The following is a 230,686-nucleotide window of genomic DNA, read 5'->3' as shown; positions in this document are numbered from 1 at the left end:
GTGGTGATACGGCCATTGTTGTTACGACCACCGGATTTGCTGTTTTTTTCCAGCAACGGAGCAAAAGGTTTGCCCTTGTGCAGCTCAGGGTTAACCACTTTAACAACGTGGCGACGACCCGGAGATGTCGGTTTACATTTAACAACTGCCATTGTATTACTCCTCCGACTTACTCAGCGCCGCCAACGAAGTCCAGATTCTGGCCTTCTTTCAGGGTGACGTAAGCTTTTTTCCAGTCGCTACGACGACCGATACGCTGTCCGTGACGTTTAACTTTCCCTTTAACTACCAGGGTGTTAACGACTTCGACTTCGACTTCAAACAGTTTCTGCACAGCAGCTTTGATTTCTGCTTTGGTCGCGTCTTTAGCAACTTTGAGAACGATGGTGTTTGTTTTTTCCATCGCAGCAGACGCTTTTTCAGAAACGTGCGGTGCACGCAGCACCTTCAGCAGACGTTCTTCACGAATCATGCCAGCATCTCCTCAACTTGCTTAACAGCATCAGCAGTCATTACGACTTTGTCGAAGGCGATCAGGCTAACCGGGTCGATACCAGTTGCATCGCGTACGTCAACCTTGTGCAGGTTGCGCGCAGCCAGGAACAGGTTCTCGTCCAGCTCACCGGTGATGATCAGCACATCTTCCAGAGCCATGTCTTTCAGTTTCTGTGCCAGCAGCTTAGTTTTAGGCGCTTCAACAGAGAACTTCTCGACAACGATCAGACGATCCTGACGTACCAGTTCGGACAAAATGCTTTTCAGCGCGCCGCGGTACATCTTTTTGTTAACTTTTTGACTGTGGTCCTGCGGACGAGCAGCGAAGGTTACGCCACCGGAACGCCAGATCGGGCTCTTGATAGAACCTGAACGCGCACGGCCGGTACCTTTCTGGCGCCACGGCTTTTTGCCTGAACCAGTTACTTCAGCACGAGTCTTCTGAGCACGAGTACCCTGACGAGCACCAGCTGCATAAGCAACTACAACCTGGTGAACCAGCGCTTCGTTGAAATCACGACCGAAGGTAGTTTCGGAAACAGTCAGCGCGCTCTGCGCGTCTTTCAATACTAATTCCATTGCTATCCCCTTACGCCTTCACAGCTGGTTTAACGATCAGGTCGCTACCGGTTGCACCCGGGACCGCACCTTTAACCAGCAGCAGGTTGCGCTCAGCGTCAACACGTACTACGTCCAGGCTCTGAACGGTGACACGCTCATTACCCAGCTGACCTGCCATTTTCTTGCCTTTGAACACTTTGCCCGGAGTCTGGTTCTGACCGATAGAACCCGGAACGCGGTGGGACAAGGAGTTACCGTGAGTAGCGTCCTGGGTACGGAAGTTCCAGCGCTTAACGGTACCAGCAAAACCTTTACCTTTAGAGGTACCGGTTACGTCAACTTTTTTAACGTCAGCAAACAGTTCAACGCTAATGCTCTGACCTACGGTGAATTCTTCGCCGTCAGCAAGACGGAATTCCCACAGACCACGGCCAGCTTCTACGCCAGCTTTAGCGAAGTGACCAGCTTCCGGCTTGGTTACACGGTTAGCTTTTTTAGCACCGGTGGTAACCTGAATTGCGCGGTAACCATCGTTAGCCAGGTCTTTGACCTGAGCAACACGGTTTGCTTCAACTTCGATTACGGTTACTGGGATAGATACGCCATCTTCAGTGAAGATGCGGGTCATGCCCACTTTTTTACCGACTAAACCAATCATTGTTTCAACCTCTCAATCGCTCGATGACCTGATTAACCCAGGCTGATCTGCACGTCTACACCGGCAGCCAGATCCAGACGCATCAGAGCATCAACGGTTTTCTCAGTTGGCTCAACGATGTCAACCAGACGCTTGTGAGTGCGGATTTCGTACTGATCGCGCGCATCTTTGTTGACGTGCGGAGAAATCAGAACGGTAAAGCGCTCTTTGCGGGTCGGCAGCGGGATCGGACCACGGACCTGCGCACCAGTGCGCTTGGCAGTCTCGACGATTTCCGCGGTTGATTGATCGATCAGACGATGATCAAACGCTTTAAGACGGATACGGATTCTTTGGTTCTGCATGAGACCAGAGCTCCAATTATTTATAGACGAAATGGTTACTCCTCATACCCATTACGATTGATGGGAGAGTGTAACCGTTCTTACATAGTTCCCCAATTGGGAACATTGTTTGATAGCTAAAAGCTCTATCAGGGTTCATATCGAACCAGCCTGCCAATTTTGACAGGCCCGCGCATTATACGCAAATTCGGGCTCGACGCAAGTGCTGCATACAAAATCAGCAATCATTTTTGCGTGCCGCGGCGAGCGGGCATAGAAAGTAGTGAAAACTGAGTTAATACCGCGGATGGCGCCTCGCGATAATGAATACGGGCCTTTGCTATCCCTCTCTTTTTCGACCAGACTCCGCGCATATCCCCATCGCCAGGGAACCTTATCGATGATGCCCCTCTTATTACTTCTCTATAGCGGTCTGTCGCTCGCCCTCTGCTGGTACGATCTGCGCTACGGCCTGCTTCCCGATCGCCTGACCTGCCCCCTGCTCTGGAGCGGGCTGTTCTATTATCTTTACTACGCTCCGCTACAGCTGGAGTATGCCGTTGGCGGCGCCATCGGCGGCTATCTGGCTTTCACGTGCCTCTATTGGCTCTATCGGGGGGTTCGCGGTTATGAAGGGCTTGGCTATGGCGATGTCAAATTTCTGGCCGCACTTGGCGCGTGGCACGGTTGGCAAATGCTGCCGCTGCTGGTTTTTATGGCGACGGTCTTCGCCGGTGGAGTCATGCTGCTATTGATGATTCTCGGGAAAGTACAGCGCTCATTGAACAACCCGCTGCCTTTTGGCCCTTTTTTGGCTGCAGCGGGTTTTTGGTGCGGGTGGCAAACGCTAGTCAGTCAGCCACTTTGATTTGTGACTGGAGATAGTTTTGCAGTCCTAATTTACCAATCAGATCCAGCTCCGTTTCCAGCCAGTCAATATGGCCTTCTTCGTCTGTCAGGATTTCAATAAGCATGTCGCGACTGACATAGTCATGGACGCTGTCGGCATAAGCGATCGCCTCACGTAGATCTTTTGCGCCTTCGAGTTCCAGTCGTAAATCAGATTGCAGCATCTCTTCGACATCTTCACCGATGCCCAGCTTGCCAAGATCCTGCAGATTGGGGATACCTTCAAGGAATAGAATGCGCTCGATGTACTTATCGGCGTGTTTCATTTCATCGATGGATTCATGATATTCAACATCATTGAGGCGCATCAGGCCCCAGTTCTTGAACATTCTGGCGTGAAGAAAGTACTGATTTATTGCGACAAGCTCATTTCCCAACAATTTATTGAGATAACTTATGATTTTGACATCACCTTTCATTATATAGTCCCTCCGCTTCCACTTATTGAAGCGTAGTTCGGGCTATAAAGATGTCAAAGAAAAGCCTGAGCTCTTAAGCGCTCTCCTGGTATTCCGGCATGCGGGTTAATTCATCTTCCATAATCTCACGGGCGGCACGGACACATTTACCGCATTGATTTCCAACAGGAATGAATTTGCGCAATTGCTGAAAAGACTGTGGATGAAATTGACGAACGGCCTGACGAATTTTTTTATCGTTTACACCATTACACAAACAAACGTACATACCGACTCCCGTTCAATTTATGCTCAAAAGTGTAAATGAGAATAGTTATAATTACAATAGTGCGTTGATTAAATACTCAAAGAGATGTTCTTTTTTCATACAAACATGATTTTGCTCGACGCCAGATGACGAGCAGCAAAAAGGGCGCCGAAGCGCCCTTTTTCATTCAGAACTAATAATTAGCCCAGAACTTTAGCTACAACGCCCGCGCCAACGGTACGGCCGCCTTCACGGATTGCGAAACGCAGACCGTCGTCCATCGCGATCGGGTGAATCAGGGTAACAACCATTTTGATGTTGTCGCCCGGCATGACCATCTCTACGCCTTCCGGCAGTTCGATGGTGCCAGTCACGTCAGTTGTACGGAAGTAGAACTGCGGACGGTAGCCTTTGAAGAACGGAGTATGACGGCCGCCTTCGTCTTTGGACAGAATGTACACTTCAGATTCGAACTTGGTGTGCGGCTTGATAGAGCCCGGCTTAGCCAGTACCTGACCACGTTCGATTTCTTCACGTTTGATACCACGCAGCAGAACACCAACGTTCTCACCAGCACGGCCTTCGTCCAGCAGTTTGCGGAACATTTCAACGCCAGTACAGGTAGACTTCGCAGTCTCTTTGATACCAACGATTTCAACTTCTTCGCCCACTTTGATGATACCGCGCTCTACACGACCGGTAACAACGGTACCACGACCGGAGATGGAGAATACGTCTTCGATCGGCAGCAGGAACGGCTTGTCAATCGCACGCTCTGGTTCCGGGATGTAAGAATCCAGGTAGCCAGCCAGTTCGATGATTTTCGCTTCCCAGTCTGCTTCGCCTTCCAGCGCTTTCAGAGCGGAACCACGAACGATCGGCGTGTCGTCGCCCGGGAAGTCGTACTGAGACAGCAGCTCACGGACTTCCATTTCAACCAGTTCCAGCAGCTCTTCGTCATCAACCATGTCGCATTTGTTCAGGAACACGATGATGTACGGAACGCCTACCTGACGACCCAGCAGGATGTGCTCACGAGTCTGCGGCATCGGGCCGTCAGTCGCAGCAACAACCAGGATCGCGCCATCCATCTGAGCAGCACCGGTGATCATGTTTTTAACATAGTCGGCGTGGCCCGGGCAGTCTACGTGTGCGTAGTGGCGAGTCGGGGTGTCATATTCAACGTGAGAAGTGTTGATGGTGATACCACGAGCTTTTTCTTCCGGCGCGTTATCGATCTGGTCGAATGCACGAGCAGAACCACCGTAGGTTTTAGCCAGAACGGTAGTGATTGCAGCGGTCAGAGTAGTTTTACCATGGTCAACGTGGCCGATAGTACCGACGTTGACGTGCGGTTTTGTACGTTCAAATTTTTCTTTAGACACGGCTATATTCCTTACTATAGCGCTCTCCCCTTCAGGAGAGAGCACGGGATTTTGGTTTTAACCCTACGGCTTATTTACCACGGGCTTCAATTACGGCCTGAGCAACGTTGTTCGGCGCGTCATCATACTTCAGGAACTCCATGGAGTAAGAAGCACGACCTTTGGTCAGAGAACGCAGCTGAGTTGCATATCCGAACATTTCAGACAGCGGAACTTCAGCGTGAATCACAACGCCAGTAACGTTGGATTCTTGACCACGCAGCATACCACGACGACGGCTAAGGTCACCGATGACGTCACCAGTGTTCTCTTCCGGAGTTTCTACTTCAACCTTCATGATCGGCTCAAGCAGAACTGGTTTCGCTTTCTTAAAGCCATCTTTGAAGGCAATAGAAGCGGCCAGTTTAAACGCCAGTTCAGAGGAGTCAACGTCATGGTAAGAACCGAAGTGCAGACGCACGCCGAGATCAACTACCGGGTAACCTGCCAGCGGACCAGCTTTCAGCTGTTCCTGGATGCCTTTATCAACGGCCGGGATGTATTCGCCAGGAATTACACCACCTTTGATGTCGTTGATGAACTCGTATCCTTTCGGATTTGAGCCCGGCTCCAGCGGGTACATGTCGATAACAACATGACCATACTGACCGCGACCACCAGACTGCTTGGCATGTTTACCTTCGATATCGGTAACTTTCGCACGAATCGCTTCGCGGTAAGCAACCTGAGGTTTACCGACGTTCGCTTCAACGTTGAATTCACGCTTCATACGGTCAACGATGATGTCGAGGTGCAGCTCACCCATACCGGCGATAATGGTCTGGTTAGATTCTTCGTCAGTCCATACGCGGAATGACGGGTCTTCTTTCGCCAGACGACCCAGAGCCAGACCCATTTTTTCCTGGTCAGCTTTGGTTTTCGGTTCAACAGCGATGGAGATTACCGGCTCAGGGAATTCCATACGCTCCAGAATGATCGGGTGATCCGGGTTACACAGGGTGTCACCAGTAGTCACGTCTTTCAGACCGATAGCAGCAGCGATGTCGCCCGCGCGAACTTCTTTGATCTCTTCACGTTTGTTAGCGTGCATCTGTACGATACGACCGAAACGCTCACGTGCAGATTTCACGGAGTTCAGGATGGTATCACCAGAGTTAACCACACCGGAGTAAACGCGGAAGAAGGTCAGGTTACCCACGAACGGGTCGGTAGCGATTTTAAATGCCAGAGCAGCAAACGGCTCTTCATCGCTAGCGTGACGCTCAGCCGGGGTATCTTTACCGTCGTCCAGAATACCGTTGATCGCAGGTACATCAACCGGGGATGGCAGGTAATCAATTACCGCATCCAGCATCGCCTGAACACCTTTGTTCTTGAACGCAGAACCACAGGTTACCAGGATGATTTCGTTGTTCAGAACACGCTGACGCAGAGCTTTTTTGATCTCTTCTTCAGTCAGTTCTTCACCACCCAGGTATTTCTCCATCAGCTCTTCTGAAGCTTCTGCAGCGGACTCGATCAGGTTCTGGTGCCATTCTTCAGCCAGATCCTGCATGTCAGCCGGGATATCTTCATAGGTGAAGGTTACGCCTGCGTCTTCTTCGTTCCAGTTGATGGCTTTCATTTTCACCAGGTCAACAACACCGGTGAAACCTTCTTCAGCACCAATTGCCAGCTGCAGCGGAACCGGGTTCGCGCCCAGACGGGTTTTGATCTGACCAACAACTTTCAGGAAGTTCGCACCCATGCGGTCCATTTTGTTAACGAACGCAATGCGCGGAACTTTATATTTGTTTGCCTGACGCCATACGGTTTCAGACTGCGGCTGAACACCACCAACTGCGCAGTAAACCATTACCGCACCATCAAGCACACGCATGGAACGTTCTACTTCGATAGTGAAGTCAACGTGCCCCGGGGTGTCGATGATGTTAACGCGATGCGGTTCATACTGCTTAGCCATACCAGACCAGAATGCAGTAGTCGCTGCGGAGGTGATAGTGATACCACGCTCCTGCTCCTGCTCCATCCAGTCCATGGTTGCTGCGCCGTCATGAACTTCACCGATTTTGTGGTTTACACCGGTGTAGAACAGAATACGTTCGGTAGTAGTGGTTTTACCGGCGTCGATGTGCGCACTGATACCGATGTTACGGTAGCGTGCGATGGGTGTTGTACGAGCCATTTGATTCCTCGTTTATTTCTTTAGGCGTTCAGTTAAGTTATCCAGCACGGGCGACTTACCTGAAGCGCCCGCCTGGTGACTATGACTCCGAAGGGATTACCAACGGTAGTGAGCGAACGCCTTGTTGGCTTCTGCCATGCGGTGAACGTCTTCACGTTTCTTAACTGCAGTACCTTTGTTGTCTGCAGCGTCAGAAAGTTCGTTCGCCAGACGCAGAGCCATGGATTTATCACCACGTTTACGAGCAGCTTCTACGATCCAACGCATTGCCAGGGCATTACGACGAACCGGACGGACTTCAACTGGAACCTGGTAAGTAGAACCACCTACGCGGCGGGACTTAACTTCGACGGTCGGACGGACGTTGTCCAGAGCGACTTCGAAAGCTTCCAGTTCATTTTTACCAGAGCGCTGAGCCAGGGTCTCCAGCGCGCTGTATACGATAGCTTCTGCAGTAGATTTTTTACCATCTACCATCAGGATGTTTACAAATTTTGCCAGCAGTTCTGATCCGAACTTAGGATCTGGAAGGATTTTACGCTGACCAATGACGCGACGACGTGGCATGGAAATACTCCGTTGTTAATTCAGGATTGTCCAAAACTCAAAGAGTTTAGTTTGACATTAATATAAAACGTTTGGCCTTACTTAACGGAGAACCATTAAGCCTTAGGACGCTTCACGCCATACTTGGAGCGAGCTTGCTTACGGTCTTTAACGCCGGAGCAGTCAAGCGCACCACGAACGGTGTGGTAACGAACACCCGGAAGGTCTTTAACACGACCGCCACGGATCAGGATCACGGAGTGTTCCTGCAGGTTGTGACCTTCACCGCCGATGTAGGAGGTGACTTCGAAACCGTTAGTCAGACGAACACGGCAAACTTTACGCAGTGCGGAGTTCGGTTTTTTAGGAGTGGTAGTATATACGCGAGTACATACGCCACGTTTCTGCGGGCAGGCTTCCAGTGCAGGCACGTTGCTCTTTGCAACTTTGCGTGCGCGTGGTTTGCGTACCAGCTGGTTAATTGTTGCCATTAAATAGCTCCTGGTTTTAGCTTTTGCTTCGTAAACACGTAATAAATCGCCTCATATAATATGAGGACGCAGAATTTTAGGGCGGTGCCGAAAAGGTGTCAAGAAATATACAACGATCCCGCCATTACCAGGACAACTGTCCAGGATGTTTGACCGACATTCTGACGAAATCAGTATAGCCAACCCTGACGACACTGTCCGCAATTTGACCAGCCAGCCCGCGGGCATCGATATCGTCTTGCAGAGCATGAATGGTTATGGGGGCAGAGCGCAGGATTTCAAGGAAAGGTCCGCCGGCGATGGCCGCAATCACGCCATCAGAAAGCAGCAGGAGATCGTCGCCATCCTTTACCAGGCGTAGCATCGCGCGGAGATCGGTGTGCCACGGGGACGAGCTGAGTGTGTGGAGCATTCGGGCCTCAGAAACGTAAAATCACGTTGAAATCATCGAGTCGGGCGCGCAGCGCTTCGGGCTCAAGCCACTCGGCATCCACCACCCACGCCGTCCCGGCATTCAGGCCGCGTTCGCGGGCAGACGCTGCACATATCCAGCACGCGTCAATATCGTACAGCGGCAAGAGTTTAAAGGTCGCGATGTAATCGCGGGCAAGTACCGCCGACGGTTGTTGCCCGGGCAGCAGCTGAAAGACGCCGTCGCCGACAAAGAATACGCCGATCTCATCGCTCAGCGCGGAGGTCGCCAGCAGCGCATCCAGACCTTCCCGACCCGAAGCAGAACCATGCGGGGCAGAAGAAAAAACAAAAGCAACGCGTTTCATCAGAACTGCACCATCCGATCGCAGGTTAATGAGGCTTCCGCCAGCGCGCCCAGGCCGCTCAGCGTAAATCCGGGCTGCAGATTATGACCCGGTAACCCCAGCTGCTGAGCTTCTTGTTCATCGGTGACACCGCGACGCAGGGCTGCCGCCACGCAGATGTGCAGCGCGACAGCATGATCGTCATGCAGCCGCTGCCACGCGCGTACCAGATCAAATTCATCGCTGGCGGGCGCCGTCAGCTGGTTTGCGTTGTAGACACCTTCACGATAGAAGAAGACACAGACCAGATCATGACCCTCTTGCAAAACGGCCTGGGCAAACTGCCAGGCGCTGCTGGCCTGCTGCGTACCGTAGGCTGGCCCCGTTACCGTAATGGCAAAACGCATTACTTATCCAGCCCCTGGAAATCGCCGCTCTTGAACTGACGAATATAGAGATAGACCGTATGTTTGGAAATATTCAGCCGATCGGCAACCTGGTTGATGGCATCTTTGATATCAAAGATCCCTTTCTCGTAGAGATTCAGGACAATCTGGCGATTTTTAGCATTGTTGGAAACATTACGATCGGCATTCACTTCTTCGATAGTGAACTCAAGAGTTTGAGCGACCAAATCATCGACTGACGAGGCAAAGTTAACCTGAGAGTTCACCTCCGGCGTTTCCGGCGGAATAAAGGTGCTCATTATCTGTGAGAACGGCACATCAAGGTTCATGTTGATGCACAGCAGACCGATGACCCGATGCTCACGGTTGCGAATGGCGATCGTGACGGACTTCATCAGGACTCCGCTCTTAGCCCGCGTAAAGTAGCACTTGGATACGCTGCTATCGGCCCCCGTCATATCATGCAGCATGCGCAGCGCAAGATCGGTTATCGGCGAGCCGATTTGGCGCCCGGTATGCTCACCGTTGGCGATGCGGATGGCGGAGCATTTCAGATCCTGTAAAGAATGCAGCACGATCTCACAATGGGAACCAATGAGCATCGCTAACCCGTCCACAACCGCTTCATAGGATTTGAGGATATCGAAGTCGGTCTGGTCGAAAGGACGTTGATCCAGCAGGTCAAGCTCACTGGTTTCGTTGGTTAAAAGCGACCTGGACATGAAAAAAAGCACTCCTTTTCAGGAGCCTGTCATTTTTTACACAAAACCGTTCAAGGTGCGCTGAGGGGTGCACGTCCGAGACATTCGTCACAACGAATTTGACCAGCCGTAAGCTGGCGAGGTAAGAGGCAAACATGTCTCTTATCACGTCTCAGGGCTGACTCCAGTGCGTAACCGGAATAAGCGGATGCAGCCAATGCAGAGGCAGCTTGAAAGATGAGGTGTAGCTTGTCAGGGCAGGCTCATCATCATTATTAAGCTAACTAAAGTAATACAGCGCTTGAGGCACTTTCCAGTTTTAATTATATCTGCCCCAAATAAAAAAGCCGCCGCCTTTAACGGCGGCGGCTTAGACCAGATTACTTCTTCGCGTCTGCGCTTTGTGCGTCAGCTTTGGCATCCGCCGCCGCTTCAGGCTTGGCATCGGCTTTCGGTGCCGGTTTGATATCCAGCAGTTCTACGTCGAAGACCAGCGTGGAGTTAGCCGGAATACCCGGGACGCCAGTTTTGCCGTAAGCCAGATCCGGTGGGATGACCAGCTTGATTTTGCCGCCTTTCTTGATATTTTTCAGGCCTTCGGTCCAGCCCGGGATAACGCCGTCCAGACGGAAGGAGAGCGGCTCACCGCGGGTGTAGGAGTTATCGAACTCTTTACCGTCAATCAGCGTACCTTTGTAGTTCACGACAACAGTGTCACTGTCTTTCGGTGCGTCGCCGGTCCCTTCTTTCTCAACTTTGTACAGCAGGCCAGATTTAGAGGTTTTTACGCCCTTCTCTTTTGCGAAGGTGTCGCGATAGGCTTTGCCTTTAGCGTCGTTTTCAGTCGCGTCTTTTTCCATTTTCTGCTGAGCAGCAGTTTTTACGCGGGTTTCGAAGGTTTGCAGAGTCTGCTCGATTTCTTGATCGGACAGTTTGCTTTTATTCGCAAACGCATCCTGAACACCGGCGATCAGCTGATCTTTATCCAGCTTGATACCCAGTTTTTCTTGTTCTTTCAGGGAGTTTTCCATGTAACGTCCCAGTGAAGCACCCAGCGCATAAGCAGATTTTTGATCGTCATTTTTAAATGCCGCTTTGCTATCCGTTGCAGGTGCCGTCTTCGCGGCAGTATCAGCCGCAAAGGTCAGCGGTGCATTCAGGGCGACAGCCATCGTGGTCGCCAGCAGCGTTACTTTAAACAGTGATTTCATCCATTTCTCCAGGGCCGGGGCATCTCACCCCAGGGTTATCGTAAAAAGCAAAAAAGGTACTATAGAACGTTGCAGAGCAAATCTACATACAGACCTTCCTGAATATCGCCAGTTTTGAGACTATTTTTGTATAAATAAGTTTCCTGTCTTACGCGAGGTTGCTGCGCGAAGGGTGAAAGTTGAGTAGAATCCGCTCGCGAGATAAGACAGAAGAGGTTACTCATGCACGACAGTACACTGGAGACTCGCCTGGCGGAGCTGGAAAGCCGGCTGGCGTTTCAGGAAATCACCATTGAAGACCTCAACAAGACCGTCACCGCCCATGAGATCGAAATGGCGAAGATGCGTGAACATATGCGCTTGATGGTTGAAAAACTGAAAGCGACCCAATCATCGCACATCGCATCACAGGCAGAAGAAACGCCCCCGCCACATTATTGAGGCGTAAAAAAAGCGGGTTTCCCCGCTTGACTATCTCCGGCAGCACTATGTCTACCGGATTGAATACCCTAAGAATGTCGAGTCGCAGAATGGCGGCAGGCTTGAGAACTCCCGGCAGCATAGAGAACGATGTCACCGGGGTTTGAAAGCCAGGCCAACGCGCCTGCGGCCTGAAAGACGATGGGTATTAGTGGCAACCGCAGCCGCCGTTACCACAACCACCTTTGCCATGTTCATGACCGTGGTCGTGATCGTGGCCGTGGCCGCCGCAGCAACCTTCATGATCGTGGTCATGATCGTGGCCGTGGGCACCGTGCACGTGACCGTGCTCCAGCTCTTCTGCAGTCGCTTCGCGAATCGCAACAACTTCAACGTTGAACTTCAGATTCTGGCCAGCCAGCATGTGGTTACCATCAACCACGACGTGCTCGTCGTCCACTTCGGTGATTTCAACCGGCACTGGACCCTGGTCGGTTTCCGCCAGGAAACGCATGCCAACCTGCAGTTCATCAACGCCCATGAAGACGTCTTTAGGAACACGCTGAACCAAATTTTCGTCGTACTGGCCGTACGCATCGTTCGCGCCGACTTCTACGTCAAATTTGTCGCCCACTTCATGGCCATCCAGCGCATTTTCCAGGCCGGAAATCAGGGAGCCGTGACCATGCAGGTAGTCCAGCGGCGCGCTTACCGGAGACTCATCAACCAACACACCGTCTTCTGTACGTACCTGATAGGCCAGGCTGACCACCAGGTCTTTTGCTACTTTCATGATATCTCCTGAGCATGGGAAGAATAGTGGCGCAGATTGTAGCGGAATTCTGCAGCCGTGTACCCTCTAGCTTAAAAAAAGGCGACAGATAACGCTAGTCCGGATGAAAAATGCCAATCACTTGTTCATCTTTACGGACGTGCTCCTGCGCCTCTTTATCCGCCTCACGCATCTGGTGGCCACACTTAACACACTCAACAATATCGACATTATTCTCACGCCACATTGCCAGAGAATCCTGCGCCTGACACGCCGGACATTTTGCGCCGGCAATAAAACGTTTACGCACTGCCATCATTATTTGACCCTTATTCAAACTCATCCCAACCGTCAAGCTGCCTGCTCTCTTTCTGCATCTCGCGCTGGAAAATCTCTTCCAGCTCCCGGCGAGCCTCCCGCACGCGTGATATCTGCAGCGTATCAGTATTCACGGGCATTAACTCACGCAGCATTCGCATATCCAGACGACGGAAGTGCAGCTGCGCGCGCTGCGCCTGATGCGGGTGCATGCCCAAGGTAATCAATGCTTTGCGCCCCAACTCCAGCGCGCTGGAAAACGTTTCACGCGAGAACTGCTTCACGCCGGCCTGCAGCAATTCATGCGCCTCAACACGCCCCCGGGCGCGCGCCAGAATATTCAGATGCGGAAAGTGTTGCTGACACATCTCCACCAGCTTCATGGTATCTTCCGGCTCGTTACAAGTGATAACAATCGACTGCGCATCCTCCGCCCCCGCCGAGCGCAGAAGCTCCAGCTGCGTCGCATCGCCAAAATAGACTTTATAGCCATATTTACGCATCAGGTTAACCGCACTGATATCGCGCTCCAGCACGGTAATCCGCATTTTATTGGCCATCAGCAAACGACCAATAACCTGCCCGAAGCGGCCAAAGCCGACAATAATCACCTGCGGTTTATCGTCCTCAACCCACGGCGCTTCATCCTCTTCTTCCGGTTGGTTAAAGCGCCGGGAGAGAATTTGATCGATAAGCGTCATCAACAGCGGCGTTGTCATCATCGATAGCGTGACCGTGACCAGCAGCAGCGCCATCTGATCGTTTTCGAACAGTCGCAGCGAGGCCGGCAGTGAGAACAGCACAAACGCAAACTCGCCCCCCTGGCTCAGCACTCCCGCAAACTGCATCCGTTCCGAGCTACGCACCCCGTATACCCGCGCCAGGCCGTACAACACGAGACTTTTTACCGCCACCAGCACGGCAACGCTTGCCGCCACCCACAGTAAGTGGGTATAGAGCACGCCCAGATTCAATGCCATGCCGACGGAAATAAAGAACAACCCAAGCAAGAGCCCTTTAAACGGCTCGATGGCGATCTCCAGCTCATGGCGATACTCGCTTTCAGCCAGCAGAACGCCGGCGATAAAAGTACCGAGCGCCATAGACAGACCGAGCGCATCCATAAACAGGGCCGAACCCAGTACCAGCAGCAGCGTTGCGGCGGTAAATACTTCTCGCACCCCGGAGCCGGCGATAAACCGAAAAACAGGTCGCAGCAGAAAACGGCCGCCAATAAGCATCCCGGCGAAGGCCAGAACCTTCAGCCCGACGGTCACCCAGTTAAGATGGTCATCACCGGAACCGGCCAGCAGCGGTACCAGAGCCAGCGCGGGGATCACCGCCAGATCCTGAAACAGCAGCACCGAAAACCCCAGCTGTCCGGACTCGCTGCGACTCATTCCTTTCTCACGCATCAACTGCAGCGCCATTGCCGTAGACGACATCGCCAGACCAATACCGCCGACCACCGCCGCCTGCCAGGAAAACCCGGTCACAATGAGTAATCCGCCAAGAATACCCGCGCTGAGCACAACCTGCGCCGCCCCGACGCCAAAAATGGAGCTGCGCAGGCGCCAGAGCTTAGACGGATTCAACTCCAGCCCGATGATGAACATCAGGAACACGACGCCCAGTTCGGAGAAGTGCAAAATCTCATCAACATCGCTAATAAAACCCAGCCCCCAGGGGCCAATCGCAATGCCGGCCAGCAGATAGCCTAATACCGCGCCGATGCCGAGCCGGGCGGCCAACGGCACCGCCACCACGGCAGAAAACAGAAACAGGACTCCCGCTAAAAGCAGATCAGCGCCCTCCATTTATGCCTCCTGCCGCGATGGGATTAGCCAGCCAGTCGCGATAAGCACGCGCGTGATTTTTCAGATCGGCAGGCGATTGTCGGCGAGCCCAGTAGACAATAATCGGGCTCATCCAGTGCATCCGGCACATGCCGGCAGTCAGTTCAAATGGGCGCAGGATGTCGTTCATGGGATAGCGATTGGCATCGCGTCGGTAGGCGCTCTCGGGCTCACCGGTGGTAATCACGCTACGCCAGTACTTTCCCGCAAGCTGGTTCCCTCCGGCGCCGCTGGCAAAGCCGCGGGTCAGCACTCTGTCCAGCCACTCCTTCAGCAATGCCGGGCAGCTCCACGTATAGAGCGGATGCTGGAAAACAATCACCTCATGCTGGCGCAACAGCTCCTGCTCGTGGGTAATATCGATAAAAAAATCTGGGTAGTGTGCATAGAGATCGTGCACGGTGACATTTGGCAACTGTAAAGCCGGTTCAAGTAAAACCCGGTTGGCCACGGAATCCTGGGATTCTGGGTGGGCATACAGCAGCAAAACCTTCGCTGTCTGAGACATCATTCCCCTCCCGAACGTCTTCTGGTGGCCTGCACAACGGCTGCGTCCCGACGCAACCAGAATGACTTTGTGTATCGTCTTCGTTTTGGGCTACCATTGCGGCCCGGTGGAGCAATTTGCTACCACATTACATTATCATAATGACAAACTAACATAGTCAGAACATACGGCGCCTTATGATTGTTTTCTCCTCGTTACAAATTCGTCGCGGCGTACGGGTCCTCCTGGACAACGCCACCGCCACCATCAATCCTGGCCAGAAGGTCGGCCTGGTGGGCAAAAACGGCTGCGGCAAATCCACGCTGCTGTCGCTTTTGAAAAACGAGATTAGCGCCGACGGCGGCAGTATGACCTTTCCGGGTAACTGGCAGCTGGCGTGGGTTAATCAGGAAACCCCTGCGCTGCCGCAGCCAGCCATTGATTATGTTATTGATGGCGATCGCGAATATCGCCAGCTCGAAGCCGATTTAAAACTGGCCAACGAGCGCAATGACGGCCACGCCATCGCGACGGTGCACGGCAAACTGGATGCCATCGATGCCTGGACCATCCGTTCGCGCGCCGCCAGTCTGCTGCACGGGCTGGGATTCAGTAATGAGCAGCTTGAAAGCCCGGTCAGCGACTTTTCCGGCGGTTGGCGTATGCGCCTGAACCTCGCGCAGGCGCTGATTTGTCGTTCCGATCTGCTGCTGCTCGATGAACCGACTAACCACCTCGATCTCGATGCAGTCATCTGGCTGGAAAAATGGCTGAAAGGCTACACCGGCACGCTGATTCTGATTTCTCACGATCGTGACTTCCTGGATCCGATCGTCGATAAAATTATTCATATCGAACAGCAAACGATGTTCGAATACACCGGCAACTACAGCTCGTTTGAAGTGCAGCGCGCAACCCGCCTGTCACAGCAGCAGTCGATGTATGAAAGCCAGCAGCTGCGCGTCGCCCATCTGCAAAGCTATATCGACCGCTTTCGCGCCAAGGCCACCAAGGCCAAGCAGGCCCAGAGCCGCATTAAAATGCTGGAACGCATGGAGCTTATCGCACCGGCTCACGTCGATAACCCGTTCCACTTTAGTTTCCGCGCGCCGGAAAGCCTGCCAAACCCGCTGCTGAAAATGGAAAAAGTCAGCGCCGGCTACGGCGAACGGGTGATTCTGGACTCTATCAAACTAAACCTGGTGCCCGGTTCACGCATTGGCCTGTTAGGGCGAAACGGCGCCGGCAAGTCGACGCTGATCAAGCTGCTGGCCGGCGAACTCCAGCCGCTGCATGGCGAGATTGGCCTCGCTAAAGGCATTAAGCTCGGCTACTTCGCTCAGCATCAGCTGGAGTTTCTGCGCGCTGACGAATCCCCGTTACAGCATCTGGCACGCCTGGCGCCTCAGGAGACAGAGCAGAAACTGCGCGACTATCTCGGCGGATTTGGTTTCCAGAGCGATAAGGTCAACGAAGAGACGCAGCGTTTCTCCGGTGGTGAAAAAGCCCGCCTGGTGCTGGCGTTGATCGTCTGGCAGCGACCTAACCTTCTGCTGCTCGATGAACCGACGAACCACCTCGATCTCGATATGCGTCAGGCCTTGACCGAAGCGCTGATTGATTTCGAAGGCGCGTTGGTGGTGGTCTCGCACGATCGCCACCTGATCCGTTCCACCACCGACGATCTCTATCTGGTGCATGACGGTAAAGTCGAGCAGTTCGATGGCGACCTGGAAGATTATCAGCAGTGGCTCAGCGACTCGCAGAAACAGGAGAGCTCGTCGTCTGACGTTGCGAAAGAGAGCGGTAACAGCGCACAGGCCCGCAAAGACCAGAAACGTCGGGAAGCGGAATTACGGACGCTCACTCAGCCGCTGCGTAAAGAGATTAGCCGCCTCGAAAAAGAGATGGATAAGCTCAACGCGCAGCTCGCCCAGGCGGAAGAGAAGCTCGGCGACAGCGGGCTGTATGATGCCTCCCGCAAAGCAGAGCTGACCAGCTGTCTGCAGCAACAGGCCAGTGCCAAATCCGGTCTCGAAGAGTGTGAAATGGCCTGGCTGGATGCACAAGAGCAGCTGGAACAGATGCTACAGGAAGGTTAAAACGGGTTATGATAGGGCAGGGAGTATAAACGCAGTGGCGCTGAGTTATGGGAACGCGCCGTTATATGCCCCTGCTATAAACCGCAACACTCATCTGCGAAGAGGCATTGCCATGGTAAAAAAAACGCTTATCTCCCTCTCACTGCTTTGTGCCCTGACCCACTCCGCTTTTGCCGCCTACAGCGCGAGCGAATTGAAAAACAAAGAAAACGTCATCGCTTTTTATAATAAAGCGTTGAACGATAAAGACTTTGATGCCGCAAAAACCTACCTCGGAAACGAGTATATCCAGCATAATCCTGGTGCGAAGGATGGGCCCGAAGGCTTTCGTCAATTCATCGCCTTTCTGAAAGAGAAATTCCCCGACTCTCACAGCGAGATTAAACGCGTGATTGTCGACGGCGACTATGTCGTTCTGCACGTTGCGTCCACCGGCCGCGAGCCGGGCGTCACCCGGGCGATTATCGATATTTTCCGCCTCGATGCGCAGAACAAGATCGTTGAGCACTGGGATGTTATTCAGACGGTTCCGGAAAAAACCGCCAGCGGCAACAGCATGTTTTAAGCCAGCCCCACAGCCATTCGCTCCTGGCGGTGGCTGTTTCCCCTTCCAGCCTTCCCGGGCAGCGTGCCATCTTTATCCCGCAAGAGCAGTCCTCATCCGGCTTCAATTTCGTGTAACCTATAGCACAGGCCGCAAGACCACATATTGGATAACCTGCGCACTTCATGCGCGGTATACTGTTTTATAAGATGATTAACTGCTCTGGTGCTATGGTTGAAATCACCCCCACAGAAATGACGCCCCCCGAAAACGACTCGCGTGAGTTTCACCCTATGCGCGGCGTGGGCAATCGTCATCTGCAGACCATGCTGCCGCGCCTGATTCGCCGTAAGCTGGGATTCACGCCGCACTGGCAGCGACTTGAGCTCCCGGACGGTGATTTTGTCGATCTGGCGTGGAGCGAAGACCCCGCCGGGGCGCAACACAAACCGCGACTGGTGGTGTTCCACGGGCTGGAGGGTAGCCTGCACAGCCCCTATGCTCATGGCCTTATCCATGCAGCCATGCAGCGCGGCTGGCTGGGCGTGGTGATGCATTTCCGCGGCTGTAGCGGCGAACCCAACCGCAATAACCGCATCTATCATTCGGGTGAAACCGAAGATGGCCGCTGGTTCCTGCACTGGCTACAACGCGAATGGGGTGCGGTGCCGACCGCTGCCGTCGGCTATTCGCTGGGCGGGAATATGCTGGGCTGCCTGCTGGCCGAAGAAGGCGATAATGTCCCGCTTGATGCCGCGGTTATTGTCTCAGCCCCGTTCATGCTCGAAGCCTGCAGCTATCATATGGACAAGGGCTTTTCCCGGGTCTATCAGCGTTATCTGCTCAATCTGTTAAAGGCCAACGCCGCGCGTAAGCTGAAAGCCTATCCCGGCTCGCTACCGGTTGATCTCCGCCAGCTCAAAGGTATGCGCCGCATCCGCGAGTTTGACGATATGATCACCGCCAGGATTCACGGATTCGCCGATGCGCTGGACTACTATCGCCAGTGCAGCGCCATGCCGCGCCTCAGCGACATTACGAAACCGACGCTGATCATTCATGCGAAGGACGATCCTTTTATGGACCACCACTCCATTCCGCCGCAAGAGCAGCTCCCGGTAAACGTCGAGTATCAGCTGACCGAAAATGGCGGACACGTCGGATTCGTCGGCGGCACGCTGCGCAAACCGGAAATGTGGCTGGAAAAGCGTATCCCGGACTGGTTAACCCGTTGGTTGGGAGCACAAAAATGATTATTCCCTGGCACGATCTGGATCCCGAAACGCTGGATAACCTGATCGAAAGCTTTGTGTTGCGTGAAGGCACCGATTATGGTGAACATGAACGCTCGCTGGCGGATAAAGTCGCCGACGTCAAACAGCAATTGAAAAGCGGAGAAGCCGTGCTGGTGTGGTCAGAACTGCACGAGACGGTCAACATCATGCCCCGCAAGCAGTTTCACGGCTAAGGCGGCGCCACACATCGTTTAATCTGGGAGTTGTTATGTCTGCCAAACATCCGGTGATTGCCGTCACGGGCTCCAGCGGCGCGGGAACCACGACCACCAGCCTCGCCTTTCGTAAAATTTTCGCCCAGCTAAATCTGCGTGCCGCGGAGGTAGAAGGCGACAGCTTCCATCGCTATACCCGCCCGGAAATGGACATGGCGATCCGCAAAGCGCGCGATCAGGGGAAACACATCAGCTACTTCGGCCCGGAAGCCAACGACTTCGGCCTGCTGGAAAACACCTTCCTTGAGTACGGGCGTAACGGTAGCGGCCAGTCGCGCAAGTATTTGCATACCTATGATGAGGCGGTGCCGTGGAATCAGGTACCGGGCACATTCACACCGTGGCAACCGCTACCGGAACCGACCGATGTCCTGTTTTATGAAGGGCTGCACGGCGGGGTTGTCACGCCGCAGTATAACGTCGCGCAGAATGTCGACCTGCTGGTTGGCGTGGTGCCTATCGTCAACCTGGAATGGATTCAGAAGCTCATCCGCGATACCAGTGAACGAGGTCACTCCCGTGAAGCGGTGATGGATTCCGTGGTCCGTTCAATGGAAGACTATATCAACTTCATCACACCGCAGTTTTCGCGCACCCATATCAACTTCCAGCGCGTCCCCACTGTCGACACCTCCAACCCGTTTGCGGCGAAGGGCATTCCGTCATTGGATGAAAGCTTTGTAGTGATCCACTTCCGCAACCTACCGGATATCGATTTTCCCTGGCTGCTGGCGATGCTACAGGGCTCGTTTATCTCGCATATCAATACGCTGGTGGTGCCTGGCGGGAAAATGGGGCTGGCGATGGAGCTCATCATGACGCCGCTGGTGGAGCGTTTGATGGAAGGTAAAGCAATTTAAATTCGCGGCCGGCGCTACGCTTGCGCCGGCCTGCAAGACGGTGTCAACCCGGTAAGCATCGCGCCACCGGGTATCTGGCATTACGCCTCTACCACCTCAAACGAATGGGTGATGTTCACCGCTTTTTGCAGCATCAGCGCCACCGAGCAGTATTTCTCCGCCGACAGATCCACCGCACGGGAGACGGCCGCATCTTTCAGCTCCTTGCCGGTGACAATAAAATGCATGTTGATATGGGTAAACAGACGCGGCGCCTCTTCCCGACGTTCAGACGTCAGCTTGACTTCACAGTTAGTCACGTTGTGACGACCTTTCTGCAAAATAGACACGACATCGATCGCGCTGCATCCGCCCGCCGCCATCAGCACCATCTCCATTGGGCTTGGCGCTTTATCTCCGGAGTTGCCGTCCATCAGAATCTGGTGACCTGACGCCGACTCTCCGATGAAGGTTAACCCTTCAACCCATTTCACACGAGCTTGCATAAAATTTAACTCCAAGGTTGCAATTTTCCTGACAGATTACGCGTACATAACAATTCTCGCAACGGAAGGCGACCTGCATCATGCTGAAGCGAGACACCAGGAGACATGCGGCAAAAGCTATGCTAAAACAGTCGGGATGCTACAGTATTACATTGATGTACTGCATGTATGCAGAGGAGTTCACATTACAGGCTGAAGAAAAATCACCAGCCCGTTTCCCAGGCATAGGGAAACAATACGATTGCATGCCCGGATGCCGTGTAGTGTCGGCACCCGGAGATAGCTTATAACAGAGGATAACCGCGCATGGTGCTTGGCAAACCGCAAACAGACCCTACCCTCGAATGGTTCTTGTCTCATTGCCACATTCATAAGTACCCATCTAAAAGCACGCTGATCCACCAGGGTGAAAAAGCAGAAACGTTGTACTACATCGTCAAAGGCTCTGTGGCTGTGCTCATCAAGGATGAAGAAGGTAAAGAGATGATCCTCTCTTACCTCAACCAGGGCGATTTCATCGGTGAATTAGGCTTGTTTGAAGAAGGCCAGGAGCGTAGCGCCTGGGTACGTGCGAAAACCGCATGTGAAGTGGCCGAAATCTCCTACAAAAAATTCCGTCAGCTCATTCAGGTTAACCCGGATATCCTGATGCGCTTGTCGTCGCAGATGGCTCGCCGTCTGCAGGTGACCTCAGAAAAAGTGGGTAACCTTGCCTTCCTCGACGTCACCGGGCGCATCGCTCAGACGCTGTTGAACCTGGCAAAACAGCCGGATGCGATGACCCACCCTGATGGTATGCAAATTAAAATTACCCGTCAGGAAATTGGTCAGATTGTTGGCTGTTCCCGCGAAACCGTTGGCCGTATCCTGAAGATGCTGGAAGATCAGAACCTGATCTCCGCACACGGTAAAACTATCGTCGTATACGGTACGCGTTAAGTCGATAAAACGGCGTATTGCTTGCGCAATACGCCGTTTTTGTTTTCCCTCTATGTGGCGCAGGCTGATTTACCACCCGGAAGTCAACTATGCACTGCGGCAAACGCTGGTGTTGTGTTTGCCTGTCGCAATCGGCCTCCTCCTCGGTCATTTACAGCAAGGTCTGCTGTTCTCGCTGGTGCCCGCCTGCTGTAACGTCGCCGGTCTGGATACGCCGCACAAACGTTTTTTTAAACGCTTGATTATTGGCGGTTCGCTGTTCGCCGGCTGCAGTCTGGTCGTCCAGCTTCTGCTTCAGCAGGCGATCCCGCTACCTTTGATTCTCAGCGGCCTGGCGCTGCTGCTCGGCGTGACGGCGGAGATCAGCTCTCTGCACGCCAGGCTTCTGCCCGCTTCGTTGATTGCCGCGATCTTTACCCTGAGCCTTGCCGGAAACATGCCCGTCTGGGAGCCACTGCTGATCTACGCCCTCGGGACGCTGTGGTACGGTCTGTTTAACTGGTTCTGGTTTTGGCTATGGCGCGAGCAGCCGCTGCGCGAATCGCTGAGCCTGCTCTATCGCGAGCTGGCTAACTACTGCGAAGCCAAATACAGCCTGCTGACCCAGCATATCGATCCCACCACTTCACTGCCGCCGCTGCTCACGCGCCAGCAGAAGGTGGTGGACCTGATCACCCAATGCTACCAGCAGATGCATATGCTGGCGGCGAACCAGCGCAATGACCACAAGCGCCTGCTGCGGGCGTTTCAGATGGCGCTGGATTTGCAGGAACATATCTCCGTCAGCCTGCACCAACCCGAAGAAGTACAAAAACTGGTAGAACGCAGCCATGCCGAGGCGGTGATCCGCTGGAACGCGCAAACCGTTGCCGCTCGCCTGCGGGTGCTGGCCGATGACATCCTGTACCACCGCTATCCGCGGCGCTTTAACATGGATAAGCAGATCGGCGCGCTGGAGAAAATTGCCTGGCAGCATCCGGACAACCCGGTAGGGCAGTTCTGCGCCTGGCACTTCAGCCGAATAGCCCGGGTGCTGCGTACCCAGCGCCCGCTGTACGCTCGCAACCTGATGGCGGATAAAGAGCGCCGTCTGCCGCTGCTGCCCGCGCTAAAAAACTATCTCTCGTTAAAATCACCGGCGTTACGTAACGCTGCGCGTATCTGCGTGATGTTAACGGCCGCGAGCCTGATGGGAAGTGCCCTGAACCTTCCCAAGCCTTACTGGATCCTGATGACGGTGCTTTTTGTAACCCAAAACGGCTACGGCGCGACGCGGGTACGTATCGTCCATCGGGCGGCAGGTACGCTTGCCGGTCTGGCCATCGCCGGACTGGCGTTGCACTTCCATGTCCCGGAGGGTTATACGCTCTCCGCGATGCTGCTCGTCACGCTGCTGAGCTACCTGATTATCCGCAAGCATTATGGCTGGGCGATGGTTGGCTTTACCGTGACGGCGGTGTATACCCTGCAGCTTCTGACGCTCAACGGCGAGCAGTATATTGTCGCCAGGCTTATCGATACGCTTATCGGCTGCCTTATCGCCTTTGGCGGCATGGTCTGGCTATGGCCGCAATGGCAAAGCGGGCTACTGCGTAAGAACGCTCACGACGCGCTGGAAGCCGATCAGGAAGCGATCAGGCTGATTCTTAGCGACGATCATCAGGCTCCGGCGCTGGCCTATCGCCGGATGCGCGTCAATCAGGCGCATAACTCGCTGTATAACTCGCTGAATCAGGCCATGCAGGAACCCGGTTTTAACACACACTATCTTGACGACATGAAACTGTGGGTCACCCACAGCCAGTTTATTGTTGAGCATATCAACGCGATGACCACCCTGGCCCGCGAGCATACGATGCTGACGCCGGAGCTGGCCCGACGCTATCTGGAATCTTGTGAGATTGCGCTCCAGCGTTGCCAGCAGCGGCTGGATTCCGATGGTCCCGGCAGCGCTGGCGATGTCAATATTATGGAGTCGCAGGATGTGGAGGTGAGCCGGGGGCCGTTAAGTACGATGGAGCAACATCTGCAGCGGATCCTCGACCATCTGAACACCATGCACACCATCTCCTCGGTGGCATGGCGTCAGCGCCCGCATCACGGCATCTGGCTACGCGCGATTAAGCGTTAAGAACCTGCTTTACCGCCTGGGCAAAGCGGGCCATGCCTTCGGCAATATCCTGCTCGTCGATGACCAGCGAAGGGACAAAGCGCATCACATCCGGCCCGGCATTCAGCACCATCACGCCGGCATCTGCCGCGGCATAGAGAAAATCACGAGCCCGGCCCTTATACTGCGGCTTAAGCTCCGCGCCAATCAACAGCCCCATACCGCGGATATCGCTGAACAGGTCAAACTGCGCGTCAATTTGCTGGAGATGCTGCACAAACAGCTCGCGCTTCGCCTTCACGCCCTCCAGCACCTCCGGGGTATTAATCAGGTCAAATGCCGCCCCGGCCACGGCGCAGGCCAGCGGGTTACCGCCGTAAGTCGAACCGTGGGAACCGGCGTGGAATGCGCTGGCAATATCGTTGGTGGTCAGTACGGCGCTGATCGGGAAGCCACCGCCCAGCGCTTTGGCGCTGGTAAGAATGTCCGGCGTCACGCCATAGTGCATATATGCAAACAGCGAACCGGTACGCCCCATGCCGCACTGAACTTCATCAAACACCAGCAGCGCCTGATGCTCATCGCAGAGTTCGCGCAGTCCTTTCAGGAACGCCGGCGTCGCCGCCATCACGCCGCCTTCTCCTTGAATCGGCTCCACAACCACCGCGCAGGTATGATCGTCCATAACGGCCTTAACCGCATGCAGATCGTTAAACGGCACGTGGATAATGTCCGCCGGTTTCGGGCCGAAGCCATCAGAATATTTTGGCTGCCCGCCCACCGATACCGTGAACAGCGAACGGCCGTGGAAAGCATTATGGAAGGCGATGATTTTGGTCTTATACGGGCTGTGACGGGTAATGGTGTAGTGGCGCGCCAGCTTGAACGCCGTTTCGTTCGCTTCGGTGCCAGAGTTCATGAACACCACGCGTTCGGCGAAGGTGGCCTCCACCAGCTTACGACCCAGACGCAGCGCCGGCTCGTTGGTAAAGACATTGCTGGTATGCCACAAGGTTTCGCCCTGCTCATGCAGCGCCGCGACCAGAGCCGGATGACAATGACCTAACGCCGTCACCGCAATCCCGCCCGCGAAATCAACGTACTCTTTGCCCTGCTGATCCCATACGCGGCTACCTTTACCTTTGACCGGGATGAATTCTGCCGGTGCATAAATCGGCAGAATAACTTCATCGAATGTGGCGCGGGTAATTACCGGTTGCTCAGTTGCCATGTCATGCCATCCTTCTTCGTTATGCGGTCATTATTGTGATAATCTAATCACAAAATATGCATAAAAAATCAGTCAATGGCAACTACAAATCATCGATTGAGGAAGTTTGCCAGCAGTTGATGTCCCTGCTCGCTGAGAATACTTTCCGGGTGGAACTGTACCCCTTCGAGATCCCACTCCCGATGGCGAATCGCCATAATCTCTCCGCTTTCACTGCGGGCCGTCACCTCAAAGCATTCAGGAAGCGTCGCGGGATCAATCAGCAGAGAGTGGTAGCGAGTAACGGTCAGCGGATTATTCAGCCCCTGAAAGACCCCCTGCCCGTTATGATAGATGGGAGAAGTTTTGCCGTGCATCACTTTCGCCGCTCGCACGATAGTGGCCCCAAAGACCTGGGCGATGGCCTGATGGCCAAGACAAACGCCCAGCAGCGGAACCTGACCGGCATAACGAGCAATCACCGCCAGCGAAATGCCTGACTCATTTGGCGTACAGGGCCCGGGAGAGATCACGATTTTCTCCGGCATCAACGCCGCGATCTCCTCAAGCGTCAGCTCATCATTGCGCCTGACCAGCACTTCCGCCCCCAGTTCACAGAAGTACTGGTACAAGTTCCAGGTGAAAGAATCATAGTTGTCGATAAGCAGGATCATAGCGGCTCCGGAAAGAATAAAACCGGGCTATTCTACTCAGATTCTCACGCTTCGCTTACCACTTTGCGAAAGATCCGCTCAAGGGGTTCGGGATCGCCCATCGCCCCCAGCTGGTTAGCCTGGCTCCAGCTATCGGGGTCGATATCCCGCCAGTCGAGCACAAACCCGGCGTGAAGAGCCAACTGTTCAAAGAAAATTCGCTGAACCAGGCCGCTACCGACGCGAAACGGGTGCAGGACGTTGATTTCCCCGTAGTACCAACTCAGACGCGTGACGAACGTCGCGCGGCTGATTCCGCTGAGGTAGCCCTCTTCCTCCAGCGCCCGCATCAGCGCATTGCCCTCTTTCTCAATCCACGCAAAATGGCAGAAAGGAGTATCCCCCTGATAGATATCGACTTCTCTGAATTGCCCCGCCCAGTCGAAGATATCCTGATAGAGCTGATGATGAATGAAACAGAGGTAGGGTAGCCCGCGGCCGCGCGGTCCCAGCGGCAGCGTCGCCGCACGCAGGGAGGTGATTTCCCAGGCCGTTTGCTCCAGCCGCTGCGCCTGACGAATACCGAGACGGTTACGCATCACATTGAGCGCAGGGTAGAGGTAAGGGTCGCGATCGTCGCCATATTTACTGCTCATGGCGCCTCCTGATCTCGGCAAGACGCGCCAGCGCTTGCTCGGCAGTCAGCGTCACCAGCGGGATCGCTGCCCCCTCCAGGCGACGGCTGGCCTGAAAATTCACATTGCGGGTCTGTTCCCAGAGCTGGGATTTTTGCTTATCGGTGAGTGAACGCATGCTCGCCTCCCTTATCGTCCCCTGTTTGCCACAAGTATAAGCAGCAATTTCAGGTTACGCAGAGAGGCCGACGAGGCGCGGGCAATGTTACCCGCGCACAGAAAGGCTTACGGCAGGACTTTTGCTGAGAGGATAACGACAGGTTTGGACGGTACATTCTGGTACGGTCCGACGTTGTGCGTCTGAACCTGGGAAATCTTATCCGCCACGTCCATGCCTTTCACCACTTTGCCGAAGACCGCATAGCCAAAATCACGCTGCCCGTGGTCAAGGAAGGCGTTGTCCGCAATGTTAATGAAGAACTGGCTGGTAGCGCTGTCCTGTTCGGCGGTACGCGCCATTGCGATAGTACCGCGGGTATTGCGCAGACCGTTATCGGCTTCGTTTTTAATCGGCGGGTTCGGCTGCTTCTGCTGCATCTGTTCGTTAAAGCCGCCGCCCTGCACCATGAAGCCCGGAATCACGCGATGGAAGGTCGTATTGTTATAGAAGCCGCTGTTCACGTACTTCAGGAAGTTATCCACGGAAATCGGTGCTTTCTGGCTATTTAACTCCAGCTCAATATTGCCCGCAGACGTCGTCAGCAGTACATGAGGATCGCCCTTCGCTGCCATTGCCGGAGAGAAAGCTGAAATGGCGAAAACGGCAACCACCGCCGCCAGAGTTGATTTGAGCATGGGAATTCCTTAACGGAGCAGAATAAAAAGCAAGTGCTTTGATTCTAAAGAGCCTTTGCATCCTGGGCCAGCCTTTTACCTAATTTTACGTAGCTGAAATAGTTGTTACGGCGCACGCATTGACCAGCGCGATAAATAAAGGCGATCCAAATCACACTAATCCATGCAAAAAGCATTTCATTGCATAATAAACGTTTGCTTACATCACTCGAATGAATAAAATCTGTCCGCCCTGGCGCAGTCAATGCGCTTTACATTTCTATTCACAGGCCAGTCATGACTAACAGCAATCGTATCAAGCTCACATGGATCAGCTTCTTTTCCTACGCCCTCACCGGCGCGCTGGTGATCGTCACCGGAATGGTGATGGGAAATATCGCCGATTATTTCCATTTGCCCGTCTCGAGTATGAGCAACACCTTTACTTTCCTCAACGCCGGTATCCTGATCTCTATCTTCCTGAACGCCTGGCTGATGGAAATTGTGCCGCTGAAAACCCAGCTGCGTTTTGGCTTCATTCTGATGGTCCTGGCCGTTGCCGGGCTGATGTTTAGCCACAGCCTGGCTCTGTTCTCCGCATCCATGTTCGTTCTGGGGCTGGTCAGCGGGATCACCATGTCGATCGGGACCTTCCTGATCACCCACATGTATGAAGGCCGCCAGCGTGGCGCGCGTTTGCTGTTTACCGACTCCTTCTTCAGCATGGCGGGGATGATCTTCCCGATGGTCGCCGCATTCCTGTTGGCCCGCAGTATCGAGTGGTACTGGGTTTATGCCTGCATTGGGCTGGTCTACGTTGCCATTTTTATTCTGACCTTCGGCTGTGAGTTCCCGGTTCTTGGCAAAAAAGCACAGCAGGATAACCAGCCGGTCGTGAAAGAAAAATGGGGCATCGGCGTGCTGTTCCTCGCAATTGCGGCGCTGTGCTACATCCTCGGTCAGCTGGGCTTTATCTCCTGGGTACCGGAGTATGCCAAGACCCTGGGCATGAGCCTGGCCGATGGCGGTAAGCTGGTGAGTGATTTCTGGATGTCGTACATGATTGGTATGTGGTCGTTCAGCTTCATCCTGCGCTTCTTCGACCTGCAGCGCATCCTGACCGTACTGGCTGGTCTCGCCACCGTGCTGATGTACCTGTTCATCAACGGTTCACCGGAGCATATGCCGTGGTTTATTCTGACCCTCGGCTTCTTCTCCAGCGCGATTTACACCTCGCTTATTACGCTGGGTTCGCTACAAACCAAAGTCGCGTCGCCGAAACTGGTGAACTTTGTACTTACCTGCGGCACCATCGGCACAATGCTGACCTTCGTGGTGACCGGTCCGATTGTGGCTGCCAGCGGCCCGCTGGCAGCGCTGCACACCGCTAACGGCCTCTACGCCGTGGTCTTTGTGATGTGCTTAATCCTTGGCTTCGTCTCCCGCCACCGCCAGCACAACGCGGCTGCGGCCTCCCACTAAGCCTTTGTTGGCCCCTTTGCGTCAGTGAAGGGGCTGTTTCGACTAAAGAACAGCTCCTCTCCTCCTCTGTCGGTCTGGATCCAGGTCTGCGCCAGTTGCGTTGTGGCAATCACCCGTCCCTGACGAATCGACCAGCGAACCGGTACCTGACAGCGAACCGCTTCAAAGCCATTCTCCGCCGGCAGAATAACCAGATTCGCGGGATAGCCCGGCACAATACCGTAATCGTGCAGACCAAAGGTGCGGGCGCTGTTGTCGGTAATCAGCTTCAGCCCATCGTTAATCTGCTGATAGCCCATCAGTTGACAGACATGTAACCCCATATGCAGCACCTGCAGCATATTGCCGGTGCCCAGCGGGTACCACGGGTCGAAAACATCATCGTGACCGAAACAAACGTTAATACCCGCCGCCATCAGCTCCTTCACCCGGGTGATACCACGGCGCTTTGGATAATCGTCGAAACGCCCCTGGAGATGAATATTGACCAGCGGGTTAGCAACAAAGTTGATTCCCGAGAGCTTTAGTAACCGAAACAACCGCGAAGTATAGGCGCCGTTATAGGAGTGCATCGCGGTGGTATGGCTGGCCGTAACCCGTGGGCCAATGCCCTCTTTCAACGCCAGAGCCGCCACCGTTTCGACAAACCGCGACTGCTCGTCGTCAATTTCATCGCAGTGAATATCCAGCGGGCGTTGATACTGCTGCGCCAGACGGAACGCGATATGCAGCGATTCCACGCCATACTCGCGGGTAAACTCAAAGTGCGGAATGGCGCCGACCACATCGGCCCCGAGCCGCAGGGCCTCCTCCAGCAAGGCCTCACCATTGGGGTAGGATAAGATCCCCTCCTGGGGGAAGGCGACTATCTGCAAATCTACCCATGGCGCTACCTCCTGTTTCACCTCCAGCATCGCCTTTAATGCCGTCAACGTCGGGTCAGACACGTCAACGTGCGTGCGGACAAACTGAATCCCGTTGGCGATTTGCCATTTCAGCGTCTTCCACGCCCGGGCCTTCACATCTTCGTGACTCAATAGCGCCTTACGTTCTGCCCAGCGCTCAATCCCCTCAAACAGCGTCCCGGACTGGTTCCAGTTTGGCTCGCCGGCAGTTTGGGTGGTATCGAGATGAATATGCGGTTCAATAAATGGCGGGATCGCGAGCCCACCGCGGGCATTGAGCACTTCATAACTTTCGCTGCGCGCATCGCCCATCGGGGTGATATCGCCAAAACAGCCTTTATCTATCGCGATCTGCCATAGCCCTTCGCGATCGGGCAAACGTACGTTCTCAATCAACCAAAGCGGAACTGCTGTCATCTTGATGACTCCCGTGAATATGCCGTTTTTTCGCCCAACCCATAAACATTCCCCCGCATCCATTTTGTACACAAAAGCAACAACAAGGAAAAGCCTGAGTTTTCCATAACTTATAAAAATCCAGGAAAATCATAAGCATACCCATTAAGTGGTAGGCGCGGGCGATCTTGATTTGTATCAATAAGTGTACTGGCTGAATCGTTAAGGTAGGCGGTAATAGAAAAGAAATCGAGGCAAAAATGAGCAAAGTCAGAATCGCTATTATCGGTAACGGCATGGTTGGCCATCGCTTTATCGAAGAGCTTCTTGATAAGGCGCCTGCCGGACAGTTCGACATTACCGTGTTCTGTGAAGAACCCCGTATCGCTTACGACCGCGTCCACCTGTCGTCTTACTTCTCCCATCACACCGCCGAAGAGCTCTCGCTGGTCCGTGAAGGTTTTTACGAGAAACATGGCGTTAAAGTCCTGATCGGTGAACGCGCTATTACCATTAACCGCCAGGAGAAAGTGATTCACTCCAGCGCGGGACGCACCGTATTTTACGACAAGCTGGTGATGGCGACGGGTTCCTATCCGTGGATCCCGCCAATCAAAGGCGCGGACACTCAGGACTGCTTTGTGTACCGCACCATTGAAGATCTGAACGCGATTGAATCCTGCGCACGTCGCAGCAAACGCGGCGCCGTCGTCGGCGGCGGCCTGCTGGGCCTCGAAGCCGCCGGCGCGCTGAAAAACCTCGGCGTGGAAACCCACGTCATCGAATTTGCCCCCATGCTGATGGCCGAACAGCTGGATAATATGGGCGGCGAGCAGCTGAAGCGTAAAATCGAAAGTATGGGCGTGAAGGTCCATACCAGCAAAAACACCAAAGAGATTGTCCAGCAGGGCAGCGAGGCCAGAAAAACCATGCAGTTCGCCGATGGCAGCGAGCTGCAGGTTGATTTTATCGTCTTCTCAACCGGTATTCGTCCACGCGATAAGCTGGCGACCCAATGCGGTCTGGCCGTGGCGCAGCGTGGCGGTATCGTGGTCAATGACACCTGCCAGACCTCCGATCCGGATATCTATGCTATCGGCGAATGCGCCAGCTGGAACAACCGCGTCTACGGTCTGGTGGCGCCGGGTTATAAAATGGCCCAGGTGACCGTCGACCATCTCCTCGGCAACGACAACCGCTTTATCGGGGCCGATCTCAGCGCCAAACTGAAGCTGCTTGGCGTTGACGTGGGCGGCATCGGCGATGCGCATGGCCGCACGCCTGGCGCCCGCAGCTACGTCTATCTTGATGAAAGCAAAGAAGTCTATAAACGACTGATCGTCAGCGAAGACAATAAAACCCTGCTTGGCGCGGTGCTGGTCGGAGACACCAGCGATTACGGCAATCTGCTGCAGCTGGTGCTCAACGGTATTGAACTGCCGGAAAACCCGGACTCGCTGATTCTGCCGGCACACGCCGGCAGCGGTAAGCCGTCAATCGGCGTCGATAAACTGCCGGACAGCGCGCAAATCTGCTCCTGCTTCGACGTGACTAAAGGGATGCTGATTTCCGCCATCAACAAAGGCTGCCATACCGTCGCCGCGCTGAAAGCAGAAACCAAAGCCGGTACCGGCTGCGGCGGCTGTATTCCGCTGGTGACCCAGGTGCTGAACGCGGAGCTGGCGAAACAGGGGATCGAAGTGAACCACAATCTGTGCGAACACTTTGCCTACTCCCGCCAGGAGCTGTTCCACCTGATTCGCGTAGAAGGGATTAAAACCTTCGAAGAGCTGCTGGCGAAACACGGAAAAGGCTACGGCTGCGAAGTGTGTAAGCCGACCGTTGGCTCTCTGTTGGCCTCCTGCTGGAATGAGTACATTCTCAAGCCTCAGCATACGCCGCTGCAGGATACGAACGATAACTTCCTCGCCAATATCCAGAAAGACGGGACCTATTCGGTTATCCCGCGCTCCGCCGGCGGCGAAATTACGCCGGAAGGTCTGGTGGCCGTAGGGCGCATCGCGCGCGAATATAATCTCTACACCAAAATCACCGGTTCCCAGCGTATCGGCCTGTTCGGCGCGCAAAAAGACGACCTGCCTGAAATCTGGCGTCAGCTGATTGAAGCGGGCTTCGAAACCGGCCACGCGTATGCCAAAGCGCTGCGTATGGCGAAAACCTGCGTCGGCAGCACCTGGTGCCGCTACGGCGTCGGCGACAGCGTGGGCTTCGGCGTCGAGCTGGAAAATCGCTACAAAGGCATCCGTACGCCGCATAAAATGAAGTTTGGCGTCTCCGGCTGTACCCGTGAATGTGCGGAGGCGCAGGGTAAGGATGTGGGGATTATCGCCACCGAGAAGGGCTGGAATTTATATGTCTGCGGCAACGGCGGGATGAAGCCGCGTCACGCCGACCTGCTGGCTGCCGATCTCGACCGCGAAACGCTGCTCAGCTATCTCGATCGCTTTATGATGTTCTATATCCGTACCGCCGATAAGCTGACGCGTACCGCGCCGTGGTTAGACAACATGGAAGGCGGCATCGACTACCTGCGTAGCGTCATTATCGACGACAAGCTGGGCCTGAACGCCCACCTGGAAGAAGAGCTGGCGCGTCTGCGTGCCGCTGTCGCCTGTGAGTGGACCGAGACGGTCAACAATCCGGCGGCACAAACCCGCTTCAAACACTTTATCAACAGCAACCAGCGCGACCCGAATGTCCAGGTCGTACCGGAACGCGAGCAGCACCGTCCGGCGACGCCGTATGAGCGTATCCCGGTCGCTCTGGTGGAGGAGAACGCATGAGCCAGTGGGTAAACATCTGCAAGATTGACGATATTCTGCCTGCAACCGGCGTCTGTGCGCTGCTGGGTCAGCAGCAGGTCGCCCTGTTCCGGCCTTACCATGACGATCGGGTCTATGCGATCAGCAATATCGACCCGTTCTTCAATGCCAGCGTGCTGTCGCGAGGCATCATTGCCGAGCATGAGGGTGAGCTGTGGGTCGCCAGCCCATTGAAGAAACAGCGCTTCCGTCTGCGCGACGGCCTGTGCATGGAAGATGCAAGCCACTCCATTGCGCATTTCGATGCGCGCGTGAAAGACGGCAACGTTCAGCTGAAGGCATGATGCCCTGAGGTTCCCGCCGCGCTCCGGCGGGAACCATATTTTCTTCTTATGCCAACTAAGCGGTAGGCGCCCGAAAAATCGTATATTGTGCCAACCCTCTGCTGCTATGCTACGACCGCTTATCCCTCTCCCACTGCTTGCTGCGAGGATGTTCCGTGGATCACTTACCTATTTTTTGTCAGCTGCGCGGCCGCGACTGCTTACTGGTCGGCGGCGGTGATGTTGCCGAACGCAAGGCGCGCCTGCTGCTCGATGCCGGCGCCAGAGTCACGGTCAACGCGCTGGGGTTCTCGCCGCAGTTCCATGTGTGGGCCGATTCACAGATGCTGACCCTGGTGCAAGCGCCGTTCACCCCGACGCTTCTCGACACCTGCTGGCTGGCCATCGCCGCCACCGACGATGAGGATGTCAATCAGCAGGTCAGCGACGCGGCAGAGGCACGGCGGATATTCTGTAACGTGGTCGATGCGCCGCAGCAGGCCAGCTTTATTATGCCGTCGATCATTGACCGCTCGCCGCTGATGGTCGCGGTCTCCTCTGGCGGTACCTCACCGGTGCTGGCGCGGCTGCTGCGGGAAAAGCTGGAGTCGATTCTGCCGCTCCACTTAGGCCAGCTGGCCCACTATGCCGGCCAGCTGCGGTCGCGGGTGAAAAAACAGTTTGCGACGGTCGGCGAACGTCGACGTTTCTGGGAAAAGCTGTTCATCAACGACCGTCTGGCGCAATCGCTGGCCAATGAAGACCGCCAGGCCGTTGCCGATACTACCGAGCAACTGTTAACGGAGCCGCTGGATCACCGTGGCGAAGTGGTGTTGGTCGGCGCCGGTCCCGGCGATGCCGGGCTGCTGACTCTCAAAGGGCTCCAGCAGATCCAGCAGGCGGACGTCGTGGTGTATGACCGCCTGGTCTCTGACGACATTATGAATCTGGTACGTCGCGACGCCGATCGGATTTTCGTCGGTAAACGCGCGGGCTATCACTGCGTGCCGCAGGAAGAGATTAACCAAATCCTGCTGCGCGAGGCGCAGAACGGACGTCGCGTGGTGCGCCTGAAAGGTGGCGATCCCTTTATTTTTGGCCGCGGCGGCGAAGAGCTGGAAACCCTGTGCAACGCCGGGATCCCCTTCTCGGTGGTACCAGGAATTACCGCGGCTTCAGGCTGTTCCGCCTATTCAGGTATCCCGTTAACCCATCGCGATTTCGCCCAGGGCGTCCGCCTGATCACCGGCCATCTGAAGACAGGCGGCGAGCTGGATTGGGAAAACCTGGCGGTAGAGAAGCAGACGCTGGTGTTTTATATGGGGCTGAACCAGGCCTCTGCTATCCGGGAGAACCTGATTGCTCACGGCATGGCGGCGGATATGCCCGCGGCTATCGTTGAGAACGGCACGGCGGTCAGCCAAAGAGTCGTCGCCGGCACCTTAGATCGGCTGGATGTTCTGGCGCAGCAGATGGCCAGCCCGGCGCTGATTATCGTGGGCCGCGTGGTCAGCCTGCGCGACAAGCTGAACTGGTTCTCCCATCACTGATACTGACGTTTCGGGTTCGGCTCGCGGACCCCGAGAAACTGACCGGCAAACGTCGCATATGCTGAAAATACAAAAGGGCGGGATTGACCCGCCCTTTTCTGTTTCTCGCCCGGCTATCGCTTACGGCTTAGCCACAAAACCAATGGCTTCATAGACCGCTTTCAGCGTTTGCGACGCGCGAGCGCTGGCTTTTTCCGCCCCGTCTCTCATCACCTGATTGAGGAACGCTTCGTCGTTACGGAAGCGGTTATAGCGCTCCTGCAGTTCCAGCAGCATACCGGACACCGCATCAGCCACTTCGCCTTTCAGGTGACCATACATTTTGCCTTCGAAATGTTGCTCCAGCTGCGGAATACTCTGCCCGGTGACGCCCGAGAGGATATCCAGCAGGTTGGAAACACCGGCTTTATTCTGCTGGTCATAGCGAACAACAGGCGGCTCGTCACCGTCGGTCATTGCACGCTTAATCTTCTTCACCACCGATTTCGGGTCTTCCAGCAGGCCGATCACGTTATTGCGGTTGTCGTCTGACTTGGACATTTTCTTTGTCGGTTCAAGCAGGGACATCACGCGAGCGCCGGAGGCAGGAATAAACGGCTCAGGCACTTTAAACACCTCGCCGTAAAGGGCGTTGAAGCGCTGCGCGATATCGCGGCTCAGCTCCAGGTGCTGTTTCTGATCTTCGCCAACCGGAACCTGGTTGGTCTGATACAGCAGAATGTCCGCCGCCATCAGCACCGGATAGTCAAACAGACCGGCGTTAATGTTTTCCGAATAGCGCGCGGATTTGTCTTTGAACTGGGTCATACGGCTCAGTTCACCGAAATAGGTGTAGCAGTTCAGCGCCCAGCCCAGCTGCGCGTGCTCCGGCACGTGCGACTGAACGAAGATGGTGCTTTTCTCCGGGTCGATACCGCATGCCAGGTAAAGCGCCAGAGTATCCAGCGTCGCTTTACGCAGTTTCTCAGGATCCTGACGCGCGGTGATGGCATGCAAATCTACGATGCAGTAGATGCAGTGATAATCATCCTGCATGCTCACCCATTGACGCAGCGCACCCATATAGTTGCCAATGGTCAATTCACCTGAGGGCTGTGCGCCACTAAAAACGATGGGCTTAGTCATTTTTCAATTCCTGAGTTTCACTATACGGTAGCCCAAGAGCGGGCAAGAGTTCATTAAACTGGTCAAAGATATAGTCCGGTTCGCTGAGCGCGATCGACTCGCCGTAGTTATATCCGTAGGTCAGCCCGATGGAGCGGCAGCCCGCGGCTTTAGCCGCCTGGATATCATTACGTGAATCACCAACGAACAGCAGCTCAGCAGGCGCCAGGCCCAGCTTCTGCGCCACAAGCAGCAGGGGATCCGGATGGGGTTTTTTATTCTTCACATCATCGCCGCCGATGACGACCGTAAAATACTTCGCGATATCCAACGCGTCCAGAATTGGCGCAACGAACGGCGTCGGCTTGTTGGTCACCAGCGCCAGCGGCAGGCCTTTCGCATGCAGTGCGCCAAGCGTATCAGCCACCGCCGGGAACAGAAAACTGCCTTCTTCCGCCGCTTCAGCATAGTAGCGATCGAACAGCTTACGCAGCACCATCAGCTGCTCTGCCTGTGGAATATCGTCATGATCGACGGAGGGTTTCCCCATCGCAGCACGCTGGGTTGCGCGTTCCTGACGCGCCCAGCTCAGGGCCCGCTCCATCAGAACATCCGCACCGTTGCCGATCCAGGTTACGACGCGCGCCTCGCCGGCCATCGGTAGCTCCAGCGCATAGAGCGCGCTATCAACCGCCGCTGTCAAACCCGGCGCGCTATCGACCAGCGTGCCGTCAAGGTCAAAGGCGACACCGCGAACAGAGTGTAATTTATCCATGACTAACCTTTGCTAATTCACTACGCATTTGATCGATAACCTCCTTGTAGTCCGGACGATCGAAAATCGCCGAACCGGCAACAAACATATCTGCGCCTGCCGCCGCAATATCCGCAATATTACTGACCTTCACGCCGCCGTCGACTTCCAGACGAATATCATAACCCGACGCATCGATGCGCTGACGCACTTCGCGCAGTTTATCCAGAGTCTGGGGGATGAAGGACTGACCGCCGAACCCCGGGTTAACGGACATCAGCAGAATAACGTCCAGCTTATCCATCACATAATCAAGGTAGCTCAGCGGCGTGGCCGGGTTAAACACCAGACCGGCTTTACAGCCATGTTCTTTGATCAGCTGCAGGCTGCGATCGACGTGCTCAGAGGCTTCCGGGTGGAAGGTGATGATGCTGGCGCCCGCCGCGGCGAAATCAGGAATGATGCGGTCGACCGGTTTCACCATCAGGTGCACGTCGATCGGGGCGGTGATGCCATAGTTGCGTAGCGCTTTCAACACCATAGGGCCGATGGTCAGATTCGGCACGTAGTGGTTGTCCATCACGTCAAAGTGCACAACGTCCGCACCTGCAGCCAGCGCTTTGGCGGTATCCTCGCCCAGGCGGGCAAAATCAGCCGACAGAATCGAAGGGGCAATCAAATACTGCTTCATCCGCATCTCCTTGAAATTATTTAGTCTTGGGCGGACGGTAAAGAGCCAGAAGCTCGTCCACCTTCTTTCGTGTACCACCGTTGCTGCTGATACTGCGTCGAACTTTGACGACATGCAGTTTAGCCTGACGATACCATTCGCGCGTGAGCGCCGTATCGTGGTTGGAAATCAGAACCGGAACCCGCTGCTCCAGCAGGTTCTCCGCCAGCTGCGCCAGATGGGCCTGCTGCTCGGCGTTAAAGCTGTTCGTATGATAGGCCGTAAAATTGGCGGTAGACGATAATGGCGCATACGGCGGATCGCAATAGACCACCGAAGAACCGTCCGCGCGCGCCATACTGTCGGCATACGACTCACAGTAGAAGTACGCATTCTGCGCCTTCTGGGCAAAATGATACAGCTCAGCTTCCGGGAAGTAGGGCTTCTTATAACGGCCGAACGGTACGTTAAATTCGCCGCGCAGATTATAGCGACACAGGCCATTGTAGCCATGGCGATTCAGATACAGGAACAGCACCGCACGACGCAGCGGATCCTGACTTTGGTTGAATTCAGTACGGAACTGATAGTACTGCTCTGCCGCGTTATTCTCGGGCGTAAACATTTCACGCGCCGCCGCAACGTACTCATCCGTCCGCAATTTAACGATGTTGTAAAGACCGATCAGGTCGCTGTTGATGTCCGCCAGAATATAACGAGAAAAGTCGGTATTAAGAAATACCGACCCTGCGCCAACAAAGGGCTCAATCAGACAATCGCCTTGCGGCAAGTGTTTCTTTATATCGTCAAGCAGGGGGTATTTACCCCCTGCCCATTTCAGAAAAGCGCGATTCTTTTTCATGCTGCCTAACTAATTACCACATTCTCCGGCTGTGGAGAAAGCTCCGACAGCACCCTGCGCTTAAGACTACACCGCACTTACTTCAGATCGGCCTGAACCTGATGCAGCGGTTTCGCCCACGGGTTTTTCGCCTGCACATCCGCTGGCAGAGTGGCTACAGCACGCTTCGCTTCATCTTTCGAAGCGTAGATACCGCTGACCAGTACATACCATGGCTGACCGTTACGCGTGGTCTCGTAGACGACATATTTATCCAGCTTCTCTTTCTTCGCCCAGCTATTCAGGTTGTTGTAGTTGGAGGAGCTGCTGAGTTGCAGAGTGTAGTTACCCGACGGCGCCGCTTTCATCGAGCTGACATCACCCGCTGTTTTACCCCCGGCAGTTGCAGCCGGAGCCGCCGTCGCCGCAGCGGTAGCCGCTGGTGCGGTCGCGGTTGTCGTTGTCGTCGGAGCCGGCTTCGTCGTCTGTGCGGTGGCAACAGGTTTGCTCGGCTGAGCGACAGGCGCTTTCACCGGCGCAGCCGCAGCGGTGCTTTCAACACGCTTCGGCTGAACAGGTTTCGCTTCAACCGGCGCTTTCGCCACTGGTTTCGGCTCAATCACCGTATGCTTACGCTCTACCGGACGCGGAGCGGCGGCAGTCTGACGTTCAGTTGTTGCCTGACGCGGGGCGGCGCCATTACGGACAGGAGCAACGGTCGCCGGTTCAGTCGGCAGCGTAGAGTTCGCTACGGCGCTGTCAATCTGGCCCTGCTGCTGAGTCAAGGCATTATTCAGGTCGCCCTGCACCTCAACACGCTGCTGTCCCTGCGGCTCAGCGCTAGTCTGACCCTGAGTCGGATTAGAGGCGATCGGCGGCAGAGAAACATCCTGCTGCGGGTTGTTTGCCGTGGTCTGGTCCTGAGCGACAGGCTGGCCATTGCCAGACTGTCCATTGTCAGACTGATCGCCTGACAGGTTAATGCTCTTTTCGCCTGACGCGGTTTGTTCACTGGAAGAGGATGGCGATTTCAGTGCAGAGCCAATGCCAACGATCAGCAGCAGCAGCACGAGAATCCCCACCCCCATCATAATATACTGGCGGGAGGCTGGCTTCGCGGGCGCTTTCTTACGCTTGCGCGGACGACGCTCAACCTGCTGCTCTTCCGACTCTTCGTCTTCTTCAGACTCTACGTCCGCTTCATACTCTTCTTCATCGCGCTCACGGCGTGCTTTGCTGGCGCGCGTCGGACGGCTGTCGTCCGCATCAAGATCGACATCATCAAAATTGATCTGCGGATCGCTATCGCGCTCGGAAGATTGACGGGAACGACCAGTACGACGATCGCTGCGATCGGCTTTCAGATCATCTTCTGGTTTTAATTCATCCATTTAACACCCCACTAAAAGGCTTATGCTCACGACTATTGCATGTCACCTGAAATGATAACGCCGCGCGGACGCGGCTAGACCTTCTTATTGTTGCGCTAGCTGAGTATCAGCAATCGCGCCAAGAACAACATCATGCGACACTCCGCCGCGAACTTCGCTTTTCCCTATTGCCAGCGGTAGCACCAGCCGCATTTCGCCTGCCAGCACCTTTTTATCACGCATCATGTGGGGCAGATACGCCTGCGCAGTCATCTCCTGCGGCCCACGTACCGGCAAGCCCGCACGCTGCAGCAGCGTCACGATACGCTGTGTATCCTGTGCGCTGAACTGCCCTAATCGCTCGGACGTATGCGCGGCCATCACCATACCGGCAGCAACGGCTTCACCGTGTAGCCAGTTACCGTAGCCCATTTCGGCTTCGATAGCATGACCAAAAGTATGTCCAAGATTGAGTAAAGCACGTAACCCGGTTTCGCGCTCGTCGGCCGCAACAACTTCGGCTTTCAGCTCACAGCAACGACGAATACAGTACGCCATCGCCTTCTCATCAAGCGCCATCAGCGCATCGATATTGCTTTCCAGCCAGCTGAAGAATTCACCGTCGAGGATAATGCCGTATTTGATCACTTCGGCCAGTCCGGAAGAGAGTTCACGGGCCGGCAACGTCTTAAGACAGTTGAGATCGACGACCACGGAAACCGGCTGCCAGAAGGCACCAATCATGTTTTTACCAAGAGGGTGATTGACGGCCGTCTTGCCGCCGACCGAAGAGTCCACCTGCGACAGCAGGGTGGTTGGAACCTGGATAAAACGCACGCCGCGCTGATAGCTAGCCGCGGCAAAGCCGGTTAAATCACCGACCACGCCGCCGCCGAGCGCCACCAGAGTGGTGTCACGGCCGTGCGGTTTTTGCAGTAAAGCGGTAAAGACCGAGTCCATCACCGTCAGGCTTTTGTACTGCTCGCCGTCGGGTAGAATGACGCTATCTACGTTAACCCCCGCCTGCTCCAGTACAGAGCGAACGTTATCCAGATAAAGCGGCGCCAGCGTTTCATTGGTGACCAGCATAACCTGGTCGCCTGATTTCAGTGGCTGGAAGGAAGCTGGATCGTTAAACAAACCAGCCGCGATGGTAATCGGGTAACTACGTTCCCCGAGGGTTACAGTAAGCCTCTCCATAACGCGACGTCCACCTCAGTTGCTTTTTACTCTGACGCTCTTTATTAAGCCAGAATCAATTGCTTTCCAGCATATGAATAATCTGGTTTGCCACTACTTTTGCGCTCTGATCGTCGGTACGGATAGTGACGTCAGCAATCTCTTCATACAGTGGGTTGCGTTCGTCGGCCAACGCTTCAAGAACTTCGCGAGGCGGCGCTTCAACTTGTAAGAGAGGACGCTTTTTATCGCGCTGCGTACGGGCAAGCTGCTTTTCGATCGTTGTTTCCAGGTACACCACCACGCCGCGGGCGGAGAGACGGTTACGCGTTTCACGGGATTTCACAGAGCCGCCGCCAGTCGCCAGCACAATTCCCTGTTTTTCCGTCAACTCATTGATGATCTTTTCTTCACGGTCGCGGAAGCCGTCTTCACCTTCGACATCGAAAACCCAGCCCACATCTGCGCCAGTGCGTTTCTCAATCTCTTGATCAGAATCGTAAAATTCCATATTGAGCTGTTGGGCTAACTGGCGCCCAATAGTGCTTTTGCCGGCACCCATAGGCCCAACCAGAAAGATATTGCGTTTCTCTGCCATTTTTTCGGTACTACTAAGACTATTCGTTAATGGTAAACCCGCTTCGCGAATACCCAGCGCAGCAGGACATGAACTGAAACCTCATATGCAATAGAGCGAGAGTCAGACTAAAAATTATCTCAATACTCAGGCAGGTTTGGCAACTGAATATACTCGTCATTATTCAAACTACCTCGCCGTCGGCTGCACTCATCCGCCTCCAGGTGCATAGTTATCTATGTTTCTGGGGGTAAACCAGCTTACCGCCTCGACGCATCCTGAATGATCTTGTGGATAAATCACCGGACAAAAAGGGAGGATTGATGCCGAACCCGACTCTCAAATCGGTACCCCTTGTATGCTAAATCCGTCCTCACGTCAAACACCTGAAACGTGTTTAGCAAGAAAAACCGCTTAATGCACTGCCAGAATTCGTGGGGTAATGAAGACAACCAGTTCACGCCGTTCGTTATCTTTGCCGTCGCGACGAAACAGCTGGCCGAGCAGCGGAATGTCGCCCAGTAGCGGAATACTGTCGCGGGCAGATTTCTTTTTTTGCGAAAAGATTCCGCCCAGAGCCAGCGTTTCGCCGCTTTTCACTTCAACCTGGGTCTCAATTTCCTGTTTATCGATAGCCAACGCTTCGCCATTTTCCTGCTTCAGAACCTGACCTGGCGTATTCTCCGTAATGCGTAGTTTCAGGCGCACACGATTCTGTTGCAGAACCGTTGGCGTGACCTCCATTCCCAGTACCGCCTCTTTGAACTCAATCGATGTTGCACCGCTTTCCCCGCGCGAGACCTGATAGGGAATTTCACTCCCCTGCTTAATGCTGGCAGACTGCATATGAGAAGCCAGCAAACGCGGGCTGGCGATGATTTCCACCTGCTGTTTTTGCTCCAGCGCCGAAAGCTCCAGCTCCAGCAAGCGCCCGCTCAGGCGGCCGATATTAAACCCCACGCGATTGCTGGCATTGTTCACCGCCTGATGGCTGCTTAAGGTCGTCAGCTTACCGGAACCCGGCATGCTGCTGGCTTCGGCCATGCTCCATTTCACCCCCAGTTCACGCAGGCTGGTTTCGCTCATCGAGACAATATGTGCCGCCAGCTCGACCTGACCGACCGGCAGATCCATCTCCTGGGCCCACGCGGTCAATGCCGACAGATGCGCGGCATCGTCGTGAATGAACAGTCGATTGGTGCGTTTATCCACCGTCAGGCTACCCCGGGCGCTGAGCAATTTATCCCCGGACTTCGCCAGCTCGCTCGCATCAGCATGCTGCAGCATCACGCTATGCCTTTGCAAAGGCAGGTTCTGCAATTGCTTCGCGCGCGCCGCCTCTTGTTGCGCCTGCCGCGCATTTTGCCAGACCAGCGTATGCACATGCAGTACCGTGCCCTGTTGGTTATACATCAGCCCGGCGCTATCAATCACCGCGCGCAATGCCTGCTGCCAGGGAACGTTCTTCAGATGAAGCGACACCGTACCGCTGACGTCAGGCGCCACAACCAGATTTTTTTGCTGCATCTCGGCCAGCGTTTGCAGTACCTGGGCAACCGGCACATCGTCCACCACCAGCGACACGAGTTTCTCATTTTTTGCCGTCGCTATTGCTGGCAACAGCAGAAACAGCAGGCTTATCCATCGCATCATATTTTGTTCCTTTTTCCCGCAGCCATTCCCAATGCGCAGGTTCGCATCCAGGCCCTGTTGTTATTGCAACTCGCTCCGCCGTCAGCAAATGGATTCGCCAGCCTCCCGGCAAAGCGTCCTCTTTTCGCACCCGGCGCCATTGGTTACGATGATCCAGTAAATAACCCACCCAATAGTGCCGATGACCGACCGCGCCGCCATAGCGCCATTGCGCCAGCTGTGCCGTCTGGCAGCGATCCTCCGGAGGCAGAAACGGATCGCGATCGCCGGCCAGCAAGGATAGCGGCAGCGGAAGCAGCCACAGAAAACGCCAACCCTTACCCCACATCTTCGGCCTCCAGCTGTAGCGTCATCAGGAGCGTCTTTTTTTCCGGACGCAGTGAAAAGCCCGTTACACGCATTCCGCACTCCGCCAGCCAGGAAAACAGCGGCGGGACCGCCTGCCAGCGGACCTCCAGCAGCAGCTCGCCGCCGCGCCCCGACGGGCGCCAGCTCACCAGCATGGCGCCTGATACCGGCAGCGTAATCGGGGAGAACAGCGCACGCTTTTGTTCATCCAGGAAGGCATTTTGCAAGGTAGTCTGCAGCGGTATTAACCGAAGCCACTGCTGGCGCAGACGGAGATGTCCGTCGGTTTCTGCCGGTGGAGGCGAAGCTGAGAGCCGGAAAAAAATCACCGCGATCAGCCCCAGAACAATCGGCAGCGCGAGCCGCCCGCCGCGCAGAGAAAAAAATGCCGTCATTCCACGTTCAATGAGTGCCTGCATCAGCGTGCTCTCCGCTCAGGGAAAAGCGAAACTGCCAGCGCCCCTGCTCACCGCGGCGCGTTTCATCGGCTCTGGCCGGTTTGAACCCGGCAACCGCGCTCAGCGCTTTTTCCATCCCCGCCACGGCCTTAAGATTCAGCGCCAGACCGCTCAACATCAGGGTATCGCGCTGATACTCCAGCCGGGTTAACCAGGCTTGCTCCGGTAGCTGCGCGGCGATTGCCCATAACCGGGACTGCCAGGCCTCGGTTAATGCCCTTTTTTGCTGTCTCAGGCGCAGCCGCTGTCCTTGCTGCTGTCGCTCCAGCATCATGCTTTCGCGCTGCCGGAGTGCGGACCAGAGCTGGTTTTCAGCCGCGGCTCTCACCGCAGTCAGCGCCTCAACCGCGTGACGCTCAGCCCGCTTAACCTGAGCAATCATCAGCAAGATCAGTAGAAACCCCACCGCGTACAGCAGCACGATACGCAGCCGCTGGCGGCGACGCGCTTCACGCCAGGGCAAAAAATTCACCACCGCCGTCATCGTTGCCGCCCTCCTAACGCCAGCCCAATCGCCACGGCATAGCGCTCTCCACAGTCCGGCAGCGGTGGCTGCAGGCGATAAATCACGCGCCAGGGGTCAAAAGAGGTCTCATCGCCAGAACGCGTGGCGCAGCGCTGGAGTGATTTGGCATCGATCAACCGGGAGAGCTGTGAAAACGAAGAGACTTCAGCGCACGGCAAACTGCCCCAGCCTTCCCGCGTTGCCCACAGCCAATGAGGATCGTTGCGCCACGCGAGGCCTTGCGAGCCAGACGGCAGCCAGGGGAGGAATGCTGCCAGCGCGCAGGCATCCGGTACAATGCCTGCGATGCTCAGCTTCAGGCGGGCGGCGAGCTGACGCAGAACGTCGATATCCAGGCGTTGTGCAGCCGTCACCCGCCATTCGTTCTTTGCCGGCGCGGCGGAATAATCGACACATAGCGAGGCGGCCGGCATCTCCAGCTGTTGCGCCATCACGCTGGCTATCCAGGTTGCCCGCTCCTTATCGCGCAGAGACAGCTGCGGACGCGGCAGCTGCTTTTGTAACGTTCGGCTGGCCGGAAACGCAATGCTGACCTGATGTTGCAAAGGCAGTTCCCGCCGCCAGTTCTGCAACCGTTCAGCCAGCGCAGCCACGTCAACCACCATGCCATGGCGCACGATGCCGGGCGCCAGTTCGATATCCCACCAGCGGCATAACGCCCAGCGGGAACGCGCGTAGCGCAGTGCGACCAGCACTATTGCGTCCTGTTGAATATGCATCCCGATTCGCCAGTTGCTGAAAGCCATGCTTACGATCTCCTTGTCCGCCATTACGGCTCGACTCTATCAATGCACCAGGCTTGCCTTTATACTACCGCGCGTTTGTTTATAAACTGCCCAAATTAAACTTAATGGGAAATCTCCGGTGAAGTTCGTAAAGTATCTATTGATCCTTGCAGTCTGTTGCGTACTGCTGGGAGCAGGCTCGGTTTTTGGCCTCTATAAATATATTGAGCCGCAACTCCCTGACGTCGCGACCCTGAAGGATGTGCGTTTGCAGATCCCGATGCAGGTCTATAGCGCGGATGGCGAGCTTATTGCGCAGTATGGCGAGAAACGCCGTATTCCCGTCACGCTGCAGCAAATGCCGCCCGAGCTGATCAAAGCGTTTATTGCCACCGAAGATAGTCGTTTCTATGAACATCACGGCGTCGATCCGGTCGGTATTTTCCGTGCAGCCAGCGTCGCCATGTTCTCAGGCCATGCCTCACAGGGCGCCAGTACCATCACCCAGCAGTTAGCGCGTAACTTCTTCCTGAGCCCGGAGAAGACGCTGATGCGTAAGATCAAAGAGGCCTTTCTGGCGATTCGCATCGAGCAGTTGCTGAATAAAGACGAAATCCTTGAGCTGTACCTGAATAAAATCTATCTCGGCTACCGCGCCTATGGCGTCGGCGCGGCGGCGCAGGTTTACTTTGGTAAATCTATCGACCAGCTTAGCCTGAGCGAAATGGCCGTTATCGCCGGCCTGCCTAAAGCACCATCGACATTTAACCCGCTCTATTCCATGGACCGCGCGACCGCGCGTCGTAACGTTGTTCTGGCACGTATGCTGAGCGAAGGCTATATCACGCAGACGCAATACGATCAGGCGCGCAACGAAGCCATTGACGCCCGCTACCACGCACCGGAAATCGCTTTCTCGGCGCCTTATCTCAGTGAAATGGTCCGCCAGGAGATGGTCAACCGCTATGGCGAGCAGGCATATGAAGATGGCTACCGCGTTTACACCACTATCACGCGCAAAAACCAGCAGTCCGCTCAGCAAGCCGTCCGCAATAACGTGCTCGATTACGATATGCGCCATGGCTACCGCGGCCCGGCCAACGTGCTGTGGAAAGTGGGCGAAACGCCCTGGGATCAGGCGAAAATCATCGCATCGCTGAAAAGCCTGCCCGGCTACGGGCCGCTTGCTCCAGCGGTGATTACCTCGGCAAATTCCCAGGAAGCGGTCGCGCTATTAAGTAATGGAACGTCGGTCACGCTGAACATGGAGGGCGTCCGCTGGGCGCGTCGCTTTATCTCCGATACCCAGCAAGGAGCGACTCCGCGCAAGGTCACCGATGTCCTGCAGTCCGGGCAGCAAATTTGGGTCCGTCAGGTCGGCGACAGCTGGTGGTTGTCGCAGGTACCGGATGTGAACTCGGCGCTGGTTTCCATTAACCCGCAGAACGGCGCCATTATCGCCCTGGTCGGCGGGTTCGACTTCAATCAAAGTAAATTCAACCGCGCGACCCAGGCCCTACGCCAGGTAGGCTCGAACATTAAGCCGTTCCTCTACACCGCGGCGATGGATAAAGGCCTGACGCTGGCCAGTATGCTTAACGATGTGCCGATTTCCCGTTGGGACGCCGGTGCCGGTTCCGACTGGCAGCCGAAAAACTCCCCGCCGCAGTACGCCGGCCCGATTCGCTTGCGTCAGGGACTGGGGCAGTCGAAGAACGTCGTGATGGTTCGCGCCATGCGTGCCATGGGCGTGGATTACGCGGCGGAGTATCTACAGCGTTTCGGTTTCCCGGCGGGGAATATCGTGCATACCGAGTCGCTGGCGCTGGGGTCCGCATCCTTTACGCCGCTGCAGGTTGCGCGCGGTTATTCGGTGATGGCCAACGGCGGCTTCCTGGTTACGCCATTCTTTATCAGCAAAATCGAGACCGATCAGGGCGGCGTGATCTTTGAGGAGCGGCCTAAAGTTGCCTGTCCGCAGTGCAACCTGCCGGTCATTTACGGCGATACGCCGAAATCCGACGTGCTGGAAAATAAGGATGTCGAAGATGTCGCGACCTCGACAACACCGCAGAACTCCGCGGTGCCGCCGCAGCCAGAGCTTGAACAGGTCAACCAGGCGCTGGTTGCCCAATCCGGCGCCCAGGAATACGCGCCGCATGTGATCAGCACGCCATTGTCATTCCTGATTAAAAGCGCCCTGAACAGTAACATCTTCGGCGAACCGGGCTGGATGGGTACCGGCTGGCGCGCCGGGCGCGATCTGCAGCGCCACGATATCGGCGGTAAAACGGGGACCACCAACAGCTCAAAAGATGCGTGGTTCTCCGGCTACGGCCCGGGTGTCGTGACGTCGGTATGGATTGGTTTTGACGATCACCGCCGCGATCTGGGGCGGACTACCGCATCCGGCGCGATTAAAGATCAGATTTCCGGCTATGAGGGGGGAGCCAAAAGCGCCCAGCCAGCCTGGGATGACTTTATGAAACGCGTGCTGGAAGGCGTACCTGAAGAGCCATTAACCCCGCCGCCTGGCGTGGTAACGGTCAATATCGACCGCAGCACCGGTCAGTTGGCGAGCGGCGGTAACAGCCGCGCCGAATACTTCATTGATGGCACACAGCCGACCCATCAGGCGGTGCATGAAGTGGGGACCACGATCACCGATGGTGGCGGTGAAACCCACGAACTGTTCTGACAAAAAAAGCGCCTGCGGGCGCTTTTTTTCTGCTTCTCTCTGCAGGCCATGGTGACAGGCCGGATGTTTGGCAAAGCGCCGGGCGGTCTACAGGCGTCCCTGAGCCTTCAGCCACTCGCGGACCAAAAACAGGGCGCTGACGTTGCGCGCTTCGTTAAAATCTTCATCATCCAACAGCGCCATTAGCTGCGACAGCGGCCAGCGCACCTGCGGTAAAGGTTCCGGCTCATCGCCAGGCAGCGATTCCGGGTACAGATCTTCAGCCACCAGGATATTCATCTTGCTGGAGAAATAAGAGGGTGCCATGCTCAGTTTTTTCAGGAACGTCAGCTTATTGGCGCCGAAACCGACCTCTTCTTTCAGTTCACGGTTAGCGGCTTCCATGACGGTTTCACCCGGATCAATCAGCCCTTTAGAAAAACCAAGCTCATAAGATTCGGTGCCAACGGCATATTCACGAATCAGAATGAGATGGTCATCGACAATCGGTACAATCATCACGGCTTCACGCGTCGAAGGGCGCATGCGTTCATAAACGCGACGCACGCCGTTGCTGAATTCCAGGTCCACGCTTTCAACGTTAAAAAGACGCGAGCGCGCTACTGTTTCAACATTGAGAATGGTGGGTTTTTGTAATGATTTGCTCATTGTTATCGATCTATGCTGTGATTCCAGAAGTCATTGTGCGATACGCAGCACGGTTTCGGCAATTCAATTCGCCACTTATTTACATAGTTGCAACCTGCACTCGCAAAACGAGAGAATCAGAAAGATAAAAAAGTCAATAGGTTGAAATGTTTTTGAGAATTTACTGATTCCTGGATTTTAACGATTTTGATAAGCTTGTATGCTGCTGTATCGCACAATAAATTTTCCCGTATACATACGATATCTGCCGAGAGCACACTGCAGGTTCACGCAAAGTGTTAAGCAACTAAAGACACCTGTAAGAAAAGAATAACTACGATGGGATGGGCATGGGCACCTTTCTGATTTCTTTCACAGCTCTGCTAATCTGCGCATTGCTTATCGGGTGGTGGTATCGATCGCATGCCAGACGTCGCCGCCTCCCTCTCCTGCATGCCTTTAGCGATGCCGTCACCCGCAAGCTTTCTGAGCAAGAACGCCGCGCGGTGGAAAAGTACCTTGAAGGTCTCAACCACGCCCGACAAATGCCGGCATCGGGGGCAAGCGTTGCCCCTGCCGTACTGTCTCTCACCCAACAGAGCGATACTGTTTTCACGGTGACCCGTGCCATTACGCGCTATGGCATTACCACCGATGACCCGAACAAATGGCGCTACTTCCTCGACTCGGTGGAGGTGCATCTGCCGCCTTTCTGGGAGCAGTATATCAATGACGAAAATAGCGTTGAGCTGATACCCACCGACAGCCTGCCGCTGGTCATTGCCCTCAATGGCCATGCGCTCAGCGACTACCCGCAGGAGAGCCGCAGTTATGCCCTCGAACGGGCGTCGTCAACCCAGGCGTCAATCCGCGGGGAAGAGAGCGAGCAGATCGAGCTGTTGAGCATTCGCCAGGAAACGGCAGAGGAATACGCGCTGAGTCGGCCGGATGGGCTGCGTGAAGCGATCTTTATCGTCACCTCGTTCCTGCTGTTTTACTTCAGCCTGATAAGCCCCTATGTTTTTACCCCGTGGCTACTGCTCGGTGGACTACTGTTCCTGGCTGCGGGCCTGTGGGGTATCTACGCGCCGCCGCGTAAAGCGGCGCTCCGGGAGATCCACTGCCTGCGCGGGATGCCCAAACGCTGGGGTCTGTTTGGCGAAAATGACCAGGAGCATATCAATAATATCTCCCTGGGTATTATCGATCTGATCTATCCGCGCCACTGGCAGCCCTGGATTGCCCAGGATCTCGGCCAGCAGACGGATATCGATATCTATCTCAGCCGTCACGTCGTGCGTCAGGGGCGCTTCCTGTCGTTGCACGATGAAGTGAAAAACTTCCCGCTTCAGTACTGGCTGCGTAGCGCCATTATCGCTATCGGCGCACTGCTGGTGGTGGTGATGCTGTGGGCCAGCGTCCCGCTGAATATGCCGTTTAAGTTTACGCTTTCATGGCTGAAAGGGGCGCAAACCATTGAAGCGACTACCGTTGCCCAGCTGGAGAAGTCGCAGGTTCGCCTCGGCGATACGCTGCGATTGAAAGGTACCGGAACCTGCAATATCCACTCGCCGGATAGCTGGACGGCGAAAGAGAACTCGCCGTTTATGCCGTTTGATTGCTCGCAGATCATCTGGAATGACGCGCCTCCCCTACCGCTTCCTGAGTCCGACGTCGTCGGCAAAGCCACGGCGCTGATGCAATCCGTGCAGCGCCAGCTACATCCCGATCCGGACGATGACTCGCACGTCAGCCCCGCGCTGCGCTCGGCGATTCAGAAATCAGGCATGGTGCTGCTGGATGATTTTGGCGATATCGTCATAAAAACCAACAACCTGTGTGCGGCAAAAGATGACTGTACCCGTTTGAAAAACGCGCTGGTTAACCTGGGCAATACGCGTAACTGGGAAGCGCTCACCAAACGCGCCAACTCGGGCAAGCTGGATGGCGTCAACGTTCTGCTGCGCCCGGTTAGCGCCGAGTCGCTGGAAAATCTGGTCACCACCTCAACGGCACCGTTTGTCATTCGCGAAACCTCACGCGCAGCGCAGGCCCTTAACAGTCCGGCTCCCGGCGGTTTCCTGATTGTCAGTGATGAAGGCAGCGATCTGGTCAATCAGCCGTGGCCGACCACCAGCTTGTATGACTATCCGGCGCATGAACAGTGGGGCGAACTGCAGCGTCTGGCCAGAATGCTGATGCATACGCCGTTCCACGCCGAGGGGATTGTGACCAATCTCTATACCGATGCCAATGGCACGCAGCACATCAACCTGCATCGTATTCCAGACCGTTCAGGTCTGTGGCGCTATCTGGGGACGACGCTGCTTCTGCTGACCATGCTGGGCTGCATGTCGTGGCACGGGATCCTGACGATTCGTCGCTACCAGCGTCATCGCCAGCGAATGGAAGATATTCAGAAATACTACGAAAGCTGCCTGAATCCGGTACTCATCCCCTCGCCGGAACATCAAGAGTAATTCCCTGCGCGGCGGGGTGTGATACCCTGTCGCGCATTTCCCCTCGCTGGAGACTCACCATGCATTTTGATATCGCCTGGCAGGAGGTTGATACCGTTCTGCTGGATATGGATGGCACGCTGCTCGACCTCGCCTTCGACAACTATTTTTGGCAAAAGCTGGTGCCGGAAACCTGGGGAGCGGCACGCGGGCTCAACCTGCAGGAGGCCAAAGAGGCGATGCACCAGGAGTATCACGCGGTGCAGCATACGCTAAACTGGTACTGTCTGGACTACTGGAGCGAGCGCCTGAATTTGGATATTCGTGCGATGACCAGCGAGCAGGGGCCAAGAGCAGCCCTGCGTGAAGATACCGTCCCGTTCCTTGATGCGCTCAAGGCCAGCGGCAAGCGGCGCATCCTGCTGACCAACGCCCATCCGCATAATCTGGCGGTAAAGCTTGAACATACCGGTCTCGACGCACACCTTGATTTATTGCTTTCTACCCACACATTTGGTTATCCGAAAGAAGATCAGCGTCTGTGGCGTGCGGTGGCGGAAGAAACCGGCTTCGATGCGCGCAAAACGCTCTTTGTTGACGATAGCGAGGCGATTCTCGATGCCGCGGCTCAGTTTGGTGTTCGCTACTGCCTGGGCGTCACGAATCCGGATTCCGGACTGGCGGAAAAAAGCTATGCCCGACATCCGGGATTGAACGACTACCGGCGCCTGATCCCTTCGCTGACTCCAAAGGAGAGGCCATGAAAGAGAAGCCCGTCGAAGCCGTCAGGCTGGACAAATGGCTTTGGGCAGCCCGCATTTATAAAACCCGTGCGCTGGCGCGCGAGATGATTGAAGGCGGCAAGGTGCATTACAACGGACAGCGCAGCAAGCCGGGTAAAATCGTTGAGCCGGGCGCCACTCTGACGCTACGCCAGGGCAACGACGAACGTATTCTGCTGGTCAAAGGGATAACCGAACAGCGCCGACCTGCCAGTGAAGCCGTCGCCTTGTATGAAGAGACGGCAGAGAGCATCGAAAAACGCGAGAAAATGGCGCTGGCGCGCAAAATGAACGCGCTGACCATGCCGCATCCCGACAGACGTCCGGACAAGAAAGAACGCCGCGACCTGATGAGATTTAAACACGGCGACAGTGAGTAACCGCCTATACCTGTAGGCACCGCTGTTGCCAGCAAGAGAGACCATTATGACTCAACACGATCAATTACATCGTTATCTGTTTGAAAACTATGCCGTACGCGGTGAACTGGTTACCGTTTCGGAAACCCTGGAACAGATTCTGGCGAACCACAGCTACCCGCAGCCGGTCAAAACCGTGCTGGCAGAGCTGCTCGTTGCCACCAGCCTGCTGACCGCGACGCTGAAGTTTGCCGGCGATATCACCGTGCAGCTGCAGGGCGATGGTCCTCTGTCTCTGGCGGTAATCAACGGGACGAATCAGCAGCAGCTGCGCGGCGTCGCGCGGACTCAGGGCGACATTCCGGAAGATGCAGACCTGAAAACGCTGGTCGGTAACGGGTATCTGGTCATCACCATCTCTCCGGATGAAGGCGAGCGCTATCAGGGCGTGGTCGGTCTGGAAGGCGACACCCTGGCGGCTTGCCTGGAAGATTATTTCCAGCGCTCAGAACAGTTGCCGACGCGCCTTATCATTCGCACCGGCGAACATGAAGGGAAACCGATGGCGGGCGGCATGCTGCTTCAGGTGATGCCGGCACAAGAGACCCAGGCCAATGATTTCGACCATCTGGCTACGCTCACTGAGACCATCAAAGCCGAGGAACTGTTCACCCTCTCAGCGACTGACGTCCTGTGGCGTCTGTATCACGAAGAAGAAGTGACCGTGTACGATCCGCAGAATGTGGAATTTAAGTGTACCTGTTCCCGCGAACGCTGCGCCGGGGCGCTGAAAACGCTGCCGGATGAAGAGATCGACAGCATTCTCGCTGACGAAGGTGAAATTGATATGCACTGCGATTACTGCGGCAATCATTACCTGTTCAACGCCATGGATATTGCCGAGATTCGCAATAATGCCTCTCCGGCCGACCCGCAGGTTCACTGATAATCCTGCCCACCAGAGCTCGCGGCGGAGGTTTTCTGCCTTCGCCGCGCCTGCCGTCAACTATTTCCTCGCGTGATGAATCGATTTTCACTGAAAGAGTTACGTAATTTTCTTTCAAGAAAGCGATTACATTCACAATTCAGCAGTTTTTTTAATTACTTTTTAACCAATAAGAAACATCTATCCCCACCAACGGCCAATTTCCTGAGATAATCACGCATGTTTCGTGACAGGAGTCACCGTGTTTTTCGTAAGTAAGGCGTTTGTCGAGATACGTAAATCTATGAGCCTGGTCGCGGTCTATACCCCGAAAGAACCCCTACAATTTAAAGCAGTATATATTATTGGCTAAGGAGCAGTGACATGCGCGTTAATAATGGTTTAACCCCGCAGGATCTCAAGGCTTATGGTATCAATGACGTCCAGGATATCGTCCACAACCCTAGTTACGATACGTTGTATCAAGAAGAACTCGATCCCACTCTGGAAGGGTATGAGCGCGGCGTACTCACCAATCTGGGCGCGATCGCCGTCGATACCGGTATCTTTACCGGTCGTTCGCCGAAAGATAAATATATCGTTCGTGACGATACAACCCGCGATACCGTGTGGTGGTCTGATAAAGGCAACGGTAAAAACGACAACAAACCGCTCTCGCAGGAAACCTGGCAGCACCTGAAAGATCTGGTCACTCATCAGCTTTCCGGCAAGCGTCTGTTCATCGTTGATGCGTTCTGCGGCGCCAATGCCGACACGCGTCTGAGCGTACGCTTCATTACCGAAGTGGCCTGGCAGGCACACTTCGTCAAGAACATGTTTATTCGCCCATCCGATGAAGAACTGGCCAACTTTAAGCCGGATTTCATCGTGATGAACGGCGCCAAATGCACCAACCCGCAGTGGAAGGAGCAGGGACTCAACTCTGAAAACTTCGTTGCCTTCAACCTGACCGAGCGGATCCAGCTGATTGGTGGTACCTGGTACGGCGGCGAAATGAAGAAAGGGATGTTCTCTATCATGAACTACCTGCTGCCGCTGCAGGGGATCGCATCAATGCACTGTTCCGCTAACGTGGGCGAGAAAGGCGACGTGGCGGTCTTCTTTGGCCTCTCCGGCACCGGCAAAACCACCCTTTCCACCGATCCGAAACGCCGTCTGATCGGCGATGACGAGCACGGCTGGGATGACGATGGCGTCTTCAACTTCGAAGGCGGCTGCTATGCCAAGACCATCAAACTCTCCGAAGCCGCAGAGCCAGATATCTATCACGCGATTCGTCGTGATGCGCTGCTGGAAAACGTGGTGGTTCGCGCGGACGGCACGATTGATTTCGACGATGGGTCGAAAACCGAGAACACCCGTGTCTCCTACCCGATCGATCATATCGAGAACATCGTTAAGCCGATCTCGAAAGCGGGCCATGCCACCAAAGTTATCTTCCTGACGGCGGATGCATTCGGCGTACTGCCGCCGGTATCGCGCCTGACGGCAGACCAGACCCAGTATCACTTCCTCTCTGGCTTTACCGCTAAGCTGGCCGGTACCGAACGTGGCGTCACTGAACCGACGCCAACCTTCTCCGCCTGCTTCGGTGCCGCGTTCCTGTCGCTGCACCCGACGCAGTATGCTGAGGTTCTGGTGAAGCGCATGCAGGCATCCGGTGCGCAGGCTTATCTGGTCAACACCGGCTGGAACGGCACCGGCAAACGTATCTCGATTAAAGATACCCGCGCCATTATCGATGCCATTCTCGACGGGTCGCTGGACAATGCGGAAACCTTCACGCTGCCGATGTTCGATTTGCAGATCCCAACCTCGCTGCCAGGTGTCGATACGCACATCCTCGACCCGCGTAACACCTACGGTTCGCCAGAGCAGTGGCAGGAGAAAGCCGAGCAGCTGGCGAAGCTGTTCGTAGAGAACTTCGAGAAGTACACCGATACGCCAGCGGGCGCCGCGCTGGTCGCTGCCGGTCCGAAGCGCTAACCGTGTATTTATAAAGAATAAGCCGGGCAATGCCCGGCTTTTTTATGCTCTCGCGCCGACCCGCGCGATTCAGACTGCCGCGAGCGGCCGCTTAACTCTCTTTGCTCTGTTTCGTCGGCGTTAGCGCACGTTGAACCGGAACCGGCAGCCAGGCGCGAATCAACAGCCCGCCCCGCTCGCTGGAGCCAATCTCCAGACGACCGTTATGGTTATCGATAATACGCTGCACAATCGCCAGCCCCAGCCCGGTACCGCTGGTGCTGCGGGCGCTATCGCCACGCACAAACGGCTGGAACAGATGCTCGCGTTGTTCTGGCTTAATCCCCGGGCCATCATCCTCGACCTGGAACCAGGCGCTGCTGGCTTCGCTACCGCTGCTGACCTTAATCCAGCCGTTGCCATAACGCGCGGCGTTAACCACCATATTGGCCAGCGCGCGCTTGATAGAGAGCGGATGAATGCGCAGCGGGATCTCGCCGGCCTGCAGGTCCGTCGCGATTTCACGTTCGTAACCGCTTTCCGCCGCGATAACTTCACCGAGCACCGAGTTAAGATCCGCCAGCTCCATCGGCATCTCCTGGCCCGTGCGCAGGTAATCAATAAACTGCTCGATGATGGCGTTACACTCTTCAATGTCTTTGTTGATCGACTCGGCAAGGTAACCGTCTTCTTCCCCCATCATCTCCGTCGCCAGGCGAATACGCGTCAGCGGCGTACGCAGATCGTGGCTGACGCCGGCCATTAACAGCGTACGATCGTCTGCCAGCTGTTTTACGCCTGCGGCCATGTGGTTAAAGGCCCGGGTGACCGAACGCACTTCGGATGCACCGTACTCCCGCAGCGGCGGCGGAATGATGCCTCGCCCGACCTGCAGCGCCGCATGCTCAAGATCGACCAGCGGCCGGTTTTGAATACGGATAAACAGCCAGGCGCCGCCAATCGCCAGCAGCATAATCGCCAGGGTATAGCGGAACAGCGGCGAGAAGTCGCCCTGGTGGATTTCCGTCAGCGGTACGCGCACCCAGATATTCGGCGACAGCCAGGTTTTCAACCACACCACGGGGGAGCTTTTGTTGACCTCGACCCGCACTTCGGTTGGCCCACCGAGCTGGTGCGCCATCTGCTGACTTAAAAACTCATAGTGCTGCGCCCAGCGCAGGCCTGCGTCTTCCGCCGCTTCATTGGAATAGAGCGAAATGCCCAGTTCGCGATAAATTTCGCGACGAAACGCCGGCGGCACCACCAGCTGGGTGCCATCCTCCAGCTGCAGTTTATCGGTCATCAGCATACGCACTTCGTATGCCAGCACCTTATTAAACTGCTGGAGGCTCGGTAGAATCGCAAAATTCAGCACCACCAGATAGGTCGTCACCAGGCTGACAAACAGCAAGGTGACTATCAATAACAGGGTGCGAGCAAACGAGCTTCGCGGCGAAAAACGCACGCGTTTCATGCCTTAGAGCCGTCCGGTACGAAGACGTAGCCTAGCCCCCACACGGTCTGGATGTAACGCGGATGGGCCGGATCCTCTTCGACCATGCGGCGCAGACGGGAAATTTGTACATCGATGGAACGCTCCATCGCGGAATATTCGCGACCGCGAGCAAGGTTCATCAGTTTATCGCGGGAGAGCGGCTCACGCGGATGGCTAACCAGCGCTTTCAGTACCGCAAATTCACCGCTGGTCAGCGGCATCGGTTCATCTTCACGGAACATCTCGCGGGTGCCGAGATTCAGCTTGAATTTACCAAAGGCGATGACCGCCTCTTCCTGTGACGGCGCACCCGGCAGCTCATTCGCCTGGCGACGCAGCACGGCGCGGATACGGGCCAGCAGCTCACGCGGGTTGAACGGTTTTGGAATATAGTCGTCCGCACCAATTTCGAGGCCCACAATACGGTCAACCTCTTCCCCTTTCGCCGTAACCATAATGATCGGCATCGGGTTGCTTTGGCTACGCAGACGACGACAAATGGAGAGACCATCTTCGCCCGGCAGCATCAAATCCAGCACCATCAGGTGGAAGGACTCACGAGTCAACAGACGATCCATTTGTTCAGCGTTGGCGACGCTTCGAACCTGGAAGCCTTGCTCGGTCAGATAACGTTCGAGCAGCGCACGCAGGCGCATGTCGTCGTCGACAACCAGAATCTTATAATTCTCTTGCATTGTTTATACTCCCAAAGGTTCACTGCAATTGTCAGTGCGTATTCTCAAAAAAGCCCGGGTCGCCGACCAGCTAAATCTGGTATATATTCCAGGCTAAATTGTTACAAAGCATATTTAACAGCAGCTTAAGTATACATTTAATCATAAGACACATTATTTATCCTGTCGGTATTATTACGCACTACGAATTGTGCGCAACCGCACACCGCCGCGTACAGTGTCCGACAATCAGAAGGTAGAACGATAAATGAAAACGCCGCTGATCACCCGTGAAGGGTATGAAAAACTTAAAAAAGAAATGGACTATTTGTGGCGTGAAGAACGTCCTGAGGTCACCAAAAAAGTGACCTGGGCGGCCAGCCTTGGCGATCGTAGCGAAAATGCCGATTACCAGTACAACAAAAAACGGCTGCGTGAAATCGACCGCCGGGTACGCTATCTCACCAAATGTCTGGAAAATCTGAAAATCGTCGATTACTCCCCGCAGCAGGAGGGCAAGGTGTTTTTCGGCGCGTGGGTTGAAATCGAAAACGATGATGGCGACACCAAGCGCTTTCGCATCGTCGGTTACGATGAGATTTTCGGACGTAAAGACTACATCTCTATCGACTCGCCGATGGCTCGCGCGCTGCTGAAAAAAGAGGTCGGCGACCTGGCGGTGGTCAACACGCCCGCCGGCGAAGCCAGCTGGTACGTCAACAATATCGAATATGTGAAATAGCGCGTCCGGAACAATCTGAGAGCCTCGTGCCACGACTGGCATTTTGCCGTGCCAGTCCGTATAACTATCCCCCTGATTTTCGATCCACAAGATGAAATAGACATGATGAATGATTCGCTCTGCCGCATTATTGCGGGTGAACTTCAGGCCAGGTCTGAACAGGTAGAAGCTGCCGTTCGCCTGCTTGATGAAGGGAACACCGTGCCGTTTATCGCACGCTATCGTAAAGAAGTCACCGGCGGTCTGGATGACACGCAGCTGCGTAATCTGGAAACCCGCCTTGGTTATCTGCGTGAACTGGAAGACCGTCGTCAATCGATCCTCAAATCGATCGGCGAACAGGGTAAGCTGACCGATGCGCTGGAAAAGGCGATTACCACCACGCTGAGCAAAACCGAGCTCGAAGACCTTTACCTGCCATATAAACCGAAACGCCGCACCCGCGGGCAAATCGCCATTGAAGCCGGGCTGGAGCCGCTGGCGGATCTGCTATGGAACGAACCGTCCCACGATCCGGAAACAGAAGCGGCGAAGTTTGTCGATGCCGATAAAGGCGTCGCCGATACCAAAGCCGCACTGGATGGCGCGCGTTATATCCTGATGGAGCGCTTTGCTGAAGACGCCGCGCTGCTGGCGAAGGTGCGTGACTACCTGTGGAAGAATGCGCACCTGGTTGCCACGGTAGTGGGCGGCAAAGAAGAGGAAGGGGCAAAATTCCGCGACTACTTCGATCACCATGAGCCTATCGCTACCGTCCCTTCGCACCGCGCGCTGGCGATGTTCCGCGGCCGTAATGAAGGCATTCTGCAGCTGGCCCTGAATGCCGACCCGCAGTTTGACGAGCCGCCGAAAGAGAGCCACTGCGAACAGATTATTATCGACCATCTCGGTTTACGCTTGAACAATGCCGCAGCCGACAGCTGGCGCAAAGGGGTTGTCAGCTGGACATGGCGCATTAAGGTGCTGATGCACCTGGAAACCGAGCTGATGGGCACCGTGCGCGAACGCGCGGAAGATGAAGCCATCAACGTGTTTGCCCGTAACCTGCACGATCTGCTGATGGCCGCCCCCGCCGGGTTGCGCGCCACCATGGGCCTCGACCCAGGCCTGCGTACAGGCGTGAAAGTCGCCGTGGTAGATGGCACCGGTAAACTGGTCGCCACAGACACCATCTATCCGCACACCGGACAGGCCGCCAAAGCGGCATCTGTCGTCGCCGCGCTGTGTGAAAAGCACAACGTTGAACTGGTCGCTATCGGCAACGGCACCGCCTCCCGCGAAACCGAGCGCTTCTTCCTCGATGTGCAGCAACAGTTCCCGAAAGTCACCGCGCAGAAAGTGATTGTCAGCGAAGCCGGGGCTTCCGTCTACTCAGCTTCCGAACTGGCGGCCCTGGAGTTCCCGGACCTCGATGTTTCTCTGCGCGGCGCCGTTTCAATCGCCCGTCGTCTGCAGGATCCGCTGGCCGAGCTGGTTAAAATCGATCCGAAGTCCATCGGCGTGGGCCAGTACCAGCACGACGTCAGCCAGTCACAGCTGGCGCGCAAGCTGGATGCGGTGGTCGAAGATTGTGTTAACGCCGTCGGCGTGGATCTGAACACCGCTTCCGTGCCGCTGCTTACCCGCGTGGCGGGCCTGACGCGGATGATGGCGCAGAACATCGTCGCCTGGCGTGATGAAAACGGCCAGTTCCAGAACCGTCAGCAGCTGCTGAAAGTCAGCCGCCTCGGTCCCAAAGCCTTCGAGCAGTGCGCCGGGTTCCTGCGCATCAACCACGGCGACAACCCGCTGGATGCCTCCACCGTTCACCCGGAAGCATATCCTATCGTCGAGCGCATTCTGGCCGCCACCCGGCAGGCGTTAAGCGATCTGATGGGCAACAGCAGCGAATTACGCAATCTGAAAGCGGCCGACTTCACCGATGAGAAATTCGGTGTGCCAACCGTCACCGACATTATCAAAGAGCTGGAAAAACCCGGCCGCGACCCGCGTCCGGAGTTTAAAACTGCGAAGTTCGCCGATGGCGTGGAAACCATGAACGACCTGCTGCCGGGCATGGTACTGGAAGGTGCGGTTACCAACGTCACCAACTTTGGCGCCTTTGTCGATATCGGCGTTCACCAGGATGGCCTGGTGCATATTTCGTCGCTGTCGAATAAATTCGTCGACGATCCGCATACCGTCGTCAAAGCTGGCGATATCGTGCAGGTTAAAGTGATGGAGGTCGACCTGCAGCGTAAACGCATCGCACTGACCATGCGTCTTGACGAGCAGCCGGGCGAGAGCAACGCCCGGCGCGGCGGCGGGAGCGATCGTACGCAGGGCAACCGCCCGGCGGCAAAAGCGGCGAAACCGCGCGGCCGTGAGGTGCAGTCCGCTGGCAACAGCGCCATGATGGACGCGCTGGCAGCAGCCATGGGTAAAAAACGCTAACCCTTTTCCGGCCCCTCATTGCAGGGGCCGCTTTCTCCGCCTTATTCTCTGACCCCAGGTTGGTATACTCCGGAAACCGATTAGCTCCGGCTAATAAAGGCGAGTAAATAAGTCATTTATTAAGGTTTCATTTTGTTAACCAATGAAACCTTAATTAAACATTAAATGACAAAATAAATATTACCCTTATTTAGCGCTACAGTGCAGACCTTGCGTCATATCAAAAAAACAGCATATTTCCGGCAAATGTCGATTATTAAACCATTTATGTATTGATGATAAAAACCATTATCATTATCATCATTCATAGTAAATATATCTTCTTCTCCGTTGACTATGCTCCCCGGTACTGTGCGATGACCGCACACGGTAAACTCTCGTTCAGTTAGCGATTACAGGTAGGCCCTATGCAATTCACTCCTGATAGTGCGTGGAAAATCACGGGTTTCTCTCGTGATATTAGTCCGGCTTATCGTCAGAAACTATTGTCTCTTGGCATGCTGCCAGGTTCCTCTTTTAATGTGGTCCGCGTCGCGCCGCTCGGCGATCCCGTGCATATCGAAACCCGACGTGTAAGTCTGGTATTACGCAAAAAAGATCTCGATTTAATAGAACTGGAAGCGGTTGCACAATAACACCTGACCCGGTACTCAGAGTCTGAAATATGAAAAAGTTAACTCTTGGTTTAATTGGTAATCCGAACTCCGGCAAAACAACATTATTTAATCAGCTTACCGGCGCTCGTCAGCGCGTCGGCAACTGGGCCGGGGTCACCGTCGAACGCAAAGAAGGAGCCTTTACCACCACTGACCACCAGGTCACGCTGGTAGACTTGCCCGGCACCTATTCGCTGACGACGATCTCTTCACAGACCTCTTTAGATGAGCAGATCGCCTGTCACTATATCCTCAGCGGCGATGCCGACATGCTGATTAACGTGGTCGACGCCTCAAACCTGGAACGCAACCTCTATCTGACGCTGCAGCTGCTGGAGCTGGGCATCCCCTGCATCGTTGCGTTGAATATGCTGGATATTGCCGAAAAGCAAAAAATCCGGATCGACGTTGACGCGCTGGCAGCCCGCCTGGGTTGCCCGGTGATCCCGCTGGTCTCGACTCGCGGACGCGGTATCGAAGCCTTAAAAATGGCCGTCGACCGCCACCAGCAAAATACGTCGCTTGAGCTGGTGCACTACCCGCAGCCGCTGCTGCGTGAAGCCGAAAAGCTGGCTCAGGAGATGGCGCCAGAAATTCCGCAACGTCAGCGTTGCTGGCTGGGTCTGCAGATGCTGGAAGGCGATATTTACAGCCGCGAGTACGCCGGAAACGCTGCGCATAAGCTCGACGATGCCCTGGCGAATCTGAGTGCGGAAATTGCCGATCCGGCGCTGCACATCGCGGATGCTCGCTATCAGAGCATTGCCGCCATCTGCGACGCCGTCAGCAACACGCTCACCGCTGAACCGAGTCGTTTCACCACCGCGATGGACAAAATCATCCTCAGCCGCGTGCTGGGGCTGCCCATCTTCTTATTTGTCATGTACCTGATGTTCCTGCTGGCGATCAACATCGGCGGCGCGTTACAACCCATCTTTGACGCCGGGTCCGTGGCTATCTTTATTCACGGCATTCAGTGGCTGGGCTATACCCTGCATTTCCCGGACTGGCTAACCGTTTTCCTTGCCCAGGGGCTGGGCGGCGGTATCAACACCGTGCTGCCGCTGGTGCCGCAAATCGGCATGATGTATCTGTTCCTCTCCTTCCTTGAGGATTCCGGCTATATGGCGCGAGCGGCATTCGTCATGGACCGCTTGATGCAGGCGCTGGGGCTACCGGGGAAATCCTTCGTGCCGCTGATTGTCGGCTTCGGCTGCAACGTGCCGTCGGTGATGGGGGCGCGCACGCTGGATGCACCGCGCGAACGCCTGATGACCATCATGATGGCGCCGTTTATGTCCTGCGGCGCGCGCCTGGCGATCTTCGCCGTGTTCGCCGCCGCGTTCTTTGGTCAGAATGGCGCGCTGGCGGTCTTCTCGCTGTATCTGCTCGGGATCGTGATGGCTATCCTGACCGGCCTGATGCTCAAACACACCATTATGCGCGGCGAAGCATCGCCGTTCGTAATGGAGCTACCGGTCTACCACGTCCCGCATATCAAAAGTCTGGTCATCCAGACCTGGCAACGGCTGAAAGGCTTTGTGCTGCGCGCGGGTAAAGTTATCGTCATCGTCAGTATCTTCCTTAGCGCCCTGAACAGCTTCTCGCTTAACGGTAAGCTGGTGGACAACATTAACGATTCGGCGCTGGCCTCCGTCAGTCGTATTATCACGCCGATTTTTAAACCTATTGGCGTGCATGAAGATAACTGGCAGGCCACCGTCGGACTATTTACCGGCGCAATGGCGAAAGAGGTGGTCGTCGGGACGCTGAACACGCTCTACACCGCCGAAGATATTCAGAATGAAGCGTTTAATCCGCAGGAGTTCCACCTCGGCGACGAACTGCTGGCCGCGCTGGACGAAACCTGGCAGAGCCTGAAAGATACCTTCAGCCTGAGCGTTCTGGCTAACCCTATCGAAGCCAGCAAAGGCGATGGTGAAATGGAAACCGGCGCCATGGGGGTCATGGGCAGCAAATTCGGCAGCGCGGCGGCCGCCTACAGCTACCTGATTTTCGTTCTGCTCTATATTCCGTGCATCTCGGTGATGGGGGCTATCGCTCGCGAATCCAGCCGCGGCTGGATGTCATTCTCCATCTTATGGGGACTGAACATCGCCTACTCGCTCTCTACGCTGTACTACCAGACCGTGAGTTTCAGCCAGCATCCGCGCTACAGTCTGGTGTGTATCCTGGCGGTGGTGCTGTTTAACATCATGGTCTTTGCTCTGTTACGCCGGGCACGCAGTCGGGTTGATGTCTCCCTGCTGGCGACGCGTAAAACGCCGTCATCCTGCTGCCAGAGTCCGGCAGGTGATTGTCACTAAGGAGTTATCATGGCGTCGTTGATTGAAGTACGCGATATGCTGGCCCTGCAGGGGCGTATGCAGGCGACACAGCTCAGCGCTCGCCTGCATGCTCCGCAGCCGCTGGTCGATGCCATGCTGAGTCGTCTGGAAGCCATGGGGAAAGCCGTGCGCATAACGGAAGACGCGAACGGCTGTTTGTCCGGCAGCTGCAAAAGTTGCCCTGAGGGAAAAGCCTGCTTGCAAGAGTGGTGGGCGCTGCGCTGATACCGCTGGGCAATAAGCCTATGAGCAATAAAACCAAAGCGGGTCCTGAGACCCGCTTTTGCTTATTTGTAGACGTCGGCGTTTGCGTGAACGGTTTTCTCGTTTTTCGAACCGGCAATCACCACAAAGTACTTGCCGCCCAGCTCATCCGCCTTCTTCGACAGATCGCGCTTTGCATCCATCGGTGACGTTGTTTTTGAGGTCGTAATGCTGCCGATTTTCGTCAGCTTCATTGACGCCACTTCATCTTTTTGAATCTCTTTCGCTGCAAACGCGCCAAAAGACAGGGACCCAATCACCAGAGATGCAACAATACCCGTAATAAGTTTCATAGCCTCAACTCTCCATAAGGTTGTTTTTATAGGCCACGGCGGCGACAGAAACGCATGCTCCCCGTGACAACCTAAGTATTGCTATGGTCGGGATTTTTGCCACAGCCTGCTAAAAATAATTGCGCAGGCGATTTTTCAACGCCACCAGTGGCTCACAGAACGCCTGCGGGTGCGAGATGAACGGGGCATGGGCCGCTTTTTCAAAGACCATGGATTCACTCTGCGGCCATAATGCATCCAGAACCGGAACAATTTTGCGCGGCACCAGGCCATCCAGTCGGCCATACAGCCGCAGGAATGGCTGTGTGAATGCGGCCAGCGGCTGGCGTAAATCGGCCGTTTTAAGGATCTCCAGCCCGCCGTTCAACGCTTCTGAGGATGGCATCGGCAACGACAGCACGGTACTTTTCAACGCCCGGGCATCCTGACGAGCGCTTTCCGTCCCCATCGTTTGCAGCGCCAGAAACCGCTCCACGGTGCGCTGGAAATCTTGGCTCAGCTGCTGCTGAAACCCACTCAGCACCTCCGCTTTGATCCCGGGCCAGTCGCCATCGGCGCCAAAACAGGGCGAAGAGGCCACGGTGACCAGCGCCTGTACGCGCCCGGGATGTTGCACGGCAATCTGACTGGCCACCAACCCACCCAGGCTCCAGCCCAACCAGATAGCCTGCTCCGGGGCCTGGCTCAGTACCTGCTGCGCCATCTCCTCCAGCGACAGGGCGCCAAAGCCGCTGCTACGACCATAGCCCGGCAGGTCAACCAGATGCAGGGTAAAGTGCGAGGCCAGTTCCGGCGTCACGCAATCCCATACCCTGGCATTCAGCCCCCATCCGTGCAGGAGCACAAGATGACAATTTCCTTCCCCCACGGTTTGCCACCAGATGTCGTTCATCAGTTACTGTTCTCTTTCCACCATTACGAGGTGAAATATGCTAACAGCACACAGCTTATGCTGGCTATGCCAAATGCCGGTGGCGATCGCCCGCTGGGGAATCTGCTCCCGCTGCGCCACCTCTCTGGCGTTTGCCCATTCGCTTTGCCCACGGTGCGGGCTGCCTGCAGCGGTCAGCAGAGTCTCCTGCGGCCGCTGCCTGCGGGATCCTCCGCCGTGGCAACGGCTGGTGACGGTCAATGATTACCGGCCACCGCTGAGCGGTTTGATACATCAGCTTAAGTTTTCCCGCCGACCGGAGCTGGCGCCAGCGCTGGCCCGTCTGCTGCTGTTACGCGTTCGCCAGAGGGAAGGATTTCCCCGGCCAGACCGTCTCGTCAGCGTCCCGCTGTGGCAGCGACGTCAATGGCGGCGAGGCTTCAATCAAAGCGACCTGCTATGCCGACCGTTGGCGCACTGGCTGCAGTGCGCCTGGCACCATGACGCTTTGCGGCGCAACCGACGCACTGCGACCCAGCACCATCTCTCCGCACGCTTGCGTAAACAGAACCTGAAAAATGCCTTTCAGCTTGAAATATCGGTGCGCGGCCTCCATATCGCCATTGTGGATGATGTCGTCACAACCGGAAGCACCGTCGCTGAAATATCCCGCCTGCTTTTGCAAAACGGCGCCGCGACGGTTCAGGTATGGTGTATATGCCGTACCTTGTAGACCCCTGCTGATGGGCGTATTATAACCAAGTAAAATAGTCAACTATTAGGCCAACGCTATGATCCGTATTTCCGATGCTGCACAAGCGCACTTTGCCAAATTGCTGGTAAATCAGGAAGAAGGGACACAAATTCGCGTATTTGTGATTAATCCCGGCACCCCAAACGCTGAGTGCGGCGTATCCTACTGCCCACCGGATGCGGTGGAAGACACCGACACGGCGCTGAAGTTTGAGCAACTGACTGCGTATGTCGACGAACTCAGCGCGCCGTATCTGGAAGACGCTGAAATTGACTTCGTCACCGATCAGCTTGGCTCTCAGCTGACGCTGAAAGCACCGAATGCCAAAATGCGCAAAGTTTCCGACGATGCTCCGCTGATGGAACGCGTTGAATACATGCTGCAATCCCAGATTAACCCACAGCTGGCCGGCCACGGTGGACGCGTCACGCTGATGGAAATCACCGAAGACGGTCTGGCCATCCTGCAGTTCGGCGGCGGTTGTAACGGCTGTTCAATGGTCGATGTGACCCTGAAAGAAGGGATCGAGAAACAGCTGCTAAACGAATTCCCTGAGCTGAAAGGCGTGCGCGATCTGACCGAACACCAGCGCGGCGAGCACTCTTACTACTAAGTACGCCCCTCTTCCCGATGTTAAGCCCGGCGGCATTTGCCCGGCCGGGCCGCCCCTGTCAATGTTACCGCACAACATTTCCCCCTGAGCCACCCGGTAAAAACCCGGGAAAGAGTATGACTTAAGTCTCATATTTAAAATTTTACCCCGGCGGGTGATTCTCAACCCGCCTATGTTACCCGTATCATCTCTTTCAGGCACCGCTGCTATAAAAATAGCCAGCTATCCTTTCCTACAGGAGTGATAGTCGATTTTATGGCGCCATACCGTTTGCCGGCTCAGGCAGAGCAAACGAAAAAGATTGAAATTTGACGTTACCCATAACAAATGTAAGGCCAGGTAAATTATGCCATTAGTCATCGTTGCTATCGGGGTTGCCCTGCTGTTACTGCTGATGATCCGTTTCAAAATGAACGGCTTCATCGCTCTGGTTCTGGTGGCACTCGCCGTCGGACTTATGCAAGGCATGCCTCTGGATAAAGTCATCGTATCCATTAAAAACGGCGTTGGGGGAACCCTCGGCAGCCTCGCGCTGATCATGGGCTTTGGCGCTATGCTCGGTAAGCTGCTGGCGGATTGCGGCGGCGCTCAGCGCATTGCCACAACCTTAATCGCTAAGTTCGGTAAAAAGCACATCCAGTGGGCCGTCGTGCTGACCGGTTTTACCGTCGGCTTCGCGCTGTTCTACGAAGTGGGCTTCGTCCTGATGCTGCCGCTGGTGTTCACCATTGCCGCGTCTGCCCGCATCCCGCTGCTGTACGTCGGCGTTCCGATGGCGGCCGCGCTCTCCGTGACTCACGGTTTCCTGCCTCCGCACCCGGGCCCAACGGCGATTGCCACAATCTTCCATGCTGATATGGGTAAGACCCTGCTGTACGGTACGATTCTGGCTATTCCGACGGTTATCCTTGCCGGTCCGGTTTTCGCTCGCTTCCTGAAAGGCATCGATAAACCGATTCCGGAAGGTCTGCACAACCCGAAAACCTTCACCGAAGAAGAGATGCCGGGCTTTGGCGTCAGCGTCTGGACCTCACTGGTACCGGTGATCCTGATGGCGATGCGCGCCGTTGCCGAGATGATCCTGCCGAAAGGCCACGCCTTCCTGCCGGTTGCCGAGTTCTTCGGCGACCCGGTAATGGCGACCCTGATTGCGGTTCTCATCGCCCTGTTCACCTTCGGCCTGAACCGTGGACGTTCCATGGAGCAGATCAACGACACGCTGACCTCTTCGATCAAAATTATCGCTATGATGCTGTTGATCATCGGCGGCGGTGGCGCCTTCAAACAGGTGCTGGTGGATAGCGGCATGGATAAATACATCGCCTCTATCATGCATGAATCCAACATGTCCCCGCTGTTTATGGCCTGGTCTATCGCGGCGGTACTGCGTATTGCGCTCGGTTCTGCGACCGTTGCCGCCATCACCGCCGGCGGGATTGCCGCACCGCTGATTGCCACCACCGGCGTCAGCCCGGAACTGATGGTCATTGCGGTTGGTTCCGGCAGCGTTATCTTCTCTCACGTGAACGATCCGGGATTCTGGCTGTTTAAGGAATACTTCAACCTCACCATCGGCGAGACCATCCGGTCGTGGTCGGTGCTGGAAACCATTATCTCAGTCTGCGGCCTGGTTGGCTGTCTGCTGCTGGGGATGGTGGTGTAAGCCAGGCGTCAGCATAAAAAAGGCCGGGTCCGCATACGCGACCCGGCCTTTTTATTGGCTTTTTTCACAGCGTTTCCCCGGCGTCACCGGGGAAACGGCGACACTATTTCTTCTTAGCGACCGCTTTGCGCCGCTTATCCAGATCCTTAATCAGCTTATTCACCCGCTCATCGGCAAACATCTGCTCAAGGGTCGTGGAGAGCTTACGCCGCCAGTTCGGATATTCGCTGCTGGTGCCCGGGATATTGACCGGGGTCGCCATTTCCAGCCAGTCTTCCGGCTGTAACCCCAACAATGCGCTGTTGCTGTCCGCAATGTAACGCTGCATCCCGCGATTGAGGGTCGACGTCATCGCCATCAGCGAGGCATTATGCCCGGCGCGTTTTGGCAGGCAGCCATATTGATGCAGCGCATCCAGCAGCCCCTGTTTCGCCCGTTCACGATCCTGATACAGGCCACGCAGAACCACTTCATCAGGATACAGACCTAACGATTTACCCAGCGTCAGGTCTCCGCTTTCCCAGTAACCGCGCAGCGTTGGCAGGTCATGCGTTGTCGCCACCGCCATTGATTGTTCCGGATACGTCTGCGGCGCGCGGAACGTCTTCTCATGGTCATTTTCGAAATAGAGCACTTTGTAGGAATAGACGCCGCTCTTACGCAGCTTGCCGACAATCTCCACCGGGACGGTACCCAGATCTTCGCCAATCACCATACAGCGATGACGCTGACTCTCCAGCGCCATAATCGACAGCAGATCGTCGACCGGGTACTGCACATAGGCGCCGTGGTCAGCGGTTTCACCATACGGAATCCACCACAGACGCAGAACCGACATCACATGGTCGATGCGCAATGCACCGCAGTTTTGCATGTTGGCACGCAGCAGCTCGATAAACGGCTCATAGGCACGGGCGACGATGATATGCGGATCCATCGGCGGCAGACCCCAGTTTTGCCCCAGCGGGCCAAGAATGTCCGGCGGCGCCCCGACGGAGGCTTTCAGACAATACAGCTCGCGGTCGCACCAGGTTTCCGAACCGCCTTCCGCCACGCCCACCGCCAGATCGCGGTACAGACCAATCGGCATCGCGTCGTGCTGGCTGGTGTGCCAGCATTCGGCGAACTGGCAATACGCCAGCCACTGCAGCCAGAGGTAGAAACTCACCTCGTCGGCCTGCTCGGTGCAGAATGCTTTCACTTCCGGGCTGCTGATATCCTGATACGCTTTTGGCCAGGCAGGCCAGCCCCAGCGGAGCGGATCTTGCTGTACGTGCCAGGCGTGCAGGGCATCATACGCCGCCTGCCAGTACAGGCTTTCGCCTTCACGAAGCACGAACTGACGGAACTCCGCCATCGCCTCATCGTGACGGGTGGAAAATCGCTTCCAGGCCATGCGCAGCGCGGTCATTTTCAACGCGGTCACCGCGGTATAATCCACATCCTCGGTTTGACGCGCGGCTTGTAATGCCCGCTGCGTCTCCGGTGATTGCCACCAGGCCTGCGCCTCTTTGCTCAGACGAAAATCATCGACCGCGTTAACGTCAATATAGATAACGTTCAGCCAGCGGCGTGAGGATGGGCTGTAGGGACTGGCGCTCTCCGGGTTTGCCGGATAGAGCGCATGAATCGGGTTAAGACCAATAAACGCGCCGCCGCGCCGGGAAATCTCCGGCAGCATCGCGCGTAAATCACCAAAATCGCCGATTCCCCAGTTTTTCTCCGAGCGCAGCGTATAAAGCTGTACGCAGGCGCCCCACAGTTTTTGCCCCTCTTTCAGGGCCTGTGGTTCATAGCAACGCACCGGCGTCACAATCGCCCGACAATGCCAGCGTTCGCCATCCTGAGTCAGGGTCAGCGAATGATAGCCTTCCGGCAGTTTGGCCGGCAGCGGGAGGGGCTCTCCTCCACGCACTTTGCCTTGATACTGTTTCCCCTCTTCGGTGGTGAGGATCCACTGGAATTCCCCACGGCCGGCTACCGGCAGCGACATTTTCTTGCCGTGTGTGAAAACCTGCACCGGCGGCAGCGGGTCAACCGCCACTTTCGTGGCGGTTGTTGTACGATGCATCGCATCCAGCAGACGTTGTTTAGTCGCCGCAGCAATCGACTGCGGCTTACCGTGCGCATTGATGTAGTCGGGACTTATTCCCGCCGCCAGCGCGGCGTTATCAAGGCGTTTAGTCTCCATAGGCCTGTCCTTAGCGTTTTGCCTGCCAGATACGTTGTTGATAGTCGCGAATTGAGCGGTCGGAGCTGAACATGCCGCAGCGCGCGGTATTCAGAATCGTCGCACGAGTCCAGGCTTCCTGATCGCGGTACAACTCATCCACCTGCTTCTGCGCAGCAACATACGCTTCGAAGTCAGCCAGCACCAGGTACGGGTCGCCGCCTTTCAGCAGGCTGTGCAGCATCTGGTCGAAAGCATGCTTGTCGCCATCGCTATACTTGCCGCTTTCCAGCTCTTTCAGGACCGCATCCAGCAGCTTGTCCTTTTTACGCCATTTCAGCGGGTCATAACCTTTCGCTTTCAGCGCCTTAACTTCTTCAACGGTATTACCGAAGATAAAGATATTCTCTTCGCCGACCTGTTCGGCGATTTCAACGTTCGCACCGTCCAGGGTCCCGACGGTCAATGCGCCGTTCAGCGCCAGCTTCATGTTGCCGGTACCGGAGGCTTCTTTCCCCGCCGTGGAGATCTGTTCAGAGACATCCGCCGCTGGAATCAGCATTTCCGCCGCAGAGACGCAGTAATCCGGCAGGAAGACCACTTTCAGCTTGTCGCCCACCAGCGGATCGTTATTCACCGCCTGCGCCACCTTGTTGATAGCAAAAATAATATTCTTCGCCAGGTAGTAGCCCGGTGCGGCTTTCGCCCCGAACAGGAACACGCGCGGTACGCGGTCCGCCTGCGGGTTTTCGCGAATCTCTTTGTACTGCGCCAGAATGTTCAGCAGATTGAGATGCTGACGCTTGTACTCGTGCAGACGCTTAATCTGGATATCGAAAATCGCCTGCGGGTTGATCTCGATACCGGTACGCGTCTTAACAAACTCAGCCAGGCGAACTTTGTTAGCCAGCTTAATCTCACGGTAGGTCTGGCGGAACGCCGCATCGTCAGCATATTTCTCCAGATGGATCAGCTGGTCGAGATCGTTAGCCCACTCTTTCTTCAGCGTCTTATCCAGCAGCGCAGCCAGTTCCGGGTTGCACTGTTTAATCCAGCGACGCGGCGTAATGCCGTTGGTCACGTTGTGGAACTTATTCGGCCACAGCTGGTGATATTCCGGGAACAGATCTTTCACCACCAGGTCGGAGTGCAACGCGGCAACGCCGTTGACCGCAAAGCCGCTGACCACACACATGTTCGCCATGCGAACCTGTTTATCATGCACCACCGCCAGTTTTGCCCACACCTGCTTATCGCCAGGCCAGGTTTTCTCGACCAGCTTCTTAAATCTGTCGTTAATCTCTTTGATGATCTGCATATGACGCGGCAGCAGGGCTTTAACCAGCTTCTCGTCCCAGCACTCCAGCGCTTCAGGCATCAGCGTATGGTTGGTGTAGGCGAAGGTTTTGCTGGTAATGGCCCAGGCGTCATCCCAGCTCAGCTGGTGCTCATCGATCAGCACGCGCAACAGTTCAGGAATGGCGATGGTCGGGTGGGTATCGTTGAGCTGGATCACTTCGTAATCCGCCAGTTCTGCCAGCTTACGACCCGCCAGATGGTGGCGACGCAGAATATCGGCAACCGAACAGGCGCACTGGAAGTATTGCTGCATTAAGCGCAGCTTTTTCCCTGCCTGATGGTTATCGTTCGGGTAAAGCACTTTAGTCAGTTTTTCCGCGTCGATACCCTGCTGCTCTGCGCGCAGGAAATCGCCATCGTTAAATTTGGTCAGATTAAATGGATGAGCATGGGTCGCCTGCCACAGACGCAGCGGCTGCGCGACGTTATTACGATACCCCAGCACCGGCAGATCCCAGGCCTGGCCGGTAATCACGAACGCCGGTTCCCAGGCGCCGCTTTTGCTGACCTTACCGCCGATCCCAACCTGCACATCCAGCTGTTCGTTATGACGGAACCACGGGTAGCGGCTACGCCCCCAGTCATCCGGCGCTTCAACCTGCTGGCCATCTGCGAAAGACTGACGGAACAGACCATACTGATAATTCAGGCCATAGCCGGTTGCCGACTGGCCAACGGTCGCCATGGAGTCGAGGAAACATGCCGCCAGACGGCCCAGACCGCCGTTGCCGAGGCCCGGATCAATCTCTTCTTCCAGCAGATCGGTCAGGTGAATGTCATGAGCCTTCAGCTCATCGCTCACCCCTTGATACCAACCCAGATTCAACAGGTTGTTGCCGGTCAGACGACCGATCAAAAACTCCATAGAGATATAGTTGACGTGACGCTGCCCTTTGGCGGGTTTCGCCACCGGTTGAGCGGCCAACAGCTCGGCAAGCGCACCGCTTACGGCGTGCCACCACTGACGCTGGGTCATCTCAGAAGCGGACTGTAAGCCAAAATGCTGCCACTGACGGGTCAGTGCAGCCTGAAACTGATCTTTATTAAAAGAAGTCTGTGACATAAGAAATCCGGGTCCTTTACTAAAACGTTGGCGTTAGTGTGCCGACCTCCTGAAGCAACGTCCTCATCCCGATGGGGATTAGACAGGGAGGAGCAGCAGGGATGAGCGAAAAGTGTGATCGTGGCCACTATAACGGTAGCTCTCCGCCAGAAACATGCTGGAAAATTCACCACCCAGAAACACTATATTGTTCATCACCATCAGAAGAATATTTGTTACAGGCCGAGACAAAGCGTTGGATAAAACACCATTCCGCAATTATCACGAAATAAAAATAAGCATTGTGTAAAAATAACTCTGCCTCATGACACAAATACGCCAAAACGATTATTTATAAGATTGTCCTGAAATTAACTTAATAAAAACATACAACTACAAAAAAATGGAGTGAAAGCCATTTTTTAGACCAGTGAACAAGGGAAAACCCAGTAATCACGCACGCTGGTACCGGTTTTACAACCGCAGGGTTTTAATTGGGAATTTGTGACCTGGTGCAAATTCAAGAGCATAAAATTCGGACATAACTTGCAATAATTTTCATTATCGCCGACCTTAATAGTCATTAATTACGAAGCGCAAAAAAAATCGCAAATCCTCTCTTGCACAGCGAAATGATTAACTATGTTGATTCCGTCTAAATTAAGTCGCCCAGTCCGCCTTGAACACACCGTGGTTCGCGAGCGATTGCTGGCTAAACTTTCCGGCGCGAACAATTACCGTCTCGTGTTGGTCACCAGCCCCGCTGGGTACGGCAAGACAACGCTCATCTCTCAATGGGCGGCGGGGAAAAATGAACTTGGCTGGTTTTCGCTGGATGAAGGCGATAACCAACAGGAGCGTTTTGCCAGTTATCTGATCGCCTCTGTTCAGCAGGCTACCGGCGGCCACTGCGTGGCCAGCGAAAACATGGTGCAGAAACGCCAGTATGCCAGCCTGCCCTCGCTTTTTGCGCAGCTGTTTATTGAGCTTGCCGACTGGCAGCGCCCGCTGTATCTGGTGATTGATGATTATCATCTGATCAACAATCCGGTGATTCACGATGCGATGCGCTTCTTCCTCCGCCATCAGCCGGAGAATATGACCCTGGTGGTGCTCTCGCGCAACCTGCCGCAGCTCGGTATTGCCAACCTGCGCGTGCGCGATCAACTGCTGGAAATCGGCAGCCAGCAGCTGGCGTTTACCCATCAGGAAGCAAAACTCTTTTTCGACTGTCGTCTGGCTTCGCCGATTGAGGCTGAAGACAGCAGCAGGCTGTGCGACGACGTCGCCGGCTGGGCCACGGCGCTTCAGCTTATTGCTCTTTCCGCCCGCCAGAATAACTCTTCCGCCCACCACTCCGCCCGTCGTCTTGCCGGTATAAATGCCAGCCATCTCTCCGATTATCTGGTGGATGAGGTACTGGATAATGTCGACGCGCGAACGCGTAATGTTTTGCTGAAAAGCTCGCTGCTGCGTTCAATGAACGATGCGCTCATCGTTCGCGTGACCGGGGAAGAAAACGGGCAAATGCAGCTGGAAGAGATTGAGCGTCAGGGCCTGTTCATGCAGCGGATGGACGACTCCGGCGAATGGTTCCGCTATCACCCCCTGTTTGGCAATTTCCTGCGCCAGCGCTGCCAGTGGGAGCTGGCAACCGAATTACCTGAAATTCACCGCTCTGCCGCCGAAGGCTGGATGGCGCTGGGCTTCCCCAGCGAAGCCATTCATCATGCGCTGGCGGCCGGCGATGCGAAAATGCTGCGCGATATTTTACTGAATCACGCCTGGGGCATGTTCAACCACAGCGAACTGGGACTGCTCGAACAGTCGCTGGCGGCGCTGCCATGGTCAAACCTGCTGGAAAATCCGCGTCTGCTCCTGCTGCAGGCCTGGCTGATGCAAAGCCAGCACCGTTACAGCGAAGTCAACACCCTGCTGGCGCGCGCCGAGCAGGAGATGGACATGAAAATGGATACCGCGATGCATGGCGATTTCAACGCCCTGCGTGCACAGGTGGCCATTAATGCCGGCGATCAGGAAGAGGCCGAGCGTCTGTCCATGGTCGCGTTAGAAGAGCTGCCGTTGGCCAGCTACTACAGCCGAATTGTGGCTACATCGGTGCATGGCGAAGTGCTGCATTGTAAAGGCCAGTTAAGTAAATCTCTGGCGGTGATGCAACAGACGGAGCAGATGGCCCGCCGCCACGACATCTGGCATTACGCGCTGTGGAGCATGATCCAGCAAAGCGAGATTCTCTTTGCCCAGGGCTTCCTGCAGGCCGCCTGGGAAGTGCAGGAGAAAGCTTTCCAGCTTATCCGCGAGCAGCATCTCGAGCAGCTGCCGATGCATGAATTCCTGCTGCGTATTCGCTCACAGCTGCTGTGGGCCTGGGCGCGGCTGGATGAGGCGGAAGCGTCCGCACGTAATGGCATGGATGTCCTGTCAAGCTATCAACCGCAGCAGCAGCTGCAGTGTCTGGCTCTGATGGTGCAGTGCTCGCTGGCACGCGGCGATCTGGATAACGCCCGCAGCCACCTCAACCGCCTGGAAAACCTGCTCGGCAACGGTCACTATCATAGCGACTGGGTTTCGAATGCCGATAAAGTCCGGGTGATCTACTGGCAGATGGTCGGTGATAAAGCCGCGGCCGCCAACTGGCTGCGCCAGACGCCGAAACCCGAATTCGCCAATAACCACTTCCTGCAAAGCCAGTGGCGCAACATCGCCAGGGCGCAAATTCTGCTGGGTGATTTTGACTCGGCGGAAATGGTGCTGGAAGAGCTAAACGACAATGCCCGCTCGCTGCGTCTGATGAGCGATATTAACCGCAACCTGCTATTGCTCAACCAGCTTTACTGGCAGGCAGGACGGAAAAGCGAGGCGCAGAAAGTCCTGCTGGAGGCGCTCGCGCTCGCCAACCGCACCGGGTTTATCAACCACTTTGTGATTGAAGGCGAAGCCATGGCGCAGCAGCTGCGCCAGCTGATTCAGCTCAATACGCTGCCGGAGCTGGAACAGCACCGTGCCCAGCGCATCCTGCGCGATATCAACCAGCACCATCGCCATAAGTTTGCCCACTTTGATGAGGGCTTTGTCGAACGGCTGCTGAGTCACCCGGAAGTCCCGGAACTGATTCGCACCAGCCCGCTGACCCAGCGTGAATGGCAGGTACTGGGGCTGATCTATTCCGGCTACAGCAACGAACAGATTGCCGGTGAGCTGGACGTGGCGGCCACGACCATTAAAACCCACATTCGTAATCTGTATCAGAAGCTGGGAGTCGCACACCGCCAGGATGCGGTACAGCACGCCCAGCGGTTGCTTAAAATGATGGGCTACGGCGTTTAACGCCGTTTAGCACAGTTCCAGCTGAAGGTTGTTGTCCGTAATAACTTTCAGTACCCCTGCCGGCGGCATCACATCGGTGTAGACCGCATCGACCATGCTGATGCTGCCCATATTCACCATCGCATTGCGCCCAAATTTCGAGTGATCCACCACCAGCATCACGTGGCGAGAGTTTTCAATGATCGCGCGTTTGGTGCGCACTTCATGGTAATCAAACTCCAGCAGCGAACCGTCGCTGTCTACGCCGCTGATACCGAGAATGCCGAAATCAAGGCGAAACTGGGAGATAAAGTCCAGCGTCGCTTCGCCGATAATGCCGCCATCCCGACTGCGCAGCTCGCCGCCCGCCAGAATAATGCGGAAATCCTCTTTCACCATCAGCGTGGTGGCCACATTAAGGTTGTTGGTGACGATGCGCAGATCGTTATGCTCCAGCAGCGCATGCGCCACCGCTTCCGGCGTGGTGCCGATATCGATGAACAACGTCGCGCCATCGGGGATTTGGCTGGCCACCTTGCGGGCAATACGCTCTTTTTCCTGCGTCTGGGTGGCCTTCCTGTCGTGCCAGGAGGTATTTACCGAACTGGAAGGCAGCGCTGCGCCACCGTGGTGGCGCAGGATCATCTTTTGTTCGGCAAGGTCGTTCAGGTCACGACGAATGGTCTGTGGGCTGACGGCAAACTGCTCAACCAGCTCTTCCGTACTGACATATCCCTGTTTTTTTACCAGCTCGATAATGGCGTCATGACGTTGTGTTTGTTTCATGAAATATCCCTGGGATTATAAGACTCGCATAAAGGCGCTGTCGTTGCAGAGAGCCGGGTAAGTCGGCGGCCCTATGTTCGCTTTCGCACATGTTGCGTATCGACCAACGCCATCGCCAGCCCGGTCAGGAGACCTGCCACATGCGCACCGTTCGCAATCGACATGCCAAAAACATCAAACCATCCAGCAATTAACCACACTAAAGAGAAGAGTATCAAGCCACGCTGCAAATAGACGCCGCTTTGCGGATCCCGCTCTCCACGCAGCCAGACATAGCCCATCAGCGCATAGACGACGCCGGATAGCCCACCAAACCAGGGGCCGCTAAACTGGTGCTGAATAAACCCGCTTAACAAGGCGCTAATAACGGTAATGACCACCAGTTTGCCGGTGCCGATGCGTTTTTCCACCGCACCGCCGAGGTACCACCACCATAGCAGGTTAAACAGGATATGCATCAGCGAGAAGTGCATGAAAGCATGGCTAAAGTAGCGCCAGACTTCAAATTTCAGCGACGGGTCATAAGGCCAGGCCAGCAGCAGCATGATCGGCCGATCGCCGATGATGTTTTGCAGCACAAAGACCAGGATGCAGACAAGCAAAATGGCCCAGGTAAACGGCCCGGCGTTGTGACGCAGAGTGGCAAAGAAAGGGAAACGCTGGTAGCGCAAACCGCTGTTGGTCTGTCCGGATTGCCAGCTGGCCGCCAGATAGCGTGGATCGGCGGGGTTTTCCAGGAAGCGAGCCAGTTCGGCCTGCACCCGCCCGGCCTGACTCTCATCGGCCAGCCAGACATCGCTCTGATCATGCTGCTGAATGGTCAGGATAATGCCCTGCGTAGCCATGTAGTCGACAAACGCCTGGGCCACACGCGGGTTAGCAAAAGAGGTAATCATTAACATACGGCGGATCGCTTATTCCACACAAAGGGGGCTAGTATATACGAGTTGCAGGAGTGGCGCGCCCTGGGCGTCCCTGAACAACGCATCCGCAGCCATGCCATCTGAAACAGGACGGGAATAACGGAATGGCGTGCTAACGTTTAAAGCGCGCCATGTTCCACTTCCGCCGGGAAATGACGATGCCACGCATCGAACCCACCATCCACGCTGTAAACCTTGTCATAGCCCTGCTGTAGCAGATACTGCGCGGCGCCTTTACTGCTATTGCCGTGGTAGCACATCACCATCACCGCGGTATCAACGTCATTATCGCGCATAAACGCGCCCAGCGTATCGTTGGTCAGATGAAACGCACCCGGCGTATGCCCCATCGCAAAACTCTGCGGATCGCGGATATCCACCAGCACCGCCTTTGCCTGATGCAGTTTCTGGTGCGCTTCTTCAACATTGATACATTCAAAGTGGTCCATGTGCTCTTTCTCTATATAGCGGAATAATATTGCTGGCAGATAGCCGGCCATGATTCTACTGCCTAGTTTACCGTCAGACGGGAAATAAACGCCAATATGTTACACGCATCACTCTGAAATGTTTTTTTGATGTTACCAATGGCGCGTTTGTTTGCTATATTGAGCGATAACGAACATTTTTGAGCTTAAACGAAAGTGCCAGAGGTAGCGAACGTGGAAACCAAAGATCTGATTGTGATAGGGGGAGGCATCAACGGTGCCGGTATCGCGGCAGACGCCGCCGGGCGTGGTTTATCCGTACTGATGCTGGAAGCGCGCGATCTCGCCTGCGCCACTTCCAGCGCCAGTTCGAAGCTGATTCACGGCGGGCTGCGCTACCTTGAACACTATGAATTCCGCCTGGTCAGCGAAGCGCTGGCCGAACGCGAAGTGCTGTTAAAAATGGCGCCGCATCTCGCTTTTCCCATGCGCTTTCGCCTGCCGCATCGCCCGCACCTGCGCCCGGCCTGGATGATCCGTATCGGTCTGTTTATGTACGATCACCTCGGGAAACGCACCAGCTTACCCGGTTCGACCGGCTTGCGATTTGGCGCAGAATCGGTATTAAAACCTGAAATCGTGCGCGGTTTCGAATATTCCGACTGTTGGGTAGACGATGCGCGTCTGGTACTGGCTAACGCGCAGATGGTGGTACGCAAAGGTGGCGAGGTCCGGACTCGTACCCGGGCAATTTCGGCAAAACGCGAAAACGGCCTGTGGATTGTCGAGGCGGAAGATATCGATACCGGCGAGAAATTCACCTGGCAGGCCCGTGGCCTGGTCAATGCGACCGGCCCGTGGGTCAAACACTTCTTTGACGAAGGGATGCATCTGCGCTCACCGTACGGCATTCGCCTGATTAAAGGCAGCCACATTGTGGTGCCGCGTGTGCACACCCAGAAACAGGCCTACATTCTGCAAAACGAAGACAAACGGATTGTGTTCGTGATCCCGTGGATGGATGAGTTCTCGATAATCGGTACCACCGACGTTGAGTACAATGGCGACCCGCAGAAAGTGGCGATCGATGACAACGAGATCAACTATTTGCTGAACGCCTATAACGCGCACTTCAAAAAGACGCTGTCCCGCGACGATATCGTCTGGACCTACTCCGGCGTCCGTCCGCTGTGCGACGATGAATCGGACTCGCCGCAGGCGATTACCCGCGACTACACCCTGGATATCCATGACGAACAGGGCCAGGCGCCGCTGCTGTCGGTATTTGGCGGCAAGCTGACAACCTATCGCAAGCTGGCCGAGCACGCGCTGGAAAAACTGACTCCCTACTACAAAGGCATCGGCCCGGCCTGGACCAAAACGGCCGTGCTGCCCGGCGGGGATATCGACGGCGACCGCGACGATTACGCGGCCAGGCTGCGCCGCCGGTTCTCATTTATCAGCGAATCGATGGCGCGTCACTATGCCCGCACCTACGGCAGCAACAGCGAGCTGATCCTCGCAGAGGCGGCATCGATAGCGGATCTGGGTGAGGATTTTGGCCATGAGTTCTATGAAGCCGAGCTCAAATACCTGGTGGAGCATGAGTGGGTACGCACGCTTGAGGATGCCATCTGGCGCCGGACGAAACAGGGAATGTGGCTGAATGACTCGCAGCAGGCGCGGATCGGCGAATGGCTGGCGCAGCACGTGGGAAAGTCTGAGCTTTCGCTGGCTTCTTAAGCCCGAACGACCCGCGCTGGCGCGGAGTTTGTCGGGATAGTGCATAAAAAACGGGGCCAGCGGCCCCGTTTTCACTGCGTAACCGGCTACAGCCGTACCGGGTCGATATGCCAGATATGGTCGGCGTATTCCTGAATCGTACGGTCAGAAGAGAAATAGCCCATGTTGGCGATATTATGCATCGCTTTCATCGCCCACTCTTCCGGATGACGATACAGCTCATCCACCTTATCCTGGCAATCCACATAGCTACGGTAATCCGCCAGCACCTGATAATGGTCACCAAAGTTGATCAGCGAATCCAGCAGATCGCGATAGCGACCCGGCTCCGACGGGCTGAACAGCCCGGTACCGATTTGCGTCAGCGCCTGATGCAGCTCCGGATCCTGTTCGTAAAATTCCCGCGGCTTATAGCCGTTACGACGTAGCGCCTCCACCTGTTCTGCGGTATTGCCGAAGATAAAAATATTATCCTCGCCCACGTGCTCCAGCATTTCGACGTTCGCGCCGTCCAGGGTACCGATGGTCAAAGCGCCGTTAAGCGCAAATTTCATATTACTGGTTCCGGAAGCTTCCGTACCCGCCAGCGAGATCTGCTCTGAAAGATCCGCCGCCGGAATAATCAGCTGCGCAAGGCTAACGCTGTAGTTCGGGACAAACACCACTTTTAGCTTATCGCCAATCTGCGGATCGTTGTTCACCACCGCCGCCACATCGTTAATGAGATGAATAATGTGCTTGGCCATGTAATAAGCCGAGGCGGCTTTCCCGGCAAAGATATTCACGCGCGGTACCCATACGGCGTCAGGATCGGCCTTAATACGGTTGTAGCGGGTAATCACGTGCAGGACATTCATCAGCTGACGCTTGTACTCGTGGATACGTTTGATTTGCACGTCGAACAGCGCTTTCGGGTTCACCACCACATTCAGCTGATGAGCAATCACGTTTGCCAGACGCTGCTTGTTCTCCAGCTTCGCCTGACGTACGGCCTGATTGACCGTCGGATAGTCAATATGCTGCTCCAGCTCCTGCAGTTGGCTGAGGTCGGTACGCCAGGTACGACCGATGTTCTCGTCCAGCACCTTCGACAACGGCGGATTCGCCAGCGCCAGCCAGCGACGCGGCGTCACGCCGTTGGTGACGTTAATAAAGCGCATCGGGAAAATCTTCGCGAAGTCGGCAAACAACGACTCCACCATCAGCCGGGAGTGCAGTTCGGAAACGCCGTTCACCTTATGACTAATCACCACCGCCAGCCACGCCATGCGCACCCGGCGGCCGTTGGATTCGTCAATAATCGACGTGCGACTTAGCAGCGCCGTATCATTGGGATACTGCTCCTGCAGCGTCTTCAGGAAGTAGTCATTGATCTCGAAAATAATCTGCAAATGGCGCGGCAGAATTTTCCCCAGCATATCGACAGGCCAGGTCTCGAGCGCTTCACTCATCAACGTATGGTTGGTGTAGGAGAACACCTGGCAGGTGACTTCAAACGCCTCATCCCAACCGAACTTATGCTCATCAATCAGCAGGCGCATCAGCTCCGGAATCGACAGCACCGGATGGGTGTCGTTAAGGTGAATCGCAATTTTGTCTGCCAGGTTAGCAAAGGTTTTATGCAGCTGATAATGGCGGTTGAGAATATCCTGTACCGTCGCGGAGACGAGGAAATATTCCTGACGCAGGCGCAGCTCGCGCCCGGAGTAGGTCGAGTCGTCCGGATACAGTACCCGGGAGACGTTTTCGGAATGGTTTTTATCTTCCACCGCCGCGAAGTAATCACCCTGATTAAATTTACCGAGGTTAATCTCGCTGCTGGCCTGGGCGCTCCACAGACGGAGCGTGTTGGTCGCATCGGTATCAAAACCCGGGATAATCTGATCGTAGGCTTCCGCCAGGATCTCTTCGGTTTCAACCCAGCGCGACTGTTTACCTTCCTGCTGAATGCGTCCGCCGAAGCGCACTTTGTAACGCGTATTATGCCGTTCAAATTCCCACGGGTTGCCGTACTCGAGCCAGTAATCCGGCGACTCTTTCTGCCGGCCGTCAACGATGTTTTGCTTAAACATCCCGTAGTCATAGCGGATACCGTAACCACGGCCAGGCAGGCCCAGGGCCGCCAGCGAATCGAGGAAACAGGCGGCCAGGCGCCCAAGACCGCCATTACCCAGCCCCGGGTCATTCTCTTCGTCAATCAGCTCTTCAAGGTTCAGCCCCATCTCTTCCAGCGCGCTGTTCACATCTTCGTAGATGCCCAACGACAGCAAGGCGTTAGAAAGCGTACGGCCAATCAGAAACTCCATCGACAGGTAATAAACCTGGCGTACTTCCTGAGAAAGCTGAGCACGATTAGAGCGCAGCCAGCGCTCCACCATACGGTCGCGGACGGCAAACAGCGTGGCGTTGAGCCACTCATGCTTATTGGCGATAGCCGGATCTTTACCAATGATAAACATCAGCTTATAGGCAATAGAGTGCTTTAACGCCTCAACGCTCAGCGTGGGTGATGCATAGCTAAAGGGTACATTCATCGCAATGACTCCTGTGGTTACAGCAAGCGTTGATAAAGTTCGCGATAAGAGTGCGCCGCGACCTGCCAGCTAAAATCCATATTCATCGCCTGACGCTGAACGTAACGCCAGAGCGACGGGCGCGACCACAGCACGAACGCGCGCCGAATTGCCCGCAGCAGCGATAGTGCATTGCTGTCTTCAAAGACAAAACCGCTGGCTACGCCATCGGCCAGATTTTCCAGCGAACTGTCGGTCACGGTATCCGCCAGACCACCGGTACGCCGCACCAGCGGCAGCGTGCCGTACTTCAGGCCATACAACTGGGTTAAGCCACAGGGCTCGAAACGGCTGGGAACCAGAATCACGTCGGCGCCCCCCATAATGCGGTGTGAAAAAGCCTCGTGATAACCAATCTGCACGCCAACTTTGCCCGGGTGCTCGGCGGCCGCAGCCAGAAAACCTTCCTGCAGTACCGGGTCCCCTGCGCCCAGCAGCGCCAGCTGCCCACCCTGCTCAAGCAGGCCCGGCAGCGCTTCGAGAACTAAATCCAGCCCTTTCTGGCTGGTCAGACGGCTGACCACGGCGAACAGCGGGGCTTTGTCGTCGACTTTCAGCCCCATCGCAATTTGCAGCTGGCGCTTGTTCTCCGCTTTGTCTTCAAGGCGATCGCGGTCATAACGCGACGCCAGCAGCAGGTCGCTCTCCGGGTTCCAGATACCCGCATCCACACCGTTCAGGATCCCCGATAGTCGCCCCTCGTGCTGGCGCTGACGCAGCAGCCCTTCCATGCCGTAGGCAAATTGCGGTTCGGTTATTTCACGCGCGTAGGTCGGGCTGACCGCCGTAATATGATCGGCGTAATAGAGCCCGGACTTGAGGAACGAGATCTGGCCGTTGAACTCCAGACCATGCATGTTATAGAACGACCACGGCAGTTCGATCTCATTCATGTGCCAGGAGTAGAACATCCCCTGATAGGCCAGATTGTGTACCGTAAAGACCGATTTCGCCGGTCGTCCACGCGCGGCCAGATAGGCAGGAGTCAGGCCTGCATGCCAGTCGTGAGCATGCACGACATCAGGACGCCAGAAAGGGTCCAGTCCGCAGGCCATCTCGCTGCCTACCCACCCCAGCAGCGCAAAACGCAGCACGTTGTCGGTGTAAGCATGTTGGTTGGTGTCGTGGTAAGGGCTCCCTGGGCGGTCGTAGAGATGCGGGGCATCAATCAAATAGATCCCCACGCCGTTATAGTGACCAAACAGCAGCGTCATGCGTCCGGCAAAAGTATCCCGGCGCGTCACCACCTGCGCATCGGTGACGCCACGGCGAATGTCCGGGAACGCCGGCAGCAGCACGCGCGTATCGATACCCTCAGCGATTTGCGCCGCAGGCAGCGCGCCGATTACATCCGCCAGACCGCCGGTTTTTAACAGCGGGAACATCTCTGAACATACATGTAAGACCTGCATTATCGCTCCTGTTTATGCCCCAACTTCCGCAACATATCACGCGTCACCAGCACGATACCTTCCTCTGAACGGTAGAACCGACGCGCATCTTCTTCCGCGTGTTCGCCGATCACCATGCCCTCAGGAATCACGCAGGCACGATCGATTACGCAGCGGCGCAGGCGGCATGAGCGCCCCACCCACACTTCTGGCAATAAGACTGCCGAATCAATATTACAGAATGAATTCACGCGCACGCGCGGGAACAGCACCGATTGCACCACCACGGAGCCGGAGATAATACAGCCGCCGGAAACCAGCGAGTTCAACGTCATACCGTGACTACCAGAGCGGTCCTGAACGAACTTCGCGGGCGGCAGAGACTCCATATGGGTGCGAATCGGCCAGTTCTGATCGTACATATCCAGCTCCGGCGTCACCGAAGCCAGGTCAAGGTTCGCTTTCCAGTAGGCTTCAAGCGTACCCACATCGCGCCAGTACGGTTCCGCATCCGGGTCAGACTGCACGCAGGAGAGCGGGAAAGGATGTGCATAAGCCATGCCAGCTTCAGTGATCTTCGGAATAATATCTTTGCCGAAATCGTGGCTGGAGTTTTCGTCGTTATCATCTTCAGTCAGCAGTTCATAAAGATAATCCGCATCAAAGACATAGATCCCCATGCTGGCCAGCGATTTGGTCTCATCGCTCGGCATTGCGGGCGGTACGGCGGGCTTTTCGACAAACTCAATGATCTTGTCGCTCTCATCAACCGCCATCACGCCAAAGGCGGATGCCTCTTCGATGGGCACCGGCATACAGGCCACGGTGCAGCGAGCCCCTTTTTCGACGTGATCGATCAACATGCGCGAGTAGTCTTGCTTGTAAATATGATCGCCGGCGAGGATCACCACATATTCCGCTTTGTAGCGACGAATGATATCGAGGTTCTGCGTCACCGCATCAGCCGTGCCGCGATACCAGTTTTCGCCATGCACACGCTGTTGCGCGGGCAGTAAATCCACGAACTCGTTCATTTCTTCACTAAAAAATGACCAGCCGCGTTGGATATGTTGAACCAGAGTGTGCGATTGATACTGGGTGATGACGCCGATGCGGCGAATACCTGAGTTAATGCAGTTAGATAATGCGAAATCAATTATGCGAAACTTACCGCCAAAATGGACAGCCGGTTTTGCACGCTTAATAGTTAAGTCCTTAAGCCGGGTACCGCGTCCACCCGCAAGAATCAACGCCACGGTTTTGATGGGGAGCTGACGCGCCAGCATCAACGGATCGTTCTTTTCTAGCCTAACCATGATTAACTCCTTTTTACATCCCAGCCTTCCTGTCCCTCTCACCGCGTAGCGGCCGCGAGTGCAACCGGAAGCTTCAGGGCTTACGACCTTTGAAATACGCACACTCCGTGCGCGGGCCCATGCCAGACAGCCATGACGACCGGATTATCCTCTCCGGCGAAAGGAGGAACGGCGTGCCACTCCCCCTCAGGTAACTCCATATGCGCCACCTCTGGGGTGGCATTCACCGTCATTAACCAACGGCCAGACAGCAAAATTTGCAGACGCGCGGTGCCGTGCTGCCATTCATCGGCAGTTAACGGTTGCGCATACTGGTTTAGCCAAACAACGTTGCCGTCCCCTTCCTGCCACCAGCGGTTACTGGTTAATGCCGGTATGCATCGACGCAGGTGAATGAGCGCGGCGGTAAATGCCGTCAGCCCGCTATTTGCCTGGTTCCAGTCAAGCCAGGTCAATGCGTTGTCCTGACAATACGCGTTATTGTTGCCGTGCTGGCTATGACCATGCTCGTCACCCGCCAGCAGCATCGGCGTGCCCTGTGCCAGCAGCAGCGTCGAGAGCAGGGCATGAACGCTGTCCCGGCGCCGCTCAAGCACATCAAGACTGCCCCCTGTTCCCTCTATACCATGATTGCTGCTGTAGTTATTGTTAGTCCCATCGCGATTCTCTTCACCATTCGCCTCATTATGTTTCTGATTGAAACAAACGCAGTCGCGCAGGGTGAAGCCATCGTGGGCGGTGATCAGATTCACCGCCGCCGCGGGCTGGCGACCGTTACGCTGAAAGAGATCGCTGGACGCGGCAAAACGCCGGGCAAACTCGCCCAATGAGATGCTTTGTTGTAACCAGAAGCGCCTGGCGACATCGCGAAAATGGTCATTCCATTCGGCAAAAAGCGGCGGGAAGTTTCCCACCTGGTAGCCGCCGGCGCCAATATCCCAGGGTTCGGCAATCAGCTTCACGGCCGCCAGCTGCGGATCGTTACGGATCGCTTCAAACAGCGGCGCATCCTGGCGAAATTCCGGCGTGCGTCCCATCACCGAGGCTAAATCAAAGCGAAAGCCATCGACGTGGCACTCATCGACCCAAAACCGCAGACACTGGCGGGCATACTCCACCACGTCCGGCTGGCTGAGATTGAGCGTATTTCCGCAGCCGGTCCAGTTGTAGTAATCCCCGTCTTCTCTGATCCAATAATAGTTACGGTTATCGATTCCGCGCAAAGAGAAGGTCGGTCCTTCCAGATCAATTTCAGCACTGTGGTTCAGCACCACGTCGAGGATCACTTCGATCCCCGCCGCATGCAGCGCCTTTACCGCATCGCGAAACTCATCCAGCGCACGCGCAGGCTCGCTGGCATAGCGCGGATCGAGCGCGTACATCGCCATTGGGTTATAGCCCCAGTAGTTGCTTAATCCCATTCTCTGCAGGCGCGGTTCGCTGGCGAACTGCGCCACCGGCATCAGCTCCAGCGCCGTAATGCCGAGGGTCCTGAAGTAATCGATCATCACCGGATGACCCAGCGCTTTATAGGTGCCGCGAATCGACTCCGGCAGCCCGGGATGCAGCCAGGTCAGCCCTTTAACATGGGCCTCATAGATAACCGTTTCACCCCAGGGGGTTCCCGGCGGCGCATCGTTCTGCCAGTTGTAACGCAGATCCACAACCTGCGACTTTGGCGCAATCGCCGCGCTGTCACGACGATCGGGAGAAAGATCGCCGCCGTGGAGACGCTCATCATCGGGCAGTACGCCCTCAACCCGATGACAGCACGGGTCGAGCAGCAGCTTGGCCGGATTAAAGCGGTGCCCCTGCGCCGGATCCCACGGCCCATGCACACGGTAGCCGTAGAGCAGACCCGGCCCGGCGGCAGCAAGCCAGCCGTGCCAGATATTGCCCGTGCGCGCGGGTAAATCGAACCGCTGCTCATTGCCCTGGGCATCAAATACGCAGAGTTCAACCCGCTCGGCATGGGCGGAAAAGAGGGTGAAATTCACCCCCTTTCCGTCATAGCTTGCACCCAACGGCGAAGGTTTTCCGGCCGCCAGTGTCGTCATTCTGCCTCCCGTACCAGCCAGACGGTCGCCAGCGGCGGTAGCGTAATCGAGAGAGAATGCTCACGCCCGTGGCTGGCGATGGCTTCGCTTTCCACGATGCCGCCGTTACCGGTGTTGCTACCGTGGTAGTGCATCGAGTCGGTATTCAGTTCTTCACGCCAGCGCCCCGGCTGGTTAATCCCGAAACGATAGCCGTAGCGCGGCACCGGCGTGAAGTTGCTGGCAACGATAATCTCATTGCCGGCTTTATCACGGCGCACAAAGATAAAGACAGAACGTTCGTGATCATCCACCACCAGCCATTCAAAGCCGTAGGGGTCAAAATCCAGCTCGTGCAGCGCTTTATGGTGGCGATAGGTATGGTTCAGATCGCGTACCAGGCGCTGGACGCCGTGATGCCAGTTATCGCCGCCTTCCAGCAGATGCCAGTCAAGGCTACCGTCGTGGTTCCACTCCCGCCCCTGGGCAAATTCATTGCCCATAAACAGCAGTTTTTTCCCCGGGAAGGCAAACATCCAGCCATAGTAGGCGCGCAGGTTGGCAAACTTCTGCCAGGCATCGCCGGGCATCCGGTCAAGAATCGATTTTTTGCCGTGAACCACTTCATCGTGTGACAGCGGCAGCACGAAGTTTTCGGTGTAGTTGTAGAGCATCCCGAAGGTCATCTTGTCGTGATGATGACGACGATAGATGGGATCGAGCTTCATGTAGTCGAGGGTGTCATGCATCCAGCCGAGGTTCCATTTGAACCAGAAGCCAAGACCGCCCGTCGAAGACGGTCGTGAAACCCCGGCGAAGTCGGTAGACTCCTCCGCCATCGTGACCGCTCCCGGCGTCTGTTCACCGAGCACACGGTTGGTATTGCGCAGAAATTCAATCGCTTCGAGGTTTTCCCGGCCGCCGTACTCATTGGGCACCCACTCCCCCTCTTTGCGGCTGTAGTCGCGGTAGATCATTGATGCAACCGCATCCACGCGCAGGGCGTCGATCCCGAAGCGTTCAATCCAGTACAGCGCGTTCCCGACCAGGAAGTTGCTGACTTCCCGACGACCGTAGTTGTAGATCAGCGTATTCCAGTCCTGGTGATAACCTTCTCGCGGGTCGCTGTGTTCATACAACGCGGTGCCGTCGAACGATGCCAGCGCAAAGTCATCCGACGGGAAGTGGCCCGGCACCCAGTCGAGGATCACGTTCAGACCCGCGGCATGGGCAGCATTCAGGAAGTAGCGGAAGTCTTCACGGGTACCAAAACGGCGGGTCGGCGCGTACAGCCCGGTCGGCTGATAGCCCCAGCTGCCGTCGAACGGATGTTCGTTTACCGGCAGCAGCTCCAGATGGGTGAAGCCCATCCACTTCGCGTAGGGCACCAGCTGATCGGCCAGTTCACGGTAGCTCAGCCAGAAGTTGTTATCGGTATGGCGACGCCAGGAGCCCAAATGGACTTCATAGATCGAAATCGGCGCATCAAACTGGTTGGCCTGCTTACGGGACTGCGGCTGTTCGACCTTTTCCGGCAGGCCGCAGATAAGCGACGCGCTTTCCGGGCGCATTTGCGCTTCAAAGGCATAAGGGTCGGACTTCACGCGCAGATGGCCGTGGGCGTCAATCAGTTCAAATTTATACAGCTGGCCATTATGCGCGCCGGGCACAAACAGCTCCCAGATGCCGGACTCTTTGCGCAGGCGCATCGGATGACGGCGGCCATCCCAGTAGTTGAACTGTCCGACAACGGAAACCCGACGGGCGTTCGGCGCCCAGACGGAAAAGCGCGTGCCGGTGACGCCGTCCATCGTGTCGGCGTGTGCCCCCAGCGTTTCATAAGGCCGTAGATGAGTGCCTTCTGACAGCAGCCAGACATCAAGATCCTGCAGCAGCGGACCAAAGCGATAGGGGTCGTCAATCAGGTTTTGCTGACCGTGCCAGGTGACGGCCAGCTGGTAACGAAAAGGATTTTTTCGGCGCGGCAGTACGCCGCTAAAGAATCCGCGTGAGTCGAGGCATTCGAGTTTGCCGACTTTGCGCCCGGTTTTCGGTTCAATAACCCATACATCGGTGGCATCGGGTAATAATGCGCGCACTTCCAGACCGGCATCGGTTTGATGCATTCCAAGTACGGAAAAGGGATCCGCAAAATGGCCAGAAATAAGCGCATTAATCACGTCTCTATCGATACGATTAGACATGGTTTCATCCTGTTGTAAGTGTCGCCCTTTCCTGTATCTGGCGACTTTTTTTGACCTGAACGGTGCAGCACACTGTGCATCCTTCTGCTCCGTCCCACCTTCAGGTAAGGCAACGTTGTCGTTCCTTACTTAAAGCATAGCCAAGGCTGTCTTACCTCCGTTGGAAAAAATCTAACATCCGCGTTTACTCCTTGTATTACGCAAAAAAAAGGAGGTGTAAAACACCCCCTTTTGGTTCATCCCGTTATCAAGCCAGCTGGCGCAGCATGCGTCGCAGCGGCTCGGCAGCGCCCCACAGGAGCTGGTCACCGACGGTGAAAGCCGACAGATATTCCGGCCCCATATTCAGCTTACGCAAACGACCCACCGGCGTGGTCAGGGTGCCGGTGACGGCAGCCGGGGTCAGCTCACGCATTGTAATATCACGATCGTTCGGTACGACTTTGGCCCACGGGTTGTGTGCGGCCAACAGTTCTTCAACGGTCGGGATAGAGACATCTTTTTTCAGCTTGATGGTAAACGCCTGGCTGTGGCAACGCAGCGCGCCAACGCGTACACACAGGCCATCAACCGGAATCACTGACGAGGTGGCGAGAATTTTGTTGGTCTCAGCCTGTCCTTTCCACTCTTCACGGCTCTGGCCGTTATCCAGCTGTTTGTCGATCCATGGGATCAAACTGCCTGCCAGCGGCACGCCAAAGTTATCAACCGCCAGGTCGCCGCTGCGGGTCAGCGCCGTCACTTTGCGTTCGATATCCAGAATGGCGGACGCCGGATTCGCCAGCTCTGTCGCCACGTGGCTATGCAGCTGGCCCATCTGGGTCAGCAGTTCGCGCATGTGACGCGCCCCGCCACCGGATGCCGCCTGGTAAGTGGCCACGCTCACCCACTCCACGAGATCCTGGGCAAACAGGCCGCCGAGGGACATCAGCATCAGGCTGACGGTACAGTTGCCGCCAACAAACGTTTTCACGCCATTATTCAGACCGGCGGTAATCACATCCTGGTTTACCGGATCAAGAATAATGATGGCGTCGTCTTTCATGCGCAGCGAAGAGGCGGCGTCAATCCAGTAACCCTGCCAGCCGCTCTCACGCAGCTTCGGATACACGTCGTTGGTATAATCCCCGCCCTGGCAGGTCACAATAATGTCCAACGCCTTCAGCGCGTCCAGATCAAACGCGTCCTGCAGCGTACCGCCGGTGCTACCACCAAAGGATGGAGCAGGCTGCCCCAGCTGAGAGGTGGAGAAAAAAACAGGGCGAATGGCGTCGAAGTCGCGCTCTTCAACCATGCGTTGCATGAGTACAGAGCCGACCATTCCGCGCCAGCCGATAAAACCAACATTTTTCATAACGTATTTCCTGGGAGATGTGTGCTGTTTGTGCCTAGCCAGTTTCCTGCTGGATCATCCCTCACATTACAAAATGCTGCTAAAGTCGCAAGTGAAATTAATCAATGATTGCGCAGCAATCAGAAAAGCAACTTATTGAACGCAGCTTCTGCCGACATCGGTACCCAGAAAAACCGCAAAGATTATCGGGGAAATAACCGCAGGAAGGGAATATTTTCCGCCGCTTTTTTATTGATCTGGATTATGGATCTGCGCAGAAATCTAGCGCTATCGCGCCGGTGGGGAAAGCGGAGAAAACCAGGTCTGATGCGGCCTTACGAGAGGTAATCCTTTCGTCTCATCGCTCAGCAGAGAGGTTTTTTTGCGGGATTGGATGGGCGATTTGCCCGGCCTCGCGTCGCTCGGCCGGACACGCTCAGCGGCGTTTAGCTTAACAACGTAAACGCGATCATACCGACGATGGCACCGGTGGTGCCGAGGATAGTTTCCATCATCGTCCAGGTTTTCAGCGTCTGCGCTTCGGTAGCGCCGGTAAATTTCCCGAACAGCCAGAAACCGGCGTCGTTCACGTGGCTCACCACGATGGATCCACCCGCGATACAGATGGAGAGCGCCGCCATCTGCGCACCGCTGTAGTTCAGCTGCTCGATGACCGGCATGACCAGCCCCACCGCCGTTAAACAGGCGACGGTCGCAGAACCCTGGATAATACGCACCGCGGCCGCCAGCACGAAGCAGGTAATGGCGATAGGCAGCCCCATGCCCGTCAGCGCTTCACCGAGCGCCGGGCCCACGCCGGAGTCAACCAGCACCTGTTTGAAGACGCCGCCGGCACCGATAACCAGCAGGATAATCCCCGCAGGCTGCAGCGCATGACCGCAGATCTCCATCACCCGATCTTTCGCCATCCCCTGACGTACCGCCAGACCATAGATAGCCACCAGACACGCGACCAGAATCGCGGTGAACGGATGGCCGATAAACTCAAACCATTCGTAAGCGCTGGAGCCAACCGGCACAAAGCGCGCGGCGATTGTTTTCAGCCCCACCAGCACCAGCGGCAGGAGAATCAGCGACAGGCTAAAGGCAAAGGACGGCATCTTGCCTTCACCCAGGCTTGGTTCGCTAATATCGTCAGGAATATGCAGCTCAACGTAACGGCTGATGAAGTTGCCCCACAGCGGCCCGGCGATAATCATTCCCGGAATCGCCGCGCACAGACCAATCAGGATCATCCAGCCAAAGTCAGCATGCATTTGCGATGCCAGCAGCATCGGCGCCGGCCCGGGCAGCAGGAACGCCGCCGCGGCCGCCACGCCAGCAAACAGCGGGATAACCAGTTTCACCAGGTTGGTGCCGGTATGGCGCGCCATGGAGAAGGCCACGCTGATCAGCAGCACGATCGCCACTTCGAAAAACAGCGGCAGCGCGCAGATAAGACCGGCGAGGCCAATCGCGTAATGAGCGCGGCTGTGGCCGAAAGATTTCAACATCTTCACGGCAATCTGATCGACAGCGCCGGTTTCATGAAGAATCTTGCCAAACATCGCCCCAAGTGCCACGACGATCGCCAGGAAGCCCAGCGTCCCGCCCATCCCTTTTTCCATCGTCGCCGCAATTTTATCCAGCGGCATGCCGGAAAAGAGACCGGCACCAATAGAAACCACCATCAAAGCCACGAAAGCATGCATACGCGCCTTCATGACTAAAAACAGCAGCAGCAAAACGGAGCCTACTGCTGTTAAAACAAGCGTTAATGTACTCACTAGTTACTGCCTTTGTTGATCACCTCAATGGTGCTCGCGACCACGCCTTCCAGCGATTGATCAATATCGACGATTAAGACATCGCCTTCGTCTGCGCCAGGTTCCTGCAGCGTTTCAAACTGGGTCACCAGCATCTGGGTTTTAAAGAAATGGCCTTTACGCGCTTTCAGACGGCTTTCAATCAGGTCGAAATCGCCTTTCAGGTAGACGAAAGAGAGATTCGGGTTGCCCTTGCGGAGAATATCGCGATAGCTCTTTTTCAGAGCGGAACAGACGATCAGCGAAACTTTATTTGTACGCTGCATGGCAAAAGCGGCGTCGTTCAGCGCCTGCAGCCACGGCGTACGATCATCGTCGTTTAACGGCTCGCCGGAGGCCATCTTGTTGATGTTGCTACGCGGATGCAGAAAGTCACCATCGAGAAACGCGGCATGCAGCTGATGCGCCACTTCGCTGGCGACAGCGGATTTACCACTGCCGGAAACGCCCATCAGGACATAGACGTGGTGATCATGGTTAGTCGTGCTCAAAGCTTCCTCCCACTGGACACATATACGAAGCCGTACTGGCTGCAAGAATACAGCGTGAAGACTCGTATACAGATTAATTGTTACGGGTAACTGTTATCGGTAACATTGTCATGCCGGACTTAGCGATAAGCAATCACCATTCGTGCCAGGAATGAATATGTGTGATCTACTTCAAACTTGTCAGTCTAAATTGATCCGCCCGGTGACAATGTGAAACCTAAATCTAACATCTTCGGCGTCACGACTTCACCCCGAATACGGGCCAGCAGCCGTTCGGCACCAATGCGTCCCATTCGCTCACGCGGGGTCAGCACGCTGGCCAGCCGGGGCTCCATCACCTGACCAATATCATGGCCGTGGAAACCGGCGATCGCCATATCGTCCGGAATTTTCAATCCCAGGCGCTGACACTCAAAGGCGGCACCGACCGCAAGGTCATCGTTGGTACAGAAGATGCCATCGAGCTGCGGATATTCGCGACGCGCCTGGCGCATCAGCTCTATCCCTGACGAATAGGACGAAGATTGTTCAACCATCACGCTATACGGCGTCATGCCGGCATCGCGCATCGCCTGTTCGTAGCCCTTTTGCTTGATGATAGTACGTTCATCAAGGCGCGCCCCCAGATAGGCCACGTGGCGATGGCCGCGGGCAATAATTGCGGCGGTCATCTGGCGTGCGGCATCAAAGTTATCAAAACCGACGGCGATATCGAGGCACGGCGACTGACTGTCCATCAGCTCAACCACCGGGATACCGGCAACTTCGATCATTTTCAGCGTGCGAGGGGTATGGGTACGTTCGGTGAGAATCAGGCCATCAATGTTCCATGAGAGCATGGATTCGAGACGCTTTTCTTCCATTTCCGGCTTATAGCCGTAGTGCGCGAGCATCGTCTGGTAGCCGAAGGCATCGGTGACGCTTTCAATCCCACGCAGCACTTCCGAGAAGACCTGGTTGGTCAACGAGGGCAGCAGCACACCAATGGCGCGGCTGGTGGCATTAGAGAGGATATCAGGCGCACGATTGGGAATATAACCCAGTTCATCGAGAGCAGCGGCAATCTTGCCACGCAGGGCCTCGGAAACCTGTTCCGGGTTACGTAAAAAGCGACTGACCGTCATTTTGGTCACGCCGACAAGATCGGCTACATCCTGCAGTACGGGTCTTTTCTTTTTCATCGTCCTGACTGTGATAACGGGGAGACATTTTCCCAGTTTATCACGGACAAAGCGCAACCTTCCCAAACATCCGGGAAGGCTGCGCAATTTATTTAAACATCTTCAGAACTGAATCAGACCGGCGGCAGATCGAACAGCAGGATCTCGCTATCGCTGTCAGCGTGTACGGAAATCGCCTGCTCGTCCCAAATCGCCAGGCCATCGCTGGTGGTCGCTTTGGTACCGTTAATCGTCACCTCGCCTTTCACCACCTGGATCCACACGCGGCGTTCCGCGGCAATCTGATGCACCGACTGTTCATCTTTCAGCAGCGCCCAGCGGTACAGTTCCATATCCTGGTGCACTTTCAGTGAACCGTCACGGGCATCCGGCGACAGAACCAGCTGTTTGCCCTGCAGAGCATCAAAGCGACGCTGTTCGTAGCGCGGAGTGATGCCGTTTTCTTCTGGCATAATCCAGATCTGGTACAGATGCAGTTTTTCTGTATCGCTTGGGTTGTACTCGGAGTGACGAACCCCGGTACCTGCGCTCATGATCTGGAACTCGCCCGCCGGAACCTGCTCTTTGTTACCCATGCTGTCCTGGTGTTCAACCGCCCCTTCCAGCACGTAGGTCAGGATTTCCATATCTTTGTGCGGATGGGTACCGAAGCCCTGACCGGCATCAATCACGTCATCATTGATAACCCGCAGCGCCGAGAAGCCCATAAAGTTCGGGTCATAATAGTTAGCGAAAGAGAAAGTATGCCAGGAATCCAGCCAGCCGTGGTTAGCGTGACCGCGTTCATTAGCTTTGCGTAAGTAGATCATGTTGCACCCCCGTATGTTTTCGATAGAGTCAGTGTGGACTCAATCTGCTCACGATCATAGAGGGTGAAAATTGACTCCTCTGTTCAAAAAATATGAATGACTACAAAGGAGCCAGGAAGGCTTATTTATCTAAGGTTATCGTGGCCGGAGAGGGCTGTTCAAACCCGCGCCCGAGGATCTCCATATTCGTGAGAACGTCAGATTCCTTGACGTAATTTGGCTGACCGTTAACGAGGGTTTCATACAGCGCATCATAGACCCGCCCATAGTCGCCGGTTTCAATTGGGATCTCTTCCCGCACGGTTTCACCCGCCTCATTGACGTACTCCAGCAGGCCAAACGTATCGTCCGCGCCGAATCCTGGCTCACCCGGCATAATATTGGCTTTCAGGCTGGTTTCCTGCCGATCGATACCATATTTGATAAAGGAGCCTTTATGCCCGTGGACGGTAAACCTCGGGTACGCCAGCTTCACCAGGTGGCTGGTTTTGGCAATGGCCTTCAGGTCGCCGTAGAACAGCTGGGCTTCAAAGGTGTCATCCGGATTGGCTTTGTTGCGCAGGCTGCGGATGTCATAAGCCACGTGGTCCGGGCGGCCAAACAGCGAGATGAGCTGATCCAGCGTATGCACACCAAGACCGTAAAATGTTCCATCCTGCGGCACTCCGGGCTGTGTTTCTGCCACCGGGCGATAGAGGTCAAAATGGCTCTCAACCTCCACGATCTCGCCCAGTTTGCCGCTCTCAATCACCTTTTTCATCGTCAGGAAACAGGAATCAAAGCGGCGGTTCTGGTATGGCGTCACCGTCAACCCCCGGCTCTTCGCCAGCGCAAAGAGCGACTTTGCCTCGGCTAGCGTGGAGGTAAACGGTTTTTCTACCAGCACATTTTTACCGGCCTCCAGCGCCCGCTTTGCATATTCGAAATGGCTGTCCGCATGAGTACAGACAATCACCAGTTTTACCTGCGGGTCGTTGAGCACGTCGTCGAGATCGCTGGTGAAATGAATATGAGAATACTGCGGCGCCTGCTCCTGCGGCTTCGCGCTGCGGCGATAGATATGCGCGACGTGCCAGCGATCTTTGCGGTGCAGAACATAAGGAAGATGGTAGCGGGTGGTGCTTTTGCCAAACCCAATAAACGCGCAGTGCAGAGTCATAAAGCCGTCCTTTGTTGAGGTTTCTGCTGCTAACCATAGCGCACCCCGGCGACGAACTTAACTCTTAACCTATTCAGGATGGTGGAAATGTCCGGCAAAAAAGCCAAAAAAAAAGCCAGCACCTGGCTGGCTAAAGTAATACTGGAAGCAATGTGAGCAATGTCGTGCTTTCAGGCTTTCCGCAAGGGTCTCCCTGAATGCAGGACAATAATAATCATTCTCATTCGCACTTGTCTACCTCTTTTTGCAAAAATTAGCCGTTGACGCATTTTTTAAAGTCAGGGATGTTTAAAAGGCCAATAAAGGGGATCAAGACCGCGATGCCGCGGCACAGGAGAAGAGAAATGAGTGACATAGTGATACGCCACGCTGAACCGCGCGATGCAGAACCTTTACGCCAGCTGACGGCCCACCCGGAGGTCTATCACGACACACTACAACTTCCTCATCCCTCGATGGAAATGTGGCAAGAACGTCTACAGCCCAGGCCACACAGCCACCATCTGGTCGCCACTCTTGACAATGGCGTCGTCGGTCACCTGATGCTCAGCGTCGAGCCGCGACCTCGCCGGAGCCACGTTGCCACCTTCGGAATGAGCGTTGACGCAGCGTTCCACGGGCGTGGCGTGGGCAGCGCGCTGATGCGCGAAATGATTAACCTGTGCGATAACTGGCTGCGGGTCGAGCGCATCGAATTGACGGTATTTGCCGATAACGCCGCCGCCGTTGCCGTCTATCGCAAACACGGTTTTGTCGTCGAAGGGACCGCGCGGAAGTTTGCCCTGCGTAACGGCGAGTATGTGGATGCGCATTTCATGGCGCGCCTCAAGTAACCGCTAAATATGGCCCGGTGGCGCCACGCCAGCCGGGCCCGTGATTCTGCATCATCTGTAGGCCGGGTAAGGCGTCAACCGCTACCCGGCACATCAATCAGTATCCCGCCGTCAAATCACCGGGCGAGCGCGGATCGGACGCGCCATACAGCGTCCCGTCCGGGCCGACCATAATGCTCTGGGTACTTCCCATCGCCTCTTTCAGCGCTACTTTCTGCCCTTTCTGCTCCAGCAGCTTCAGCGTATCCGGGCTAAACCCCTTCTCCACCCGCAGCTCATCCGGCAGCCACTGATGATGGAAGCGCGGCGCGTTGGTGGCTTCCGCCACGTTCATACCGAAATCGATGGTGTTGACCACCATCTGCAGTACGGTGGTAATGATGCGGCTACCGCCCGGACTGCCGGTCACCAGCCAGGTTTTCCCCTCCTTCACCACGATAGTCGGCGACATCGACGACAGCGGACGCTTTTTCGGCCCGACGGCGTTGGCATCACCGCCCACCAGCCCGTAGACATTCGGAACGCCCGGTTTCGCCGAGAAGTCATCCATCTGGTTGTTCATCAGTATCCCGGAGCTACCCGCCACAATACCGGTCCCGAAGGTAGTATTCAGCGTATAGGTGACCGCCACCGCGTTACCCTCTTTATCCACCACCGAGAAATGGGTGGTCTGGTTACTTTCATACGGTGCCAGCTTGCCCGGACGAATCTGGCTCGAAGGTTTGGCTTTGTTGATATCAATCTGTTCAGCAATCGATTTGGCGTAGGCTTTGTTGGTTAGCGCCTGCCACGGCACTTTGACGAAGTCCGGATCGCCGAGATACTCCGAACGGTCAGCATAGGCATGTTTTTCGGCTTCCGCCATCACCTGCATGGCGTCTGCACTGCCGAAGCCATATTTATGCATGTCGAAGTTTTCGAGGATATTGAGGATCTGTACGATGTGGATCCCCCCGGACGAAGGCGGTGGCATCGAAAACACCTGATAACCGCGATATTCGCCGCTTATCGGCGTACGCTCGACCGCCTTGTAGCCGGCAAGGTCGGCTTTGGTGATCAGGCCGCCGTTTTTGTGCATTTCGTCGGCAATCTGATCGGCAATCGCCCCTTTATAAAACGCATCCGGGCCATGCTCCGCGATCAGCTCAAGGCTTTTGCCCAGCTGTTTTTGCACCAGCTTGTCACCTTTCTTCAACGGCTCGCCGTTTTTCCAGAAGATGGCTTTACTGTTCGGGTGACTGGGGATGACTTCACTCCCGTAGGTCTTCAGATCGTCGGCCAACGCATCGTTCACCGTGAAGCCCTCTTCCGCCAGCTTAATCGCCGGACGGATCACCTTGTTCAGCGGCATGGTGCCGTATTTTTCCAACGCTAATGAGAAGCCTGCCACGGTGCCCGGCGTACCAGAAGCCAGATGTGAAGTGAGCGATTTTTTGCTATCCGGGTTGCCCTGATCATCAAGGAACATATCCCGGGTGGCCTGCTCAGGCGCCATTTCGCGAAAATCAATCGCCGTCGTTTTACCGTCTTTGGTACGCAGCATCATAAACCCGCCGCCGCCAATATTACCGGCCTGTGGATGCGTAACCGCCAGCGCATAGCCCACGGCCACCGCGGCATCGACGGCGTTGCCCCCCTGACGCAGAATATCCACCCCGACGCGGGTCGCCGTCGCATCTACCGAGGCCACCATCCCCTCCCGGGCACGAACCGGGTGAAAGACATCTTCTTCGACACCATAAGAAACGGGCGGCGGGGTGGGATTTGCGCTGACGGCAAAACTTCCGCCGGCCAGCAAAGCAGCGATGACCACCTGACGCCAGGAACGCGTGTTTATCATTGTCTTACTCCTGAAGTGTTTTTTTCCCCGCTTAAGCCTGGTTGATAAGTCCTAAAAAATCATTGTTATGCTGAAAAGGAGGTACACTTAAGTGATCCCACGCACGGGAGGAGAGAACCATGAAAGCACTATTATTTCTGGCGGCGCTGCTGCCGCTGAGCGTCCTGGCGCAGCCACTCAACACCACCAATAATCCCAATCAGCCGGGGTACGTCATCCCCAGCCAGCAGCGGATGCAAAATCAGATGCAGGTGCAACAGCAGCAGCACCAGAGCATGCTGAAGCAGGATATGCAGAGCCAGACGCGCGCCCAGCAGCAGCATCTCCAGACGCAGCTCAACAACAACCAGCAGCGGGTCATCCAGAGCGGTAATTTGAATTCGTCCCAGCAGATGTTGCCGAATAATAACGGAGGGATGTTGCAGCGGCAGACGACACCATAACGGCCGTCTGCCGAAGGATCAGGCGTGGAAGTCAGGACCGATGACATCAATGGCATCGGTACAAATGCAGTCCACGCCCCAGCGCAACAGCTCAGCCGCCCGCTGGGGTTTGTTGACGGTATAGACGAGGATGTGCAGACCCGCGGCTTTCAGGCTGGCCACTCGCGACTCATCCAGCAGTTGATGGTTAAGGTGGATCGAAACGCACGCCAGGCGCGTGGTCAGCTCGCGCCAGTCCTCGCGCCACTCATCCAGCAGCAGCCCGCGCGGCAGCTCAGGCACCGCCTGCTGCGCCGCCTCCAGCGCGTCAATGTCGAACGATGAGAGCAGCGGCGGCGTCATACCTTGCCACAGCTCACGGGCCGCCAGCGCCACCGCTTTCCCGGTGAGCGGTCCGGTGCCGGTTGTGGGTTTAATCTCGATATTCGCCATCATGCCGTGCTGACGACAGCGTTCGGCAACCTCGGCCAGCAGCGGCAGCGGCTCGCCTTTGAATTCATGGCTATACCAGCTGCCGGCATCGGCTTTCAGCAGTTCGCTCCAGGCCAGCTCGCCGGCGACGCCCCAGCCGTTGCTGGTGCGCTCGAGATTGTCATCATGCAGCAAAAAAATCTGTCCGTCTTTCGACAGCTTGGCGTCAAACTCGATCATCGTATGCCCGAAACGGGCGCCGACGTCGATGGCCGCCAGGGTGTTTTCCGGCGCCAGTTTCCCGCCGCCACGATGGGCGACGATGTGAGGATAAGGCCAGTGACTCATGCGCGTTGTCCTGTTTCACCATCAAAGAGGTGCAGATGATCCTCGGGCAGATGCAGCCACAGCGTGCTGCCTGCTGACGGACGCTGCTGATGCGGCAGCCTGACCACCAGTTTCTGCTCGCCCCAGCGACCGTGGGCAAGGTTATCGGCACCTAAAATTTCCAGCGTATCCATCACCAGCGGTACGCCACCTTCCGCCTGGGAGCTTAATGCAAAATGCTCCGGGCGGATACCTAACGTCATCTTACGCCCGGCATGGCGGCGATGCTCGCCATTCATCGGTAAACGCAGACCGCCTTCCAGCTCAAAACGATGACCATCTTCGCTGACGCGCCCGTCTAGCAGGTTCATCGCCGGGCTGCCAATAAAGCTCGCTACAAAGCGGCTGGCCGGCTTCTCGTACACCTCGACGGGGGTGCCAATTTGTTCGGCAATGCCTTTGTTCATCACCATCACCCGCTGGGCAAGCGTCATCGCCTCCACCTGGTCATGCGTGACGTACAACGAGGTGGTTTTCAGACGACGATGCAACTGCTGAAGTTCAAGACGCATCTGGACGCGCAGCTTGGCATCGAGATTCGATAGCGGTTCATCAAACAGAAATACCGCCGGGTCGCGCACGATGGCGCGGCCCATCGCCACGCGCTGGCGCTGGCCGCCGGAGAGCTCGCGCGGGCGGCGCTTGAGCAGGCCATCCAGCTCCAGAATACGCGCCGCTTCCTGCACCCGCTCGGCGATCAGGCCTTTGCCCATACCGCGTATTTTTAGCCCCCAGGCCATGTTCTCTTCCACGCTCATGTGCGGATAAAGCGCGTAGTTCTGAAACACCATCGCGATCCCGCGATCCTTCGGTTCCATCTCGGTCACGCGCTGGCGGTTAATCCAGATGTCGCCGCTGGTCACGCGTTCAAGCCCGGCAACCATGCGCAGCAGCGTTGATTTCCCGCAGCCGGACGGTCCGACCATAACGATAAATTCCCCGTCCGCGACGTCCAGCGTCAGCGGTTGAATGACCTGGGTTTTGCCATCCCAGCTTTTGGTTACTGCCTGTAGTTTTAAACCTGCCATAAAAGGTTGTATCCCTTGATTGTTCATGAACGTCGCTGGCGGCTATTTTTGCTCGGGGCAAGACGCAAGCGTCGCAGTTTGGTGGGCCCAAATAAGACGCGAGTAACGCGGAATCGGGCAAAAATGGCCCCAGCCCTTCGGGACGCGTGCCGAAACCGCGTACTCTGCGTTGTCGGATTTGGACATAGGCCCACTATGTCCATCATCCTCCGCCTTGATTACGCGGTTTCGGCTCAGCGTCGACGCCACGAACAATCAAGGGATACAACCTACTTCTCACTGTCCACTAAACCACGCACAAACGCACGCTGCATGGCTAAAACGATAACAACCGGGGGAATCAGCGTCAGCAGCATCGCGGCCATCACCTGGTTCCACTGGGTGGTGCCTTCTCCGGTGGCGATCATGCCTTTGATACCCGCCACTGCGGTGCCAAGATTCACGTCCTGAATAATCAACAGCGGCCACAGATACTGGTTCCAGCCGTAGATAAAGGTGATAACAAACAGGGCCGCGAGATTGGTTTTCGAGAGCGGCAGCACGATGTCGCGGAAAAAGCGCATCGGCGAGGCGCCGTCGATACGCGCCGCTTCGATCAGCTCGTCCGGCAGGGTCATAAAGAACTGGCGGAACAGGAAGGTGGCGGTCGCGGAGGCCATCAGCGGCAGCGTCAACCCGGCATAGCTGTCGAGCATCTTCAGATTGGCGATCACTTCCACGGTGGGAAAGATACGTACCTCAACCGGCAGCATCAGGGTAATAAAAATCATCCAGAAGAAGAGGTTACGCAGCGGAAAGCGGAACCAGACGATGGCGAACGCGGAGAGCATTGAGACCACGATTTTCCCGACCGTGATACCGAAGGCCATGATGAAGCTGTTGAGCATCATCAGCCAGAATGGCGCGCTGTTCACGCCAACGCCCTGGGTCCAGATGGTCGCCATATTTTCCAGCAGATGTCCGCCGGGAATCAGCGTCATCGGCGTCTCAAAAACGGCTTTGTTATCCAGCGTCGCGGCAACAAACGCGACATACAGCGGGAACAGGATGACGGCGATCCCCGCAATCAGCATGGTGTGGCTGAAAATCGTCAGCCCGCGACGGTTCTCAATCATTGGTAGCGCACCTTACTTTCAACGTAGCGGAACTGAACGACCGTCAGCACAATCACCAGGAACATCAGAACCACCGACTGGGCGGCGGACGCCGACAGGTCGAGCCCGGCGAAACCTTCGCGATAGATCTTATAAATCAACGTAGTGGTCGCCTGTACCGGGCCGCCGGCGGTGGCAGCATCGATCACCGGGAAGGTATCGAAGAAGGCGTAGACCAGGTTGACCACCAGCAGGAAAAAGCTGACCGGCGCAATCAACGGCAGCGCCAGTTTAAAGAAGCGGCGAATCGGCCCGGCGCCGTCAATGGCGGCAGCCTCAACCAGCGAGCGCGGGATCGACTGCAATGCAGCGAAGAAAAACAAAAAGTTATAGCTGATCTGCTTCCATACCGAGGCAAAGACCACCAGGAACATTGCCTGGCCGCTGTTCTGCGCATGGTTCCAGTCATAGCCCATCTCGCCGAGGAAATGGGTTATCAGTCCACGGCCGGGGTTAAAGAGGAAAATCCATAATACCGCCGCCACCGCTGGCGCCACGGCATAGGGCAGCAGCATCAGGGTTTGATAAAAGCGGCTGCCGCGCACGACATAATCCACCAGCGCAGCAAAGAACAGAGAAATCATCAGCCCGCTGAAGGTCACCAGGCTACTGAACTTAATGGTGGTCCAGAACGAGTCCAGATAGTACGGGTCGTGGAACAGGGTCACGAAGTTGTCCAGGCCAACGAACTGGCTGGAAAGACCAAACGGATCGACGCTCTGGAGTGAGTACCACAGCGCTTCGCCCGCGGGCCAGATAAAGAAAATAATGGTGATAATCAGCTGCGGCGCGACCAGCACATAAGGCAGCCAGCGCGAGCGGAATACCGGACGGGATGATGACATTGAGATTGGGTTCCTGAACAATGCCGGGTGGCGGCTACGCCTTACCCGGCCTACATAGGGCACATCGTAGGCCCGGTAAGCGCAGCGCCACCGGGCAAGTTACAGATTACGATTTGGTTGCTTGCTCGAAGCGGCGCAGCAGCTGGTTACCACGTTGTACCGCTGAATCCAGCGCCTGTTGTGGCGTTTTCTTCCCGGTCCACACGCTTTCCAGCTCCTCATCCACAATGGTGCGGATCTGCGGCATGTTGCCCAGACGCAGCCCTTTGGTGAACGGCAACGGTGGCTTGTTCAACATCTGACGAGTGGCAATATCCGCGCCTGGATTCTTATCGTAGAAGCCCTGCTGGCGGGTCAGGTCATAAGCGGCGGTGGTAATCGGCAGGTAGCCGGTTTTCTGATGCCATTCCGCAGCGATTTCCGGTTTAGCGAGGAATTCCAGGAATTTCGCCACCCCGGTGTAAGTCTCTTTATCTTTACCCTGCATCACCCACAGGCTGGCCCCGCCGATAATGGCGTTCTGCGGCGCGCCCTTCACGTCGGCGTCGTACGGCATCATCCCCACGCCGTAGTTGAACTTCGCGTACTGGCGAATATCGGCCAGCGAACCGGAAGAGGCGGTGGTTATCGCGCAGTCCCCGTTATAGAACTTCTCGGTGGACTCATCTTTACGCCCGAAGTAGCTGAAATCGCCCTTCTTGTTCATCGCTTCCAGCATGGCGATATGCTTGACCTGCTCCGGCTTGTTGAACTCCAGAACCGCATCGGTACCGTCAAAGCCGTTGTTTTTGGTCGCCACCGGCAGGCCATGCCAGGCGCTGAAGTTTTCAATCTGAATCCAGCCCTGCCAGCCGCTGGCGTAACCGCACTTCATCCCGGCGGCTTTCAGCTTATCGGTATAGGCTGCCAGCTCCTGCCAGGTTTTCGGCGGCTGCTCCGGGTCTAAACCGGCTTTTTTGAAGGCGTCTTTGTTGTAGTACAGCACCGGTGTGGAGCTGTTAAACGGCTGGGAGAGCAGATGGCCGCTTTTGGAATCGGTGTAGTAACCGGAAACGGTCGGGACGAACTGCGATTCATCAAACTTAATACCCGCATCGCTGAACACCTGATATACCGGCTTAATGGCCTTCGAAGCCATCATCGTCGCAGTACCCACTTCATAAACCTGAAGGATCGCCGGCGCATTACCGGTACGGAATGCCGCAATGCCGGCACTCAGGCTCTGTTCATAGTTACCTTTGTACACCGGTGTAATTTTATAATCCGGATTGGCCGCGTTGAAACGTTGCGCCAGAGAATCAACTTCTTTACCCAACTCCCCTTCCATGGAATGCCAGAACGGAATATTGGTCACTGCCAGCGCCTGACCGGCACATGCCAGGCTGAGCGCCAGTCCTAAAGCTGTATGTCGTAACGATATCATCGGTTATCTCTCTTGTTGTTCCAGATGCGCGATTTCACGCGTTTTATGTTCGCGGGGGTAACATGACATGCTCGAATGACAGAAAAATAACTTTTTTATTACAAAAAAAAGATAGTAACGCGTCAGAGAGATGGCAAGACGATGAAGGATTAGAGACTGGAAAGTGGGAGCTGCGACACGTCAAGCGGATAATTCCCGGCCAGCGGCGTCAGCGCTCCGTTCTGGCTAAGGAATATCCCGGCCGGGCGGCCGGGAATAAGAGCGAGGAGATTAGCCGCCCAGATAGGCGCTACGCACCGCCTCGTTAGCCAACAGCGCATCGCCGGTGTCTTCCAGCACGACGTGGCCGTTTTCCAGCACATAGCCGCGGTCAGCCAGTTTCAGCGCCTGGTTGGCGTTCTGCTCGACAAGGAAGATGGTCATCCCCTGCTCGCGCAGCTGTTCGATGGTGTTGAAAATCTGCTGGATGATGATCGGCGCCAGTCCCAGAGAGGGCTCATCAAGCAGCAGCAGGCGCGGCTGGCTCATCAGCGCCCGACCAATCGCCAGCATCTGCTGCTCGCCGCCGGACATGGTGCCCGCACGTTGAATACGGCGCTCAAGCAGGCGCGGGAACAGTTCATAGACCCATTTGATGCGGGTCTGGAACTGGTCACGGTCGGCAAAAAAACCGCCCATCGCCAGATTCTCCTCAACGGTCATACGCGAGAAGACGCGCCGCCCTTCCGGGACAATCGCCACCGCTTCGCGCATGATTTTCGCGGTCTGCCAGTCGGTAATATCCTTACCGTCAAACACCACCTTCCCGCTGCTGGCGCGCGGGTCGCCGCACAGGGTACCCAGCAGCGTGGTTTTCCCCGCGCCGTTGGCGCCAATCAGGGTCACGATTTCCCCCTGATTAATATGCAGACTGACGTTATGCAGCGCCTGAATCTTGCCGTAGTGGGCGCTTACGTTGTCAAAAGATAACATCACTTTTTCCATACTTATGCCTCACCAAGGTATGCGCGGATCACGTCCGGGTTATTGCGGATCTCTTCCGGCGTACCGTTAGCCAGCGGCGTGCCCTGGTTTACCACATAAATACGATCGGAAATGCCCATCACCAGCTTCATATCGTGCTCAATCAGCAGGATGGTGGTGTTGTGATGACTGCGCAGCTCGGCGATCAGCTCGTCCAGCTCTTTGGTCTCTTTCGGGTTCAGACCCGCAGCGGGTTCATCCAGCATCAGGATTTCCGGCTGGGTGACCATGCAGCGGGCAATCTCCAGACGCCGTTGGTCACCGTAGGCCAGATTGCTCGCCTGACGGTTCGCATGTTCCAGCAGGCCGATACGCTCAAGCCAGGTAGCGGCACGATCCAGGGCTTCGCTCTGCGCGCGACGAAAGGCCGGGGTTTTCAACAACCCGGAGAAGACCCCGGTTTTCAGCTGCTGATGTTGCGCCACCAGCAGGTTTTCAATCACCGTCATTTCGCGGAACAGACGCACGTGCTGGAAGGTACGAACAACGCCCATCCGGGCGATTTGCTGACCCGGCAACCCTTCCAGGTGCTGATCGCGCAACATGATGGTCCCGCCGGTCGGCTTATAAAAACCGGTCAGGCAGTTGAAGACCGTGGTTTTCCCGGCGCCGTTAGGACCGATCAGCGACACGATCTCCTGTGGGTGCAGCTCCAGCGACACGTTGTTGACCGCCAGCAGGCCGCCAAAGCGCATCATCAGGCCGCTGACGGATAATAATGGCTGACTCATGCCTGCTCTCCTTTCGCCTGACCTTTTTTCAGCTTCAGCTGCGGACGCGTCATCGGCAGCAGACCCTGCGGACGCCAGATCATCATCAGTACCATCAACCCACCCAGCATCAGCATGCTGTATTCGTTGAAATCACGCATCAGCTCGCGTGATACCACCAGCAGCACCGCGGCGAGAATCACCGCAAACTGCGAGCCCATTCCACCCAGAACCACAATCGCCAGCACGAAAGCCGACTCGGCAAAGGTGAAGGATTCCGGACTGACAAAGCCCTGGCGCGCGGCGAAGAGCGTACCGGCAAAGCCGGCAAACGCGGCGCTGATGGTAAAGGCGGTCAGCTTGATGCGCGTAGGGCTAAGGCCCAGCGAGCGGCAGGCAATTTCGTCTTCACGCAACGCTTCCCATGCGCGTCCCAGCGGCATACGCAGCAGGCGGTTGATCACAAACAGCGACAGCACGACCAGCAGCAGCGCCACCAGGTAGAGGAAAATCACCCGATCGCCCGGGTCGTACTTCAGGCCAAAGAAGTTACTGAAAGTATCCCAGCCGCCTTCGCGGGCGCTGCGGCTAAACTCAAGGCCAAACAGCGTCGGTTTTGGAATCTGGCTGATGCCGTTGGGGCCACCGGTGATTTCGGTGTTATTAAGCAGCAAAATACGGACGATTTCGCCGAAGCCAAGCGTGACGATCGCCAGATAGTCGCCGCGCAGACGCAGTACCGGGAACCCCAGCAGGAAGCCCGCGGCTGCGGATACCAGCCCTGCCAGCGGCAGACAGGTCCAGAAGCCAAGACCGTAATAGTGGTTCAGCAGCGCAAAGGTGTAGGCACCGATGGCATAGAAACCGCCATAACCCAGCACCAGCAGACCGGACAGCCCCACCACCACGTTAAGCCCGAGACCGAGAATGATATAGATCATGGTCAGCGTGGCGATATCCACCGTCCCGCGCGACACCATAAACGGCCACGCCACGGCGATAACCAGCAGTGCGAGCAGGAACAGCTTCTGCTTGACCGTCGAACCGTCGATGGCCGGCATAATAAACTTCGGCCCGGAGACGTTTTTCAGGGTTTTCTGGAACAGCGGACGCATCAGCTGGAAGAAGAAGACCACCGCGGTGCCGATGAAGATCCACTGCCAACGGATATCGGCTGCGGTATCCACCACCAGTTTGGTGCCGTCCAGCTCCAGCTGCACACCCATAAACACGCCGGCGAGGACAAAGAACATCGCCGCGGACAGCAGCGACATAGCAATATGCATCGGTTTCATACTTTCTCGACCTCCGGACGACCCAGAATGCCGGTAGGCATCACCAACAGCACCAGAATCAACAGGGCAAAGGAGACGACGTCTTTATATTCCGTACTGAGGTAGGCAGACGAGAGCGCTTCGGCGATGCCCAGAATCAGGCCACCGATCATCGCGCCAGGAATGCTGCCGATGCCGCCCAGTACCGCAGCGGTAAAGGCTTTCATCCCGGCCATAAAGCCGATATACGGGTTGATAACGCCGTAGAACTGGCCCAGCAGTACGCCCGCGACCGCCGCCATTGCCGCGCCGATAACAAACGTCAACGCAATCACCCGGTCGGTATTGATACCGAGCAGGCTCGCCATTTTGAGGTCTTCTGCACAGGCGCGGCAGGCGCGGCCCATGCGTGAATAGCGGATAAACAGCGTCAGTGCCAGCATCGCAACAAAAGTCACGACCCAAATCACCAGCTGCATCGTGGTGACGGTGGCGGCGAAGTTTTCGCTGCTCCCGATAATCCACTGGCCGTTAAACAGGCTCGGCAGCGCGATATCGCGCGAACCTTCCGTCAGGCTGACGTAGTTTTGCAGGAAGATCGACATCCCGATGGCGGAAATCAGCGCAATCAGGCGCTTGGAACTGCGCACCGGTCGGTAGGCCACGCGTTCAATGCTCCAGCCGTAGGCGCTGGCGATAATAATCGCCCCGATAAACCCGGCGGCCACCAGCAGCCAGCTGGTATCAATCCCCATCATCATGAGGGCGGCGATGATCATGAAGGAGACGTAGCTGCCAATCATGTATACCTCGCCATGGGCGAAGTTAATCATGCCGATAATGCCGTACACCATCGTATAGCCGATGGCGATCAGCGCATAGGTACTGCCCAGCGTGACGCCGTTAAACATCTGCTGCAGAAAGTAGAGAAACTGCTCGGACATAAGGTAACCTTTTTCATGCCGCCCGCTTCACACGGGCGGTGGGATAACGCATCTTATTTTGCGACAGAGGATGATCCATCCGCATGCCACTGGAAGACACCAAACTCAAATCCCTTCAAATCGCCTTTTTCGTCCCAATTCAGCGGCCCAATCACGGTTTTCGCCCCGTGAGCTTTCAGATCTTTGATTAAGTCCAGCGGCTCCTGGCTGCTGCTCCTGTCCATCGCCTGCGCCAATGACTGCACGGCAGCATAGGTGATCCAGACATACGGACCGCTCGGATCTTTCTTCTCTGTTTTCAGCGCCTCAACGATAGCGCTGTTCGCCGGATCCTGGTCATAGCGTTTCGGCATTGTTACCAGCATGCCTTCCGCGGCTGCGCCGGCAATATTTGACAGCGACGCGTTGCCGACACCTTCGGGTCCCATAAAGACGGTTTTCAGCCCCACGGAGCGAGCCTGACGCAGCATTTGCCCCATTTCAGGGTAGTAGCCGCCGTAATAAACGAAGTCGATATTTTCTTTTTTCAGGCGTGCCAGCAGCGCGGAGAAATCTTTCTCTCCGGCGGTGATGCCATCAAAGAAGACGATATTCGCCTTGCCTTTCTTCAGGCTCTCCTGGACGGATCGCGCCAGACCTTCGCCATACTGCTGTTTGTCATGGATGATGGCGATACGCTGCGGTTTCACTTTTTCCAGGATGTATTTGGCGGCGGTCGGCCCTTGTGCGGAGTCCAGGCCAGCGGTACGCATGATGTACTGATAGCCGCGTTGGGTCAGTTCCGGGTTCGTCGCGCCCGGAGAAATCATCAGAATACCTTCATCTTCATAGATATCGGACGCCGGCTGGGTAGAAGAGGAACACAGATGGCCGATAACGTACTTGATGCCTTCATTAACAATTTTGTTCGCTACCGCCACGGCCTGTTTCGGGTCGCAGGCATCGTCGAACTCAACGCCAACCAGCTTATCGCCTTTAATTCCGCCCTGCGCGTTAATGTCTTTAATGGCCTGCCGCGCGCCGTTGAACTCCATGTCGCCCCACTGAGCTACCGGGCCGGACATCGCACCGACCACGGCAACTTTAATATCCTTAGCCATGACCGCGTGAGACATCGTCAGTGCAACGAATCCCGCAATAATGGTTTTTGCGTTCCTTTTCATGCTTCAGAACCCCGTTCGTGATGTGGTGTAAATATTTTGTATTTTTATGGTTAAAAAGCATTCTGTGCTTTTATTAAACAACGCTACTTTTACCATTATCTTTAATGGTTTAGCGATGTTTTTTGCCTGAATTGAGATTAAAATCTCTATTTTTCAGGCGATTAAGCAAAGATAATATTCTGTATTAAAGCGAAGATAAACAAAAAAAAGTCCCCTTCACAGCATAAAATAACGATACATAAGGCGGAATAAAACGCTGCACATTAGGTTAAAATTCTGCTTATTTTTCGATCCATGACGGATTGCTCTAATCTGCACTCACCAGAAGAACGAATCCCCTAATGAATGGATAAAAAACAGCGCCCCTTCCGACAGCAAATTTGGGTACACTGCCCCATCCGTTTTGACTGGACTTGTCGCGCATGAAACTGACCATTATTCGATTACCACTTTTCAGCGATCAGGATCGCATCGACTTAGGGAAAATCTGGCCGTCGCAGGATCCCGACGATATCCCTCTGGACGATCGTCACCGAATTTACGCCGCCCGCTTTAACGAGCGTCTGCTGGGTGCCGTGCGCGTCACGCTACGTGGCAATGAAGGCGAGCTCAGCGCGCTGTGCGTACGCGAAGTCACTCGTCGGCGCGGCGTCGGGCAATATCTGGTGGAAGAAGTGCTGCAAAGAAATCCAGAAATCGGTCGCTGGCGGATGGCCGATACCGGAATTGAAGACCACCGCGTCATGTCGGCGTTTATGCAAGCGCTAGGCTTCAGCGCCCGGGACGGCGGTTGGGAAAAGCATTAAAAACAAAGCGGTCATTGATTTAACCGGGGATCTCCGTTTTGCATGGCAACAAAGCGGCCATTGATTTAACCGAGGATCTCCGTTTTGCATGGCAACTAAGCGGCCATTGATTTAACCGGGGATCTCCGTTTTGCATGGCAACAAAGCGGCCATTGATTTAACCGGGGATCTCCGTTTTGCATGGCAACTAAGCTGCCATTGATTTAACCGGGAATCCCCGCGTTTCATGGCAACTAAGCTGCCATTGATTTAACCGGGAATCCCCGCGTTTCATGGCAACAAAGCAGCCATTGATTTAACCGAGAATTTCGCGCTACAGGCAGGCGGCAAGCTGTGAAATCCCCGGGAGCTTACATGAGTAAGCGACCGGGGTTGAGGAGCGTAGCCAACGCACCTGTAGCGTGAAAGGCGAAGGTTAAATTATTTGGCGTCGGTCGCCGTGCCATCGGCATGCCAGGTAAACACGCCGAACTCGAAGCCTTTCAGGTCGCCTTTCTGATCCCAGGAGAGCGGCCCCATAACGGTATCGACAGAGTTGGCCTTCAGGTATTTCGCGATCGCCGCCGGATCTTCGGACTGATTCAGGCCCGCCTGCAGCGACTGAATTGCCGCGTAGGTTGTCCAGACGAAGGCGCCGCTCGGATCCTGTTTCTTCGCTTTGATCGCGTCAACAATCGGTTTGTTCGCCGGGACCTGGTCATAGTTCTTCGGTTTCGTGACCAGCATGCCTTCCGCAGACTGACCGGCAATGTTAGACAGGGAGACGTTGGCGACGCCCTCCGGTCCCATAAACTGCGTTTTCAGACCTGCCGCGCGGGACTGACGCAGAATCTGCCCCATTTCCGGGTGGTAGCCGCCGTAATAGACGAAGTCGATGTTTTCTTTCTTCAGGCGCGCAACCAGGGTAGAGAAATCTTTCTCCCCGGCGGTGATGCCGTCAAAGAACACCACGTTAGCGCCGCCCTTCTTCAGACCATCCTGCACCGCACGCGCCAGACCTTCACCATATTGCTGTTTGTCATGCACGATAGCGATGCGCTGAGGTTTAACCTTCTCAATAATGTATTTCGCCGCCGTCGGCCCCTGGTCAGAATCGAGACCGGTGGTACGCAGAATCATTTTATAGCCGCGGGCGGTCAGCTCCGGCGCTGTCGCAGCCGGGGTGATCATCAGAATGCCTTCGTCTTCATAGATATCGGACGCCGGCTGGGTAGAGGACGAGCACAAATGGCCGATAACGTACTTAATGCCATCGTTAACCACCTTGTTGGCGACGGCCACCGCCTGTTTCGGGTCGCAGGCATCATCATATTTCACGATCTGCAGCTTATTGCCTTTGATCCCACCCTTCGCGTTAATATCGGCAACCGCCTGCTCAGCACCGGTAAACTCCTGGTCACCGTACTGTGCCACCGGGCCAGACATCGCGCCAACCACGGCAATTTTGATATCTTCCGCCAGCGCGGCATTGCTCATAATTAAGGCGATACATCCTGCCAGTAGCGCTTTACCCTTCATGTTCATCCTGAGGCTCCCCATTATTATGGTTTTTTGCATTTGTTGTGATGTTGTTTGTTAGCGCATTATTCTAATTTAAGTCATAAATAAAGCATATGACGTCTACTTTTAGGTCTGCCGCCTGCGCTTTTGCAGCACACTATGCTAAACATACCGCCATTCAGGAGAATTTGAAATGACAAAATTGCGGGTTATGTAACAGATAAGTGACAAATAAAAAACCGCGTCAGGATGAACCGGACGCGGTGGAGTCAGGCGCCAGATTACCAACCGGCGGGCAGGTAGCCCAATGCGGAAGCTATCGCGTAAACGGCGCTACACAGGTAAAGCAACACAATGAAGGTCTGGATCAGCGGATGGGTTATCAGCGGCGGACAGCTCCAGCCTGGCGTGATATCACCGCGCTGCCGGGCGCCTTTGAGCATCAGAATCGGCATGATGGATAAAATCACGCCGCTAAAGACGCCGGCAAAATAGAGTGCATTCACAAACGACACCATGCCGCTGTATGCCAGAATAAATGGCGGGATGGCCACGATAGTCAGCACCATCAGGCGCTTGCGCGGTTGCTCATCGTTGCCGAGGCGGAACTGATCGAAAATATTCGTCAGGAAACTTCCCCCCAGACCCCAGTAAGAAGTCAGCATCGCACACAGGGCAAACAGGTTAGCGGAGAAAAAGGCCCACTCACCGAGCGCCCTGCCCCAGGAGATCGTCGCCACGTCGGAAATATTATCCAGCCCGCTCAGGGCGATCACCGACAGCGGGACCAGCGCCAGCAGGCAGAAAGTCAGCCCCATTCCCACCATAATGGCTTTCGGCAATTTCTCCGGCTTATCCGCAAACCCGCGGGCCATTTCCGGAACGATATACTGCGCCGAGAAACAGAATGCGACCACGTTGAACACCGGCACCATATACAGCCAGTTGCCGTCGAGCAGATAGCGGACCTGGGTCGTCTCTTTGAGCAGCGTCGCCGCCACCAGCACGGCGATCATGACCACCATGCCGATACTGATGAATTTTTCACCTCGCCCGATGGCCTTCAGCCCGAGATAAAGCACGCCTGCCGCCGGGATAAAAAAGAGCGCGCTCCCCAGCGCCGGAGAGATACCGAACAGCGAATGCAGCAGCTTACCGCTTCCGGTCATATAGGCCGTCAGCGCGCCGATGCTGTTCACGCAAACCGACAGGAACATCATCAGCGCCCCGAAGCGCCCGACATAGCGATGCGACAGCCCGCTCAGCTGTAAATGCTTACGGGTGCGCAGCGTCGATTCTGCGACATACAGCATGGTGACCGTCGTCAGGCTGCCGACCACCACCAGCCAGAACAACAGCGGTAAAAAGCCGGCCTTGCTGGACGCATAGGCGATAGACAGAACCCCGGCACCGATATTGGTGCCGACGATCATCGAGACCCCTTCCACGAAGCTAAGGGATTTTGCAGGTACAGCGGTACGCTCCCGGCTGGTGAGAACCGAGGAAAAGGTGGAATGTTCAGACATAATATTTTCCGTTTTATTCCGGCGACAGGCGCCGCCGGAAAAAAGGTGATATCAGGGTGATAAACCACTCACGCTGAGTATGAAAACTCGTGTGCGGCATCCTGTTTTATCTGGCTTCCCTGCCGCCGCACAGGAGTCGGGCACATCATCCCTTCAGGACGCGCGCCAGAATATCCAGCGCTTTTGTAAACTGCGCATCGGGGATAGTTAACGGATACAGGAAACGGATAACGTTGCCATAGACGCCGCAGCTCAGCAGCAGCAGACCATTTTCCTGCGCCTTTTGCTGAATGTGGCGGGTGAACTCCGGTGACGGCGCGCCGGTCTGCGGATCGTTAAATTCCACGGCAACCATTGAGCCCTGGCCGCGAACATCAACAATCGCCGGACAATACTCGCGCGCCTGATTCAGCACCTCTTTCAGGTGGCTGCCAAGCTGTTCCGCACGTTGACACAGCTGCTCTTCTTCAATGACGTCAAGGACCGCATGAGCCGCGGCGACCGCCAGCGGGTTACCGGCATAGGTGCCGCCCAGTCCGCCCGGCGCCGGCGCATCCATCACCTCGGCGCGCCCCACTACGCCTGACAGCGGGAAACCGCCGGCAAGGCTTTTCGCCATCGTCATCAGGTCCGGCTTCACATCGTAATGCTGCATAGCAAACAGCTTGCCGGTGCGGGCAAAACCGGTCTGCACTTCATCGGCAATCAGCAGGATGCCGTGGGTATCGCACAGCGTACGCAGCGCCTGCATAAACTCCGCTGGCGCGACGTTAAAACCGCCTTCGCCCTGAATCGGCTCGAGGATAATTGCCGCCACCTGGTCCGGGGCAATATCGGCTTTAAAGATACGCTCAAGGCTTTTCATCGCCTCATCGGTGGTGATGCCGTGGGCAGCATTCGGGTATACCCCGTGATAAACCGAACCAGGGAACGGTCCAAAACCGATTTTGTAAGGCGCGACTTTACCGGTCAGCGCCATGGTCATAAAGGTACGCCCGTGAAAGCCGCCGCCAAAAGTAATCAGCCCCGGACGGCCGGTATAAGCGCGGGCAATCTTCACCGCATTTTCTACGGCTTCCGCACCGGTGGTGAAGAAAGCGGTTTTGGCCGGGCCATCGACCGGCGCCAGCGCGTTAATGCGCTCCGCCAGCGAAACATAGCTTTCGTAAGGGACAATCTGATACGCCGTATGGGTAAAGGCCTCCAGCTGCTGCGCGACGGCGGCAACAATTTTCGGGTGGCGATGGCCGGTATTGAGCACGGCGATTCCCGCAGCAAAATCAATCACCTCGTTACCTTCCACATCCCACAGCGTGGCATTCTCCGCCTTCTCAACAAAGTAATTGCACATTACGCCTACGCCGCGCGGCGTCGCCTGCTGGCGACGTTGATTCAGTTCTGAACTTTTCACCCTCGAATCTCCTGTCATGTGTGTCACGTTATCGCAACAATCTCGAAACTATGTCGTTTATTTACACAGGAGTTGGCCCTATAATCGAGTACCAATTTAGATTATCTGAGGGATCCAATTGCGCTCACTCGTCGGTGACCTTGTGCTGGTCAGATTGCAGGAGGAGACAGACCCGCTGCTGCATAAACGCTTATACAACGCGGTTCGTCGCTCGATTCTGGACGGTTCTTTAGCGCCCCATAGCCGCCTGCCCCCCTCGCGAGATCTGGCCGGGGAGCTCGGCGTTTCAAGAAACACCATATTAACAACTTATGAACAATTGCAGGCGGAAGGATATGTGGTTTCCCGCCGCGGAAGCGGCACATTCGTCGCGAAAACCGGGCCGGATATTTCTCTTTCTACTGGCAGCATCGCCGAAAACAGCAGCGACTTGACGGCAACCCCCTTTTTGTCGCGCCGCGGGCAACAGCTGCTCAGCCACGTCAGCGCCAGCCCGCGCCAGTGGGGAGCGTTTATCCCTGGCGTACCGGACGTCAATGCTTTCCCCCACCCGCTATTTAGCAAGATTCAGGCCCGTATCAGCCGCCGCCCGAAACCCGAGCGACTGAGCTACAGCTGTAACGGCGGTACGCCGGAACTGCAGCAGGCGTTAGTGGATTACCTGCGCGTGTCCCGAGGCGTTCACTGCCAGGCAGATCAAATTCTTATTACGGAAGGGATCCATCAGGCAATCGATCTGGTGACGCGTATGCTCTGCGATAGTGGCGATCTGGCGTGGGTCGAGGAGCCCTCCTACTGGGGGATCCGTCACGTGCTGGCGATGAATGATGTGCGGGTCAATCCCATTACCGTCGATGCCAACGGCCTGTGCCCGCCGGAGACAGTTGAGGCGGTGCCGCACCTGATTTTTGTCACCCCATCGCATCAGTATCCGCTGGGGGCGGTGATGAGCCTGGAGCGCCGTCAGCGCCTGTTGGCTCTGGCGCGCCAGCACGGCAGCTGGATCGTCGAGGATGATTACGACAGCGAATTTCGCTTTTCCGGCCAGCCGATTCCGGCGCTGCAGGGACTGATTGCCGACGCGCCGGTCGTCTATATCGGAACATTCAGTAAGACTCTCTACCCGGGGCTGCGGTTGGGGTATGTCGTGCTGCCGCGTCCGCTGATTGGCGATCTGAAAAGCGCCCATGCCGAACTCTATCGCGGCGGCCACTCGCTGATTCAGATGGCGCTGGCGGAATTCATTAACGCGGGCCATTACTCCGCCCATATCCGAAGAATGCGCCTGCTGTACAGCCGCCGTCGCGCCTGCCTGACCGAGCTGATTCAGCGCTATTGCAGCCCGCAGGCGCTGTCAGATTTCAGCGATAACGCCGGTCTGCATCTGATCCTCAACTTGCCAGACGACGCGGACGATGTCGCGATCGCCAGACAGGCCAATGCCCACAATATTCTGGTGCGTCCGCTCTCGCGCTACTATCTGACGGAAGAACGTAAGAAGGGGCTATTGATGGGCTTTGCCAGCCTGGCAGAGGCGCAAATGGAGCCAGCCTTCCGTATCCTGCTGGCATGTCTGCAGACGCTATGCCCGCAGGTGCTGGCCGAAAAAGCAGACGCAGAAAAACAAAACGCCCCAACGTAATGTGGGGCGTTATCGGGTGCCTGCACAGAGGCGAGTATGTTCGCTGTTGCGTTATGCTTCGATGGCAGTACGCAGTTTCTTCATCGCGTTCTTTTCCAGCTGGCGCACGCGCTCAGCCGACACGCCATAGCGATCCGCCAGTTCCTGCAGCGTCGACTTATTGTCTTCGTCCAGCCAGCGGGCGCGGATAATGTCCTGGCTACGCTCGTCCAGACCTTGCATCGCGTCGGTCAGCTTGTTGGCCGCCTGCTCTTCCCAGTTATCATCTTCAATGCCATCGGCAAAGTTAGACGTTTTATCCTGCAGGTAGAGCACCGGTGCCATCGGCTGGCTATCGGACTCGTCGTCCGACGACATGTCGAAGGTCATGTCCTGCGCCGCCATACGGGATTCCATTTCACGTACGTCTTTGCTCGACACGCCCAGCTCACGGGCCACCATCTCGACTTCATCCTGGTTAAACCAGCCCAGACGCTGCTTAGTTTTACGCAGGTTAAAGAACAGCTTACGCTGCGCTTTGGTGGTCGCGACTTTCACAATACGCCAGTTACGCAGAACGTATTCGTGAATTTCAGCCTTAATCCAGTGTACGGCGAAGGAAACCAGACGCACGCCCACTTCCGGGTTGAAACGACGCACGGCTTTCATCAGGCCAATGTTGCCTTCCTGAATCAGATCCGCCTGCGGCAGGCCATAGCCCGAGTAATTACGAGCAATATGAACAACAAAGCGCAGGTGAGACAGGATCAGCCTTTTCGCTGCTTCCAGATCGCCCTGGTAATGCAGCTTTTCAGCAAGCTCCCGCTCTTCATCAGCCGATAACATCGGCCAGCTGTTCGCAGCCCGGATATACGATTCCAGGTTACCAACGGGGGCTAAAGCTAAAGTTTGCATATCTTTGGTCATTCAAATCCTCTCAATCGATATCGTCTGACGTGATGGTTCCCATGAGATGAGCAACAAACATGCCAGCGTTTATGAGCAACGAGAATATCACCCACATTAGTATCAGACAGTGATTTTATCCACAAGTTCCATGCAACGATGTGAATAGATTACGCACAAAATGTGACATGGAAATGAAACGTAGGGAAGAGACAACAGGGACTCTTTCCCTGCAGAGAGACATTCATCAGTGCAGGGAAAGATTATATCAGACTTTTTTTAATCGGGGGTAAAGTGACGTAAATGTTGCACGGTAGCCAGCCAGGCCGCCACCCAGCCAATCATCGAGCAGACAATCAGCATCAGCAGACACTCGTCGAAGCCTAACCCGCTGAGTTCAAACTTGGTTCCAAACACCTGCGCGACTTCCGTCACCGCGGACGACAGGCGCATCACCATAATTTCCGACAAAATCAGCGATAAAAAGGCACCGCAGAAGCCCAGCAGCGCACCGCCATACAGGAACGGACGCAGGATGAAGCCGTCGGTCGCGCCAATCAGTTTTTGCACGTTAATGGTATCGCGACGAGCAAAAATGCTCAGGCGTACGCTGTTGCCGATAACGAGGAACACAGCCGCCACCATCAGCACGCCAATCAGCGCCGACACCCGGCCCACCAGCCCGGTCAACGAGGAGAGGCGGGCAAACCAGCTGTCATCCATACGCACTTCGTCCACGCCCTGAATGTGCGTCACGCGATCGCGCAGCGTATTCAGCGCATTGGTGCTCTGGAAATCCAGCTTCGGCACGACAATCGCGACGGCCGGAAGGGGGTTCTCTTCCAGCATATCCAGCGCGCCACCAAAGCCAGACCAGTTGCGGAACTCGCCAAGCGCTTCATCCCGCGACAGATAGTTCACCTTCTCTACGCCTTGTTCTGCCTGGAGCTGGCCAACCACTCGCGCCGCCGCGTCATCGTCCAGCGTTTTCTCAAGATAAACGGTGATCTGCGGCGACGGGTAGTACTGCGCCGCCGCGCTGTTGACGTTCTTGTACACCATGTAGCACACGCTTGGCAGCGTCAGCGAAATGGCGATAACCATAATGGTCAGGAAGGTAGCCAGCGGCGTACTTTTTAAATCCTGGACCGCACCATGCCAGGCATAGCGAACCTGTTCGTTAAAGACATTGCTCTTACGGGAAGCCGGGCCCGGCGCTGCTTTTGGCCGCTTCGGCGCATTACGCCCACCGCCGCCGCCCGCGCCTGCGCCATTGCGGAGGCGATCGAGCCTGCTACCGAACTGGCGAATCTGGTTTATTGCGTCGCGCTTATTCACCCCAATGGCCTCCATGCATATGACCGTCGCTCAGGGTCAGCATGCGATACGAGCGGCTGGAAATCAGCCCCAGGTCGTGCGTCGCCATCAGAACCGTTACGCCTACGCGGTTAAACTCCTCAAACAGGCGTAAAATCCCTTCCGAGAGCGCCTCGTCGAGGTTACCGGTAGGTTCATCCGCCAACAACACCGCAGGCTTATTGACCACCGCGCGGGCAATCCCCACGCGCTGCTGTTCGCCGCCGGAGAGTTGAATAGGGAGGTTTTTCGCTTTGTCCAGCAGCCCGACCTTGTCCAGCGCCGCCGACACACGGCGACGAATATCATCGCCGCTGGCGCCGGCAATAATCAGCGGAATAGCGACATTATCAAACACCGTACGGTCCATCAGCAGGTGGTGGTCCTGGAAAATCATGCCGATCTGACGGCGCAAAAACGGCACCTCACGGCTTTTCAGGCGGCTAATATCGTGGCCGCCGAATAAGATTTTCCCGGCGCTCGGCCGTTCAATACCGCAGATAAGCTTAAGCAGGGTACTTTTCCCCGCGCCGGAGTGGCCGGTCAGAAATGCCATCTCGCCCGACTGCAGGTGGAAATTCACCCCCTGCAGCGCTTGTCTCCCACCGAGATAGGCTTTGCTGACTTGTTCAAAGCGAATCATGATTAATCCTCTCGGGCAAAAAGTGCCTCAATAAAGTCGCCCGCATTAAACGGACGCAGATCCTCAATACGTTCACCGACGCCAATGTAGCGAATCGGAATACCGAACTGGTCGGCGACCGAGAAGATAACCCCACCTTTCGCGGTACCGTCCAGCTTAGTCAACGTGATGCCGGTCAAGCCAACGGCTTCATGGAACAGTTTGGCCTGGCTAATCGCGTTTTGCCCGGTGCTGGCATCGATGGTCAGCATGACCTCATGCGGCGCATCTTCATCCAGTTTTTTCATCACCCGGACAATTTTCTTCAGCTCTTCCATCAGGTGCGATTTATTCTGCAGACGACCCGCGGTATCGGCGATCAGCACGTCAACATTTCGCGCCTTCGCGGCCTGAATAGCATCGAAGATCACTGATGCCGAGTCCGCGCCGGTATGCTGAGCAATCACCGGAATGTTGTTGCGCTGACCCCAGACCTGCAGCTGTTCTACCGCCGCGGCACGGAAGGTGTCCCCGGCCGCCAGCATCACCGATTTACCCTGCTGTTCGAACTGACGCGCCAGCTTACCGATAGTGGTGGTTTTACCCACGCCGTTCACGCCCACCATCAGAATAACAAATGGCGTTTTCCCTTCAACATTCAGCGGCTCATCCACTTTCGCAAGGATATCGCCCATCTCTTCTTTCAGCAGGCCATACAGCGCTTCCGCATCACGTAGCTGCTTACGGCTGGCGCCTTCGGTAAGATTGGTAATGATCTTACGGGTCGTTTCCACGCCGACGTCAGCAATCAGCAGCTGCTCTTCCAGCTCTTCAAACAGATCATCGTCGATTTTTTTGCCGCGGAACAGACTGATAAATCCGGAACCGAGGTTCTGTTTGGTTTTAATCAGGCTGCGTTTCAGACGGGCGAAAAAGCCCTCTTTCGTCGGTTTTTCCTGCTCCTGCTGAGCGGAATCATCCGGCTGACTCTGTTCTTCCGCTTCAACAACCTCTTTATCATCAATAGGTTGAGTGGAGAGCGCCAGAGCTTCAAGCTCTTCATCAGACAGAGCAGATTCAGGCTGCTCCTCACCGCGCGGCTCATCACTCACCGCGTCGTCCACGGCAGCGACTTGCGGCTCATCCGTCACCGCTTCCGGCGTCTGCCCTGCTACCGCTTCCGCGACAACCGGCTGAGCGATCGCATCTTCGACCAGCGACTCCGGAGCAGCGAGGTCTTCCGCCGGCAGCTTTTCAGCAACCGTCTCTTCAGCAGCGGTCTCAGCCACAACCTGTTCAACGGCAGCCTCTTCGACCCACGTACTGGCGGCTGGCGCTTCGTCAATAGCAGCGTGCGGCTGAGGGATCGCTTCGACTTCGGCCGGGGCTTCGACCGCAGGCGTCACCGGCTCAGAGTGCGGTAATTCGCTCTCAACAACCTGTTCAGTCACCTCAACGACATCGGCCGCAAAAGCTTCCGCGTCCTCTTTCTCCACCGTAGAAGCGCTTACCGTATCCGCTTCTGGTGCCGCCACCGTCTCAGCAGGCAACGCTGTAGCCGAATGCTGTTCGGCAACGTCGGTTTGCCCTTCTACTTTCTGTTCGGTCTCGGTTTCCTGCGCCTGTTCTTTTTGTCCAAAGCCCAGCCAGGAAAAGAAGCCACGTTTTTTCTCTTTTGCCATTTGCGACGACACTCCCGCTGTTTATTCATGGCACAGCTTCGGCATAACAATAGCGGAAGCTGAAAAATGATGAAATTAGTCGGATAGTCTATCACTTAACTTAACTCGCATCACCGCCCCCGGATTAAGGTTTCGTCATCCGCGTTCGATCGCTAGAATAGCGGGCTGAAAGTGGAGACCTGAGCAACGAGATGAAGAAACCAAACCACACGGGCAGCGGCCAGATCCGTATTATTGGTGGGCAATGGCGGGGGCGGAAATTACCGGTGCCCGAGAGCCCGGGCCTGCGCCCGACTACCGACCGGGTCCGTGAAACCCTTTTTAACTGGCTGGCGCCTGTCATGGTCGATGCGCACTGCCTCGATTGCTTTGCCGGCAGCGGCGCCCTCGGGCTGGAAGCGCTGTCGCGCTATGCGGGCAGCACCACGCTGCTGGAAATGGAGCGCGGCGTCGCTCAACAGTTGCAAAAAAACCTGGCGACCCTGAAAGCCAGCCATGGCAAGGTGGTCAATACCAATACGCTCAGCTACCTTAATCAGCCAGGCACGCCGCACCATATCGTGTTTGTCGATCCGCCTTTCCGCAAAGGTCTGCTGGAAGAGACGCTGCGTCTGCTGGAAAATAACGGCTGGCTCGCCGATGAAGCGCTCATCTACGTTGAGAGCGAAGTCGAAAATGGTTTACCGCCGGTGCCGGCATGCTGGCATCTGTATCGTGAGAAAGTGGCCGGACAGGTCGCCTACCGTCTCTATCAACGTGAGGCAAAAGGAGAAAATCATGCTGATTAATTTTGGCCGCGTGTTGATGCTGTGCGTCTGGGCATTTTTATTATTAAACCTGTTTCAGCCTTTCCCGAAGCCGCTGAACATCTTCGTTAACGTTGCTCTGATCTTTATGATCCTGATGCACGGTCTGCAGCTGACGCTGCTGAAGGCCACTCAGCCGAAAGATGCCCCGCCGCTGGGCCGTTTTGAACAGGTCCGTATTTTTATCTTTGGCGTGTTTGAACTGGTGGCCTGGCAGAAAAAACTCAAGGCCACGCTGCGTAAGAAGTAACCTCGTGGGCTCAAGGTTCTGGCGTAAACGCGACAAACCTTGAGCCTTTGTAGCTCAGCGTTCCCCGGTCACCGACGCTGAGCGCATGATATTGCGCCGCCTCAAGCCGAAAACTGACTTCCAGGCCACCGGTTTCCGGCCTGAAGCTCACGTCATAGCGCATATCGCTGCCGGCGGGGGCTACGGTTTGCTGGCGCGACCGGCGATCGTTGAGCACCTTCTCCCGTTTGTTACTCACCACCACCCGCTTTTGTAGCAGCGGCGCGGCGTCGTTAGCCATATTTTCCCGTCGTTGCTGTACATAGCGGACCGATGCGGCCACCACAATAATGGCGACGACGATAATAAAAAACAGGGGAACCTTGCTCATTCATCTCACCCATAAGAATTCTCAGGAATAAGCATACCGCGCCTTGATTAACGTTGTCATCTGCCCGCCCGAACCACTACACTAAGTTTCAGTACTGCCAATACACCACTCACTTAATAATAACAGATACAAGGACTTACTATGCTTTGGTCGTTTATTGCTGTCTGTTTCTCCGCATGGCTTTTCGTCGATGCGTCCTATCGCGGCCCCACGTGGCAGCGCTGGGTTTTTAAACCCGTCACGCTGATCCTGCTGCTGCTGCTGGCCTGGCAGGCGCCAATGTTCAACGCTATCAGCTACCTGGTACTCGCCGGGCTGTGCGCTTCGCTGCTGGGCGATGCATTAACGCTGCTGCCGCGCCAGCGGGTGATGTATGCGGTGGGGGCCTTTTTCCTGTCGCATCTGCTGTACACGATCTGGTTTGCCAGCCAGATGACGATGTCGTTTTTCTGGCCGCTGCCGCTGGTGCTGCTGGTTATCGGCGCGCTGCTGCTTGCGGTCATCTGGAGCCGGCTGGAAGATCTGCGCATGCCGGTTTTCACCTTTATCGGCATGACCCTGGTGATGGTCTGGCTGGCCGGTGAGCTGTGGTTCTTCCGCCCGACGGATACCGCATTCTCAGGCTTCGCCGGTGCGACATTCCTGCTGTTGAGTAATATTGTCTGGCTGATCAGCCACTATCGCCGTCGCTTCCGCGCCGATAACGCCATCGCCGCCGCCTTCTACTTTGCCGGCCACTTTCTGATCGTCCGCGCGCTGTATCTGTAATTTTGCGCTTGACTCTGGAGTCGACTCCAGAGTGTATCCTTCTGGTAATGAGAAAATTATCATTACCGGGAGGGTCCCATGTCGACTCCAGAAACGCAGGATAAAAAAGTCCCACAGTTCTCGTCATTCAAATTAAAGCCGGTTGTCGCCCAGGCTGACAGCTGCTGCACGGAATCTGGCTGTGCCGCCGATAACGCCGCCGACAGCGAGGGGTTAAACGAGGCGCGCTATCGCTGGCTGGTTGAAGGCATGGACTGCGCCGCCTGCGCCCGTAAAGTCGAAACGGCGGTGCGCCAGGTACCCGGCGTCAACCAGGTGCAGGTTCTGTTTGCCACCGAAAAACTGCTGGTCAACGCCGATGCCGATATTCGCACTGCCGTCGAAAGCGCGGTACGTGCCGCGGGCTATACGCTGCGCGATGAAAGCGCCCCGCCGCCGGAAACCTCACCTCTGCGCGAGAACCTGCCGCTGATAACGCTGGTACTACTGATGGCGCTGAGCTGGGGTCTGGAGCAGCTCAACCACCCCTTCGGCGAGCTGGCATTCATTGCCACCACGCTTGTGGGTCTGTGGCCCGTCGCTCGTCAGGCTTTGCGCCTGATCCGCAGCGGTAGCTGGTTTGCCATTGAAACACTGATGAGCGTCGCCGCCATCGGGGCACTGTTTATCGGCGCAACGGCCGAAGCCGCGATGGTGCTGCTGCTGTTTATGGTTGGCGAGCGCCTTGAAGGCTGGGCGGCCAGCCGTGCCCGCCAGGGGGTAAGCGCGCTGATGGCGTTAAAACCCGATACCGCCACTCGCCTGCGTGACGGCGTGCGGGAAACCGTCGCCCAGCGCGATCTCCGCCCTGGAGACGTAATTGAAGTCGCAGCAGGTGGTCGCCTGCCCGCCGATGGTCAGCTGCGCACACCGTTCGCCAGCTTCGATGAAAGTGCCTTAACCGGTGAGTCGGTGCCGGTCGAGCGCCGCTCCGGAGAACGCGTGGCGGCAGGCGCCACCAGCGTCGACCGCCTGGTGCAACTGACGGTGATTTCTGAGCCGGGCGACAGCGCCATTGACCGCATTCTGAAGCTGATTGAAGAAGCGGAGGAACGTCGGGCGCCGATTGAACGCTTTATCGATCGTTTCAGCCGGATTTACACACCGGCCATTATGGTCGTCGCCCTGCTGGTCGCCATCGTACCGCCGCTGTTCTTTGCCGCCGCCTGGCTACCGTGGATCTACAAAGGTCTGACGCTGCTGCTGATCGGCTGTCCTTGTGCGCTGGTCATTTCCACTCCGGCGGCCATTACTTCCGGGCTGGCGGTGGCGTCGCGTCGCGGTGCCCTGATTAAAGGCGGCGCAGCGCTTGAGCAACTGGGTCGCATACGTCAGGTGGCTTTTGATAAGACCGGGACGCTAACCGTCGGCCAACCGCGCGTCACCGCCGCCATCGCCCTGAATGACGTGGATGAAAATGACCTGCTGGCGCTGGCGGCGGCAGTGGAACAAGGCTCCAGCCACCCGCTGGCGCAGGCCATCGTGCGCGAAGCCCAGCAGCGCCAGCTGACGATTCCGTCTGCCCGCGGTCAGCGCGCATTGGCGGGTTCGGGCATTGAAGCCGAGGTCGACGGTCATCAGATACTGATTTGCGCGGCAGGCAACGACGCCGCCGCAGAGCATGAGGCGCAGATTCAGCAGCTGGAGAGCGCGGGTCAGACGGTTGTGCTGGTACTGCGCGAACAGTCTCTGCTCGGCATTCTGGCGCTGCAGGATACGCTGCGAGACGACGCCCGTCAGGCGGTCGACGATCTGCATCGTCTGGGGGTGCAGGGCGTAATTCTGACCGGCGATAACCCGCGGGCGGCTGCCGCCATTGCCGGGGAACTGGGGCTGGAATTCCGTGCCGGGCTGCTGCCGGCCGATAAAGTGGAGGCGGTCACGGCGCTCAATGCCGCTGCGCCGCTGGCGATGGTCGGTGACGGGATTAATGACGCGCCGGCAATGAAGGCCGCCACCATTGGTATCGCCATGGGCAGCGGAACCGACGTGGCGCTGGAAACCGCCGATGCCGCCCTGACGCATAACCGCTTAACCGGTCTGGCACAGATGATTTCCCTGGCCCGCGCCACCCACGCCAATATTCGGCAGAACATTGCGATTGCGCTTGGCTTAAAGGGAATTTTTCTTATCACTACGCTGCTCGGACTGACCGGGCTGTGGCTGGCGGTGCTGGCCGATACGGGGGCAACGGTGCTGGTGACCGCTAACGCCCTGCGACTGTTACGTAAGAAGTAAGCGGAAAGACCCCGGTGGCGCGCTGCTTACCGGGGCTACGGAAGCGTGCGGTCTTTGGATTTTGTAGCCCGGACAGGGGCATTGCCCCGCCTCCGGGAGAGGCACGTAAACCCGTGCTTAATGGCTTTTACGAATCAGATAGCGATAGGGCAGCGCCGCGGTTTCTTGCGCCAGCAGCTCATGCTCCATAAAGCGGCAAAAACCCGGAATATCACGGGTTGTCGCCGGATCGTCGGCGATAATCAGCAGCGTTTCGCCCACCGGCATTGTACGTACGGTCTTACGCACCATCATTACCGGCTCCGGGCAACGCAGGCCCTGAGCATCCAGAGTGTGGTCAGGGCTGGAGAAAAGTTCGGTCATTTTCATCTCACATCAACAAAACGGCCCTAGTTTACCCCCACTTTTCCGCTACGCAAGTCAGGTTAACGTTTGCGCGAAAAACAACCATTGCAATACCCGCTCAACGCAGTATCATTCTGCCGCTTCAAACTGGTACTCGTGGGTTGGCAAAACACAGCACGAGTATTGATTTATTGGGTTCCCTCACCCCAATCACTAAAAAGGTCACAATATGAGTCCATTTACAACGTCACAGCGTCAAAAAGCGCTGGTCTGGCTTTCTCTTTTTCATTTGCTGGTTATCACCTCCAGCAACTATCTGGTGCAGCTCCCGATCTCCATTTTTGGTTTTCATACCACCTGGGGCGCGTTCAGCTTTCCGTTTATCTTCCTCGCCACCGATCTGACGGTGCGGATTTTCGGCGCGCCGCTGGCACGACGCATTATCCTGGCGGTGATGGTCCCGGCGCTGCTGATCTCCTATGGCATCTCGTCCCTGTTTTATATGGGCGAATGGCAAGGCTTTGCCGCGCTGACCCACTTTAACCTGTTCGTCGCCCGTATCGCCGCCGCCAGTTTCATGGCCTACGCGCTGGGCCAGATCCTCGATGTCCACGTCTTTAACCGCCTGCGTCAAAACCGCCGCTGGTGGCTGGCGCCGACCGCCTCGACCCTGTTCGGCAACGTCAGCGATACCCTGGCCTTTTTCTTCATCGCTTTCTGGCGTAGTCCGGACCCGTTTATGGCGGCGAACTGGGGAGAAATCGCGATTGTCGACTACAGCTTCAAGGTACTGATTAGCATTGTTTTCTTCCTGCCGATGTATGGCATGTTGTTGAATATGCTGCTGAAAAAACTGGCAGATAAATCTGATTTATCCGCATTGCAGCCAGGTTAAGAGTACTCGCAGGTTGATGTGATAAGATAAGCGAATGAGCCGTTAATGGCCGTTTATCGAAAGGAAGATGTCAATGCGCAATTTGGTTAAATATGTCGGTATTGGCCTGCTGGTTATGGGGCTTGCGGCCTGTGATAACAGCGACACAAAAACGCCGACTGCCGGGGCTGCTGCGGAAAGCAACGCCAGCGGACAAAATATCAGCCTGCTGGATGGCAAGCTGAGTTTTTCCCTGCCAGCAGGAATGACCGATCAGAGCGGCAAGCTGGGTACCCAGGCCAATAACATGCACGTCTATTCTGACGCCACCGGACAGAAAGCGGTGATCGTGATTGTTGGTGACAGCACCAATGAAGAATTGAGCGTGCTGGCTCAACGCCTGGAAGATCAGCAGCGCAGCCGCGATCCACAGCTGCAGGTTGTCACCAATAAATCGATTGATATCAAAGGCCACACGCTGCAGCAGCTGGACAGCATCATCTCCGCCAAAGGCCAGACCGCCTGGTCTTCCGTCATTCTCGGCAAGGTTGACGATAAGCTGCTGACCCTGCAGATCACGCTGCCGGCAGACAATCAGCAGCAGGCGCAAAGCGCAGCTGAAAACATCATCAATACCCTCGTCATCCAGTAACTACTGGCCTGACGTAGCGGCCTCCGGTGACACCGCCGGGGGCCGTTTTTTTAACCGCCAGCTCAGCAACAGCGCCACCGTCACCAGCCCCGCCGCCGCCAGATAAATGGTGGAAATCCCGGCCCATGCCATCAGCAGCCCGGCCAGCGGCCCGGTAATGCCTAAAGACAGATCCATAAATACCGTATAGGTCGCCAGCGCCGAGCCCTGATTCTGCTGCGGCACCGCCTTCACCGCCACCACCCCCAGCGCAGGGAAGACCAGTGAAAAACCGGCGCCAGCAAAGAAGGTCCCGACTTTGGCGATCGATGAAGTCTCAGCCAACCCCACCAGCAGAAGTCCGACAATCTCAACGCTAAAGCACAGCATCGCGACGTTCAGTCCCCCCAGACGATTAATGCCATTGGGGAACAGCAGACGCGTGCCAACAAACGCGCAGCTAAATAGCGTCAGCGCAAACGCCGCGCCGTCCCAGCCTTTGGCGTCGTAAAACAGGGTAATAAACGTCGCGATCGTGCCAAACCCGGCGGAAGCCAATGCCAGCGCCATCCCATACGGCCAGACCCGGCCCAGCACGGCGCGAAACGTCATCGCTTTGCCCTTCGTCGCTCTGACCGCCGCCCTCGGCAGCGCGCACAGAATAGCGACCAGCGCCACGGCCATAATCGCCCACGCCAGCCCCGGCAGCCCGACAAGGGAGTAACAGAGCACGCCGAGCGGCGCCCCCATCGCCATCGCCCCGTAAGTCACGATTCCGTTCCACGAAATCACCCGCCCGATATGCAGCGAGCCCACCACCCCCACTCCCCATAGCGTTGAACCAGTACCGGCAAAGCTTTGCCCGATACCGAGAATCACCCGGCCGAGGCACAGCAGAGCCAGGCTAAGGATCGGCCAGCCGCTGCCGACGGCCGCCAGCAGATAGCTTAAACCGCTGAGAAAACAGCCGCATAGCCCGAAGATCACGATCTTTTTCGGCCCAAGGAGATCGGCGTAGCGTCCGGCATGAGGGCGGCTGAGGAGAGTGGCAAAATATTGCAGGCTAATGACCAGGCCGGCCCAGAACGCGCTAAATCCCATCACATCATGGACATAGCCCGGCAGAACGGCCAACGGCAGGCCAATTGTCAGGTAGCTGGCAAAATTAAACATCACCACGGAGACAATCCGCAGATTAAGGCGCACTCCATTGAGCGCCGGTTCGTCAACGGGTTCGGGCATTGGGTCCACCAGACTTTTACAACAATGTTTCACTATTACCACGTCGTCTGCTCAAAAGCAGCCCGCGGCGCAGAAATTCGCGCTCGACGGGCCGCACGGTCAATCTCAGCATCGAGTACAGCGTCTGCCAGCAAGTGCTGCCAGAGGATAACTGACGGTCATTTTCGCTCCGCCACGGGATGAATGTTTTTGTCGCTAGCCGGAACAGGCCGGTAAGAGAGCCCCATTCGTCAGGAGCAAATGTGAATAGCCGAAGGCGGCGTCGGGTGAGGAGCAAGACTCGCCCGGGAACACCGATAACCCGGTCAGCGGAGTGAACGGACGTCGCCAACACACATGCCACTGGCAATCTACGACATATTTATTTAAATACCGTCAGCGATATACCTGAATATCCCCCGCGAATTAACGGTCTGGCGAATAATAATGTCAAGGGTATAAGCTTCGGGAATTCCCGCCATGCCGTTAAAATTCAACCTCATCAAACCATTCATTATCACTCATAACTGCTGGTGGCCTCGCTCGCTATCCTTTATGATGAAAACCGTCTCATCTTAAGACAACACGGAAATCCATACCGGATATTTATCCGGAACTATATGGCGACTGACATTCATTTTTAACGTCAGCCATTTCATTGTATTACCGGTAATTTGACAGGGAGTGTTCATGAAAAAGTATGTGCAGTGGTTCGCCGCTATTGCGGTTGCAGGCGCGTTGGCCGGCTGCGCGCGCACCGCGCCGGTGGAGCAAATCCAGACCGCCGTGAGCGCCGGTCATACTGAGGATCAGGTGAAACAGGCCATTCTGCGGGCCGGCGTGCAGCGCCAGTGGATCATGTCGCAAACCGCGCCTGGCGCGATCGCCGCGCGTCAGCAGGCGCGCGACCATGTCGTTGAGGTCCGTATTAATTACTCCGCCAGCGGTTATTCTATTCACTACGTCAGCAGCAGCAATATGATGGCCTCCGGTGGGAAAATCCATAAAAACTATAACCGCTGGGTCCACAATCTGGATAAAGATATTCAGGTAAATTTAGCCGCTGGTTCGAGCCTGTGATTGTCCACGTCATCTCAGCCCATCATTGATTCAGGAGTCAGCGCGCAAATGCTGACTCCTGAAGAGGAACAGGATCAGAGACTATTCTGATGCGAGACCGGTTTCGGCATTATCCTATGTATTCGTTTGCCACCCGGTAGAATATGTGGCGGAAATGTCAGAGTCAGGTCACAGACCTGTTGATGGAATAACAGAATATCTCTCTCAGGCGCGAATAGTTACCATAATAAATTGCGCTGGCATGTGAAAATATCGAAAATACGCCCTGACTTCGCCGCATAAATTGCCATACGGTGAATACGCTTGCCGATATGTCCTCAGTCGCATTCTGAGGCCGGATATCCGGTCGGCCAAAAGCGGAACGGTAAACAATCCAGGCCGGTAATACATCGTTGGTCCAGGCGTTAGCCATACTGTATACGCGTGCCACAACAAAAATAAAAAGTGCCGTTAAAAATGGCACTAAGATCACCGATTTATCGCGGATACGCGTTGATGAAATTTGCACTAAACATAGTTGACTGGCAGGGCAGAGCCCCGGGAATGAGCGAAGCGACACAGTGGCAGCAATGGTCACGGCATCCGCACGCCTTCGATCCCTCAGCCCCGCAGGCAAAATTAACCGAATTACCGATGATGACCGCCAGACGTCTTAGCTCCGGCAGTAAACTCGCCGTTGAGTGCGGGCTGGCAATGCTGCGCCGTCATCAAATCGACGCCATACTGTACACCAGTCGCCACGGCGAACTTGAACGCAATTATCGTATTCTCCACGCCCTGGCGACGCAGCAGGCCATCTCCCCGACCGACTTTGCCCTCTCCGTCCATAATTCGGCGGTGGGCAATCTGACGATTGCCGCACAGCGGCCGATCGTTTCCTCCTCTCTGTCGGCCGGGCGGGATACCTTCCAGCAAGGGCTATGCGAAGTCATGTGCCTGCTGCAGGCAGGCTATCAGCGGGTATTAATGGTAGATTTCGACGGCTACCTGCCCGAGTTTTATCATCCGCAGCTATCGCCAGAAATGCCGACCTGGCCCTATGCGCTGGCGCTGGTGATTGAAGCCGGGACGGCGCTGCGCTGTGTCACCCGTCGCGGCGAAACGTCCGCAGAGACCGCGCTACCGCAAAGCCTGTTATTTTTACAACACTATTTGCAGGACAGCCCCACCTTTACCCTGCCCGGCGAGCGCGTGCAGTGGCAATGGAGCCGCGCATGAACCCTATCCTGGCACGTCTGAACCGGGTCTGGCGGGGAGCCATGACCGGCGTCTGTTTCGCCTTGTTCGGTCTTGGTGGACTGCTGCTGTCCCTCATCTGGTTCAACCTGCTGCTGATCGTTATCAGGAACAAACCCCGTCGCCGTCGCCTGGCGCGGCGCAGCATTGCAGCCAGTTTCCGCCTCTTTTTGGCGGTGGTCAGAGCCGTCGGCGTGCTGGATTACCGCATTGAAGGCGGTGATATTCTACGCCAGGAGCGAGGCTGTCTGGTGGTGGCCAACCATCCCAGCTTGATCGACTACGTGATGCTGGCTTCGATCATGCCGGAAACCGACTGCATGGTAAAAAGCAGCCTGCTGAAGAACCCGTTCGTCAGCGGCGTGATTCGCGCAGCGGATTATCTGCTTAATGACCAGGCGGATTCGCTGCTGCCCGCCAGTCTGAGCCGCCTTCAGCAGGGGGATACCATTTTGATTTTCCCCGAAGGCACGCGGACGCGCCCCGGTGAACAGATGACGTTACAGCGCGGCGCGGCCAATATTGCCGTGCGCTGCGCCAGCGATTTACGGGTCGTGACAATCCGCTGCAGCGAGCACATGCTTGGCAAGCAGTGCAAATGGTACGATGCGCCGCCCACCAAACCTCTGTTTACGATTGAGGTGCGGGAGCGGATACGTATCAACCAGTTTTTCGATGCCAGCTCACAGACGCCATCGCTGGCGGCACGGCAGCTGAATCGGCATCTTTTGCTTCAATTACAATCAGGTACTACGCCTACTTCAGGAATTAATGATGCAAGCGCTCTATCTTGAAATTAAAAATCTCATAATTACTACGTTGAATCTGGAAGAACTGTCGGCTGACGACATTGACACCGATGCGGCACTCTTTGGCGATGGCCTGGGTCTGGATTCCATCGACGCCCTGGAGCTGGGGCTGGCGGTAAAAAACCGCTACGGCGTGGTGCTCTCCGCCGAAAGCGACGAGATGCGCCAGCATTTCTTCTCCGTTGCCACCCTGGCCGCGTTTATCGACGCTCAACGTACCTGAGGCTCGCCCCATGACTGAATCACATGATATTTATGCCGACGTCTCGGCACTGCTGGTTAAGCTGTTCGAGATCGATCCTGAAGACATCAAACCGGAAGCGCGGCTGTACGAAGACCTGGAGCTGGATAGCATCGACGCGGTCGATATGATCGTCCACCTGCAGAAAAAAACCAGCAAGAAAATCAAAGCAGAAGAATTTAAAGCCGTGCGTACCGTGCAGGATGTGGTTGATGCCCTCGAACGCCTGTCCCGGGAAGCCTGATCCGCATGTCGGGGGCACTTCCACGCAAGGGTATTCTGCTGCTGACAAGCCTGCTCCTGCTGGCCTGGCCTGGCGTCATCTGGCTGGGCCTCGCGCATAACAGCCTGCGCTGGCTGCTCCCTTTAATGGCGCTGCTGCTCTATTTACGCCTGCGCCAGACCCGGCGCCAGGCGGGTCCGCTGCGCATCGTCACCCAGGTGGTCGCGCTGGCGGGGATCGCCCTCTGCGTGGCCAGCACACTGCTGAAAACGCACCAGCTGCTGCTGTTTTACCCGCTGGTGGTCAACGCCGTGATGCTGGCTGCGTTCGGCGGTTCGCTGTGGACAACCATGCCGCTGGTGGAACGCCTGGCCCGCATACGAGAGCCTCACCTCCCCGCCGCCGCCGTGCGCTATACCCGTCGGGTCACGCAGATCTGGTGCCTGTTTTTTATCGTCAATGGCAGTATCGCCCTCTTGACGGCGCTGTACGGTGATATGGCGCTCTGGACCGCGTGGAACGGCATGATCGCCTATCTGCTGATCGGCGCCCTGATGGCCGGAGAGTGGCTGGTACGCCGTCGGGTGATGAAGCGAGAATCCTTATGATGCCGCCTCTTTCTGTGATCCGCTGGCTGAGTGCCCCGCGTTCGGCCGACACCCTCGTGGCCTGGCGGGGAGACCAGTTCTGGACATTGGGCCATCTGCGCAATGACGTTGCGCGCTGCGTGGAGCGGCTGCAGCAGCACCAGGGTCAACGCTGGGCGCTCTGTTTTGACGACAGCTATCTGTTTCTGGTCGCGCTGCTGGCCACGCTGCATGCCCACAAAACGCCGGTGATCCCGGGGCACAGCCGCCTCTCTCAGCTGGAAGAGCAACGCGCGCTGTTCGATGGCGTGCTCAGTGAAAAGCCCCTTGGCTGGAGCGGCCCGACATGGGTCATCAGCCGTTCCCGACGCTCTCCCACGCAGACGGTCACCTTTCACCCGCTGGCTGATGACGCCGCCATTGAGCTGTTCACCTCAGGTTCGACGGGGCAACCGAAGCGAATTATCAAATCGCTGGCCGTTCTCGACCACGAGGCTGAACTGCTGGCCACGCACTTTGCCGACCGGCTGGCCGGCTGTCGTATTGTCGCGTCGGTAGCACCCCAGCATCTTTACGGCCTGACCTTTCGCATTTTCCTGCCCATGGCGCTCGGCCTGCCGCTAGACGCGGCAATGCTGAATTATGCCGAGCAACTCAGCGCGCTGGATCCCCGGCATCGCTATGCGTTTATCAGCAGTCCGGCCTTTTTGAAGCGCCTTGACCCCAGACTGAATCCGCCGCCGGTGGCGATCTTGTTCTCTGCCGGCGGAGTACTGCCCTGGGAGCAGGTGACCGGGGCGAACGACTGGCTTAAATGCAGGCCGGATGAGATTTACGGCAGTACCGAAACCGGCATCCTTGCCTGGCGCTGCCGCGAGCAGGAGCAAGGCGACTGGCGGCCTTTCCCCGGGGTCAGCTTTCTCCCCGAAGGCGAAGCGTTTCGCGTATTTTCGCCGCTGATTGCCCATCAAGATGGCCTGCTACTCGACGATACCCTGCAATTCACCGATGACGGACAGTTTCGTCTGGCCGGACGCCGGGGACGGGTGGTTAAAATTGAAGAAAAGCGGATTTCACTCAGCGAAATTGAACAGCGCCTGCTGGAACTGGAGGGAATTCAGGACGCGGTGGCTTTACCCGTCAGCCGCGGTGGCCGCCAGGCCATCGGTGTCCTGCTGGTGCTCAATGGCCATACCCGTCAGAAGTGGCAATCCGCCAATAAACCCCTTGAGCAGGCGTGGCGACGAGCGCTTCGGCCAAGGCTTGAGTCGGTCGCCATTCCCCGCTACTGGCGCATTATCGACGAGATCCCGGTGAACAGCATGAACAAGCGCGTATATGCGCAATTACAGGAGTTATTTCATGAAACCCCATGAAATTGAAGGGAATCAGGCGCATCAGCAGCAGGTTGAGATTGTCTTGTACCTCGATCCTGGCCTTTTCTGGTTTAGCGGCCATTTTGCCGTACAGCCGCTGCTGCCCGGCGTTGCCCAGCTGGACTGGGTCATGCATTACGCCACCACGCTGCTGGCGCCAGGCTGGCGGTTCCACAGCATTCAGAACGTCAAATTCCAGGCGCCGCTCCTGCCGGATGCGACCGTCACGCTCACCCTGCACTGGCAGGAAGCGCGCCAGATACTCACCTTCAACTATCAGCGCCACGATGGCGAAGCGCGGCATACCGCCAGCAGCGGGAAAATCCGTCTATGTCAGTAACCTTCGCGCCCTGTGTGGTGATCCCTTGCTACAACCACGGCGCGATGATGCCCCGGGTACTGGCCCGTTTACGGCCCTGCAATCTGCCGTGCATTGTGGTCGACGATGGCAGCGACGCGCCGACGCGCCAGGTGCTGGAACAACTGGCGGCGCAGGATCCCGGGTTGACGCTGATTCGCCTGACGGAAAATGCCGGCAAAGGCGCGGCGGTGATCCGCGGTCTGCAGGCCGCAGCCGCGGCGGGTTTCAGCCACGCCGTGCAGGTGGATGCCGACGGGCAGCACGCCATTGAGGATATTCCACAACTGCTGACCCTCGCGCAAGCGCACCCGACCGCGCTGATCTCCGGGCGTCCCGTTTACGACAACACGATCCCCCGCTCGCGCCTCTATGGCCGCTGGATTACCCACATCTGGGTGTGGATAGAAACGCTCTCGCTCCAGTTGAAAGACAGCATGTGCGGCTTTCGCGTCTACCCGATTGCGCCAACGCTACAGCTGGCGCAGCGCGTGGCGCTGGGTAAACGGATGGATTTCGATACCGAAGTTATGGTGCGTCTCTACTGGCAGGGTAATGACAGCCATTTTGTTGCGACCCGCGTGACCTATCCCGCGGACGGGCTGTCTCATTTTGATGCGCTTAAGGACAACTGTCGCATCTCGTGGATGCACACTCGCCTGTTCCTCGGCATGCTGCCGCGTATCCCTTCCCTGCTGTTTCGCCGTCGGACAATCCACTGGGCGCAGCAGCAGGAGGTCAAAGGGCTGTGGGGAATGCGTCTGATGCTGCTGGTCTGGCGACTGCTGGGGCGTAGGGCGTTTTCGTGGCTGCTCTACCCGGTGGTGGCCGTCTATTGGCTGATCGCGCACCGCGCCCGTCAGGCCTCGCAAAACTGGCTGTCGCGCGTGCGCGTGCAGCTTACCGCCCGTCAGCAGCCGCTGCCCGCGCACCTCAACAGCTATCGCCATTTTCTGCGCTTTGGCGAGGCGATGCTCGACAAAATCGCCGGCTGGCGCGGCGAATTACGCTTCGGACGCGATGTGGTTTTCGCTCCCGGAGCGGAAGAAGCGCTCAGCAACAGGACTCCCGGCGGCAAGCTATTGCTGGCCTCCCATCTCGGCGATGTCGAGGCCTGCCGGGCGCTGGCGCAATTGCAGGGCGGTCAGGTCATTAACGCACTGGTGTTTAGCGATAACGCCCGCCGCTTTAAACAGATCATGGAGGAGATGGCGCCGCAGGCCGGGATCAACCTGATGCCGGTGACCGATATCGGCCCGGAGACCGCGATGCTGCTCAAAGAGAAGCTGGAGCGGAACGAATGGGTGGCTATCGTCGGCGACCGCATCGCCGTGACGCCCCAGCGCGGCGGCGAATGGCGCGTCTGCTGGAGTGAGTTCATGGGACAACCCGCGCCTTTCCCGCAGGGGCCGTTTATTCTGGCGTCGATTCTGCGCTGTCCGGTGCAGCTGATTTTTGCGCTGCGCCAGCAGGGCAAACTGCATATTCATTGCGAACCCTTCGCCGACCCGCTGACGCTGCCTCGCGCAGAACGCCAGGCGGCGTTACAGCATGCCATTGACCGCTATGCACAGCGCCTTGAGCACTACGCGCTGCAGTCGCCGCTGGACTGGTTCAATTTTTTCGATTTCTGGCAGCTGCCGGATGCCAAAGAGAAGGAGTAAAGGGTGCTTAACGATCCCCGTTTTACTGCCGAGGTAGAGCTGACCGTACCGTTTCACGACGTCGATATGATGGGCGTGGTGTGGCATGGCAACTACTTTCGCTACTTTGAGATTGCCCGCGAGGCGCTGCTCAATCAGTTCAACTATGGCTACCGCCAGATGAAAGAATCCGGCTATCTGTGGCCGGTGGTGGATACCCGGGTGAAATATCGCGACGTGCTGACCTTTGAACAACGTTTTCGCGTGCGCGCCCGGATAGAAGAGTACGAAAACCGGCTGCGCATCGGCTATGAAATTTTCGCCGCCGACAGCGGAAAACGCACCACCACCGGCTATACCATCCAGGTCGCCGTGGAGGAGAAAAGCCGTGAGATGAGCTTCATCAGCCCGGACATCCTGTTTGAGCGCATGGGGGTGAAGCCATGAGATGGTGGCCCCTGCTGGCGCTGCTGATTAGCCCGTTGCTCAGCGCCCTGACGCTTGACGATCTGCAGCAGCGCTTGACCGAACAGCCGGTGATCCGCGCCCACTTCGATCAAACCCGTACCATTAAGGATCTGCCGCAGCCGCTGCGATCCCAGGGCCAGATGCTGATCGCCCGCGACCAGGGGCTGCTGTGGGATCAGACCGCCCCGTTCCCGATGCAGCTCCTGCTGGATGATAAACGGATGGTACAGGCGATCGGCGGCCAGCCGCCGCAGACGATCACCGCCGAGAACAACCCGCAGATGTTCCAGTTCAACCATTTGCTGCGCGCGCTGTTTCAGGCCGACCGTCAGGTGCTGGAGCAGAACTTCCGCGTCGAGTTTGCCGATACCGGCGAAGGGCGATGGACCCTGCGCCTGACGCCGAAAACCACACCGCTGGATAAAATCTTCGCCACCATCGACCTGGCGGGCCAGCGCAACCTGGAAAATATTCAACTCAATGATAAACAAGGCGATCGTACCGATATCGTCCTCTCTCAACATCAACTGACGCCCGCGCAACTGACCGATGACGAACGACAACGATTTGCTGCACCGTAACCGCCGGAGCATCGCGCTGCTGTGGGGCTGCGTCTGCCTGCTGATGCTGGGCGTTCTGCTGACGCTGCTGCCGCAATCGCGGGTCAACAGCAGCGTGCTGGCGATGTTGCCGAAGCAGACCCTTGGCGCTATTCCCCCGGCCCTGAACGATGGCTTTATGCAGCGGCTGGACCGGCAGATAGTCTGGCTGGTGAGCCCCGGCAAGCAGGCCGGTCCTCAGGCGGCAGGCGAATGGCTCACTCTCCTTCAGCAATCGAACGCTCTCGCGGACGTGAAAGGCCCAATGGATGCCGCCAGCCAGCAGGCGTGGGGAACCTTTTTCTGGCAGCACCGCAACGGGCTTATCGATGATGCCACCCGCGCTCGCCTGCAAAACGGCGGCGCGGCGCAGGCGCAGTGGGTCCTCTCCCAGCTCTACTCCGCCTTTTCCGGCGTCAGCGGCAAAGAGCTGCAAAACGATCCGCTGATGCTGATGCGCGGCTCGCAGCTGGCGATGGCGCAAAACGGCCAGCGTTTGCAGCTCAAAGACGGCTGGCTGGTAACCCAGGATAAGCAGGGAAATGACTGGTATCTGATCCACGGCGAGCTGGCGGGTTCCTCATTCGATATGCAGCAGACGCACCGCGTCGTGACGACCCTCGCGGAGCTGGAAGAGCAATTAAAAGCGCGCTACCCGCAGGCACAGGTGCTCACCCGCGGGACGGTGTTTTACAGCGACTACGCCAGCCAGCAGGCGAAGCAGGATATCTCCACCCTCGGCATCGCCACACTGCTTGGGGTGATCCTGCTTATCGTCGTGACCTTCCGTTCGCTTCGGCCGCTGCTGCTGTGCGTGATTTCCGTCGGCATTGGCGGGCTGGCGGGCACCGTCGCCACGCTGCTGCTGTTTGGCGAACTGCATCTGATGACGCTGGTGATGAGCATGAGCATTATCGGTATCTCCGCCGACTATACGCTGTACTATCTCACGGAACGTATGGTCCACGGGCATGATGCCACGCCGTGGCAAAGCCTTGCCAAAGTCCGCCGCACGTTGCTGCTGGCGCTGCTGACGGCCGTGGTGGCCTATCTCATCATGATGCTCGCCCCCTTCCCCGGTATTCGCCAGATGTCGGTGTTCGCCGCCGTCGGACTGAGCGCCTCCTGCCTGACGGTGATTTTCTGGCATCCGCTGCTGTCCCGCGGTCTGCCGGTTCGCCCGGTGCCGGCGATGGGGCTCATGCTTCGCTGGCTGGCGGCATGGCGACGCAACAAAAAACTGTATATTGGCCTGCCGCTGACGCTGGCGCTCTTCTCGCTGGCCGGTATCGCCACCCTGCGGGTCGATGACGATATTTCACAGCTCCAGGCGCTGCCGCAGCATCTTCTGGCCGAAGAAAAAGCGATCGTCGCCCTGACCGGCCAGAGCGTTGATCAGAAATGGTTCGTGGTCTATGGTGCGACGCCGCAGCAGACGCTGGAGCGGCTGGAGGCCTTTGCACCAGCCCTTGCCGAGGCGAAACGTCAGGGGATGCTCAGCGGTTATCGCACGCTTCCGCTCAATTCGCTGGCCCGTCAACGCCAGGATCTGGCGCTGCTCAACGCGGCAGCACCGGCGGTCACCGCCGCGCTGCAAAACGCCGGGCTCAAAACGGTCGATGCGGATCTGTCGGCCATGCCGGTCACGGTCGATGACTGGCTTGCCAGCCCGGCCAGCGAAGGCTGGCGCCTGCTGTGGCTGACGCTGCCAGCGGGCGAGAGCGGCGTGCTGGTTCCGGTTGACGGTGTGAAAACAAGCGCGGCGCTACGGGCCCTGAGTGAAAAGCAGCCCGGCGTCGCGTGGGTAGACAGAAAAAGTGCCTTTGACGAACTGTTTACTCTCTATCGCCATATTTTGACGGGCCTGCTGGTCGTTGCGCTGGCGGTCATCGCCTGTGGCGCCATATTGCGTCTCGGCTGGCGCAAAGGGTCGATCGGCCTGGTGCCCTCCGTGCTGTCGTTAGGCTGCGGGCTGGCAGCCCTCGCCTTCAGCGGCCACCCGGTGAACCTGTTTTCACTGCTGGCGCTGGTGCTGGTGCTGGGGATTGGTATCAACTACACCCTGTTTTTCAGCAACCCGCGCGGAACGCCGCTGACGTCGCTGCTGGCCATCATCCTCGCCATGATGACCACCCTGTTGACCCTCGGCATGCTGGTCTTCAGCGCCACCCAGGCCATCAGCAGTTTTGGCATTGTGCTGGTCAGCGGTATTTTCACCGCTTTCCTGCTCTCCCCGCTGGCGATGCCCGGTAAAAAAGAGAAAAAAAGACGATGATCAAACACAGACTCTGGTGCGCCGCGGCGCTGGCCGCCACCTTCATCCTCGCCGGGTGCAGCCACTCGTCCAGCCCCGGGCAAGGGCGACCGCAGGCATGGCTGGAGCCGGGAACCCGCGTGACGTTACCGGCGCCAGGCATCACCCCGCCGCTGAATGCCCAGCAGCTGCTTACCGGGCGTTTTCACGGCCAGACTCAGTCGCTGCTGGTGATGCTCAACGCGGATGAGCAAAAAATCACTCTCGCCGGTCTCTCATCGATGGGGATCCGCCTGTTTCTTGTGACCTATGATGAAAAGGGGCTGCACACCGAGCAGTCTATCGTCGCTCCGCAGCTGCCGCCGGCAAGTCAGGTGCTGGCCGATGTGATGCTCAGCCACTGGCCTGTCGCCGCCTGGCAACCGCAGCTGCCGGAGGGCTGGACCCTGATCGACACCGGCGACCGCCGCGAGCTACGCAACGCCCGCGGGCAGCTGGTGACGGCGATCGCCTACCTCAACCGGCAGGGTAAGCGCGAGCCGATCGGCATTGAGCAGCGGGCCTTTAAATACCACATCACCATTCAATATCTGGGTGACTGAGATGATCTACATTTCTGCTGTCGGCATGATCAATGCGCTGGGTGACAACTGCGATGAAATCGCCGCGAATCTGACGCGCGGCATTGCCCCCGGTATGCGCCCGCGTCCGGGCTGGCTAGAGGGACAGCCCGCAGCGGTACTCGGCGGCGTGGATGCCGTCCTGCCTGCCATTGCCGATGATTTTGCGGCCCACCGATCGCGTAATAACCAGCTGCTGCTGGCGGCGCTAACCCAGATCCGTCCCCAGGTCGACGAGGCCATCGCGCGCTTCGGAAGCGACCGCGTCGCGGTGGTGCTCGGCACCAGCACCTCCGGCCTCGACGAGGGCGATATTCACGTGGCTGCCACGCTGAACGGCGGGACCAGCGCCGGCTGGCAATATCCGCAGCAGGAGCTGGGCGATCCGTCGCGCTTTCTGAGCCACTGGCTGGCGCTGGACGGCCCGGCGTTCACCCTCTCCACCGCCTGCTCCTCCAGCGCCAGGGCCATTATCAGCGGGCGACGGCTGATTGAAGCCGACCTCGCCGACGTGGCTATTGTCGGCGGCGCCGATACGCTGAGCCGGATGCCGGTGAACGGTTTTCATAGTCTGGAGTCCCTTTCGGTGACGCGATGCCAGCCCTTTGCCCGCGACCGCTGCGGGATCACCATCGGTGAAGGGGCGGCGCTGATGCTGCTGACGCGCGAGCCGCAGCCGATCGCGCTGCTGGGCGTCGGCGAATCAAGCGATGCGCACCATATTTCGGCCCCGCATCCGCAGGGCGAAGGCGCCATCCGCGCCATTACCCAGGCGCTTGACGATGCCGGCATCACCGCCGGGGCGGTGGGCTATATCAACCTGCACGGCACCGCCACGCCGCTTAACGATCGGGTGGAGTCGCAGGTCGTGCAGCAGCTGTTTGGCGACACCGTGCCGTGCAGCTCAACCAAACACCTCACCGGACATACTCTCGGCGCCGCCGGGATCACCGAAGCAGCAATCGGTATGCTGATTTTGCAGCGTCATTTGCCACTGCCGGCGCAGGATTTCAGCCTCTCGCCGCACGACCCGGCGCTGGCGGAGTGCGGTATCATCGCGACGTCGCAGCTTCTGGAACGCCCGCTGATTTTGTCCAACTCATTTGCTTTTGGCGGCAACAACGCCAGCATTTTACTCGGGAGACTTTCATGAGCCATTACCTGGCGCCCGGCGCCTATCTGCCGCACGATGCCCCGATGCTGCTGCTCGAAGAGGTGCTGGAGGTGTCCGAGGAAACGGCCACCTGTCGCGTGACCGTCGCCTCCGGGGGCGTACTGACGCCGTTTCTTGATGCCAACGGCGATCTGCCGGGCTGGTTTGCGCTGGAGCTGATGGCGCAGACCATTGGCGTCTGGTCCGGCTGGCATCGTCATCAGAAAAACCTGGACAACATCGCCCTCGGTATGGTGCTGGGAGCCAGAGAACTGGTGTGCGCCGCCGGCGTTCTGCCCGCCGGGCAAACGCTGACCATCGCGGTCAGCTTATTAATGCAGGATGAACGTTTCGGTAGCTTCGACTGCACGATCTGCTGCGGGAATGACACGCTGGCAACGGGCCGCATCAACACCTTCCAGCCCACCCAGGAAGAGTTAACGACGCTTTTTAATCAGGGAGAGAAACCATGAGTCGTTCCGTATTAGTGACCGGTGCCAGCAAGGGTATCGGGCGTGCCATCGCCTGCCAGCTGGCGGCCGATGGCTTTATTGTCGGCGTCCATTATCATCGTGACGCAGAGGGTGCGCAGGAGACGCTGAAGAGCATCCGCGCCGCCGGGGGAACGGGCCGGACATTGGGTTTTGATGTCGCCAACCGTGAGCAGTGCCGCGAGGTGCTGGAGCAGGATATCGCGACTCATGGGCCGTGGTACGGTGTGGTGAGCAATGCCGGCATTACCCGGGATGGCGCCTTCCCGGCACTCAGCGACAGCGACTGGGATGCGGTGATCCACACCAATCTCGACAGTTTTTATAACGTCATTCAGCCATGCATCATGCCGATGATCGGCGCCCGCCAGGGCGGACGGATTATCACGCTCTCTTCGGTGTCAGGCGTCATGGGCAACCGCGGGCAGGTTAACTACAGTGCCGCCAAAGCAGGCATTATCGGCGCGACCAAAGCGCTGGCCATTGAGCTGGCAAAACGCAAGATCACCGTCAACTGCATTGCCCCAGGGCTGATTGATACCGGGATGATCGCCATGGAAGAGGCCGCCCTCAAAGAGGCGATGTCGCTCGTTCCGATGAAACGCATGGGTCAGGCCGAAGAAGTCGCCGGACTCGCCAGCTATTTGATGTCGGATATTGCAGGCTATGTGACGCGTCAGGTGATTTCCATCAATGGAGGTATGCTATGACTCGTCGCGTCGTCATTACCGGTATGGGCGGCGTCACCGCCTTCGGCGAAAGCTGGCAGGCGGTATCCGCCAGGCTACAGGCCTACGAGAACGCCGTGCGCACAATGCCCGAGTGGCAAATCTATGATGGTCTGCATACGCTACTCGGCGCCCCCATCGACGATTTCACCCTGCCGGAGCACTATACGCGCAAGCGCATTCGCGCCATGGGCCGCGTCTCGCTGATGTCCACCCGCGCCAGCGAGCTGGCGCTGGAGCAGGCCGGACTGACTGGCGAGGCGGTTCTCACCAATGGCGAAACCGGTATTGCCTACGGCTCCTCTACCGGTAGCACCGGTCCGGTCAGCGAATTCGCGACCATGCTGACGGAAAAGCATACCAATAACATCACCGGCACGACCTACGTCCAGATGATGCCGCACACAACCGCAGTGAACACCGGCCTGTTCTTCGGCCTGCGCGGGCGGGTCATTCCCACCTCCAGCGCCTGCACCTCCGGCAGCCAGGCGATTGGCTATGCCTGGGAGGCGATTCGTCACGGCTATCAGACCATCATGGTGGCCGGCGGCGCTGAAGAGCTGTGTCCGTCGGAAGCGGCTATTTTCGATACGTTGTTCGCGACCAGCCAGCGCAACGATGAGCCGAAAACCACACCATCGCCGTTCGATGAAGCCCGTGACGGTCTGGTGATTGGCGAAGGCGCCGGCACCTTTGTGCTGGAAGAGCTGGAACATGCCAAAGCCCGGGGAGCGACGATTTACGGTGAAATCATTGGCTTCGCCACCAACTGCGACGCGGCGCATATTACCCAGCCGCAGCGGGAAACCATGCAAATTTGCATGGAGCAATCGCTCAGAATGGCCGGTTTAAGCGCCCAGGATATTGGCTATATTTCGGCGCACGGCACGGCGACCGATCGCGGTGATATTGCCGAGAGCCAGGCCAGCGCCGCCGTGTTTGGCGACCGCGTTCCGATCTCTTCGCTAAAAAGCTATTTTGGCCATACCCTGGGCGCCTGCGGGGCGCTGGAAGCCTGGATGAGCCTGCAAATGATGCGGGAGGGCTGGTTTGCCCCTACGCTCAACCTGCGCCGGCCGGACCCGCAGTGCGGCGAGCTGGATTACATTATGGGCGAGAGCCGCCGGATTGATTGCGAATTTATCCAGAGTAATAACTTCGCCTTCGGCGGGATCAATACGTCCATCATTATTCAGCGCTGGCCCTGATATGTATCGACTTTTCCTGGGAAAAATCTCGACGTTAAGCACCCGGCCTCTGCCGCATAAGCTCGCGGCTCAGGCGCCGCAGGGCAGTCGTCGCGCAAGCTGGCTGGCGGGCCGGGTCCTGTTGGCGCAGGCGGTGTCGCCGCTGCCTGAGATTATTTACGCTGAACACGGTAAACCGGGGTTCTCCGGCGAGACGGGACTCTGGTTTAACCTCAGCCACAGCGGCGATGATATCGCCCTGCTGTTCAGCGATGAAGGCGAGGTCGGCTGCGATATCGAAGTGATTCGCCCTCGCCCGAACTGGCGCAGGCTGGCTAACGCCATTTTCAGTCCTGGGGAGCATGCGGAAGTAGAAGCGGAGCATCCGGAGCGGCAGCTCGACGCCTTCTGGCGTATCTGGACGCGCAAAGAAGCGATGGTTAAGCAGCGCGGCGGCAGCGCCTGGCAGATTGCCAGCGTCGACAGCACGCGCGGCGCGGCGTTCCCGGTCAGTCAGATCCAGCTTGCCAATCTGAGTCTGGCGGTCTGCACACCAACGCCGTTTGCGTTGAAGGCCGACAGGATCCGCTGACTCAGGTTTTGCGCTTCGCCGGCCAGAAGATTGTCAGCACGCCGGCGATGATAATCAGCACCCCCAGCAGGGAGCGCCAGTGGAAAGGTTCATGCCAGCCGGGCAGCCAGATAGCGGCGGCCCAGACCAGAATATAGCTCAGACTGAGTAGCGCGTAGGCTTTGGCCAGCGGCAGCTGATGCAGCGCAAAGTACCAGCAGACCATCGACAGCAGGTAGCCGCTCAGTCCCAGCCCCAGGCCGATAGTTCCGGCACGCAGATGGAAAAGATGATTGAGAAACGCGAACAGGTCACTCAGCGGCGGCAGTTCAACCATCGCCCCGCGCAGCAGAAGCTGTGCGGCGCTGACCAGCCCGACGCTGAATAACGCCCAGATTAAGCCCATCAGACGCTACTCCCGAGCACCACGATGCCGACCACAATCAGCCCGACGCCGACCCAGTGCCGCCGGGCTACCGGCTCTCGCCAGATCCCCCAGGCCGCTAACGTCACCCAGACAAAATTGAGGCTCAGCATGGGATAGGCCACGCTCACCGGAATGGATTGCAGCACGCTCAGCCACAGCAGCATACCGCCGCCGAGCGCCAGCAGCGCAAGGCCCAGCCAGCCGAGAATATGGCGGCCGCGCCGCCGTGATTTAGACGGGCGCGTCGCCTGCTTCTGGCACAGCTGCCCGGCGCAGCTTAACAGGCTCGCCAGCGCCAGGCAGATCCAGGTACTCATTGCGGCAGATACTGGAGAAACACAACCCGCTCCAACACGTAGGTGTTGTCAGGTTTCGGTAGAGGTAAATCGGCCATGTTTTCTCCTTTGTCCATCAGCAGCACCAGCGATACCGGTCCTTCCTGGCGATGCGCTGCCAGCCAGCTGGCAAACTCACTCTGGCTCACAAAGCCATTCTTCGCATCCGGCCAGTCTAAACCGTACTTCAGTTCGCCCTGCTTGTCATACATGATGATATCGTTACGCTTGAGTTCCCACGCCAGACCGGCGGCAATGCCGACGTTGTTGCTCAGCACATAGCGGCTTGGCGCCAGCGATTCACCAATGATATCGACCATGAACTGCGGTTGCTTACTATCAATCACCCGGTCAGGAATGGCAAAGCCAATCAGCAGCGCCAGCCCCAGAGGACAGCAGGCGGCTAATGTCCAGCGACGGCCGTTATCTTTCATCGCCAGCCAGCCCATCAGCGCCCAGACGGCAAACGCAATCGCCGCCAGCAGACATTTATACAGCTCAATCTGCGTCCAGACCGGTTTATGCATCACGCCCCACGGCGACACCACCAGCACGGCAATCAGACCCACCAGGCCAAAGATCAGGTTGATGAGGCCGTTAATGCGCAGCGCCTTCGCTCCCGCCTTCGCCGCATCCAGCCCATAGCGAGCCATCAGAATCGACAGCGGCCCGAAGCACGGCAGAATGTAGGTCGGCAGTTTTCCTTTGGCGATACTGAAAAACAGGAACGGCATCGCCACCCAGCCAAGCAGATACAGCGCGCCGCGCACGTCATCGCGCTCGCTCCAGCCGCGCTTCAGCGCCCCGGGCAGCAGCGCCAGCCACGGCAGACTTCCGGCGAACAGGAACGGGATGTAATACCAGAACGGCGCCTTGTGCTGGGCATCTTTCTCGGCAAAGCGTTGAATATGCTCCACCCAGAAGAAATAGCGCCAGAAGTCCGGTTCGCGTTTGGCGATAGCCAGGCCCCAGGGCAGCACCGTCAGGATACAGACCCCCACCGCCAGCCAGCCGTAGGTCAGCACTTCACGCCAGCGCTTCTGGGCAATCACCCACGGCAGAACCCCGACAACCGGCACCGCCAGCGCCAGGAAGCCTTTGGTCATTACCCCCATTCCACAGGCCGCCCCCAGCAGCGCGTAGCCGATGATTTTACCGTTTCGGGTCTGCGCCTGAGCGGCGCCCCAGAAACTGCACATCGCCAGCGCCATCCACAGGGTGATCATCGGGTCCAGCACCGCATAGGTGCCAATACCGTAGACCAGCAGTGCGGTCAGGAAGATCACGGCGGACAGAATCGCCACCCGTTTGTCCTGCCAGATTCGCCATGCCAGCCACGCAATCAGCAGCGCGGTGACGCTAATGGAGAAGACCGAGCCAAAGCGCACGGCAAAGTTATTGTGGCCAAACAACCACTGCCCGATGCTGTTAATCCAGTATCCGGCAATCGGTTTTTCAAAATAGCGCAGCCCGAGAAAATGCGGCACCACCCAGTCACCGGACGCCAGCATCTCGCGGCTGATCTCCGCATAGCGCGTTTCATCAGGCTGCCAGAGCAGTCGGAAATTCAACGGAAGTAGATAATACAGCGCAAATAACACCACTAAAGAGACGCTATAACGAATGCTTTTCATACGTCCTGACTCAATAATTGTTCACGCCCAAGCCAGCCTTCCCGGCCGGCCAATTCACCGCGAACCACTTTACCCAGCGGCAGCTCGCTAAAATCTGCGGGCAGCAGTTGGCTCAGCGGGCAAAACTGGATTTCTTCCTGTGCGGCCATCGTCAGCAGTTCATCAAACTGCTGCGCGAAGGCAATGCCTTCCACTTCAGCATGAATGGTGTAGACCGGCGTACCGCTATCCCGGTGAATACAATCCAGCAGATAGCGATTGAAGCCCCCGGCATCGACGCGACTGCCGACCACTTCATCCCAGGTAGGCAGCGTAACGGGGATCTGCACCGTACCTGTCACCTTGTCGCCCAGCAACGGCAGGAAGGGGCGCGAGCCCCGGCAGTCGCTGTTGTAGAGGAAATTGAAGGACTCTTTGGCTTTAATCACCCGCTGATCCGCGCGCCAGCCCGCCACGGCGGAACAGGTGACCGACCGGCCGATGATCCGCTCCAGCTCGAGCAGGCCGCGTTCGACCTCCAGCGCCAGCCGTTCCTGTGGCCAGACGCCGCTCCATGCCTGCCAGCTGTAATGATCCCAGGCATGCAGACCCACTTCATGCGCCTGCGCCGTCGCACGGATAACCTCTTCATTACCCGCGCCAATCCGTCGCCCAGGCCATGCGGTGCCGGCCAGCAAAATATCCCAGCCGTACAGCGAAGCGGCGTTTGAGCGCAGCATCTTCCACAGAAACTTCGGTTTTATCAGGCGCCATAAATGGCGCCCCATATTGTCCGGCCCAACGCTGAAGAAGAAGCTTGCCTGAACCCCGTGCTGGCCCAACAGGCTCAGCAGACGCGGTACCCCGTCCCGGGTACCGCGAAAGGTATCGACATCTATGCGTAAGCCGACCTGTTTCATGATGTCTTGTCGTCCACCAGCTCAACCGTACGCAGGAAGAAGTCGAGCGTATGCTCCACGGTTTCTTCCATCGGAACCGTCGGCGTCCAGTTCAGACAGCGCTTCGCGTTACGAATGCTCGGCTTACGATGCTCCACGTCCTGATAGCCTTTACCGTAGTAATCGCTGCTCTCGACGTCGCGGAAACCGGCGAACGGCGGGAAGTTATTGCGCAGCGGATGACGCTCGAAGCACGCCAGCAGCATCTCCGCCAGCTCTTTAATACTGGCTTCGTTTTCCGGGTTACCGATGTTGATAATCTGCCCGTCGCAGCGGCCGTCTTTGTTCTCGATAATGCGGAACAGCGCTTCAATACCATCGCTAATATCGGTGAAGCAGCGTTTTTGTTTACCACCTTCGATAAGCTTGATCGGCGAACCTTCAACCAGGTTCAGGATCAGCTGAGTAATCGCACGAGAGCTGCCGATACGTGCGGCATTCAGGTTATCCAGACGCGGTCCCATCCAGTTAAACGGACGGAACAGGGTGAAGCGCAGGCCGGACTTGTCGCCATAGGCCCAGATAACGCGGTCGAGCAGCTGCTTCGATACCGAGTAAATCCAGCGCTGTTTGTTGATCGGGCCCACCACCAGGTTTGAGGTGTCTTCGTCGAAGTTTTTGTCGGTGCACATGCCGTACACTTCGGAGGTCGACGGGAAGATAATGCGCTTATCGTATTTCACACAGTCGCGGATGATCTTCAGGTTCTCTTCGAAGTCCAGCTCGAACACGCGCAGCGGGTTGCGGGTATATTCAATTGGCGTCGCGATGGCCACCAGCGGCAGTACCACGTCGCATTTCTTAATGTGGTATTCGATCCACTCGGAGTGAATGCTGATATCGCCTTCAACGAAGTGGAAGCGCGGGTTGCCCAGGAAACGACCGATCGCGTCCGACCCGATGTCCAGACCATAGATTTCATAGTTGTCGTCGGCGAGCAGACGCTCGGTCAGGTGGTTACCGATAAAACCGTTCACGCCAAGGATCAGCACGCGGGTACGGCGTTTAATCGCCACAACCGGCTTGCTGCTCAGTACCGCACCGGATACCAGCCCCAGCGCCTGCGCCAGCTGCGTACCCTGCATGTAAACGCCGCGCTCGGTTTGACCGGTTACGATCTCCAGCGCGCCATCCTGGCAAGCGATCACCAGCGGAGAGGTCGACATCACCGTTCCAGGCTTCGCCGCGGCCAGGTCCTGGCGCACGCGGGATTTCCAGACGATAAATTTATTCGCACCAACATAGCCAAACGCGCCCGGCCACGGATCGGAAACGGCGCGGACCAGGTTATGCAGCGTCAGCGCAGGTTTGTCCCAGTCGAGACGGCCATCTTCCGGCGTACGGCGACCAACGTAGGTGGCCTGGCTTTCATCCTGCGCACGATCCTGGATTTTATCTTCACGAATCGCCGGCAGGGCCTGGTTCAGCAGCTCTGACGCCGCGGCGCACAGCTTGCGATGCAGGGTCAGCGCGACATCATCCGCGCCGATAGCAACCGTCTGCTGCGCCACGATAGCGCCGGCATCCGCACGGCTGACCATGCGATGCAGAGTCACGCCGGTTTCCGTTTCACCGTTAACCAGCACCCAGTTCAGCGGCGCGCGGCCGCGATATTGCGGCAGCAGAGAACCGTGCAGGTTAAAGCCGCCTTTTGGTGCAAGGCTGAGGATATCGTCGCCCAGCATGTTGCGATAGTAGAAAGAGAACAGGACGTCCGGCTTCATGTCGCGAATGCGTTCAATCCACAGCGGGTGGTTAACATCTTCAGGTGCCCACACCGGGATACCTTGTTCAGCAGCAATACGCGCAACCGAGCCAAAGAAATGGTTTTCGCCAGGGTTATCCGGATGGGTGAAAATAGCGGCGATTTCATACCCGGAATCCAGCAGAGACTGAATGCCAGCACAACCCATATCGTGATAAGCGAAGACTACAGCTTTCATGAACGATCTTCCTCTTGAGACGCCGTTTCCGGCTGACGAACAACACGTTGAATAAAGTAGCGGGGACGGGCGCGGACATCGTTATAGATGCGTCCGATATACTCCCCGAGCAGCCCCATGCCGACAAACTGGGCACCGATGAACATGAACAGTACGGCAAACAGCATGAACACCCCTTCCGCCGCCCACTGCGGGCCAAATACCAGTCGCAGGAACACCAGCAGGAAGGCGAAAGCGAAGCCCAGCAGGGCAATCACGCTGCCAAAGACGCTCAGCAGACGCAGCGGCGTGGTGGTCAAACAGGTCACCAGGTCGTACATCAGATTAATCAGGCGCATAAAGCTGTATTTGGAATCGCCAAATTCACGCTCCGCGTGCATCACCGGGATTTCGACCGCCCGGCGCGCGAAGGTATTTGCCAGAATCGGGATAAACGTACTGCGTTCATGGCAATTGAGCATCGCGTCGATAATGTGGCGGCGATAGGCGCGCAGCATGCAGCCGTAGTCCCCCATCGCTTTACCGGTGGTGCGCTGAATCAGGCGGTTGATCATCTTCGACGCGCTTTTACGGAAGAAGGTGTCCTGGCGGTTCTGCCGAACGGTACCGACCACGTCGTAACCTTCGTCCGCCTTCGCCACCAGGCGCGGGATCTCTTCCGGTGGGTTTTGCAGGTCGGCATCAAGGGTAATAATCAGATCGCCGGTCACATGGCTGAATCCCGCCATAATGGCCGAGTGCTGGCCATAGTTGCGGTTAAGCAACACCGCGACCACATGGCTGCCTTCGGCTTCAGCAGCCTCGGTCAGCATGCGGGCAGAATCATCGCTGCTGCCATCGTCGACCAGCAGAATCTCATACTGGCGGCCCAGCGTCGCGCAGGCGGCATCCGTACGGCGAATCAGCTCAGGCAGGCTCTCCTGTTCGTTATAAACCGGAATAACGACCGAGACTTTTTTCACGGGTGGGTAAGTAAACATATCAACATCCTGACAGCTGGTGCAGCGCGGAAATGACCCGAGTGACGTCATCGTCGGTCATATCCGGGAACAAAGGGAGTGAACAGATACGCGCGCTGTTCCATTCCGTATTCGGTAAGGAAAGCGTCGGGAAACGCTCGCGGTAATATTTTTGCGTGTGGGCCGCACGGAAGTGCAGGCCGGTGCCGATGCCCATGGCTTTCAGTTTTTCCATCAACGCATCGCGGCTGATTCCGCAGGTCGCTTCATCCACGCGAATAATAAACAGGTGCCAGGCGTGCTGGTGTTCCCATTCCGGTATCGCCAGCGGCTTAAACGGCGTATCCGCCAGCTCGCGCAGATAGCGTTGGGCAATCTCGCTACGACGCTGGTTGGCATGGGCCAGTTTATCCAGCTGTACCAGCGCCAGCGCGGCGTTGATATCGGCCAGATTGTATTTGAAGCCCGGCGAAATCACCTCCGCCTGCGGCGCCCGACCATGCGTCTGACGGTCATAGGCATCGACGCCAAGACCGTGGAATTTCAGGCTACGAATGCGCGATGCCAGCGCATCGTCATCGGTCACGATCAGTCCGCCTTCGGCGCAGGTCATATTTTTAATGGCGTGAAATGAGAAGATCGCGCAGCCGCGACCGCCCACATGTTTGCCCTTGTAATACGTTCCCGCCGCGTGCGCGGCATCTTCAATCACCGGGATACCGTGACGTTCTGCCACGGCGCGAATCGCGTCGATATCCGCAGGCGCGCCTGCGTAGTGCACGGGAATAATCGCTTTGGTGTTGGGGGTAATCGCCGCTTCAACCGCCTCGGCGGTAATCATCAGATTGTCGCGATCGACATCGATCATCACCGGTGTCGCGCCCAGCAGACAGATCATGTTCAGCGTGGAAACCCAGGTCTGGGATGGCGTGATGACTTCATCGCCCGGGCCAATGCCCAACGCCATCAGCGTGACGTGCATGCCACCGGTCGCCGAACTCACCGCCACGGCGTGACGGTTGCCGGTCAGCGTGCAGAATGCCTCTTCCAACGCCTGGTTTTTCGGTCCGGTAGTAATCCAGCCCGATTGCAAAACTTCACGCAGCGCAGCCAGCTCTGCGTCGCCCATCGACGGGCGCGAAAACGGCAAAAATTCGCTCATCATTTTCCTGTTCTGTATATGACCCTTTCAGGGTTGCGGGTCGATAGAAAAAATATCCTGCGCCAGCGGACTTAAACAAAATGAAAATGGAATCTCTTCAATGCCACTTTTCATTCCAGGGTATTTGACGTTATTAAATTTAGACGGGGTTGCTTAGGATAATATTAAGAAATTAATATAATTTGCCGAATAGACAATAATCAATTGTTTTTAAATGGAATTTACAAATGACAACGCGGGGGAAGAGTGGGAAACCGGCTCCCGTTTATGGGCAAAACAGGAGCACGATGTAGTAAAGTAAACAGACATTAAACAGTTAAACAATAAATAGAATTTTATTCTGCAATCTGAATTTCAAAAACACATCTTAGCTCACAAAATCATTTCCGGTAGATGACAAATTTGCAGGAAAGTCAGCCGGTAATTGATTAGCCGGGCAATTAATGACGCTGTTATTATCCGCGCCGCAATCACGTATAAAGGTGATGGTGGCGAACTCGTCAATCACTTCCGTCGGGTAAGCCGGTCCGGCTTCACGGTAAGAAACCATCAGCGGGATATGATCGTTCTGGAAGCAGACGGTTTTTTCCGGATTATTCATCACCCAGCGCGGGAAGAAGATGGTGCCGTGAAACAGTTTGTCGCCGAGGTTTACGATCAGACTCACATCAGTGCCGGTCGGTTCGGTCCAGGAAATTTTGTAGATGCTTTCGCCGACGCGAACGATGTAAGCCTGCTGATCTTTCACCCAACGATTCGCGACGATACCGCTGTGAATGCGGTAATCCAGGGTGTGGGCGTTTTTCACGTAAATTTCGTAATTCCAGCCGTTATCGTAGGTATAAACCAGATGTTTGCCGATAAAACCGCTCAGGTCATGTTGGTCAAATGAGCTCATAATCTGTTCTCCTCTATGTGTTGAGAACAAGCATACTGCTTTAAAAAATGGATGAATAACGCTATGTTTTGATGAAATTCATTCACTTTTTCGATAAATCATGCACAAAACAACGCTGGAACAGTGGGCCTTGCTGGAAAAAGTCATCGAGCTGGGTAGCTTCGCAAAAGCAGCAGAAGAGACTCATCGCAGCCAGTCCTCGGTGAGCTATAACCTCGCCCTGCTGCAGGAAAGACTGGGTGTCGCGCTGCTGCACCCCTCTGGCCGCCGCGCGGTACTCACTCCGGCCGGGGAGCTGTTGCTAAGCCAGGTAAAACCGCTCCTGCAGGCATTTTCATACGTTGAAACCCGCGCGGCGACCCTGCACAACGGCGCACGAACCCGTCTGGACCTGGTTGTGGACAGTATTTTCCCTCGCGAACGGCTGTTCGCCATTCTGCGCCAGTTTCAGCAACGCCATCCGCAGACTCAGGTGAGGCTGACCGAAGTCCTCGAAAACATGAAAGATGAGCAGGAGGCCCGCAGCGAAGCCGACGTGATGGTACTCACCCGCCGCCAGGATATTACCGGACGCGGCGAATGGCTGATGAACATTGATTTTGTTGCCGTTGCCCACCGGGACCATCCGCTTGCCAGACTGAGCGGCCCCCTCGACGACAGTGCGCTGGCCTCCTGGCCGCTGGTGCGTATCGCCGATCGCAGCGACGACCCGCAGACAGGGCGCGATGCGTGGACATTTTCCACCATTGATGCCGCTATCGATGCGGTGCTCTATCAGGTTGGCTTCGGCTGGCTCCCGGAAGAGCGCATCCGCTCCCGGTTGGATCAGGGTCTGTTGAAAATATTGCCGCTCAGCCACGGCGCCCGACGCGCCACGCCGCTGCATCTGATCGTCAAACGCGATCTGGCGCCCATTGATGAGCAGCTCGCCACGCTGCTGGCGCTGTTCCGGGCGCCCTGAATCGCCCGCTTGCGCGGGCCTTCGGGCCACGAGTCCTTTACGTTGTCTCGACCTGGCTGACCGGCAGACAACCTGACGGACGAAGTGGGTATATGAAATTCTTATACTTTCCGTCCTGAGATTGATCCAGGTTAGGCCTGAAGTATGATGAATTATTAAAATCATCATACTTTCCTTCCTGTTGAGATAAAGACCTTGTCTATTTTCCGCACCACGCTGCTGGCGCTTCTCGCCTGCGCACCTCTGCTGACCGCCGCCGCTTCATACGACATCACCACCGCCTGGCCGGTGAACGTGGGTCCGCTGAATCCGCATCTGTATACCCCCAACCAAATGTTTGCCCAAAGCATGGTCTACGAGCCGCTGGTCAAATATCAGCAGGATGGTTCGGTCAAGCCGTGGCTGGCGAGCAGCTGGAGCCACTCTGCGGACGGGAAAGTGTGGCTCTTTACCCTGCGTAACGATGTGCAGTTTTCTAACGGCGAGCCGTTCAATGCGCAGGCCGCGGTCGCCAACTTCCAGGCGGTGCTGGCTAACCGGCAGCGCCATGCCTGGCTGGAGCTGACCAACCAGATTACCGACGTACGGGCGCTCAGCGATACGCAGCTGCAGATTACGCTCAAAAGCGCCTACTACCCTTTCTTGCAGGAGCTGGCGCTGCCGCGCCCGTTCCGTTTTATCGCCCCTTCGCAATTTGTTGAAGGGGGAACACAGCACGGTATCAAAGCGCCGATCGGCACCGGCCCCTGGGTGCTGAAAACCTCGCAGCTCAACCAGTATGATGTGCTGGTACGTAACGACCGCTACTGGGGTGACAAACCGGCGATCCGCCAGGTGACCGTGAAAGTGATTCCGGACCCGATGACCCGCGCCGTCGCTTTTGAAACCGGCGATATCGATCTGCTTTACGGCAACGAAGGCCTGCTGCCGCTGGATACCTTCGCTCGTTTCAGCCATAACCCGGCCTGGCGTACCCAGCTCTCTCAGCCTGTCGAAACGGTGATGCTGGCCCTGAACTCCGCCAGAGCTCCCACGAACGAACTGGCGGTGCGTGAAGCGCTGAATTACGCGGTGAACAAAAAATCGCTGATCGACAATGCGCTGTACGGTACGCAGCAGGTGGCCGACACGCTTTTCGCCCCTTCCGTGCCATACGCCAATATTGGCCTGAAACCGCGCCACTACGACCCACAGCAGGCCAACGCCATGCTGGAAAAGGCCGGTTGGGTCAGGCCCGCGGGCAAAGCGATTCGCGAGAAGAATGGCCAGCCGCTGCACATCGAACTGTCGTTTATCGGTACCGATGCCCTGAGTAAGTCGATGGCGGAGATAATCCAGGCGGATATGCGCCAGGTCGGGGTGGATGTGGCGCTGGTTGGCGAAGAGGAGAGCAGCATTTACGCCCGCCAGCGCGACGGCCGCTTTGGCATGATTTTTAACCGTACCTGGGGCGCGCCGTACGACCCGCACGCTTTTATGAGCTCAATGCGCGTCCCCTCGCATGCCGATTACCAGGCGCAGCAAGGGCTAGCGGACAAGCAGCTGATTGATAAAGAGATTGGCCAGGTTCTGACCACCAGCGACGATGCGCAACGCCAGGCGCTGTATCGCGATATTCTCACCCGTCTGCACAACGACGCGGTCTATCTGCCCGTCAGCTATATCTCAATGATGGTGGTGGCGAAACCCGAGCTGGGAGCGATTCCTTACGCAGCGGTTACCGCTGAAATTCCGTTCGAACAGATCCAGCCGGTGAATCCCTGATGCAACGTTATCTGCTGCGACGCATACTGCTGATGGTTCCGATGATTTTTGCCGCCTCGGTGATTATCTTCCTGATGCTTCGCCTCGGCACCGGTGACCCGGCGCTCGACTATCTGCGGCTTTCAAACCTGCCGCCCACGCCGGATATGGTTGCCTCTACGCGGACGATGCTCGGATTGGATCAGCCGCTCGTCGTCCAGTACGGCCGCTGGCTCTGGCGGGCGCTACATCTCGATTTTGGCGTATCATTTGCCACCCAGCGTCCGGTGCTTGACGATGTGCTGCGCTTCCTGCCCGCAACGCTGCAGCTGGCGGGCGCGGCGCTGGTGCTGATCCTGCTGACCTCCGTACCGCTGGGTATCTGGGCCGCGCGTCACCGCGAGCATTTGCCGGATTTCATAGTGCGGCTCATCGCCTTTCTTGGCGTGTCGATGCCTAACTTCTGGCTCGCCTTTTTGCTGGTGCTGTTCTTCTCGGTCTATTTACAGTGGCTGCCAGCTCTGGGCTACGGCAGCTGGCAGCATATCGTCCTGCCGGCCGTGTCGATTGCGTTTATGTCGCTGGCGATTAACGCCCGCCTTCTGCGCGCCAGCATGCTGGAAGTCGCCGGACAGCGCCATGTCACCTGGGCTCGCCTGCGCGGCCTGAATGCCAGGCAAATCGAACGTCGTCACATTCTGCGCAACGCCTCGCTACCGATGATTACCGCCGTAGGAATGCACATTGGCGAACTGATCGGCGGGACGATGATCATCGAAAATATCTTTGCCTGGCCGGGCGTCGGGCGCTATGCCGTTTCGGCCATTTTTAACCGTGATTATCCTGTGATTCAATGCTTTACGCTTATCATGGTGGTGGTATTCGCCCTGTGCAATCTGGCGGTCGATCTGGTCAATGCCGCGCTGGACCCGCGTATTCGTCGTCATGAAGGAGCGCACTCATGAGCTTTTTCTTCTCAGCGCGCGGTTCGGTGCGCGCGGCGCTGGTCATTATCGTTCTGCTGATGCTGGTGGCGCTCACCAGCCAGTGGTGGCTACCGTACGATCCGCAGGCCATTGATTTACCTTCCCGTCTGCTGCCACCTGACGGCCAGCACTGGCTGGGGACCGACCATCTTGGCCGCGATATTTTCTCCCGTCTGCTGGCGGCGACCCGGGTGTCACTGGGGGCGGTGATGGCCTGTTTACTGCTGGTTCTGGCGCTGGGGCTTCTCGTTGGCGGCTGTGCCGGACTCATGGGCGGGCGCGTCGATCAGCTCACCATGCGGGTGGCCGATATGTTTATGACCTTTCCTACCTCTATTCTGTCGTTTTTTATGGTCGGCGTGCTGGGGACCGGGTTGACCAACGTGATTATCGCTATCGCCCTGTCTCACTGGGCCTGGTACGCGCGCATGGTTCGTAGCCTGGTGGTATCCCTGCGCCAGCGCGAGTTTATTCTCGCCGCGCGGCTGAGCGGCGCAAATCGCTGGCGGCTTTTCCTCGATCACCTGGCCGGCGCGGTGGTGCCCTCGCTGCTGGTTCTCGCCACCCTCGATATCGGTCATATGATGCTGCACGTCGCCGGGATGTCGTTCCTCGGTCTTGGCGTCAGCGCCCCCACGGCGGAATGGGGGGTAATGATTAACGATGCGCGGCAGTTTATCTGGACCCAGCCGCTACAGATGCTGTGGCCCGGCCTGGCGCTGTTTATCAGCGTGATGGCCTTTAACCTGGTGGGCGACGCGCTGCGCGATCGTCTCGATCCTCACCTAATCGCGGAGCACAGCCACTGATGCCGCAAAAGATCCAGTTAGAACAATTGACGCTGTGCGCCGGCCGCCCGCTGGTGACGGAGCTGTCGCTGACCCTGCGTCGCGGGCAGGTGCTGGCCCTGCTGGGTAGCAGCGGTTGCGGAAAATCGCTGACCTGCGCCGCAGCGCTTGGCGTTCTGCCTCCCGGTGTCCGGCAAACCGCCGGGCGTCTGCTGCTGGACGGCATTCCGGTGCACGGCGAACAGCTGCGGGGCGGTACCGTCGCCACGATTATGCAGAATCCGCGCAGCGCCTTTAATCCGCTGTATACGATGGCAACTCACGCGCGGGAAACCTGCCGCGCCACCGGCCAGCCCGCGGATGAGGCGGCGCTTATTGCCGCCATGACCGCCGTCGGTCTGGAAAGCCCGTCTCAGCTCCTGAAACGCTATCCCTTCGAGATGAGCGGCGGGATGTTGCAGCGAATGATGATCGCCCTCGCCCTGCTGAGTAAAGCCCCCTTTATCTTCGCCGATGAACCTACCACCGACCTCGATGCCGTGGCGCAGGGGCGCATTCTGGATCTGCTGGAAGAGATTGTCTCCAGCCGCGGCCAGGGCCTGCTGCTGGTCACTCACGACATGGGCGTGGTGGCGCGGCTGGCGCATGAGGTCGCGGTGATGGACCACGGGCGCATCGTCGAGCGTTGCGACGTCAACACCCTGTTTAGCGCGCCGCAGCATCCGGTCAGTCAACGGCTGCTGGCGGCACACCTGGCGCTGTACGGAATGGAGTTTGCAGGATGAACCTACTGAACGTGACCGACGTCAGCCACGATTACCCGCACCATCCGGGCGTGCTGCGCGACGTCAGCCTGAGTATCCAGGCGGGTGAAACGGTGGCGCTGCTCGGACGCAGCGGCTGCGGTAAAAGCACCCTGGCGAGGATGCTGGTCGGCCTTGAAACACCGGATCACGGCGAGATAACCTGGCGCGGAACGCCGATTCAGACGTTAAAAGGCGACGCGCAGCGGGCATTTCGTCGCGATATCCAGCTGGTTTTCCAGGATGCACAAAGCGCGGTGAACCCGCGCAAAACGGTGAATGAGATCATCAGCGAGCCGCTGCGCCATCTGTTCCGCTTCGCGCGCGATGAGCGCCAGGCGCGGGTCGAAGCGATGATGCAGGCGGTGGACCTTTCTCCACACCTGCTCGACAAACGCCCGCACCAGCTCAGCGGCGGGCAGCTGCAGCGGGTCTGCCTGGCCCGGGCGCTGGTTGTGCGTCCCCCCTTACTGATCCTCGATGAGGCCGTTTCGAATCTTGATCTCGTTTTGCAGGCGGAGATCGTTGCGCTGCTGAAGCGTCTGCAGGTACAGTTTTCTACCGCCTGCCTGTTTATCACCCACGATCTGCGGCTGGTCGAGCGCTTTTGTCAGCGGGTGATGGTGATGGAGAGCGGGCAGATTCTGGAAACCACGGCGGTCAACACACCGCTGCGTCTTCAGTCAATGGCGGGCCGGACACTCCAGCGTGCGGTCCTTCCCGCTTTTCCACCTTCCCTTGCCATAGAGAAACGACCATGCAGCGCGTAACCCTGACTCTTGATGACGATCTTCTGGCGACCCTGGACGCGCTGAGCGCCCAGCGCGGGTACCACAACCGTTCGGAGGCGGTGCGCGATATCTTGCGCAATTCGTTGATGCATGAGCATGCGCAACAGCCCGAACAGCGCGGTTACGCGGTGCTTTCCTATGTCTATGAACATGAAAAACGCGAGCTGGCAAGCCGACTGATCGCCACGCAGCATCACCATCACGATCTGTCCGTTGCGACGCTGCACGTGCATATCAGCCATGATGACTGTCTGGAGATTGCCGTCCTTAAAGGTGAAATGGGCGAGGTGCGGCATTTTGCCGATGAGGTGATTGCCCAGCGCGGCGTACGTCACGGGCATCTGCACTGCTTAACCGCGCAAGACGAGGGTTCGCACGACTGACCCGCCGATAATGGCGGCAATGCCATTCGACGCATCGCCCGGAAAACCGACCAATTTTACGTGGTTTATCAACCGTTGATAAACCACGTAAATTATACGCTTTCACAACTTGTCTACCTTCCTATAATGGCCGCTCATTTAACGATCTCGTTATGGCGAGGCTCCTGCACAAATACAAGTTACCGCCCTGCTGGTATCGAGAGAGACCACTCAGGGAAATACAGGCATCCATCGAATCAAGGTGTTGCCAAGGTAACTTCTGACGGCGTTCATGCCGGACAGATACGTTGTGCAGTGCTAAAACCAGGACGTAGGGATCTGCCTGTGCTCATCCTGTCTTGTTCGCCCCTATGAGTGATTTTTTTATAGGGAATTACACCATGTCTTCAATGCAACACTGCGCCGCGCACCTGGCCACTTCCGCCTTCGACGGCGATGCGATCGCCCAGTACATGCGTACCGATTTTATCACTCTGCCCGAGCACCTCAGCGTCTATGAAGCGCGGGAGCTCTTTGTCTCGCAACTCACCAGCGATGATATTCCGGGCCAGGTCTTTGTGGTGGCCGGAAAGAAGCTGCGCGGCAGTTTATCCATTAAAAAGCTGCTTCAGGAGAGCGATACGGCGCAATCCATTCGCTATCTGATGGACAGCTGCCTGTTCCGCGTGAAACCCGATGATGAGCGTCAGGAGGTGGTCGCCGAACTGAGCGAACGCGGACTCGACCTGGTGCCGGTGGTTGAAAAAGGTGAGCTGGTTGGCTGCCTGATGGAGAAAGAGATTGCCCATCTGCTGGAAGACGATGTCACCGAAGATGTGCATCGCCAGGGCGCAACGCTCCCGCTGGAGAAGCCCTATCTGGAGATCAGCCCGTGGACGCTGTGGAAGAAACGTTCGGTGTGGTTATTGCTGCTGTTCGTGGCAGAAGCCTACACCAGCAGCGTCATTCAACATTTTGAAGAGGCGCTGGAATCCGCCATTGCGCTGGCCTTCTTTATTCCGTTGCTGATCGGCACCGGCGGTAACAGCGGTACGCAGATCACCTCCACGCTGGTCCGTTCCATGGCGCTCGGGGAAGTACGCCTGCGCGATATGGGCCGGGTGATTCGTAAAGAGATGACGACGTCGCTGCTGATTGCCCTCACTCTCGGTCTGGCGGGCTGCCTGCGCGCCTGGATGATGGGCATCGGCATGGAGATCACTCTGATTGTCAGCCTGACGCTGGTCTGCATTACGCTGTGGAGCGCGGTGGTCTCGTCAGTGATCCCTCTGACGCTTAAACGCGTAGGCATCGACCCGGCGGTCGTTTCCGCGCCGTTTATCGCCACGCTGATTGATGGCACCGGGCTGATTATCTACTTCAAAATCGCCCAGCACTTTCTTGGTCTGAACTGATAAACCGAGGGCAGCTTCCCGTAGCAGAGAAGCTGCCCCTGTCTTACGCTTCTACCAGCGCCTGGGCGCAGGCCCAGGCAGAAGACCATGCCCACTGGAAGTTGTACCCTCCCAGCCAGCCGGTCACATCCATCACTTCACCGATAAAATAGAGCCCCGGCACCTTGCGTGCTTCCATGGTTCGCGACGACAGTTCGTGCGTATCTACGCCACCGAGGGTCACCTCCGCCGTACGGTAGCCTTCGGTGCCGTTGGGCTGCACGCGCCAGGCGGTCAGCGTCTCCACCAGCATTTCCTGCTCGCGCACGTTGAGCTGTTTTAGCGTGACGTCCGGAATTTGCCCCAGCTGCTGCAGGCACTCCACCAGCCGCTTCGGCAGCTGCATAGCGAGGGTGTTTTTCAGGCTTTGATTCGGATGTTCGCTCCGCTGCTCGTTAAGGAAATCATCAAGATGGCAATCAGGCAGCAGGTTGATGGTGACAAACTCGCCCGGCTGCCAGTAGCTGGAAATCTGCAGTACCGCCGGCCCGGAGAGCCCGCGGTGGGTAAACAGCAGATTCTCGCGGAACACCGTACCGTCCTGTGCGGTAATGGTTGATGGCACCGAAACGCCCGAGAGCACCTGCAGCTGCTCAAGCAGCGGTTTATGCAGAGTAAAGGGCACCAGCCCCGCACGGGTCGGCAGCACCTTGAGACCAAACTGCTCGGCAAGTTTATAGCCGAACGGCGATGCCCCCAGTCCGGGCATCGACAGGCCGCCGGAGGCGACCACCAGTTTTTTCGCCGCCACCTCGTCGCCATTAAGTTGCAGTCTGTAGCCTTCATCGTCGCGTTCTACGCTGATAATTTCGCTACGCAGGCGAATTTGCACGCCGCCCTTGTCACATTCCGCCAGCAGCAGGTTGACGATTTGCTCTGCGGAATCATCACAAAACAGCTGGCCGAGGGTCTTCTCATGCCAGGCAATACCGTGTTTGCCCACCAGTTCGATAAAATCCCACTGGGTATAACGCGCCAGCGCAGATTTGCAAAAATGCGGGTTCAGGCTGAGATAAGCGGCCGGCTCAATATACATATTGGTAAAGTTGCAGCGACCGCCGCCGGACATCAGGATTTTACGGCCTGGCTTTTTGCCATTATCCAGCAACAGCACGCGCAGCCCCGCCTGGCCCGCCTGCGCTGCACAAAACATTCCCGCCGCTCCGGCGCCAATTACAATGGCATCAAACCTTTCCACACAACTTTCCTCATATCCCGATTGTCGGGAATTGTAAATTTTTCACGCTGGTCGCACCAGCACGAAAATCGATGTATTCATGTACATCATTGAAAGATATAGGATTACTCTCAAGCAGGTAAAATCCAGACAGGAAGAAAATCAAAAAAAGTCTATATTTCACTTTGCCCGCGCCGTTAAAGTCACTGATAATGCGCCGCGTTCATGTCCTCAAAATGGCGTAACGTCCTATGCTACATTTATTTGCCGGTCTGGATTTACATACCGGGCTATTACTATTGCTTGCTTTAGCTTTCGTGCTGTTTTACGAAGCGATTAACGGTTTTCATGATACCGCAAACGCTGTTGCTACTGTGATTTACACACGCGCAATGCGGTCACAACTTGCGGTTGCGATGGCGGCCCTCTTCAACTTCTTCGGCGTTCTGTTGGGTGGTCTCAGCGTCGCTTATGCCATCGTGCATATGCTGCCGACCGACCTGCTGCTTAACATGGGTTCCGCACATGGCCTCGCCATGGTGTTCTCTATGCTGCTGGCAGCGATTATCTGGAACCTCGGTACCTGGTATTTTGGCCTTCCGGCCTCCAGCTCGCACACGCTGATCGGCGCTATCATCGGTATTGGTTTAACCAATGCGCTGATGACCGGCACGTCCGTGGTCGACGCGTTGAATATCCCGAAAGTCATCGGTATTTTTGGCTCACTTATCATCTCACCGATTGTTGGTCTGGTGGTCGCTGGCGGCCTGATTTTCATTTTGCGTCGTTACTGGAGCGGTACCAAAAAACGCGCCCGTATTCACCTGACGCCTGCAGAACGTGAAAAGAAAGACGGTAAGAAAAAGCCGCCGTTCTGGACCCGTATTGCCCTGATTCTGTCCGCCATTGGCGTATCGTTCTCGCACGGTGCTAACGACGGCCAGAAAGGCATTGGTCTGGTCATGCTGGTGCTGATCGGCGTGGCGCCGGCTGGTTTCGTGGTTAACATGAATGCCTCCGGCTATGAAATAACCCGGACCCGCGATGCGGTGAACAACGTGGAAACCTTCTTCGAACAGCGCCCTGAGCTGTTGAAAAAGGCCACCGGCGTTGACCAGCTGATTCCGTCTCCGGAGGCCGGGACGGCCGCCAGCGGCGGTGAGTTCCATTGCCATCCGGCGAATACCATCAACGCGCTGAATCGCGTGAAGACGGCGCTGACCGGTATTGAAAGCTACGACTCGCTCTCCATTGATCAGCGTAGTCAGCTGCGTCGCATCATGCTGTGCATTTCCGACACCACCGATAAAGTCGCGAAGTTACCGGAAGTGAATGCTGACGATCAGCGCCTGCTGAAGAAACTGAAAACCGATATGCTGAGCACCATCGAGTACGCGCCAATCTGGATCATTATGGCCGTGGCGCTGGCGCTGGGTATCGGCACGATGATCGGCTGGCGTCGCGTGGCGACCACTATCGGTGAGAAGATCGGTAAGAAAGGTATGACCTACGCACAAGGTATGTCTGCCCAGATGACCGCGGCGGTTTCGATTGGTCTGGCGAGTTACACCGGTATGCCGGTTTCCACCACCCACGTGCTCTCCTCCTCCGTAGCGGGGACGATGCTCGTCGATGGCGGCGGCCTGCAGAGAAAGACCGTCACCAGTATTCTGATGGCGTGGGTGCTTACTCTCCCGGCGGCGATTCTGCTGTCCGGCGGGCTGTACTGGATAGCGCTGAAGATTATCTAAGAAGCTGAAAGCGACAAAAAAGCGGGTCAGGAAACTGACCCGCTTTTTTTATGTCCGTTGTTTTACTTAATCTTTTTCTGGCATGAGGAAAATCTGAACATTTTTTGTTCAAAAAACATGGAGGAAAAAAAATATCATCCCGGCCAGGATAAAATACCTCACGTGGAGAATGTATGGCTTCTGTCCCCATCCCAGGACCTGGTTCAATCGTTATAGCGGGCAATATGCGTGAAGCACGCCGTCAAGGAATGTCACGTAATATGGCTACCCCATCAACGTACTACTGGTTTTATCAAAAAGTCAGAAATGGCGGCCCGTGGGATGATAAAAAATTCGACCCGTATTTCGCCGCGTTCGGTAATTTCAATTTTGGGGCTACCGGCACCGCCGCAGGTATTCCTGCAAACATCCTTCTTATGGGCGCAGGTTGGGCGCAGGATCGTGCGGGAACCTCAAAACCCGAATGGGGGAAATGGTATGAAAAACCTCCCTATGGAGATGACCCTACGGATCAGCGCAATATCAGAGAAGGGATAGATTATGCCATTCAGAACGGCTATTAGATGGATCCATCGGCTTGTTACGCTGGCACTTCTGGCCCTGATCGTCGGATTTGTGTGGCTCAACCACCATCCCGATCCGCGAAAGAGCGATGAGCTCCAGCGTGTTTATAAATTGTCTGACGGCGTTTGGCTCTATATGACCGTTAACAACCGAGGTGGCGCAACGGTGCCTACAATCTATCGTTACTATCTGTCGCATGAGATAGCAGGGGACAATACAGAAATTATCCAGCAGCTTACGCAGAAGAGCCCGGTGATTGAGGGGACAGGGAGTCTTACGAGTGCCGGCATAGATAAAAACGGGGAAGTGAACCTCTCTTACAGCGGGAAGGTTATCTCACTCCAGGACAATATCTCAGACCTCAGATTCTCAGTTAAGCCCTGACCCCGATGCAAAGAAGGCGAGACTCGCCTCGCCTTTCTTATGCTCAGTGCCAAATCATCAATGCGATCAGACTCACCACCACCAGACCACACAGGGCGCTGGTCAGAATAAACTGCCGCCGTACCCGCTCGCAGCGACGAATAAACTCATCATCGTGATGATCGCGATAACGTTGGGCATAAATGTACCAGACCAGGCGCACCTGTTTGCCCGGCTGCCCATGCGAAGTAAAAAAACCTCCGCCATCAACATATTGATAAAGCAAGGGATCGCAACCACGTAGCACAACCAATAATGCACGCAATGATGAGAAGTAGCGTGCCATATTCACCACACAAACGATACACAGGGCCCAAAACAGCGCAATAGTGCTGATCATACGTCCTCCCCGGCGACCCGCCCTCGGAGACATCTCCGGAGCTAGCGCTTCCCAATACCCAACCCAACATACAATATGAGAGTGCGATTCCGATCACGTTTATTTATCCGATCGGCTCATTAAATAGTGTAGGAGATCAGTCAATTTTTTTACCACAAGGTTAATCGTTATCAATACGTAAGATGAATATATTTGTTTAACTTTTGGTGAACCAGGTGCATTGACGGAGCGCGAGGGGCGCTATAAGGTAGAAATATCTTCTACAATTAAGTCCTTAAAGGGCTGAACCCCCGCGGATTAGCACGCAGGACGCGGGCGAAGCGGCAGCACCAGCTGTCTGGTCCAATGGTCATCGACAACTTATGGAAGGAGTAACACTATGGCTTACAAACATATTCTTATTGCAGTAGACCTCTCCCCGGAAAGCAAGGTTCTGGTAGAGAAAGCCGTTTCTATGGCGCGTCCTTATAATGCCAAAGTCTCTCTGATTCACGTGGATGTTAATTACTCTGACCTGTACACCGGTCTGATCGATGTCAACCTGGGCGACATGCAGAAACGGATTTCCGAAGAGACGCACCACGCGCTGAGCGAGCTGTCTACCAATGCGGGCTATCCGATTACCGAAACCCTGAGCGGCAGCGGCGATCTCGGCCAGGTGCTGGTTGATGCAATTAAAAAATACGATATGGACCTGGTGGTCTGCGGTCACCATCAGGATTTCTGGAGCAAGCTGATGTCTTCCGCACGTCAGCTCATCAACACCGTTCACGTCGATATGCTGATTGTGCCGCTGCGCGATGAAGAAGACGAATAACCGTTCGCGCGGTTAACCATCAGAATGCCAGCGCCCGCCTTTGCGGGCGTTGTTGTTTTTTACGAAGGGCCTATTTGCCAGCGCCCATTGCCTGCGTCCATTGGCCGATGCAAATATAACTAACCCGCCTTTACCTCCAGGATATCAAACCGAATATTTATTAACGATTAGTGTGATCAACCAATTATTAGAAAAATAATCTATATAATAATCTACTCCCAAAGCCAATAGCCGCATCATTGCGCTTCATCATACTTTTTCAGCGCGTTCTGGCATACGCGTTCATACTTTTTTGGGATTGCACTACAAGGCGAAGGAATATGAAAACTACTGCACCTACGGGGCTGTTGCAGCAACCTCGTCCGTTCTTCATGATTTTTTTTGTGGAATTATGGGAGCGATTTGGTTATTACGGCGTCCAGGGGATCCTGGCGGTCTTTTTTGTTAAACAACTTGGATTTTCTCAGGAACAAGCGTTTATTACCTTTGGCGCCTTTGCCGCGCTGGTTTATGGGCTGATCTCCATCGGCGGCTATGTTGGCGACCACCTGCTCGGCACCAAACGCACGCTGGTTCTTGGGGCCGTGGTGCTGGCGCTGGGCTACTTCATGACCGGGCTGTCGCTACTTAAACCCGACCTGATTTTTATCGCCCTCGGGACGATTGCCGTCGGTAACGGGCTATTTAAAGCCAATCCCGCCAGCCTGCTGTCAAAGTGCTATCCACCCAAAGATGCCCGTCTCGACGGCGCATTCACCCTGTTTTATATGTCGATTAATATCGGCTCGCTGCTGTCGCTCTCTCTGGCGCCGGTGATCGCGGAAAAATTTGGCTATGCCGTAACCTATAACCTGTGCGGCGTGGGGCTGATTATCGCCCTGCTGGTCTATTTCGCCTGCCGTGGAATGGTGAAAGATATCGGTTCAGAGCCGGATCATCGGCCGCTTGTTGTGCGCAATCTGCTGTACGTGCTGGTCGGCACGGTGGCAATGGTGTTCCTTTGCGCCTGGCTGATGCATAACGTCAAAATCGCTAACCTGGTGCTGATTGTCCTCTCTGTCATCGTGATTATTTTCTTCTTCCGCGAAGCCTTCAGACTGGATAAAACCGGGCGCAACAAAATGTTTGTCGCCTTTATCCTGATGCTGGAAGCGGTGCTGTTCTACATTCTGTACGCGCAGATGCCGACATCGCTAAACTTCTTCGCCATCAATAACGTTCACCACGAGATCCTCGGCATGACCATTAACCCGGTCAGCTTCCAGGCCCTGAACCCGTTCTGGGTGGTGGTGGCCAGTCCGGTGCTGGCGGCGATTTATACCCGCCTTGGCAACAAAGGCAAAGACCTCACCATGCCGATGAAATTTACCCTCGGCATGTTTTTATGTTCGCTGGGCTTCCTGACCGCCGCCGCCGCGGGAATCTGGTTTGCCGATGCTCAGGGGCTGACGTCGCCGTGGTTTATCGTGCTGGTTTATCTGTTCCAGAGTCTGGGAGAGCTGCTGATCAGCGCGCTGGGGCTGGCAATGGTCGCCGCGCTGGTGCCGCAGCATTTGATGGGCTTTATTCTGGGCATGTGGTTTCTGACTCAGGCAGCCGCCTTCCTGATGGGGGGATACGTCGCCACCTTCACCGCCGTACCGGACAATATCACCGACCCGCTGCAAACCCTGCCGGTTTATACCGGCGTGTTTAGCAAGATTGGTCTGGTGACGCTGGGTGTGACCCTGGTGATGGCGATGCTGGTACCGTGGCTCAACCGGATGATTAATACGCCGTCGAGCGACAAATAATAACCTGCTTAACCTCAGCGGCGGGTGTCGCTGAGGTTACCCTTTCCGCGCGGCAATCCAGTCCCGCACTTCTATGACAAACTCGTCCGGCGCTTTGCGATACATCTTACGCGCCAGGTCCAGAATAGTATGTTGCCCTAGCGCCTCTTCCATCCGCTGCTGCGCCATATCCATCACCGAGCGCACGCCGCAGATCCCTTCGCAGGCCCATTCCGGCGGCTGTGCGTCAAACACCGCCAGCCGCTGGCGAATTTCACGACATTCAAAGATACGCTTATCACCATCGATGGCGTTGACCACATCCAGGACCGTTATCTGTTCGGCGGGTTTTGCCAGCTGAAATCCGCCGCCCTTACCCTCAATGCTGCGTACCAGACCGGCTTTAGACAGGCGGGTGAAGATTTTGGCCAGATAGTCGTAGGGCACGCTTTGCAGATCGGCAATTTCCCGCACGCTCATCTCGCGGGCATCACCTTTGCTATCCACCATACACATCAGGCTATGGATGCCGTATTCAACTCCGGAACTGTAAAATGCCATGCTCTAATCTCAGCCAAAAAGAATCTGAGTTATTGTAGCTTTTTCGCCCCAACCGTGCCAGAAGGATAAAATAACAAGTTAAGATGAAAAATTTAAACTTGTTTTTTATCAACGCGATGAATGCAAATCAAGGGATAAAACCCAGACCGCAGCACAAATCACATTGCAAACTCATACTACGACAAATAAAATCCGAGTAAAAATATCGTCGTTAACAATGAGTGAAACCATCATGCGTAAACAAATTCTGGTTGTCGGTGCCGGCTTTTCGGGAATGTGGGCTGCGCTTAGCGCCGCCCGCCTGGCCGATCAATATCAACATCAGGCCGTGGATATCACCGTCATTGCGCCGCAGCCAGAGCTGCGCGTGCGTCCACGCTTCTATGAGAAAGCGGTACCAACGCTGATTGCGCCGCTGCAACCTTTGTTTGATGCTACCGGCGTGCACTTCCTGCGCGGCACCGTTTCACAGCTCCTTCCGGCCAGCAAAGCCGTCGTCTGGACGGATACCAACGGTGAAACACAGCAGAAGCGCTACGACCGGTTAATCCTGGCCAGCGGCAGCCATGTGAACCGTTCGTTAGTGGCCGGCGCCGATGCTTATGCCTTCGATCTCGACCAGCTGGAGAGCGCCAGCGTTCTGGAACAGCACCTGCAATCACTGGCTCACGAAGCCGATAGCGAGCCACGCAATACCGTTGTTGTCTGCGGCGGTGGCTTCACCGGCATTGAGATGGCCATGGAGTTACCCGGCAGGCTGCGCGAGATTCTGGGTGAGAATGCTAAGACCAGAGTAGTCGTAGTTGAACGCGGTCCGCTGCCGGGATCGCGTTACAGCGAAGCGCTACGCGACGTTATCGTCCAGGCCTCCGCAGAGCTCGGTGTTGAATGGCGGGTCAATACTGAAGTTGAGCGGATTGATGCCGATGGCGTCATGCTTAAAGACGGGCAGAAGATCGCATCCCGCACCGTTATCTGGACGGTTGGCGTGCAGGCAAACGGCCTGACGGCACAAATTGAAGCGCCTCGCGATCGCCTGGGTCGTCTGCATGTGAACACGGCGCTTCAGGTGGTCGGCTATGACGATATCTATGCCACCGGCGACGTGGCCTACGCGGCGACCGATGACAAGGGAAACCATGCGTTAATGACCTGTCAGCACGCTATTTTGCTGGGTAAATTTGCCGGTAACAACGCAGCGGCAAGTCTGCTGGATGTCGCGCCGTTGCCGTATCGCCAGGAAAACTACGTCACCTGCCTCGATCTCGGCGCCTGGGGTGCAGTCTATACCGAAGGGTGGGATCAGCAGGTGAAGCTGACCCGGGAGGAAGCGAAAAAGCTGAAGGTGTCGATCGTCAGCGAGCTTATCTATCCGCCGAAGGCTGAGAAAGCGGTAGCCTTTGAGATTGCTGACCCGCTGGCGCCGTTTGTCTGAACCCAGGAAACGCCCCGGTTGCGCTGCGCTTACCGGAGCGATGAACGGTCGCCCGGATATAAGGCAGGTATGCCGCCATCCGGGGGAACGATGGCGGCTGAAGCGTTACTCGGGCGTCCCGGCGTAAATATCGAAGCGGTGGCCTTTGGTGACCACCGCGTTCGGCGTGGCGACATCCGCCAGCGGCGGGGCGTAATCCGGACGTTTCACCACCACCCGTTTGGTCGCCAGCTGACGCGCTGGCTCCAGCAGTCCGTCAGCATCCAGATCCGGCCCCACCAGCGACTGAAATACGCGCATCTCTTTCTTCACCAGCGCGCTTTTCTGCTTATGCGGGAACATCGGGTCAAGATAGACCACCTGCGGGCGTGGCGTAATGTCCGTCAGCGCCGTCAGGCTGGAGGCGTGAATCAGCTGTAAACGCTCCCGAAGCCACGGGCCGATTTCCGGGTCAGCGTAGCCACGAGCCAGCCCGTCATCAAGCAGGGCCGCCACTACCGGGTTACGTTCCAGCATGCGCACCCGGCAGCCCACCGAGGCCAGCACGAAGGCATCGCGACCCAGTCCTGCCGTCGCATCCACCACATCCGGCAAATAGTCGCCTTTAACGCCCACCGCTTTCGCTACCGCCTCGCCGCGACCGCCGCCAAATTTACGTCGGTGGGCCATCGCCCCGCCGACGAAATCAACGAAGATCCCGCCGAGCTTTGGCTCATCGCGTTTACGCAGCTCCAGATGTTCGCGGGTCATAACCAGCGCCATCAGGTTGTCATCATCCTGCGTCAGGCCCCAGCGAGCGGCAAGAACAGATAAGGCGCCGTCTCCGGCGCCCGTTTCATCAATTAAGCAGATTTTCACGTCCACTTTACCCTAAAGAATGCGCGTTGCATCAAGACAACAAAAGAACGAATCCCTGGCCACGCACAGAGTATGCGGCCAGGGCGAGTGAGTGCCGTTGCCAAAGAGGCAGCCTGAGGAATGACGGGGAAATTAGCCCTTAATCCCGTAATGCTCCAGCATCGCGTCGAGCTGCGGTTCGCGTCCACGGAAGCGTTTGAACAGCACCATCGGCTCTTCGGAACCGCCGCGGCTCAGGATGTTATCGAGGAACGACTGGCCGGTTTCACGGTTGAAAATCCCCTCTTCTTCAAAGCGCGAGAAAGCATCCGCCGCCAGGACATCGGCCCACAGATAGCTGTAATAGCCTGCCGCATAGCCCCCGGCAAAAATATGGCTGAAGGCATGTGGGAAACGACCCCAGGACGGCCCTGGCACCACGGCGACCTGCTTTTTGATTTCCGCCAGCGTTTCGAGGATTTTCGCCCCTTGCTCCGGCTGGTACTCCGCATGCAGACGGAAGTCGAACAGGCCGAACTCCAGCTGACGCAGAATGAACAGCGCGGCCTGATAGTTTTTCGCCGCCAGCATTTTTTCCAGCAGCGCCTGCGGCAGCGGTTCACCGGTTTCATAGTGGCCGGAGATAAATGCCAGCGCTTCCGGCTCCCAGCACCAGTTTTCCATAAACTGGCTCGGCAGCTCGACCGCATCCCACGGCACCCCGCTGATGCCGGAGACGCCGGCGGTATCGATACGGGTCAGCATATGGTGCAGACCGTGACCAAACTCGTGGAACAGCGTGATCACTTCATCGTGAGTAAACAGCGCCGGTTTGCCGTTCACCGGGCGGTTAAAGTTGCAGGTCAGGTAGGCCACCGGCTTTTGCAACGAGCCGTCGAGTTTGCGCATCTGCCCGACGCAGTCATCCATCCACGCCCCGCCGCGTTTGTGCTCGCGAGCATACAGATCGAGATAGAAGCTGCCGCGCAGTTCGTTGTTCTCATCATACAGCTCGAAGAAACGCACTTCCGGGTGCCAGACATCCACATCGGTACGCTCTTTGGCGCTAATCCCGTAAATGCGGTTCACCACTTCAAACAGGCCGTTAACGGCTTTGTTTTCCGGGAAATAGGGGCGCAGCTGCTCATCGCTGATGCTGTAGAGATGCTGCTTCTGTTTTTCACTGTAGTACGCGATATCCCACGGCTGCAGCTCGTCGACGCCGAACTCCGCTTTTGCGAAGGCGCGCAGCTGAGCCAGCTCTTTCTCGCCCTGCGGACGAGCGCGTTTCGCCAGGTCGGTCAGGAAGTCGAGCACCTGCTGCGGGTTCTCCGCCATTTTGGTCGACAGCGATTTGGAGGCATAGCTGTCAAAGCCCAGCAGCTGGGCCAGCTCGTGGCGCAGCGCGAGAATTTCTGCCATCACCGGGCTGTTGTCCCATTTGCCGGCATTCGGCCCCTGGTCCGACGCGCGGGTGGAGTAGGCGCGATACAGCTCTTCACGCAGCCCCTGGTTGTCGCAGTAGGTCATCACCGGCAGATAGCTCGGAATATCCAGCGTCAGCAGATAGCCTTCCTGCTCTTTCGCCTGGGCCTGAGCCTGGGCTGCCGCCAGCGCGCTTTCCGGCATCCCGGACAGCTCAGCGACGTCAGTGACCAGCTTGCTCCAGCCCATGGTGGCGTCGAGCACGTTGTTGCTGTACTGGTTGCCGAGCTCAGACAGGCGTGCGGCAATCTCGCCGTAGCGTTTCTGCTGCTCTTTCGCCAGGCCAATCCCCGACAGTTCAAAATCGCGCAGCGCGTTATCCACCGCTTTTTTCTGCGCGGTGTTCAGCGTGGCGTAATGGTCACCGTCGCGCAGATCGCGATAGGCTTGATACAACCCTTCATGTTGACCGACCCAGGTGCTGTATTCCGACAACAGCGGCAGCGTTTGTTCATAGGCTTCGCGCAGCTCGGGGCTGTTCTTGACCGAGTTCAGATGACTGACCGGCGAGAAGATGCGTCCCAGCACATCATCCACTTCAGCCAGCGGCTGGCAGAGCGTTTCCCAGCTGTACGGCGCGCCTTGCGCGACCACGCTTTCTACCGCGGCCCGACAGTCGTCCAGCGCTTTGGTAACCGCAGGGACGACGTGTTCCGGCTTGATCGCAGAAAAAGGCGGCAATGAAAAAGGCGTCAATAATGGATTGGTCATATGCGCAGTCCTGTTGAAAAGGGTGAATGAAGCGCGCGTTCCGGCGCTTTAGCATGAGATCTAGAATGGGGGATCGTGACGGGAATTTCAATGTCACACCGTGCCAGACGCCGGGTATTGCTGCAATAAGTGGGCGTTATTGGCGCAGGCAGTTTGAATCCGCACAGCACGGAGAAACCGGAGCTTACGCCTGGTACATGAGGATTTGATTCGCTTCACTCACCCTTCGGGTCACCCTGAAGGGCGTTCAAAGATATATCGTTATGAGCACCGCCCGGCTTCAAACTGACAAGCACAAGAGTGCTAATAAGACAGTTCCTCAGTGGTTGCCTGACTGGCGCCGGTTTTCCCCGGTTATGTGGGCCGGGGACATGGTCATCCGACAAACCGGACGGGGTGGATTAATGTGCTTTCAGCGCCATCTGATATGCCGCCGGCAGATTCACCCGCTGCCAGAACTGCTGGTCGGCAGTCTCGCCCGACAGCGGATAGCCCGCCGGAAGCGCGGTTTTCACCATCAGCGCCCGGCGCTGGGCGGCGGACAGATGAGGTAGCGCGGTTTCCAGCAGAACCTCTGCGCCTTCCGGCACCGTCAGCGCTGATTTTGCCCCCTTCTGCTGCGGCAGGTTGTAGGTCATGGTGAACGCGTAAAATGCGTTCATCGCCGGGTCGCGGTACGGGTCGTCTTTTCCGGCCGGCTTCGCGCACTCGGCCAGTGAAGTCGCGCACTCTTTTTCCAGCGCCGTTCGCAGCTGATCGCGCGCTTCATTGAACAGCGCACGATACTTCGCGTCGTTGAGGTAATGCGCGACGTTACGCTGCGCCACCATCCGCGACCCCATCACATCCAGCGGGTAATGGACGCCAAGCACAATGCGGGAATAGCCGTAGCGCGCGCCGCGGGTCACCAGCGCATCAAAGCGCTCCGGGATCATTTCAGCCATCAGCAGCGCATCGGTGTAACCGGTGTTGGTGTGTCCGCTGGGGAAGGAACCTCCGTCAGCGGTGTAAGGCTGGTTGTCCTTTATCACCACATCGTCCGGCACCAGATGAATGGTATTGCCCTGAATCAGGAACGGTCGCGGGTTGTTATAATGCTTTTTCGCCGCCCCCGTACTGACTTCACTGGCCTTAATCAGCGCCGCGGCTTTACCCAGCTCGCCTTTGTCGTAGGCCGTGAGGAAGGCTTTGCCGAGCCGCGGGCCCAGCGCATCGCTGAGGAAATAGAGATAGCTAATCCCTTCCGCATCCGCCAGCGCCTGATGGCGGGTAGCCTGCGTTGCATCGCGGTTGATCGCGGTCACCGTCGCCAGGTTATCCTTCACCACCGAATCCGGGAGCTTGCTGAAGGCGGCCAGCAGCGCGATACCCGCCTGCTGATTCGCTTTCTCCTCAAAATCGTAGCCGCTGGCCTTCAGCCAGGCTTTATCCGCCTGGGTTTTACTCTGTTTTGCGTGCGCGAGCTGGCCGCGGCTGAGCGTGGCGGCATCGCCCTTCAGCGCAGCGCGCAGCTGCGTCAGCGCCTGACCTTCGAGACCGCCAAACGCCGGGCTGGCCGCCGCTGGCGTCACGCTACCGGCGATCGCCGCCGCCTGGTTCAGCGGAACCTCTTTCGCCAGAGCCGGCAGCGCCAGGATTAACGCTGAGGTCAGGAGTGTGATTTGCAATTTCATTATTTTTCCTTTTATTCAAACAATTACCTTGCCTTCACGCGACGCTAGCGCTGATATTTGACGTTTTTATGACGCGGTCATGTTTTGCAACGCTTTTGACCTCATTGAAACAGCGCGGTGCTACAGCGGTAATCTGTACGGATCTGCGGTAAACTATCGGTCATCTTGTTTAATTCCCGGAATCTCTGCATCCATGCTCAGTTATCGCCACAGCTTTCACGCAGGCAACCACGCCGACGTCCTTAAACACACCGTTCAGAGTTTGATCATTGAATCGCTGAAAGAGAAAGAAAAACCGTTTCTCTATCTGGACACTCACGCCGGCGCGGGCCGCTATCAGCTGAGCGGCGAGCACGCCGAACGTACGGGTGAATACCTGGAAGGCATTTCCCGTATCTGGCAGCAGGACGACCTGCCGGCCGAGATGGAAGCCTACATTTCCGTCATCCAGCATTTCAACCGTAGCGGCCAACTGCGCTACTACCCGGGTTCTCCGCTGATCGCTCGCCAGCTGCTGCGCGAGCAGGACAGCCTGCACATGACCGAACTGCACCCGAGCGATTTTCCGCTGCTGCGTTCGGAATTTCAAAAAGATGCCCGTGCCCGCGTGGAAAAAGCCGATGGCTACCTGCAGCTGAAAGCGAAGCTGCCGCCGGTATCCCGTCGCGGCCTGATTCTTATCGATCCGCCGTACGAGATTAAAAGCGACTACCAGGCGGTCGTGGCCGGTATCCACGAAGGCTACAAGCGCTTCGCGACCGGCACCTATGCGCTGTGGTATCCGGTGGTACTGCGCGCGCAGATTAAGCGCATGATCAGAGATCTGGAAGCGACCGGCATTCGCAAAATCATGCAGATTGAACTTGCCGTGCGTCCGGACAGCGATCAGCGCGGCATGACCGCTTCCGGGATGATCGTCATTAACCCACCGTGGAAGCTGGAACAGCAGATGAACAACGTCCTGCCGTGGCTGCATAAGAAGCTCTCGCCGACCGGCATCGGACATGCCACCGTCGGCTGGATCGTACCGGAGTAATCACAGCCATCGGTGGAACCTTTTACGCCTCGCGCTACAATCGCGGTCATTCAACGATTAAGGGCCTACCAGGATAGGTCTTCTAAGGATACAGGCTATGAGCAAACATTATGATTACATCGCTATCGGCGGCGGCAGCGGCGGCATCGCCTCCATCAACCGTGCGGCAATGTATGGCCAGAAGTGCGCGCTGATTGAAGCTAAAGATCTGGGCGGCACCTGCGTCAACGTCGGCTGCGTACCGAAGAAAATCATGTGGCATGCGGCGCAGATTCGCGAAGCGATTCATCTGTATGGCCCGGACTACGGTTTCGATACCACGATTAATCACTTCGACTGGGACAAACTGGTAGCCAGCCGCAGCGCATATATCGACCGTATCCACACCTCCTATGACAACGTGTTAGGCAAAAATAAGGTGGACGTCATCAAAGGCTTCGCCCGTTTTGTGGATGCCAAAACCGTGGAAGTGAATGGCGAAACGATCACCGCCGATCATATCCTGATCGCCACCGGCGGCCGTCCGAGCCATCCGTCTATTCCGGGCGTTGAGTATGGCATCGACTCTAACGGCTTCTTCGAGCTGCCGGCCCTGCCGAAGCGCGTCGCCGTGGTGGGCGCAGGCTATATTGCCGTTGAGCTGGCTGGCGTCATTAACGGCCTCGGCGCCGAAACGCACCTGTTCGTGCGTAAACATGCACCGCTGCGCAGCTTCGATCCGCTGATCGTTGATACCCTGGTCGAAGTGATGAACACCGAAGGGCCGCAGCTGCACACTCACGCCATTCCGCAAGCGGTAGTGAAAAACGCGGACGGCAGCCTGACGCTTCAGCTGGAAGATGGCCGGAGTCAGACCGTGGATTGCCTGATATGGGCCATTGGTCGTGAGCCGGAGACCGATAATTTCAACCTCGCAGCCGCTGGCGTAAAAACCAACGACAAAGGCTATATCGTGGTGGATAAATTCCAGAACACCAACGTGCCGGGGATCTATGCCGTGGGTGATAACACCGGGGCGGTGGAGCTGACGCCGGTCGCGGTAGCCGCGGGCCGTCGCCTGTCCGAACGCCTGTTCAACAACAAGCCGGAAGAGCATCTGGATTACAGCAATATCCCGACCGTGGTCTTCAGCCATCCGCCGATCGGCACCGTCGGTTTAACCGAGCCGCAGGCGCGAGAGCAGTATGGCGATGACGCCGTGAAGGTCTATAAATCGTCCTTTACCGCGATGTATACCGCCGTGACTTCGCACCGCCAGCCGTGTCGCATGAAGCTGGTATGCGTCGGCCCGGAAGAGAAGATTGTCGGCATTCACGGTATCGGCTTCGGCATGGATGAAATGCTGCAGGGATTTGCAGTGGCGCTGAAAATGGGCGCAACCAAGAAGGACTTCGACAATACCGTGGCGATTCACCCGACCGCCGCGGAAGAGTTCGTGACCATGCGTTAATCTCTTCAGCCCCGTGTTCTCACGGGGCTTTTTTTATGCGCTCATCGCCTGCCGTATAGGACGATTTTGCGACCTGATTTTGCAAAATCGCCTGCCCGATGTAGTTACTCCAGTTAAAGCTGTTTTGCAGCACCACCACCGCATTCTGATTAGCCTTATCAAAACCGATATAGCTGGAATAGCCGCCGATATAGCCCACCTGATAGGTGATTCTTTGCCCGCCGAGCGTATCGGTCACCCAGGCGATATTGGCCGCCTCTTTTTCCCGTGGATAGTAATCAACGCTGACGTCGGCAAAAGCCTTATCCAGCGCGGCATGATGGGTCGGAGAAAAATGAGCGCGGGCATATTCAATCAGGTCGCGGGCGTTACTGTACAGACTTGCCGCGCCCACCATGTTGTTGCTGAACTGCCAGTCAGGAGTCAGCGCGCCGCGAGGTTTAAACCTGGGCTGATCGCCCGCATGGCCGAGCGCCCGCCGGGAAAAACCGCGCAGCGTTTGCGGCCGATAGCTGGTACTTTGCATCGCCAGCGGCTGAAAAATCTTTCGCCACGCCAGGCTTTCTATCGACTCCCCGGTCTGATAGGTGAGGAGGTAACCCAGAATCGCGTAGCCAAGATTGGAGTATTTCGGCTCGCGGGTGAGCGGCGCGTCAAAGGTGCTCAGGTAGCCCAGCACGTTGTCGCTATCGAGCTCGTGATAGAAGTTTTCACCATCGCTCAGATAGACCAGCAAATGTTCAAGCGACAGCAGGTTCATCGGCTGACGCGGCAGACCCGACGTGTGCGTCACCAGTTGCAACAGCGTGATTTTCTTTGCATCGTCGCTAAGCGGTGTCCCCGGCGGAAGCAGCGTGAGTAGCGTGTCGTCCCAGTGCAGCCGCCCTTCGTTGACCAGTAACGCGATCGCTTCAGCGGTGGTTCCTTTGCTCAGGGAACCCAGCGCAAAGAGCGTATCCGGGGTGATGGGGTAGCGGTTTTTGGCATCGGTCACACCGTAGCAGTGAAACTCCGCCGGGCCATTACGCTGGATGATCGCCACCACCACGCCGCTGACCTGTTTCTGCTGCATATAACGGCCGACAAGGGTATCGATGGGCAACGCACGGCCATTTTGCCCGACCAGCGCGGTTGCCTCAGAGGGGGCGCTCATTTGCGAGAGCGTTCCGGAGCATCCTACAAGCAGCAGTGACGCCAATAGCACAGGGCTCAACTGCCTGTTCAAACCATACCTTCCTGCCGTGCTGAAACCAATGAGGGGAATTAAAGACGCCGGGATCGTAGCGACTGTCAACGATCATTGCAAAGCGAACAGGCTGAAATGATCGGCGCAATGATGCCAGCCTGGCCGTCTTTTCCTGTGTCCTCAGGCGGTACCATTATTGCCATGGCGCATAAACGCCGGTCGCTGATTAAGCGTCATATACCAGCGCTCTACCGCCGGCAGCTCCGGATGGGCAAAAGGCGTCATTTTCCAGCGGTGTACCGACAGACCCAGTACGATGTCCGCCAGCGTAAACTGAGGGCCGGCGATCCATGCGCCGGTGCGCTGCAGCTGTGATTCCACGATCTGCACGCAGCGGGTCCAGGCCGCAATGCTCTCCTTTATCGCCACCGGATCCTGAAAACGCGGGTCTTTACGCACCAGCCCCATAAAGGCATAGCGCCAGGCATTGTTAAACTCCGTGGCCTGCCAGTCCATCCAGCGCTCGACATCCGCTGCGCCCTGAGGCGTAACCGGTAGCAAATCTTCACGCCCGGTTTTGCGCGTCAAATAGCGACAGATGCTGTTTGACTCCCACAGCACAAAATCATCATCAAGCAGCACCGGCACCAGGCCGTTTGGGTTCAGGGCGCGAAATTCGGCGGTATCGACCGGCTGGAAACCGCTGCCGTAATCCTCCTGCTGATAAGTCAGACCGACTTCATCGCAGGTCCATAGCACTTTACGAACGTTAATTGATGAGCGTTTGCCCAGTATTTTTAGCATCGTGACATCCTTAAGCGAAGGAACGTGACTTCCACCCTACTCTATCCGGCGACAAAGAGGCAGCCTGCCGGATAATGTGTATAGTTGATTTCAGCCTTTTTTGCTGACACAGGGAACCCGCCATGCTGACTCCGTTTACTGTTTTCACTCCGGGCAATATTCGTTTTGGCCGAGGTCTTGCCGGGAGCGCTGCCCCCTGGCTGGCCCAGCGTACCGCGAAGGTGCTGCTGGTCCACGGCGCCAGCCCGCAGCGGGCCGGTTTTTTACTCGCCGGGCTGCACGCCCATCATCTTGACGTGACTACGCTATCCGTTGCCCATGAGCCCTGCCTGGAAGATATCGAACAGGGAGTGCATCTGGCGCGGGAACACGGCATCGGGGCGGTGGTCAGCCTCGGCGGCGGCGCGGTTATCGACGCTGGAAAAGCGATTGCCGCGCTGGTGCCGGCCTCGGGTCCGGTGATGGAATATCTGGAAGTCGTGGGCAACGGGCGGCTATTAGAAGGGCCTCCGCTGCCGTTTGTCGCTATCCCGACTACCGCCGGTACCGGCGCTGAGGTCACGAAAAATGCGGTGATTAACGTCACGCAGCAGCAGCGAAAAGTCAGCCTGCGCGACGATCGTATGCTGCCGGACCTGGCCATCGTCGACCCGGCGCTGACCGATAACGCCCCGCGCGCGGTAACGCTCGGCTCCGGCCTTGACGCGATTACTCAACTCATTGAGCCCTGGCTTTGTACCCGCGCCAATCCTTTTAGCGATGCACTTTGCCTGGCTGCTATTCCGCGCGGAATCAAAGCGCTCCGCACGTTGATGGAAAAAGAGTGCCCGGACAGCCGCGATGAGATGGCCTGGGTTAGCCTGTGCGGCGGACTGGCGCTGGCCAATGCCGGTCTTGGCGTCATTCATGGACTTGCCGGCCCGCTGGGGGGACTGAGCAATGCTTCCCACGGCGCACTCTGCGGCAGCCTGCTGCCTTACGGCCTGGCGCTCAATGAGTCGCAGATCAGCAACAGGGCTATCCGCGGGCGCTTTGACCAGGTCCGCCAGTGGCTGGCCGACGGGCTGGACGTCGAGCCGGAGACGGCCTGGGATAGCCTGCGCGAATGGAGCCGCGGCGCCGGACTGGGGAATCTACGCGAACTGGGCGTACCGCACGAGGCCCTGGAGTCTGCGGCGCTGGCAGCCAGCAGCTCCTCATCAATGAAAGCGAATCCGGTGCAGCTGGATAGCGAGCAGTTGCTGGAGATGCTGGAAGCGGCGTGGGAGTGAGGTCAGGTCTTATCCGGCATAATTAGATTTTGTTGCAAATCGATTGCTCCGAATTTCCGTTTTCAACTCGTGGAAATTTAATTTAAAAAATCAATAAATTAACAACACCCCTGCGTCAGTACATCGCTAAAAATCGTGATCTGACGCACAGTTTTCTTCCGGACACCGAAGCGAATGACTAAGCTTAATAGTCAGGCCGGGAGAGGCCCGGCGCCCTGAACTGACGCGAACCGGAGGTCCGTATCACTATGTCCAGCCAGACACTACGCAACGATAATGGCGATGAACCGAAGATCGAGCGCGATCTGTGCTATGAAGCCGATCCGTATGAGTTAAAACTGGATGAAATGTTCGATGCCGAACCGGAGCCGGAGATCATCGAAGGCCTGCCGGCCTCTGATGCCCTGACGCCCGCCGACCGCTATCTGGAACTCTTTACGCATGTGCAGAAATCACGCATCTTTGCCGACAGCAAAACCTTCCCCGACTGCGCGCCAAAGCAAGACCCGCTGGATATCTTGATCCACTATCGGCGGGTGAAGCACCAGCCTGGATTCGACCTGCGCCAGTTTGTTGAAGAGCACTTCTGGATGCCGGACAACCGCACTGACGACTACGTGTCAGATCCCCGGCGATCGCTGAAAGAGCATATCGATCACCTCTGGCCGGTTCTCACCCGCGAGCCGCAGGATCATATTCCCTGGTCATCGCTGCTGGCGCTGCCGCAGTCGTATATCGTGCCCGGCGGGCGCTTTAGCGAAACCTACTACTGGGACTCCTACTTTACTATGCTGGGGCTGGCGGAAAGTGGCCGCGAAGACCTGCTGAAATGTATGGCGGACAACTTCGCGTGGATGATTGAGACCTACGGCCATATTCCTAACGGTAACCGCACCTACTATCTCAGCCGCTCGCAGCCGCCGGTGTTTGCCCTGATGGTAGAACTGTTTGAAGAGGATGGCGTGCGCGGCGCGCGGCGCTACCTCGATCATCTGAAGCTGGAGTACCAGTTCTGGATGGACGGCGCGGATTCATTAATTCCCAATCAGGCCTATCGCCACACGGTACGTATGCCGGACGGGTCGTTACTCAATCGCTACTGGGACGACCGCGATACGCCGCGGGATGAATCGTGGCGGGAAGATGTGGAAACGGCAAGACACTCGGGCCGCCCGGCCAACGAAGTCTACCGGGACCTGCGCGCCGGTGCGGCCTCCGGCTGGGACTATTCCAGCCGCTGGCTGCGTGATATCACCCGGCTGGCGAGCATCCGTACCACCCAGTTTATTCCGATCGATTTAAACGCCTTTTTATTCAAACTGGAAAACACCATCGCCAATCTTTCCGGCCTGAAAGGCGACCGGGAAACGGAAGCGGCTTTTCGCCAGAAGGCCAGCGATCGCCGATCAGCGGTAAACCGCTATTTATGGGATGAAGAGGGCGGCTGTTTTCGTGATTACGACTGGCGACGCGAACAGCAGGCGCTCTTCTCCGCCGCCAGCATCGTAGCGCTGTATGTCGGCATGGCCACACACCAACAGGCAGAACGGCTCGCCGATGCGGTACGCGCTCGTCTGCTGACCCCCGGCGGCATCATGGCCACCGAATATGACAGCGGCGAACAATGGGATAAGCCCAACGGCTGGGCGCCGCTACAGTGGATGGCGATCCAGGGCTTTAAACTGTACGGCCAGGATCCGCTCGGCGACGAAATTGCCCACAGCTGGCTGCAAACGGTGAACCATTTCTACAAGCAGCACCATAAGCTGATTGAGAAGTACCACATCGCCGGCGGTGTTGCCCACGAAGGCGGTGGCGGTGAATACCCGTTACAGGATGGCTTCGGCTGGACCAACGGCGTGGTGCGCCGGCTGATAGGGCTGTACGGCGAACCCTTATAACCAGGTGCTGTTCCGACAATTCATGTCCTGCTATGGTCATAGCATCTCATTCCGCAGGAATTGTTTTCATGACCGAATTGCTTACGCCACGGCTGCACTGTTCACAGCTGAAGCAGGAGGACTGGTCTTTTTTTCTCGCTCTGCAGAGAGATCCGCAGGTGATGCTTTATATAGCCGATTCACGTCCGCTGTCTGAAATACGCGAGGCCTTCGATTCGCGTATTTCGCCGTGGTCGCCAGGGGCAAAACAGTGGCTGTGCCTGGTCGTGCGCGACAGGGAAACCCGCATACCGCTGGGTCTGACCGGCTACCTGCACCATGAAGGCGGCTGCGCCGAAGTGGGCTTTTTATTTACCCCGGCCGCGCAGGGGCGCGGCTATGGTTATGAGTCCCTGCGTGCGCTCTGTGATTTTGCCTTCAGCGCCGGAGGCGTACGTCGGCTGACCGCCACGGTCACCGCCGGAAATATAGCCTCGCGAAATCTGCTGCAGAAAACCGGTTTCCTGCAGGAGGGTGAGCTGCGCGAATGCTACTGGCTGAACGGACGCTGGCATAATGACTGGCTGTTTGGCCTGCTGCGTCGCGATTATCACACGCTGAAGATATAAGCTGAACGCGGTGCCTCTCCGCAGACGGAGAGGCGATTACGATTACAGGAACATGCCGCCGGAAACTTCCACGCGCTGCGCGTTCATCCATCTCAGGTCATCGCTCAACAATGCCGCGATCGCATCGCCGATGTCATCTGGCAACCCTACCCGACCCAGCGCCGTTTGCGCCGCAATATGCTGATTAACCTGAGCATTATCCCGTACCACTCCACCACCAAAATCGGTTTCTATCGCTCCTGGCGCGATAATATTAACGGAAATCCCGCGCCCTCCCAGCTCCTTGGCCTGGTAGCGCGTCAGCACCTCCATCGCCCCTTTCATCGCCGCATAGGCGGCATAGCCCGGCAGCGCGAAGCGGGCCAGCCCGCTCGACACGTTGAGGATACGTCCCTTATCCGCCAGCAGCGGCAGCAGGCGCTGGGTCAGGAAGAACGGTCCTTTAAACTGGATATTCATCAGCTCATCAAATTGTGCTTCGCTGGTCTCTGCAAAGGGGACGTTTAAACCGATGCCGGCATTGTTTAATAAATAATCAAAGGTATCGCGCTGCCAGCGCTGTTGCAGCAGCTGAGCCACATTCTGAGCGAAAGTGTCAAAGCTCGCCGTATCACCGACGTTCAATGCCAATGCCGCGGCTTTCACCCCTTTTTGCTCAATTTCATCCACGACGTCCTGGGCAGCCTGCGGGTTGCTATGCCAGGTGAGAATAATATCGGTTCCCTTCTCTGCCAGCTTCAGCGCTGCATTTTTTCCCAGTCCACGGCTGCCGCCGGTCACTAAAGCGATACGTTGTGTCATCAGAAACCCCTTCTCAGTTGCGTTTGTCTGGTGAAAGAGCTTATTAGCTGCCAGCGAAACAATAAATGCGCTAAATTACGTTTTACTGTTCCAGCATTAACAACAATAGGGTTTCGGTATGGATAAAATTCACGCAATGCAGCTGTTCATCCGCGTCGCTGAGCTGGAGAGTTTTTCCCGCGCCGCCGAAACCTTAAGCCTGCCTAAAGGGAGCGTCTCGCGCCAGATTCAGGCGCTGGAAAACCATCTGGGGGTGCGCCTGCTGCACCGCACCACGCGCCGGGTTCAGCTCACCCAGGACGGGATGGTCTATTACGAACGCGCCAGAGATCTGCTCAGCAATCTCGATGAGCTGGACGGCATGTTTCAGCACGATCCGGCCACCATCAGCGGCCGCCTGCGGGTGGATATGCCGGTCGGGCTGGCCAGGAAACTGATCATTCCGCGCCTGCCGGCTTTTTTACAGCAGTACCCGGGGATTGAACTGGAACTGAGCAGTAGCGACCGGCTGGTGGATGTGATTCGCGAGGGATTTGACTGCGTGGTGCGCGTCGGCACGCTGAAAGACTCCGGCCTGATCGCCCGTCCGCTGGGTAAGCTGACGCAAATTAACTGTGCCAGCCCGCAGTATTTATCACGCTTCGGCTACCCGACCACGCTCGACGATCTGGCCGGTCATGCCCTGATCCACTATGCCAGCACCCCCGGCGCCCGGCCGCTGGGGTTTGAGGTGATGAGCGATGGCGTCGTCCAGTGGGTGAAAACCGGCGGCACGCTTACCGTCAACAGTACGGAAACCTATCAAGCCGCCTGCCTGGCCGGACTGGGGATTATCCAGGTTCCACGTACCGGCGTCCGCGAAGCGCTGCGCACCGGCGAGCTGATTGACATCCTGCCGCAGTATCGCGCGGAACCGCTGCCGGTATCGTTAATCTATCCGCACCGACGCAACCTTTCCCGCCGGGTACATCTGTTTATGGAGTGGCTGGGGAGCGTGATGAAAGAGTACGTCGATTAGGCGACGCCGCCCTTTATCCGCCGGGTCCCAGGCTGTCGTGCGGACGCTTCACAGGTCGATGAAGGATTTTACGTATATAATTTTGAAGAATCTCGCTGTAAATAAAGGAAGAAATCACTCATGACATCGGAAAACGACGCGAAACGCCCGACCCAGGATCCGGGCCAGCCGCCGGAAAAAAGTAAAAGCCCGCTGGCCGCCATCAACGACTCTGCCGTGGCGCAGAAGGCGAATCAGGCGTTAAAAACCGTCACCGGAACAGCAGAAAAAGTTCAGAGAAACCCAATTATTGCGCACCTGCTGCGCGCAACCGAACGTTTTAACGACAGAATGGGAAACCAGTTCGGCGCCGCCATCACCTACTTCTCGTTTCTGTCGATGATCCCGATTCTGATGGTCTCCTTCGCCGCCGCCGGTTTTGTGCTGGCCTGGCACCCGACGCTGCTGCAGGATATTTTCGATAAAATCCTGCTGAATGTCAGCGACCCCACGCTGGCCGCCACGCTGAAAAACACCATTAATACCGCCATCCAGCAACGCACCGCCGTTGGCCTGGTCGGTCTGCTGGTCGCGCTCTATTCCGGTATTAACTGGATGGGCAACCTGCGGGAGGCGATTCGCGCCCAGTCGCGCGACGTCTGGGAGCGAGCGCCGCAGGACCAGGAAAAGATCTGGATGAAATACTTCCGCGATTTTATCTCGTTGATCGGCCTGCTGGTGGCGCTGGTGGTGACGTTATCGATAACCTCCGTCGCCGGTTCCGCGCAGCAGATGATCATCTCCGCGCTCTATCTCGATAATATTGAGTGGTTAAAACCGGCCTGGCGGCTGATCGGCCTTGCTATCTCCATCTTCGCCAACTATTTGCTGTTTTTCTGGATCTTCTGGCGTCTGCCGCGCCACCGCCCGCGGCGCAAGGCGCTGATTCGCGGCACCCTGATTGCGGCTATCGGTTTTGAAATCATAAAAATGATCATGACCTGGACGCTGCCCGCGCTGGTGAAATCGCCTTCCGGTGCCGCCTTTGGCTCCGTATTAGGCCTGATGGCCTTCTTCTATTTCTTCGCCCGCCTGACGCTGTTCTGCGCGGCGTGGATCGCCACGGCCGACTACAAGGATGACCGTCGGATGCCGGGCAAAGCCCACGATTGACGCCGTTTCGGGCTGAAGAGAGGTACAAAATTCAGCCCGAATCATCATTTCAGCAGATAAATCCAACGTGTAACTTTTATTTAACTCAAAACTGGTTTTATCTACTATTGTTTTATTTATGTGAAGCATTTCATAGAAGTTATTTTTCCGGCACACAAATTATCCGCTTTTTGGCCATTTTTTCACCGACAGCGCCCTCTGTTACAGATTGAAATGTCCCTTTTGCTGTGGCTATATGACCTTTCGTTCGCTAAAAAATAAGAAAGATCTATGCAAGCCACAGCCACCACACTCGACAAGCCGCAGGAAACCGCTCCGGTTAACTCGCGCAATAAAGTCGTCGTCGCCTCCCTCATCGGCACCGCCATTGAGTTCTTCGACTTTTATATCTATGCCACCGCCGCGGTGATCGTCTTCCCGCATATTTTCTTCCCGCAAGGTGACCCGGCCGCAGCTACGCTACAGTCGCTGGCGACGTTTGCCATTGCCTTTATCGCCCGCCCGATTGGCTCTGCGCTATTTGGCCACTTCGGCGATCGCGTTGGCCGTAAGGTCACGCTGGTCGCTTCGCTGCTGACCATGGGGATCTCCACGGTGGTTATCGGCCTGCTGCCCGGCTACGAGAGCATTGGTATTCTTGCACCGATGCTGCTGGCGCTGGCGCGCTTCGGCCAGGGTCTGGGACTGGGCGGCGAATGGGGCGGTGCGGCGCTGCTGGCGACTGAAAACGCCCCTCCGCGCAAACGCGCGCTGTACGGCTCTTTCCCGCAGCTCGGTGCGCCTATCGGCTTCTTCTTCGCCAACGGCACCTTCCTGCTGCTCTCCTGGCTGCTGACCGACCAGCAGTTTATGGCATGGGGCTGGCGCGTACCGTTTATCTTCTCCGCTGTGCTGGTGATTATCGGGCTGTATGTGCGTGTGTCGCTGCACGAGACGCCGGTGTTCGCCAAAATCGCCGCCGCGAAGAAACAGGTTAAAATTCCGCTGGGAACTCTGCTGACCAGGCATGTACGCGTCACCGTTCTGGGCACCTTTATCATGCTGGCGACCTATACCCTGTTCTATATCATGACCGTCTACTCCATGACGTTCAGTACCGGCGCCGCGCCGGTGGGTCTCGGCCTGCCGCGGAACGAAGTGCTGTGGATGCTGATGATGGCGGTGATTGGCTTCGGCGTGATGGTGCCGGTGGCGGGCCTGCTGGCCGACGCGTTTGGTCGTCGTAAGAGCATGATCGTGATTACCTCGATGATCATCCTCTTCGCGCTGTTTGCTTTCAAACCACTGCTGGGCTCCGGTCAGCCGGTGCTCGTCTTTGCCTTCCTGCTGTTGGGCCTGAGCCTGATGGGGCTGACCTTCGGCCCGATGGGGGCGCTGCTGCCGGAGCTGTTTCCGACGGAAGTTCGCTACACCGGCGCCTCGTTCTCATATAACGTTTCGTCGATTCTCGGCGCCTCCGTCGCACCGTATATTGCCGCCTGGCTACAGGGCAACTATGGTCTGATGGCGGTCGGCCTCTACCTCGCGGCCATGGCCGGGCTGACGCTGATTGCGCTGCTGTTGACCCACGAAACGCGCCATCAGTCGCTGTAATCCCTTACTGCCCGGCGCACCGCGCCGGGCACGCGTCCTCCGTCCGCTTACTTTTTCATCTGCGATAAAATCGCCCGGCACTGATTGGCATCCCCTTCCGCAGGCGATACCAACGCCAGCAGGGCCGCCGCCGGCGTGACTAATGTCGCCAGCGCCGCCGCTACCGCGCCGCGCGCAATCAACGGCCCCGCCTTCACCCCGGCATTCGGCGATTGAAAGGTCCCGCGCACGTACAGCGGAGAACGTAGGGTAATAATACGCAGCCCCTTACTCTCCGGATCAATGGTCAGATCGAGCTGTTCCGAAGCAAAGCTGGCGGTACCGGTCACGTTAATCAGCGCATTTTCGGTATCAAAGGCAAAAATCTGCGGCCGCGCCACACCGTTAGTTACATTGATGTTTGCCGCCGCGCAGTTCACCCGGACCTCATCATCACCAAATATCTGCCCGATAACGTAGTTACCCACGTTCAGGCCGAGGATTTCCATCAGGTTGCGGCTAATCAGACCGTCGTTCATCAGCAGCTTGAGATTCCCGTTGCTGTTGCCCAACAGCGCCGCCACCGAATTACCGCTCCCGCGTAGCTGTACGTCGCCATTCATCTCCCCGAGCGTCTTCTGCATCATCTCGACTTTCGGCATCAGGGCCTTCAGCTTCAGACGCCGCGCCTGCAGGTTGGCTTCCCCCTGCAGCGGTTTCTTATTGCCCTGCAGATGGAGGCTGCCGGCAATGGTGCCGTTCGCCAGACCAAAGCGCAGCGGCTGCAGACGCAGGTCACCTCGTTGCAGGATCACATGGGTAGAAAGGTCGCTAATCGGCAAGCTGCCGCCGTGCTCAATCCGCCCGCCTTTAAAGCGCACATCGGCGTCCATCAGCTGCCATTTATCGGTGTCAAAGCGATCGTAGGGCAGCACTTTCCCGGCAGGCTGCGCTGAGGCCGTGCCTTTACGTTGCTCGCCTCCGGCGGCTTTTGTGCTCGCATTCACGCCAATGAGCGGGCCGAGATCCGCCAGCCGTAGCTGTCGTGAAGCAACATAGCCCTCCAGCTTCGGCCGCGGTTTGCCGGTGCTGTAGGTCAAGGAACCGTGGATATCACTCTCGCCAATCCGCCCGTTAAAATCACGATAGGCGAAACGTGCGCCTTGCGGATCCTGAAAAGTGGCCCGCAGATGGCCGTCGGTCGAGAAGGCCGGCGTATCCGGGAGCACGACGCCGGTCAGGTCGTACAGGTCCCGCAACGACGCCCCGGAGAACTTCAGGCGCAGATCCACGCCCCCGAGATTGAGGGGATCGCTGACCGTGCCGCTAAAGGCGACCCGGGTATTTCCGGAGCGAAAGTCCCCCTGCAGCGGGAACGGCTCCCCCTCGCTGCGCAGCGCCAGCATGCCGCCGATTTTACCGCTGCCCTGCAGCGGCTGCCCGTTATAGGTCCCCTTCGCCTGCAGACCAAAAATATAGTCTCCGGCTTTTTCCGCCCCCTCTTTGCCCTTCTCGCCGCTCACCTCGCTGAAGGGCAGCGGCTTGCCGAGGGGATCGACCAGGATCGTGATATCCGCGCGCGTCACCTTGTCATCAATGGCGATCCGTCCGCGATCGAACAGAATATTATCCAGGCGGAAAGACCAGCCGGAAGAGGCGGAGTGCTCGGTAGACGCGGCGTCGGAGGCCAGCGTAAAGGTCCAGTTATTATTTTTTTCCGACAGCCGAATCAGGCGGGCATCGGGCTGTTCCAGCTTAATCCACGGCAGATAAACGGTTCTGGTAAGCAGCGCCAGCGGCGCCAGGGTGGCTTCAACTCGCGGCAGATGCACCATAGTGACCTGAGGGATCGCCGGCGGGTTGCCGAGAACAATATCTTCGGCATGGACGTGCGGCCAGGGGATCCAGCGCCGCCAGCCGCGTTCGCCAGGCTGGCGCTCCCAGACAACGCCGAGGTCGCCGCGAATCGCAAACGGACGATTCAGCTCGGCTGAGACCTTCTGGTTGATCGTCGGTTTCAGGCGATTCCAGTCAAAGGTCGCCAGCACGATGAAAAACAGAACGATCGCTACGAGTATCGTTCCCGAGATAATGGCAATCGTTTTATGGGTTCTGGTCATCCCCTCTCCGCTCCTTTTGCGTCTCGTCAGTCCTGAATATAGTTGAAAAGCACATCTTTCTCTGACAAATGCGCTTTTCGTCACATTCCACGCGTCAGGTCAAAAAAATAATGGAACATTGTTTTAATATAATTGACCATAAAAACGGCGCGGCGCACACTAGCGCGCATTCGATTCCATCTCAGGTCATGATTATGTCTAAAAAAATTGCCGTCATTGGCGAATGTATGATTGAGCTGTCAGAGAAAAACGCGGCGGTAAACCGCGGATTTGGCGGCGATACCTTAAACACTTCCGTCTATATTGCGCGCCAGACCGATGCCAGCGCACTTGCCGTCCACTACGTTACCGCGCTCGGTACGGATGGATTCAGTCAGCAGATGCTGGATGCCTGGCAGCAGGAGAATGTCCACACCAACCTGATTCAGCGTATGGCCGACCGCTTACCCGGGCTGTACTACATCGAAACCGACGATACCGGCGAGCGCACCTTTTATTACTGGCGTAACGAGGCGGCGGCAAAATTCTGGCTGGAGAGCGAGCAGGCAGCCGCAATTTGCGAAGAGCTGGCCACCTTTGACTATCTCTATCTCAGCGGAATCAGCCTGGCCATCCTCAGCCCGACCAGCCGCGACAAGCTGCTGACGCTGCTGCGCGAATGCCGCGCTAACGGCGGGAAGGTCATTTTTGATAATAACTACCGCCCGCGCCTGTGGGGCAGCCAGGAAGAGACTCGCGAGGTCTATCAACAAATGCTGGCCTGCACCGATATCGCCTTCCTGACGCTGGATGACGAAGATGCGCTGTGGGGTGAAAAGCCGGTCGATGAAGTGATTGCCCGTACTCATGCCGCAGGCGTGCAAGAGGTGGTGGTGAAGCGCGGCGCGGATTCATGCCTGGTGGCGATCGCCGGCCAGCCGCTGCTGGACGTACCGGCCGTGAAACTGGCAAAAGAGTGCGTAGTGGATACCACCGCGGCAGGCGATTCGTTTAGCGCCGGCTATCTGGCGGTGCGTCTGACCGGCGGTGATGCGGAGTCTGCCGCCAGACGCGGCCACCTGACGGCCAGCACGGTCATTCAGTATCGTGGGGCGATTATCCCGCGCGACGCGATGCCGCAGTAATCCCGGAAAGAGCGTTACGCTTCAGCCCGGGAACTCCCGGGCTGTGGCTGCATTACTGCGCTGAGGGGATATCCGAGGCATCGTTATGCACGTCAGCTGCGCCGCCGCTGGTTGCCGCAGCCGGGGCTGGCATCATCAGCCTTTCCCATGTCGCCTTCAGATCCTTCATATTGTATTCCGGCTCACCCTGCGGTTGCTGCAGTACCAGCGCCATATCCTGCGACAGCTGCTGGCGCAGATACTGGTTCAGCATATCCACGGTCAGAGAGTCCAGAAACTCCTGACGCAGCTTCTGATACTGCTCCGGCGCGATGTCCACCACCTGGTTTTGCAATGAACGAATACGCTGGCTAATCAGAATATCGGTATCGGTGCGCGCGTAGGTGGCGAACAGCTTTTGCAGCTCCAGATTTTTCTGCGCAATCAGCGCATCAAACTCTTCTTCCGGCAAGCCGTTATCGCGTACCTTCGCCAGTTCGCGGGAGACGGCGGTCAGGTTTGCGTTGAGTTTGTTGCCCGGTGATTCAATATTAATGGCGCACTGAGCACGCTGATACAGCACCCGGCAGTCAAAGCCGAGGTTAACGTCTTTCGCGTTGCTCCTGCTCAGGCTCTGTTGCACATGCCAGAACAGCGCCTCACGCGCCAGATCGTCACGCCAGTAGCGCTGCAGAGCCACCGAGTCGCGAATCGGCTGCCACGGGGAATCCCACATGATCGACAGCTTATCCTGACGCACCGTCCTGGTCATGATGCTCACCGGTGTCGTCGGGAGCGGCGCCAGCGTCGGCACCGCCGCCGGCGTTTCGCGTTTGCCCTTCAGCTCGCCAAAGGTCTTGTTGATCTGCTCCGCCACGCTGCGGCTATCGACGTTCCCCACCACGATCAGCGTCATGGCATCCGGGGTATACCATTTCTGATAGAACGCCTTCAGCTGGGCAATATCGACCGGTTTTTTCAGCGGGGCGCCTGGATCATGTCCCAGCATCGTGGAACCTTTCAGACGATAGCGCCACCAGCCATCTTTCGTGTCCAGCGGCCAGGTCGCCACCATGTCATCTCCCTGCAGGGCATGATTCACCGACTCTGGCGTCACGACCAGCTTTCCGCTGGCATCCGACAGCCAGCTCAACGCCTCTTTCAGCAGATCGTTGCGGTTATTCGGCAGGCTGAGATTAAACATGGTGTAGTTATACGAGACAAGCGCGGGCGGCATCGGACGATTGGGGTCAATGCTTTGCTGCCATAGCGAACGCGCCTGCATTGTCGGCAGACTGCCGCTCTGCGTCAGCGCCAGACGAGGAATAAAGTGGCTAAAGCCGCTCTGCTGAGTGCTTTCGCTCAGCGAGCCAATATTTACGAACAGACGGACTTCAATACGATCGCTAGGGCGCTGCGGCGTGGCTAAAACCTGCCACTGAAGTCCATTAGCGAGAGTCCCCTGTTGCCAGGCCGGGTCCGGCTGGAGCGCTTCTGCTTGCACATAACCGGCTGCTGCCATCATCAGCAAACCACCCGTTAACAGTCGAATTTTTGTGCCCTGCATGTGAACCCCTGATGAACATTCCTGGTTACAAAAGCAACCCGCGCACGGGCTGCCAAAAAATATGGTGAACGAAGTACGTCGGTTAGACCACGCGGAGATGAAAATGTCGCACGGAGACGTAAAATAATCATTTCGTATCATTCCCCTGCGGCGGGGAATGATACCTAATTATGCGCAGGAGCCCGGAGTCCAGCAAGGACAACGGGCCTAACAGAAGGATTTAAGAGGATAATTCGTGCGATTTGTTGGTCGGCTCGCGATTATTCAGGACATCATCCAGCTGCTTGCTGTCCAGTTCTTTCACCCATTTTGCCACCACGATAGTCGCCACACCGTTGCCCACCAGGTTGGTCAACGCGCGTGCTTCAGACATAAAGCGGTCAATCCCGAGGATTAGCGCCAGACCGGCGACCGGTAAATGCCCGACCGCAGAAATCGTTGCCGCCAGAACGATAAAGCCGCTCCCGGTCACCCCCGCCGCTCCTTTTGAGGAGAGCAACAGCACGACCAGCAGGGTAATCTGGTGGAAAATATCCATATGGCTGTTCGTCGCCTGGGCAATAAACACCGCCGCCATCGTCAGATAGATCGAGGTCCCGTCGAGGTTAAAAGAGTAGCCGGTTGGAATCACCAGCCCCACGACCGATTTACGACAGCCCAGCTTCTCCATCTTGTCCAGCATACGCGGCAGCGCCGATTCGGACGAAGAGGTCCCAAGGACAATCAGCAGCTCTTCACGGATGTAGCGGATGAACTTGAAAATGCTAAACCCGGTCACGCGGGCAATCGAACCCAGTACCACCACCACGAACAGGATACAGGTGATATAGAAACAGACGATCAGCTGGCCCAGTTGCACCAGGGTGCCGACACCGTATTTCCCGATGGTGAAGGCCATGGCCCCGAAAGCACCGATTGGCGCAAGGCGCATAATCATATTGATGATGCCGAAGATCACCTGCGAGAAACTTTCGATGACGTTAAAAATGAGCTGGCCTTTGCTCCCGAGACGATGCAGCGCAAAGCCAAACAGCACGGCAAACATCAGTACCTGAAGGATATTGCCGCTGGCAAAGGCGCCGATGACGCTGCCGGGGATAATATCCAGCAGGAAGGCGACAATGCCCTGTTCTTTCGCCTGCTCGGCGTAGACCGCTACCGCATGGGCATCCAGGGTCGCCGGGTCGACGTTCATTCCGGCGCCGGGTTGCACCACGTTAACAATAATCAGGCCGATAATCAGCGCAGCGGTACTGACCACTTCGAAATAGAGTAGCGCCACCGCACCGGTACGGCCGACGGCTTTCATACTTTCCATCCCGGCAATGCCGGTCACAACCGTACAGAAAATAACCGGCGCGATAACCATTTTTATCAGTTTAACGAAGGCATCGCCGAGAGGTTTCATCTGCGCGCCCAGTTCCGGGTAGAAATGGCCCAGCAGAATACCGATCGCAATGGCCGACAAAACCTGCACATAGAGGCTTTTGAAGAGAGAGGTTTTCATAGGGTGTCCTTTGGGTAAAACCACAGACCTTGAAGGGGTATAGGCTGTCTGTGGCTTAAAAGTAACACCAGGGAAACATTTCAGAAATAACTAACCGCAAAAATGCAACGGAATTGTTAAAAACTTTGAGCTGACACGCACAAGTTCACCACCCGCGTTACAAGCTTGCACCCCCTTCATTCTTGCCGCGCAAGAACTGCGTCATAAAGGCCTCCTGCGACAAAGCGCAACCAAACAGGAACCCCTGAACAACATCCACACCGGCCGCCTGCAACCAGTGATACTGCGCTTCTTTTTCCACTCCTTCCGCCACGATGCGCAGATTAAGGCCGCGTGCCAGCTGGATAATCGCCGGAACCATGCTGGTATCCTCGGGCAGCATATCGATAAAGGCTTTATCGATTTTCAGGATATCGACCGGCAGCGATTTCATATGCTGGAGCTGACGCAGCCCGGCGTAGCCCATCCCGAAATCATCCAGCGCAATCCGCACGCCCGCCTCACGCAACGGACGCAGCAGCGACACCACCGTCTGCGGGTCGTCCAGATGACGGCTTTCCGTAATCTCCAGCACCAGCGTCCCAGGCGCGATGCGATAGCGATCCAGTAATGTCAGCATCTCGGTACCGCGATCGTGGTGCAGTAGCTGCAGCAGCGAAACGTTCACCGACAGCGGCAACATGATGCCCAGGCTTTGCCATGCGGCCAGCTGGCGGCAGGCTTCTTCCATCACCCAGTAACCCACCGGCACCATCAGCCCACAGGCTTCAATGCGTTCAATCAGATCCGTAGGGAGCGACCAGCTTCCGTCGGGCTGGCGTTGTCGCAGCAGCACTTCCGCTCCGCAGACCTCACCGCTGGCGGCATCAACCTGTGGCTGGAGCCAGATAGCGAACTGATGATTATCCAGCGCGGTAAGGATATCGTGTTCTTCCATCAGCCGACGCTGGGCTTTTTCCATCTGGGCCGGATCGAAGAATTCAATCTGGTTTTTACCTTTATGCCGCGCGGCGATGGCGGCAGAAAATGCCCGACGATAGAGCTGTTCCGCGCTCAGTTCGCCGTTAAACATCGCAATACCCACGCTGGCGCAGGGGCGCAGTTGAATACCCTGCAGCGGCAGCCGTTCATTTATAACAGTGAGCACTTGCTTACTTAATGTCACCGCGTGCCACGGCTCGCTCATTCCGTGGGCCAGAATGGCGAAGTCATAGCCGCTAATCTGAGCCAGCACCATCCGCGGCGGGATGATCCCCCGCAGCTTCTCCACCAGCGTCAGCAGCAGGATCTCGCGCTGGGTCTCTTTCAGTACTCCCGCGGTGTCCTGCAATGTTTCACAGGCGATAACCAGCAAAGCTGAGCTTTGCGGCCGGGCGACGGTCTGCTCCAGCAGGGCCATCAAAAAGGCCTTATTCGGCAGCTCGGATACCGGGAAGCGGGTGGACTGTAAGGTCAGCTCATCGTGCTGACGCAGCAGGGTCTGCTGGTTTCGGTTATAGCTGCGCACCAGCAGGCCGATTTCATCATCATGGTGCAGACGCGGCAGCGTCAGCTGGTGCCCGAGCCGGTCCTGCGGCGCAACATCATTGAGCTCACGAGCCAGCTTACGCAGCGGACGGACGATCAGACGGTTGATACACCATGTGATAGCCACCGTCAGAATAAGCACCAGCAAGAAGTAAGCAGTCACTAACGTAGAAAGTACGCTCATGACGAATTTGTAGGTCTGCCAGGAGTCGGCCTGCAGCACCAGATAGGCTATCGGCTGCGGGTTGGCTGGCCTCTCCAGGGAGTAAATCGGCAGGGAGATCTGTACCGGGAGTTCGAAAACGCGGGTCACCATCACCGGTACCGGACGCTCCGGGATAAACCGCATCCGCAGCGCCTGAAATTGATTGGGCAACACCACATCCGCCCGGCTGACAATACCAGCAGGCTGGATACGCCCCAGAATGGCTTCCGCCTCGGGGATATCCGCTTTCAGGATAGCCGCCGACAGGGGTTCGCGAACGGAACGAGCGATACTTTCTAATTGCGTGGCCGTAATGAAGCGACTCTGTTGCACAAAGTGAAACAGCAAAATAGAACAAAATACCAATACAAACGCCATGGACACGCCCGCGACCATCGCCATCTGTTTAATTGTAAGTGAGCGGCTGACGCGCAACTGGGTTCTCCACTGATACTTAACACCTACCCGGTTTCATTCCATCAAAACCGGTCGTTTTCAGGCTGATTATATACTTAAATCCTTCGCCCACGTCCGCAAGGGGTGACGTGACGTCTGCGGGTTATTTTCCCGGATTGCCGCTGCCCCCTTACCGGAGCCAGGCGACAGCATGGGTCTCTCTCCCCGGTAAGCGTAGCGCCACCGAGGGAAAGACGGCCAGAATGAACAAAGACGGGCGAAGTTTGACGAGTATACGCGAACCGGCGGCTGGAGTGACGCCCGATCGCGTAATTCAGGCTATTCTGCTACCAGTCCGCGTAGGGTACCAGCGGCTGTGGCGGCATATCCATATCACCCTGCCAGCCGGCGGCCGAATAGCGCACGTAGAGCAGCGCATGGCTCGGGGTATAATCCTTCGCCTGTTGAATATCCACCGCCGCCCCCACGAACCAGTTGCCGGTAACTCGTCGCTCAACCAGCGCCCGGGCGGTGTAACCAAAGCCCTGACTGCTGCTGCCTTGTTCCGTCAACTGACTGGCATCGGCCCGATAGTCTGAGGGAATCAAATTCAGCAGCGGGTAGCGCGGCATGGTTTTGGTACGCGAGTGCGACCAGGAGACGGATCCCCCCAGTTCCCATGACCAGTTTTCCGTCCGCTGCCGCCAGGTGACCGGTACCGCGAACGAGATATACTCCTGCGGGCTATAGTAGCCGCCCTGGCCGAGGGTATAGCCGCTCAGATCTTTGTCATAGTGCCAGAGCATATTGTTCAGGCCCACCGTGACGCGGCGGTTATCTTCATTGATGACTTTATAGTAGTAACCGGTCATCCAGCGCACGCGCCAGTTGTCGGCCACGTTTTTTCCCGTGAGTTGATCGACGCCCAACGAAGACCAGACGCCGTTGGCCTCGCCCTTATCGTAGCTCATGCTCACGCCGCCGCCGTCAGCCCGGACGCCGCCCCAGGTTGTCCCGGTATGGCTGCTGCTGTCTTTCTGTCCGCCAAAGGCAAGCAGCGAGCTGGAAATCGGCCGGCGATGCATATTGAGGGTGTAGCCGATCGGCCCGAGATCGTTGCTGTAGCTCAGGCCGCCTACCACATCCACCACGTTAAAGCCCATCGGAGTGGTACCGATATCCGCGCTCCAGGTCTCGTTCTTCCAGCCCACCGCAACGCTGGCGCCACCGTCGGTCTGGTTTTTGCTACCGCTGGTGCAGGCAATTTCACCGCAGGTCCCCCAGTTTGGCGAATAGCTACCGTCGCTGTTCGTTGAGAAGCTGCCGGCATCCATATTGACCAGGTCGGTACGGAAGAACATGCGTCCGTCGGCGAGCGGCGCATCCACATGCAGCATCGTGGTGTGCGCTTTGAGATCGGAATAACCGCCGGTGCCGCTGGATCCCCAGAAATCATGCTCCAGGGTGACGTTAAGATCCTGCTGGCGATAGAGATCCGCGGCGTCGCTGCGGATCCCGCGCTTCAGCCAGTCATCGCTGCTGTCATTGCGGGTCAGGCGGGTAAAGGCATCGTTATCCTGCGGGCGGACCGGGGTCACGCCAGAAGCCACCATGGCATCTTTATAACTCTCCAGCGCCATCTGCGGCTGGCCGTTCTGGGTCTGGAACCGGGCCGCATCGCGCAGCACCAGCGCACTTTCCATTGACGGAGGCTGCGCTTTCGCCTGCGGGATAATACGGTTAAAAATCTGCTGCGCCTGGGCTGTATCGCCAAACCCCGCATTCGCCAGGGCCACCCGCCGCTGCATATTGATGGAATCGGTCTCTCCGCCTTTCAGCTGGCTGACCTGCGCGCGCGCGGCATTTTTATCGCCTTCGGCAAGATAGACTTCCGCCAGTCCCAGACGGGCATCACCGTTGTCGGCCTCCTGACTCAGCACCGCGTTGTACTGCGCAATCGCCGTCTGGCTATCGCCGCGCTGCTGCGCCCAGTCCGCAAGCGTAAGCTGGTAGCGAACCAACGGCGGCTGCTGTTGAATGAGGGCGATAGCCTGTGTTTCCCGGCCGCTGTCGCGCAGCTGGTTAGCCTGGCGTATCACCTTATCGCTCTGTAAGCGCGCATCCAGCTCACGAATGTTATCCGTCCACTGGCCGCGCGGCAGAGTAGCGAGCTGCGCCAGCGCCAGATCGTCCTGATTATTGCCGGATAAATAGAGACCCCAGGCATAAACCCGCTCGGCATCCCCCGGCTTACGGCTGACCATATTACGCATCAGCGTATCGGCCTCCGCCTGTTCGCCTGCGCTGACTAAATCACGGGATAAACGATAGGTAATCCACACGCTATCCGGGTCAAGCGCCAGGCGCCGACGCTGGACCTCCGCCGCCTGCGCCCAGTTGCTTTGGCTCTCCAGCGCTTCGGCCTGTTTTTCCAGTCGTTCATTGGTCAGGCTGCGCTCGATATCATCAATGCTGCGCCGCTGGGCAGGCGACAGACTGGCGATATAGGCGCTGGCTTTTTCCGGCGATTGCGCACGATAAAGATTAGCCAACCCGCGAACCGCCAGGTTGTTGCCGCGATCCATCCGCAGGGTACGCTGATAATAGCGCTCCGCTGCCGCATTATCTTTGCGCGCTGCCGCCACATCCCCCAGCCCAAGCACCGCATAGCTATCGCTACTGTCGACCCGCTGAGCCTGCGCATAATAGTTTTGTGCCCGATCCAGCTCGCCGGCCTTCAGCGCATTATCGCCCTGCTTGATCAACAACCAGTAGCGGTTCGTCTGTAGCAGGCTGTCCCATTTATCGCGATTCGGGCTTTTCGGATCCATCGCGATCGCTTTGTTCAGCTGTGCGACGGCACGGGCTCTGTCGCCACGCTGCGAATAGGCCTGGCCCAGCGCGCCCACGGCGTCGCTGTCCCTGGCATCGGCCCGCACGGCCTGCTGTAAATTGGCCACGGCCTGGGCGGGGTTGTCATTTTTGACCGCCGCCAGTCCTTCGGAACGCACGCGAAATGCCGGATCCTGAAGTTGCGCCTGCTGCTGAGCCAGCAACACGCGGGCATTCGCTGCCGATTCACCGGTGGTGAACAGGACCAGAAAACGCTGCAGTTGCTGCACGCTGGCCCGGCTGACCGGCATATCTTTGATTTCGCTAAGCCACATATCGGCCGCAGCGCCGCGACCGGCGGCCGAACGCGACATTTGTTCTAAATAGGCAAACCCTTCCGCCGGTTTATCGTCAGCAAACATCTGTTTGGCCAACGCCGCCTGCAGGTCGGCATTGCCCGGGGAGCTGGCATCCAGCTTCTTCAGCTGAGCAACGGCTTCTTTATGTCGCGCCGGGAGGCGCGCCACCAGCGCCCAGTATTCAATCGCGAGGGTCTGATCGGGCGGCACGCCGCCGAACAATTTTTCAAAGGCGGCCACCCCCTCTTCTACACGTCCCGACACTCCCAGCAAGCGCGCCTGCTGCAGCTCCTGCCTCCCGTCGCCGGTGTTGAGGTTCATTTCGCTACGGGAGGATTTCAGTTCTGCGGAATCGGGGGCCAGTTTTGCCAGCCTGTCGAGCTGTTTTTTGGCGCCGTCGGTGTCGCCCTGGCGCAGCAGGTAACGCATTCGCGCGGCAATTAATTGCGGATTATTCGGGTCAATCAGCTCCAGGCGATAGAGGGATTGCTTAACCAGATCTTCACGATGGCTCGCTTCGCCCAGCCGGACCTGCTCCAGCAGATGCTCCTGGGCAGGGGTTGTCGCCGCCTGCGCCAGCGGCAGCAGGGCGATCCCGAGAGACAAGGTGATAATACTTAATCTGAACTTACGCATTCCTGGTCCCAGTCAGGTCGTAATTCGCCACCCGCAGTGAAACGAAAACGATGTTGATCCCATCCCTGGCCAAAAAGCGTCAGGACCGCACTATAGTAGGCATCGGCGCCCGGATAGTGGTCTGCGACGCGCTGGCGCTGTATCGCCCGGGCGTCGTCATTTTGTAAAAACGGCAGCATCGACGCTGAAAATCCGACCGGGCCGTTGCCGGTCGTTTTCCCGGTTGCGATATTCGCTTTTTCCGGCGGTACGCCCTGGCGAATCGTCTGCGCTTCCATCGGTTTAAAACGCGCCAGCAGTCGCGCTTTCTGTTTATCCCCATCATCCAGCATCCCGACCCACAGATAGACGCGAATCGCGTCGTAGCTGCCGATTATCGGTTTGTCCGCATTCAGCTGCCAGCCTTGTCCTTTTTCGTAACGCACCCAGTCAGGAGAAAAACCTTTGGGCGCCGTCTCCAGCAGAAAACGCAGGTTGCTGTCGCGCAGTTTCGGCCACGGGGCGCCAAACCGGCTGAAGTAGCTGGCAAGCTGTGGCGGAAGGTAGCTGGGGTTAAAGCGCCAGCCTTTATCGTCGACAAAGCCAACTTTACCGGGGAGCACCATCGGTCCGAAACCCGGCACATCCGTCACTTCTTCATCGGCGATACGTGACAAGAGCGCCTTGCCCACCTCGGTGTACTGCGGCATCTGCCACAACCGCCCGGCTTCCAGCAGCGACCAGGCTATCCATAAATCGGAGTCGGACGCGGAGTTGCTGTCCAGCAGCGTCCACTCCTCATCGCTCTTTTTGCCCCACAGCCAGCCCGGCAGGTGCGCACGCAGATCGCCCGCCGCCAGGTTGTTCTGGGTCCACTGGAACAGCTTGCCGAAAGCGTCGCGATCGTTTGCCGCCAGCGCGAAGAACAAGGCGTAGCTTTGCCCTTCGGAGGTGGTGATTTTTCGCGAATCGGCGGGATCAACCACCCGCCCTTCGGTACTCACATACTCTTTTTTAAATTGCTCCCAGGCCGGCCACTGGCAGGCGGCGCTTACCTGTGCCGCCGCCAGCATCAGAACCGACAGGATGACTCCGCGAATCGGGTTCATCATCGCTTACTCATCATCAAGGTGGAGACGACGACGGCTGACAATACGCAGCATGCGCCACAGCACCCAGGCCAGAAGCACAATGCTCACCGCAGCCAGAATGGCCAGCAGCACCGGGTGGCTGGACAGCGCAAACCAGATTCGTTCAAACCACGGCAGGTGTCCGACATAATAGACGTCGCCCACCCGCAGGCTGTTCACGCCGGATTCACGAATCACCGCAGCGGAACCAAACATCGCCGCCCGCTTGCCGCTGTCGTTCAGCGCACCGTTCAACAGCTCGTTACCGCGTGGGCTGTCCGCCAGCAGCGCCACGACGCTGCGTTGATCGTAATACGGCGACTGGAAGCTGATAATGGCCGCCATTGGCCCGGAGGAGGTGATATCCGTGCGCGTATTGGGCGTTCTGGCCTCATCATCCGGATAGATGCTCGGCAGATCGTAATGGCGCATCGGCATCTTCACCCAGCTCTTTGTCGCATCGACCAGCAGGCTAATTTTGGTCTCATCTTTCAGCGCTGGCGGAATCGCGCCAATCAACAGCAGGTCGGCGTCTTTATCCTTAATTTTGCTGCCATCATCGGTGAGCTGCACATTGATAGCCGCCAGACCAGTCTGCGCGCCGATACCGCCAACGGATTCCAGCAGCGTCGCCACCTGACCCTCAGTCGGTGCGGGTGGCACCACAATCAGCGTGTCAGCAAGATCGGCCATCCGGCTATACGGGAAGCCCGCATTGGCAAACACGCGCAGATCCGGCATGGCAATAAAGTGGTAATACTTCGAGAAGTCGATGGTTGAATCGTCACCAATCACCACGTGGTTCTGTACCGGCTGGAAGGTAATACAGTTATCGATAGAGCCGCCCGGCATCGGGTTCATGTACTGGAAATCAAAACGCAGCTGGTTCATCGCCCCGAGGCGCAGCGCCGGGATACTGACGTTCGTCTTACCATCCAGCAGCCCCTGCAGCACCGGCAGACGCAATATCAATTTATTCACGTCCTGAGAGCTGTTCAGGCTGAAGGATTGCAGGAACTGGTCGTTGAGGCTGATATCCATGCGCGAACTGTCTTTGATCGGCGGCATGGTGTAGCGATAGTTCAGCCTCATGTCGATGCCGTTGGCACGCAGCAAATAGAGATCCGGCGGCAGACTCAGCGCCACGTTAATGGAATCCGGCACCAGACCGCTGGACTGCAGCTGCTGTTCGTAGGTTTTCAATTCGCCGAAGGTGACTTCACGATCGGTACGCACCCAGTTCGGCGCGTCATACGGTTTGCGCGCCTGCAGCTCTTTGACATCGTCGACCACGACGCTGCTGCCGCGGAACAGAATATTGCCCTGCGCAATCCCCCTCGCGGCCAGCAGCAGGTCTTTGTCATCGCGCCCAAAGACCACCAGCAGCTTGACGTAAGGGTTGTCCGGATGGTTAATCATTTCGATGGTCGGCGCCTTCACCGGCGGATGTTCACGCAGGAAGTCCGGGCGCTTATCGTTGGTCGCAAACACGATGGCGTTGCGATCCGGCAGTTTGTTAAACAGTACCGGGAACGCCTGGCCGCGCCAGCCGGCTTTGCTGCCGAACCAGGAGGCCACAATCGCCGCCGCCTGCTGCTGCTGCGCATCCGGTGAGGAGGCGAAAACCATCGGCAGCGTCAGCGAACGGTTGTCCCGGGGATCGTAGAACGGCACCGGGAAATGGGACAGATCGTTACGCACCGCCAGCGCCTGATAGGTCAGGTCCAGGTTACTGTCACGCCCGACGTCCAGCCATAACGTACTGCTGGCCGGGTTCTCACACACATCGCGATAATGGCCGACGAACACCAGACGCACGCGGTTAAAGTCGGTGATATACAGGGGATCGATAGGGATCTGCGCGCTGACTTTTTTACCCAGCTGCTCTTTGGTAACCGGCAGGACGCCCATCAGCTCATCATTGAGGTACACCTTCAGCTGCGACTGCACCGGCAGCAGCGAAGGGGACGGCGTATAGTCGAGATTCAGCAGGGCTTTCGTCACGACCTCATCGCTGCGCATACCAAACTCTACCGAGCCGTCGGGATGCGCCCCGCGCAGTATCATACTGCCCGGAGCCGGGGCGATACTGGCGAAAGAGAGCTTCACGTCGCGGGACGGAACATTCTCCATGACCACCGCAGGCGCCGGCGGCGCGGCAAGGGTTGCCGTCGGCTGGCTGTCGGCAATGACCGGGGCCGGAGCCGTCAGGCCCCCGGCTAGCGGGTCCGTCGCCGCAGGCGCTGGCGCCGCAGCCACGGCTGTCGCCGGCGCCGCAAAAGAGGCGAAGGATGACCAACCAGCCATTCCCACTGCCACTGCACAAATCAAGGAGAGTTTTCTTTTCATCGCATTATCATCATTGTTGAGCCATTTCTGGTTCTGAAGAGAGTATCGCCGCGGCACGTTCAGGCCGACGGGGAACAAACGAGACTATCCAGGCAACCAGCATGGTGAGCGAGCGGAAAATAACCTTCACCGACGGCGGCGAGAACTCCGCCAGGTGACGATATCCACGGAACCCCAGCTTCAGGATATCCAGCAGGCTTTCCATCGGTTTATCTTCCGGGAAGCTATCCTGCCAAAGCGCCCACGTATCAGCACGGGCAAACGTACACTGTACAAAATCAATATGTTGTTGATTGGTCAACGGCATCAGCTGTAAACCGACTTCGCTGCCATTCACGCGCGCAACCCGGACCGGGAAGGCATATTCCTGCTGTCCGCGTTTGAGCAGCAGATTCACCTTTTGCCCTTCCAGCACCTGCGCCTTACCGTGAATTTTTATCCCCAGCCCGCCATCGGAATAGTCATGTACGGTACAGGAGAACAGGTGGCCATCTTCGCGCGCAATTGCCGCCGGCATGCTCATTTCGACGCGATGCGAGCGACGGACCTGTTTACTTTCCACCGACACCGCCACCGCGCCGCCAAGGATAATCAGGTTATAGAACACCCAGACGATGCTGACCCAAACGGTCAGGATCTCATTTTCCGGGCCGTAGAGGTGACGCCAGATCCCCGCCGCCACGCCCACCAGGTTCAGCAGCACCAGATAGATATAGGGACGGGAAATGACCCAGTCGACATATTCGTCTTCCACCAGTCCCCCTTTCGCCGTCACGTTGAACTTCCCTTTATGCGGGTTAATCAGCGCGACAAAGGTCGGTGGCGCGATATACCAGGCCAGCGTCGTTTCGTAGATTTCGCTCCAGAAAGAGTGGCGATATTTGCCCTGAATCTTCGAGTTCGTCAGGCTCGCATGAATCATATGCGGCAAGACGAAGAGCGCGATCATCAGCGCCGGCGCATAGATGATATAGGCGTGCAGCAGTAAAAATGCCAACGGCGCGACGAGGAAAATCAGCCGGGGAATGCCGGATAAAAAGTGCATCATCGCATTGACGTAACAGAGCCGCTGCGCAAACTTAAGCCCTTTACCAAACAAGGGGTTATCGAGGCGGAATATCTGCACCATGCCACGCGCCCAGCGAATACGCTGGCCAATATGCGCCGAAAGGCTTTCGGTCGCCAGGCCCGCGGCCTGTGGAATACGCATATAGGCGGACGTGTAGCCGCGACGGTGCAGACGCAGGGAGGTGTGGGCATCCTCGGTCACCGTTTCCACAGCGATACCGCCAATCTCATCCAGCGGGGCACGACGAATGACCGCGCAGGATCCGCAGAAGAAGGTGGCGTCCCACATATCGTTACCATCCTGCACCAGACCGTAAAACAGGGTCCCCTCGTTCGGCGTTTTCCTGAAACGTCCCAGGTTGCGTTCAAACGGGTCGGGCGAGAAGAAATGGTGCGGCGTCTGCATCATCGCCAGCTCTTTCTCTTTCAGGAACCACCCCATGGTCATCTGCAGGAAGGAGCGTGTCGGCACGTGGTCGCAGTCGAAGATCGACACAAATTCGCCTTTGGCGTACTTCAGCGCGTTGTTGATATTCCCGGCTTTGGCATGCTCGTGGGTGGTGCGGGCGATGTAATGCACGCCGACGTCTTTGGCGAACTGACGAAACTCTTCGCGCCCGCCGTCATCGAGGATCCAGATATTGAGCTTATCTTTCGGCCAGTCGATACCTTGCGAGGCATAAATGGTGTTTTTCACCACGTTAAGATCTTCGTTGTAGGTGGGAACGAAAATATCCACCGTCGGCCACTCGGCCATATCTTTAGGTAACGGAACCGGCTGGCGATTCAATGGCCATATCACCTGGAAATAGCCCAGCACCAGCACCAGCCAGGCATAGGTTTCAGCAAACAGCAGCACAATGCCGCACACCAGGCTGACAGGATCGTCCCAGTTCAGCGTCGAGGTATAGCGCCACCAGATGTAGCGGCAGGAGACGGTCAGCGAGAGGACAATCAGCATCAGGGCCGAAAAACGGCCGGGAATACGGCGTACCAGCAGCGCCACGCCCCACAGCAACATCAGGAAAATAAACTGTGAAAGCGGGTTAAAGGGCTGGGTAATACACAGCAGCGACAGCACCAGCGAGAAAGTGACGACCACGCCAAGAATCGCCTTGCGCAGTTTCGGACTGACGTGCGCCAGCTCTTTGTGTTTATTCAGATGGGCTGTGCGGCTGTTCGTCCGTTCGGGAAGCGTATCCAGCCACTGGGTATAGCGCCCGTGAACCCCTTTGATGGCGGCAAACGAACGCCAGTTCGCCTTTTTATCCGCCCCGGGTACATGCGTCACCAGCAGCCACAGGGACTGCAGCAGATAGCGCAGCGGATCCAGCAGCCGCGGGCGATGGGGATTAATATGCGGGAAGTAGTCATGATGGTTGTTCAGAATCGCCTGCCAGCGCGGTGTTTCCAGCGGCATCAGCGCCCAGACCAATGACGCCCACAGGCAGCCCAGCGATGCAGACAGCCACGATGCGCCGTGGCGGCGATAATCGCTGTAGCGTTCGCTCAGACGTTCCGCGACCGGCGGCGCCAGTAGCAGGGTACTCAGGCGCATCATTGCGCCCCCTTGCCGGAATAGTGCAGCAAACACCAGTTGGCGAGGGTCAGGATCTCTTCGGCGGCCAGCGAATCAGAACGATATTCCCCGAGCGGCTGCTTCGCCGCCAGACACTCCGCCATCGCCTCATCACGATGGACCGTGACCGGCAAAATACGGCGCTGGCTCTCCAGCCACAGCTGGTATAAATCTTCCTGTAGCTGGCTGCCGACGCGCAGATCGTTAATCAGAATATCGCCTTTTGCCGGCAGCGCCTGTTGATGCAGGCGAATATGGCTGTTGCCGTCCGGATGCACCACCACCAGCGTGCGATCGCAGACGCTAAGCAGTGAACGCGTCAGCGGGGAATAACCTTCCGGTAAATCCAGCAGCAGCCAGCGATGATCACCCTGCTGCTCCAGCTTCTCCACCATGCCGACAAAAGATTCCAGCATCGGATAGAGCTTATCAACGTTCTCTCTTTCACCGGGCGAAAGCAGACCAAAAGGCAAAATATCAATATGCGAGGTATAACGGATGCCGGCGTCGCGCCAGTCGCCTCCGTCAATTAACGAACGTGCCCAACCGTCGCGATGCGTCGCATCAACGTTGAAAAAATAGCGCAGCATATTATCCGGGCTGGCGTCGATCGCCAGAACCGTTTCCCCGAGGAGCTGTAATGCCCAGGCGAGCGCGGCGGTAATCGACGTGGTGCCCACGCCACCGCGGATACCCTGTAATCCAAGAATAGCCATCGACGGCGTCCTTACTTTTTCTCTGCGAGTTCCGCCAATAGTGGCCAGCGTTTCAGCGCCGCGGCTAACTGCTCGCGCCGGGAAATGTCGTGGTAATCAATTTCGGGCAGGGAAAATGCCCGGCTTAACGCCAGGAAATCATTTTGAAAGGTATAACCCAGCGTTGCATCTGAGGGTACTGAAGGCTCTTTTCCCGGCATTTCGCTGTCCATTCAAAAAAACACATAAATAAAACCCGATGTATAATAGGCTCAGTCTTAACTCACCTATATATGCTAAAACTGATACCCTTTAAATTCAATGTTAGGTTTACTCTGACGCTTTCGCTAGTAAACTGATCCAGTATGAATCAGGGCTGACGAGGAACGACGTGAATATCGTTTATACTTTAGGTATTTCATCATTATGGGACGAGGTCTGTCATATGCCCGTCGGGGGCGTGTGGTGGCTTAACGTCGATCGCTATCCTGACGCGGTAAGCCTGCTCAATCAAACCCTGGCGGCCCAGGATAAAGAGTGCAAAGTCGCCGCCATCGTCATGGGTGAGAAACCAAATAAAATCATATCATTAAAAAAAGATTGCGGCCCGGAAAAAGTGGCATTATTCAGCATGCCTGACCTGACGGCAGGGCTGGAAGAAATGCATCGTGATTTACTCTGCTCGGTCGATCCGGCCAATTACTTTTTTATTTTGCTATGTGCCGAAAATGCATGGAAAAACATAAAAAGTGAGAAAATAAGCGCATGGGTTGAAAAATCTCACCAATGGGCTAAATATCATAAGTGTTCGTTATTAATTCTTAATTCCGATAATGATATAGACAAGCAGCTTTCGCCATTATTACACGAGTACCGCGCCCTTTCCGGGCTGGCGAGCATTCGTTATCAGGGCGATAGTTTTCTGTTTGATATTGCCTGGTGGGGCAGCGAAAAAGGAATGAGCGCACAGCAGCAGCTGACGGTAATCCAGGATGACGACGGCTGGCGACTGGCAGAAGAAGAAGAAGCCACGGTGCAGCCGCGCAGCGATGAGAAGGTTATCCTGAGTAACCTGCGAGTCCTCGAAGGCGCGCCTGCCCTGTCTGAATACTGGACGCTGTTTGATACCAATGACGGCGTGTTTAATGCCGCCCGCACCGCGCAGGCGGCAACGTTGTTATTTTCCGTGACCCAGAACGAACAGATTGAGCAGCTGGGTCGCTATATTCACACCCTGCGCCGGCAACGCGGCAGCGCGTTGAAAATTGTGGTGCGCGAACAGCTCCCCAGCCTGCGTACCACCGATGAGCGACTGCTGCTCAGCAGCGGCGCGAATATGGTGATCCCCTTCAGCGCACCGCTTTCCCGCTGCCTGACGCTAGTGGAAAGCGTGCAAAAACAAAAGTTCACCCGCCATATTCCGGAAGAGTTCGCCACCCTGCTGACCTGGAGTCAGCCGCTCAAACTACGCGGCTACCAAAAGTGGGGGGATTTCTGCGCCGCGGTACATAACATTATGGCCAACACCATGCTGCCTGCGGACAGCAAGGGCGTGATGGTGGCGCTGCGCCCGGCTCCGGGGCTGCGCGTCGAGCAAGCACTGACCCTGTGCCGGCCGAACCGTATGGGCGATATCATGACGATCGGTAACAACCGATTAGTACTGTTCCTGTCGTTTTGTCGCGTCAATGACCTGGACACCGCGCTAAACCATATTTTCCCGTTGCCCACCGGCGATATTTTTTCCAACCGCATGGTCTGGTTTGAAGATAAACAAATCACGGCGGAAATTGGGCTGATGCGGGGTATTTCGCCGGCACAGTGGAACACGCCGCTGCCTATTACGATGGAGAAAAACAACCCCATTAACGCGGCCCATGACGGACGCAGCTGGCGACGCATTCCGCAGCCGCATCGTTTGTCTACCGACAGGGAGAAAACGTCATGATGTCCATCAGTGATATTCTTCAGCTGATCGTACTCTGTGCCCTGCTGTTTTTTCCGCTGGGATACCTGACGCGCCATTATCAGCGTCGAATTCGCACCACCTTACGCTTAATGTTCTTTAAACCTCGTTATGTCAAACCGGCTGGCGTATTACGCCGGGAAGCAACAACTCAGCAAGGCAAACTGAATAAATGACGAATCCAAAAACAAATGCGACGCCGCTGCCGCTTTGGCAATACTGGCGTGGCCTGGCCGGTTGGAATTTTTACTTCCTGGTGAAGTTTGCGCTGCTTTGGGCGGGATATCTTAATTTTCATCCCATGCTCAACCTGGTCTTTCTCGCGTTTTTACTGGTCCCGCTGCCGAAATATAAACTGCACCGTCTGCGGCACTGGATTGCTATTCCGATCGGCATCGGATTGTTCTGGCATGATACCTGGCTACCGGGGCCGGAAAGTATTTTCAGCCAGGGTTCGCAGCTTGCTGGCTTCAGCGCCACTTATATCTGGGACCTGGTCACCCGCTTTATTAACTGGAATATGGTCGGCGCCTTCTTCCTGCTGCTGGTTCTGTGGATGTTCATCAGCCAGTGGCTGCGCGTCACGGTAGTGGTCTCCGCCATTATGGTGTGGCTGGCGGTCAGCCCACTGCTTCCGGCCTTTACGTTATGGCCTGCGGGCCAGCCGACGGCAGCGGCGACCACCGTGAAGACCACGACCACGACGGCGGCCCCGGCGGGCACCTCTGCCGCCAGCGGCGATATTCCGGCACAGACCGAACCGCCCACCTCGGCGAATTTGACCAACTGGCTGAACGCGTTTTACGCCGCAGAGCAGAAGCGCAAAACGCCGTTCCCGGATCGGCTTCCGGCCGATGCCCAGCCGTTTGACCTGCTGGTTATCAACATTTGCTCGCTGTCGTGGTCCGATATCGAAGCCGCCGGGCTGATGGATCATCCGCTGTGGAAGCATTTTGATATTGTGTTCAAAAACTTTAACTCGGCGACCTCCTACAGCGGCCCGGCGGCGGTACGGCTGCTGCGCGCAAGCTGCGGCCAGCTGTCGCATTCGAACCTCTATCAACCGTCGGGCAACGACTGTTACCTGTTCGAAAATCTGGCCAAACTCGGCTTTACCCAACAGCTGATGCTCGGCCATAACGGTCAGTTCGGCGACTTCCTGAAAGAGCTGCGTAGCTTAGGCGGGATGCAAAGTCCGCTGATGGATCAAACGGGGCTGCCGGTCAGCCTGCAGGCTTTTGATGGCTCGCCGGTCTATGACGACTTAGCGACCCTCAACCGCTGGCTGGAAACCGAAAATAAACAGGGTAACGCCCGCAACGCCACCTTCTACAACATCCTGCCGCTGCACGACGGCAACCACTTCCCGGGCCAGAGCAAAACGGCGGATTATAAAGTTCGCGCGCAGAAACTCTTCGACGAGCTGGATAACTTCTTTACCGAGCTGGAAAAATCGGGCCGTAAAGTGATGGTCGTGGTCGTACCGGAGCACGGCGGCGCGCTGAAGGGCGACAAAATGCAGGTTTCTGGCCTGCGCGATATCCCGAGCCCGTCCATTACCGACGTGCCGACGGCGGTGAAATTCTTCGGGATGAAGGCACCGCATCAGGGGGCCCCGCTGATTATCGACCAGCCGACCAGTTACCTGGCCGTGTCGGAGCTGGTGGTTCGCGCGCTGGACGGCAAGATGTTTACCGAAGATAACGTGGACTGGCAGCAGTACACCGCCAACCTGCCGCAAAGCGCCGCGGTATCGGAAAACGCCAACGCCATCGTTGTGCAGTACCAGGGGAAACCTTACGTTCAGCTGAACGGCGGAAGCTGGGTACCGTACCCGCAGTAATCCCGCCAATGGCCGCAGGGGCGTTCCCTGCGGCTATGATACGCCAGCAGGTCAACTGCCCCTCGCGAATTCCCCGCTGAAAACTCCAATCACCACCCAGGGTCGCTATCTCTGATGGCGCACTCCGGACGACCGCCGCCGGCAAAAACGCCGTGACAGCGTCCGCCCGGGGATATACGATATATATATGAATCATTACGGAACATATATATGGGAATCGTAAAAATCTCCGACCTGCTGCATGACGACATCCGCGACGCCAGCAAGGCCATGTCACGCTCAGTGAATGCTCAGGCGGAATACTGGATTCGGCTGGGGATGATGAGCGAACTCTACCCGGAGCTTAACCACCAGCAAATCAAGATGATGATGCTTAAATCGGGATCCGATCGTTTACTGGAGGTGATCAATGCCATCAATTCCCATTAAAACGGCGGACGAATTAGCCCGACAGCGCCGGGCAGGCGCGCTGCTGGCCTCGGTGTTCGACATGCTGGATAAACATATTCAGCCCGGCATAACCACCATGGAAATCAACAACCTGGCGGAAGATTTTATCGTCAACCAGCTCCATTCCCGACCGGCCAGCAAAGGGCAATATGATTATCCTTTCGTCTTAAATACGTCGGTGAATGAAGTGGTGTGCCACGGCATGCCAAAAGAAACGGAGCATCTGAAGTCAGGCGCGATCGTCAACGTCGACATTACGCTGGAAAAAGATGGCCTGATTGCGGACTCCAGCAAAATGTACTTAATCGGCGACGTTTCGCCGCTGGCCCGTAGACTGGTGAAGAAAACGTACGAAGCGATGTGGAAAGGTATCAAGGTGGTCAGGCCCGGCGCCACGCTGGGTGATATCGGCCATGCGATTCAGAGCTATGTCGAAAGCAACGGCTACAGCGTCGTGCGGGAGTATTGCGGTCACGGTGTCGGGCAGGAGATGCACGAAGAGCCCCAGGTGCTGCACTACGGCAAGCCGGGTGAAGGCGCCGTGCTGCGAGAGGGGATGGTTTTTACCATCGAACCGATGGTCAATCAGGGCGATAGCCGGACAAAAATCAAGAAGGATGGCTGGACCGTAGTGACCCGCGATAAGAAGCTCTCGGCGCAGTGGGAACACACCGTCGCCGTTACCGCCGACGGCGTAGAAGTCCTGACGCTACGCCAGGACGAAATTATCCCGTTCTGAGCCGTTCCGCTGTCGATATCGCCTTCAGCAAGCCATAGCGCCTGGCGAAGGCACTAAAATTACCGATCGCGCCCTGCCAGCCAGACCAGCAGTTTCAGGCTGGCGGAGTAGTAATCATCCTGGGCGGTAATTTGCGGATCCTCCGGCGTCTCGCCCATGGTCAGATCGCGCACCGCCAGCAGGCCGCCGGTCATAAACCACGGCGAGACGTTATTGGTGCTGACGTTAATCCACGCCGGCGTTTGCAGCCGCGGATAGCTCTGGAACCAGTTTTTCCACGGCGTCAGCAGCGGGCTCTGTGGATTGGCCCAGGTGAGATACAGCGGGATACGAATCGCGTCATAGCTCATCCGCGGCGGCCACCCTTTCGCCGGCTCCATCTTACCGTCAGCTTTCAGCGCAACCCAGTCGGTAGGGAGCTGGGTTTTGCCCCATGCCATTTTGCCCAGCAGAGCCTGAGCGTCGCTTTGCAGCTTACGCCAGGCGATCAGATGCGTGCGCGCGGCAAACGCCTGCCATGCCGGGAAGATAAAGTAGGAGGGGTTAAGATTGAGATGGTCGTTGCGGTTGAAGCCTTTGGCGCCAGGCAACATGACCTGATAGCCGGCAAAGGTCACCACCGTATTTTTCAGCAGCGATGCGGTAATGGCATCAGACGCGTTACCGTAGGATTTGTCCCCCCACTGCTGCTGTGCGCGCAGCAGCGCCCATGCAATCAGGGTATCGCCGTCGGTGGCATCGTTCTTATCGGCAATAGGGTCCGGCGCCACAGGGTTATAGCGCCAGTAAAAGAGCCCGTTGTCTTTATTGCGTAGCGTTTTATCGGTCCATTGCCATAGCTTGTCGAAGGCCGGCCGATCGTTTTTCGCCACCGCCAGCAGCATCGCGAATCCCTGCCCCTCGGTATGCGAAACGTTACCGTTGCCCGTATCCACAATGCGCCCGTCAGCCATCATAAAACGCGATTTATAGCTTTCCCAGGCGGTGTCTGCCCACGCGCGGGGCAGCAGCACCATCGTCACCATGACTGCGATTACAACACGCAAAGACATATGTTCACCCGTTATGGATGGAAGTAGAGGAACTGAACATCAGACACCGAGAACAACCGCTCACGCTGTAACACCACATGTGCACCGCCCCCTTGTCCCTGTAGCCAGCGAGAATAAAGCCCCTCGAGTATGGCACAAAATGCATTGCACCAGCGCACGCGGCGCGCATCGTCACGACTCACCGGCAGCGCGCGATGACGTAAGCGCAGGCCGTCATCGCCCACATCCACGCTGACGACGCCCCACTGAAAGCGGCTGAGCAGCTGGTTGATATTGGCCTCCAGCTGACCGACGGTTTCTGACTCGGGCAGCGGGTAGCGATCGGCCAGGGCTTCACCCATCTGACGTAAAAATGGCTGGCTCTCCAGCTCGCCGGCATTGTTCAGCATCCCGTCAATCATAATGAGCAGCAGATCAAACCATCCCGCGGGGGTTTGCTGCTGTTGAAACCAGGCCATGACTTCCGCGTTGTTTTTGTCCGTCATGATCAGTTATCTCCCAACATATAGCGGATATAGAGACCGGCGGTACTCTCGTTGTAATCACCGAAGGTGTCGTAGCCAATCTGGCCGCCCAGCGTCATCTGTTTGTTCACCTTGTAATCCGCCCCGGCGCGCAGCGTGTAGCCGATGCCGCTCTTCGAGGTCGCTGAATAGTACGCCTCTTTGGCAAAACCGTTGGCTACCGCGGTCTCCAGGGTCTGCTGCCATTCGGAATTGGTCGGGAAGTAGGCGCTCTTATCCTGACTATAGGATTGATACCCCACCGAGCCACCGAGCTTCATGGTCCAGTTGTCATACTTCTCGGTCAGGTTAACCGGCAGCGAAACGCTTACGTAGTTTTGCGGGCTGAAGTAGCCCCCCTGACCATAGGTGAAGTAGCTCAGGTTCTTCGAGTAATCCATGTAGCTCATACTCAAACCGGCCTGCAGCTGGCGATATTCATCATGATAAGGCCGCAGATAGACCCCGGCATTGGCGTTGACACTGGTGTTGCTGGCCACGTCGCTGCCAATGTAGCTGTAGCCCCCGCCGCCGACGTAGAAACCGGCGTCGCCATCATCGTAGCTGAGCTGCAGGGTGCCGCCGTTTTTCGTCACCTGCCCCCAGGTTTTCCCGGAGTAGCTATCTTTCAGCCCCACGTAAGAGAGCAGGCTGTCGGTCAACGAACGGCGCTCACCGGTGAAGATCAATGACAGGTAGTTGGTGAGTTTCGGCGACCATTTCACCCCCCCGACCACGGTGTTGAGATCCTGGCCCAACGGCGTGCTGCCGATATCCACGCGATAATCATCGCCGCTCAGCGCCAGGGCTAATTCGACGCCATTCGCCTTCTGCGAATCCGTCGAACCGCTGGTCTGATCGACATTCGGTTTCAGGCTGGAAGAGGCCAGATAGCTGGCGACCTGTCCGGAGTCATAGGCGCCAAGTTTCGCCAGATTCTCCATCCCGCTGCTGGTCGTGGCGTTAAAGTCTGCCGCATTCAGCGTCCCCAGCGAACTTAAGGCTTCGGCCCCCGGATTGCTGGCAAAGTACGCCGTGCGCTCCGTATCCGTCATCGCCGCAATCGCCGCCTGTTCGCTGGTGGCAGTGGAAATCATGTTGGACACCGCATTGGAGAGCGGATTCGCGCCGTAGCGCCGCCAGGCGTCGCCGCTGGCGGTGCCGGCATTCAGCGAAATCGGCGTCACGGTAAAGTCAAAACGCGAGTCGCCAAACGGCGATGAAGACCAGGTCAGCGGCGTTTTCATCTCGGTCAGCTTACTGGTCCCGGATTCACCGTCGCGCCCACGCACCTCCATTCCCCCCTGGAGCCAGGTGCCGGTTTTCTCCTGCAACGACTCCATCATGGTATCGACCTGACGCAGCATGCGGGTTTGCGCGGTCTCCACCGGAAGATCGGGACGTTGGATGCCGGGCAGCGTGGTTCCGCTGCCAGTTGACACCTGGGCAACCTGCCATGGCATATACTGGCCGTAAGCCGATGCCGTTCGCGTCGTGGACGGCGTGCGGGAGACGCCCACAAAGGGGTTATCCGCCGCCAGCACGCCGCCAACGGTGGGCGTTTGTGCGCTGTTGCTGCTCTGCAGCCCCAGCAGTTTGCCGCGCGCGCTGCGCAGATACGTCATCGCCTGCTGATGGTGTCCCTGCGCTTCCGCGACGCGCGCCAGCAGCAGCAGGCGATCCGGTGTATTGTCCTGACGCAATCCGCCGGCCAGCTGTTCCGCCCGGTCGTTATCGCCGGACGACAGCGCAACATCGATAGCGCCGGATCGCGCCGCCTGATCCGGCGTATCGCGGGTCATCAGGTAGTCATAGACCACCCCGGCTTCTTTGTTCATTTTGCCGCTCTGGTAGAGGCGCGCCATCGCGAACATCAGATCTGTATTCTGCGGATCGCTTTGCATCGCCCCCATCAGCTTGTCATACGCCGCGGCGTAGTTGCCCTGCTCCCGCAGTCGATCGGCTTCGTTGATCACATAGCCGTTGCGGATACTCGCCAGCTGCGTTGGCGTGCTGCCGGCCTGCAGCTGCGGGTTCGACAGCAGCGTCTGCGCTTCATTGGTCAGCCCCGCCTGGTTGAGGACCGCCACCTGATCGGCATAGTCGCCGGCGTTCCCCGTGATTCCGCCGCTGATATTGTTGCGCACCAGCGTTACCGCCGTGGAAACATCGCCGCTCTGCGCCAGCAATCGCGCCAGTTTCCCCACGTCAGCCGGTGATTTTGGCGGCGTGGCCGACATCGCTTTCAGGGTATTGGACGCCGCCACCGTATTGCCCTGGGCGAGATAATCTTGCGCGGTGGTCAGCTGCAGGTTGTAGTTTACCCGCTGACGCAGGTCGCGCATCTGGCTGGTCTGGCTGGCGGCGGGAATCCTCCCCAGCAGCGTCTGCGCCTGCTGCCAGCCGCCGTTCTCACTGGCAAACAGCGCGGCGGCATAGAGGGCGTTACTGCTGGCGCCGGGACGATAGGCGGCGGCCATCGTTGACGCGGCCTCGCTGTCATTGCCGGATTTTTGCAGTAGCCGGGCTAAGTCGAGGCGCATCCAGGCGTCATCCGGATAGCGGGAGACCCCCTGGCGCAATGTCGCGATAGCGCCGCTGACGTTGCCGCTGTTGGCCTGCTCCTGCGCCTGGCGACGAAGCGAATCTCCCGGCATACCGGTCACGATGCGCGGCTGCAGTTTTTGCTGCAAACTCTCCGGCAGCGTGCGTAACATCGCCTGCGCTTCCGCCGTTTTATTTTGCTCGCGCAGGATGTAGTAAAGGTTCTCGCGCGCCGGGCCATTTTGCGGCTGCTCGCTGAGCAGCGAGCGCAGCGTTTGTTCGGCCTGAGGGAGATCTTTGTTATGACGCAATACATCGGCACGGAACAGTTTGGCCGATGTGCCGCGCGTCCCGCTCTGCTGGGCCAGCGGAGCAGAGAGCGCCAGCGCCTGGCTAATATTGCCCTGCTTGTACGCCTGCTGAGCCTGGGCCAGCTGCCCATAGAATAGCGCGTCCGCCGCCTGCTGACGGCGCGCCGCTGAATCATTACCGCCGAGATCCGCCGCCCGGCTTAAATATTGCGATGCGGCCTGGAAGTCACCGTTGCGCTGGGCGATATATCCCATCCCGGCCAGCGCGTCCGCATCCTGCGGGTTGGTTTGCAGCACTTGTTCAAACTGCTGCTTCGCCACCGCGGTATTGCCGCTATTCAGGTTAACGAACCCCTGACCGCGCGCCTGGCCGCTTATCCGCTGACGATAGTAATTCTGTACTTCGGTATCCTGCGGGTGACGCTGCATCCAGGTATCGTAAAACGCCCGATCGCCCTCCTGCGGCCCCAGCCACAGCAGCGCCTGGCGTAGACCGCTGTCGGCATCTTTACTGCCGCTGGCCATCGATTCCAGGATTGAAATCCCTTCCCGCCGGGTATCTTCCCGCCAGGTCAACGCCTTGCCTAAAGCCACGCGCGGGGCGTTCTCCTGCGGATACCGCGCCACGTACTGACGCAGTTCGCTGACCGCCTGGGGATAGAGCGCTTTGTCGCTGGCCATGGTCATGTAGTACTCACCGGCCAGCCCCGGTGGCGGGGTGTTGCCGTTGAACATGCTGCGCCAGGTCGTCAGCGCAGCCGGAATATTGCCGCTGCGCGCCTGCTGTCTGGCCAGACTCAGCTGCCCCTGCGGCACCTGCGCCATTTTTTTGGCATTATCCAGCTCCTGCAGGTTTGGGCTCTCTGGCGACACTTTCGCCAACCGCGCCCGCCACTGGGCCGCCGCCTGAAGGTCGCCGCCCTGCTGCGCCCACAGCGCCATCAGATACATGGCCTGCGTGTTATTGGCATCAACCAACAGAACTTTCTGCAGCGATTCCATCGCCAGCTCATCGTGCGATTTTTCGTGCCAGTAGTTCGCCTGGGCAAACAGCGCCTGCAATGCGGCATCATTCCCCGCAGCCATGGCATCACCGAGGGTGCCGAGGGTCAGCGCGCCGGACAGGCAAAACGTGGATAATCTGCGGGTCGCCCTGCTGTTCATTTTAATGGCTCGTTTCATTGGCTATCCCCCGAACTCAGGCGCTTGCGTGCATGGCGTTTAAACATGGCGGTAAGCGCCAGGCCGATGATCGTTGTCGCAAGCAGTCCCAGCAGCGCAAGCAGACCGGAGTGCTGGTTGGCATACCAAACGGCCATCATGTACCACGGCATCTGCCCGCTCGGGAATGGCGTACTCACCTGGAAGCTGCGAACCCCATTATCGCTGGTGATAACCGCCGTATCGCCGCGGATACCGGCGTTGATTCGCGGTGAATCAAGGTCGCTTTTCAGCTTCGTCAGCTGATCATCGTTGCTGGCCATCGCCACCACCACCGTGCGCTGTGGATTCCACGGTGAACGGTAGCTGATAAAGCCGCGCCAGGCGCTGCTGGAAGAGAGATAGCGATCGGCATCCAGGCTGGCGGATGTCCAGTCGCCGGCCAGCCACCGCTGTACTTTTGAACTCAGTCCCGACTCGCGTACGCCCAGCTGATTATCCGCCTGATAATAAGGAGAATCTTCTAACAAGCGCTGGTTAAACGTTTTCTGATCGAGGGCGCTGACCGCCAGCACATCGCGATTGTGCAGGTACTGAAGGCCGGCGCCACCGCTGGGGATGCCTAAAACAACGCGGTTGTTCGCCAGCGCCGTGCCGGTGGCATTACCCGATCGGGCGGCGAGGTTTAACAGCGTAGCGACCTGCGTTTCCGACGGTTTTTCCGCCAGCAGCAGCGTGGTTTGTGAATAGTCCGCCAGCCGCGAGAACGGGAACGAAGCGCCGACGAAATAGGAGAGATTCGGCAGCAGCGAGAAGTGTCGCGTATTGCTCAAATCAATCCACGAATCATCGGTAATCCGGCTCTTGATATTGTTATTAAGCACCACCGAACAGGGGGCGTTTTGTTTCGGCACCACGTTGAAATAGAGCGACAGCTGGTTATCCCCGTAAATCAGATACGGCGCCAGCGGAATGGTAAACCGCTCCTGACGCACGTCGCCGCCCAGATGACGCCATAATTTCTCCAGCGGCCCCTGCTTGTTCAGCGGCAGGTTGTGCAGGAAAGTGTTATTGAGCGTCACGCTTAATAACGACTGCTCCTCATTAATCCAGTTTTCCGACGGGAAACGGTAGCCAATCTGCAAGGGAATGGTTTCCCCGTCCCACAGATAGAGGTCCGGCGCCGCGCGGAAAGCCACGCGCAGCGGTTCATGCCAGACGCCGTTTACGGTCATACTCTGATCTTTACGCAGCAGCTCGCTGATTTTTACCGGCCGATCGGTTGGGATCCAGCGCGGGGCATCATACGGCTTGCCGATCGGGATCGCCTGCGGATCCACGCTCAGGCTCGCGGTCTGCGCGGCAATATTACCGCGGGTCAGCCGCCAGGCTGCCGCACGCAGCGCCGCATCATTCTGCCCGACGATCAGCAGCAGTTTGTAGGTGGGGTTACCCGGGTTATCGACAATCTGCAGCAGCGGTTTATCGGTTTGCGGCAGCGTCAGCCCGCCGACCTGGTCACCCGGATGGCCGATAATAATACCGTGACGCTCCGGTAAACGGTCGCGCAGCGCGCTAAAAGCAATCCCGCGATAATCCGCCTGAATACCCAGCCACGACGAGAGCAGCGCTGCGGCGCTGAAGATATCCGCTCCCGATTTCTCCGGGTAGGCCACCGCGATGTCCGCCGGGGTCATCTGCATGCTGTCGAAGAATGGACGCGGGAAGTGACTCAAATCGTTGCTGAGATTCAGCGGCTGGCTTTCCCAGTTAAAACGCGAAGCCGGTAAAACCGTGACGCCCGACGTGTCATGCATGTTGAGCTGGCACTGCATGTTGTCGCCATCATTCACCTTAAAGCTCAGGTTGTTGCTGGAGACCATTAGCGCCGCCGGAATATCCAGCTGATAGTGAGAAACGTCCGCCCCGTCGGTGCCCAGCGGCACCGTGCCTAAAGGCTGGCCGTTGAGCATCAATTGCAGCGTGGCGTTGCGGGTGGCCATATCCGGCGAGACCTGAACATCCAGCATCAGCTCGGCATGGGTCACCACCTGGTCTGAAGGCAGCGTAAACCCCGCGCCGCCCTGCTGTTGGCCGCCGCTGAGGATAATGCCATCCGGCATCCCCATTTGAGCCAGATTAAGACTGCCCCCGACCACCGGCGTTAACGGCGCCACATCCGGCATTGCCGTATGAGTCGGCGGTGGCATGACGGGGAGCGAGGCGGCCGGATCCGCCGCCGCGGGTTCTGCTGTCGTGGGTGTCGATGCGGTCGACGACTCGGACGCGACAGCGGGTTCTGAGTTCACCGGAACCTCCGCTGCGGCCGACGACTCCGCTGCGGCGGTCGACGCCGACTCATCGGCGGGAAGGCCGCCCGTGGTCGCGCCCGGTAACGGGAAATTCAGCGGCGCAGAACGATCGGCCGGCGCCTCTTCACCGTGCAGCGCCGGTATGGAAAACATGCCGGCCAGCAGCGCAAGCGTGGTTAATCGCTTCATAATTGGCCATCCTCCTGCGCGGTACTGGCGACAGGTTTCTGCTGGCGACGGCCGCGTCGTGTTTTCCAGCTCAGCCAGAACAGTTCAAACACGCAGCGTAAGATGGTGAAAAATGACCGGAACGGGTTGTCCTGCGGACGCGGCGGGTTAATCCATGCATCGGCGCGCGCCAGCACCACTCGCACCAGTTCACGGCGCAGCGAGAGGGGAATATTTTCATCAAACTTGAGGCGAATAAAGTTTTCATCCGCGGTCACCTGTTCGGCGGGAATACAAATCGCACCAGATTGCAGGATCAGCTCAATCTCTTCGATATCATCCTGCAGATGGCGATCGTCCGGGACCGCGATGCGGCATCCGCCCATCGACAGGTCTGCGGTGTGGCTACGCGACACGATGCCGCTGGCGTAGTGAATCAACACCGGAATATTGACGTCGATACGGATCGTTTTCCGCACCTGGCGGGTTTCCCGCGCGACGGCAATCGCCGCCAGCAGGAAGATCAGGCTGTACAGTCCCCAGCCAACGTTCAGCGCGATAACGTTAGGATCCGAGCCGAAATAGTCATGGCCAATGGCCCTGACAATACCGACAATCACGCCAACCGCGAGCAAACACGCCACCACCAGATGCGGCCTGACGACGGTAAAGTCGAAGTAGCCCACATCCAGCAGCCCCCCTTTGTCGGTCACGTTGAATTTACCGCGTTTGGGGAAAATCATCGTCACCAGCGTCGGCAGCACCAGATGGAATGCCAGCACGATGTCATAGATTTCCCCCCAGAAGCTGTAGCGATAGCGGCCGTTCATCCGCGAGCCGACATAAATCGCAAGGAACAGATGCGGGAGCGCATACGAGACAATCAGGCTCGCTGAGGAGTAGATAATATTCAGGTTAAACAACAGATAAGCTAACGGTGCGGTGACAAACACGACCCGTGGCAGGGCGAACTGATAGTAGAGCATGGCGCTGAGGTAACACAGGCGCTGCTGGAAGGTCAGCCCGCGGCCCAGGAGCGGGTTATCGAGGCGGAAGATTTGCGTCATCCCACGCGCCCAGCGGGTCCGCTGAATGACGTGCACGACTAAACGTTCGGTGGCTAAACCCGCTGCCAGCGGAATATCGAGAAACGACGATTTCCAGCCCAGGCGCTGAAATTTAAGCGCGGTGTGCGCATCTTCGGTCACGGTTTCCACCGCAAAACCACCGATATCATCCAGCGCTTTACGGCGAATCACGGCGCAGGAGCCGCAGAAGAAGGTCGCATTCCAGTTATCGTTGCCCTGCTGAATCGGGCCATAGAACAGCATCCCTTCATTGGGGATGTTGCGGCCGACGGAGAGGTTGCGTTCAAACGGGTCCGGCGAATAGAAATAGTGCGGGGTCTGCACCAGCGCCAGCATCGGGTCTTTGAGGAAGCCGCCAACCGTCGCCTGCAGGAACACGCGGGTCGCCACGTGGTCACAGTCGAAGACGCAAATCAGCTCTCCCTGAGTCAGGGTCATCGCGTGGTTCAGGTTACCCGCTTTGGCGTGTTTATTATCATTACGGGTGATATAGCCGACGCCGACATCGGCGGCGAACACCGCAAATTCGCTACGTTTCCCGTCGTCCAGCAGATAGATTTTCATTTTATCCGCCGGGTAATCGATACACTGCGCAGCCAACACGGTATCGCGCACGACTTCCAGCGGTTCGTTATAGCTGGGAATATAAATATCGACCGTCGGCCACGTGCTCATATCATCGGGCAGCGGGACGATTTCTCGCTTCAGCGGCCAGACCGTTTGCAGGTAGTTCAGCAGCAGCATTACCCAGATATAGACTTCCGCCAGAAACAGCCCCATCCCCAGCACCGTCTCAATGGTGGAGTTAAAATGCAGGGTCTGCGTCAGGCGAAAATACATATAACGGGTAGACATCAGCAGCGAAGTCACGACCATAATGACCGAAATACTGCGCTTTTTGCTAAATCCCATTAAGAACAGAATACCGATACTTAACAGACCAAAAAGATACTGCTTTTGGCTGTCCATCGGCGTAATAATGACCAGAACGGCAATCGGCGACAGCACCAGTGCCAGCAACCAGAAAAGAGACTTTTTCATTCAGCAGCCCTGCAATAAGTTAAAGCCCTGACATACGAGGCTGGCTGTGCACCGTGCCGTCGCCAATTTTAATACCCAACAGCGCAGAGATTTTTTTTGCCATAATTTCAATATCAAAGGCGGCTGCAGAGGAAGAGCTAAAGTCGAGAATCGACTTCTGGGAAGCATTCGCTTCAACGACGCTCTCATCACGATGGATAATACCCAACAGACGATCGCCCAGTTTATCCTCCATCAGAGCGGTGACGTCACGGCTGACCTGACGGCGGTTATCACTCTGATTCAGCACGAAAAAGTGCCCAAGTTTGTGGTTTAGCTTACCGCCGGTTAAACGCTGCTTTTCGACGTGCGACAGGGTCGACATCGAGGCGGTGTCCGCCAGCAGCGGCACCAGGTGCAGATCGGCCAGCGGCGTTAAGGCCGTCAGCGCCGGTGAAGGGCCGGGTGGCAGGTCGGCTATGATAATTAATCCGGGATAATTCAATAATGCCGCCAGCCCGCGGGTGAGGAAATGGGCGTCCGTGGCAAGGTGTTCATCAAAAGCCTGATGCTGCGCCTCGCTGACGTCGCCATACGGCAGGACAAAAATATTGCTGCCCGCGCTCAGTACGCACTGGCTCCAGTCATGAAGCTCCAGCGCTTTCGCAACATAGCCGCGCTCATCGCTAAGAGGGACGCCAAAATGCAGACGCAGCGCATTTTGCACGTCAAAATCGATCGCCAGGACTTTGCTGCCTGCGCGAGCTAATGAATAGGCCAGATTTGCCGCGAGGGTCGTTTTTCCTACGCCGCCTTTGGGAGAACACACGCAGATCAACGGCATGTCGCAATCCTTTCTAAAAGTGATTTCAGCGGCTGATCTTTATTTTTCGCCACCGGTTCAACGGCTTTTGCCGCAAATAAATGAGCATAGCCTTCCGCCGCCTGTGCAGACGGCACGACCGGGCGAACCGCTACCGGTGGTGCAGGCGCAACGGCTGGTGCGGGCGCAACGGCTGGAGCAGGCGCAACGGCTGGAGCGGGCGCAGCGGCTGGAGCGGGCGCAGCGGCTGGAGCGGGAGCAGGCGTATGGGGTACGGCCATTGCCGGCACAGATTCTGCTGCCCACGTATGTTCTGCAACCGAAAGGGGGTCATGTGGCGCTGAAACGGAGACAGGGGGTGGCATGACCGGAGCCGGGGCTGTAGGTGACGTTGGTTGCGGCGTGTGCGCGGATTCTGCCTCGACCCAATGAAACATATCCGTCGGCACCGGCTGCGGTATCGGTAACGATACCGATCCTCCCATGGCCAGCGAGGATTCTTTTTCTTCCCCAGGAGAGAGCTGATTGAGAATAACCCAATCTCCCTGTTCTCTGGCGGCTGCGTGTGATGAAAGGTCCTTGAAATCCAGACTTTGCGTACGAGTCTTTTCCTTGAAGCGCTGCAAATCATCATAATGGTTCATGGATAACCTCATGATTCTAATAAATAATATTTTAGCTGTTTTTATTTTGATACTACGCCTTTAGAGCATAGTTTATTTTATTGTTTTTCATCAACTTAAGTTGGTCAGAATGACCAACAATACAATGACGTTGTAGAGGAGTATCGTTCAAGGTGGCGTAAATCACTGATAATTTTGCGGTTACCCTATCATTTCTTATAAGAAATGATAGCTCCATTTTTTAGGAGGTCCTGTGATCCCACCAAACCTGAGCTCAGCGCCCCCTTAAAATAACCAGGTTTTTCTCTAATTGATCTTTAGATAATGCGCAGAACAAAATAACTATGATGCGTGATGGAATATATTTTAGACTTTTTATATCGTTGTATAAATAGGTCAAATTAATTATTTAAGTCGAAAAACAGCAGTCAGGTACTTTCTCAAGCCTGACTCTTCTCCGGGCATAATAAGCGGCTGCTGCCGAAAGTTTTGACGCCTTCGACAGCAGCAGGGAACATCAGGCGAGCTGTTTTTGCTGATTTTCATCCTGGTCAACGGCAAAACAGGCGACCAGCTGACCCCGGTAATCTTTCAACTGCGGCTGCAGCTGGGTACACGGGCCGAAACGACGGCGGCAGCGGGCGTTAAACGCACAGCCCGGCGGCGGATTCAACGGGCTCGGCAGTTCGCCGGTCAGCTTAATACGTTCGCGGCGATCGTCCGGATTCAGGCGTGGCGTGGCCGACAGCAGGGCCTGAGTATACGGATGCTGCGGATTGTTGAAGATCTGATCCTTGGACCCTTTCTCCACGCAGCGGCCGAGATACATCACCATCACTTCATCCGCAATGTGCTCCACGACCGACAGGTCATGGGAGATGAACACATACGACAGCCCCATATCCTGCTGCAGATCCATCATCAGGTTCAGCACCTGCGCGCGGACCGACACATCCAGCGCGGAGACAGGTTCATCGGCAATCACCACATCCGGGTCCAGCATCAGACCACGGGCAATCGCGATGCGCTGCCGCTGACCGCCGGAGAACATGTGCGGATAGCGATCGTAATGCTCCGTTTTCAGCCCGACCTTCGCCATCATCGCCAGCGCTTTTTCACGGCGCTGTTCTTTGCTCAGCGACGTATTGATCTGCAACGGTTCTTCCAGAATCTGACCCACTTTCTTACGCGGATTCAGCGAGCCGTAGGGGTTCTGGAACACAATCTGGATTTTCTGCCGACGCAGCTTTTGCGCCGTGGCGTCTGGCTTTAATAAGTCCTGACCCTGATAGTAAAGCTCGCCGCCGGTCGGGATCTCAATCATCGTCAGCAGACGGCCCAGCGTCGATTTTCCACAGCCGGACTCGCCAACCACCGCCAGCGTTTTCCCGCGTTCGAGGGTAAAGGAGACCCCGTCCAGCGCCTTAACCAGCCTTTCCGGCGCAAACAGCCCCTTCTTCACCGGGTAATATTTTTTCAGATCAATGGCCTGCAACAAGAACTGTTGCGTGGTGGCCTCATGGGTACTCATAGCGTAGGCCTCCCGGCATCATCCAGTGGGTAGTGGCATTTCGACTGACGGGCGCCGTCGACGCGGTTCAGCTCAGGCTCCTCGCTGCGGCACTTATCCGTGGCATAGGGGCAGCGCGGGTTTAACAGACAGCCGTTGGGGCGGTCATATTTCCCTGGCACGACGCCCGGCAGCGACGCCAGCCGCGCTTTATCCTGGGCAAACTCCGGCAGCGCGCGCAGCAGCGCCTGAGTATAAGGATGGCGCGGTGCGCGGAAGATATCCTTCGCATCGCCCGTCTCCACAACCTGACCGGCGTACATCACAATAATTTTGTGTGCCGCCTCAGCCACCAGCGCCAGATCGTGGGTGATCAGGACCAGCGCCATGTTCTCTTTTTGCTGCAGCTCCAGCAGCAGCTCAATGATCTGCGCCTGGATGGTCACATCCAGCGCGGTGGTCGGTTCATCCGCAATCAGCAGCTTGGGCCGGCAGGCAATCGCCATGGCGATCATCACGCGCTGGCTCATCCCGCCGGAAAGCTGGTGCGGATAGACATCAAGACGCGATGCCGGGTCAGGGATGCCAACCAGCGTCAGCAGATCGATCGCCCGCTGGATACGGGTTTTCTTATTTCCGCCCTGATGTACTTTAATGGCTTCCATAATCTGATAGCCGACGGTGTAACACGGATTCAGGCTGGTCATCGGGTCCTGGAAGATCATCGCCACTTCCGCCCCCACCAGCTGGCGGCGCTCTTTTTCTGAGATACGCTTCAGATCGCGGCCATTAAATTCCAGCTTATCCGCCATCACGCGGCCGGGATAATCAATCAGCCCCATGATCGCCAGTGAGCTGACCGATTTACCTGAGCCGGACTCGCCGACAATGCCAACCACTTCACCCTGGTTCACGCTGTAACTCACGCGGTCTACCGCGCGAAACGGTGTCCCTTCGTCGCCGAAGTGCACCGATAATTTATCCACATTCAATAACGCCATCTCGAACCTCTTACTGCTTCAGTTTGGGATCGAGCGCGTCACGCAGACCGTCACCCATCAGGTTAAATGCCAGCACCGTCAGCAGAATCGCGACACCCGGGAAGGTGACGACCCACCAGGCACTCTGCGCGAACTGCAACACGTCGGAGAGCATCGTGCCCCACTCCGGTGTCGGCGGCTGCGCACCCATGCCAAGGAAGCCAAGAGCGGCCATATCGAGAATGGCGTTAGAGAAGCCCAGCGACGCCTGAACAATCAGCGGAGCAAGGCAGTTAGGAAGAATGTTGATGAACATCTGACGGATTGCCCCCGCGCCTGCCACCCGTGAAGCGGTGACGTAGTCGCGGTTCACTTCCACCAGCACCGCCGCACGAGTCAATCGCACGTAGTGCGGCAGGGCGACAAAGGTGAGCGCCAGCGAAGCGTTCACGATCGAGGGGCCGAAGATAGCCACCAGCACCAGCGCCAGCAGCAGGCTCGGCAATGCCAGCATGATATCGACAACACGCATGATGATGGAGTCGATCACCCCGCCGAAGTAGCCGGCAATCAGGCCCAGCACCACGCCGAGAATCAGCGACAGCACCACGACCAGACAGCCAACCAGCAGCGACAAGCGCGCGCCGTACATCAGTCGCGACAGAATATCGCGGCCCACGTCATCGGTCCCCAGAAGATGCGCAAAGCTTCCCCCCTCCTGCCAGGCCGGCGGCGCCAGCAGCACGTCGCGGAACTGATCCGCCGGGTTATAAGGGGCGAGGAAGTTAGCGAACACGGCGATAATAATCATAATCGCGACGTAGACCAGGCCGACAACCGCCCCTTTGTTGCGTTTAAAATAGTGCCAGAACTCCTGCAAAGGGGTCATTGGCACCGGTGCGGCGACAACTTTATTTTCAGTAATTTGTGACATGATGGCCCCTTACTTCTTATGCCGAATACGCGGGTTCACCACGCCGTACAGCAGATCGACCAGCAGGTTGACGAGGATAATCATCGTCGCGACCAGCAGTACCCCACCCTGAACCACCGGGTAATCACGGCGTTGCAGCGCATCGATCAGCCAGCGCCCTAAACCAGGCCAGGAGAAGATGGTTTCGGTCAGAATGGCGCCCGCCAGCAGCGTCCCTACCTGTAGCCCAATCACCGTGACCACCGGCAGCATAGCGTTACGCAGCGCGTGGACCACGATGACGCGCATCCGGGTCAGCCCCTTGGCGCGCGCGGTGCGAATATAATCTTCGCCCAGCACTTCCAGCATCGAGGAGCGGGTCATACGCACGATAACGGCCAGCGGAATGGTGCCCAGCACCACGGCTGGCAGAATCATGTGCATTAAGGCATCAATAAAATCGCCCGGCTCGCCCCAGATAGCGGTATCGATGAGCATAAAACCGGTCAGCGGCAGGGTATCGTCAAGGAACACGGTATCGCTGATACGTCCGGAGACTGGCGTCAGGTTGAGCTGGACTGAAACCAGCATGATCAGCATCATTCCCCACCAGAAGATCGGCATGGAATAACCGGTCAGCGCGAGGCCGACGGAGGTGTGATCGAAGATAGAGCCGCGTTTGACCGCCGCCAGTACGCCCACCGGAATACCGACGATAACGGCGAAAATCATCGCGCACACGCCCAGTTCCATCGTGGCTTTAAAGCGCGGCACGAACTCCTGCCACACGGGAATACGGCTTTTCAGCGAGATGCCTAAATCCCCATGCAAGACACCCCAGATATAGTGGGCATACTGTTGCCACATCGGCTTATCAAGGCCCATTTCAGCCAGCAGCTGAGCGTGACGTTCAGGGGAAATACCACGTTCGCCCGCCATAATCATCACCGGGTCACCGGGAATCATATGCACAAAGGCAAAGGTGAGAAGGGTAATACCGATAAATGTCGGGATGACAAGTCCCAAACGTCGGAGGATGAACTGCAACATAACCCGGATTCTCTATAGTGACGCCCCGCCTGGTGACAGGACGTCTGTATTGCTCACAAATGAAATCCCCCCTCCCCGTTAAGGGAGAGGGGAAACATACTGTTTATTATTCGACAGAGACGTTTTCGAAGTGGTGCTTGCCTAACGGGTCAACCACGTAGCCTTTGACTTCTTTACGCACCGGCTCATAAACGGTGGAGTGAGCGACGATCAGCGCCGGAGCCTGGTCATGCATCACAACCTGAGCCTGCTTATAAAGCTCGATACGTTTGTTGTGGTCATCGGTGGCACGTGCCGGCTGAATCAGATCTTCAAACGGCTTGTAGCACCAGCGAGAGTAGTTCGAGCCGTCTTTTGCTGCTGCGCAGCTGAACAGGGTAGCGAAGAAGTTATCCGGATCCCCGTTGTCGCCGGTCCAGCCCATCATCACGGTCTGGTGCTCGCCTGCTTTCGCACGCTTCAGATACTCGCCCCATTCGTAGGTGACGATCTTGGCCTGGACGCCAATTTTGGCCCAGTCAGCCTGGATCATCTCAGCCATACGGCGCGCGTTCGGGTTGTACGGACGCTGTACCGGCATTGCCCACAGATCGATGGAGAAGCCTTTTTCCATGCCGGCTTCTTTCAGCAGCGCTTTCGCTTTTTCCGGATCGTAAGTGTAGTCTTTAACGTCGTCGTTATAGCCCCACATGGTCGGCGGAATCAGGTTTTTCGCGGACTGGCCAGCGCCCTGGTAAACGGCTTTGATAATCGCTTCTTTATTTACCGCATAGGTCAGCGCCTGGCGGACTTTCACGTTATCCAGCGGTTTCTTCTCGGTGTTGAAGGAGAGATAGCCGACGTTCAGGCCCGGCTGTTCCAGCAGGTTAATGTTCTTATCTTCTTTCATGCGCGCGATGTCGGCCGGGTTCGGGTACGGCATCACCTGGCACTCATTCTTCTGCAGTTTGGCATAGCGCACGGAAGCATCAGGGGTAATGGAGAAGACCAGGCGATCGATCTTCGGCTTGGTGCCCCAGTAGCCCGGGAAGGCTTTATAGAGAATACGGGAGTCTTTCTGGTATTGCAGCAGCTGGAACGGCCCGGTACCGATTGGGTTCAGGTCCACTTTTTCCGGCGAACCGGCTTTCAGCATATTGTCGGCATACTCTTTGGACAGAATAGAGGCGAAGTCCATAGCCAGGTCAGCGAGGAACGGCGCTTCCGGGCGGGTCAGCACAAACTGGACGGTTTTATCGTCGACTTTCTTCACTTCGCTAATCAGGTCAGGGAGGCCCATCCCTTCGAAGTATTCATAGCTGCCGCCGGACACTTTATGGTACGGGTTTTGCGCGTTTTTCTGGCGATCGAACGAGAATACAACGTCGTCGGCATTCAGGTCGCGAGTGGGTTTAAAGTCTTTATTATCCTGCCACTTCACGCCCTGACGCAGGTGGAATGTATAGGTTTTGCCGTCCTCGCTCACTTCCCATTTTTCCGCCAGCCCCGGAATAACTTCCGTAGTACCGGTTTTGAATTCAACCAGGCGGTTATAGATGGGCACCGAGCTGGCGTCATAGGTTGTACCAGAAGTGAATAGCTGTGGGTTAAAGCCTTCCGGCGAACCTTCAGAACAATAAACCAGGGTCTTAGCCTGAACGCTTGCTGCAACGGTCAGGGCGACCAGGCTCAGACCAAGCTTCAGCATCCCTGACTTTTTCAAGGAAATACTCATTATTCTGCTCCAAATGTGATGTTGTTTGCATATATCCGCCAGGCCTTTATTTATTTTTTACCCGGTCTGGTCGGTGGTGCCCGAAGGCCTGGATGAGAGATGGGGATTCCTTTCACAAAAACGCCTGAGTTGCAGTGCGGATTCTCCATGAAATGCCCCTCATGCCCTACAATCTGTCAACAGAATGCGTAAACGTCAATACAGCCAACCGGGTTTTACATCCGGGGTGAGAATCAGCAGGCAAAGATTAAAAAAACTTCAAGACGCTATTTTCAGCAGAGAAATTTATGCTAGCGGCGAGCAGGCAGCATAAATGTCTTAATACTTCTTAACAGCTAGTGATAAGCAATTCTGGTAAATGGTGAAAATTTATTACGATGTGGCCAATATGTGAGCGATTAATAGCGCGAACGTTAAAACGCACAGCGGAAAATGCTGCAGTTATCCATAAGCTTCGCGAAAAAAGAACCTTAGATATATAAAAAAATACAATGGAAGATGTCACAAAATAGTTAACAGACAACATGAAACAAGGATTCGTGCTTTTTTTGTGACTTTGGTTAACTATCACACTCCGACATCGTGGCGCCCGGCGCGCTGCTCAACGCCATTGATGGAAGGGATCTCATTTTTACGGTGGTTTGGGCAGAGGTCTGTTTTTCCTGCCGGCAGAGGGAGACCGGCAAATAGGCCTGAGGGGCGTTAAGCCAGCTAAAAATTGCTGAGGTACACATGACCGGTCAGGGCCGCAGGCATCGTCGAACCTCTGCCCCCGGAGGTTCTCATCCTCACCGGCTTCAGATGCAAAAAAGCCTGCTCATTGAGCAGGCTTTTAAATTTGGTCGGTGATAGAGGATGACTCACCACTGCGTGGCTCGCCCTGCGGGCCGTTGCTTAAGCAACGTTCCCTCGCTACGCTCGGGTCGAACCTCTGCCCCCGGAGGTTCTCATCCGCACCGGCTTCAGATGCAAAAAAGCCTGCTCGTTGAGCAGGCTTTTAAATTTGGTCGGTGATAGAGGATGACTCACCACTGCGTGGCTCGCCCTGCGGGCCGTTGCTTAAGCAACGTTCCCTCGCTACGCTCGGGTCGAACCTCTGCCCCCGGAGCTTCTCATCCTCACCAGCTTCAGATGCAAAAAAGCCTGCTCATTGAGCAGGCTTTTAAATTTGGTCGGTGATAGAGGATTCGAACCTCCGACCCCTTCGTCCCGAACGAAGTGCGCTACCAGGCTGCGCCAATCACCGAATGCGGGCGCATCTTACTGCTGAGACTCACACCCGTCAATGCCTTATTTGGAAAAAATAGCTCAAGCGGCGAGAAACTCGCCACTCCCGCTATTTCGCCACGGTTTTCCCCGCATCGGCAACGCGGCACCAGTTGTTATGCTCATTAATTCCACCGTCCGGCGAGGTGTAGCCCAGACAACCCATGATGGTGTCATACAGCTCAACATGACGACGCGGGACTTTCATCGCCGCCTGCTCTTTGAGGCGGGCAAACGAAGCAGCATGATCCGGCGCGGCCAGATATTTATCCGACATCCACACCATCATCGGCACACGGAACTGTTCCGGCGGCGCCATCTTACGTGGCGTACCGTGCAGGTGTTCATGCTCGTTGATTGACTCCCCGTGATCGGCGGCATAGAACACAATCGCCTTCTTATCACGCAGCTGGTCCAGCACGCTCACGATAAAGTGATCGACATAGGTCACGCTATTATCGTAAGAGTTGATCAGCTCCGCTTTCGAGCATTTGCTGTCCACGCCCACACACTCCGGCTGCCACTGCGCAAAGCTGCGCGGGTAACGCTGGGTATAGTTAAAGTGCGAACCTTTGGTATGGAGAATAATCAGGTGTTTACCATGGTCATTCTTCATCAAAGAGCGCTTAACCTCATCCACCAGCAGCATGTCGTCCACGCTTTTGCCGCGGTTACGCGGTTCAGCGCCAATCTGCTCACGATAGGCAATGCTGTTCGCCATGGTATTGCTGTAGAACCACATCTCGCTCTGCATCGCATACAGGTCGCCGGTAAAGCCGAGCTGGTGCAAGACAGCAAAGACGTTTTGCTCTTTCAGCGTTCGCTGCGGGTTGTCTTCCGCCCCACCCTCACGCACAAACATGCAGCGCAGAGAGAGTTTGGTCGCGGTATCGCAGGAGTAGCCGCGGAAGGCCACCAGGTTTTTCTCCTGAGCCAGCTTCGGCGTGGTATTGCGGTTATAACCCAGGATCCCCATATGGTCCCAGCGGGTGGTTTCACCGATAATGAACACCACGTAGGTATCATCCAGGCCCTGCGGCTCGACATAGGTGAATTTTTTGGCAGGGTTTATCAACGACTTGTTATCTGAGGACTCATCCACCTGCGCCCAGGCGTACAGCCCCAGCGCGGAAAGCCAGTTCGATGGCAGATACGAGTTGGCAATCACCCCGCCGTAGCTCGGCATATCGACTTCAGAGCTACGCTCAACATCCTTCTGCCGCAGTTCGAGCAGGCGAATCGGTCCCCAGACCATTAACCCGGCGAGAGCAACGATGGCGATATTTTTTACCCGCTGGCCCGGCGTCCGAATTTGCCGCAGCAGAGTATGCTGGCAGCGGTTACTCCAGATAAGCAGCAGCGGCGGAGCGCTGACCAGCGCCAGCCACAGAATCAAATACCAACCCACCACCTCCTGAGAGAGGTCGATATCCGTGGTCATCACCGACGCAATGATGCCGTAGCCAATCACCACGTTCAGGAAGGTCATGTAATAGCTGGCGGCAGCGGAGAAAATCACCACCAGCGTGGCGAGTATTCGCCAGACGCGCCGCCCCAGCAGCGACAGAACACGTAGCAGGA

At 56.7% G+C, this 230,686-nt stretch carries 205 protein-coding genes, 1 tRNA gene, 2 other RNA genes, 1 pseudogene and 1 riboswitch (2 of these 210 only partly in view); of the genes and pseudogenes, 85 read left to right on the top strand and 124 right to left on the bottom strand.

Translation table 11 applies throughout. From position 1 onward, the window contains the following. The 5 genes in view from rplB to rpsJ are tightly spaced (at most 32 nt apart) and all read right to left on the bottom strand, a layout consistent with a single transcriptional unit that may run on beyond the window. On the bottom strand, window positions 1-152 hold the 5' end (the start) of the coding sequence (gene rplB, locus AC236I_RS02110) for a 50S ribosomal protein L2 (protein WP_002919786.1). It extends 670 nt beyond the left edge of the window; only the first 152 of its 822 coding nucleotides appear in the window; it begins with the start codon at window positions 150-152; its stop codon lies beyond the left edge, outside the window. A gap of 17 nt (window positions 153-169) precedes the next feature. Beyond that, window positions 170-472, bottom strand: a complete 303-nt coding sequence (gene rplW, locus AC236I_RS02105) for a 50S ribosomal protein L23 (protein ID WP_004868363.1) — start codon at window positions 470-472, stop codon at window positions 170-172. Next, on the bottom strand, window positions 469-1,074 hold the full coding sequence (gene rplD, locus AC236I_RS02100; RefSeq protein ID WP_000424395.1) for a 50S ribosomal protein L4: 606 nt from the start codon (window positions 1,072-1,074) through the stop codon (window positions 469-471). The genes rplW and rplD overlap by 4 nt, the downstream gene beginning before the upstream one ends. 10 nt (window positions 1,075-1,084) lie before the next feature. Continuing rightward, window positions 1,085-1,714 carry a 50S ribosomal protein L3 gene (rplC, locus tag AC236I_RS02095; protein WP_004868374.1) on the bottom strand — a complete coding sequence of 210 codons (630 nt, stop codon included), beginning with the start codon at window positions 1,712-1,714 and terminating at the stop codon, window positions 1,085-1,087. Between the two features lie 32 nt (window positions 1,715-1,746). Next, a complete protein-coding gene (gene rpsJ, locus AC236I_RS02090) occupies window positions 1,747-2,058 on the bottom strand; it encodes a 30S ribosomal protein S10 (protein ID WP_001181005.1) in 312 nt (103 codons plus the stop codon). 379 nt (window positions 2,059-2,437) lie between these two features. Here rpsJ and AC236I_RS02085 point away from each other — a divergent pair, with 379 nt between their 5' ends. Beyond that, window positions 2,438-2,905, top strand: coding sequence for a prepilin peptidase (locus AC236I_RS02085; RefSeq protein WP_044351181.1), 468 nt, complete (start codon window positions 2,438-2,440; stop codon window positions 2,903-2,905). Here AC236I_RS02085 and bfr read toward each other — a convergent pair. The 11 genes from bfr to fkpA form a co-directional block, all read right to left on the bottom strand. Next, complete coding sequence (gene bfr, locus AC236I_RS02080; RefSeq protein WP_004868378.1) at window positions 2,889-3,365, bottom strand: bacterioferritin; 477 nt, start codon at window positions 3,363-3,365, stop codon at window positions 2,889-2,891. The two genes, AC236I_RS02085 and bfr, sit on opposite strands and share 17 nt — an antisense overlap. A 73-nt stretch (window positions 3,366-3,438) precedes the next feature. After that, a complete protein-coding gene (gene bfd / locus AC236I_RS02075) occupies window positions 3,439-3,633 on the bottom strand; it encodes a bacterioferritin-associated ferredoxin (protein WP_004868381.1) in 195 nt (64 codons plus the stop codon). A gap of 179 nt (window positions 3,634-3,812) precedes the next feature. Beyond that, window positions 3,813-4,997, bottom strand: coding sequence for an elongation factor Tu (tuf, locus tag AC236I_RS02070; RefSeq protein WP_004118409.1), 1,185 nt, complete (start codon window positions 4,995-4,997; stop codon window positions 3,813-3,815). Between the two features lie 70 nt (window positions 4,998-5,067). Further along, window positions 5,068-7,182, bottom strand: coding sequence for an elongation factor G (gene fusA / locus AC236I_RS02065; protein WP_004868382.1), 2,115 nt, complete (start codon window positions 7,180-7,182; stop codon window positions 5,068-5,070). Window positions 7,183-7,278: 96 nt separating this feature from the next. Next, a complete protein-coding gene (rpsG, locus tag AC236I_RS02060; protein WP_004106370.1) occupies window positions 7,279-7,749 on the bottom strand; it encodes a 30S ribosomal protein S7 in 471 nt (156 codons plus the stop codon). Window positions 7,750-7,844: 95 nt separating this feature from the next. Continuing rightward, window positions 7,845-8,219, bottom strand: a complete 375-nt coding sequence (gene rpsL / locus AC236I_RS02055) for a 30S ribosomal protein S12 (RefSeq protein ID WP_002920115.1) — start codon at window positions 8,217-8,219, stop codon at window positions 7,845-7,847. Window positions 8,220-8,343: 124 nt separating this feature from the next. Beyond that, window positions 8,344-8,631: a sulfurtransferase complex subunit TusB gene (gene tusB / locus AC236I_RS02050; RefSeq protein ID WP_004868385.1), complete on the bottom strand. Its 288-nt coding sequence runs from the start codon at window positions 8,629-8,631 to the stop codon at window positions 8,344-8,346. A 7-nt stretch (window positions 8,632-8,638) separates the two neighbouring features. Next, window positions 8,639-8,998, bottom strand: coding sequence for a sulfurtransferase complex subunit TusC (tusC, locus tag AC236I_RS02045; RefSeq protein WP_004868388.1), 360 nt, complete (start codon window positions 8,996-8,998; stop codon window positions 8,639-8,641). Continuing rightward, window positions 8,998-9,384 carry a sulfurtransferase complex subunit TusD gene (gene tusD / locus AC236I_RS02040; protein ID WP_015585626.1) on the bottom strand — a complete coding sequence of 129 codons (387 nt, stop codon included), beginning with the start codon at window positions 9,382-9,384 and terminating at the stop codon, window positions 8,998-9,000. Before tusD ends, tusC begins: the two co-directional genes overlap by 1 nt. After that, window positions 9,384-10,106 carry a helix-turn-helix transcriptional regulator gene (locus tag AC236I_RS02035; RefSeq protein ID WP_004868391.1) on the bottom strand — a complete coding sequence of 241 codons (723 nt, stop codon included), beginning with the start codon at window positions 10,104-10,106 and terminating at the stop codon, window positions 9,384-9,386. Before AC236I_RS02035 ends, tusD begins: the two co-directional genes overlap by 1 nt. Before the next feature lie 359 nt (window positions 10,107-10,465). Beyond that, window positions 10,466-11,296: an FKBP-type peptidyl-prolyl cis-trans isomerase gene (gene fkpA, locus AC236I_RS02030; protein WP_015585625.1), complete on the bottom strand. Its 831-nt coding sequence runs from the start codon at window positions 11,294-11,296 to the stop codon at window positions 10,466-10,468. A 222-nt stretch (window positions 11,297-11,518) separates the two neighbouring features. Here fkpA and AC236I_RS02025 point away from each other — a divergent pair, with 222 nt between their 5' ends. After that, the gene (locus AC236I_RS02025) at window positions 11,519-11,737 is read left to right on the top strand and encodes a protein SlyX (RefSeq protein ID WP_004868395.1); all 219 of its coding nucleotides are present in this window, start codon (window positions 11,519-11,521) and stop codon (window positions 11,735-11,737) included. 187 nt (window positions 11,738-11,924) lie between these two features. On the opposite strand, the gene slyD is transcribed toward AC236I_RS02025, so the two are convergent. The 4 genes from slyD to kefG form a co-directional block, all read right to left on the bottom strand. Next, a complete protein-coding gene (slyD, locus tag AC236I_RS02020) occupies window positions 11,925-12,509 on the bottom strand; it encodes a peptidylprolyl isomerase (RefSeq protein WP_004868397.1) in 585 nt (194 codons plus the stop codon). A 94-nt stretch (window positions 12,510-12,603) separates the two neighbouring features. Beyond that, window positions 12,604-12,804, bottom strand: a complete 201-nt coding sequence (locus tag AC236I_RS02015; protein ID WP_015585624.1) for a YheV family putative zinc ribbon protein — start codon at window positions 12,802-12,804, stop codon at window positions 12,604-12,606. A 13-nt stretch (window positions 12,805-12,817) separates the two neighbouring features. Beyond that, window positions 12,818-14,623, bottom strand: a complete 1,806-nt coding sequence (gene kefB / locus AC236I_RS02010) for a glutathione-regulated potassium-efflux system protein KefB (protein WP_044347772.1) — start codon at window positions 14,621-14,623, stop codon at window positions 12,818-12,820. Beyond that, complete coding sequence (gene kefG, locus AC236I_RS02005; protein WP_032718310.1) at window positions 14,610-15,173, bottom strand: glutathione-regulated potassium-efflux system ancillary protein KefG; 564 nt, start codon at window positions 15,171-15,173, stop codon at window positions 14,610-14,612. The genes kefB and kefG overlap by 14 nt, the downstream gene beginning before the upstream one ends. Before the next feature lie 173 nt (window positions 15,174-15,346). Between kefG and AC236I_RS02000 the strand changes: the two genes are divergently transcribed. The 5 genes from AC236I_RS02000 to AC236I_RS01980 all read left to right on the top strand — a co-directional run bounded on the left by AC236I_RS02000 (window position 15,347) and on the right by AC236I_RS01980 (window position 20,165). Then, the gene (locus AC236I_RS02000; protein ID WP_004868406.1) at window positions 15,347-17,251 is read left to right on the top strand and encodes an ABC transporter ATP-binding protein; all 1,905 of its coding nucleotides are present in this window, start codon (window positions 15,347-15,349) and stop codon (window positions 17,249-17,251) included. Between the two features lie 112 nt (window positions 17,252-17,363). Next, window positions 17,364-17,816 (top strand): nuclear transport factor 2 family protein, encoded by a 453-nt coding sequence (locus tag AC236I_RS01995; RefSeq protein WP_004868408.1) that lies wholly within the window; start codon window positions 17,364-17,366, stop codon window positions 17,814-17,816. A gap of 233 nt (window positions 17,817-18,049) precedes the next feature. Beyond that, entirely contained in the window at window positions 18,050-19,048 is a 999-nt protein-coding gene (locus AC236I_RS01990) for a hydrolase (RefSeq protein WP_463666835.1), read from the top strand. After that, complete coding sequence (locus AC236I_RS01985) at window positions 19,045-19,263, top strand: YheU family protein (RefSeq protein WP_004868412.1); 219 nt, start codon at window positions 19,045-19,047, stop codon at window positions 19,261-19,263. Before AC236I_RS01990 ends, AC236I_RS01985 begins: the two co-directional genes overlap by 4 nt. Before the next feature lie 35 nt (window positions 19,264-19,298). Continuing rightward, the gene (locus AC236I_RS01980) at window positions 19,299-20,165 is read left to right on the top strand and encodes a phosphoribulokinase (protein WP_004868415.1); all 867 of its coding nucleotides are present in this window, start codon (window positions 19,299-19,301) and stop codon (window positions 20,163-20,165) included. 80 nt (window positions 20,166-20,245) lie between these two features. Here the strand turns inward: AC236I_RS01980 and AC236I_RS01975 are convergent, their stop codons facing one another. Further along, entirely contained in the window at window positions 20,246-20,650 is a 405-nt protein-coding gene (locus tag AC236I_RS01975) for an OsmC family protein (protein ID WP_004868418.1), read from the bottom strand. 306 nt (window positions 20,651-20,956) lie between these two features. On the opposite strand from AC236I_RS01975, the gene crp reads away from it, so the two are divergent. Then, the gene (crp, locus tag AC236I_RS01970; RefSeq protein ID WP_000242758.1) at window positions 20,957-21,589 is read left to right on the top strand and encodes a cAMP-activated global transcriptional regulator CRP; all 633 of its coding nucleotides are present in this window, start codon (window positions 20,957-20,959) and stop codon (window positions 21,587-21,589) included. Window positions 21,590-21,641: 52 nt separating this feature from the next. Continuing rightward, complete coding sequence (locus tag AC236I_RS01965) at window positions 21,642-23,720, top strand: YccS/YhfK family putative transporter (RefSeq protein ID WP_065907156.1); 2,079 nt, start codon at window positions 21,642-21,644, stop codon at window positions 23,718-23,720. Here the strand turns inward: AC236I_RS01965 and argD are convergent. From argD to ppiA, 5 genes are all read right to left on the bottom strand, one after another. Further along, on the bottom strand, window positions 23,710-24,930 hold the full coding sequence (gene argD, locus AC236I_RS01960) for a bifunctional acetylornithine/succinyldiaminopimelate transaminase (protein ID WP_004868421.1): 1,221 nt from the start codon (window positions 24,928-24,930) through the stop codon (window positions 23,710-23,712). The genes AC236I_RS01965 and argD overlap by 11 nt on opposite strands. 89 nt (window positions 24,931-25,019) lie before the next feature. Continuing rightward, on the bottom strand, window positions 25,020-25,583 hold the full coding sequence (pabA, locus tag AC236I_RS01955; protein ID WP_004868423.1) for an aminodeoxychorismate synthase component 2: 564 nt from the start codon (window positions 25,581-25,583) through the stop codon (window positions 25,020-25,022). A gap of 44 nt (window positions 25,584-25,627) precedes the next feature. Further along, window positions 25,628-26,218: a putative adenosine monophosphate-protein transferase Fic gene (locus AC236I_RS01950; RefSeq protein ID WP_004868424.1), complete on the bottom strand. Its 591-nt coding sequence runs from the start codon at window positions 26,216-26,218 to the stop codon at window positions 25,628-25,630. Continuing rightward, a complete protein-coding gene (locus AC236I_RS01945; protein WP_015585620.1) occupies window positions 26,208-26,375 on the bottom strand; it encodes a YhfG family protein in 168 nt (55 codons plus the stop codon). Before AC236I_RS01945 ends, AC236I_RS01950 begins: the two co-directional genes overlap by 11 nt. Before the next feature lie 107 nt (window positions 26,376-26,482). Continuing rightward, window positions 26,483-27,052: a peptidylprolyl isomerase A gene (ppiA, locus tag AC236I_RS01940; RefSeq protein ID WP_099844392.1), complete on the bottom strand. Its 570-nt coding sequence runs from the start codon at window positions 27,050-27,052 to the stop codon at window positions 26,483-26,485. A gap of 276 nt (window positions 27,053-27,328) precedes the next feature. On the opposite strand from ppiA, the gene tsgA reads away from it, so the two are divergent. Further along, window positions 27,329-28,513 (top strand): MFS transporter TsgA, encoded by a 1,185-nt coding sequence (gene tsgA, locus AC236I_RS01935; protein ID WP_004868431.1) that lies wholly within the window; start codon window positions 27,329-27,331, stop codon window positions 28,511-28,513. Here tsgA and AC236I_RS01930 read toward each other — a convergent pair. Continuing rightward, window positions 28,510-29,835 carry a cytosine deaminase gene (locus tag AC236I_RS01930; RefSeq protein WP_015585619.1) on the bottom strand — a complete coding sequence of 442 codons (1,326 nt, stop codon included), beginning with the start codon at window positions 29,833-29,835 and terminating at the stop codon, window positions 28,510-28,512. The two genes, tsgA and AC236I_RS01930, sit on opposite strands and share 4 nt — an antisense overlap. Window positions 29,836-30,074: 239 nt before the next feature. On the opposite strand from AC236I_RS01930, the gene nirB reads away from it, so the two are divergent. The 3 genes from nirB to cysG all read left to right on the top strand — a co-directional run bounded on the left by nirB (window position 30,075) and on the right by cysG (window position 34,470). Next, complete coding sequence (nirB, locus tag AC236I_RS01925; RefSeq protein ID WP_354626086.1) at window positions 30,075-32,618, top strand: nitrite reductase large subunit NirB; 2,544 nt, start codon at window positions 30,075-30,077, stop codon at window positions 32,616-32,618. Further along, window positions 32,615-32,941, top strand: coding sequence for a nitrite reductase small subunit NirD (nirD, locus tag AC236I_RS01920; protein ID WP_004868437.1), 327 nt, complete (start codon window positions 32,615-32,617; stop codon window positions 32,939-32,941). The genes nirB and nirD overlap by 4 nt, the downstream gene beginning before the upstream one ends. A gap of 155 nt (window positions 32,942-33,096) precedes the next feature. Then, window positions 33,097-34,470 carry a siroheme synthase CysG gene (gene cysG, locus AC236I_RS01915; protein ID WP_004868439.1) on the top strand — a complete coding sequence of 458 codons (1,374 nt, stop codon included), beginning with the start codon at window positions 33,097-33,099 and terminating at the stop codon, window positions 34,468-34,470. Window positions 34,471-34,590: 120 nt separating this feature from the next. Here cysG and trpS read toward each other — a convergent pair whose 3' ends face one another. The 12 genes from trpS to AC236I_RS01855 form a co-directional block, all read right to left on the bottom strand. After that, window positions 34,591-35,595, bottom strand: coding sequence for a tryptophan--tRNA ligase (gene trpS / locus AC236I_RS01910; RefSeq protein ID WP_015585618.1), 1,005 nt, complete (start codon window positions 35,593-35,595; stop codon window positions 34,591-34,593). Further along, entirely contained in the window at window positions 35,588-36,349 is a 762-nt protein-coding gene (gene gph / locus AC236I_RS01905; RefSeq protein ID WP_004868442.1) for a phosphoglycolate phosphatase, read from the bottom strand. Before gph ends, trpS begins: the two co-directional genes overlap by 8 nt. Then, window positions 36,342-37,019, bottom strand: a complete 678-nt coding sequence (gene rpe / locus AC236I_RS01900; RefSeq protein ID WP_004868444.1) for a ribulose-phosphate 3-epimerase — start codon at window positions 37,017-37,019, stop codon at window positions 36,342-36,344. The genes gph and rpe overlap by 8 nt, the downstream gene beginning before the upstream one ends. A gap of 16 nt (window positions 37,020-37,035) precedes the next feature. Next, window positions 37,036-37,860 carry an adenine-specific DNA-methyltransferase gene (gene dam, locus AC236I_RS01895; protein WP_004868446.1) on the bottom strand — a complete coding sequence of 275 codons (825 nt, stop codon included), beginning with the start codon at window positions 37,858-37,860 and terminating at the stop codon, window positions 37,036-37,038. A 77-nt stretch (window positions 37,861-37,937) separates the two neighbouring features. Beyond that, window positions 37,938-39,230: a cell division protein DamX gene (gene damX, locus AC236I_RS01890; protein ID WP_044347761.1), complete on the bottom strand. Its 1,293-nt coding sequence runs from the start codon at window positions 39,228-39,230 to the stop codon at window positions 37,938-37,940. Between the two features lie 84 nt (window positions 39,231-39,314). Beyond that, the gene (aroB, locus tag AC236I_RS01885; RefSeq protein WP_004868451.1) at window positions 39,315-40,409 is read right to left on the bottom strand and encodes a 3-dehydroquinate synthase; all 1,095 of its coding nucleotides are present in this window, start codon (window positions 40,407-40,409) and stop codon (window positions 39,315-39,317) included. A gap of 55 nt (window positions 40,410-40,464) precedes the next feature. Continuing rightward, window positions 40,465-40,986: a shikimate kinase AroK gene (gene aroK / locus AC236I_RS01880; RefSeq protein WP_004868452.1), complete on the bottom strand. Its 522-nt coding sequence runs from the start codon at window positions 40,984-40,986 to the stop codon at window positions 40,465-40,467. A gap of 393 nt (window positions 40,987-41,379) precedes the next feature. Then, window positions 41,380-42,618, bottom strand: coding sequence for a DNA uptake porin HofQ (gene hofQ, locus AC236I_RS01875; RefSeq protein ID WP_088883597.1), 1,239 nt, complete (start codon window positions 42,616-42,618; stop codon window positions 41,380-41,382). Then, on the bottom strand, window positions 42,557-42,946 hold the full coding sequence (locus AC236I_RS01870) for a HofP DNA utilization family protein (RefSeq protein ID WP_032718318.1): 390 nt from the start codon (window positions 42,944-42,946) through the stop codon (window positions 42,557-42,559). The genes hofQ and AC236I_RS01870 overlap by 62 nt, the downstream gene beginning before the upstream one ends. Then, entirely contained in the window at window positions 42,936-43,385 is a 450-nt protein-coding gene (locus AC236I_RS01865; protein WP_048023433.1) for a HofO family protein, read from the bottom strand. Before AC236I_RS01865 ends, AC236I_RS01870 begins: the two co-directional genes overlap by 11 nt. Continuing rightward, window positions 43,369-43,908 carry a PilN domain-containing protein gene (locus AC236I_RS01860; protein WP_487608679.1) on the bottom strand — a complete coding sequence of 180 codons (540 nt, stop codon included), beginning with the start codon at window positions 43,906-43,908 and terminating at the stop codon, window positions 43,369-43,371. Before AC236I_RS01860 ends, AC236I_RS01865 begins: the two co-directional genes overlap by 17 nt. Beyond that, window positions 43,905-44,696: a type IV pilus biogenesis protein PilM gene (locus tag AC236I_RS01855; RefSeq protein ID WP_048023431.1), complete on the bottom strand. Its 792-nt coding sequence runs from the start codon at window positions 44,694-44,696 to the stop codon at window positions 43,905-43,907. The genes AC236I_RS01860 and AC236I_RS01855 overlap by 4 nt, the downstream gene beginning before the upstream one ends. 118 nt (window positions 44,697-44,814) lie before the next feature. Between AC236I_RS01855 and mrcA the strand changes: the two genes are divergently transcribed. Continuing rightward, a complete protein-coding gene (mrcA, locus tag AC236I_RS01850; RefSeq protein WP_044347755.1) occupies window positions 44,815-47,373 on the top strand; it encodes a peptidoglycan glycosyltransferase/peptidoglycan DD-transpeptidase MrcA in 2,559 nt (852 codons plus the stop codon). Window positions 47,374-47,460: 87 nt separating this feature from the next. Here mrcA and nudE read toward each other — a convergent pair whose 3' ends face one another. Then, complete coding sequence (gene nudE / locus AC236I_RS01845; protein WP_004868466.1) at window positions 47,461-48,021, bottom strand: ADP compounds hydrolase NudE; 561 nt, start codon at window positions 48,019-48,021, stop codon at window positions 47,461-47,463. 329 nt (window positions 48,022-48,350) lie between these two features. On the opposite strand from nudE, the gene AC236I_RS01840 reads away from it, so the two are divergent. The 5 genes from AC236I_RS01840 to pckA all read left to right on the top strand — a co-directional run bounded on the left by AC236I_RS01840 (window position 48,351) and on the right by pckA (window position 54,532). Continuing rightward, a complete protein-coding gene (locus tag AC236I_RS01840) occupies window positions 48,351-50,480 on the top strand; it encodes an intracellular growth attenuator family protein (protein ID WP_044347753.1) in 2,130 nt (709 codons plus the stop codon). A gap of 59 nt (window positions 50,481-50,539) precedes the next feature. Next, complete coding sequence (gene yrfG / locus AC236I_RS01835) at window positions 50,540-51,223, top strand: GMP/IMP nucleotidase (protein ID WP_004868470.1); 684 nt, start codon at window positions 50,540-50,542, stop codon at window positions 51,221-51,223. Beyond that, window positions 51,220-51,621 (top strand): ribosome-associated heat shock protein Hsp15, encoded by a 402-nt coding sequence (hslR, locus tag AC236I_RS01830; RefSeq protein ID WP_004868472.1) that lies wholly within the window; start codon window positions 51,220-51,222, stop codon window positions 51,619-51,621. Before yrfG ends, hslR begins: the two co-directional genes overlap by 4 nt. Before the next feature lie 46 nt (window positions 51,622-51,667). Then, window positions 51,668-52,546: an Hsp33 family molecular chaperone HslO gene (hslO, locus tag AC236I_RS01825; protein WP_004868474.1), complete on the top strand. Its 879-nt coding sequence runs from the start codon at window positions 51,668-51,670 to the stop codon at window positions 52,544-52,546. A 363-nt stretch (window positions 52,547-52,909) separates the two neighbouring features. Then, window positions 52,910-54,532, top strand: a complete 1,623-nt coding sequence (gene pckA, locus AC236I_RS01820; protein WP_004868477.1) for a phosphoenolpyruvate carboxykinase (ATP) — start codon at window positions 52,910-52,912, stop codon at window positions 54,530-54,532. A gap of 91 nt (window positions 54,533-54,623) precedes the next feature. Here the strand turns inward: pckA and envZ are convergent, their stop codons facing one another. Together envZ and ompR are read right to left on the bottom strand one after the other, a co-directional pair. Then, entirely contained in the window at window positions 54,624-55,985 is a 1,362-nt protein-coding gene (gene envZ, locus AC236I_RS01815) for a two-component system sensor histidine kinase EnvZ (protein WP_004868479.1), read from the bottom strand. Then, the gene (gene ompR, locus AC236I_RS01810; protein ID WP_001157751.1) at window positions 55,982-56,701 is read right to left on the bottom strand and encodes an osmolarity response regulator transcription factor OmpR; all 720 of its coding nucleotides are present in this window, start codon (window positions 56,699-56,701) and stop codon (window positions 55,982-55,984) included. Before ompR ends, envZ begins: the two co-directional genes overlap by 4 nt. Window positions 56,702-56,948: 247 nt before the next feature. Here ompR and greB point away from each other — a divergent pair, with 247 nt between their 5' ends. The 5 genes from greB to feoC all read left to right on the top strand — a co-directional run bounded on the left by greB (window position 56,949) and on the right by feoC (window position 63,084). Then, window positions 56,949-57,422 carry a transcription elongation factor GreB gene (greB, locus tag AC236I_RS01805; protein WP_004868482.1) on the top strand — a complete coding sequence of 158 codons (474 nt, stop codon included), beginning with the start codon at window positions 56,949-56,951 and terminating at the stop codon, window positions 57,420-57,422. A gap of 102 nt (window positions 57,423-57,524) precedes the next feature. Beyond that, entirely contained in the window at window positions 57,525-59,855 is a 2,331-nt protein-coding gene (locus AC236I_RS01800; RefSeq protein WP_327206931.1) for a Tex family protein, read from the top strand. Between the two features lie 407 nt (window positions 59,856-60,262). Then, window positions 60,263-60,490 (top strand): ferrous iron transporter A, encoded by a 228-nt coding sequence (feoA, locus tag AC236I_RS01795; RefSeq protein ID WP_004868486.1) that lies wholly within the window; start codon window positions 60,263-60,265, stop codon window positions 60,488-60,490. A gap of 29 nt (window positions 60,491-60,519) precedes the next feature. Then, entirely contained in the window at window positions 60,520-62,838 is a 2,319-nt protein-coding gene (gene feoB / locus AC236I_RS01790) for a Fe(2+) transporter permease subunit FeoB (protein ID WP_015585609.1), read from the top strand. Window positions 62,839-62,847: 9 nt separating this feature from the next. Next, window positions 62,848-63,084, top strand: a complete 237-nt coding sequence (feoC, locus tag AC236I_RS01785; protein WP_015585608.1) for a [Fe-S]-dependent transcriptional repressor FeoC — start codon at window positions 62,848-62,850, stop codon at window positions 63,082-63,084. A gap of 62 nt (window positions 63,085-63,146) precedes the next feature. Here the strand turns inward: feoC and AC236I_RS01780 are convergent, their stop codons facing one another. Together AC236I_RS01780 and bioH are read right to left on the bottom strand one after the other, a co-directional pair. Beyond that, window positions 63,147-63,416 carry a YdgH/BhsA/McbA-like domain containing protein gene (locus AC236I_RS01780; protein ID WP_004868491.1) on the bottom strand — a complete coding sequence of 90 codons (270 nt, stop codon included), beginning with the start codon at window positions 63,414-63,416 and terminating at the stop codon, window positions 63,147-63,149. A gap of 109 nt (window positions 63,417-63,525) precedes the next feature. Further along, window positions 63,526-64,308: a pimeloyl-ACP methyl ester esterase BioH gene (gene bioH, locus AC236I_RS01775; RefSeq protein WP_004868492.1), complete on the bottom strand. Its 783-nt coding sequence runs from the start codon at window positions 64,306-64,308 to the stop codon at window positions 63,526-63,528. Window positions 64,309-64,345: 37 nt separating this feature from the next. On the opposite strand from bioH, the gene gntX reads away from it, so the two are divergent. From gntX to gntT, 3 genes are all read left to right on the top strand, one after another. Continuing rightward, a complete protein-coding gene (gene gntX, locus AC236I_RS01770) occupies window positions 64,346-65,020 on the top strand; it encodes a DNA utilization protein GntX (protein WP_004868494.1) in 675 nt (224 codons plus the stop codon). Window positions 65,021-65,078: 58 nt separating this feature from the next. Then, window positions 65,079-65,654 (top strand): Fe-S biogenesis protein NfuA, encoded by a 576-nt coding sequence (gene nfuA, locus AC236I_RS01765; protein WP_004868496.1) that lies wholly within the window; start codon window positions 65,079-65,081, stop codon window positions 65,652-65,654. Between the two features lie 346 nt (window positions 65,655-66,000). Then, the gene (gene gntT / locus AC236I_RS01760; protein WP_015585607.1) at window positions 66,001-67,317 is read left to right on the top strand and encodes a gluconate transporter; all 1,317 of its coding nucleotides are present in this window, start codon (window positions 66,001-66,003) and stop codon (window positions 67,315-67,317) included. Window positions 67,318-67,420: 103 nt separating this feature from the next. On the opposite strand, the gene malQ is transcribed toward gntT, so the two are convergent. Both malQ and malP read right to left on the bottom strand, forming a co-directional pair. Continuing rightward, complete coding sequence (gene malQ / locus AC236I_RS01755) at window positions 67,421-69,508, bottom strand: 4-alpha-glucanotransferase (RefSeq protein ID WP_004868502.1); 2,088 nt, start codon at window positions 69,506-69,508, stop codon at window positions 67,421-67,423. A gap of 10 nt (window positions 69,509-69,518) precedes the next feature. Further along, window positions 69,519-71,909 (bottom strand): maltodextrin phosphorylase, encoded by a 2,391-nt coding sequence (malP, locus tag AC236I_RS01750; protein WP_004868504.1) that lies wholly within the window; start codon window positions 71,907-71,909, stop codon window positions 69,519-69,521. A 621-nt stretch (window positions 71,910-72,530) separates the two neighbouring features. Here malP and malT point away from each other — a divergent pair. Then, the gene (malT, locus tag AC236I_RS01745) at window positions 72,531-75,236 is read left to right on the top strand and encodes an HTH-type transcriptional regulator MalT (protein WP_004868506.1); all 2,706 of its coding nucleotides are present in this window, start codon (window positions 72,531-72,533) and stop codon (window positions 75,234-75,236) included. A 6-nt stretch (window positions 75,237-75,242) separates the two neighbouring features. Here malT and AC236I_RS01740 read toward each other — a convergent pair whose 3' ends face one another. The 3 genes from AC236I_RS01740 to glpE all read right to left on the bottom strand — a co-directional run bounded on the left by AC236I_RS01740 (window position 75,243) and on the right by glpE (window position 77,373). Further along, window positions 75,243-76,001: a DeoR/GlpR family transcriptional regulator gene (locus AC236I_RS01740; RefSeq protein WP_004868507.1), complete on the bottom strand. Its 759-nt coding sequence runs from the start codon at window positions 75,999-76,001 to the stop codon at window positions 75,243-75,245. A gap of 71 nt (window positions 76,002-76,072) precedes the next feature. Continuing rightward, on the bottom strand, window positions 76,073-76,903 hold the full coding sequence (glpG, locus tag AC236I_RS01735; RefSeq protein WP_004868509.1) for a rhomboid family intramembrane serine protease GlpG: 831 nt from the start codon (window positions 76,901-76,903) through the stop codon (window positions 76,073-76,075). Window positions 76,904-77,043: 140 nt separating this feature from the next. Then, window positions 77,044-77,373, bottom strand: coding sequence for a thiosulfate sulfurtransferase GlpE (glpE, locus tag AC236I_RS01730; RefSeq protein ID WP_015585604.1), 330 nt, complete (start codon window positions 77,371-77,373; stop codon window positions 77,044-77,046). Window positions 77,374-77,586: 213 nt separating this feature from the next. Here glpE and glpD point away from each other — a divergent pair, with 213 nt between their 5' ends. Then, window positions 77,587-79,095, top strand: coding sequence for a glycerol-3-phosphate dehydrogenase (glpD, locus tag AC236I_RS01725; protein ID WP_004868514.1), 1,509 nt, complete (start codon window positions 77,587-77,589; stop codon window positions 79,093-79,095). A gap of 86 nt (window positions 79,096-79,181) precedes the next feature. Here glpD and glgP read toward each other — a convergent pair whose 3' ends face one another. The 11 genes from glgP to AC236I_RS01670 form a co-directional block, all read right to left on the bottom strand. Continuing rightward, window positions 79,182-81,629: a glycogen phosphorylase gene (glgP, locus tag AC236I_RS01720; RefSeq protein WP_004868517.1), complete on the bottom strand. Its 2,448-nt coding sequence runs from the start codon at window positions 81,627-81,629 to the stop codon at window positions 79,182-79,184. 17 nt (window positions 81,630-81,646) lie between these two features. Continuing rightward, the gene (glgA, locus tag AC236I_RS01715; protein ID WP_004868519.1) at window positions 81,647-83,080 is read right to left on the bottom strand and encodes a glycogen synthase GlgA; all 1,434 of its coding nucleotides are present in this window, start codon (window positions 83,078-83,080) and stop codon (window positions 81,647-81,649) included. Then, a complete protein-coding gene (gene glgC / locus AC236I_RS01710; protein ID WP_004868522.1) occupies window positions 83,080-84,375 on the bottom strand; it encodes a glucose-1-phosphate adenylyltransferase in 1,296 nt (431 codons plus the stop codon). Before glgC ends, glgA begins: the two co-directional genes overlap by 1 nt. 80 nt (window positions 84,376-84,455) lie before the next feature. Then, entirely contained in the window at window positions 84,456-86,432 is a 1,977-nt protein-coding gene (gene glgX, locus AC236I_RS01705; RefSeq protein WP_015585603.1) for a glycogen debranching protein GlgX, read from the bottom strand. Beyond that, window positions 86,429-88,615 carry a 1,4-alpha-glucan branching enzyme gene (glgB, locus tag AC236I_RS01700; protein ID WP_015585602.1) on the bottom strand — a complete coding sequence of 729 codons (2,187 nt, stop codon included), beginning with the start codon at window positions 88,613-88,615 and terminating at the stop codon, window positions 86,429-86,431. The genes glgX and glgB overlap by 4 nt, the downstream gene beginning before the upstream one ends. A gap of 247 nt (window positions 88,616-88,862) precedes the next feature. Continuing rightward, the gene (gene asd, locus AC236I_RS01695) at window positions 88,863-89,969 is read right to left on the bottom strand and encodes an aspartate-semialdehyde dehydrogenase (protein WP_004868528.1); all 1,107 of its coding nucleotides are present in this window, start codon (window positions 89,967-89,969) and stop codon (window positions 88,863-88,865) included. A 425-nt stretch (window positions 89,970-90,394) separates the two neighbouring features. Next, window positions 90,395-91,735 carry a gluconate transporter gene (gene gntU, locus AC236I_RS01690; RefSeq protein WP_015585601.1) on the bottom strand — a complete coding sequence of 447 codons (1,341 nt, stop codon included), beginning with the start codon at window positions 91,733-91,735 and terminating at the stop codon, window positions 90,395-90,397. After that, the gene (gene gntK, locus AC236I_RS01685) at window positions 91,735-92,265 is read right to left on the bottom strand and encodes a gluconokinase (RefSeq protein ID WP_004868532.1); all 531 of its coding nucleotides are present in this window, start codon (window positions 92,263-92,265) and stop codon (window positions 91,735-91,737) included. Before gntK ends, gntU begins: the two co-directional genes overlap by 1 nt. Before the next feature lie 185 nt (window positions 92,266-92,450). Continuing rightward, complete coding sequence (gntR, locus tag AC236I_RS01680) at window positions 92,451-93,446, bottom strand: gluconate operon transcriptional repressor GntR (RefSeq protein WP_004868533.1); 996 nt, start codon at window positions 93,444-93,446, stop codon at window positions 92,451-92,453. A gap of 113 nt (window positions 93,447-93,559) precedes the next feature. After that, window positions 93,560-94,255: a quercetin 2,3-dioxygenase gene (gene yhhW / locus AC236I_RS01675; RefSeq protein WP_004868535.1), complete on the bottom strand. Its 696-nt coding sequence runs from the start codon at window positions 94,253-94,255 to the stop codon at window positions 93,560-93,562. Between the two features lie 121 nt (window positions 94,256-94,376). Beyond that, complete coding sequence (locus tag AC236I_RS01670; protein WP_004868536.1) at window positions 94,377-95,414, bottom strand: oxidoreductase; 1,038 nt, start codon at window positions 95,412-95,414, stop codon at window positions 94,377-94,379. Between the two features lie 356 nt (window positions 95,415-95,770). Here AC236I_RS01670 and yhhY point away from each other — a divergent pair, with 356 nt between their 5' ends. Beyond that, on the top strand, window positions 95,771-96,247 hold the full coding sequence (yhhY, locus tag AC236I_RS01665; RefSeq protein ID WP_160873408.1) for an N-acetyltransferase: 477 nt from the start codon (window positions 95,771-95,773) through the stop codon (window positions 96,245-96,247). 97 nt (window positions 96,248-96,344) lie between these two features. Here yhhY and ggt read toward each other — a convergent pair whose 3' ends face one another. Next, complete coding sequence (gene ggt, locus AC236I_RS01660) at window positions 96,345-98,087, bottom strand: gamma-glutamyltransferase (protein WP_004868538.1); 1,743 nt, start codon at window positions 98,085-98,087, stop codon at window positions 96,345-96,347. Between the two features lie 119 nt (window positions 98,088-98,206). Between ggt and AC236I_RS01655 the strand changes: the two genes are divergently transcribed. Then, window positions 98,207-98,530 carry a DUF2756 family protein gene (locus AC236I_RS01655; protein WP_004868539.1) on the top strand — a complete coding sequence of 108 codons (324 nt, stop codon included), beginning with the start codon at window positions 98,207-98,209 and terminating at the stop codon, window positions 98,528-98,530. An 18-nt stretch (window positions 98,531-98,548) separates the two neighbouring features. On the opposite strand, the gene ugpQ is transcribed toward AC236I_RS01655, so the two are convergent. The 10 genes from ugpQ to livK all read right to left on the bottom strand — a co-directional run bounded on the left by ugpQ (window position 98,549) and on the right by livK (window position 108,892). Beyond that, window positions 98,549-99,289, bottom strand: coding sequence for a glycerophosphodiester phosphodiesterase (gene ugpQ / locus AC236I_RS01650; RefSeq protein ID WP_004868540.1), 741 nt, complete (start codon window positions 99,287-99,289; stop codon window positions 98,549-98,551). Then, window positions 99,286-100,356, bottom strand: coding sequence for a sn-glycerol-3-phosphate import ATP-binding protein UgpC (locus AC236I_RS01645; protein WP_004868541.1), 1,071 nt, complete (start codon window positions 100,354-100,356; stop codon window positions 99,286-99,288). Before AC236I_RS01645 ends, ugpQ begins: the two co-directional genes overlap by 4 nt. A gap of 269 nt (window positions 100,357-100,625) precedes the next feature. Further along, window positions 100,626-101,471 (bottom strand): sn-glycerol-3-phosphate ABC transporter permease UgpE, encoded by an 846-nt coding sequence (gene ugpE, locus AC236I_RS01640; protein WP_004868542.1) that lies wholly within the window; start codon window positions 101,469-101,471, stop codon window positions 100,626-100,628. Continuing rightward, the gene (ugpA, locus tag AC236I_RS01635) at window positions 101,468-102,355 is read right to left on the bottom strand and encodes a sn-glycerol-3-phosphate ABC transporter permease UgpA (protein WP_004868543.1); all 888 of its coding nucleotides are present in this window, start codon (window positions 102,353-102,355) and stop codon (window positions 101,468-101,470) included. Before ugpA ends, ugpE begins: the two co-directional genes overlap by 4 nt. Window positions 102,356-102,461: 106 nt before the next feature. After that, entirely contained in the window at window positions 102,462-103,778 is a 1,317-nt protein-coding gene (gene ugpB, locus AC236I_RS01630) for a sn-glycerol-3-phosphate ABC transporter substrate-binding protein UgpB (protein ID WP_004868544.1), read from the bottom strand. 270 nt (window positions 103,779-104,048) lie between these two features. Beyond that, on the bottom strand, window positions 104,049-104,762 hold the full coding sequence (gene livF / locus AC236I_RS01625; protein WP_004868545.1) for a high-affinity branched-chain amino acid ABC transporter ATP-binding protein LivF: 714 nt from the start codon (window positions 104,760-104,762) through the stop codon (window positions 104,049-104,051). A 2-nt stretch (window positions 104,763-104,764) separates the two neighbouring features. Beyond that, the gene (gene livG / locus AC236I_RS01620; protein WP_004868546.1) at window positions 104,765-105,532 is read right to left on the bottom strand and encodes a high-affinity branched-chain amino acid ABC transporter ATP-binding protein LivG; all 768 of its coding nucleotides are present in this window, start codon (window positions 105,530-105,532) and stop codon (window positions 104,765-104,767) included. Beyond that, window positions 105,529-106,806 carry a branched chain amino acid ABC transporter permease LivM gene (livM, locus tag AC236I_RS01615; protein ID WP_004868547.1) on the bottom strand — a complete coding sequence of 426 codons (1,278 nt, stop codon included), beginning with the start codon at window positions 106,804-106,806 and terminating at the stop codon, window positions 105,529-105,531. Before livM ends, livG begins: the two co-directional genes overlap by 4 nt. Next, the gene (gene livH / locus AC236I_RS01610) at window positions 106,803-107,729 is read right to left on the bottom strand and encodes a high-affinity branched-chain amino acid ABC transporter permease LivH (protein ID WP_004868550.1); all 927 of its coding nucleotides are present in this window, start codon (window positions 107,727-107,729) and stop codon (window positions 106,803-106,805) included. Before livH ends, livM begins: the two co-directional genes overlap by 4 nt. A 53-nt stretch (window positions 107,730-107,782) precedes the next feature. After that, complete coding sequence (gene livK, locus AC236I_RS01605; RefSeq protein ID WP_004868551.1) at window positions 107,783-108,892, bottom strand: high-affinity branched-chain amino acid ABC transporter substrate-binding protein LivK; 1,110 nt, start codon at window positions 108,890-108,892, stop codon at window positions 107,783-107,785. A 422-nt stretch (window positions 108,893-109,314) separates the two neighbouring features. Here livK and panM point away from each other — a divergent pair, with 422 nt between their 5' ends. Further along, window positions 109,315-109,698, top strand: coding sequence for an aspartate 1-decarboxylase autocleavage activator PanM (gene panM, locus AC236I_RS01600; RefSeq protein ID WP_004868553.1), 384 nt, complete (start codon window positions 109,315-109,317; stop codon window positions 109,696-109,698). 420 nt (window positions 109,699-110,118) lie between these two features. On the opposite strand, the gene livJ is transcribed toward panM, so the two are convergent. From livJ to AC236I_RS01585, 3 genes are all read right to left on the bottom strand, one after another. Next, entirely contained in the window at window positions 110,119-111,222 is a 1,104-nt protein-coding gene (gene livJ / locus AC236I_RS01595) for a branched chain amino acid ABC transporter substrate-binding protein LivJ (RefSeq protein ID WP_015585591.1), read from the bottom strand. 257 nt (window positions 111,223-111,479) lie between these two features. Continuing rightward, entirely contained in the window at window positions 111,480-112,724 is a 1,245-nt protein-coding gene (locus tag AC236I_RS01590; RefSeq protein ID WP_004868557.1) for an aromatic amino acid transport family protein, read from the bottom strand. 145 nt (window positions 112,725-112,869) lie between these two features. After that, entirely contained in the window at window positions 112,870-114,135 is a 1,266-nt protein-coding gene (locus AC236I_RS01585; protein ID WP_004868558.1) for a 4-aminobutyrate--2-oxoglutarate transaminase, read from the bottom strand. Between the two features lie 118 nt (window positions 114,136-114,253). Between AC236I_RS01585 and pdxR the strand changes: the two genes are divergently transcribed. Beyond that, the gene (pdxR, locus tag AC236I_RS01580; RefSeq protein ID WP_487608678.1) at window positions 114,254-115,777 is read left to right on the top strand and encodes a MocR-like pyridoxine biosynthesis transcription factor PdxR; all 1,524 of its coding nucleotides are present in this window, start codon (window positions 114,254-114,256) and stop codon (window positions 115,775-115,777) included. A gap of 51 nt (window positions 115,778-115,828) precedes the next feature. Here pdxR and rpoH read toward each other — a convergent pair whose 3' ends face one another. The 4 genes from rpoH to ftsY all read right to left on the bottom strand — a co-directional run bounded on the left by rpoH (window position 115,829) and on the right by ftsY (window position 120,322). After that, entirely contained in the window at window positions 115,829-116,683 is an 855-nt protein-coding gene (gene rpoH, locus AC236I_RS01575) for an RNA polymerase sigma factor RpoH (protein WP_004868561.1), read from the bottom strand. 258 nt (window positions 116,684-116,941) lie between these two features. Beyond that, window positions 116,942-118,000, bottom strand: coding sequence for a permease-like cell division protein FtsX (gene ftsX / locus AC236I_RS01570; protein WP_004868563.1), 1,059 nt, complete (start codon window positions 117,998-118,000; stop codon window positions 116,942-116,944). Beyond that, entirely contained in the window at window positions 117,993-118,661 is a 669-nt protein-coding gene (ftsE, locus tag AC236I_RS01565) for a cell division ATP-binding protein FtsE (protein ID WP_004868565.1), read from the bottom strand. Before ftsE ends, ftsX begins: the two co-directional genes overlap by 8 nt. Before the next feature lie 2 nt (window positions 118,662-118,663). Further along, window positions 118,664-120,322 carry a signal recognition particle-docking protein FtsY gene (gene ftsY, locus AC236I_RS01560; protein WP_044350532.1) on the bottom strand — a complete coding sequence of 553 codons (1,659 nt, stop codon included), beginning with the start codon at window positions 120,320-120,322 and terminating at the stop codon, window positions 118,664-118,666. Window positions 120,323-120,513: 191 nt separating this feature from the next. On the opposite strand from ftsY, the gene rsmD reads away from it, so the two are divergent. Both rsmD and AC236I_RS01550 read left to right on the top strand, forming a co-directional pair. Then, a complete protein-coding gene (gene rsmD / locus AC236I_RS01555; RefSeq protein WP_004868569.1) occupies window positions 120,514-121,110 on the top strand; it encodes a 16S rRNA (guanine(966)-N(2))-methyltransferase in 597 nt (198 codons plus the stop codon). After that, window positions 121,100-121,378 carry a DUF1145 family protein gene (locus tag AC236I_RS01550; RefSeq protein ID WP_004868571.1) on the top strand — a complete coding sequence of 93 codons (279 nt, stop codon included), beginning with the start codon at window positions 121,100-121,102 and terminating at the stop codon, window positions 121,376-121,378. Before rsmD ends, AC236I_RS01550 begins: the two co-directional genes overlap by 11 nt. Before the next feature lie 10 nt (window positions 121,379-121,388). Here the strand turns inward: AC236I_RS01550 and AC236I_RS01545 are convergent, their stop codons facing one another. Continuing rightward, window positions 121,389-121,748 carry a DUF2500 domain-containing protein gene (locus tag AC236I_RS01545; RefSeq protein WP_004868574.1) on the bottom strand — a complete coding sequence of 120 codons (360 nt, stop codon included), beginning with the start codon at window positions 121,746-121,748 and terminating at the stop codon, window positions 121,389-121,391. Window positions 121,749-121,889: 141 nt separating this feature from the next. On the opposite strand from AC236I_RS01545, the gene AC236I_RS01540 reads away from it, so the two are divergent. Further along, window positions 121,890-122,516, top strand: coding sequence for a lysoplasmalogenase (locus AC236I_RS01540; protein ID WP_004868576.1), 627 nt, complete (start codon window positions 121,890-121,892; stop codon window positions 122,514-122,516). A 78-nt stretch (window positions 122,517-122,594) separates the two neighbouring features. Beyond that, complete coding sequence (gene zntA / locus AC236I_RS01535) at window positions 122,595-124,793, top strand: Zn(II)/Cd(II)/Pb(II) translocating P-type ATPase ZntA (RefSeq protein ID WP_071359822.1); 2,199 nt, start codon at window positions 122,595-122,597, stop codon at window positions 124,791-124,793. Window positions 124,794-124,910: 117 nt separating this feature from the next. Here the strand turns inward: zntA and tusA are convergent, their stop codons facing one another. After that, on the bottom strand, window positions 124,911-125,156 hold the full coding sequence (gene tusA / locus AC236I_RS01530; RefSeq protein WP_004868581.1) for a sulfurtransferase TusA: 246 nt from the start codon (window positions 125,154-125,156) through the stop codon (window positions 124,911-124,913). Between the two features lie 211 nt (window positions 125,157-125,367). Between tusA and AC236I_RS01525 the strand changes: the two genes are divergently transcribed. After that, window positions 125,368-126,033: a 7-cyano-7-deazaguanine/7-aminomethyl-7-deazaguanine transporter gene (locus AC236I_RS01525; protein WP_004868583.1), complete on the top strand. Its 666-nt coding sequence runs from the start codon at window positions 125,368-125,370 to the stop codon at window positions 126,031-126,033. A 73-nt stretch (window positions 126,034-126,106) separates the two neighbouring features. Beyond that, window positions 126,107-126,664 carry a DcrB family lipoprotein gene (locus AC236I_RS01520; protein ID WP_004868586.1) on the top strand — a complete coding sequence of 186 codons (558 nt, stop codon included), beginning with the start codon at window positions 126,107-126,109 and terminating at the stop codon, window positions 126,662-126,664. Here AC236I_RS01520 and AC236I_RS01515 read toward each other — a convergent pair whose 3' ends face one another. Further along, entirely contained in the window at window positions 126,665-127,885 is a 1,221-nt protein-coding gene (locus AC236I_RS01515; RefSeq protein WP_137056241.1) for an MFS transporter, read from the bottom strand. A 669-nt stretch (window positions 127,886-128,554) separates the two neighbouring features. Here AC236I_RS01515 and AC236I_RS01510 point away from each other — a divergent pair. The 18 genes from AC236I_RS01510 (at window position 128,555) to acpT (ending at window position 143,509) form a co-directional block, all read left to right on the top strand. Then, entirely contained in the window at window positions 128,555-128,944 is a 390-nt protein-coding gene (locus tag AC236I_RS01510; RefSeq protein WP_004868592.1) for a hypothetical protein, read from the top strand. 495 nt (window positions 128,945-129,439) lie between these two features. Next, window positions 129,440-130,162, top strand: a complete 723-nt coding sequence (locus AC236I_RS01505) for a beta-ketoacyl synthase chain length factor (protein WP_004868593.1) — start codon at window positions 129,440-129,442, stop codon at window positions 130,160-130,162. Continuing rightward, window positions 130,159-130,974 carry a lysophospholipid acyltransferase family protein gene (locus AC236I_RS01500; RefSeq protein WP_004868595.1) on the top strand — a complete coding sequence of 272 codons (816 nt, stop codon included), beginning with the start codon at window positions 130,159-130,161 and terminating at the stop codon, window positions 130,972-130,974. The genes AC236I_RS01505 and AC236I_RS01500 overlap by 4 nt, the downstream gene beginning before the upstream one ends. After that, entirely contained in the window at window positions 130,955-131,212 is a 258-nt protein-coding gene (locus tag AC236I_RS01495; protein WP_004868598.1) for a phosphopantetheine-binding protein, read from the top strand. Before AC236I_RS01500 ends, AC236I_RS01495 begins: the two co-directional genes overlap by 20 nt. A gap of 10 nt (window positions 131,213-131,222) precedes the next feature. Further along, window positions 131,223-131,474 (top strand): acyl carrier protein, encoded by a 252-nt coding sequence (locus tag AC236I_RS01490; RefSeq protein ID WP_004868599.1) that lies wholly within the window; start codon window positions 131,223-131,225, stop codon window positions 131,472-131,474. A 5-nt stretch (window positions 131,475-131,479) separates the two neighbouring features. After that, window positions 131,480-132,061 carry a COG4648 family protein gene (locus AC236I_RS01485; RefSeq protein WP_004868602.1) on the top strand — a complete coding sequence of 194 codons (582 nt, stop codon included), beginning with the start codon at window positions 131,480-131,482 and terminating at the stop codon, window positions 132,059-132,061. Next, the gene (locus AC236I_RS01480) at window positions 132,058-133,416 is read left to right on the top strand and encodes an AMP-binding protein (protein WP_100663206.1); all 1,359 of its coding nucleotides are present in this window, start codon (window positions 132,058-132,060) and stop codon (window positions 133,414-133,416) included. Before AC236I_RS01485 ends, AC236I_RS01480 begins: the two co-directional genes overlap by 4 nt. Continuing rightward, complete coding sequence (locus AC236I_RS01475) at window positions 133,403-133,756, top strand: ApeI family dehydratase (protein WP_069476378.1); 354 nt, start codon at window positions 133,403-133,405, stop codon at window positions 133,754-133,756. The genes AC236I_RS01480 and AC236I_RS01475 overlap by 14 nt, the downstream gene beginning before the upstream one ends. Further along, window positions 133,747-135,438 (top strand): glycosyltransferase family 2 protein, encoded by a 1,692-nt coding sequence (locus tag AC236I_RS01470; RefSeq protein ID WP_015585583.1) that lies wholly within the window; start codon window positions 133,747-133,749, stop codon window positions 135,436-135,438. Before AC236I_RS01475 ends, AC236I_RS01470 begins: the two co-directional genes overlap by 10 nt. 3 nt (window positions 135,439-135,441) lie before the next feature. Beyond that, window positions 135,442-135,864 carry an acyl-CoA thioesterase gene (locus AC236I_RS01465; protein ID WP_054829451.1) on the top strand — a complete coding sequence of 141 codons (423 nt, stop codon included), beginning with the start codon at window positions 135,442-135,444 and terminating at the stop codon, window positions 135,862-135,864. Continuing rightward, complete coding sequence (locus tag AC236I_RS01460) at window positions 135,861-136,466, top strand: outer membrane lipoprotein carrier protein LolA (RefSeq protein WP_004868611.1); 606 nt, start codon at window positions 135,861-135,863, stop codon at window positions 136,464-136,466. Before AC236I_RS01465 ends, AC236I_RS01460 begins: the two co-directional genes overlap by 4 nt. Continuing rightward, complete coding sequence (locus AC236I_RS01455; protein ID WP_487608677.1) at window positions 136,435-138,759, top strand: MMPL family transporter; 2,325 nt, start codon at window positions 136,435-136,437, stop codon at window positions 138,757-138,759. Before AC236I_RS01460 ends, AC236I_RS01455 begins: the two co-directional genes overlap by 32 nt. Further along, window positions 138,756-139,340 (top strand): DUF3261 domain-containing protein, encoded by a 585-nt coding sequence (locus tag AC236I_RS01450; protein WP_103073132.1) that lies wholly within the window; start codon window positions 138,756-138,758, stop codon window positions 139,338-139,340. Before AC236I_RS01455 ends, AC236I_RS01450 begins: the two co-directional genes overlap by 4 nt. 1 nt (window position 139,341) lies before the next feature. Beyond that, entirely contained in the window at window positions 139,342-140,511 is a 1,170-nt protein-coding gene (locus tag AC236I_RS01445) for a beta-ketoacyl-[acyl-carrier-protein] synthase family protein (RefSeq protein ID WP_054829450.1), read from the top strand. Then, complete coding sequence (locus AC236I_RS01440; RefSeq protein WP_015585579.1) at window positions 140,508-140,984, top strand: hotdog family protein; 477 nt, start codon at window positions 140,508-140,510, stop codon at window positions 140,982-140,984. Before AC236I_RS01445 ends, AC236I_RS01440 begins: the two co-directional genes overlap by 4 nt. After that, on the top strand, window positions 140,981-141,712 hold the full coding sequence (locus AC236I_RS01435) for a 3-ketoacyl-ACP reductase FabG2 (protein WP_015585578.1): 732 nt from the start codon (window positions 140,981-140,983) through the stop codon (window positions 141,710-141,712). The genes AC236I_RS01440 and AC236I_RS01435 overlap by 4 nt, the downstream gene beginning before the upstream one ends. Continuing rightward, a complete protein-coding gene (locus AC236I_RS01430; RefSeq protein ID WP_015585577.1) occupies window positions 141,709-142,938 on the top strand; it encodes a beta-ketoacyl-ACP synthase in 1,230 nt (409 codons plus the stop codon). The genes AC236I_RS01435 and AC236I_RS01430 overlap by 4 nt, the downstream gene beginning before the upstream one ends. A gap of 1 nt (window position 142,939) precedes the next feature. Beyond that, window positions 142,940-143,509, top strand: coding sequence for a 4'-phosphopantetheinyl transferase AcpT (acpT, locus tag AC236I_RS01425; protein ID WP_004868626.1), 570 nt, complete (start codon window positions 142,940-142,942; stop codon window positions 143,507-143,509). Window position 143,510: 1 nt separating this feature from the next. Here acpT and arnF read toward each other — a convergent pair whose 3' ends face one another. The 8 genes from arnF to AC236I_RS01385 form a co-directional block, all read right to left on the bottom strand. Beyond that, window positions 143,511-143,894, bottom strand: coding sequence for a 4-amino-4-deoxy-L-arabinose-phosphoundecaprenol flippase subunit ArnF (gene arnF / locus AC236I_RS01420; RefSeq protein ID WP_004868628.1), 384 nt, complete (start codon window positions 143,892-143,894; stop codon window positions 143,511-143,513). Beyond that, the gene (gene arnE / locus AC236I_RS01415) at window positions 143,894-144,232 is read right to left on the bottom strand and encodes a 4-amino-4-deoxy-L-arabinose-phosphoundecaprenol flippase subunit ArnE (RefSeq protein ID WP_004868642.1); all 339 of its coding nucleotides are present in this window, start codon (window positions 144,230-144,232) and stop codon (window positions 143,894-143,896) included. The genes arnF and arnE overlap by 1 nt, the downstream gene beginning before the upstream one ends. Beyond that, complete coding sequence (gene arnT, locus AC236I_RS01410) at window positions 144,229-145,884, bottom strand: lipid IV(A) 4-amino-4-deoxy-L-arabinosyltransferase (protein ID WP_032718353.1); 1,656 nt, start codon at window positions 145,882-145,884, stop codon at window positions 144,229-144,231. The genes arnE and arnT overlap by 4 nt, the downstream gene beginning before the upstream one ends. Further along, window positions 145,881-146,783, bottom strand: coding sequence for a 4-deoxy-4-formamido-L-arabinose-phosphoundecaprenol deformylase (gene arnD, locus AC236I_RS01405; RefSeq protein ID WP_004868644.1), 903 nt, complete (start codon window positions 146,781-146,783; stop codon window positions 145,881-145,883). The genes arnT and arnD overlap by 4 nt, the downstream gene beginning before the upstream one ends. Then, window positions 146,780-148,765 carry a bifunctional UDP-4-amino-4-deoxy-L-arabinose formyltransferase/UDP-glucuronic acid oxidase ArnA gene (arnA, locus tag AC236I_RS01400; protein WP_015585575.1) on the bottom strand — a complete coding sequence of 662 codons (1,986 nt, stop codon included), beginning with the start codon at window positions 148,763-148,765 and terminating at the stop codon, window positions 146,780-146,782. Before arnA ends, arnD begins: the two co-directional genes overlap by 4 nt. Then, window positions 148,762-149,745 (bottom strand): undecaprenyl-phosphate 4-deoxy-4-formamido-L-arabinose transferase, encoded by a 984-nt coding sequence (gene arnC, locus AC236I_RS01395; RefSeq protein ID WP_004868646.1) that lies wholly within the window; start codon window positions 149,743-149,745, stop codon window positions 148,762-148,764. Before arnC ends, arnA begins: the two co-directional genes overlap by 4 nt. Window position 149,746: 1 nt before the next feature. Then, complete coding sequence (arnB, locus tag AC236I_RS01390) at window positions 149,747-150,886, bottom strand: UDP-4-amino-4-deoxy-L-arabinose aminotransferase (protein ID WP_004868647.1); 1,140 nt, start codon at window positions 150,884-150,886, stop codon at window positions 149,747-149,749. 367 nt (window positions 150,887-151,253) lie between these two features. After that, window positions 151,254-151,787, bottom strand: a complete 534-nt coding sequence (locus AC236I_RS01385) for a phenolic acid decarboxylase (protein WP_162268842.1) — start codon at window positions 151,785-151,787, stop codon at window positions 151,254-151,256. Window positions 151,788-151,884: 97 nt separating this feature from the next. Here AC236I_RS01385 and AC236I_RS01380 point away from each other — a divergent pair, with 97 nt between their 5' ends. The 8 genes from AC236I_RS01380 (at window position 151,885) to AC236I_RS01345 (ending at window position 159,633) form a co-directional block, all read left to right on the top strand. Further along, window positions 151,885-152,745, top strand: a complete 861-nt coding sequence (locus tag AC236I_RS01380; RefSeq protein WP_004868649.1) for a LysR family transcriptional regulator — start codon at window positions 151,885-151,887, stop codon at window positions 152,743-152,745. 195 nt (window positions 152,746-152,940) lie between these two features. Continuing rightward, entirely contained in the window at window positions 152,941-154,509 is a 1,569-nt protein-coding gene (nikA, locus tag AC236I_RS01375) for a nickel ABC transporter substrate-binding protein (RefSeq protein WP_004868650.1), read from the top strand. Further along, a complete protein-coding gene (nikB, locus tag AC236I_RS01370; protein ID WP_004868652.1) occupies window positions 154,509-155,453 on the top strand; it encodes a nickel ABC transporter permease subunit NikB in 945 nt (314 codons plus the stop codon). Before nikA ends, nikB begins: the two co-directional genes overlap by 1 nt. Continuing rightward, window positions 155,450-156,283, top strand: coding sequence for a nickel ABC transporter permease subunit NikC (gene nikC / locus AC236I_RS01365; protein WP_015585573.1), 834 nt, complete (start codon window positions 155,450-155,452; stop codon window positions 156,281-156,283). Before nikB ends, nikC begins: the two co-directional genes overlap by 4 nt. Beyond that, window positions 156,283-157,047 carry a nickel import ATP-binding protein NikD gene (nikD, locus tag AC236I_RS01360; RefSeq protein WP_054829207.1) on the top strand — a complete coding sequence of 255 codons (765 nt, stop codon included), beginning with the start codon at window positions 156,283-156,285 and terminating at the stop codon, window positions 157,045-157,047. Before nikC ends, nikD begins: the two co-directional genes overlap by 1 nt. Then, a complete protein-coding gene (gene nikE / locus AC236I_RS01355; protein WP_032724994.1) occupies window positions 157,044-157,835 on the top strand; it encodes a nickel import ATP-binding protein NikE in 792 nt (263 codons plus the stop codon). Before nikD ends, nikE begins: the two co-directional genes overlap by 4 nt. Next, window positions 157,823-158,239: a nickel-responsive transcriptional regulator NikR gene (nikR, locus tag AC236I_RS01350; protein ID WP_004868659.1), complete on the top strand. Its 417-nt coding sequence runs from the start codon at window positions 157,823-157,825 to the stop codon at window positions 158,237-158,239. Before nikE ends, nikR begins: the two co-directional genes overlap by 13 nt. 139 nt (window positions 158,240-158,378) lie before the next feature. Beyond that, window positions 158,379-158,562, top strand: a riboswitch (M-box (ykoK) riboswitch). Window positions 158,563-158,619: 57 nt separating this feature from the next. Further along, complete coding sequence (locus tag AC236I_RS01345) at window positions 158,620-159,633, top strand: magnesium transporter (RefSeq protein ID WP_004868661.1); 1,014 nt, start codon at window positions 158,620-158,622, stop codon at window positions 159,631-159,633. A gap of 43 nt (window positions 159,634-159,676) precedes the next feature. Here the strand turns inward: AC236I_RS01345 and AC236I_RS01340 are convergent, their stop codons facing one another. Beyond that, entirely contained in the window at window positions 159,677-160,870 is a 1,194-nt protein-coding gene (locus AC236I_RS01340) for a BaiN/RdsA family NAD(P)/FAD-dependent oxidoreductase (protein WP_015585571.1), read from the bottom strand. Window positions 160,871-161,100: 230 nt separating this feature from the next. Here AC236I_RS01340 and pitA point away from each other — a divergent pair, with 230 nt between their 5' ends. From pitA to AC236I_RS01325, 3 genes are all read left to right on the top strand, one after another. Next, on the top strand, window positions 161,101-162,600 hold the full coding sequence (gene pitA / locus AC236I_RS01335; protein WP_004868665.1) for an inorganic phosphate transporter PitA: 1,500 nt from the start codon (window positions 161,101-161,103) through the stop codon (window positions 162,598-162,600). A gap of 260 nt (window positions 162,601-162,860) precedes the next feature. Then, window positions 162,861-163,163, top strand: a complete 303-nt coding sequence (locus tag AC236I_RS01330) for a polymorphic toxin type 44 domain-containing protein (RefSeq protein ID WP_080888776.1) — start codon at window positions 162,861-162,863, stop codon at window positions 163,161-163,163. Then, complete coding sequence (locus AC236I_RS01325; RefSeq protein ID WP_015585569.1) at window positions 163,141-163,548, top strand: hypothetical protein; 408 nt, start codon at window positions 163,141-163,143, stop codon at window positions 163,546-163,548. The genes AC236I_RS01330 and AC236I_RS01325 overlap by 23 nt, the downstream gene beginning before the upstream one ends. 43 nt (window positions 163,549-163,591) lie before the next feature. On the opposite strand, the gene uspB is transcribed toward AC236I_RS01325, so the two are convergent. Then, a complete protein-coding gene (gene uspB, locus AC236I_RS01320; protein WP_004868671.1) occupies window positions 163,592-163,927 on the bottom strand; it encodes a universal stress protein UspB in 336 nt (111 codons plus the stop codon). A gap of 379 nt (window positions 163,928-164,306) precedes the next feature. Between uspB and uspA the strand changes: the two genes are divergently transcribed. Further along, window positions 164,307-164,744, top strand: a complete 438-nt coding sequence (gene uspA / locus AC236I_RS01315) for a universal stress protein UspA (RefSeq protein ID WP_004126268.1) — start codon at window positions 164,307-164,309, stop codon at window positions 164,742-164,744. Window positions 164,745-165,064: 320 nt separating this feature from the next. After that, the gene (gene dtpB / locus AC236I_RS01310) at window positions 165,065-166,537 is read left to right on the top strand and encodes a dipeptide/tripeptide permease DtpB (protein ID WP_004868674.1); all 1,473 of its coding nucleotides are present in this window, start codon (window positions 165,065-165,067) and stop codon (window positions 166,535-166,537) included. A gap of 36 nt (window positions 166,538-166,573) precedes the next feature. On the opposite strand, the gene AC236I_RS01305 is transcribed toward dtpB, so the two are convergent. After that, window positions 166,574-167,077, bottom strand: coding sequence for an RrF2 family transcriptional regulator (locus AC236I_RS01305; protein ID WP_004868676.1), 504 nt, complete (start codon window positions 167,075-167,077; stop codon window positions 166,574-166,576). Between the two features lie 232 nt (window positions 167,078-167,309). Here AC236I_RS01305 and AC236I_RS01300 point away from each other — a divergent pair, with 232 nt between their 5' ends. After that, entirely contained in the window at window positions 167,310-168,512 is a 1,203-nt protein-coding gene (locus AC236I_RS01300; protein WP_065907190.1) for an NAD(P)/FAD-dependent oxidoreductase, read from the top strand. Between the two features lie 105 nt (window positions 168,513-168,617). Here the strand turns inward: AC236I_RS01300 and rsmJ are convergent, their stop codons facing one another. From rsmJ to AC236I_RS01285, 3 genes are all read right to left on the bottom strand, one after another. Continuing rightward, the gene (rsmJ, locus tag AC236I_RS01295) at window positions 168,618-169,370 is read right to left on the bottom strand and encodes a 16S rRNA (guanine(1516)-N(2))-methyltransferase RsmJ (RefSeq protein WP_015585567.1); all 753 of its coding nucleotides are present in this window, start codon (window positions 169,368-169,370) and stop codon (window positions 168,618-168,620) included. A gap of 132 nt (window positions 169,371-169,502) precedes the next feature. Next, window positions 169,503-171,545 carry an oligopeptidase A gene (gene prlC / locus AC236I_RS01290; protein ID WP_004868682.1) on the bottom strand — a complete coding sequence of 681 codons (2,043 nt, stop codon included), beginning with the start codon at window positions 171,543-171,545 and terminating at the stop codon, window positions 169,503-169,505. Between the two features lie 401 nt (window positions 171,546-171,946). Then, window positions 171,947-173,218, bottom strand: a complete 1,272-nt coding sequence (locus AC236I_RS01285; protein WP_162660667.1) for an acid phosphatase — start codon at window positions 173,216-173,218, stop codon at window positions 171,947-171,949. Between the two features lie 193 nt (window positions 173,219-173,411). Between AC236I_RS01285 and AC236I_RS01280 the strand changes: the two genes are divergently transcribed. Together AC236I_RS01280 and gorA are read left to right on the top strand one after the other, a co-directional pair. Then, entirely contained in the window at window positions 173,412-174,254 is an 843-nt protein-coding gene (locus AC236I_RS01280; RefSeq protein WP_004868687.1) for a 23S rRNA (adenine(2030)-N(6))-methyltransferase RlmJ, read from the top strand. A gap of 97 nt (window positions 174,255-174,351) precedes the next feature. Beyond that, window positions 174,352-175,704 carry a glutathione-disulfide reductase gene (gorA, locus tag AC236I_RS01275; RefSeq protein ID WP_004868688.1) on the top strand — a complete coding sequence of 451 codons (1,353 nt, stop codon included), beginning with the start codon at window positions 174,352-174,354 and terminating at the stop codon, window positions 175,702-175,704. Window positions 175,705-175,723: 19 nt separating this feature from the next. Here the strand turns inward: gorA and AC236I_RS01270 are convergent, their stop codons facing one another. Both AC236I_RS01270 and AC236I_RS01265 read right to left on the bottom strand, forming a co-directional pair. Next, on the bottom strand, window positions 175,724-176,857 hold the full coding sequence (locus tag AC236I_RS01270) for a serine hydrolase domain-containing protein (protein WP_004868690.1): 1,134 nt from the start codon (window positions 176,855-176,857) through the stop codon (window positions 175,724-175,726). A 213-nt stretch (window positions 176,858-177,070) separates the two neighbouring features. Next, window positions 177,071-177,694, bottom strand: coding sequence for a glutathione S-transferase family protein (locus AC236I_RS01265; RefSeq protein WP_004868692.1), 624 nt, complete (start codon window positions 177,692-177,694; stop codon window positions 177,071-177,073). A 122-nt stretch (window positions 177,695-177,816) separates the two neighbouring features. On the opposite strand from AC236I_RS01265, the gene AC236I_RS01260 reads away from it, so the two are divergent. From AC236I_RS01260 to AC236I_RS01250, 3 genes are all read left to right on the top strand, one after another. Then, complete coding sequence (locus AC236I_RS01260) at window positions 177,817-178,965, top strand: iron-containing alcohol dehydrogenase (protein ID WP_004868693.1); 1,149 nt, start codon at window positions 177,817-177,819, stop codon at window positions 178,963-178,965. A gap of 248 nt (window positions 178,966-179,213) precedes the next feature. Next, window positions 179,214-180,866 (top strand): alpha,alpha-trehalase, encoded by a 1,653-nt coding sequence (locus AC236I_RS01255; protein ID WP_048022844.1) that lies wholly within the window; start codon window positions 179,214-179,216, stop codon window positions 180,864-180,866. A 68-nt stretch (window positions 180,867-180,934) separates the two neighbouring features. Then, a complete protein-coding gene (locus AC236I_RS01250) occupies window positions 180,935-181,474 on the top strand; it encodes a GNAT family N-acetyltransferase (RefSeq protein WP_004868697.1) in 540 nt (179 codons plus the stop codon). 42 nt (window positions 181,475-181,516) lie between these two features. Here the strand turns inward: AC236I_RS01250 and AC236I_RS01245 are convergent, their stop codons facing one another. After that, window positions 181,517-182,275, bottom strand: a complete 759-nt coding sequence (locus AC236I_RS01245; RefSeq protein WP_004868698.1) for an SDR family NAD(P)-dependent oxidoreductase — start codon at window positions 182,273-182,275, stop codon at window positions 181,517-181,519. Between the two features lie 118 nt (window positions 182,276-182,393). On the opposite strand from AC236I_RS01245, the gene AC236I_RS01240 reads away from it, so the two are divergent. The 3 genes from AC236I_RS01240 (at window position 182,394) to AC236I_RS01230 (ending at window position 186,038) form a co-directional block, all read left to right on the top strand. Further along, window positions 182,394-183,293, top strand: a complete 900-nt coding sequence (locus tag AC236I_RS01240) for a LysR family transcriptional regulator (RefSeq protein ID WP_004868701.1) — start codon at window positions 182,394-182,396, stop codon at window positions 183,291-183,293. 120 nt (window positions 183,294-183,413) lie between these two features. Continuing rightward, the gene (gene yhjD, locus AC236I_RS01235) at window positions 183,414-184,445 is read left to right on the top strand and encodes an inner membrane protein YhjD (RefSeq protein ID WP_004868703.1); all 1,032 of its coding nucleotides are present in this window, start codon (window positions 183,414-183,416) and stop codon (window positions 184,443-184,445) included. A 270-nt stretch (window positions 184,446-184,715) separates the two neighbouring features. Further along, entirely contained in the window at window positions 184,716-186,038 is a 1,323-nt protein-coding gene (locus tag AC236I_RS01230; RefSeq protein WP_004868705.1) for an MFS transporter, read from the top strand. 47 nt (window positions 186,039-186,085) lie between these two features. On the opposite strand, the gene AC236I_RS01225 is transcribed toward AC236I_RS01230, so the two are convergent. Then, entirely contained in the window at window positions 186,086-188,137 is a 2,052-nt protein-coding gene (locus AC236I_RS01225) for an AsmA family protein (protein WP_487608676.1), read from the bottom strand. A gap of 194 nt (window positions 188,138-188,331) precedes the next feature. On the opposite strand from AC236I_RS01225, the gene kdgK reads away from it, so the two are divergent. Continuing rightward, the gene (gene kdgK / locus AC236I_RS01220) at window positions 188,332-189,261 is read left to right on the top strand and encodes a 2-dehydro-3-deoxygluconokinase (RefSeq protein ID WP_032718456.1); all 930 of its coding nucleotides are present in this window, start codon (window positions 188,332-188,334) and stop codon (window positions 189,259-189,261) included. 52 nt (window positions 189,262-189,313) lie between these two features. Here the strand turns inward: kdgK and AC236I_RS01215 are convergent, their stop codons facing one another. From AC236I_RS01215 to bcsR, 9 genes are all read right to left on the bottom strand, one after another. Continuing rightward, window positions 189,314-190,807, bottom strand: a complete 1,494-nt coding sequence (locus AC236I_RS01215) for a M16 family metallopeptidase (protein WP_004868711.1) — start codon at window positions 190,805-190,807, stop codon at window positions 189,314-189,316. Between the two features lie 220 nt (window positions 190,808-191,027). After that, complete coding sequence (locus tag AC236I_RS01210; RefSeq protein WP_004868713.1) at window positions 191,028-192,314, bottom strand: dicarboxylate/amino acid:cation symporter; 1,287 nt, start codon at window positions 192,312-192,314, stop codon at window positions 191,028-191,030. Between the two features lie 157 nt (window positions 192,315-192,471). Beyond that, window positions 192,472-194,481 carry a biofilm formation regulator HmsP gene (gene hmsP, locus AC236I_RS01205; RefSeq protein WP_004868715.1) on the bottom strand — a complete coding sequence of 670 codons (2,010 nt, stop codon included), beginning with the start codon at window positions 194,479-194,481 and terminating at the stop codon, window positions 192,472-192,474. Between the two features lie 308 nt (window positions 194,482-194,789). Further along, window positions 194,790-198,269 carry a cellulose synthase complex outer membrane protein BcsC gene (bcsC, locus tag AC236I_RS01200; protein WP_032718367.1) on the bottom strand — a complete coding sequence of 1,160 codons (3,480 nt, stop codon included), beginning with the start codon at window positions 198,267-198,269 and terminating at the stop codon, window positions 194,790-194,792. Then, on the bottom strand, window positions 198,251-199,360 hold the full coding sequence (bcsZ, locus tag AC236I_RS01195) for a cellulose synthase complex periplasmic endoglucanase BcsZ (protein WP_004868720.1): 1,110 nt from the start codon (window positions 199,358-199,360) through the stop codon (window positions 198,251-198,253). Before bcsZ ends, bcsC begins: the two co-directional genes overlap by 19 nt. A 3-nt stretch (window positions 199,361-199,363) precedes the next feature. Next, window positions 199,364-201,727, bottom strand: coding sequence for a cellulose biosynthesis cyclic di-GMP-binding regulatory protein BcsB (gene bcsB / locus AC236I_RS01190; protein ID WP_064367942.1), 2,364 nt, complete (start codon window positions 201,725-201,727; stop codon window positions 199,364-199,366). 10 nt (window positions 201,728-201,737) lie between these two features. Beyond that, window positions 201,738-204,356: a UDP-forming cellulose synthase catalytic subunit gene (bcsA, locus tag AC236I_RS01185; RefSeq protein ID WP_004868725.1), complete on the bottom strand. Its 2,619-nt coding sequence runs from the start codon at window positions 204,354-204,356 to the stop codon at window positions 201,738-201,740. Continuing rightward, the gene (gene bcsQ, locus AC236I_RS01180) at window positions 204,353-205,090 is read right to left on the bottom strand and encodes a cellulose biosynthesis protein BcsQ (RefSeq protein WP_487608675.1); all 738 of its coding nucleotides are present in this window, start codon (window positions 205,088-205,090) and stop codon (window positions 204,353-204,355) included. The genes bcsA (AC236I_RS01185) and bcsQ overlap by 4 nt, the downstream gene beginning before the upstream one ends. A gap of 11 nt (window positions 205,091-205,101) precedes the next feature. Then, complete coding sequence (gene bcsR / locus AC236I_RS01175) at window positions 205,102-205,290, bottom strand: cellulose biosynthesis protein BcsR (protein ID WP_004868728.1); 189 nt, start codon at window positions 205,288-205,290, stop codon at window positions 205,102-205,104. 170 nt (window positions 205,291-205,460) lie between these two features. Between bcsR and bcsE the strand changes: the two genes are divergently transcribed. The 5 genes from bcsE (at window position 205,461) to map (ending at window position 210,067) form a co-directional block, all read left to right on the top strand. After that, window positions 205,461-207,017 (top strand): cellulose biosynthesis protein BcsE, encoded by a 1,557-nt coding sequence (gene bcsE, locus AC236I_RS01170; protein ID WP_015585555.1) that lies wholly within the window; start codon window positions 205,461-205,463, stop codon window positions 207,015-207,017. Further along, window positions 207,014-207,211, top strand: a complete 198-nt coding sequence (bcsF, locus tag AC236I_RS01165) for a cellulose biosynthesis protein BcsF (RefSeq protein WP_004868733.1) — start codon at window positions 207,014-207,016, stop codon at window positions 207,209-207,211. Before bcsE ends, bcsF begins: the two co-directional genes overlap by 4 nt. Beyond that, window positions 207,208-208,878 (top strand): cellulose biosynthesis protein BcsG, encoded by a 1,671-nt coding sequence (gene bcsG / locus AC236I_RS01160; RefSeq protein WP_064356594.1) that lies wholly within the window; start codon window positions 207,208-207,210, stop codon window positions 208,876-208,878. Before bcsF ends, bcsG begins: the two co-directional genes overlap by 4 nt. A gap of 210 nt (window positions 208,879-209,088) precedes the next feature. After that, complete coding sequence (locus AC236I_RS01155; protein WP_004868736.1) at window positions 209,089-209,307, top strand: ParD-like family protein; 219 nt, start codon at window positions 209,089-209,091, stop codon at window positions 209,305-209,307. Then, window positions 209,288-210,067 carry a type I methionyl aminopeptidase gene (map, locus tag AC236I_RS01150; protein ID WP_004868737.1) on the top strand — a complete coding sequence of 260 codons (780 nt, stop codon included), beginning with the start codon at window positions 209,288-209,290 and terminating at the stop codon, window positions 210,065-210,067. Before AC236I_RS01155 ends, map begins: the two co-directional genes overlap by 20 nt. A gap of 59 nt (window positions 210,068-210,126) precedes the next feature. Here map and AC236I_RS01145 read toward each other — a convergent pair whose 3' ends face one another. The 16 genes and pseudogenes from AC236I_RS01145 to eptB form a co-directional block, all read right to left on the bottom strand. Next, entirely contained in the window at window positions 210,127-211,119 is a 993-nt protein-coding gene (locus AC236I_RS01145; RefSeq protein ID WP_487608674.1) for a family 8 glycosyl hydrolase, read from the bottom strand. A gap of 11 nt (window positions 211,120-211,130) precedes the next feature. Then, complete coding sequence (bcsD, locus tag AC236I_RS01140) at window positions 211,131-211,607, bottom strand: cellulose biosynthesis protein BcsD (RefSeq protein WP_160873410.1); 477 nt, start codon at window positions 211,605-211,607, stop codon at window positions 211,131-211,133. Beyond that, window positions 211,607-215,659 carry a cellulose biosynthesis protein BcsC gene (locus tag AC236I_RS01135; RefSeq protein ID WP_487608673.1) on the bottom strand — a complete coding sequence of 1,351 codons (4,053 nt, stop codon included), beginning with the start codon at window positions 215,657-215,659 and terminating at the stop codon, window positions 211,607-211,609. Before AC236I_RS01135 ends, bcsD begins: the two co-directional genes overlap by 1 nt. Then, a complete protein-coding gene (gene bcsB / locus AC236I_RS01130; protein ID WP_192226475.1) occupies window positions 215,656-218,139 on the bottom strand; it encodes a cellulose biosynthesis cyclic di-GMP-binding regulatory protein BcsB in 2,484 nt (827 codons plus the stop codon). The genes AC236I_RS01135 and bcsB (AC236I_RS01130) overlap by 4 nt, the downstream gene beginning before the upstream one ends. Next, window positions 218,136-220,247: a UDP-forming cellulose synthase catalytic subunit gene (bcsA, locus tag AC236I_RS01125; protein ID WP_004868748.1), complete on the bottom strand. Its 2,112-nt coding sequence runs from the start codon at window positions 220,245-220,247 to the stop codon at window positions 218,136-218,138. Before bcsA (AC236I_RS01125) ends, bcsB (AC236I_RS01130) begins: the two co-directional genes overlap by 4 nt. Window positions 220,248-220,266: 19 nt before the next feature. Next, a pseudogene (locus AC236I_RS01120) lies at window positions 220,267-221,059 on the bottom strand (cellulose synthase operon protein YhjQ/BcsQ). A 1-nt stretch (window position 221,060) separates the two neighbouring features. After that, complete coding sequence (gene bcsO, locus AC236I_RS01115) at window positions 221,061-221,693, bottom strand: cellulose biosynthesis protein BcsO (RefSeq protein ID WP_163980409.1); 633 nt, start codon at window positions 221,691-221,693, stop codon at window positions 221,061-221,063. Between the two features lie 496 nt (window positions 221,694-222,189). After that, complete coding sequence (gene dppF, locus AC236I_RS01110) at window positions 222,190-223,203, bottom strand: dipeptide ABC transporter ATP-binding subunit DppF (RefSeq protein ID WP_004868756.1); 1,014 nt, start codon at window positions 223,201-223,203, stop codon at window positions 222,190-222,192. Next, entirely contained in the window at window positions 223,200-224,183 is a 984-nt protein-coding gene (dppD, locus tag AC236I_RS01105) for a dipeptide ABC transporter ATP-binding protein (RefSeq protein ID WP_015585548.1), read from the bottom strand. The genes dppF and dppD overlap by 4 nt, the downstream gene beginning before the upstream one ends. Before the next feature lie 10 nt (window positions 224,184-224,193). Continuing rightward, on the bottom strand, window positions 224,194-225,096 hold the full coding sequence (gene dppC, locus AC236I_RS01100) for a dipeptide ABC transporter permease DppC (protein WP_015585547.1): 903 nt from the start codon (window positions 225,094-225,096) through the stop codon (window positions 224,194-224,196). A 9-nt stretch (window positions 225,097-225,105) separates the two neighbouring features. Then, a complete protein-coding gene (gene dppB, locus AC236I_RS01095) occupies window positions 225,106-226,125 on the bottom strand; it encodes a dipeptide ABC transporter permease DppB (RefSeq protein ID WP_004868763.1) in 1,020 nt (339 codons plus the stop codon). 106 nt (window positions 226,126-226,231) lie between these two features. After that, window positions 226,232-227,839 carry a dipeptide ABC transporter periplasmic-binding protein DppA gene (gene dppA, locus AC236I_RS01090; RefSeq protein ID WP_004868766.1) on the bottom strand — a complete coding sequence of 536 codons (1,608 nt, stop codon included), beginning with the start codon at window positions 227,837-227,839 and terminating at the stop codon, window positions 226,232-226,234. Between the two features lie 839 nt (window positions 227,840-228,678). After that, window positions 228,679-228,810, bottom strand: a non-coding RNA gene (locus tag AC236I_RS01085) — RtT sRNA. Between the two features lie 33 nt (window positions 228,811-228,843). Then, window positions 228,844-228,975: non-coding RNA, RtT sRNA (locus tag AC236I_RS01080), on the bottom strand. A 33-nt stretch (window positions 228,976-229,008) separates the two neighbouring features. Then, window positions 229,009-229,085 (bottom strand) — tRNA-Pro (locus tag AC236I_RS01075). A gap of 90 nt (window positions 229,086-229,175) precedes the next feature. Next, window positions 229,176-230,686, bottom strand: partial view of a kdo(2)-lipid A phosphoethanolamine 7''-transferase gene (eptB, locus tag AC236I_RS01070; RefSeq protein ID WP_004868768.1) — the 3' portion only. It continues 181 nt past the right edge of the window; 1,511 of the gene's 1,692 nt are visible here — the last part of the coding sequence; the start codon falls outside the window, past its right edge; its stop codon occupies window positions 229,176-229,178.

It is taken from the genome of Klebsiella sp. Sb-30 (assembly GCF_057652795.1).
The sequence above is the reverse complement of the archived record's forward strand: the minus strand, read 5'-3'. Positions and strand labels throughout refer to the sequence as shown.

Bases quoted from the DNA above. Each gene is read 5' to 3' on its own strand.
- rplW (WP_004868363.1), bottom strand. From the start codon at position 472: ATGATTCGTGAAGAACGTCTGCTGAAGGTGCTGCGTGCACCGCACGTT.
- rplD (WP_000424395.1), bottom strand. From the start codon at position 1,074: ATGGAATTAGTATTGAAAGACGCGCAGAGCGCGCTGACTGTTTCCGAA.
- rplC (WP_004868374.1), bottom strand. From the start codon at position 1,714: ATGATTGGTTTAGTCGGTAAAAAAGTGGGCATGACCCGCATCTTCACT.
- rpsJ (WP_001181005.1), bottom strand. From the start codon at position 2,058: ATGCAGAACCAAAGAATCCGTATCCGTCTTAAAGCGTTTGATCATCGT.
- AC236I_RS02085 (WP_044351181.1), top strand. From the start codon at position 2,438: ATGATGCCCCTCTTATTACTTCTCTATAGCGGTCTGTCGCTCGCCCTC.
- bfr (WP_004868378.1), bottom strand. From the start codon at position 3,365: ATGAAAGGTGATGTCAAAATCATAAGTTATCTCAATAAATTGTTGGGA.
- bfd (WP_004868381.1), bottom strand. From the start codon at position 3,633: ATGTACGTTTGTTTGTGTAATGGTGTAAACGATAAAAAAATTCGTCAG.
- fusA (WP_004868382.1), bottom strand. From the start codon at position 7,182: ATGGCTCGTACAACACCCATCGCACGCTACCGTAACATCGGTATCAGT.
- rpsG (WP_004106370.1), bottom strand. From the start codon at position 7,749: ATGCCACGTCGTCGCGTCATTGGTCAGCGTAAAATCCTTCCAGATCCT.
- rpsL (WP_002920115.1), bottom strand. From the start codon at position 8,219: ATGGCAACAATTAACCAGCTGGTACGCAAACCACGCGCACGCAAAGTT.
- tusB (WP_004868385.1), bottom strand. From the start codon at position 8,631: ATGCTCCACACACTCAGCTCGTCCCCGTGGCACACCGATCTCCGCGCG.
- tusC (WP_004868388.1), bottom strand. From the start codon at position 8,998: ATGAAACGCGTTGCTTTTGTTTTTTCTTCTGCCCCGCATGGTTCTGCT.
- tusD (WP_015585626.1), bottom strand. From the start codon at position 9,384: ATGCGTTTTGCCATTACGGTAACGGGGCCAGCCTACGGTACGCAGCAG.
- AC236I_RS02035 (WP_004868391.1), bottom strand. From the start codon at position 10,106: ATGTCCAGGTCGCTTTTAACCAACGAAACCAGTGAGCTTGACCTGCTG.
- fkpA (WP_015585625.1), bottom strand. From the start codon at position 11,296: ATGAAATCACTGTTTAAAGTAACGCTGCTGGCGACCACGATGGCTGTC.
- AC236I_RS02025 (WP_004868395.1), top strand. From the start codon at position 11,519: ATGCACGACAGTACACTGGAGACTCGCCTGGCGGAGCTGGAAAGCCGG.
- slyD (WP_004868397.1), bottom strand. From the start codon at position 12,509: ATGAAAGTAGCAAAAGACCTGGTGGTCAGCCTGGCCTATCAGGTACGT.
- AC236I_RS02015 (WP_015585624.1), bottom strand. From the start codon at position 12,804: ATGGCAGTGCGTAAACGTTTTATTGCCGGCGCAAAATGTCCGGCGTGT.
- kefB (WP_044347772.1), bottom strand. From the start codon at position 14,623: ATGGAGGGCGCTGATCTGCTTTTAGCGGGAGTCCTGTTTCTGTTTTCT.
- kefG (WP_032718310.1), bottom strand. From the start codon at position 15,173: ATGATGTCTCAGACAGCGAAGGTTTTGCTGCTGTATGCCCACCCAGAA.
- AC236I_RS02000 (WP_004868406.1), top strand. From the start codon at position 15,347: ATGATTGTTTTCTCCTCGTTACAAATTCGTCGCGGCGTACGGGTCCTC.
- AC236I_RS01995 (WP_004868408.1), top strand. From the start codon at position 17,364: ATGGTAAAAAAAACGCTTATCTCCCTCTCACTGCTTTGTGCCCTGACC.
- AC236I_RS01990 (WP_463666835.1), top strand. From the start codon at position 18,050: ATGACGCCCCCCGAAAACGACTCGCGTGAGTTTCACCCTATGCGCGGC.
- AC236I_RS01985 (WP_004868412.1), top strand. From the start codon at position 19,045: ATGATTATTCCCTGGCACGATCTGGATCCCGAAACGCTGGATAACCTG.
- AC236I_RS01980 (WP_004868415.1), top strand. From the start codon at position 19,299: ATGTCTGCCAAACATCCGGTGATTGCCGTCACGGGCTCCAGCGGCGCG.
- AC236I_RS01975 (WP_004868418.1), bottom strand. From the start codon at position 20,650: ATGCAAGCTCGTGTGAAATGGGTTGAAGGGTTAACCTTCATCGGAGAG.
- crp (WP_000242758.1), top strand. From the start codon at position 20,957: ATGGTGCTTGGCAAACCGCAAACAGACCCTACCCTCGAATGGTTCTTG.
- AC236I_RS01965 (WP_065907156.1), top strand. From the start codon at position 21,642: ATGTGGCGCAGGCTGATTTACCACCCGGAAGTCAACTATGCACTGCGG.
- argD (WP_004868421.1), bottom strand. From the start codon at position 24,930: ATGGCAACTGAGCAACCGGTAATTACCCGCGCCACATTCGATGAAGTT.
- pabA (WP_004868423.1), bottom strand. From the start codon at position 25,583: ATGATCCTGCTTATCGACAACTATGATTCTTTCACCTGGAACTTGTAC.
- AC236I_RS01950 (WP_004868424.1), bottom strand. From the start codon at position 26,218: ATGAGCAGTAAATATGGCGACGATCGCGACCCTTACCTCTACCCTGCG.
- AC236I_RS01945 (WP_015585620.1), bottom strand. From the start codon at position 26,375: ATGCGTTCACTCACCGATAAGCAAAAATCCCAGCTCTGGGAACAGACC.
- ppiA (WP_099844392.1), bottom strand. From the start codon at position 27,052: ATGCTCAAATCAACTCTGGCGGCGGTGGTTGCCGTTTTCGCCATTTCA.
- tsgA (WP_004868431.1), top strand. From the start codon at position 27,329: ATGACTAACAGCAATCGTATCAAGCTCACATGGATCAGCTTCTTTTCC.
- AC236I_RS01930 (WP_015585619.1), bottom strand. From the start codon at position 29,835: ATGACAGCAGTTCCGCTTTGGTTGATTGAGAACGTACGTTTGCCCGAT.
- nirB (WP_354626086.1), top strand. From the start codon at position 30,075: ATGAGCAAAGTCAGAATCGCTATTATCGGTAACGGCATGGTTGGCCAT.
- nirD (WP_004868437.1), top strand. From the start codon at position 32,615: ATGAGCCAGTGGGTAAACATCTGCAAGATTGACGATATTCTGCCTGCA.
- trpS (WP_015585618.1), bottom strand. From the start codon at position 35,595: ATGACTAAGCCCATCGTTTTTAGTGGCGCACAGCCCTCAGGTGAATTG.
- gph (WP_004868442.1), bottom strand. From the start codon at position 36,349: ATGGATAAATTACACTCTGTTCGCGGTGTCGCCTTTGACCTTGACGGC.
- rpe (WP_004868444.1), bottom strand. From the start codon at position 37,019: ATGAAGCAGTATTTGATTGCCCCTTCGATTCTGTCGGCTGATTTTGCC.
- dam (WP_004868446.1), bottom strand. From the start codon at position 37,860: ATGAAAAAGAATCGCGCTTTTCTGAAATGGGCAGGGGGTAAATACCCC.
- damX (WP_044347761.1), bottom strand. From the start codon at position 39,230: ATGGATGAATTAAAACCAGAAGATGATCTGAAAGCCGATCGCAGCGAT.
- aroB (WP_004868451.1), bottom strand. From the start codon at position 40,409: ATGGAGAGGCTTACTGTAACCCTCGGGGAACGTAGTTACCCGATTACC.
- aroK (WP_004868452.1), bottom strand. From the start codon at position 40,986: ATGGCAGAGAAACGCAATATCTTTCTGGTTGGGCCTATGGGTGCCGGC.
- hofQ (WP_088883597.1), bottom strand. From the start codon at position 42,618: ATGATGCGATGGATAAGCCTGCTGTTTCTGCTGTTGCCAGCAATAGCG.
- AC236I_RS01870 (WP_032718318.1), bottom strand. From the start codon at position 42,946: ATGTGGGGTAAGGGTTGGCGTTTTCTGTGGCTGCTTCCGCTGCCGCTA.
- AC236I_RS01865 (WP_048023433.1), bottom strand. From the start codon at position 43,385: ATGCAGGCACTCATTGAACGTGGAATGACGGCATTTTTTTCTCTGCGC.
- AC236I_RS01860 (WP_487608679.1), bottom strand. From the start codon at position 43,908: ATGACGGCGGTGGTGAATTTTTTGCCCTGGCGTGAAGCGCGTCGCCGC.
- AC236I_RS01855 (WP_048023431.1), bottom strand. From the start codon at position 44,696: ATGGCTTTCAGCAACTGGCGAATCGGGATGCATATTCAACAGGACGCA.
- nudE (WP_004868466.1), bottom strand. From the start codon at position 48,021: ATGAGCAAATCATTACAAAAACCCACCATTCTCAATGTTGAAACAGTA.
- AC236I_RS01840 (WP_044347753.1), top strand. From the start codon at position 48,351: ATGGGCACCTTTCTGATTTCTTTCACAGCTCTGCTAATCTGCGCATTG.
- yrfG (WP_004868470.1), top strand. From the start codon at position 50,540: ATGCATTTTGATATCGCCTGGCAGGAGGTTGATACCGTTCTGCTGGAT.
- hslR (WP_004868472.1), top strand. From the start codon at position 51,220: ATGAAAGAGAAGCCCGTCGAAGCCGTCAGGCTGGACAAATGGCTTTGG.
- hslO (WP_004868474.1), top strand. From the start codon at position 51,668: ATGACTCAACACGATCAATTACATCGTTATCTGTTTGAAAACTATGCC.
- pckA (WP_004868477.1), top strand. From the start codon at position 52,910: ATGCGCGTTAATAATGGTTTAACCCCGCAGGATCTCAAGGCTTATGGT.
- envZ (WP_004868479.1), bottom strand. From the start codon at position 55,985: ATGAAACGCGTGCGTTTTTCGCCGCGAAGCTCGTTTGCTCGCACCCTG.
- ompR (WP_001157751.1), bottom strand. From the start codon at position 56,701: ATGCAAGAGAATTATAAGATTCTGGTTGTCGACGACGACATGCGCCTG.
- greB (WP_004868482.1), top strand. From the start codon at position 56,949: ATGAAAACGCCGCTGATCACCCGTGAAGGGTATGAAAAACTTAAAAAA.
- AC236I_RS01800 (WP_327206931.1), top strand. From the start codon at position 57,525: ATGATGAATGATTCGCTCTGCCGCATTATTGCGGGTGAACTTCAGGCC.
- feoA (WP_004868486.1), top strand. From the start codon at position 60,263: ATGCAATTCACTCCTGATAGTGCGTGGAAAATCACGGGTTTCTCTCGT.
- feoB (WP_015585609.1), top strand. From the start codon at position 60,520: ATGAAAAAGTTAACTCTTGGTTTAATTGGTAATCCGAACTCCGGCAAA.
- feoC (WP_015585608.1), top strand. From the start codon at position 62,848: ATGGCGTCGTTGATTGAAGTACGCGATATGCTGGCCCTGCAGGGGCGT.
- AC236I_RS01780 (WP_004868491.1), bottom strand. From the start codon at position 63,416: ATGAAACTTATTACGGGTATTGTTGCATCTCTGGTGATTGGGTCCCTG.
- bioH (WP_004868492.1), bottom strand. From the start codon at position 64,308: ATGAACGACATCTGGTGGCAAACCGTGGGGGAAGGAAATTGTCATCTT.
- gntX (WP_004868494.1), top strand. From the start codon at position 64,346: ATGCTAACAGCACACAGCTTATGCTGGCTATGCCAAATGCCGGTGGCG.
- nfuA (WP_004868496.1), top strand. From the start codon at position 65,079: ATGATCCGTATTTCCGATGCTGCACAAGCGCACTTTGCCAAATTGCTG.
- gntT (WP_015585607.1), top strand. From the start codon at position 66,001: ATGCCATTAGTCATCGTTGCTATCGGGGTTGCCCTGCTGTTACTGCTG.
- malQ (WP_004868502.1), bottom strand. From the start codon at position 69,508: ATGGAGACTAAACGCCTTGATAACGCCGCGCTGGCGGCGGGAATAAGT.
- malP (WP_004868504.1), bottom strand. From the start codon at position 71,909: ATGTCACAGACTTCTTTTAATAAAGATCAGTTTCAGGCTGCACTGACC.
- malT (WP_004868506.1), top strand. From the start codon at position 72,531: ATGTTGATTCCGTCTAAATTAAGTCGCCCAGTCCGCCTTGAACACACC.
- AC236I_RS01740 (WP_004868507.1), bottom strand. From the start codon at position 76,001: ATGAAACAAACACAACGTCATGACGCCATTATCGAGCTGGTAAAAAAA.
- glpG (WP_004868509.1), bottom strand. From the start codon at position 76,903: ATGTTAATGATTACCTCTTTTGCTAACCCGCGTGTGGCCCAGGCGTTT.
- glpE (WP_015585604.1), bottom strand. From the start codon at position 77,373: ATGGACCACTTTGAATGTATCAATGTTGAAGAAGCGCACCAGAAACTG.
- glgP (WP_004868517.1), bottom strand. From the start codon at position 81,629: ATGAATGTACCCTTTAGCTATGCATCACCCACGCTGAGCGTTGAGGCG.
- glgA (WP_004868519.1), bottom strand. From the start codon at position 83,080: ATGCAGGTCTTACATGTATGTTCAGAGATGTTCCCGCTGTTAAAAACC.
- glgC (WP_004868522.1), bottom strand. From the start codon at position 84,375: ATGGTTAGGCTAGAAAAGAACGATCCGTTGATGCTGGCGCGTCAGCTC.
- glgX (WP_015585603.1), bottom strand. From the start codon at position 86,432: ATGACGACACTGGCGGCCGGAAAACCTTCGCCGTTGGGTGCAAGCTAT.
- glgB (WP_015585602.1), bottom strand. From the start codon at position 88,615: ATGTCTAATCGTATCGATAGAGACGTGATTAATGCGCTTATTTCTGGC.
- asd (WP_004868528.1), bottom strand. From the start codon at position 89,969: ATGAAAAATGTTGGTTTTATCGGCTGGCGCGGAATGGTCGGCTCTGTA.
- gntR (WP_004868533.1), bottom strand. From the start codon at position 93,446: ATGAAAAAGAAAAGACCCGTACTGCAGGATGTAGCCGATCTTGTCGGC.
- yhhW (WP_004868535.1), bottom strand. From the start codon at position 94,255: ATGATCTACTTACGCAAAGCTAATGAACGCGGTCACGCTAACCACGGC.
- AC236I_RS01670 (WP_004868536.1), bottom strand. From the start codon at position 95,414: ATGACTCTGCACTGCGCGTTTATTGGGTTTGGCAAAAGCACCACCCGC.
- ggt (WP_004868538.1), bottom strand. From the start codon at position 98,087: ATGATAAACACGCGTTCCTGGCGTCAGGTGGTCATCGCTGCTTTGCTG.
- AC236I_RS01655 (WP_004868539.1), top strand. From the start codon at position 98,207: ATGAAAGCACTATTATTTCTGGCGGCGCTGCTGCCGCTGAGCGTCCTG.
- ugpQ (WP_004868540.1), bottom strand. From the start codon at position 99,289: ATGAGTCACTGGCCTTATCCTCACATCGTCGCCCATCGTGGCGGCGGG.
- AC236I_RS01645 (WP_004868541.1), bottom strand. From the start codon at position 100,356: ATGGCAGGTTTAAAACTACAGGCAGTAACCAAAAGCTGGGATGGCAAA.
- ugpE (WP_004868542.1), bottom strand. From the start codon at position 101,471: ATGATTGAGAACCGTCGCGGGCTGACGATTTTCAGCCACACCATGCTG.
- ugpA (WP_004868543.1), bottom strand. From the start codon at position 102,355: ATGTCATCATCCCGTCCGGTATTCCGCTCGCGCTGGCTGCCTTATGTG.
- ugpB (WP_004868544.1), bottom strand. From the start codon at position 103,778: ATGATATCGTTACGACATACAGCTTTAGGACTGGCGCTCAGCCTGGCA.
- livF (WP_004868545.1), bottom strand. From the start codon at position 104,762: ATGGAAAAAGTGATGTTATCTTTTGACAACGTAAGCGCCCACTACGGC.
- livG (WP_004868546.1), bottom strand. From the start codon at position 105,532: ATGAGTCAGCCATTATTATCCGTCAGCGGCCTGATGATGCGCTTTGGC.
- livM (WP_004868547.1), bottom strand. From the start codon at position 106,806: ATGAAACCGATGCATATTGCTATGTCGCTGCTGTCCGCGGCGATGTTC.
- livH (WP_004868550.1), bottom strand. From the start codon at position 107,729: ATGTCCGAGCAGTTTCTCTACTTTCTGCAGCAGATGTTTAACGGCGTC.
- livK (WP_004868551.1), bottom strand. From the start codon at position 108,892: ATGAAAAGGAACGCAAAAACCATTATTGCGGGATTCGTTGCACTGACG.
- panM (WP_004868553.1), top strand. From the start codon at position 109,315: ATGAAACTGACCATTATTCGATTACCACTTTTCAGCGATCAGGATCGC.
- livJ (WP_015585591.1), bottom strand. From the start codon at position 111,222: ATGAACATGAAGGGTAAAGCGCTACTGGCAGGATGTATCGCCTTAATT.
- AC236I_RS01590 (WP_004868557.1), bottom strand. From the start codon at position 112,724: ATGTCTGAACATTCCACCTTTTCCTCGGTTCTCACCAGCCGGGAGCGT.
- rpoH (WP_004868561.1), bottom strand. From the start codon at position 116,683: ATGACCAAAGATATGCAAACTTTAGCTTTAGCCCCCGTTGGTAACCTG.
- ftsE (WP_004868565.1), bottom strand. From the start codon at position 118,661: ATGATTCGCTTTGAACAAGTCAGCAAAGCCTATCTCGGTGGGAGACAA.
- ftsY (WP_044350532.1), bottom strand. From the start codon at position 120,322: ATGGCAAAAGAGAAAAAACGTGGCTTCTTTTCCTGGCTGGGCTTTGGA.
- rsmD (WP_004868569.1), top strand. From the start codon at position 120,514: ATGAAGAAACCAAACCACACGGGCAGCGGCCAGATCCGTATTATTGGT.
- AC236I_RS01550 (WP_004868571.1), top strand. From the start codon at position 121,100: ATGCTGATTAATTTTGGCCGCGTGTTGATGCTGTGCGTCTGGGCATTT.
- AC236I_RS01545 (WP_004868574.1), bottom strand. From the start codon at position 121,748: ATGAGCAAGGTTCCCCTGTTTTTTATTATCGTCGTCGCCATTATTGTG.
- AC236I_RS01540 (WP_004868576.1), top strand. From the start codon at position 121,890: ATGCTTTGGTCGTTTATTGCTGTCTGTTTCTCCGCATGGCTTTTCGTC.
- zntA (WP_071359822.1), top strand. From the start codon at position 122,595: ATGTCGACTCCAGAAACGCAGGATAAAAAAGTCCCACAGTTCTCGTCA.
- tusA (WP_004868581.1), bottom strand. From the start codon at position 125,156: ATGACCGAACTTTTCTCCAGCCCTGACCACACTCTGGATGCTCAGGGC.
- AC236I_RS01525 (WP_004868583.1), top strand. From the start codon at position 125,368: ATGAGTCCATTTACAACGTCACAGCGTCAAAAAGCGCTGGTCTGGCTT.
- AC236I_RS01520 (WP_004868586.1), top strand. From the start codon at position 126,107: ATGCGCAATTTGGTTAAATATGTCGGTATTGGCCTGCTGGTTATGGGG.
- AC236I_RS01515 (WP_137056241.1), bottom strand. From the start codon at position 127,885: ATGCCCGAACCCGTTGACGAACCGGCGCTCAATGGAGTGCGCCTTAAT.
- AC236I_RS01510 (WP_004868592.1), top strand. From the start codon at position 128,555: ATGAAAAAGTATGTGCAGTGGTTCGCCGCTATTGCGGTTGCAGGCGCG.
- AC236I_RS01505 (WP_004868593.1), top strand. From the start codon at position 129,440: ATGAAATTTGCACTAAACATAGTTGACTGGCAGGGCAGAGCCCCGGGA.
- AC236I_RS01500 (WP_004868595.1), top strand. From the start codon at position 130,159: ATGAACCCTATCCTGGCACGTCTGAACCGGGTCTGGCGGGGAGCCATG.
- AC236I_RS01495 (WP_004868598.1), top strand. From the start codon at position 130,955: ATGCAAGCGCTCTATCTTGAAATTAAAAATCTCATAATTACTACGTTG.
- AC236I_RS01490 (WP_004868599.1), top strand. From the start codon at position 131,223: ATGACTGAATCACATGATATTTATGCCGACGTCTCGGCACTGCTGGTT.
- AC236I_RS01485 (WP_004868602.1), top strand. From the start codon at position 131,480: ATGTCGGGGGCACTTCCACGCAAGGGTATTCTGCTGCTGACAAGCCTG.
- AC236I_RS01480 (WP_100663206.1), top strand. From the start codon at position 132,058: ATGATGCCGCCTCTTTCTGTGATCCGCTGGCTGAGTGCCCCGCGTTCG.
- AC236I_RS01475 (WP_069476378.1), top strand. From the start codon at position 133,403: ATGAAACCCCATGAAATTGAAGGGAATCAGGCGCATCAGCAGCAGGTT.
- AC236I_RS01470 (WP_015585583.1), top strand. From the start codon at position 133,747: ATGTCAGTAACCTTCGCGCCCTGTGTGGTGATCCCTTGCTACAACCAC.
- AC236I_RS01460 (WP_004868611.1), top strand. From the start codon at position 135,861: ATGAGATGGTGGCCCCTGCTGGCGCTGCTGATTAGCCCGTTGCTCAGC.
- AC236I_RS01455 (WP_487608677.1), top strand. From the start codon at position 136,435: ATGACGAACGACAACGATTTGCTGCACCGTAACCGCCGGAGCATCGCG.
- AC236I_RS01450 (WP_103073132.1), top strand. From the start codon at position 138,756: ATGATCAAACACAGACTCTGGTGCGCCGCGGCGCTGGCCGCCACCTTC.
- AC236I_RS01445 (WP_054829450.1), top strand. From the start codon at position 139,342: ATGATCTACATTTCTGCTGTCGGCATGATCAATGCGCTGGGTGACAAC.
- AC236I_RS01440 (WP_015585579.1), top strand. From the start codon at position 140,508: ATGAGCCATTACCTGGCGCCCGGCGCCTATCTGCCGCACGATGCCCCG.
- AC236I_RS01435 (WP_015585578.1), top strand. From the start codon at position 140,981: ATGAGTCGTTCCGTATTAGTGACCGGTGCCAGCAAGGGTATCGGGCGT.
- AC236I_RS01430 (WP_015585577.1), top strand. From the start codon at position 141,709: ATGACTCGTCGCGTCGTCATTACCGGTATGGGCGGCGTCACCGCCTTC.
- acpT (WP_004868626.1), top strand. From the start codon at position 142,940: ATGTATCGACTTTTCCTGGGAAAAATCTCGACGTTAAGCACCCGGCCT.
- arnF (WP_004868628.1), bottom strand. From the start codon at position 143,894: ATGGGCTTAATCTGGGCGTTATTCAGCGTCGGGCTGGTCAGCGCCGCA.
- arnE (WP_004868642.1), bottom strand. From the start codon at position 144,232: ATGAGTACCTGGATCTGCCTGGCGCTGGCGAGCCTGTTAAGCTGCGCC.
- arnT (WP_032718353.1), bottom strand. From the start codon at position 145,884: ATGAAAAGCATTCGTTATAGCGTCTCTTTAGTGGTGTTATTTGCGCTG.
- arnD (WP_004868644.1), bottom strand. From the start codon at position 146,783: ATGAAACAGGTCGGCTTACGCATAGATGTCGATACCTTTCGCGGTACC.
- arnA (WP_015585575.1), bottom strand. From the start codon at position 148,765: ATGAAAGCTGTAGTCTTCGCTTATCACGATATGGGTTGTGCTGGCATT.
- arnC (WP_004868646.1), bottom strand. From the start codon at position 149,745: ATGTTTACTTACCCACCCGTGAAAAAAGTCTCGGTCGTTATTCCGGTT.
- arnB (WP_004868647.1), bottom strand. From the start codon at position 150,886: ATGAGCGAATTTTTGCCGTTTTCGCGCCCGTCGATGGGCGACGCAGAG.
- AC236I_RS01380 (WP_004868649.1), top strand. From the start codon at position 151,885: ATGCACAAAACAACGCTGGAACAGTGGGCCTTGCTGGAAAAAGTCATC.
- nikB (WP_004868652.1), top strand. From the start codon at position 154,509: ATGCAACGTTATCTGCTGCGACGCATACTGCTGATGGTTCCGATGATT.
- nikC (WP_015585573.1), top strand. From the start codon at position 155,450: ATGAGCTTTTTCTTCTCAGCGCGCGGTTCGGTGCGCGCGGCGCTGGTC.
- nikD (WP_054829207.1), top strand. From the start codon at position 156,283: ATGCCGCAAAAGATCCAGTTAGAACAATTGACGCTGTGCGCCGGCCGC.
- nikE (WP_032724994.1), top strand. From the start codon at position 157,044: ATGAACCTACTGAACGTGACCGACGTCAGCCACGATTACCCGCACCAT.
- nikR (WP_004868659.1), top strand. From the start codon at position 157,823: ATGCAGCGCGTAACCCTGACTCTTGATGACGATCTTCTGGCGACCCTG.
- AC236I_RS01345 (WP_004868661.1), top strand. From the start codon at position 158,620: ATGTCTTCAATGCAACACTGCGCCGCGCACCTGGCCACTTCCGCCTTC.
- pitA (WP_004868665.1), top strand. From the start codon at position 161,101: ATGCTACATTTATTTGCCGGTCTGGATTTACATACCGGGCTATTACTA.
- AC236I_RS01330 (WP_080888776.1), top strand. From the start codon at position 162,861: ATGGCTACCCCATCAACGTACTACTGGTTTTATCAAAAAGTCAGAAAT.
- AC236I_RS01325 (WP_015585569.1), top strand. From the start codon at position 163,141: ATGCCATTCAGAACGGCTATTAGATGGATCCATCGGCTTGTTACGCTG.
- uspB (WP_004868671.1), bottom strand. From the start codon at position 163,927: ATGATCAGCACTATTGCGCTGTTTTGGGCCCTGTGTATCGTTTGTGTG.
- uspA (WP_004126268.1), top strand. From the start codon at position 164,307: ATGGCTTACAAACATATTCTTATTGCAGTAGACCTCTCCCCGGAAAGC.
- dtpB (WP_004868674.1), top strand. From the start codon at position 165,065: ATGAAAACTACTGCACCTACGGGGCTGTTGCAGCAACCTCGTCCGTTC.
- AC236I_RS01305 (WP_004868676.1), bottom strand. From the start codon at position 167,077: ATGGCATTTTACAGTTCCGGAGTTGAATACGGCATCCATAGCCTGATG.
- AC236I_RS01300 (WP_065907190.1), top strand. From the start codon at position 167,310: ATGCGTAAACAAATTCTGGTTGTCGGTGCCGGCTTTTCGGGAATGTGG.
- prlC (WP_004868682.1), bottom strand. From the start codon at position 171,545: ATGACCAATCCATTATTGACGCCTTTTTCATTGCCGCCTTTTTCTGCG.
- AC236I_RS01285 (WP_162660667.1), bottom strand. From the start codon at position 173,218: ATGAAATTGCAAATCACACTCCTGACCTCAGCGTTAATCCTGGCGCTG.
- AC236I_RS01280 (WP_004868687.1), top strand. From the start codon at position 173,412: ATGCTCAGTTATCGCCACAGCTTTCACGCAGGCAACCACGCCGACGTC.
- gorA (WP_004868688.1), top strand. From the start codon at position 174,352: ATGAGCAAACATTATGATTACATCGCTATCGGCGGCGGCAGCGGCGGC.
- AC236I_RS01270 (WP_004868690.1), bottom strand. From the start codon at position 176,857: ATGAGCGCCCCCTCTGAGGCAACCGCGCTGGTCGGGCAAAATGGCCGT.
- AC236I_RS01265 (WP_004868692.1), bottom strand. From the start codon at position 177,694: ATGCTAAAAATACTGGGCAAACGCTCATCAATTAACGTTCGTAAAGTG.
- AC236I_RS01260 (WP_004868693.1), top strand. From the start codon at position 177,817: ATGCTGACTCCGTTTACTGTTTTCACTCCGGGCAATATTCGTTTTGGC.
- AC236I_RS01255 (WP_048022844.1), top strand. From the start codon at position 179,214: ATGTCCAGCCAGACACTACGCAACGATAATGGCGATGAACCGAAGATC.
- AC236I_RS01250 (WP_004868697.1), top strand. From the start codon at position 180,935: ATGACCGAATTGCTTACGCCACGGCTGCACTGTTCACAGCTGAAGCAG.
- AC236I_RS01245 (WP_004868698.1), bottom strand. From the start codon at position 182,275: ATGACACAACGTATCGCTTTAGTGACCGGCGGCAGCCGTGGACTGGGA.
- AC236I_RS01240 (WP_004868701.1), top strand. From the start codon at position 182,394: ATGGATAAAATTCACGCAATGCAGCTGTTCATCCGCGTCGCTGAGCTG.
- yhjD (WP_004868703.1), top strand. From the start codon at position 183,414: ATGACATCGGAAAACGACGCGAAACGCCCGACCCAGGATCCGGGCCAG.
- AC236I_RS01230 (WP_004868705.1), top strand. From the start codon at position 184,716: ATGCAAGCCACAGCCACCACACTCGACAAGCCGCAGGAAACCGCTCCG.
- AC236I_RS01225 (WP_487608676.1), bottom strand. From the start codon at position 188,137: ATGACCAGAACCCATAAAACGATTGCCATTATCTCGGGAACGATACTC.
- kdgK (WP_032718456.1), top strand. From the start codon at position 188,332: ATGTCTAAAAAAATTGCCGTCATTGGCGAATGTATGATTGAGCTGTCA.
- AC236I_RS01215 (WP_004868711.1), bottom strand. From the start codon at position 190,807: ATGCAGGGCACAAAAATTCGACTGTTAACGGGTGGTTTGCTGATGATG.
- AC236I_RS01210 (WP_004868713.1), bottom strand. From the start codon at position 192,314: ATGAAAACCTCTCTCTTCAAAAGCCTCTATGTGCAGGTTTTGTCGGCC.
- bcsC (WP_032718367.1), bottom strand. From the start codon at position 198,269: ATGCGTAAGTTCAGATTAAGTATTATCACCTTGTCTCTCGGGATCGCC.
- bcsZ (WP_004868720.1), bottom strand. From the start codon at position 199,360: ATGATGAACCCGATTCGCGGAGTCATCCTGTCGGTTCTGATGCTGGCG.
- bcsB (WP_064367942.1), bottom strand. From the start codon at position 201,727: ATGAAAAGAAAACTCTCCTTGATTTGTGCAGTGGCAGTGGGAATGGCT.
- bcsA (WP_004868725.1), bottom strand. From the start codon at position 204,356: ATGATGCGCCTGAGTACCCTGCTACTGGCGCCGCCGGTCGCGGAACGT.
- bcsQ (WP_487608675.1), bottom strand. From the start codon at position 205,090: ATGGCTATTCTTGGATTACAGGGTATCCGCGGTGGCGTGGGCACCACG.
- bcsR (WP_004868728.1), bottom strand. From the start codon at position 205,290: ATGCCGGGAAAAGAGCCTTCAGTACCCTCAGATGCAACGCTGGGTTAT.
- bcsF (WP_004868733.1), top strand. From the start codon at position 207,014: ATGATGTCCATCAGTGATATTCTTCAGCTGATCGTACTCTGTGCCCTG.
- bcsG (WP_064356594.1), top strand. From the start codon at position 207,208: ATGACGAATCCAAAAACAAATGCGACGCCGCTGCCGCTTTGGCAATAC.
- AC236I_RS01155 (WP_004868736.1), top strand. From the start codon at position 209,089: ATGGGAATCGTAAAAATCTCCGACCTGCTGCATGACGACATCCGCGAC.
- map (WP_004868737.1), top strand. From the start codon at position 209,288: ATGCCATCAATTCCCATTAAAACGGCGGACGAATTAGCCCGACAGCGC.
- AC236I_RS01145 (WP_487608674.1), bottom strand. From the start codon at position 211,119: ATGTCTTTGCGTGTTGTAATCGCAGTCATGGTGACGATGGTGCTGCTG.
- AC236I_RS01135 (WP_487608673.1), bottom strand. From the start codon at position 215,659: ATGAAACGAGCCATTAAAATGAACAGCAGGGCGACCCGCAGATTATCC.
- bcsB (WP_192226475.1), bottom strand. From the start codon at position 218,139: ATGAAGCGATTAACCACGCTTGCGCTGCTGGCCGGCATGTTTTCCATA.
- bcsA (WP_004868748.1), bottom strand. From the start codon at position 220,247: ATGAAAAAGTCTCTTTTCTGGTTGCTGGCACTGGTGCTGTCGCCGATT.
- bcsO (WP_163980409.1), bottom strand. From the start codon at position 221,693: ATGAACCATTATGATGATTTGCAGCGCTTCAAGGAAAAGACTCGTACG.
- dppF (WP_004868756.1), bottom strand. From the start codon at position 223,203: ATGAGTACCCATGAGGCCACCACGCAACAGTTCTTGTTGCAGGCCATT.
- dppD (WP_015585548.1), bottom strand. From the start codon at position 224,183: ATGGCGTTATTGAATGTGGATAAATTATCGGTGCACTTCGGCGACGAA.
- dppC (WP_015585547.1), bottom strand. From the start codon at position 225,096: ATGTCACAAATTACTGAAAATAAAGTTGTCGCCGCACCGGTGCCAATG.
- dppB (WP_004868763.1), bottom strand. From the start codon at position 226,125: ATGTTGCAGTTCATCCTCCGACGTTTGGGACTTGTCATCCCGACATTT.
- dppA (WP_004868766.1), bottom strand. From the start codon at position 227,839: ATGAGTATTTCCTTGAAAAAGTCAGGGATGCTGAAGCTTGGTCTGAGC.